The 219,071-nt window shown below is 65.6% G+C and carries 210 protein-coding genes, 2 tRNA genes and 1 riboswitch (1 of these 213 only partly in view); of the genes, 108 read left to right on the top strand and 104 right to left on the bottom strand.

The window, feature by feature from the left end:
• The coding region (locus tag AVTE2539_RS19760) for a hypothetical protein (RefSeq protein ID WP_284413235.1) at positions 1 to 197 on the top strand (197 nt) is incomplete at its 5' end.
• Between the two features lie 7 nt (positions 198 to 204).
• On the opposite strand, the gene AVTE2539_RS19755 is transcribed toward AVTE2539_RS19760, so the two are convergent.
• The 7 genes from AVTE2539_RS19755 to AVTE2539_RS19725 form a co-directional block, all read right to left on the bottom strand.
• Positions 205 to 2,163 (bottom strand): hypothetical protein, encoded by a 1,959-nt coding sequence (locus tag AVTE2539_RS19755; RefSeq protein WP_272552878.1) that lies wholly within the window; start codon positions 2,161 to 2,163, stop codon positions 205 to 207.
• Positions 2,160 to 2,762, bottom strand: coding sequence for a hypothetical protein (locus tag AVTE2539_RS19750; RefSeq protein ID WP_284413233.1), 603 nt, complete (start codon positions 2,760 to 2,762; stop codon positions 2,160 to 2,162). The genes AVTE2539_RS19755 and AVTE2539_RS19750 overlap by 4 nt, the downstream gene beginning before the upstream one ends.
• 12 nt (positions 2,763 to 2,774) lie before the next feature.
• Positions 2,775 to 3,368 carry an STY4526/YPO1902 family pathogenicity island replication protein gene (locus AVTE2539_RS19745; protein ID WP_272552882.1) on the bottom strand — a complete coding sequence of 198 codons (594 nt, stop codon included), beginning with the start codon at positions 3,366 to 3,368 and terminating at the stop codon, positions 2,775 to 2,777.
• A 3-nt stretch (positions 3,369 to 3,371) separates the two neighbouring features.
• A complete protein-coding gene (locus AVTE2539_RS19740) occupies positions 3,372 to 3,641 on the bottom strand; it encodes a hypothetical protein (RefSeq protein ID WP_284413230.1) in 270 nt (89 codons plus the stop codon).
• Positions 3,641 to 4,093 carry a hypothetical protein gene (locus AVTE2539_RS19735; protein ID WP_272552886.1) on the bottom strand — a complete coding sequence of 151 codons (453 nt, stop codon included), beginning with the start codon at positions 4,091 to 4,093 and terminating at the stop codon, positions 3,641 to 3,643. Before AVTE2539_RS19735 ends, AVTE2539_RS19740 begins: the two co-directional genes overlap by 1 nt.
• Before the next feature lie 75 nt (positions 4,094 to 4,168).
• Entirely contained in the window at positions 4,169 to 5,971 is a 1,803-nt protein-coding gene (locus AVTE2539_RS19730) for a ParB family protein (RefSeq protein WP_284413228.1), read from the bottom strand.
• Positions 5,972 to 5,992: 21 nt separating this feature from the next.
• Complete coding sequence (locus tag AVTE2539_RS19725) at positions 5,993 to 6,943, bottom strand: ParA family protein (RefSeq protein ID WP_284413227.1); 951 nt, start codon at positions 6,941 to 6,943, stop codon at positions 5,993 to 5,995.
• 218 nt (positions 6,944 to 7,161) lie between these two features.
• On the opposite strand from AVTE2539_RS19725, the gene AVTE2539_RS19720 reads away from it, so the two are divergent.
• The 3 genes from AVTE2539_RS19720 (at position 7,162) to AVTE2539_RS19710 (ending at position 9,534) form a co-directional block, all read left to right on the top strand.
• Complete coding sequence (locus AVTE2539_RS19720; protein WP_284413226.1) at positions 7,162 to 7,449, top strand: helix-turn-helix domain-containing protein; 288 nt, start codon at positions 7,162 to 7,164, stop codon at positions 7,447 to 7,449.
• 6 nt (positions 7,450 to 7,455) lie between these two features.
• The gene (locus AVTE2539_RS19715) at positions 7,456 to 7,602 is read left to right on the top strand and encodes a hypothetical protein (protein WP_284413225.1); all 147 of its coding nucleotides are present in this window, start codon (positions 7,456 to 7,458) and stop codon (positions 7,600 to 7,602) included.
• Positions 7,603 to 7,806: 204 nt separating this feature from the next.
• Entirely contained in the window at positions 7,807 to 9,534 is a 1,728-nt protein-coding gene (locus AVTE2539_RS19710; RefSeq protein ID WP_284413224.1) for a S8/S53 family peptidase, read from the top strand.
• A gap of 292 nt (positions 9,535 to 9,826) precedes the next feature.
• Here the strand turns inward: AVTE2539_RS19710 and AVTE2539_RS19705 are convergent, their stop codons facing one another.
• The 3 genes from AVTE2539_RS19705 to AVTE2539_RS19695 all read right to left on the bottom strand — a co-directional run bounded on the left by AVTE2539_RS19705 (position 9,827) and on the right by AVTE2539_RS19695 (position 13,111).
• Positions 9,827 to 11,185, bottom strand: coding sequence for an MATE family efflux transporter (locus AVTE2539_RS19705; protein ID WP_284413262.1), 1,359 nt, complete (start codon positions 11,183 to 11,185; stop codon positions 9,827 to 9,829).
• A gap of 98 nt (positions 11,186 to 11,283) precedes the next feature.
• Positions 11,284 to 12,591, bottom strand: coding sequence for an MFS transporter (locus AVTE2539_RS19700; protein WP_284413223.1), 1,308 nt, complete (start codon positions 12,589 to 12,591; stop codon positions 11,284 to 11,286).
• A gap of 64 nt (positions 12,592 to 12,655) precedes the next feature.
• A complete protein-coding gene (locus tag AVTE2539_RS19695; protein ID WP_284413222.1) occupies positions 12,656 to 13,111 on the bottom strand; it encodes a MarR family winged helix-turn-helix transcriptional regulator in 456 nt (151 codons plus the stop codon).
• A gap of 50 nt (positions 13,112 to 13,161) precedes the next feature.
• On the opposite strand from AVTE2539_RS19695, the gene AVTE2539_RS19690 reads away from it, so the two are divergent.
• Positions 13,162 to 13,713 (top strand): PaaI family thioesterase, encoded by a 552-nt coding sequence (locus AVTE2539_RS19690; RefSeq protein WP_284413221.1) that lies wholly within the window; start codon positions 13,162 to 13,164, stop codon positions 13,711 to 13,713.
• Positions 13,710 to 14,126, top strand: coding sequence for a lactoylglutathione lyase (gene gloA, locus AVTE2539_RS19685; RefSeq protein WP_284413220.1), 417 nt, complete (start codon positions 13,710 to 13,712; stop codon positions 14,124 to 14,126). Before AVTE2539_RS19690 ends, gloA begins: the two co-directional genes overlap by 4 nt.
• A 76-nt stretch (positions 14,127 to 14,202) precedes the next feature.
• On the opposite strand, the gene AVTE2539_RS19680 is transcribed toward gloA, so the two are convergent.
• The gene (locus AVTE2539_RS19680; RefSeq protein WP_284413219.1) at positions 14,203 to 15,486 is read right to left on the bottom strand and encodes an MFS transporter; all 1,284 of its coding nucleotides are present in this window, start codon (positions 15,484 to 15,486) and stop codon (positions 14,203 to 14,205) included.
• A 147-nt stretch (positions 15,487 to 15,633) separates the two neighbouring features.
• Here AVTE2539_RS19680 and AVTE2539_RS19675 point away from each other — a divergent pair, with 147 nt between their 5' ends.
• From AVTE2539_RS19675 to AVTE2539_RS19655, 5 genes are all read left to right on the top strand, one after another.
• Entirely contained in the window at positions 15,634 to 16,545 is a 912-nt protein-coding gene (locus AVTE2539_RS19675; protein ID WP_284413218.1) for a LysR substrate-binding domain-containing protein, read from the top strand.
• Between the two features lie 401 nt (positions 16,546 to 16,946).
• Complete coding sequence (locus AVTE2539_RS19670; protein WP_284413217.1) at positions 16,947 to 18,218, top strand: N-6 DNA methylase; 1,272 nt, start codon at positions 16,947 to 16,949, stop codon at positions 18,216 to 18,218.
• An 11-nt stretch (positions 18,219 to 18,229) separates the two neighbouring features.
• Positions 18,230 to 19,126, top strand: coding sequence for a phosphoribosyltransferase-like protein (locus AVTE2539_RS19665; protein WP_284413216.1), 897 nt, complete (start codon positions 18,230 to 18,232; stop codon positions 19,124 to 19,126).
• Entirely contained in the window at positions 19,126 to 21,084 is a 1,959-nt protein-coding gene (locus AVTE2539_RS19660) for an ORC-CDC6 family AAA ATPase (protein ID WP_284413215.1), read from the top strand. Before AVTE2539_RS19665 ends, AVTE2539_RS19660 begins: the two co-directional genes overlap by 1 nt.
• Positions 21,081 to 22,001, top strand: a complete 921-nt coding sequence (locus tag AVTE2539_RS19655; protein ID WP_284413214.1) for a hypothetical protein — start codon at positions 21,081 to 21,083, stop codon at positions 21,999 to 22,001. The genes AVTE2539_RS19660 and AVTE2539_RS19655 overlap by 4 nt, the downstream gene beginning before the upstream one ends.
• Positions 22,002 to 22,009: 8 nt before the next feature.
• Here the strand turns inward: AVTE2539_RS19655 and AVTE2539_RS19650 are convergent, their stop codons facing one another.
• The 7 genes from AVTE2539_RS19650 to AVTE2539_RS19620 form a co-directional block, all read right to left on the bottom strand.
• The gene (locus AVTE2539_RS19650; RefSeq protein WP_284413213.1) at positions 22,010 to 22,450 is read right to left on the bottom strand and encodes a pyrophosphatase; all 441 of its coding nucleotides are present in this window, start codon (positions 22,448 to 22,450) and stop codon (positions 22,010 to 22,012) included.
• A 595-nt stretch (positions 22,451 to 23,045) separates the two neighbouring features.
• Positions 23,046 to 23,717 carry a bifunctional 4-hydroxy-2-oxoglutarate aldolase/2-dehydro-3-deoxy-phosphogluconate aldolase gene (gene eda, locus AVTE2539_RS19645; protein ID WP_284413260.1) on the bottom strand — a complete coding sequence of 224 codons (672 nt, stop codon included), beginning with the start codon at positions 23,715 to 23,717 and terminating at the stop codon, positions 23,046 to 23,048.
• Positions 23,714 to 25,522, bottom strand: a complete 1,809-nt coding sequence (edd, locus tag AVTE2539_RS19640; protein ID WP_284413212.1) for a phosphogluconate dehydratase — start codon at positions 25,520 to 25,522, stop codon at positions 23,714 to 23,716. The genes eda and edd overlap by 4 nt, the downstream gene beginning before the upstream one ends.
• Before the next feature lie 129 nt (positions 25,523 to 25,651).
• On the bottom strand, positions 25,652 to 26,662 hold the full coding sequence (locus tag AVTE2539_RS19635; RefSeq protein ID WP_284413211.1) for a TRAP transporter substrate-binding protein: 1,011 nt from the start codon (positions 26,660 to 26,662) through the stop codon (positions 25,652 to 25,654).
• Between the two features lie 74 nt (positions 26,663 to 26,736).
• Complete coding sequence (locus AVTE2539_RS19630; protein WP_284413210.1) at positions 26,737 to 28,017, bottom strand: TRAP transporter large permease; 1,281 nt, start codon at positions 28,015 to 28,017, stop codon at positions 26,737 to 26,739.
• Positions 28,018 to 28,027: 10 nt separating this feature from the next.
• Complete coding sequence (locus tag AVTE2539_RS19625; protein WP_502868949.1) at positions 28,028 to 28,579, bottom strand: TRAP transporter small permease; 552 nt, start codon at positions 28,577 to 28,579, stop codon at positions 28,028 to 28,030.
• On the bottom strand, positions 28,576 to 29,154 hold the full coding sequence (locus AVTE2539_RS19620) for a gluconokinase (protein ID WP_502868948.1): 579 nt from the start codon (positions 29,152 to 29,154) through the stop codon (positions 28,576 to 28,578). Before AVTE2539_RS19620 ends, AVTE2539_RS19625 begins: the two co-directional genes overlap by 4 nt.
• Positions 29,155 to 29,315: 161 nt before the next feature.
• Between AVTE2539_RS19620 and gntR the strand changes: the two genes are divergently transcribed.
• A complete protein-coding gene (gene gntR / locus AVTE2539_RS19615; RefSeq protein ID WP_284413208.1) occupies positions 29,316 to 30,344 on the top strand; it encodes an HTH-type transcriptional regulator GntR in 1,029 nt (342 codons plus the stop codon).
• Here the strand turns inward: gntR and AVTE2539_RS19610 are convergent, their stop codons facing one another.
• Entirely contained in the window at positions 30,345 to 30,818 is a 474-nt protein-coding gene (locus tag AVTE2539_RS19610) for an Lrp/AsnC family transcriptional regulator (RefSeq protein WP_284413206.1), read from the bottom strand.
• A 114-nt stretch (positions 30,819 to 30,932) separates the two neighbouring features.
• On the opposite strand from AVTE2539_RS19610, the gene AVTE2539_RS19605 reads away from it, so the two are divergent.
• On the top strand, positions 30,933 to 31,901 hold the full coding sequence (locus tag AVTE2539_RS19605) for a threonine ammonia-lyase (protein ID WP_284413204.1): 969 nt from the start codon (positions 30,933 to 30,935) through the stop codon (positions 31,899 to 31,901).
• Positions 31,902 to 32,002: 101 nt separating this feature from the next.
• Here the strand turns inward: AVTE2539_RS19605 and AVTE2539_RS19600 are convergent, their stop codons facing one another.
• Positions 32,003 to 32,533 (bottom strand): OmpA family protein, encoded by a 531-nt coding sequence (locus tag AVTE2539_RS19600; protein ID WP_284401999.1) that lies wholly within the window; start codon positions 32,531 to 32,533, stop codon positions 32,003 to 32,005.
• 58 nt (positions 32,534 to 32,591) lie between these two features.
• On the opposite strand from AVTE2539_RS19600, the gene AVTE2539_RS19595 reads away from it, so the two are divergent.
• Both AVTE2539_RS19595 and pdxH read left to right on the top strand, forming a co-directional pair.
• Complete coding sequence (locus AVTE2539_RS19595; RefSeq protein WP_284404198.1) at positions 32,592 to 33,188, top strand: gamma-glutamylcyclotransferase; 597 nt, start codon at positions 32,592 to 32,594, stop codon at positions 33,186 to 33,188.
• 31 nt (positions 33,189 to 33,219) lie between these two features.
• Entirely contained in the window at positions 33,220 to 33,873 is a 654-nt protein-coding gene (gene pdxH / locus AVTE2539_RS19590) for a pyridoxamine 5'-phosphate oxidase (protein WP_284401996.1), read from the top strand.
• A 51-nt stretch (positions 33,874 to 33,924) separates the two neighbouring features.
• Here the strand turns inward: pdxH and AVTE2539_RS19585 are convergent, their stop codons facing one another.
• A complete protein-coding gene (locus AVTE2539_RS19585; RefSeq protein ID WP_284401994.1) occupies positions 33,925 to 34,878 on the bottom strand; it encodes an AEC family transporter in 954 nt (317 codons plus the stop codon).
• Between the two features lie 103 nt (positions 34,879 to 34,981).
• Positions 34,982 to 35,268, top strand: a riboswitch (cobalamin riboswitch).
• Positions 35,269 to 35,369: 101 nt separating this feature from the next.
• Here AVTE2539_RS19585 and AVTE2539_RS19580 point away from each other — a divergent pair.
• Genes AVTE2539_RS19580 through AVTE2539_RS19560 form a run of 5 tightly spaced genes read left to right on the top strand, consistent with a single transcriptional unit; the run spans position 35,370 to position 41,346 of the window.
• Entirely contained in the window at positions 35,370 to 37,505 is a 2,136-nt protein-coding gene (locus tag AVTE2539_RS19580) for a TonB-dependent receptor (RefSeq protein WP_284413201.1), read from the top strand.
• Position 37,506: 1 nt separating this feature from the next.
• On the top strand, positions 37,507 to 38,628 hold the full coding sequence (locus AVTE2539_RS19575; protein ID WP_284413199.1) for an ABC transporter substrate-binding protein: 1,122 nt from the start codon (positions 37,507 to 37,509) through the stop codon (positions 38,626 to 38,628).
• A complete protein-coding gene (locus AVTE2539_RS19570) occupies positions 38,625 to 39,746 on the top strand; it encodes a FecCD family ABC transporter permease (protein WP_284413197.1) in 1,122 nt (373 codons plus the stop codon). The genes AVTE2539_RS19575 and AVTE2539_RS19570 overlap by 4 nt, the downstream gene beginning before the upstream one ends.
• The gene (locus AVTE2539_RS19565) at positions 39,743 to 40,570 is read left to right on the top strand and encodes an ABC transporter ATP-binding protein (RefSeq protein ID WP_284413195.1); all 828 of its coding nucleotides are present in this window, start codon (positions 39,743 to 39,745) and stop codon (positions 40,568 to 40,570) included. The genes AVTE2539_RS19570 and AVTE2539_RS19565 overlap by 4 nt, the downstream gene beginning before the upstream one ends.
• Positions 40,567 to 41,346: a (2Fe-2S) ferredoxin domain-containing protein gene (locus AVTE2539_RS19560; RefSeq protein ID WP_284413193.1), complete on the top strand. Its 780-nt coding sequence runs from the start codon at positions 40,567 to 40,569 to the stop codon at positions 41,344 to 41,346. Before AVTE2539_RS19565 ends, AVTE2539_RS19560 begins: the two co-directional genes overlap by 4 nt.
• Positions 41,347 to 41,368: 22 nt before the next feature.
• Here the strand turns inward: AVTE2539_RS19560 and AVTE2539_RS19555 are convergent, their stop codons facing one another.
• The 13 genes from AVTE2539_RS19555 to msrA all read right to left on the bottom strand — a co-directional run bounded on the left by AVTE2539_RS19555 (position 41,369) and on the right by msrA (position 52,778).
• Entirely contained in the window at positions 41,369 to 42,355 is a 987-nt protein-coding gene (locus AVTE2539_RS19555; protein ID WP_284413192.1) for a tripartite tricarboxylate transporter substrate-binding protein, read from the bottom strand.
• Positions 42,356 to 42,401: 46 nt separating this feature from the next.
• Complete coding sequence (locus AVTE2539_RS19550; protein ID WP_284413190.1) at positions 42,402 to 43,724, bottom strand: arylsulfatase; 1,323 nt, start codon at positions 43,722 to 43,724, stop codon at positions 42,402 to 42,404.
• Positions 43,725 to 43,859: 135 nt separating this feature from the next.
• On the bottom strand, positions 43,860 to 44,768 hold the full coding sequence (locus AVTE2539_RS19545) for a LysR family transcriptional regulator (protein WP_284413188.1): 909 nt from the start codon (positions 44,766 to 44,768) through the stop codon (positions 43,860 to 43,862).
• 221 nt (positions 44,769 to 44,989) lie between these two features.
• Positions 44,990 to 47,221 (bottom strand): TonB-dependent receptor, encoded by a 2,232-nt coding sequence (locus AVTE2539_RS19540; RefSeq protein WP_284413186.1) that lies wholly within the window; start codon positions 47,219 to 47,221, stop codon positions 44,990 to 44,992.
• Positions 47,222 to 47,397: 176 nt separating this feature from the next.
• Positions 47,398 to 47,856, bottom strand: a complete 459-nt coding sequence (locus AVTE2539_RS19535; protein WP_284413184.1) for a hypothetical protein — start codon at positions 47,854 to 47,856, stop codon at positions 47,398 to 47,400.
• 51 nt (positions 47,857 to 47,907) lie between these two features.
• The gene (locus AVTE2539_RS19530) at positions 47,908 to 48,441 is read right to left on the bottom strand and encodes a DUF3299 domain-containing protein (protein WP_284413182.1); all 534 of its coding nucleotides are present in this window, start codon (positions 48,439 to 48,441) and stop codon (positions 47,908 to 47,910) included.
• A gap of 97 nt (positions 48,442 to 48,538) precedes the next feature.
• Positions 48,539 to 48,799 carry a hypothetical protein gene (locus tag AVTE2539_RS19525; RefSeq protein WP_284413180.1) on the bottom strand — a complete coding sequence of 87 codons (261 nt, stop codon included), beginning with the start codon at positions 48,797 to 48,799 and terminating at the stop codon, positions 48,539 to 48,541.
• An 89-nt stretch (positions 48,800 to 48,888) separates the two neighbouring features.
• Positions 48,889 to 50,139: an FtsX-like permease family protein gene (locus AVTE2539_RS19520; protein ID WP_284413178.1), complete on the bottom strand. Its 1,251-nt coding sequence runs from the start codon at positions 50,137 to 50,139 to the stop codon at positions 48,889 to 48,891.
• 11 nt (positions 50,140 to 50,150) lie between these two features.
• Positions 50,151 to 50,822 carry an ABC transporter ATP-binding protein gene (locus AVTE2539_RS19515; protein ID WP_284413176.1) on the bottom strand — a complete coding sequence of 224 codons (672 nt, stop codon included), beginning with the start codon at positions 50,820 to 50,822 and terminating at the stop codon, positions 50,151 to 50,153.
• Complete coding sequence (locus AVTE2539_RS19510; protein WP_284413175.1) at positions 50,819 to 51,301, bottom strand: Fur family transcriptional regulator; 483 nt, start codon at positions 51,299 to 51,301, stop codon at positions 50,819 to 50,821. Before AVTE2539_RS19510 ends, AVTE2539_RS19515 begins: the two co-directional genes overlap by 4 nt.
• Before the next feature lie 137 nt (positions 51,302 to 51,438).
• Positions 51,439 to 51,642, bottom strand: a complete 204-nt coding sequence (locus AVTE2539_RS19505; protein ID WP_284401970.1) for a hypothetical protein — start codon at positions 51,640 to 51,642, stop codon at positions 51,439 to 51,441.
• Positions 51,643 to 51,647: 5 nt separating this feature from the next.
• On the bottom strand, positions 51,648 to 52,106 hold the full coding sequence (locus AVTE2539_RS19500) for a hypothetical protein (protein WP_284401968.1): 459 nt from the start codon (positions 52,104 to 52,106) through the stop codon (positions 51,648 to 51,650).
• A gap of 135 nt (positions 52,107 to 52,241) precedes the next feature.
• Positions 52,242 to 52,778, bottom strand: coding sequence for a peptide-methionine (S)-S-oxide reductase MsrA (msrA, locus tag AVTE2539_RS19495; protein ID WP_284413173.1), 537 nt, complete (start codon positions 52,776 to 52,778; stop codon positions 52,242 to 52,244).
• A 100-nt stretch (positions 52,779 to 52,878) separates the two neighbouring features.
• Between msrA and AVTE2539_RS19490 the strand changes: the two genes are divergently transcribed.
• From AVTE2539_RS19490 to AVTE2539_RS19410, 17 genes are all read left to right on the top strand, one after another.
• Positions 52,879 to 54,096, top strand: a complete 1,218-nt coding sequence (locus AVTE2539_RS19490; protein ID WP_284413170.1) for a site-specific integrase — start codon at positions 52,879 to 52,881, stop codon at positions 54,094 to 54,096.
• A gap of 73 nt (positions 54,097 to 54,169) precedes the next feature.
• The gene (locus tag AVTE2539_RS19485) at positions 54,170 to 54,610 is read left to right on the top strand and encodes a hypothetical protein (RefSeq protein WP_284413168.1); all 441 of its coding nucleotides are present in this window, start codon (positions 54,170 to 54,172) and stop codon (positions 54,608 to 54,610) included.
• A 94-nt stretch (positions 54,611 to 54,704) separates the two neighbouring features.
• Positions 54,705 to 55,928, top strand: a complete 1,224-nt coding sequence (locus tag AVTE2539_RS19480) for a hypothetical protein (protein WP_284413166.1) — start codon at positions 54,705 to 54,707, stop codon at positions 55,926 to 55,928.
• Positions 55,929 to 56,438: 510 nt separating this feature from the next.
• Complete coding sequence (locus tag AVTE2539_RS19475) at positions 56,439 to 57,146, top strand: hypothetical protein (protein WP_284413164.1); 708 nt, start codon at positions 56,439 to 56,441, stop codon at positions 57,144 to 57,146.
• A complete protein-coding gene (locus AVTE2539_RS19470) occupies positions 57,124 to 57,675 on the top strand; it encodes a hypothetical protein (RefSeq protein WP_284413162.1) in 552 nt (183 codons plus the stop codon). The genes AVTE2539_RS19475 and AVTE2539_RS19470 overlap by 23 nt, the downstream gene beginning before the upstream one ends.
• A 10-nt stretch (positions 57,676 to 57,685) precedes the next feature.
• Complete coding sequence (locus tag AVTE2539_RS19465; protein ID WP_284413160.1) at positions 57,686 to 58,030, top strand: hypothetical protein; 345 nt, start codon at positions 57,686 to 57,688, stop codon at positions 58,028 to 58,030.
• Positions 58,031 to 58,070: 40 nt separating this feature from the next.
• Positions 58,071 to 58,244: a ribbon-helix-helix domain-containing protein gene (locus AVTE2539_RS19460; protein WP_284413158.1), complete on the top strand. Its 174-nt coding sequence runs from the start codon at positions 58,071 to 58,073 to the stop codon at positions 58,242 to 58,244.
• A gap of 246 nt (positions 58,245 to 58,490) precedes the next feature.
• Positions 58,491 to 58,655, top strand: a complete 165-nt coding sequence (locus AVTE2539_RS19455; RefSeq protein ID WP_284413156.1) for a hypothetical protein — start codon at positions 58,491 to 58,493, stop codon at positions 58,653 to 58,655.
• Complete coding sequence (locus tag AVTE2539_RS19450; protein WP_284413154.1) at positions 58,621 to 58,992, top strand: hypothetical protein; 372 nt, start codon at positions 58,621 to 58,623, stop codon at positions 58,990 to 58,992. The genes AVTE2539_RS19455 and AVTE2539_RS19450 overlap by 35 nt, the downstream gene beginning before the upstream one ends.
• Before the next feature lie 390 nt (positions 58,993 to 59,382).
• On the top strand, positions 59,383 to 59,628 hold the full coding sequence (locus tag AVTE2539_RS19445; protein WP_013802247.1) for a hypothetical protein: 246 nt from the start codon (positions 59,383 to 59,385) through the stop codon (positions 59,626 to 59,628).
• A complete protein-coding gene (locus AVTE2539_RS19440; protein WP_284413149.1) occupies positions 59,618 to 61,648 on the top strand; it encodes a type IV secretory system conjugative DNA transfer family protein in 2,031 nt (676 codons plus the stop codon). Before AVTE2539_RS19445 ends, AVTE2539_RS19440 begins: the two co-directional genes overlap by 11 nt.
• Positions 61,649 to 62,950 (top strand): MobF family relaxase, encoded by a 1,302-nt coding sequence (gene mobF / locus AVTE2539_RS19435; RefSeq protein ID WP_284413147.1) that lies wholly within the window; start codon positions 61,649 to 61,651, stop codon positions 62,948 to 62,950. It begins immediately after the preceding gene.
• Between the two features lie 343 nt (positions 62,951 to 63,293).
• Positions 63,294 to 63,989: a TetR/AcrR family transcriptional regulator gene (locus AVTE2539_RS19430; protein WP_284413144.1), complete on the top strand. Its 696-nt coding sequence runs from the start codon at positions 63,294 to 63,296 to the stop codon at positions 63,987 to 63,989.
• A gap of 31 nt (positions 63,990 to 64,020) precedes the next feature.
• Positions 64,021 to 64,731 carry a protein-L-isoaspartate O-methyltransferase family protein gene (locus AVTE2539_RS19425; protein WP_284404160.1) on the top strand — a complete coding sequence of 237 codons (711 nt, stop codon included), beginning with the start codon at positions 64,021 to 64,023 and terminating at the stop codon, positions 64,729 to 64,731.
• Positions 64,732 to 64,759: 28 nt separating this feature from the next.
• A complete protein-coding gene (locus AVTE2539_RS19420) occupies positions 64,760 to 65,104 on the top strand; it encodes a rhodanese-like domain-containing protein (RefSeq protein WP_284404158.1) in 345 nt (114 codons plus the stop codon).
• A gap of 72 nt (positions 65,105 to 65,176) precedes the next feature.
• A complete protein-coding gene (locus AVTE2539_RS19415) occupies positions 65,177 to 66,508 on the top strand; it encodes a TolC family outer membrane protein (RefSeq protein ID WP_284413142.1) in 1,332 nt (443 codons plus the stop codon).
• Positions 66,509 to 66,819: 311 nt separating this feature from the next.
• A complete protein-coding gene (locus AVTE2539_RS19410; RefSeq protein ID WP_284413140.1) occupies positions 66,820 to 68,415 on the top strand; it encodes a hypothetical protein in 1,596 nt (531 codons plus the stop codon).
• Positions 68,416 to 68,491: 76 nt separating this feature from the next.
• Here the strand turns inward: AVTE2539_RS19410 and xopAU are convergent, their stop codons facing one another.
• The 3 genes from xopAU to AVTE2539_RS19395 form a co-directional block, all read right to left on the bottom strand.
• Complete coding sequence (xopAU, locus tag AVTE2539_RS19405) at positions 68,492 to 70,033, bottom strand: XopAU family type III secretion system effector serine/threonine kinase (protein ID WP_284413138.1); 1,542 nt, start codon at positions 70,031 to 70,033, stop codon at positions 68,492 to 68,494.
• A 176-nt stretch (positions 70,034 to 70,209) separates the two neighbouring features.
• A complete protein-coding gene (locus tag AVTE2539_RS19400; protein ID WP_284413136.1) occupies positions 70,210 to 73,353 on the bottom strand; it encodes a multidrug efflux RND transporter permease subunit in 3,144 nt (1,047 codons plus the stop codon).
• Positions 73,354 to 73,371: 18 nt separating this feature from the next.
• Positions 73,372 to 74,508: an efflux RND transporter periplasmic adaptor subunit gene (locus AVTE2539_RS19395; RefSeq protein ID WP_284413133.1), complete on the bottom strand. Its 1,137-nt coding sequence runs from the start codon at positions 74,506 to 74,508 to the stop codon at positions 73,372 to 73,374.
• A gap of 147 nt (positions 74,509 to 74,655) precedes the next feature.
• Here AVTE2539_RS19395 and AVTE2539_RS19390 point away from each other — a divergent pair, with 147 nt between their 5' ends.
• From AVTE2539_RS19390 to AVTE2539_RS19380, 3 genes are all read left to right on the top strand, one after another.
• Positions 74,656 to 75,393: a response regulator gene (locus tag AVTE2539_RS19390; RefSeq protein WP_284401952.1), complete on the top strand. Its 738-nt coding sequence runs from the start codon at positions 74,656 to 74,658 to the stop codon at positions 75,391 to 75,393.
• Positions 75,390 to 76,442, top strand: a complete 1,053-nt coding sequence (locus AVTE2539_RS19385) for an ATP-binding protein (RefSeq protein WP_284413132.1) — start codon at positions 75,390 to 75,392, stop codon at positions 76,440 to 76,442. The genes AVTE2539_RS19390 and AVTE2539_RS19385 overlap by 4 nt, the downstream gene beginning before the upstream one ends.
• Before the next feature lie 178 nt (positions 76,443 to 76,620).
• Positions 76,621 to 77,193: a cytochrome b gene (locus AVTE2539_RS19380; RefSeq protein ID WP_284413130.1), complete on the top strand. Its 573-nt coding sequence runs from the start codon at positions 76,621 to 76,623 to the stop codon at positions 77,191 to 77,193.
• An 18-nt stretch (positions 77,194 to 77,211) separates the two neighbouring features.
• Here AVTE2539_RS19380 and AVTE2539_RS19375 read toward each other — a convergent pair whose 3' ends face one another.
• The 3 genes from AVTE2539_RS19375 to AVTE2539_RS19365 form a co-directional block, all read right to left on the bottom strand.
• Positions 77,212 to 79,905: a bifunctional acetate--CoA ligase family protein/GNAT family N-acetyltransferase gene (locus AVTE2539_RS19375; RefSeq protein WP_284413128.1), complete on the bottom strand. Its 2,694-nt coding sequence runs from the start codon at positions 79,903 to 79,905 to the stop codon at positions 77,212 to 77,214.
• 180 nt (positions 79,906 to 80,085) lie between these two features.
• On the bottom strand, positions 80,086 to 80,559 hold the full coding sequence (locus AVTE2539_RS19370; RefSeq protein WP_272563726.1) for a hypothetical protein: 474 nt from the start codon (positions 80,557 to 80,559) through the stop codon (positions 80,086 to 80,088).
• Positions 80,560 to 80,567: 8 nt separating this feature from the next.
• Entirely contained in the window at positions 80,568 to 81,503 is a 936-nt protein-coding gene (locus tag AVTE2539_RS19365; RefSeq protein WP_284413126.1) for a hypothetical protein, read from the bottom strand.
• Between the two features lie 431 nt (positions 81,504 to 81,934).
• Between AVTE2539_RS19365 and AVTE2539_RS19360 the strand changes: the two genes are divergently transcribed.
• The 3 genes from AVTE2539_RS19360 (at position 81,935) to AVTE2539_RS19350 (ending at position 83,562) form a co-directional block, all read left to right on the top strand.
• On the top strand, positions 81,935 to 82,228 hold the full coding sequence (locus AVTE2539_RS19360; protein WP_284413124.1) for a hypothetical protein: 294 nt from the start codon (positions 81,935 to 81,937) through the stop codon (positions 82,226 to 82,228).
• Between the two features lie 68 nt (positions 82,229 to 82,296).
• Complete coding sequence (locus AVTE2539_RS19355) at positions 82,297 to 82,689, top strand: hypothetical protein (protein ID WP_284413122.1); 393 nt, start codon at positions 82,297 to 82,299, stop codon at positions 82,687 to 82,689.
• A 318-nt stretch (positions 82,690 to 83,007) separates the two neighbouring features.
• Complete coding sequence (locus tag AVTE2539_RS19350) at positions 83,008 to 83,562, top strand: hypothetical protein (protein WP_284413120.1); 555 nt, start codon at positions 83,008 to 83,010, stop codon at positions 83,560 to 83,562.
• Between the two features lie 234 nt (positions 83,563 to 83,796).
• On the opposite strand, the gene AVTE2539_RS19345 is transcribed toward AVTE2539_RS19350, so the two are convergent.
• The 4 genes from AVTE2539_RS19345 to AVTE2539_RS19330 form a co-directional block, all read right to left on the bottom strand.
• Positions 83,797 to 84,252 (bottom strand): hypothetical protein, encoded by a 456-nt coding sequence (locus tag AVTE2539_RS19345; protein WP_284413117.1) that lies wholly within the window; start codon positions 84,250 to 84,252, stop codon positions 83,797 to 83,799.
• Positions 84,253 to 84,360: 108 nt separating this feature from the next.
• Positions 84,361 to 85,782, bottom strand: a complete 1,422-nt coding sequence (locus AVTE2539_RS19340) for a 3-deoxy-D-manno-octulosonic acid transferase (protein WP_284413116.1) — start codon at positions 85,780 to 85,782, stop codon at positions 84,361 to 84,363.
• Positions 85,779 to 86,597 carry a carbon-nitrogen hydrolase family protein gene (locus AVTE2539_RS19335; protein ID WP_284413114.1) on the bottom strand — a complete coding sequence of 273 codons (819 nt, stop codon included), beginning with the start codon at positions 86,595 to 86,597 and terminating at the stop codon, positions 85,779 to 85,781. Before AVTE2539_RS19335 ends, AVTE2539_RS19340 begins: the two co-directional genes overlap by 4 nt.
• Before the next feature lie 55 nt (positions 86,598 to 86,652).
• A complete protein-coding gene (locus AVTE2539_RS19330) occupies positions 86,653 to 88,041 on the bottom strand; it encodes a phosphomannomutase/phosphoglucomutase (protein WP_284413112.1) in 1,389 nt (462 codons plus the stop codon).
• A gap of 249 nt (positions 88,042 to 88,290) precedes the next feature.
• On the opposite strand from AVTE2539_RS19330, the gene AVTE2539_RS19325 reads away from it, so the two are divergent.
• The 3 genes from AVTE2539_RS19325 to AVTE2539_RS19315 are packed head-to-tail and all read left to right on the top strand — an operon-like array spanning position 88,291 to position 91,430.
• A complete protein-coding gene (locus tag AVTE2539_RS19325; protein ID WP_284413110.1) occupies positions 88,291 to 89,847 on the top strand; it encodes a DNA-3-methyladenine glycosylase 2 family protein in 1,557 nt (518 codons plus the stop codon).
• Between the two features lie 54 nt (positions 89,848 to 89,901).
• Positions 89,902 to 90,498, top strand: coding sequence for a methylated-DNA--[protein]-cysteine S-methyltransferase (locus AVTE2539_RS19320; RefSeq protein WP_284413108.1), 597 nt, complete (start codon positions 89,902 to 89,904; stop codon positions 90,496 to 90,498).
• Complete coding sequence (locus AVTE2539_RS19315) at positions 90,495 to 91,430, top strand: DMT family transporter (protein ID WP_284413106.1); 936 nt, start codon at positions 90,495 to 90,497, stop codon at positions 91,428 to 91,430. The genes AVTE2539_RS19320 and AVTE2539_RS19315 overlap by 4 nt, the downstream gene beginning before the upstream one ends.
• Before the next feature lie 40 nt (positions 91,431 to 91,470).
• On the opposite strand, the gene AVTE2539_RS19310 is transcribed toward AVTE2539_RS19315, so the two are convergent.
• Positions 91,471 to 92,268: an IclR family transcriptional regulator gene (locus AVTE2539_RS19310; RefSeq protein ID WP_284413104.1), complete on the bottom strand. Its 798-nt coding sequence runs from the start codon at positions 92,266 to 92,268 to the stop codon at positions 91,471 to 91,473.
• Between the two features lie 188 nt (positions 92,269 to 92,456).
• Here AVTE2539_RS19310 and AVTE2539_RS19305 point away from each other — a divergent pair, with 188 nt between their 5' ends.
• The 10 genes from AVTE2539_RS19305 (at position 92,457) to AVTE2539_RS19260 (ending at position 106,750) form a co-directional block, all read left to right on the top strand.
• The gene (locus AVTE2539_RS19305; protein WP_284413102.1) at positions 92,457 to 93,434 is read left to right on the top strand and encodes a tripartite tricarboxylate transporter substrate binding protein; all 978 of its coding nucleotides are present in this window, start codon (positions 92,457 to 92,459) and stop codon (positions 93,432 to 93,434) included.
• A gap of 59 nt (positions 93,435 to 93,493) precedes the next feature.
• Entirely contained in the window at positions 93,494 to 94,285 is a 792-nt protein-coding gene (locus AVTE2539_RS19300) for an enoyl-CoA hydratase/isomerase family protein (protein ID WP_284404118.1), read from the top strand.
• A 4-nt stretch (positions 94,286 to 94,289) separates the two neighbouring features.
• Entirely contained in the window at positions 94,290 to 96,404 is a 2,115-nt protein-coding gene (locus AVTE2539_RS19295; RefSeq protein ID WP_284413100.1) for an acetate--CoA ligase family protein, read from the top strand.
• A 71-nt stretch (positions 96,405 to 96,475) separates the two neighbouring features.
• Positions 96,476 to 97,813 carry an MmgE/PrpD family protein gene (locus AVTE2539_RS19290; protein ID WP_284413098.1) on the top strand — a complete coding sequence of 446 codons (1,338 nt, stop codon included), beginning with the start codon at positions 96,476 to 96,478 and terminating at the stop codon, positions 97,811 to 97,813.
• Between the two features lie 165 nt (positions 97,814 to 97,978).
• A complete protein-coding gene (locus tag AVTE2539_RS19285; RefSeq protein ID WP_349817210.1) occupies positions 97,979 to 101,872 on the top strand; it encodes a sensor domain-containing protein in 3,894 nt (1,297 codons plus the stop codon).
• Between the two features lie 480 nt (positions 101,873 to 102,352).
• Positions 102,353 to 103,552 carry a zinc-dependent alcohol dehydrogenase gene (locus AVTE2539_RS19280; RefSeq protein ID WP_284413096.1) on the top strand — a complete coding sequence of 400 codons (1,200 nt, stop codon included), beginning with the start codon at positions 102,353 to 102,355 and terminating at the stop codon, positions 103,550 to 103,552.
• Positions 103,553 to 103,589: 37 nt separating this feature from the next.
• Positions 103,590 to 104,267, top strand: coding sequence for a dihydrofolate reductase family protein (locus AVTE2539_RS19275; protein ID WP_272569274.1), 678 nt, complete (start codon positions 103,590 to 103,592; stop codon positions 104,265 to 104,267).
• A complete protein-coding gene (locus tag AVTE2539_RS19270) occupies positions 104,267 to 104,920 on the top strand; it encodes an HAD family hydrolase (protein WP_284413094.1) in 654 nt (217 codons plus the stop codon). The genes AVTE2539_RS19275 and AVTE2539_RS19270 overlap by 1 nt, the downstream gene beginning before the upstream one ends.
• Positions 104,921 to 104,922: 2 nt before the next feature.
• Positions 104,923 to 105,525 carry a DUF1349 domain-containing protein gene (locus AVTE2539_RS19265; protein ID WP_272569272.1) on the top strand — a complete coding sequence of 201 codons (603 nt, stop codon included), beginning with the start codon at positions 104,923 to 104,925 and terminating at the stop codon, positions 105,523 to 105,525.
• Between the two features lie 85 nt (positions 105,526 to 105,610).
• A complete protein-coding gene (locus AVTE2539_RS19260) occupies positions 105,611 to 106,750 on the top strand; it encodes an MFS transporter (protein ID WP_284413091.1) in 1,140 nt (379 codons plus the stop codon).
• Between the two features lie 67 nt (positions 106,751 to 106,817).
• Here AVTE2539_RS19260 and AVTE2539_RS19255 read toward each other — a convergent pair whose 3' ends face one another.
• Complete coding sequence (locus AVTE2539_RS19255) at positions 106,818 to 108,749, bottom strand: propionate--CoA ligase (RefSeq protein WP_284413089.1); 1,932 nt, start codon at positions 108,747 to 108,749, stop codon at positions 106,818 to 106,820.
• 284 nt (positions 108,750 to 109,033) lie between these two features.
• On the opposite strand from AVTE2539_RS19255, the gene AVTE2539_RS19250 reads away from it, so the two are divergent.
• Complete coding sequence (locus AVTE2539_RS19250) at positions 109,034 to 110,653, top strand: methyl-accepting chemotaxis protein (RefSeq protein WP_284413087.1); 1,620 nt, start codon at positions 109,034 to 109,036, stop codon at positions 110,651 to 110,653.
• A 130-nt stretch (positions 110,654 to 110,783) separates the two neighbouring features.
• On the opposite strand, the gene AVTE2539_RS19245 is transcribed toward AVTE2539_RS19250, so the two are convergent.
• Positions 110,784 to 111,653 (bottom strand): LysR family transcriptional regulator, encoded by an 870-nt coding sequence (locus AVTE2539_RS19245; RefSeq protein WP_284413084.1) that lies wholly within the window; start codon positions 111,651 to 111,653, stop codon positions 110,784 to 110,786.
• Between the two features lie 95 nt (positions 111,654 to 111,748).
• Between AVTE2539_RS19245 and AVTE2539_RS19240 the strand changes: the two genes are divergently transcribed.
• A complete protein-coding gene (locus AVTE2539_RS19240) occupies positions 111,749 to 112,675 on the top strand; it encodes a DMT family transporter (protein ID WP_284413082.1) in 927 nt (308 codons plus the stop codon).
• Positions 112,676 to 112,772: 97 nt separating this feature from the next.
• Here AVTE2539_RS19240 and AVTE2539_RS19235 read toward each other — a convergent pair whose 3' ends face one another.
• Positions 112,773 to 113,231 carry a tautomerase family protein gene (locus AVTE2539_RS19235; RefSeq protein ID WP_284413080.1) on the bottom strand — a complete coding sequence of 153 codons (459 nt, stop codon included), beginning with the start codon at positions 113,229 to 113,231 and terminating at the stop codon, positions 112,773 to 112,775.
• Positions 113,232 to 113,325: 94 nt separating this feature from the next.
• Here AVTE2539_RS19235 and AVTE2539_RS19230 point away from each other — a divergent pair, with 94 nt between their 5' ends.
• Complete coding sequence (locus AVTE2539_RS19230; RefSeq protein ID WP_284413078.1) at positions 113,326 to 114,306, top strand: GlxA family transcriptional regulator; 981 nt, start codon at positions 113,326 to 113,328, stop codon at positions 114,304 to 114,306.
• Between the two features lie 16 nt (positions 114,307 to 114,322).
• Here the strand turns inward: AVTE2539_RS19230 and AVTE2539_RS19225 are convergent, their stop codons facing one another.
• The 5 genes from AVTE2539_RS19225 to AVTE2539_RS19205 form a co-directional block, all read right to left on the bottom strand.
• Positions 114,323 to 114,730: a GFA family protein gene (locus AVTE2539_RS19225; protein ID WP_284402811.1), complete on the bottom strand. Its 408-nt coding sequence runs from the start codon at positions 114,728 to 114,730 to the stop codon at positions 114,323 to 114,325.
• 36 nt (positions 114,731 to 114,766) lie between these two features.
• On the bottom strand, positions 114,767 to 115,135 hold the full coding sequence (locus AVTE2539_RS19220) for a VOC family protein (protein ID WP_284413076.1): 369 nt from the start codon (positions 115,133 to 115,135) through the stop codon (positions 114,767 to 114,769).
• A gap of 164 nt (positions 115,136 to 115,299) precedes the next feature.
• Positions 115,300 to 115,755 carry a hypothetical protein gene (locus AVTE2539_RS19215; RefSeq protein WP_284413074.1) on the bottom strand — a complete coding sequence of 152 codons (456 nt, stop codon included), beginning with the start codon at positions 115,753 to 115,755 and terminating at the stop codon, positions 115,300 to 115,302.
• 156 nt (positions 115,756 to 115,911) lie between these two features.
• Positions 115,912 to 116,514, bottom strand: a complete 603-nt coding sequence (locus AVTE2539_RS19210) for an isochorismatase family protein (protein WP_284413071.1) — start codon at positions 116,512 to 116,514, stop codon at positions 115,912 to 115,914.
• A gap of 124 nt (positions 116,515 to 116,638) precedes the next feature.
• Positions 116,639 to 117,745 carry a PQQ-dependent sugar dehydrogenase gene (locus tag AVTE2539_RS19205; protein WP_284413069.1) on the bottom strand — a complete coding sequence of 369 codons (1,107 nt, stop codon included), beginning with the start codon at positions 117,743 to 117,745 and terminating at the stop codon, positions 116,639 to 116,641.
• A gap of 259 nt (positions 117,746 to 118,004) precedes the next feature.
• Here AVTE2539_RS19205 and AVTE2539_RS19200 point away from each other — a divergent pair, with 259 nt between their 5' ends.
• Positions 118,005 to 118,556 (top strand): C40 family peptidase, encoded by a 552-nt coding sequence (locus AVTE2539_RS19200; RefSeq protein ID WP_284413254.1) that lies wholly within the window; start codon positions 118,005 to 118,007, stop codon positions 118,554 to 118,556.
• A 50-nt stretch (positions 118,557 to 118,606) separates the two neighbouring features.
• Here the strand turns inward: AVTE2539_RS19200 and AVTE2539_RS19195 are convergent, their stop codons facing one another.
• On the bottom strand, positions 118,607 to 118,963 hold the full coding sequence (locus AVTE2539_RS19195) for a hypothetical protein (protein ID WP_284413067.1): 357 nt from the start codon (positions 118,961 to 118,963) through the stop codon (positions 118,607 to 118,609).
• Positions 118,964 to 119,275: 312 nt separating this feature from the next.
• Here AVTE2539_RS19195 and AVTE2539_RS19190 point away from each other — a divergent pair, with 312 nt between their 5' ends.
• The 5 genes from AVTE2539_RS19190 to AVTE2539_RS19170 all read left to right on the top strand — a co-directional run bounded on the left by AVTE2539_RS19190 (position 119,276) and on the right by AVTE2539_RS19170 (position 124,463).
• Positions 119,276 to 119,527, top strand: coding sequence for a GlsB/YeaQ/YmgE family stress response membrane protein (locus AVTE2539_RS19190; protein ID WP_284413065.1), 252 nt, complete (start codon positions 119,276 to 119,278; stop codon positions 119,525 to 119,527).
• A gap of 14 nt (positions 119,528 to 119,541) precedes the next feature.
• On the top strand, positions 119,542 to 120,063 hold the full coding sequence (locus AVTE2539_RS19185; RefSeq protein ID WP_284404097.1) for a hypothetical protein: 522 nt from the start codon (positions 119,542 to 119,544) through the stop codon (positions 120,061 to 120,063).
• Positions 120,064 to 120,123: 60 nt separating this feature from the next.
• Complete coding sequence (locus AVTE2539_RS19180; protein ID WP_284413063.1) at positions 120,124 to 122,955, top strand: DEAD/DEAH box helicase; 2,832 nt, start codon at positions 120,124 to 120,126, stop codon at positions 122,953 to 122,955.
• Between the two features lie 131 nt (positions 122,956 to 123,086).
• Positions 123,087 to 123,584, top strand: a complete 498-nt coding sequence (locus tag AVTE2539_RS19175; RefSeq protein ID WP_284413060.1) for an EVE domain-containing protein — start codon at positions 123,087 to 123,089, stop codon at positions 123,582 to 123,584.
• A 120-nt stretch (positions 123,585 to 123,704) separates the two neighbouring features.
• A complete protein-coding gene (locus tag AVTE2539_RS19170; RefSeq protein WP_284413058.1) occupies positions 123,705 to 124,463 on the top strand; it encodes a hypothetical protein in 759 nt (252 codons plus the stop codon).
• Between the two features lie 50 nt (positions 124,464 to 124,513).
• On the opposite strand, the gene AVTE2539_RS19165 is transcribed toward AVTE2539_RS19170, so the two are convergent.
• The 7 genes from AVTE2539_RS19165 to AVTE2539_RS19135 form a co-directional block, all read right to left on the bottom strand.
• Complete coding sequence (locus tag AVTE2539_RS19165) at positions 124,514 to 125,380, bottom strand: alpha/beta hydrolase (RefSeq protein ID WP_284413056.1); 867 nt, start codon at positions 125,378 to 125,380, stop codon at positions 124,514 to 124,516.
• A gap of 27 nt (positions 125,381 to 125,407) precedes the next feature.
• Positions 125,408 to 125,713, bottom strand: a complete 306-nt coding sequence (locus AVTE2539_RS19160; RefSeq protein ID WP_284413054.1) for a DUF3649 domain-containing protein — start codon at positions 125,711 to 125,713, stop codon at positions 125,408 to 125,410.
• A complete protein-coding gene (locus tag AVTE2539_RS19155) occupies positions 125,710 to 127,359 on the bottom strand; it encodes a PepSY-associated TM helix domain-containing protein (protein WP_284413052.1) in 1,650 nt (549 codons plus the stop codon). Before AVTE2539_RS19155 ends, AVTE2539_RS19160 begins: the two co-directional genes overlap by 4 nt.
• A 46-nt stretch (positions 127,360 to 127,405) precedes the next feature.
• Complete coding sequence (locus AVTE2539_RS19150) at positions 127,406 to 129,850, bottom strand: TonB-dependent siderophore receptor (RefSeq protein WP_284413050.1); 2,445 nt, start codon at positions 129,848 to 129,850, stop codon at positions 127,406 to 127,408.
• Between the two features lie 161 nt (positions 129,851 to 130,011).
• Complete coding sequence (locus AVTE2539_RS19145; RefSeq protein ID WP_284413048.1) at positions 130,012 to 131,094, bottom strand: FecR family protein; 1,083 nt, start codon at positions 131,092 to 131,094, stop codon at positions 130,012 to 130,014.
• A gap of 81 nt (positions 131,095 to 131,175) precedes the next feature.
• Positions 131,176 to 131,754 carry a sigma-70 family RNA polymerase sigma factor gene (locus AVTE2539_RS19140; protein ID WP_284413043.1) on the bottom strand — a complete coding sequence of 193 codons (579 nt, stop codon included), beginning with the start codon at positions 131,752 to 131,754 and terminating at the stop codon, positions 131,176 to 131,178.
• A gap of 154 nt (positions 131,755 to 131,908) precedes the next feature.
• Positions 131,909 to 133,375, bottom strand: a complete 1,467-nt coding sequence (locus tag AVTE2539_RS19135; RefSeq protein WP_284413041.1) for a short-chain fatty acyl-CoA regulator family protein — start codon at positions 133,373 to 133,375, stop codon at positions 131,909 to 131,911.
• Positions 133,376 to 133,495: 120 nt separating this feature from the next.
• On the opposite strand from AVTE2539_RS19135, the gene AVTE2539_RS19130 reads away from it, so the two are divergent.
• Genes AVTE2539_RS19130 through AVTE2539_RS19115 form a run of 4 tightly spaced genes read left to right on the top strand, consistent with a single transcriptional unit; the run spans position 133,496 to position 137,461 of the window.
• Positions 133,496 to 133,921, top strand: coding sequence for an acyl-CoA thioesterase (locus tag AVTE2539_RS19130; RefSeq protein ID WP_284413039.1), 426 nt, complete (start codon positions 133,496 to 133,498; stop codon positions 133,919 to 133,921).
• A complete protein-coding gene (gene prpC / locus AVTE2539_RS19125) occupies positions 133,918 to 135,081 on the top strand; it encodes a bifunctional 2-methylcitrate synthase/citrate synthase (RefSeq protein ID WP_284413037.1) in 1,164 nt (387 codons plus the stop codon). Before AVTE2539_RS19130 ends, prpC begins: the two co-directional genes overlap by 4 nt.
• A 57-nt stretch (positions 135,082 to 135,138) precedes the next feature.
• Positions 135,139 to 136,590, top strand: a complete 1,452-nt coding sequence (locus AVTE2539_RS19120; RefSeq protein WP_284413035.1) for a bifunctional 2-methylcitrate dehydratase/aconitate hydratase — start codon at positions 135,139 to 135,141, stop codon at positions 136,588 to 136,590.
• 4 nt (positions 136,591 to 136,594) lie between these two features.
• On the top strand, positions 136,595 to 137,461 hold the full coding sequence (locus tag AVTE2539_RS19115; protein WP_284413033.1) for an isocitrate lyase/PEP mutase family protein: 867 nt from the start codon (positions 136,595 to 136,597) through the stop codon (positions 137,459 to 137,461).
• Between the two features lie 70 nt (positions 137,462 to 137,531).
• Here AVTE2539_RS19115 and AVTE2539_RS19110 read toward each other — a convergent pair whose 3' ends face one another.
• Both AVTE2539_RS19110 and AVTE2539_RS19105 read right to left on the bottom strand, forming a co-directional pair.
• Positions 137,532 to 138,257 (bottom strand): hypothetical protein, encoded by a 726-nt coding sequence (locus AVTE2539_RS19110; RefSeq protein WP_284413030.1) that lies wholly within the window; start codon positions 138,255 to 138,257, stop codon positions 137,532 to 137,534.
• Between the two features lie 133 nt (positions 138,258 to 138,390).
• Positions 138,391 to 138,822, bottom strand: a complete 432-nt coding sequence (locus tag AVTE2539_RS19105) for an ABA4-like family protein (RefSeq protein WP_284413028.1) — start codon at positions 138,820 to 138,822, stop codon at positions 138,391 to 138,393.
• Between the two features lie 120 nt (positions 138,823 to 138,942).
• On the opposite strand from AVTE2539_RS19105, the gene AVTE2539_RS19100 reads away from it, so the two are divergent.
• Positions 138,943 to 139,626 (top strand): TetR/AcrR family transcriptional regulator, encoded by a 684-nt coding sequence (locus AVTE2539_RS19100; RefSeq protein ID WP_272569151.1) that lies wholly within the window; start codon positions 138,943 to 138,945, stop codon positions 139,624 to 139,626.
• A 45-nt stretch (positions 139,627 to 139,671) separates the two neighbouring features.
• Here the strand turns inward: AVTE2539_RS19100 and AVTE2539_RS19095 are convergent, their stop codons facing one another.
• A complete protein-coding gene (locus AVTE2539_RS19095) occupies positions 139,672 to 140,793 on the bottom strand; it encodes a sensor histidine kinase (RefSeq protein WP_284413026.1) in 1,122 nt (373 codons plus the stop codon).
• A gap of 509 nt (positions 140,794 to 141,302) precedes the next feature.
• On the opposite strand from AVTE2539_RS19095, the gene AVTE2539_RS19090 reads away from it, so the two are divergent.
• From AVTE2539_RS19090 to AVTE2539_RS19080, 3 genes are all read left to right on the top strand, one after another.
• Positions 141,303 to 142,166, top strand: coding sequence for a DUF2167 domain-containing protein (locus AVTE2539_RS19090; RefSeq protein ID WP_284413024.1), 864 nt, complete (start codon positions 141,303 to 141,305; stop codon positions 142,164 to 142,166).
• A gap of 45 nt (positions 142,167 to 142,211) precedes the next feature.
• Complete coding sequence (locus tag AVTE2539_RS19085; RefSeq protein WP_284413022.1) at positions 142,212 to 142,979, top strand: hypothetical protein; 768 nt, start codon at positions 142,212 to 142,214, stop codon at positions 142,977 to 142,979.
• A gap of 197 nt (positions 142,980 to 143,176) precedes the next feature.
• The gene (locus tag AVTE2539_RS19080) at positions 143,177 to 143,638 is read left to right on the top strand and encodes a 2OG-Fe(II) oxygenase (RefSeq protein WP_284413020.1); all 462 of its coding nucleotides are present in this window, start codon (positions 143,177 to 143,179) and stop codon (positions 143,636 to 143,638) included.
• A gap of 34 nt (positions 143,639 to 143,672) precedes the next feature.
• Here the strand turns inward: AVTE2539_RS19080 and AVTE2539_RS19075 are convergent, their stop codons facing one another.
• Positions 143,673 to 144,623: an NAD-dependent epimerase/dehydratase family protein gene (locus tag AVTE2539_RS19075; RefSeq protein ID WP_284413018.1), complete on the bottom strand. Its 951-nt coding sequence runs from the start codon at positions 144,621 to 144,623 to the stop codon at positions 143,673 to 143,675.
• A 122-nt stretch (positions 144,624 to 144,745) separates the two neighbouring features.
• On the opposite strand from AVTE2539_RS19075, the gene AVTE2539_RS19070 reads away from it, so the two are divergent.
• The gene (locus AVTE2539_RS19070) at positions 144,746 to 145,642 is read left to right on the top strand and encodes a LysR family transcriptional regulator (protein ID WP_284413016.1); all 897 of its coding nucleotides are present in this window, start codon (positions 144,746 to 144,748) and stop codon (positions 145,640 to 145,642) included.
• Positions 145,643 to 145,706: 64 nt separating this feature from the next.
• Here AVTE2539_RS19070 and AVTE2539_RS19065 read toward each other — a convergent pair whose 3' ends face one another.
• The 6 genes from AVTE2539_RS19065 to aceE all read right to left on the bottom strand — a co-directional run bounded on the left by AVTE2539_RS19065 (position 145,707) and on the right by aceE (position 155,150).
• Complete coding sequence (locus AVTE2539_RS19065) at positions 145,707 to 146,657, bottom strand: class I SAM-dependent methyltransferase (RefSeq protein ID WP_284413014.1); 951 nt, start codon at positions 146,655 to 146,657, stop codon at positions 145,707 to 145,709.
• A gap of 124 nt (positions 146,658 to 146,781) precedes the next feature.
• The gene (locus tag AVTE2539_RS19060) at positions 146,782 to 147,372 is read right to left on the bottom strand and encodes a hypothetical protein (protein ID WP_284413012.1); all 591 of its coding nucleotides are present in this window, start codon (positions 147,370 to 147,372) and stop codon (positions 146,782 to 146,784) included.
• 204 nt (positions 147,373 to 147,576) lie between these two features.
• On the bottom strand, positions 147,577 to 148,542 hold the full coding sequence (locus AVTE2539_RS19055) for a tripartite tricarboxylate transporter substrate binding protein (protein ID WP_284413009.1): 966 nt from the start codon (positions 148,540 to 148,542) through the stop codon (positions 147,577 to 147,579).
• A gap of 207 nt (positions 148,543 to 148,749) precedes the next feature.
• Positions 148,750 to 150,621, bottom strand: a complete 1,872-nt coding sequence (lpdA, locus tag AVTE2539_RS19050; RefSeq protein ID WP_284413007.1) for a dihydrolipoyl dehydrogenase — start codon at positions 150,619 to 150,621, stop codon at positions 148,750 to 148,752.
• Positions 150,622 to 150,634: 13 nt separating this feature from the next.
• Positions 150,635 to 152,323 (bottom strand): dihydrolipoyllysine-residue acetyltransferase, encoded by a 1,689-nt coding sequence (gene aceF, locus AVTE2539_RS19045; protein WP_284413004.1) that lies wholly within the window; start codon positions 152,321 to 152,323, stop codon positions 150,635 to 150,637.
• Between the two features lie 103 nt (positions 152,324 to 152,426).
• Positions 152,427 to 155,150 (bottom strand): pyruvate dehydrogenase (acetyl-transferring), homodimeric type, encoded by a 2,724-nt coding sequence (gene aceE / locus AVTE2539_RS19040; protein WP_272569141.1) that lies wholly within the window; start codon positions 155,148 to 155,150, stop codon positions 152,427 to 152,429.
• A 164-nt stretch (positions 155,151 to 155,314) separates the two neighbouring features.
• Between aceE and AVTE2539_RS19035 the strand changes: the two genes are divergently transcribed.
• From AVTE2539_RS19035 to AVTE2539_RS19015, 5 genes are all read left to right on the top strand, one after another.
• Positions 155,315 to 157,873 carry a PAS domain-containing sensor histidine kinase gene (locus tag AVTE2539_RS19035; RefSeq protein WP_272569140.1) on the top strand — a complete coding sequence of 853 codons (2,559 nt, stop codon included), beginning with the start codon at positions 155,315 to 155,317 and terminating at the stop codon, positions 157,871 to 157,873.
• Positions 157,870 to 158,496, top strand: a complete 627-nt coding sequence (locus AVTE2539_RS19030; protein WP_092739228.1) for a response regulator transcription factor — start codon at positions 157,870 to 157,872, stop codon at positions 158,494 to 158,496. Before AVTE2539_RS19035 ends, AVTE2539_RS19030 begins: the two co-directional genes overlap by 4 nt.
• 82 nt (positions 158,497 to 158,578) lie before the next feature.
• Entirely contained in the window at positions 158,579 to 159,430 is an 852-nt protein-coding gene (gene folD, locus AVTE2539_RS19025) for a bifunctional methylenetetrahydrofolate dehydrogenase/methenyltetrahydrofolate cyclohydrolase FolD (protein WP_272569139.1), read from the top strand.
• A gap of 58 nt (positions 159,431 to 159,488) precedes the next feature.
• Positions 159,489 to 161,528: a M3 family metallopeptidase gene (locus AVTE2539_RS19020; protein WP_284413001.1), complete on the top strand. Its 2,040-nt coding sequence runs from the start codon at positions 159,489 to 159,491 to the stop codon at positions 161,526 to 161,528.
• A 44-nt stretch (positions 161,529 to 161,572) separates the two neighbouring features.
• Positions 161,573 to 162,208 (top strand): glutaredoxin domain-containing protein, encoded by a 636-nt coding sequence (locus AVTE2539_RS19015; RefSeq protein WP_284412999.1) that lies wholly within the window; start codon positions 161,573 to 161,575, stop codon positions 162,206 to 162,208.
• 114 nt (positions 162,209 to 162,322) lie between these two features.
• On the opposite strand, the gene rpiA is transcribed toward AVTE2539_RS19015, so the two are convergent.
• A complete protein-coding gene (gene rpiA, locus AVTE2539_RS19010) occupies positions 162,323 to 163,012 on the bottom strand; it encodes a ribose-5-phosphate isomerase RpiA (protein ID WP_284412996.1) in 690 nt (229 codons plus the stop codon).
• Between the two features lie 36 nt (positions 163,013 to 163,048).
• On the opposite strand from rpiA, the gene AVTE2539_RS19005 reads away from it, so the two are divergent.
• Positions 163,049 to 164,119 (top strand): quinone-dependent dihydroorotate dehydrogenase, encoded by a 1,071-nt coding sequence (locus AVTE2539_RS19005; protein WP_284412995.1) that lies wholly within the window; start codon positions 163,049 to 163,051, stop codon positions 164,117 to 164,119.
• 79 nt (positions 164,120 to 164,198) lie between these two features.
• Here the strand turns inward: AVTE2539_RS19005 and AVTE2539_RS19000 are convergent, their stop codons facing one another.
• The 16 genes from AVTE2539_RS19000 to uvrB form a co-directional block, all read right to left on the bottom strand.
• Positions 164,199 to 164,483, bottom strand: a complete 285-nt coding sequence (locus tag AVTE2539_RS19000) for a hypothetical protein (protein ID WP_284412994.1) — start codon at positions 164,481 to 164,483, stop codon at positions 164,199 to 164,201.
• Positions 164,484 to 164,520: 37 nt separating this feature from the next.
• Complete coding sequence (locus tag AVTE2539_RS18995) at positions 164,521 to 164,916, bottom strand: phage holin family protein (RefSeq protein ID WP_284404019.1); 396 nt, start codon at positions 164,914 to 164,916, stop codon at positions 164,521 to 164,523.
• A gap of 43 nt (positions 164,917 to 164,959) precedes the next feature.
• Positions 164,960 to 165,268 carry an ElaB/YgaM/YqjD family protein gene (locus AVTE2539_RS18990; protein ID WP_272553263.1) on the bottom strand — a complete coding sequence of 103 codons (309 nt, stop codon included), beginning with the start codon at positions 165,266 to 165,268 and terminating at the stop codon, positions 164,960 to 164,962.
• A gap of 124 nt (positions 165,269 to 165,392) precedes the next feature.
• Positions 165,393 to 166,496 (bottom strand): NAD(P)/FAD-dependent oxidoreductase, encoded by a 1,104-nt coding sequence (locus AVTE2539_RS18985; protein WP_284412992.1) that lies wholly within the window; start codon positions 166,494 to 166,496, stop codon positions 165,393 to 165,395.
• On the bottom strand, positions 166,493 to 167,548 hold the full coding sequence (locus AVTE2539_RS18980; protein WP_284413252.1) for a histone deacetylase family protein: 1,056 nt from the start codon (positions 167,546 to 167,548) through the stop codon (positions 166,493 to 166,495). Before AVTE2539_RS18980 ends, AVTE2539_RS18985 begins: the two co-directional genes overlap by 4 nt.
• Before the next feature lie 146 nt (positions 167,549 to 167,694).
• A tRNA-Val gene (locus AVTE2539_RS18975) sits at positions 167,695 to 167,769 on the bottom strand.
• A 43-nt stretch (positions 167,770 to 167,812) separates the two neighbouring features.
• A tRNA-Val gene (locus AVTE2539_RS18970) sits at positions 167,813 to 167,887 on the bottom strand.
• A gap of 25 nt (positions 167,888 to 167,912) precedes the next feature.
• Entirely contained in the window at positions 167,913 to 168,641 is a 729-nt protein-coding gene (gene dnaQ, locus AVTE2539_RS18965) for a DNA polymerase III subunit epsilon (protein ID WP_284412991.1), read from the bottom strand.
• A complete protein-coding gene (gene fdx, locus AVTE2539_RS18960; RefSeq protein WP_284412990.1) occupies positions 168,641 to 168,979 on the bottom strand; it encodes an ISC system 2Fe-2S type ferredoxin in 339 nt (112 codons plus the stop codon). Before fdx ends, dnaQ begins: the two co-directional genes overlap by 1 nt.
• Before the next feature lie 16 nt (positions 168,980 to 168,995).
• On the bottom strand, positions 168,996 to 170,867 hold the full coding sequence (hscA, locus tag AVTE2539_RS18955) for a Fe-S protein assembly chaperone HscA (RefSeq protein ID WP_284412988.1): 1,872 nt from the start codon (positions 170,865 to 170,867) through the stop codon (positions 168,996 to 168,998).
• 81 nt (positions 170,868 to 170,948) lie between these two features.
• Complete coding sequence (gene hscB / locus AVTE2539_RS18950; protein WP_284412986.1) at positions 170,949 to 171,467, bottom strand: Fe-S protein assembly co-chaperone HscB; 519 nt, start codon at positions 171,465 to 171,467, stop codon at positions 170,949 to 170,951.
• 66 nt (positions 171,468 to 171,533) lie between these two features.
• On the bottom strand, positions 171,534 to 171,857 hold the full coding sequence (iscA, locus tag AVTE2539_RS18945; RefSeq protein ID WP_092739252.1) for an iron-sulfur cluster assembly protein IscA: 324 nt from the start codon (positions 171,855 to 171,857) through the stop codon (positions 171,534 to 171,536).
• A gap of 15 nt (positions 171,858 to 171,872) precedes the next feature.
• Positions 171,873 to 172,271, bottom strand: coding sequence for a Fe-S cluster assembly scaffold IscU (iscU, locus tag AVTE2539_RS18940; RefSeq protein ID WP_272553075.1), 399 nt, complete (start codon positions 172,269 to 172,271; stop codon positions 171,873 to 171,875).
• A 34-nt stretch (positions 172,272 to 172,305) separates the two neighbouring features.
• Complete coding sequence (locus AVTE2539_RS18935) at positions 172,306 to 173,526, bottom strand: IscS subfamily cysteine desulfurase (RefSeq protein ID WP_284404008.1); 1,221 nt, start codon at positions 173,524 to 173,526, stop codon at positions 172,306 to 172,308.
• Positions 173,527 to 173,613: 87 nt separating this feature from the next.
• Entirely contained in the window at positions 173,614 to 174,150 is a 537-nt protein-coding gene (gene iscR, locus AVTE2539_RS18930) for a Fe-S cluster assembly transcriptional regulator IscR (protein ID WP_092739258.1), read from the bottom strand.
• Between the two features lie 251 nt (positions 174,151 to 174,401).
• Positions 174,402 to 176,483: an excinuclease ABC subunit UvrB gene (gene uvrB / locus AVTE2539_RS18925; protein WP_284412983.1), complete on the bottom strand. Its 2,082-nt coding sequence runs from the start codon at positions 176,481 to 176,483 to the stop codon at positions 174,402 to 174,404.
• A gap of 108 nt (positions 176,484 to 176,591) precedes the next feature.
• Between uvrB and AVTE2539_RS18920 the strand changes: the two genes are divergently transcribed.
• A complete protein-coding gene (locus AVTE2539_RS18920) occupies positions 176,592 to 177,788 on the top strand; it encodes an amino acid aminotransferase (RefSeq protein ID WP_284412981.1) in 1,197 nt (398 codons plus the stop codon).
• A gap of 115 nt (positions 177,789 to 177,903) precedes the next feature.
• Here AVTE2539_RS18920 and ygiD read toward each other — a convergent pair whose 3' ends face one another.
• Positions 177,904 to 178,764 (bottom strand): 4,5-DOPA-extradiol-dioxygenase, encoded by an 861-nt coding sequence (gene ygiD, locus AVTE2539_RS18915; RefSeq protein ID WP_284413250.1) that lies wholly within the window; start codon positions 178,762 to 178,764, stop codon positions 177,904 to 177,906.
• A gap of 218 nt (positions 178,765 to 178,982) precedes the next feature.
• Here ygiD and AVTE2539_RS18910 point away from each other — a divergent pair, with 218 nt between their 5' ends.
• The 4 genes from AVTE2539_RS18910 (at position 178,983) to AVTE2539_RS18895 (ending at position 183,984) form a co-directional block, all read left to right on the top strand.
• Entirely contained in the window at positions 178,983 to 179,864 is an 882-nt protein-coding gene (locus tag AVTE2539_RS18910) for a CoA transferase (RefSeq protein WP_284412979.1), read from the top strand.
• A 3-nt stretch (positions 179,865 to 179,867) separates the two neighbouring features.
• The gene (locus AVTE2539_RS18905) at positions 179,868 to 180,653 is read left to right on the top strand and encodes a DUF1294 domain-containing protein (protein ID WP_284412976.1); all 786 of its coding nucleotides are present in this window, start codon (positions 179,868 to 179,870) and stop codon (positions 180,651 to 180,653) included.
• Positions 180,654 to 180,825: 172 nt separating this feature from the next.
• The gene (locus AVTE2539_RS18900) at positions 180,826 to 181,242 is read left to right on the top strand and encodes a hypothetical protein (RefSeq protein ID WP_284412974.1); all 417 of its coding nucleotides are present in this window, start codon (positions 180,826 to 180,828) and stop codon (positions 181,240 to 181,242) included.
• A gap of 198 nt (positions 181,243 to 181,440) precedes the next feature.
• Positions 181,441 to 183,984 (top strand): EAL domain-containing protein, encoded by a 2,544-nt coding sequence (locus tag AVTE2539_RS18895; RefSeq protein ID WP_284412972.1) that lies wholly within the window; start codon positions 181,441 to 181,443, stop codon positions 183,982 to 183,984.
• On the opposite strand, the gene AVTE2539_RS18890 is transcribed toward AVTE2539_RS18895, so the two are convergent.
• The 3 genes from AVTE2539_RS18890 to azu all read right to left on the bottom strand — a co-directional run bounded on the left by AVTE2539_RS18890 (position 183,925) and on the right by azu (position 187,321).
• On the bottom strand, positions 183,925 to 186,360 hold the full coding sequence (locus tag AVTE2539_RS18890) for a YgiQ family radical SAM protein (RefSeq protein WP_284412970.1): 2,436 nt from the start codon (positions 186,358 to 186,360) through the stop codon (positions 183,925 to 183,927). The genes AVTE2539_RS18895 and AVTE2539_RS18890 overlap by 60 nt on opposite strands.
• A gap of 167 nt (positions 186,361 to 186,527) precedes the next feature.
• Entirely contained in the window at positions 186,528 to 186,737 is a 210-nt protein-coding gene (locus AVTE2539_RS18885) for a hypothetical protein (RefSeq protein WP_284401284.1), read from the bottom strand.
• Between the two features lie 131 nt (positions 186,738 to 186,868).
• Complete coding sequence (gene azu / locus AVTE2539_RS18880) at positions 186,869 to 187,321, bottom strand: azurin (protein WP_284412969.1); 453 nt, start codon at positions 187,319 to 187,321, stop codon at positions 186,869 to 186,871.
• A 186-nt stretch (positions 187,322 to 187,507) separates the two neighbouring features.
• Between azu and AVTE2539_RS18875 the strand changes: the two genes are divergently transcribed.
• From AVTE2539_RS18875 to AVTE2539_RS18850, 6 genes are all read left to right on the top strand, one after another.
• A complete protein-coding gene (locus AVTE2539_RS18875) occupies positions 187,508 to 188,095 on the top strand; it encodes an IMPACT family protein (RefSeq protein WP_284412967.1) in 588 nt (195 codons plus the stop codon).
• 98 nt (positions 188,096 to 188,193) lie between these two features.
• Complete coding sequence (locus AVTE2539_RS18870) at positions 188,194 to 189,606, top strand: dihydrolipoyl dehydrogenase (protein ID WP_284412965.1); 1,413 nt, start codon at positions 188,194 to 188,196, stop codon at positions 189,604 to 189,606.
• A gap of 99 nt (positions 189,607 to 189,705) precedes the next feature.
• Complete coding sequence (locus AVTE2539_RS18865; RefSeq protein ID WP_284412963.1) at positions 189,706 to 189,921, top strand: YjfB family protein; 216 nt, start codon at positions 189,706 to 189,708, stop codon at positions 189,919 to 189,921.
• A gap of 130 nt (positions 189,922 to 190,051) precedes the next feature.
• On the top strand, positions 190,052 to 190,360 hold the full coding sequence (locus tag AVTE2539_RS18860; RefSeq protein ID WP_284412961.1) for a helix-turn-helix domain-containing protein: 309 nt from the start codon (positions 190,052 to 190,054) through the stop codon (positions 190,358 to 190,360).
• Positions 190,361 to 190,380: 20 nt separating this feature from the next.
• The gene (locus tag AVTE2539_RS18855; protein ID WP_284412959.1) at positions 190,381 to 191,694 is read left to right on the top strand and encodes a type II toxin-antitoxin system HipA family toxin; all 1,314 of its coding nucleotides are present in this window, start codon (positions 190,381 to 190,383) and stop codon (positions 191,692 to 191,694) included.
• A gap of 4 nt (positions 191,695 to 191,698) precedes the next feature.
• Positions 191,699 to 192,742, top strand: a complete 1,044-nt coding sequence (locus AVTE2539_RS18850; protein WP_284412957.1) for a phytanoyl-CoA dioxygenase family protein — start codon at positions 191,699 to 191,701, stop codon at positions 192,740 to 192,742.
• A gap of 18 nt (positions 192,743 to 192,760) precedes the next feature.
• On the opposite strand, the gene AVTE2539_RS18845 is transcribed toward AVTE2539_RS18850, so the two are convergent.
• From AVTE2539_RS18845 to AVTE2539_RS18805, 9 genes are all read right to left on the bottom strand, one after another.
• Entirely contained in the window at positions 192,761 to 194,140 is a 1,380-nt protein-coding gene (locus AVTE2539_RS18845; protein WP_284412955.1) for a PQQ-dependent sugar dehydrogenase, read from the bottom strand.
• A 196-nt stretch (positions 194,141 to 194,336) separates the two neighbouring features.
• On the bottom strand, positions 194,337 to 195,329 hold the full coding sequence (locus AVTE2539_RS18840) for a Bug family tripartite tricarboxylate transporter substrate binding protein (RefSeq protein ID WP_284412953.1): 993 nt from the start codon (positions 195,327 to 195,329) through the stop codon (positions 194,337 to 194,339).
• Between the two features lie 25 nt (positions 195,330 to 195,354).
• Positions 195,355 to 196,410, bottom strand: coding sequence for an SMP-30/gluconolactonase/LRE family protein (locus AVTE2539_RS18835; protein WP_502868945.1), 1,056 nt, complete (start codon positions 196,408 to 196,410; stop codon positions 195,355 to 195,357).
• Between the two features lie 106 nt (positions 196,411 to 196,516).
• The gene (locus AVTE2539_RS18830) at positions 196,517 to 197,617 is read right to left on the bottom strand and encodes a lactonase family protein (RefSeq protein WP_284412951.1); all 1,101 of its coding nucleotides are present in this window, start codon (positions 197,615 to 197,617) and stop codon (positions 196,517 to 196,519) included.
• A gap of 20 nt (positions 197,618 to 197,637) precedes the next feature.
• Positions 197,638 to 198,933, bottom strand: a complete 1,296-nt coding sequence (locus tag AVTE2539_RS18825; RefSeq protein WP_272569102.1) for a TRAP transporter large permease — start codon at positions 198,931 to 198,933, stop codon at positions 197,638 to 197,640.
• Between the two features lie 8 nt (positions 198,934 to 198,941).
• Complete coding sequence (locus AVTE2539_RS18820; RefSeq protein WP_272569100.1) at positions 198,942 to 199,430, bottom strand: TRAP transporter small permease; 489 nt, start codon at positions 199,428 to 199,430, stop codon at positions 198,942 to 198,944.
• Positions 199,431 to 199,534: 104 nt separating this feature from the next.
• The gene (locus AVTE2539_RS18815; protein WP_284401250.1) at positions 199,535 to 200,506 is read right to left on the bottom strand and encodes a TRAP transporter substrate-binding protein; all 972 of its coding nucleotides are present in this window, start codon (positions 200,504 to 200,506) and stop codon (positions 199,535 to 199,537) included.
• 73 nt (positions 200,507 to 200,579) lie between these two features.
• Positions 200,580 to 201,509 (bottom strand): SMP-30/gluconolactonase/LRE family protein, encoded by a 930-nt coding sequence (locus AVTE2539_RS18810; RefSeq protein ID WP_502868944.1) that lies wholly within the window; start codon positions 201,507 to 201,509, stop codon positions 200,580 to 200,582.
• A 5-nt stretch (positions 201,510 to 201,514) separates the two neighbouring features.
• A complete protein-coding gene (locus AVTE2539_RS18805) occupies positions 201,515 to 202,327 on the bottom strand; it encodes an NAD-dependent epimerase/dehydratase family protein (protein WP_284412947.1) in 813 nt (270 codons plus the stop codon).
• 65 nt (positions 202,328 to 202,392) lie between these two features.
• Between AVTE2539_RS18805 and AVTE2539_RS18800 the strand changes: the two genes are divergently transcribed.
• The 10 genes from AVTE2539_RS18800 (at position 202,393) to AVTE2539_RS18755 (ending at position 211,743) form a co-directional block, all read left to right on the top strand.
• On the top strand, positions 202,393 to 203,220 hold the full coding sequence (locus AVTE2539_RS18800; protein ID WP_284412944.1) for a FadR/GntR family transcriptional regulator: 828 nt from the start codon (positions 202,393 to 202,395) through the stop codon (positions 203,218 to 203,220).
• A gap of 151 nt (positions 203,221 to 203,371) precedes the next feature.
• Positions 203,372 to 204,343, top strand: a complete 972-nt coding sequence (locus AVTE2539_RS18795; RefSeq protein ID WP_284412942.1) for a Bug family tripartite tricarboxylate transporter substrate binding protein — start codon at positions 203,372 to 203,374, stop codon at positions 204,341 to 204,343.
• Between the two features lie 42 nt (positions 204,344 to 204,385).
• Positions 204,386 to 205,297, top strand: coding sequence for a 5-dehydro-4-deoxyglucarate dehydratase (gene kdgD / locus AVTE2539_RS18790; RefSeq protein ID WP_272569093.1), 912 nt, complete (start codon positions 204,386 to 204,388; stop codon positions 205,295 to 205,297).
• Between the two features lie 103 nt (positions 205,298 to 205,400).
• Complete coding sequence (locus AVTE2539_RS18785; RefSeq protein WP_284401235.1) at positions 205,401 to 205,859, top strand: nuclear transport factor 2 family protein; 459 nt, start codon at positions 205,401 to 205,403, stop codon at positions 205,857 to 205,859.
• A 129-nt stretch (positions 205,860 to 205,988) separates the two neighbouring features.
• Complete coding sequence (locus AVTE2539_RS18780; RefSeq protein ID WP_284401233.1) at positions 205,989 to 206,957, top strand: 2-hydroxyacid dehydrogenase; 969 nt, start codon at positions 205,989 to 205,991, stop codon at positions 206,955 to 206,957.
• Positions 206,958 to 207,006: 49 nt separating this feature from the next.
• Positions 207,007 to 208,341 (top strand): enolase C-terminal domain-like protein, encoded by a 1,335-nt coding sequence (locus AVTE2539_RS18775; protein ID WP_284412940.1) that lies wholly within the window; start codon positions 207,007 to 207,009, stop codon positions 208,339 to 208,341.
• Between the two features lie 27 nt (positions 208,342 to 208,368).
• Entirely contained in the window at positions 208,369 to 209,079 is a 711-nt protein-coding gene (locus AVTE2539_RS18770; protein ID WP_284412937.1) for a TorF family putative porin, read from the top strand.
• Positions 209,080 to 209,164: 85 nt separating this feature from the next.
• On the top strand, positions 209,165 to 209,743 hold the full coding sequence (locus tag AVTE2539_RS18765) for an RNA polymerase sigma factor (RefSeq protein ID WP_284401226.1): 579 nt from the start codon (positions 209,165 to 209,167) through the stop codon (positions 209,741 to 209,743).
• A 9-nt stretch (positions 209,744 to 209,752) separates the two neighbouring features.
• A complete protein-coding gene (locus AVTE2539_RS18760) occupies positions 209,753 to 210,430 on the top strand; it encodes an anti-sigma factor family protein (protein WP_284412935.1) in 678 nt (225 codons plus the stop codon).
• Positions 210,427 to 211,743 (top strand): S8 family serine peptidase, encoded by a 1,317-nt coding sequence (locus AVTE2539_RS18755; protein ID WP_284412933.1) that lies wholly within the window; start codon positions 210,427 to 210,429, stop codon positions 211,741 to 211,743. The genes AVTE2539_RS18760 and AVTE2539_RS18755 overlap by 4 nt, the downstream gene beginning before the upstream one ends.
• Positions 211,744 to 211,873: 130 nt before the next feature.
• Here AVTE2539_RS18755 and icd read toward each other — a convergent pair whose 3' ends face one another.
• On the bottom strand, positions 211,874 to 213,133 hold the full coding sequence (gene icd / locus AVTE2539_RS18750; protein WP_284412931.1) for an NADP-dependent isocitrate dehydrogenase: 1,260 nt from the start codon (positions 213,131 to 213,133) through the stop codon (positions 211,874 to 211,876).
• A 190-nt stretch (positions 213,134 to 213,323) separates the two neighbouring features.
• Here icd and AVTE2539_RS18745 point away from each other — a divergent pair, with 190 nt between their 5' ends.
• Complete coding sequence (locus AVTE2539_RS18745; protein ID WP_284401218.1) at positions 213,324 to 213,551, top strand: hypothetical protein; 228 nt, start codon at positions 213,324 to 213,326, stop codon at positions 213,549 to 213,551.
• 130 nt (positions 213,552 to 213,681) lie between these two features.
• Positions 213,682 to 214,170: a DUF192 domain-containing protein gene (locus AVTE2539_RS18740; RefSeq protein ID WP_284412929.1), complete on the top strand. Its 489-nt coding sequence runs from the start codon at positions 213,682 to 213,684 to the stop codon at positions 214,168 to 214,170.
• Positions 214,171 to 214,267: 97 nt separating this feature from the next.
• Here the strand turns inward: AVTE2539_RS18740 and AVTE2539_RS18735 are convergent, their stop codons facing one another.
• Positions 214,268 to 214,849 (bottom strand): superoxide dismutase, encoded by a 582-nt coding sequence (locus AVTE2539_RS18735; protein ID WP_272569080.1) that lies wholly within the window; start codon positions 214,847 to 214,849, stop codon positions 214,268 to 214,270.
• 147 nt (positions 214,850 to 214,996) lie between these two features.
• Positions 214,997 to 216,316 carry an exodeoxyribonuclease VII large subunit gene (gene xseA / locus AVTE2539_RS18730; RefSeq protein ID WP_284412928.1) on the bottom strand — a complete coding sequence of 440 codons (1,320 nt, stop codon included), beginning with the start codon at positions 216,314 to 216,316 and terminating at the stop codon, positions 214,997 to 214,999.
• 374 nt (positions 216,317 to 216,690) lie between these two features.
• On the opposite strand from xseA, the gene AVTE2539_RS18725 reads away from it, so the two are divergent.
• The 5 genes in view from AVTE2539_RS18725 to kdsB are tightly spaced (at most 32 nt apart) and all read left to right on the top strand, a layout consistent with a single transcriptional unit that may run on beyond the window.
• A complete protein-coding gene (locus AVTE2539_RS18725; protein WP_272569077.1) occupies positions 216,691 to 217,320 on the top strand; it encodes a MotA/TolQ/ExbB proton channel family protein in 630 nt (209 codons plus the stop codon).
• A gap of 32 nt (positions 217,321 to 217,352) precedes the next feature.
• Complete coding sequence (locus AVTE2539_RS18720) at positions 217,353 to 217,778, top strand: ExbD/TolR family protein (protein ID WP_284403947.1); 426 nt, start codon at positions 217,353 to 217,355, stop codon at positions 217,776 to 217,778.
• A gap of 5 nt (positions 217,779 to 217,783) precedes the next feature.
• Positions 217,784 to 218,845, top strand: coding sequence for a tetraacyldisaccharide 4'-kinase (lpxK, locus tag AVTE2539_RS18715; protein ID WP_284412925.1), 1,062 nt, complete (start codon positions 217,784 to 217,786; stop codon positions 218,843 to 218,845).
• A gap of 19 nt (positions 218,846 to 218,864) precedes the next feature.
• Complete coding sequence (locus AVTE2539_RS18710) at positions 218,865 to 219,047, top strand: Trm112 family protein (protein ID WP_272547767.1); 183 nt, start codon at positions 218,865 to 218,867, stop codon at positions 219,045 to 219,047.
• Positions 219,044 to 219,071, top strand: partial view of a 3-deoxy-manno-octulosonate cytidylyltransferase gene (kdsB, locus tag AVTE2539_RS18705; RefSeq protein WP_284412923.1) — the 5' portion only. It continues 770 nt past the right edge of the window; the window shows 28 of its 798 coding nt (coding positions 1-28); the start codon lies at positions 219,044 to 219,046; its stop codon lies off the right edge, out of view. The genes AVTE2539_RS18710 and kdsB overlap by 4 nt, the downstream gene beginning before the upstream one ends.

Genomic DNA, 219,071 nt, shown 5'->3' with positions numbered 1-219,071 from the left:
CAAAACGCTCCACGTGGCACGGCGTGCCGTTTGGTGCAAAACGCTCCACGTGGCACGGCGTGCCGTTTGGTGCAAAACGCTCCACGTGGCACGGCGTGCCGTTTGGTGCAAAACGCTCCACGTGGCACGGCGTGCCGTTTGGTGCAAAACGCTCCACGTGGCAACCAGTGCTTCTGCCGCAGGTTTGGTCTCTGTGAAACCGGCTCATCGTGACCCAGCCTTTCCCCGCCGGATGCCGGTCGTTCCAGCCTTTTGCCGAAGCTCCTGGCGCAACTTGTCGAGCTTGGCCCGCGCGGACAGCGCCGTGTCCGAGTCATTGCGGTGCGGCTCGGAAGCGGCAGTCTGTTCCGCCGCAGTGCATTCCTGTGCCGAACGGGCTTCCTGCCTTGCTGCACGTTCGCGCTCGATCTCGCGCTTGGCGGCAATCCGGTCGGCCATGGTCAGCACCAGCGTGCCCTTTTCGTGGTGCCGCACCAGGGCGTGCAGCCAGGCGGGTGGGTTGTGGATCGCCTTGTTGCTGCCCAGATGCCCTTGCAACTCGTCCAGCAGCGGCTGCCGAATGGCCTGCGGCGCCGTCGCCAGGACCTTGTGCACCCCAACGAGCCACTCTGCCTCCAGCCGGTTTGGCATCACCAGCGGAGCTGCTGTCTCGGCGGCTGGCTCTGCCGATGGCGCCGATGCCTCTTGCGGCTGGACAACGGGTTCCTTCGGCGCTGGTGCTGGCGCGGCGGTCTCTTCGCGGGAGTCCTGGGAATGCTCATCCCTCCGACCACGACCACACTCCGCGTCCTGCGCTACCGCTGAGTTGTCCACAGGGCGAGGCTGCCCAGGGTCGCGCGTAAGAGGAGTTGGAGGTTTATTGAATACCTTATTTATATGGTTTCGACAAAACGGCAATTTAGTTTCGACGTTTGGGCATTCAAGTTTCGACGTTTCGGCATTTGTCGATTCAAGTTTCGACAAAAGGGCAAACGATTGACACTCGGGCGTGTCGGGACGTGGAGGGGACGCGGGCGGGACCGCGTTTTGCCCTGCGGAATTTGAACCGCCTTGGTGAAGTGCCTGGCTGGATGCCCGGGGAACGAACATGCGCATGACCTGCGAGACAGGCGTGATGCTGGCCGCGCTGCCTTCGGGCTGCGTGCCGATCGAACCCGCCACCGAACTTGCCACCATGGGACCGAACAGGGGCAACTGCTTTGCCGCGTGCTTGCTTGGCGAAGCCAACCAGCGCCGCAACGGCTCGGCCGTCATCTCCGGCGGCACTGGGCGAACGGCTCGTGCCATCGGTGCGATGGGTGTTGGCTTGCGCACGGGCGGGACCGTGGCCGGGGCCGACACGAGATGCATCGCTTGCTGCGGCTTCCTGCCCCTGGAGGGAAGCAGTTTTTGCTCCTGGCCCTGCAGGCAGGCCATGATCGCTCCCAGGTTGAGCCGGACCGTGGTGGAATATTCGTGGACGAGACCGGCCCGCTTGAGCCGATCACGCGCATTGCGCTGTGTCTTGGGGCCAAGGCACAGGGCGATGCGAATGTCCTCTTGGGAGACGCGGAAGTAGCCGTCGCCCTGCGGCCCTCGGCATGACGCCCGAGCGACCAGGGCGCGACGCTGCTGCTGCAGAAGATAGGACAGGTACAGACCACCAGCGACGCTTCCCGTGAGGTCCGACAGCGGCCGGTAGAAACTCACGCACTGACCGAACCAGGGCGCAAGCGCCTCCCAGCCCAGCGGTGATCCATGCTGGGGGGCAGCATGCTCCTGCGGCAGGTTGGCCCAGGTGGCGAGCTGCTGCAGGTTGACCTTGAAGTGCAGCCGTGCGGGCTTGCCCGCCAGATGCTCGGTCAGCAACTGCTCGCGCACCAGCAGTTCACGGACCGTCGTCTGCTCGCGTGTCGTCAGGCCGGTGGCCTGCTGCCACTGCTTGGCGGTGAGGAAGAACCACCCCCCACGGTGCGCACCGGTCTTGGCCAGGTGCCGTGTCCAATACAGCGCGTGCCCGAGGAACACCGCGGCCTTGAAGTTGTCCAGCCGCTCGGCCAGGGCCGGGTGGAACTGGATGAACCCCTGGGCCGCGAGCAGGCGCAGCGCCTCGTCCGGCGACAAGGCGTCGTGGGACGAGGGCTGCTCGGGGGCGGATTCGATCCGCCGAAGGCCGGTGATCACTTTGCGATTTGCCGCACTGTCGGTAGTGCGGGTAACCCAGAGTCCATTGCCGCATCCTGCGGCTCCAGCAGATGAAGCATCTGCGCGAGCGGCTCGGCCTGCTCGATCAGGGCCCGGGCGATGGCGTCCAGGTGCAGGCGATAGACGATGGGCTTGCGCTGCCCGGACTGCTCCGAGACCAGGCCGGCTGCGATCAGCTGCCGGCGGCAGGTTTCCTGCTGCCCGCGGCTGATGCCGGTTTCCTGCTCGCACTCTTGACCAGACATGGCGAACACGAAGGTGTCGTCTTGGAAGCTCTCCCGAGGCGCATGGACCATGCGCGCCATGGCGCTGGACAACCACAGCGCCGGCACCACGCCGCCGGCGATGTCCACGTAGGCTCGGTGAAACGAGATGGGCGCCTGACCAAGCCAGTCGAGCAGGACCGCCTGGCCCAGCAGCGCACCGCGCAGGTCGTTGGCAGCGGGTGGACTGGCCGTCCCACCATCCATGGGCGCGAGATCCTTCGGCGTGAGCGCCATTTCCGGTGCGGCACTGGTGGCCCTGCGCGCGCGCCGCTCGTGCCGGTTGGAGAGGTGGGTGACTTTGTTCGCGCCCATGGGAGTTTCCTTTCAGAGGGAGCCGAAGTTGCTGCTGGGTGCGCCGACCGTGGCCACGTCCTCGTCGAACTCGGTCACGGTGGCATGCAGTGCCTGGATGCGCAAATCGGGGAACCGCTGGTGCAGTGCGTAGAAGCGCTCGCGCTGCGTCGCGTGATCGCCCGATCGCTCCATGTCGTGCCAGACCCGGTGGATCTCGTCGCGCAGCCGTTCACCCGGCATCGAGGGCCGGCCGCTGGGCACGCCATCGGGCACCAGCAGTTCTCGCAAATCGCGGAATTCATCAGCCGTCAATTTGAAGAACTGGCAGACCATCTGGCGGGACGCGCCGTGGCGGATGAAGTATTCGCGCAGTTCGGCATCGCGGCGCTGCCGGTCCAGGCGATCCAGGCAGTCCGCGATGGCGCGTTGGGGCAGTGCCACGCGAATGTCGAGCTTGGTCTCCGCGATCTTGATCAGGTCGCGCGCGGGCCGGTGGCGCAAGCTGTCGAGGAAGTCGGGTGCGAAGCCCGCGGCCAGCAAGGCATCGAAGCCGCCCTGATCCATGTGTTCCACGAGATGCTCCAGCAGCATGCGCTTGAGCATGGGATTGGTGATGGAGAGCATGGGCTACAGGCTCCCTTCCGGGCGCGGTTTCACCGGCGGTGTGCCAAGCGGCGCGGTGCGCCAAGCGGCGCGTGCAATCTGCTCCAGGCGATCGGCCTCCTGCTTGGCCTCGACAGCGGCATGGTTCAGGCGCTCGAACTGCGAGTTGTCCCAACTCTCGCAATTGAAGACACGATCGGCAGCGATGCGCCAGCGTGCCAGCGCCTCCTGCCAAGCCGCGTGTTCGACGGGCACCGTATGCGGCGCATCAATGAGGAAGAATTCGACCGCCATCAGAGCGTCCCTCCTGCAGCGACCGGATCGGGTGTCGCGCAGACGATGCGATTCATGTTCGCGCCCTGGGTCAACGCGCACTCCACGGCCTGCTCCAGCGTCGGAAACGATCCCCAGTTCGTGGATCGATCCCATGCGCCGCCATCCAGGCACCGCACGTCGTAGCGCGTGCCCGAGGGCCAGGCGGCGAGCCACGTCGCGCGACCTTCGCGCCAGAACTCTCTTGCCGCAGGTGCGTGCTCATCGGTGCGCTGTGCGTAGAACGCATCCATGGCTTCGATGGTCTCGGTGCGGATGAACGGCAAGTACCACCACTTGCCGTGCGACGGTGGACGTGTGGAATTGGGCGTGCTGTCGAAGTCCTCGGGCAACCGGGGATCGATGGGGATGCCGAGGGCGAGGCCCTCGGCGATGAATTCGGTGCCGTCGCTGTGGACGAACGTGGCGGGCATGTGACCTCTCCTTTTGCTTCGATTTTTCTTGCAGTGCCGCGTGTGGATCAGGCCTGACGTGTCAGGCGCTTCGCATCAAAAGAGCGGCTCCCACCCGGGCAGGAATCGCTCGGGGTGGTTGAGCCGGATGCGCTCCATCACGGCCATGAGCCGGGTGAGCGAGAAGCCCACGTCGGGCGCGGCCAGGACCTGGTAGAGGTCGGGCAGCGCGATCGCGGGCTGACCATCCAGGGACTGGACCTGCACGGTCGCCGCCTCCAGGCACGCTTCCTCGAAGCCCTGGGGACCGCGGGCCACTGCCTGGGTCCAGCGCGATGCGTTCACGTCGGTGATCGTGGCGGTGATGCGTCGGTCGTACTGGCCCGAGAGGGCCGCAAGCACCTTCCAGAGCGCGGCGCGCAGCACCACCTGCGCGTCGGGGAGGGCTTGCCCATTGGCATGGGCGATGTCCTGCTCGGGCAGATCGGCCAGATAGCCGAAGGGCATGGTCTGGACGGCACACAGGATGTCGTGCAGCGGCACGACGTTGTTGAGATTGCTCAGATGCTCCAGCACCAGGCCCTGCAGGTCGGCATTCGGGGATTCGGCGATCAGCAGGGACGAGTCGGGGACCGGCGCAGGGAGATCGGGGGCATATGCCGGCACGGAGGGCCTGGCGGCAGGTCCAGTCGGCGCGGCACTGGGTGCCGGCGCACGGGCCGCAGGAACGGGGGCCAGCATGCCCGCCAGCGGCGGCTGATGCGGGGTCGGCACCGGAGCCGGAACTGGCGCGGCCGCAGGGGGCGCGACCTTGACCTGCCGCAACGTCTCTGCGGAAATGTGCGCATCGGACTCCAGCGCCGAGATCATCGCCGGGACTGCCCGTGCGTCCAGCTTCAGCAGTGTGGCCACCGTCTCGTGCAGGTCTTGCACCAGCAGCGGCACATCCAGCGTCGGCGGCGTCGCTTTCTCCTCGCCACCTGCCTGTTGCTGTTGCAAGGTCTTCGCTGCAGCCTGCGCTGCCATCGAACTGGCGTGGCGATGCAGCGTCTCCTGGATGGCTTGCTGTGCCTCCACGCGCCGGCCCAGCCGCTCACCCAACTGGTGTAGCGCGCCTACCAGGGGACGTATCACCGTGTTGACTTCGGTGGCGCGAAGCCAAGGTCCGACAGGCGCCAGATGCTCAACCGCGAACGCCAGGTTCTGCAGGACACGGATGCCAAAATTCAACCCCATGGCCTTCAGCTCGGAATTGAGTTCGCTGGCCGTGAGCGGCCGGCCGCGTTCCTTCTCCAATTCGGTCTTGAAGGTCTGCACGCCCTGGGCGTTCTCCCAGAAAGAGATGTCGCCGCGCATCTTGTTCTCGGCCAGGTGCGCCGCGATCGTTCGCGCATGGCCCGCCCAGGCCTTCACGATGACGTGCAGTCGCGCGAAGCGCTGGTCGCCCGCCTTGAACAATTCCTTGGCGATCATCAGGCGCGTGTTGCCACCGCCATAGGTCGTGTACTTGTCCTGGCCGGGGCGGCGCGTCACCGTGATCGCATTGGTGATGCCATCGGCCTGGATGCTGGCCTTGATCTCATCGTAGAGCGGGTTGGGCTGCGTGCGCGGGTTGTACTCGTAGGGCTCGATGTCGTGGACCGAGAACAGGGAGAACGACATGTCCATGTCGGAGCGGGGGTCCAGGCCCTCCGTCGCGTTGCGCAAGGGTGGCAAGGAAAGCGCCGCCCTCGCCTGCTCGCGGTACTTCTCGTTCTTGGTGCTCGCCTTGGGCGGATTCTTGGTTTCGGTGCTCATGGTGGCGTCCTGTGTTGTGGAGGGGCCGGCATCATGACCGCTCAGGCGCAGGCGCTCGGCCCGCTGCGCCGCCGTCAGCGTTTCGGGGGTGTGCGAAGGCATGGGGTTTCACCACCGTCCTTCTCACGCCGATGCCGTGCTGCCGGCAGGGCCGGCTTCCTCCTTGGGCTCCGGCTCGGCCGGAGACTCATGTGCTGGCCGGATGGCCTGCACGATCTCGCCTCGGTGGTTCGGGGCGTACTTGTTGACGAGTGAGGGGATCAATTCCCAAAGAAGCGCATGCATCACGTCGCCCGCCTTGATGGGGTCGATCCAGTGCACGGGCACTTGCGCCGTTGCGGCTTTCTTGTAGGCGACCGTGCTGGGCACGGTGGTGGAGAGGACGGACACGCGCCCGCGCATTTCCAGGAACTGGTTTCGGATAAGGCCCGACATGGCGTCCGAATCCACGGTGCGTTCCACGCGGTTGATGATGGCCTTCATGGCCGGCACGGTGAACCCCATGTTCACCGAGGACTCCAGGCGCTCCATCAGTTTGAGCGTGCCGTCCACAAACTCGCGCGCCGACACGATGTCGGGCGAGGCGGGGGCGATCAGGATGTCGGCCGCGTTGACCGCGGCATCCTGCAGGTGGCCCACGGCGCCTTGCGTGTCGATGATCACCACGTCATAGTCGCGCTGCACGTCGGCGCTGGCGAGCGACATGCGGATGCGCACCAGGCGATCCAGGCGGTTGGACAGCCAGTCCTGCAGCCGTCCGTCGCGGGTATCGGAGGCGACCAGGTGCATGAAACCACCCTGCACATTCAAGCGAGAATGGTCTCCCGGAAAATCCTCCGGAGGCAATTCGATATGGCTCACGCAATCGGCGGACAAAATGCCGCCCATTACCATGTTGGTGAGGCCATTTTCTGCCGCATGGGACAGCTTGAAATACCGCGTGAGCGACGGCTGCACGTCCGCATCGACCAAAAGGACGCGGTAGCCGAGATCGGCGAGCAGCCCTCCCAGGTTGGCTGAGAGTGTGGTTTTGCCTACGCCGCCCTTGGTGGCGACGACGGTGAGTGTGAGCATGGAATCCTCGCTGAATCAGGTTATGTACCTGATCCAGCGGAGGAGATGGATCGCAACAACTACATCATTATATTATCTCAATAATAATCATATCTGATTATTATTCGCCCTCAAAAGAGGTGCTTGAGAATATCCATCGTATCTATTTGAGTGGCAGGGGCAGGCATCGTCGCCATGACCCTGACACCCGCGCTGAGCTTGCTCAACGGTTCCGGACCATGTACCGCAACCTGGGCCTCGATCTACCCGGCTGCGCGCAGCTTCTTCACGTCACCGAACGGACTTTGCATAACTGGCAGTCCGGCAAGCACGACATCCCCTTTGCCGCCTACAAGCTGCTGCGCCTGCTCAACCGCATGGAGCTGCCCGGCGAGTCCTGGGCAGGCTGGTGTTTCCATGGCGGCAAGCTTTGGAACCTGATGGCCGCTCGTTCGTCGGTACGGATGGCTCATTGTGGTCATTGCTTTTCCGTCTGCGCACGGCCCCTCGTTCAACGCAATAAATGAACTGCCATGAACAACCTCACCCCCGTCCGAATCCGCGAAGACTGCATTATTTGGCTCACATTCGAGCAAGTCGAAAAGGAAGTCTTTGGCGTCTTCGTCGGTGCGCAGCAGCATGCTCGTATTCCCAACAAGCGGAGATGCTCGTACAGATGATCACGCCGCGCGTTGACCATAGCGGCACTGCTGTACCTTGAGCTTCTCCGGCTTCAGCAAGGTCATCGCAGTGCGGCTAGCAGGTCGGCCAATCGCTCACGCCAGTAGCCGATATGCGGCGATAGCGACTATAGTAATGACTAGCCGCTTCGGGCTGAGTATATGGCGGCTAATTCTAATAGTTATAAATGATGGGAGTTATTGATGCGCACTGGCTTGGCTTTATTTTCACTCTCTGCCCTTATCTTGGGCGCCCATGGCGTCTCTTATGCTCAAAATGCTAGGGCCCCCATATTTATCGAAAAATCAGTCACAGATCTTCCATTTGCCAGCAAGAATTCCGGTGATGGCAGAAAAAATTATCTGATCTATCTGGATCCATTCTACATAAAAGATTTCATTGATTACGCAGTAGGGGGTGTGGAAAAATCAACGCTCGAAGAGCGAAAAAGTGCAATTAAAAATTTCGGGGAAAAATTCGCAATTGAATATGGAATTGAAATCGATAGAATTTCTTCTGTAGCCACTCCTTCGATCAATTCTAGATTTACGCGAGAAATAGCGGATAAAATGCTTCAGCATCCTGCTGTAACTGGGGTGCAGGAAGTTTTTGATCAAAAAACCCCTTTATCTCAATCAAACCCCGGCGACATTATCAGTGGAAATGAAACTGTTAGCTGGGCGTTGTCTTATACCAATACCAATGATGGATGGTCAACCAGCAATAATTTTTATCTGATAGATGCGCCGCTAACCGCTCCAGTTCTTGCAAATGACGCGAATATCGTCTTTCAAAATAACCTCTCAGGAGGAGAGCCGACCGAGACTCTGCACTCAACATTTATTGCAGGCCTGGTAGGAGGGTTGTTCAATAACTATGGTGTGCGAGGGGTCAACTGGGGCATGGCCATAAAGGGGTTTGGTGTTGGCCTAGGCCATACACCCCAAATTCTCGACAGAATAACGGCCGCAATGAACGAGGCTGAGGCAACTAATGATTTTGCCGTCGCAAGTTTGTCGATGAATAGACGGGACACGCCAAATGAATTTCAGTGGAATCAACCCGTAGGTAGATTAATTCGGGCGGCAAGCAACAGGTTATTTTTCACGCAATCAGCAGGGAACAATAATGGCATAGCGTGTGAAAATGCGTACGGTCACCAGCAAAGTGCCAGAGACAATGATGGAATCATGGTAGTCGGCGGTCTCCAGCGAGACGGCAGTCGTATGCCAGGTGGTACCAACCCACCAGCTCTTGCCTCCAATGCGGGCGCTTGTGTTGAAGCTTGGGCGCCTGCTCACGAAATCACTTCGTTAGACCCATCTGGAAACTTGCGCACGTCTAGTGGAACATCATATGCTGCTCCCATAGTGGCAGCGATTGCGGCCCGATACGGAAATTTAATCACCCGGCCTATCGAGAGAGAGGCATATATAAAGAACCTCTTGGCCAATACTGGACACTTTGCCGATGGGCTGCCCATTAAAAAGGTCTCGTATCTGTCGCCTTCTTTTTTTTCAATACCTAGCAGACTGCCGTATTCAACCGTATACGCGCCACACAATACAAATATTGCCTCTCTTTATGATGGAAGGTTTTATGATCCGAGCTATTTTTGGGACGCCGGATCAAACAGCACAAGCATCACTTTAGATTTGGGATCTGTCAGATATATAACAGGGGTCAGGGTGACGATTAGAAGTTCAGCTCCCCAAAATGACGGAAACTTAAAGCCAATGTATTTCAGCTTGTGGGGTGCCAATGCGCAGCCTGCTGATACACCGCTTGGCAGCTTTACCGAGCCGGATCAATCCGACTCTGCTCCCATTTATATTGGAATTGGGCCAATTAATACTCAATATATCACTATTGAATCTTACAATCCCTATTCATCGGTAGCGTTTTCCGAGATCGAGGCTTACGGCTATTAAACCCCAAAGCCGTAAAAGCGGCCATCGCGATCAGGAGGCGGCACCTGAAGAAGTGCACAAAGCGTGACGGTTTCGACGCTGATGGTGCTTTATGGACGACTTGCTTCGTTGTGGTAGCCGTTGCAGGAGCGGATTTTTTCGCATCCTGCGCGCTGGCCGCACCTGCGGCCAGGACGGCAGTGGCTAAAAGGAGAAAGCAATCCGGCCAATAGGTCAATGGTTGTGAACCTGCTGTCAGGGCCATCTCACTGCGCCGACGAAGCGAACCGAGCGGTCTTGCCGAACGCGCCAATCAACGCGCCGATGGCGCCACGGACCGGGGCCAACGCAAGCGCCCGAACCATGCACCGCCGGCAATCGCTGCCGTATTAAGCACGCCATACACCACCAGAGCGACTGCCTGTGCCAGAAAGACCTGCGCAAGAGTTCCTCCGTAATGCAGAGCCCCCCATCCACCGACACCCGCCACGAGCAACCGGGCGATGTTTCCGCCAACGGGCCAAGCCAAGCGCCCGGCACCTTGCGAGGCGAAGTAGAGCACCAGGCCCAACCCGAAAAAGCCATACACCGGACCGACCACCTGCAGATACTGCGAACCAGCCGCGTGCATGGCAGGGTCTTGCCCGAATAGGCCGAGCCAGGCATGCGGAAACAAGGCTGCCACGATGCCGATCAGCTCTGTTATCGCAAAAGCGACGGCCGCGCCGAACCAGGTGGCCTTCAATGCGCGGTCTGGGCGCCCTGCTCCCATGCATGTTCCGACGATCGTGACCAGTGGCGCCCCCAGTCCGAACACCAAGGGGACGAGGATGTATTCCAGCCGCGATGCCGTGCCATAGCCTGCAATGGCGGCCGGCCCGAAGTGCCCGACCAGTCCCGTGGCGATGCCAATGGTGAGATTGGTGGCAAGCGTCGATATGGCGCCCGCGAGGCCAACCCGCAAAATGCTGCCGAACAAGGCGCCGCGCCATTGAAGCCCTTGGCGAGACAGCCGCAGCAAGCTGTGCCGCGATTGCAGATACACGCACAGCGCCAGCGTTCCGCCCAGGTAATACAACACCAGCGCCAGCGCGCCCCCGGCAATGCCCAGGCCGGGAATCGGCCCCCAGCCGAAGATGAGGACTGGCGACAGCGGCACGAGCAGCACCGTGCCGGCGGTCGTGATTTTGGCTGGCAGCGCCATGTTTCCCGTTCCGCGCACCACCGCCGACAACGCGTTGAACAGCCACACCAGCACCGCGCCGGCAAACACCGTGTGCGAATAGGTGAGCGCTGCCTCCAGCGACGCGCCCTCCCCGCCCATCGAACGATAAAGCGCCGCCCCGCCCCACCACAGCCCCACCGTGAACAAAAAGCCAAAGGCGATGGCAATCACCAGCCCGGCCCACGCCAGCGATTGAGCCTGCGCAAGGTCGCGGCGGCCTAAAGCGCGGGCGATGGCGGACGCGATGGCTCCGCCCATGGCGCCGGCAGACGTCATCTGCATCAGCATGACGATGGGAAAGACCAGCGCCATGCCAGCCAGCGCATCAGTACCGAGTCGGCCGATGAACCACGTTTCGATGAGGCCTGCCGAAGCCTGCGCCACCATGATCAGCACGTTCGGCGCCGCCATGCGCAACAGCAAGGGCGCCAGCGGTGCCTCCAGCATGCGGCGGGTGCGGGGATCCAGCGGGGGCGGCTCTGACGCCGAGGAAGCCGAAGCCAGGGCAGAGGCGGATGTGGCGGTGGAAGACATGGCGACTCCGGTCAGACGGGCTGTGCCACGGCTTTTGCGGGCCGGGCCGGCCGCTGGATCAGCAGCACCAGCCCTGCCGCCAGCAAACAGGCGGCGCCCGCGGCATACAGGGCCGGGGTGTAGGTCAGCAGCAGCGTGCGCGTGAGGCCCGCGCCCCAGGCCGCCACGGCCGCGCCGATCTGGTGGGCCGCAAAAATCCATCCGAAGACGAGACCGACCTTTTGCGGGCCGAACGTGGCGCCGGCCAGCTTGACGGTGGGCGGCACCGTGGCGATCCAGTCCAGCCCGTAGAACATGGCGAACAGGCCCAGTCCGTAGAACGTGAACTCGGAATGCGGCAGCCAGAACAGCGACAGGCCACGCAAGCCGTAGTACCAAAACAGCAGCTTGCGGTTGTCGTACCGGTCGGACAGCCAGCCCGACAGGACCGTGCCCACGAAATCGAACGCGCCCATCATCGCCAGCACCGACGCGGCGGGCACGGCGCCCATGCCGTTGTCCGCGCACAGCGAAATGAAGTGGGTCTGCAGCAGCCCGTTGGTGGACAAACCGCAGATGAAGAAGGTGGCGAACAGAATCCAGAACGTGCCGCTGCGCGATGCCTCGGCCAATGCCTTGAACGGCGTGGCGAAGTTCATCGCCATGGCGGGTGGCGCGGGTGGCGCGGGCGTCGCCGCGGCCGGCGCCGTGTCGCCATAGGCCGCCAGTCCCAGGTCCGACGGGCGGTTGCGCACGAAGGCCAGCGCCAGCATGCCCACTGCCGCGCAGGCGATGAAGATCGGCGCGATGGCGGAACGCCAACCCCAGTGTTCGATCATCCAGGCCGCGAAGGGCAGGAACGCCAGTTGCCCCGTGGCAGCGCTGGCCGTCAGCAGCCCCACGACCAAGCCGCGCCGTGCGACGAACCAGCGGTTGGCCACCACCGCGCCCAGCACCAGCGCCGTCAGGCCGGTGCCCAGGCCCAGCAGCAGGCTCCACAGAACGAACAATTGCCACAGCTGGCTGGCCAGCGTGACCAGCGCCATGCCGGTGCCCACCAGGGCGAGGCCCAGGCACATCACCGCCCGCAGGCCCCAGCGCTCCATCAGCACGGCGGCGAACGGCCCCATCAGCCCGAACAGCGCAAAACGCAATGCCAGCGCGGTGGAGATCTGGTCCGTCGTCCAGCCGAACTCTTTGGACAGCGGCTGCAGCATCGCGCCCGGCAGGCCCAGCGCCGCCGACATCGTCAGCATGGTCAGGAAGGTGATGCCGGCCACCAGCCAGCCGTAGTGGATGCCATGGCGCTGCAGCCAGCGTGCGGCGGATTGGGACAGCATGGGCGGGCCTTTGGTTGAAGAAGGTGTGGGGTGCTTGCGGGGAATACCGTGAGGGCGAGACCGATCAGGGCTGTGCGCCAGCGGACGCACCGCTATCCAGCAAGCGCACCGTCTCGTCGAGCAGCGTGTGCAGGGCTGCGACGTGCGCCACGCCCAATCGCTCGTTCAGCGCCTCCTGGGCAATGCGCCAATGGCGCTGCGCCTCCTGGCGCTTGGCTCGGCCCGATTCGGTGAGCTGCACGCTGCGGCTGCGGGCGTTGTCTCCCGCCGCCACCTCCACCCAGCCCGCGTCCTGCAGCGGCCGGAGGTTGCGGGTGAGCGTGGACGCGTCCATGCGCATGGCGCGTGCCAGATCGCCCGGCCGCACGGGGCCCAGGCTCTGGATGTGCGAGAGCAGCGAATACTGCGTGGTCTTCAGCCCGGTCTTGCCGACCTCGGTGTCGTAGTGCTGCGTGACCAGGCGGGTGACCTGGCGCAGTTTGAGGTTCGTACAGCCTCGGGGTTTTTGGGGTGCGTCCATGGCATATGATTGTATCTGCAACAATTGCAGATGCAATCAAGGAGATGCCGATGGCGAACGAAGACACCCTGGTGCAGTGGCTTGCGCAGGAGCAGGCCGTGATGGAGCGCATGAACGCCGGGCCCGGTGCCGGCGTTGCCACGCCGGCGCAGATTGCCGGCAAGACCGGGCTGGAGGTCATGCAGTCCATGCTGGCCGGCCAATTGCCCTATCCGCCCATCGCGAAGACGCTGGACTTTTCGCTCATCGAAGTGGGCGAAGGCGCGGCCATCTTCCAGGGCACGCCGGGCACGGCCCACCTCAACCCCATGGGCACCGTGCATGGCGGCTGGTTCGCCACCCTGCTCGACTCCGCACTGGGCTGTGCCGTGCACACGCGCATGCCGGTGGGGCGCGGCTACACCACGGCCGAGCTGAGCGTGAACATCGTCAAGGCCCTCACGCCCAAGGTGCCGCGCGTGCGCGCCGAAGGCCGCGTGATCCACTGCGGCCGCCAGCTGGCCACCGCCGACGCCCGGCTGGTGGGACCGGACGGCACGCTCTACGCCCACGCCACGACGACGTGCCTGGTCTTCGAGATGCCGGCACAATCGCGGGCATGAGATTCCTCCACACGATGCTGCGCGTTGGCAACCTCCAGCGCTCGATTGATTTCTATACCAAGGTCCTGGGCATGCAACTGCTGCGCCAGTCCGAGAACCCCGAGTACAAATACTCGCTGGCCTTTCTGGGCTTCGACGGCGGCAACCCCGGCCAGGCCGAGATCGAGCTGACCTACAACTGGGGCACCGAAAGCTACGACCTGGGCACGGCCTACGGCCACATCGCCCTGGGCGTGCCGGACGCCTATGCGGCCTGCGAAAAGATCAAGGCCGCCGGCGGCAACGTCACGCGCGAGGCGGGGCCGGTCAAGGGCGGCACGACGGTGATCGCATTCGTCACCGACCCCGATGGCTACAAGATCGAGCTGATCGAACGCAAGAACGACGTGGGCGCGGGAACCGGTTTGCGCTGACGGCGGGCTAATAGCTATAGTTTTGATAGCGAAATGCCCTAGTGAAACATGCGCTGGGCACCGATTTGACCTGAATCTAAAAACCACCGAGTGGACGGGTGGCCTGATCCGCTTTCCTGGCCCATCGGCCCCTGCCCGCCCGTCCGCGCGGGCAGGCCTGGCTTTGGCTCCAGCGGCTAGGCCGTGCCACCCACGGGCACACCGCCACGGCCACCAGGGCCACCACCGCGCCAGCCAGCGCCACGCTGCCCACACCCCAGAGCGAAATGCTGGCGCCCCCCAGCATGGCGCCCAGCGCGATCCCGCCATTGGCCGCCGACACGTTGACCGTCCCGGCCAGCGCCTGCGCATCCGGCGCCGACTTCATCACCCGCAATTGGCAGATCGGATAGAGCGCCGTGTTGGCCACGCCCCAGACCGCCAGCGCGACGACCAACCCAAGGGGTTGCCGCGCCAACCACACGACCGCCACCATGCCCACCGCCAGCATCGCGCTGAAGGCGGCCGTCGTCTCCAGGGGCCTGCGATCCACCCACAGGCCGCCCAGCCAGTTGCCGATCAAACCCACCGCGCCAAAGCCCATCAGCCACCAGCCCACCTGCGACGAAGGCACCTGCGCCACCTGCTCCAGCAGCTCGGCCAGGTAGGTATAGCCGGTGAACATCGCGGTGAACACCACCACGGACAGCACCGCATTGGCAATGAACGCCGGATGGCGCAGCAGGCGTGCCTGCGCCGCCAAGCCCACACGCTGGCCGGCTTTCATGCGGGGCATGGCCATCTGCAGCAGCGCGGCCACCGCCAGCGACAGGGCCGCCAGGATCCAGAAGGCAGCGCGCCACCCCACCGCATCGCCAGCCAGGGTGCCCAGCGGAATGCCGAACAGCATGGCACCCGAGATGCCCAGGTAGACCGTCGACACCGCCCTCCCCGCCCGCTGCGGCCCGGCCAGTTGCGCGGCGGTCTCGCTGGCCGTGCCCCAGAACACGGGCAAGGCCAGGGCCGGCACGATGCGCGCGATCGCCAAAACCCAGAGATTGGGCGCCATCGCCGCGACGGCATTCGACACGGCAAAAAGCACCAGCACCGCCACGAACAGGCGCTTGCGCTCGATGTGGCCCAGCCACGCCGTCAGCACCGGCCCGCACAGCATGACGACCACGGCGAAGAGCGTCACCAACTGGCCGGCCGTGGAAACGGACACACCCAGATCCCGGGCCAATGCCGGCAGCAACCCCACCATCAGGAATTCAGTGGTCACGATCACGAACGCGGCCACCGCCAGCACGACGATGGACGATGCCCCGGCTTTCGTGCCGGTGGGTTCGGTGGTGAGGGGTTCTGTGGCGAGCGTGGGCATACGGATGGGGATGGGGAATGGCGATGGGAAAAGCCTTCTTCTGGCTGATCCGCCAGCTTATTCAATCCAGGGTTTCTTCTGTTGGATGCTTTTTCCTGATTCAATGGAGAAAAATTCTGCAATCGACTTCTGGAGTGCCCCGCCATCGTGAACAGCTCGGAACGCCTCAAAGGCATCGACGTGTTTGTCGCCGTCGCCGCCGCCGGCAGCTTCGCGGCCGCGGCAGACCGGCTGAACCTCACCGGTTCCGCCGTCGGAAAATCCATCGCACGGCTGGAAGCGCGGCTGAGCACCCGGCTGTTCGAGCGCACCACCCGCAAGCTGCAGTTGACCGACGCCGGCACCGCCTTCCACCGGGTCTGCCTGCGCGTGCTGGAAGACATCGAATCGGCCGAACGCGTACTGGCATCCGACACCGCCGAGCCATCCGGCCGCCTGCGCGTGGACGTGCCCGCCACCTTCGGTCGCCGCCAGGTCATGGCCTGGCTCATGGCTTTCGCCGCGGATCACCCCGCGGTGCAATTGCACGTCTCGTTCACCGACCGCTTCGTGGACGTGGTGGATGACGGCATCGACGTCGCCGTGCGCATCGGCGGCGCCGACACCTGGCCCGCCAACCTGGGGCACCGGTTCCTCGGCAAGGAGCGCCTGATCTTCTGCGCCTCACCCGCCTATCTGCAGCGCAAGGGCGTGCCCGCCACGCTGGAAGACCTGCTGTCCTCGCACGACGCGATCACCTACGGCCGCGCTGACGGCGCCGCCAGCCCCTGGCTCATTTCCCAGGGAGCCGGCCCGACCGAGCGGCGCGCGGTGGACAGCCGCATCGTCGTGGGCGATGGAGAGGCACAGCTCAACGCCGTGGTGGCGGGCCTGGGTGTCGCGCAACTGGCGACTTGGCTGGCAGGGGATGCGCTGCGTGCAGGGCAGTTGGTGCCAATCCTGCCGGACTACGATCTGGAGGGATTACCGCTGCACATCGTCTGGCCGCGCAGCAAGCGGCTGCTGCCGAAGGTGGATAGCTTGCTGGGCCACTTGGCGGAGCATTTGCGCGTGCGTTGAAATGGGATTCACGCGGGGGAGCGGTCTCGAGCAATACGAGGGGTTAGACCCACTACCGCTTTTCAGCTTTGACGTGTGAGTGTCGACTGTGCAGCGATTGCTGTTTGTGGCGGTAGCGCCATCGAGTTGCGGTGGCGACCCTTTGCTGTCATCCAGTCGGCCCTGAATTCCGAGGTCAGATGTCTGGTTTCAGAGCCGCTGCTGCCGTTCGCATGCCGCCACGGCACAGCCCCCCTCGCGTGTACTCGGGCCAGATGATTTTCGTCGGACATGATTTGCGCCACAGATTTGGAATGCAGTTCGTCTAGCTGACGGTGCGCCGCTACACTTGTGACCAATGCCACCGGCTGCTCGGTCGGTGCATTTCCTAAGTAGAACGGCGTTGCAAAGAGGGTGTAGAGATGACAGGGTCAATCAGTAGTCTGTCTAGACCGAGTCAGACGTCCGACCCGTGGGGGCGCTACTACACCTCGCCTTTGGTTAGTCGGTCGTTGATCGAGCGGATCGAGGTGCCCCAGCCAAAGCTGGTGCTGGAACTGGGGTCGGGTGCCGGGTCCCTCTGCAGCGCTGCAGCCAAACGCTGGCAGGATGCCAAGCTTGTCACCGTGGACGTCGACTGCGGCGCGCCTAGGCCTTTGGACGCCAGCAACGCCTCCCCGCGCCTCAAGCACACCCACTTCGTCCATGATGTTCTGGACGAGGCGCTGTCGGACCGAATCGGCCTGAAGCTCGGAACAGTGGACGTTGCCGTCTGCAACCCGCCGTACATCCGGCCCAGGTGGCGGGCGGACTTTGGCAAGATCTTGGAGGACGCGGGTCTGTCAGGCGCCCTTACCTCGCTTTTCGACGCTGGCGCAGATTTGCTCTTCCTTGCCCAGAATTTGCGGCTGCTGCGCAACAACGGCAAGCTCGGCCTGATCCTTCCTGACGGGCTGGTGACGGCGGAACGGTTCAGCCGCGTCCGGCAGACGTTGTTGCGTCAACACTTCGTTCAGCAAGTCGTCCAGCTTCCGCGTGGGGTGTTCAAGGGCACCGAGGCGCAGACTTATCTCGCTGTGTTAACCAAGAGCGCGGGTGAAACCGGCGAAGTCTCTCTCAAACAGATGGGGGCCGACGGCCGGCTCAGCGCGGCGATCCAAATCGGTCAGGACGCCGCTGTCAAGCGACTCGACTTCGCATTCCACGCGTCACGTCCGGTGCCAGCCCGCCGCAGTTGTGACAGCCCGTCGCCAATGTCCTTTCGCCAAGCGCTGACCGATGTCGTGCGAGGAAGCATCTGTTCGTCGGCCATACAGTCGTTTCCGGTGCCTGTGTTCCACCTTGGGGATTTTCCGAAGCCCATGGGCGAACAGGCTGTGCGGATCGTGCCAAAGCGCTTCGCGCTAGGCGCTCGTACGGCTCAGCGGGTTGCTCATGATGCCCGACTCGCCATACCAGGGGACATTTTGATTGCTCGCGTTGGCCGGTCGCTTTCGGATCAGGTCGCTCTCGTGGTCCATGGGCCTTGCGTGATCAGCGACTGCATCTTTGCGCTGCGCGCAACGGACAGCTATCGTGAAAGGCTCTACCGTTTTCTGGAAAGCGACATGGGCCGACTAGCCCTCGGTTCTGCAGCCCACGGCGTCGCCGCGAGGTTCATGTCGAAGAGCAATCTGTTCGACATTCACTTCTGAAGGTTCCGACGATGTCTCAGAATCTTCAATTCGATGGCTTCGATCAACTCGCTGTCGAGCGTGCCGTTCACTTGCTTAGCCGCACGGGCGTGCGAGCGCCTCTGAACATCGAACGAATCAAGCGGTGGGTCAAGCAGTTCCAGTCTGAGGCCGAGAAAACGCTCGCCTGGCTGATCTTGCGCAACCTGATATTTCGTACTAACGAGCAGCTCCTTTCGTCGATGCGCCAGGCCCTCAAACAGGCGACGATTCACTTCGTCGAACAGCAGGGATCGCAAGGTGAGGTTGCCTGGGGAGACGCGCTGAGGGGGAGCACGGGCCTAAGCATTTCCTGCGGTCCGCCGTCGCTGGCCACCCGCGGCTTTGTGCCTCCCGGTAAGAGCGGCGAGCTGATGGCCCGCCTGGTCAATCAGCGCTATCGGATCGAGAAGCATTTTCCCTCTGAAATCAATGTGCTGACGCCTGACGAACGGTTCATCGTGGTCGACGATGGCACCTACACGGGGGTGCAGCTGTGCACCTTCCTGAGAAATTGGGATATCGACTTTTCTCAGCGGCGCGTAGCCATCGCCGTATCTATGGCGCATAAGACGGCCTGCCAGGCGCTCAAGGACGAGTTTCCAACTATTCCGATGTTTTACGGCGAACTGCTGGCGCCCGAGATGTGCTTTACGTCCCTCTGCCAGAGGTGGGTGGAAACGGGGCAATGGCGATATGAGACGTCGCCGATCGACGTATACGCTGAAGTCCACAGGCGAAACCAGCCCTTCGAGAAGGGAAACGGTGCTGGTGGCTATGGTGATATTGGCGCACTCATCGCGTTTGAGCACGGCGTACCGGACGATTCCATTCAACTGCTTTGGGACACCTCCCGTACGTGGCAGCCACTCGTCGATAGGGGAACCTGATGACCATGCAAATCGACGCTTCCCTGTTGGCCAAGACGCGTGCCGAGGAGCATGAAGCCGACGTCTGGGGGGAGTTCTTCATCCCCCCCTATTTCGATCAACTTGCGTTGACGACCGCGACGAAGTCCGTTTTCATCACGGGCAAGCGTGGTTGCGGCAAGACCATGCTGCTGAAGTACTTCGACTATCACACGGCCTTCTCGAAGCGCCGCGAACAGATTCCGGCCAGCGAGATCGACCACGTCGGTGTTTACTGGCGCGTTGATACGCAGTTCTGCAGCTCGCTCAACCATCGCGGCATTGAGGAGGGCGAATGGAGCGTCGTATTTGAGAGCTACTTTGGCTTGGTGATCGCGATCGAGCTGCTGCATGCAGCAAAAACCATTGCGCAGAGTGCCTTCCAAGAACTTGACGAGGCGAAGCTGGCGTCGTTGGCCTTCTTGAGCGCTGGGGACTACATGGACGGCGCACCAACCGGCGCGGGTGACCTGCTCCGGTATCTGGAGTCGCTGAGGCGCAAATTCACCACCTGGGTCTCCAACGTCAAAGCCATGGCGCGCCCGGTGCTGCCCCCCGGCCGCCACTTCGTCTTGTCGCTGATCGGCGATCTGCGCGAACTGCCGGAACTGGCGACGCTGTCACTCTTTGTATATGTCGATGAGGTCGAGAACCTGGTGCCGTACCAGAGGCATGTGCTCAACGCATTTTTGAAGCACAGCCAGCGTCCGCTGATCGTCAGCTTCACTTCTAAGGAGCACCCATCGGATAACCAGACGTCCGGACCTGAGTCAATCAACGCCACGCACGACTACCGGCTCCTGGATCTCGACAAATTCTTGGAGGCTAGCAAACCGACCACGTTCTTTGCTGAGGTGTTTCTTAGCAACTTGGACATTGCCGCGAGCCTCGCAACCAGTCCTCGCCTCGACATAGTCCGGTCTCACGACCGTCTCGCGGAACGCCAGGGACCGTCCTATCAAAAGGAAGTCATCGGGATAATGCGCAAGCACTTTCCCGAAATGTCGGACAAGCAGATCGCCGCAAGCGCATTGCGGGAGCCTGCTCTCAAAGACATCTTGACCCGCAAGATCAGTAAGGCGCTGAAAGACCGCGCAAGCAAGCTCTCGGCTCATGAATTCCTGTTCGAGGGTGCGGCCCCTGAGGCCCTGGTCACGCTTCCGGCGTTGCTCAACCGCGAGACGTTGGTCCCAGAGAAAGTGTTGGCGGAATTGCATCGCTTTTCGGCGGAGGGCAAGGGCTCGTTCGACACTACCTGGGTACACAACAATTTGTTCGGCTCTATCTTGGAGTTGTACCGCCCGTTCGCCCGGGAATGCCCGCTGTATAGCGGCTTTGACACGCTGGCCACGATGGCCAACAACAACCTCCGCAATTTCCTGATTCTTTGCTACAAGACCCTCGAAGTCGCAGACCTGCGTGACGAGCCGGAAGCGCCGTATTCCGTTGACATTCAGTGTCGCGCTGCCTACGACGCTTCGGAGCAGCTGATAAAGGAAATCCGAACTTTCGGTCGCCTGGGCGAACAGCTGCGGGTTTTTGTGCTGCGGTTGGGAAGCATCTTCCGGGCACTGCAGGCAAGCCCGGCGATGAGCGAACCCGAACAGAATCAGTTCACGATCAATTCCGGAGGTCGGGCGCTACAGGCCGAAGAGCACGCTTTCATCGCTGAGGCCCTGCGCTTTGGCATCCTCGTCGAGCAACAGGAGACCAAGTCGAAGTCTGGCGTCGGTTTGGATATCGTCGACTACCAGCTTAACCCGATCTACGCGCCATATTTCCAGATAAGTTACCGCCGCAAGCGCAAGCTGGAAATCTCTGTGGAGCAGTTCCACATGCTCATCATGGGCAACGAGACGGACTACCGGGAATTGGCCCGAGGTCTGGCGCGTCAGTTGTCCGATGCCGATGCTGTGCAACTCGGCCTGCTCCTGTCATGAAGGTCAAATTCTTCTCGAGATCTGGCACCAGCGCGGCCGAACTCCAACTTCCTGAAAACATGGTGCTACTGCACGGCGAGCAGCTTGATGATCGCGGGCAGTTGGCCTGCGGCTGTGTGCCAGAGTCGGCGCGAGTGCTGCTCGGGTACGGCGTCGACGACATGTCGCTGACAGTGGGAACCGAAACCAAATCCAGCGACTTGGCATCGGAAATGCTTAGTGGCTTCGATCGTGACAAGGTGGTGCTCGAGGCCACCACGCTGGGCTTTGCGGAGCTGTTCTGCGCCACCAATGCCTTACTAGCCAGCGGCGCTACCTCGGTGAATATCATCTACGTAGAGCCCGCCCAGTACCAGCGTGTGAGTCCTGGCGGAGATCAGTTCATGCTATCCGAGCCGACCCGCGGCTATGCGCCGATCCCCAACGCAATTGTCGACCTCACCAGCGACGAGGTTGAAGCAGGTGTATTCTTTCTGGGATTCGAGCCAGAGCGGCTCGACCGCGCGCTTGAAGAGCACCAGATGATCGCCTCTAAAGACGTCAAGCTGGTCTTCGGCATCCCGGCCTATCACCCCGGGTGGGAGCTCGACGCCATCATTCCGCACTTGCCCGCGCTGGTCCAGCACGGGCTGCAGTTGGACTACTGCGCGGCAAATGACCCAGAAGCTGCGTTCGAATGTCTGGAGCGCACACGTGCAGCATTGAGCGAGGACAAGCGCATGTTCGTCGCGCCCATTGGACCTAAGCCATGCGGCATTGCATCTGCGATCTTCGCTAGCGTGTATCCCGAACAAGTCGGCCTATTGTTCGACCATCCCCGCCGCAAGAAGAAGCGCTCCACCGGGACCGACCTCTGGCACCGTTTCACGGTGACGGTTGACCGCAGCGAGGCAGTCCCGTCCGAAGCAGAACCCTAAGGGCCTTGTCAGTCCTTCGCACCGGCAATAGCTGCCTGCAGCAGCTCTTTGATCTTGGGCTCGGGCTTCCAGTAGTTCGGGCCTTTAAGGAACTTGCCATTCGCGTCATAGATGGGCTTGCCATCTGCGCCAAGCTTGCTTTCATTACTGTCCATGATGACAGCCAGTACATCTTCGAGCGGCAGCCCGAACTTGAGAGCCTCCGAGCGACAGTAAACGATGACGTCGCCCAGCAGGTCAGCAATCGCGACCATGACATCGATCGGTTCAGCATTGCGCTCGCAGGCCGCGACGATGTCATCAATTTCATTAACCTCGTCAAGAAGCGTTGCCTTGAACTTACGCAAGCGATCTGCCGGGTCAGCCGGAAGAACAGGGGTATCTTGAGCCGGCAGCTTGTACATCGCGTTCATTAAGGCGATGCGTTTGGCAAAGGATAGGTCGCTCATTCTGCTTTTCCTACAACGCCTGACGGACTCATGTATTTGACAGGACTGCCGAACTTTAATGCATCGGCGGCTTTTTTGGTCTGCAGCCAATGACGAAGGCCATCGCAAATGCCACCTGATGGACCAGAAAGTGTTGCGGTCAGCCCATCCTGGGATCCAAAGACTGATCAGTGCTAACGCTAGCGGTCATTGGGCGCCAAATCTCAATGGCAGCAGCCAGCCTCTTTCCGCCTTCGGTTGGCCGGCGGCTTCGCAGCGATAGCACCAGGTCAGCACACGGCAAAGCAGTCACTTGGTGATCGTCAGGTTCCAGTGGCAGCTTTGAGGTGTAGAGCTGACCTTCTCGAAAGTCCTGGTGCCATGACTGCTTTCGGCAACAGCAGTCATTCGAACTTCTGAGGAGAACGACGGCAACCAGCCTAAACCAGCTGATCAGAAGCCGTGGCAATTGCTAGCACCCAACTGGTCGCTGTCGTGGCGGCAATTGTTTGCCGGATACGGAGATAGCTACGGCGATCAAAAATAAACCGCCACCCTCCGACTGTTTTTGGGACAGCGGCGAGCACCTACCCATCAGCGCCAGCCGCCCCTTCGACTAAACCTTCGCGCGCAGCGCCACGGCCCCCCGCGCCAACTCGGTCACCCTCGCCCAGTCCCCCTGCGCCAGCGCATCCCCTGGCACCAGCCACGACCCGCCCACGCAGGCCACATTCCCCAGCGCCAGAAACTCCGCCGCATTGCCCGGCTGGATCCCACCCGTGGGGCAGAAGACCACATCGCCGAACGGCCCCTGCCACGCCTTGAGCATGGCCAGGCCACCGGCCTGAACGGCGGGAAAGAACTTTAGCGCGTGGAAGCCCTCTTCCTGCGCCATCATGATTTCGCTGCCCGTTGCCACGCCGGGCAGCAGCGGCAGCCCCAGGTCGCGGCAGGCGCGGCCGACCGCGGGAGTGAAGCCCGGGCTCACCGCAAAGCGGGCCCCGGCACGGGCGGCGGCCTGGGCATCGGCCGCGCTGCGCACGGTGCCGGCGCCGACCACCGCTTCGGGCACGTCGCGGGCGATGGCTTCCATGCAGGCCAGGGCCTGCGGGGTGCGCAGCGTCACCTCCAGCATGCGGATGCCGCCAGCCACCAGGGCGCGGGCCATGGGCACGGCGTGGGCCACATCGTTGAGCACGATGACCGGAATGACCGGTGCGTCGCGCATGACCTGCACGGCGGTCAAGGCCGCGTTGCCGTGGTTCTGGTTGGTGTCGTCGTCGTTCACAGCCACGAGCAGGCTCCCTCTTCTGCGCTGAGCGCGTTGCGCCGGAATCCGGCAAACAGTTCACGGCCCCAGCCGTGGGCGTTGTCTTCGGCCTGTGCGGGCGGCAGCACGGCGGGCGTGCGGGCCTGCCAGGTGGCGGCATCGACCAGCACGTCGAGCGTGCCTGCCACGGCGTCCAGCCGGATGACGTCGCCGTCCTGCACCCGCGCCAGCGCGCCGCCGGCGTTGGCTTCGGGCGAGACGTGGATGGCGGCGGGCACCTTGCCCGATGCGCCGCTCATGCGGCCATCGGTCACCAGTGCCACGCGGTAGCCCTTGCCTTGCAGCACGGCCAGCGGCGGGGTCAGCTTGTGCAGCTCGGGCATGCCGTTGGCCTGCGGGCCTTGCCAGCGCACCACGCAGATCACGTCGCGGTCCAGCTGCCCGGCCTGGAAGGCGGCCTGCAGTTCGGCCTGCGAGCCGAACACGGCGGCGGGCGCCTCGACCACGTGGCGGTCTTCCGGTACGGCAGAGACCTTGATCACGCTGCGCCCCAGGTTGCCCTGCAGCAGCTTGAGGCCGCCGGTGGCGCTGAACGGCGCGGTGGCCGGGCGCAGCACGCCGTCGTCGCCGCTGGCGCCGATGTCGGTCCAGCCCAGGCGCCCGTCCGCGTCGCCATGGGGCAGCCGGGTGTATTCGCGGATGCCGCCGGGCCGCACAGTGAGCACGTCTTCGTGCATCAGGCCGGCGTCAAGCAGTTCGCGCAGCACGTAGCCCGGGCCGCCCGCGGCCTGGAACTGGTTCACGTCGGCGCTGCCGTTGGGGTACACGCGGGCCAGCAGCGGCACGGCGTGCGACAGCGCGGCGAAGTCGTCCCAGTCGATGACGATGCCGGCCGCACGCGCCACGGCCACCCAGTGGATGAGGTGGTTGGTGGAGCCGCCAGTGGCGAGCAAGGCCGACATGGCGTTGACGATGGCGCGCTCGTCAATGACCTTGCCGATGGGCGGGCACGCGGGGCCGAGCACGGTGCGTGCGGCCTCGCGGGTCAACTCCTGCCGCAGCACTTGGCCGGGGTTGATGAAGGCGGTGCCGGGCACGTGCAGGCCCATGGCTTCCAGCAGCATCTGGTTGCTGTTGGCGGTGCCGTAGAACGTGCAGGTGCCTTCGCTGTGGTACGCGGCGGATTCGGCGGCCAGCAGTTCGGCGCGGCCCACCAGGCCTTGCGCGGCCTGCTCGCGCACCTTGGCCTTGGCGTTGTTCGACAGGCCGGAGGTCATGGGCCCGGCCGGCACGAAGACGGTGGGCAGGTGGCCGAACTGCAGCGCGCCGATGAGCAGGCCGGGCACGATCTTGTCGCACACGCCCAGCATGAGCGCGGCGTCGAACACGTCATGGCTCAGTGACACCGCCGTGGCCATGGCGATCACGTCGCGGCTGAACAGGCTCAGCTCCATGCCGGGCGTGCCCTGCGTGACGCCGTCGCACATGGCGGGCACCCCGCCGGCGACCTGCGCCGTGGCGCCGTGCTTTCGGACCTCGTCCTTGATCAGATCGGGGTAGTGCTGCAGCGGCGCGTGGGCCGAGAGCATGTCGTTGTAGGCATTGACGATGCCAACGTTGGGTGCCTTCTGGGCCACCACGCGCAGCTTGTCGTTGCCGGGCATGCCGGCGAAGGCGTGCGCCACGTTGGCGCAGCCCAGGCGGTCGGCGCCGCGGTCGCGGTGGGCATGGGCTTCGAGCTGGGCAAGGTAGGCGGCGCGGGTGGACGCGCTGCGCTCGCGGATGCGCCGGGTAACGGCTTCAACGGTGTCGTGGATGGGCATGCTGGCGGGTGTTGGCAACGGGCTGGCGGAGCGCCCATGGTAAACCCGCAGGCCGCTCCGTCTGTAGGCAAAGGGCATGTGTCGGCCCGCCCCGGCCCGTGGCCGCGGGGCGAACCCATGCGTACCGGGTTACTGCGCGCTGCGCGCCTGCTTGACGGCCGCGTTCACCGCGTCCCAGGTTTCCTGGCCGACCGATTTGGCGATGCCGGTGTTCACGCTGGCGAGCTTCTCGCGCATGCGGTTGGCTTCCGAGCCGGGCAGTTCGTTGACCTGCATGCCCTTGGTCTTGAGGTCGGCCAGGGCCTTGGCGGCTTCTTCGCGCGTGTCCTTGCGCTCGAAGTCGCGGCTCTTGACGGCGGCGTCCTGCAGCACCTTCTTTTCCGCGGCGGAGAGGGTGTCCCACCACTTCTTGCTGACGGTGACGATCCAGGGGCTGTACACGTGGTTGGTCACCGTGAGGTACTTCTGCACTTCGTAGAACTTGCTGGACACCACCGTGTTGAACGGGTTCTCCTGGCCATCGACCGCGCGCGTTTCCAGGGCGGTGAACAGTTCCGAGAACGGCAGCGGCACGGCATTGGCGCCCAGGGCCTTGAAGCTGTCCAGGAACACGTTGTTCTGCATCACGCGCAGCTTGATGTCGCCCAGGTCTTCCAGCTTGTTGACGGGGCGCTTGCTGTTGGTGAGGTTGCGAAAGCCGTTCTCCCAGTAGACCAGCCCGACCATGCCCTTGGGCTCCAGCTTGGCCTTGACCTTTTCGCCGACGGGGCCGTCGAGCACGGCGTCGGCCTCCTTCACGTTGTTGAAGAGGAACGGCGTGTCCCACACGGCCATCTCGGGCACGATGCCCACCAGCGTGGCGGTGGAGCCCACCATCATCTCCTGCGCGCCGCCGATCAGCGCCTGCTGCATCTGGGTGTCGGAGCCCAGGGCGGCGTTGCCGATGGTGCGCACCTTCATCTTGCCACCGGAGGCCTTCTCGACCTCCTGCGCGAACAGGCGCGCCGCGCGGCCCTGGTTGGAGTCGTCGACCAGGCCATAGCCGAAGCGCACGAGGCGCGGCTTGAAATCCTGGGCCTGGGCGGCCCCGGCGGCCACCAGTGCGGCCACCAGGCCGGCGAGAGCGAAACGGATGCGCATGCTTGTCTCCTTGTATTGAAAGCGCTGAAGAGAGAGGGAAAACGAAACCATCGGAAATCGGGGCCGGCGGCGGCTCAGTGCAGCCAGCGCAGCGGGCCGGTGATGAGCACCGGGAACAGCACGAACAGCACCAGCAGCACCACGTACATCAGCAGGAACGGTGTGGTGCCCTTGATGACGGTCTCCATGCGCAGACCGCCCACCCCCGCCACCACGTTCTGCACCGTGCCGACCGGCGGGGTGATGAGACCGAGCGATCCCACATAGATGAACATGAAGCCGAAGTACACCGGATCGATGCCGGCCTTCACCGCCAGCGGCAGGCACACGGGCCCGAAGATCAGGATGGTGGGCGTCAGGTCCATGGCCGTGCCCACGACGAGCAGGAACAGCATCATCAGCGCCATGAACACGATGGGATTGCCCATCACGCCGGAGAAGCTGTCCGCCAGCATGGCGGGCAGGTCGGCCAGGGTGATCATGTAGGCCGTCACGGTGGCCGCGCCGCACAGGAACATCACCACGGCGGTGGTCTTGCCCGCCGCCAGGAACACCTCGTACAACTGGGCCCAGGTGAGTTCGCGGTAGACGAACATCGACACGAACAGGGCGTAGACCGCGGCCACCACGGCGGCTTCGGTCGGCGTGAAGATGCCGCCCTTGAGCCCGCCCAGGATGATGACCGGCATCATCATGGCCCAGAAGCTGTGGACCAGCGCCTTCATGCGCGCGCCCCATTCCACGCGCTCCATGGACGGCAGCTGGTGCTTGCGGGCGATCCACCACCAGGCCAGGATCAGGAAGATGCCCATCATCAGGCCCGGAAACACCCCCGCCAGGAACAGCTTGCTGATGGAGGTGTTGGTCGTCACCCCGTAGATCACGAACGGCATCGACGGCGGAATGATCGGCGCGATGATGCCGCCCGATGCCAGCAGGCCCGCGCTGTAGCTGGGCGGGTAGTTCTGCTGGCGCATCATGGGCAGCAGGATGGTGGCCAGGGCCGCGGTGTCGGCGATGGCCGAGCCGCTCATCGAGGCCAGCAGCACCGCGGCGCCGATGGCCACGAAGCCCAGTCCCCCGCGGATGTGCCCCACGAAAGCGCGCGCCAGGTCGATGATGCGGCGCGACAGCCCGCCCGCATTCATCAGCTCGCCCGCCAGGATGAAGAAGGGCACCGCCAGCAGCGGAAAGTTGTCGAAGCCGGCCTGCAGGTTCTGCGCCAGCAGCTGCGAGTCGAAGAAGTCCAGGTGCCACATCAGGGCCACGCCCGTCAGCACCAGCGCGTGGGCGATCGGCATGCCGATCACCATGCCGCCGATGAGCACCAGCAGAAAAATCGCGGTCACGATCATGTCCGGCCCCTTATTCGATGTCGCCCGCCGGGCCGGCCGGCGTGGGCGGCTCGCCGCGCAGCAGGTCGAACACCAGGGCCACCAGCAGGCCGGCCGCCAGCACCAGCGTGGCGGCTGCGGCCAGCGCCAGCGGGTAGCCGAGCACCGTGCTGTAGCTGCTCATGCCGGCCACCACCTGCTCCCAGGAGCCCTTCAGCAGCAGCACCATGCACACCGCCACGAGCAACTGGCTCACCCAGAACAGGCCCTTGCGCGCCCCGCCCTTCACGCGCGAGGTGAGCATGTCGAAGCCCAGGTGCTTGCCTTCGAAGGCCGCGACGATGGAGCCCACCGCCACCAGCCACACGAACAGCAGGCGCGAGACCTCTTCGTACGACACGATGCTGGTGTGGAACACATAGCGCAGCACCACGTTGACGAACACCGCCACCACCATGCCGGCGAGCGCCAGCACCATGAACAGCTCGGCCAGCCGCTGCAGTGCCGGCTTGCGGCGGGGTGGCGCGTGCGGGGAAGAAGACGGGGCGGCCAGATCCCTCGTCGGCGGCTGCGGACTGCTCATGCGTTGTCTCCTGCCGCTGTGTCGCGGCCTGTTTTTTCGGGGGTGAAAGCCTCGGGGCCGCGCACCCAGGCCACGGCGTCCTGCACCAGCGTGGCGATGGGCTGCATGGCATCGAGCGTCAGCACGCCGGGTTCGCCTTCGGGCGATTCCAGCGTGGCGAACTGGTCGGCCACCAGGGCGGGCGAAAAGAAGTGGCCGGGCCGCGACTGCACGCGCACCAGCGCTTCGTCATAGCCCAGCTTCAGGAAGACGAAGCCGAGCGCCGGGTGCGCCTCGCGCAGGCGATCGCGGTACTTGCGGCGCAGCGCGGAGCAGGTCAGCACCACGCCCTGCCCGCCTTCGCTGGAGTCCAGCAACAGGGCCAGACGGCCGAGCCAGCCGGCGCGGTCGGCATCGGTCAGCGGCGTGCCGGCCCGCATCTTGGCGATGCTCTCGGGGGCATGGTAGGCGTCGCCTTCGTGCAGCGTCCAGCCCAGGGCCTGCGCGCAGGACTCGCCGACGCTGGATTTGCCGCAGCCCGACACGCCCATCACGACGATGGCCTGGGGGCGAAACATTGAGATAGCGCTATCCATTGAATTCGAAGAAATGCGGTGGGGCATGGAGCCGCACCGCGGGTGGCTGGGCCGGGTTTGCTGCACGCTACAGCGCCATCGGTCGCCGCATGCTTGTTTACCCTGTGAAAGATAGCGCTATCTTAGGAAACAATGCCACCCAGACTGCTCCGGATTAACCCTTGACCGACGCCACCCGCCGCCCCCGCCGCTCCAGCGGCCGCATCACGCTCGACGACGTGGCGCGCGATGCCGCCGTGAGCCCGATCACCGTCTCGCGCGTGCTGCGCGGCGAACGCAGCGTGGACGCGCAACTCGCCGAGCGCGTGCGCGCCTCGGCCGACCGCCTGGGCTACGTGCCCGATCCAGCGGCGCGCGCCCTCGCCTCCCAGCGCAGCACCCAGGTGCTTGTGTTGGTGCCCATGCTGTCCAACACGCTCTTCGTCGATCTGCTGGAGGCGGTGCACCGGACGCTGTTCCCAGAGGGCTTTCACCCGCTTATCGGCGTGACCCACTACGACACCACCGAAGAAGAGCTGCTGCTGCGCACCTACCTGCCCCACCGGCCCGCCGGCCTGCTGGTCACCGGGTTCGACCGCAGCGAAACCGCCCGCCAGCTCATCGCCCGCAGCGGCGTGCCCTGCGTGCACCTGATGGAGACCAGCACGGCGCCGGACGTCGCGTGCGTGGGCTTTTCGCAGACCGATGCGGGCGCGGCCATCACCCGCCACCTGCTGGACCGGGGCCGCCGCCGCATCGCCTTCTGCGCAGCCCAGCTGGACCCGCGCACGCTGCAGCGCGCCGAGGGCTACCGCCGCTGCCTGCGCGAGGCGGGCCTGTATGACCCGGCGCTGGAGGTGCTCAGCCCGGAGCGCTCGTCGGTCGCACTGGGCGCACGGCTGTTCGAAGAGGTGGTGCGCCGCATGCCCGGCGTGGATGCCATCTTCTTTTGCAACGACGACATCGCCCAGGGCGGGCTGCTGGCGGCCAACCGGCTGGGGGTGGCGGTGCCCGGGCGGATCGCGGTGGCCGGGTTCAACGACCTGGAGGGCAGCGACCAGATGGTGCCGCCGCTCACCACCGTGCGCACGCCGCGCGCCGAGGTCGGGCGCGCCGGCGCGGCGATGCTGCTCGGGCTGATGCGTGGCGCGCCCACCGCGCCGGGGTGCGTCGAGCTGGGCTACGAACTCGTCGTGCGCGGCAGCACCTGATCACCGATCCAGCGCGGGGATGGTCAGCGGTGCGCCGCGCTGGTGCGCATCCAGAACGATCTGCGTGGTGAAGCGGCGCACGTTGGGGTCGTGCAGCAGGCACGCCTCGCAGAAGGCCTCGTACGCCGCCAGGTCGGGCACGATGACGATCAGCACGTAGTCGACGCTGCCGGCCACGCCGTAGCATTGCTGCACCTCGCCGCGCTGTCCCACGGTCTCGCGGAAGGCCCGCGTGGCGCGTGCCGACTCGTCGATCAGGTCGACCTGCACGATGGCCGTGATGCCCAGGCCCAGCCGGGTGCAATCGAGCTGGGCGGTCTCGGCCTGGATGACGCCCGCCTCGCGCAGGCGCTTCAACCGCCGTTGCACTGCCGCGGCGGACAGGCCGACGCGCGCGCCGATCTGCTCGCTGGGCACGCGGGTGTCCCGCTGGTAGAGGTCGAGGATCTGGCGGTCGAAGGCGTCGAGGGGCATGGCGTCGGAGGGTTGCACGAAGGCCGCGTGGAAGGCGCCCACAATGCGGCGAGGCGGCGCTGGCGGGGGCGCAATCGCGGCCCGGCCCACCGCCCCGGTTTGCATACTTTGGGCATGACCATTATCGACACCCCCCGCCGCCTCTCGCTGCGCAACATCGAGCGCGCGGCCTCCCTGATCGACCCCGTGTTTCTCCACAGCCCGCAGTACGAATGCGAGCCGCTCAGCCAGGCGCTGGGCGCCGCCCTGACGCTCAAGGTCGAAACGCTGAACCCGCTGCGCTCGTTCAAGGGGCGCGGCGCCGACTTCTTCCTCAAGGACAACGCGGCGGCGCTGGCCGGCCGGCCCCTGGTCTGCGCCACGGCCGGCAACTGGGGGCAGGCGATGGCCTATGTGTGCCGCGCCCGCGGCTGGCCGCTGGTGGTCTATACCGCCACCACCGCCAATGCCTTCAAGGTCGATCGCATGCGTGCGATGGGCGCGGAGGTGCGCCTGCACAGCGACGACTTCGACACCGCCAAGGAAGAGGCCCGGCGCTTTTGCGCGTCCTCCGGCGCGCTGCTGGTCGAGGATGGGCTGGAGACCCAAATCAGCGAAGGCGCCGGCACCATCGCCCGCGAACTGCTGGCGCGCGATGCCTTCGATGCCCTGCTGGTGCCGCTGGGCAACGGCGCCTTGCTCAACGGCATGGGCCTGTGGACGAAAGCCCATGCGCCGGCCACGCGGGTGATCGGCGTTTGCGCGGAAGGCGCGGATGCCATGGCCGCCTCCTGGAAGGCGCGCCGGCTGATCGAGCGGCCCACCACGCAGACCATCGCCGATGGTATCGCGGTCCGGCGGCCCGTTCCCCAGGCGCTGGACGACATGCAAGACCTGGTGGACGACGTGCTGCTGGTCAGCGATGCGGCCATCCGGCGCGCGATGCAGCTGGTGTTCCAGACGGCCGGCTTGATGGTCGAGCCCGCCGGCATCGTCGGCGTGGCCGCCGTGATGGAACACCCCGCGCTGCGCTCGCAGAAGCTGGCGACCGTGCTGTGCGGCAGCAACCTCACCCCGCAGCAGATCGTGCAGTGGCTGCATTGAGGTCATTTCGGAACGCGGCGCCCAAAGAAAAAGCCCGGCGGACCGGGCTTGCTGTCGAGGGATCGGAGGACGCGGCCGGCGGCCACCCCCTCACGCCCGGATCAAAGCGGTGCCAGCGTGACTTCGACGCGGCGGGCTTCGGCGTTGCTGCCGCCGGCCTGCGTGACGGCGGGCTTGCGCAGGTCGATCTTGTCTTCGGGCACGCCGGCCGTCTTGAGCGCGTCGCGCACGGCAAAGGCGCGGTCCTTGGCCAGTTGCGCGTTGGCGGCGGCGTCGCCCGTGGCATCGTGGTAACCGGAGACCACCACCGAGCGGCCTTCGGCCACGGCACGCGACACGTCGGCCAGGGCCGGTGCTGCACCGGGGGCCAGATCGGCACGGCCCGTGGCGAAGTAGAAGCGGACCACGCCGCCATCCACCACCACGCGGGCCACTTCGTCCTCGGCCACCACCAGCGTGCCGGCGGGTGCGACCACCACGGCGGCGGGCTCGACCACCGGCGCGCGCGCCAGGCTGCGCTGCTTGTACACCGTCACGCCCACCACCGAGGACACCACCAGGGCAATCAGCGCGAACAGGAACCCGAGGGCAAAACGTTGCTGGCTGTCGTCATCGGAACTGCTGAAGGCCATGGGAAGAACTCCGTAAAGTAAATAATGGGGGCTGAAGACAACCCGCGATTGTAGAGTCATGACGCCGCTGCCCGCCCCCTTGCGCGACCCCGCCCCCCTGCTCCAGCGCACCCTGGATGAATGGGGCGGCCAGGACGATCTGTGGATCTTCGGCTACGGCTCGCTGATCTGGCGGCCCGATTTCGACTTCGCCGAGCAGCGCCCGGCCCGCGTGCACGGCTGGCACCGCGCCCTCAAGATGTGGAGCCGCATCAACCGTGGCACGCCCGAGCGGCCCGGCCTGGTGTTCGGCATGCTCTCGGGCGGCAGCTGCCGCGGCATGGTGTTCCGCGTGGACCGCGAGCACGCCCGCCAGACCATGGTCAACCTCTGGCAGCGCGAGATGGCGCTGGCGGTGTACGACCCGCGCTGGCTGCCGTGCCAGACGCCCCAGGGCACGGTGCGCGCCCTCGCCTTCACGCTGTCGCGCCGCAGCCCGAGCCACGCCGGCGTGCTGCCGGACGACGAATACCGCCGCATCTTCGAGCAGGCCACCGGCATCTACGGCACCACCCGCGACTACGCCCAGGCCACCTACGACGAACTGCGACGCCTGGGCATCCACGACCGGGCGCTGGGCAAGCTGCTGGCGCTGGCGCCTGGCCAAAAGCGCTGACCCGCGGCGCGCGCCGGGGCACAATCGCCCGATGAGCAGCAGCCCCCTTTCCTCCTCCATCGCCGACCTGCGCAAGAGCTACGAACGCGCGGAACTCAGCGAAGACGCCTCCCTGGCCGACCCGCTGGCCCAATTCGACCAGTGGCTGCAGCAGGCCCTGGCCGCCCAGGTGCCCGAGCCCAACGCCATGACCCTCGCCACCGTAGGACCCGATCTGCGGCCCAGCACGCGCATCGTGCTGGTCAAGGGCTACGACGAGCGCGGCATCGTCTGGTTCACCAACTACGACAGCCGCAAGGGCCGGCAACTGGCCGGCAACCCGTTTGCGGCGCTGCAGTTCCATTGGGTCGAGCTGGAACGCGTGGTGCGCATCGAAGGGACCGTGGAAAAGGTGGACGACGCCGAGAGCGACGCCTATTTCAAGAGCCGCCCGCTGGACTCGCGCATCGGCGCCTGGGCCAGCCCGCAAAGCCAGGTGATTTCCGGGCGCGGCGTGCTGGTGGCCAACGCGGCCAAGTACGGCGCGCAGTTCTTGCTCAGCCCGCCGCGCCCGCCGCACTGGGGCGGCTACCGCCTCAAGCCCGAGCAATGGGAGTTCTGGCAGGGCCGCAAGAGCCGGCTGCACGACCGGCTGCGCTACCGGGCCGATGGAGGCCAGTGGGTGCGCGAGCGCCTCGCGCCCTGACCGCCCGCGCCGTGCGCCGGCGCTTCGGCCCGGCCGACCGGGCGCCAAGCCTCAGTGGAAGAACCGCTGCGCGACCACCAGCATGAGCGGCACTGTCACCAGCGCCAGCGCCGTGGACACGGCGATGCTGGCCGTCACCTCGTCCTGCATCGTGTCGTAGCGCTGCGTGAACAGGAACACGTTGGCCCCCACCGGCAGCGATGCGGCCAGGAACATCACCGCCGTCGAGGTGCCGCCCAGGCCGAAGGCCCAGGCCAGCGCCAGCAGCAGCAACGGGTGCGCCAGGTTCTTGACCAGCGAAATGCGCAGCGCGTCGCGCGCATGGTGGCCCACCTTGCTGAACGCCAGCGTCACGCCCACCAGCAGCAGGGCCATGGGGCCGAGCGCCATGCCCAGCAGTTGCAGCGGCTTGTCCACCACCTCGGGCAGGTGCAGGCCGGTCTGCGCGAACAGCAGCCCGGCCAGGATGGGCAGCGGCACCGGGTGCAGGATGCCGTTGCGCACCGCCTGCAGCACCGTGTGCAGCATGGGGCGCGGCGGGCTGCGGCCGTCGCGCTGGCTTTCATGCGCCTGCGCCAGCTCGAACACCACCGTGGCCGCCGTGAGCAGGATCAGCGCGTGCAGCGAGATCAGCGTGAACAGCGTCACTAGCCCTTCCTGGCCGTAGACCAGCCCGACCAGCGGCACGCCGATCATGATGGTGTTGCTGAACATGCTGGCCAAGCCGAAGGCGGCCGAGCGGGTGGAAAACCCCATGACCGCCAGCGACACCACGAACACCAGCCCGGCTGCGAGAAAGTACAGGCCCACCGGCTCGAAGTTCAAGTCCTGCACGCGCGACGTGCCCATGGTGCGAAACAGCAGCGCGGGCGTGAGCACCAGGAACACCAGGTTGGACAAATCCTTGACCGCCGAGGCCCGCACCCAGCCCAGCCGCCCCGCGAGAAAGCCGATGGCGATGAACAGGATCACCGGGATCATGGAGGCGAAGACGGGGGAGTTCACGGTGCGATCCTGCGGGCAAAGCCGTCGATTATCCGTGCCCCGCCCCGCCTTGGGGCCCGTCCGGAACGCATTGCCGACTTTCCGGATTCCGCCGCGCACCCCCCTCTACAATCGCGCCGTTGGTGCTCGCGGCGTGGTTCACATGCCGCAGTTCAACGGGAAGCAGGAGGACACCCCGGCAACCGGCCGCTGATGCGCAGCGCCGGCCTGCCGACCCGTCTCGCCTGCGCTGCCCCCGCAACGGTCAAACGGACGAATGCACACCGGCCATTCCCGCCGAGGTGCCTTCAGCATTCCTCCACACAGCCACTGGACGCCTTGAACAAGCGCTGGGAAGGCGAGGAATGCAGCGCCGTCAGCCCGGATACCGGCCAACGAGGTGAGTGCGCTGCCTGCCTGCATACATGAATGAACGGGCGGCGCATTCGTATCGCCCAGACGCCGGCGGGGATGCCGGCCAGGGTTGCTTTTTTGATCGCCCCTCCCTTCCCATGAAGCCCGTCCTTCGTGCGCGCGCCGCTGCGCTCCCGTTCGCCCTCGCGGCCGCCTATCCCCTTTGCGCCCATGCCCAGGCCGAGGGCAGCGCGGTCCCCGCCACCCTGTCCCCGATCACCGTCACCGAAGACCGCGGCGTCGCCACCCCGCTGGTGCTGCCCTCCACCGCCGGCAGCCGGCTGGAACTCACGCCCTTCGAGATGCCCGCCAGCGTGGCCATCGTGCCGGGCGAGCTGATCCGCGCCCTGGGCACCACGTCGGTCATCGACGCCAAGACGCTCGCGCCCGGCATGAGTTCGGCCAACAGCCCGGGCAACGGTGGCAATGTGCTCAGCGCCCGCGGCTTCACCGGCGTCAACTCCGTCAAGCAGCTCTACAACGGCCTGGAGCTCTCCAACGCCGGCGGCGTGGTGAGCTTCCCCTTCGATCCTTGGAACGTCGAGCGCATCGAGGCGCTGTACGGCCCGGCCTCGGTGCTCTACGGCGCCGGTGCCATCGGCGGCGCGGTCAACGTGGTGAGCAAACGGCCGGACCCGGCGCAGGCCTCGCACGAGATCGGCCTGGGCGTGGGCTCCGACAACGCGCGGCACGAAGCCTTCAGCAGCACCGGCCCGATGGGCAATGGCCTGTCCTACCGGCTGGACCTGAGCCACCGCAGCGCGGACAACTGGGTGGACCGCGGAGCGTCCGACACCCTGGCCGCGTCGGCCTCGCTGCGCTACGACCTGTCGCCCCAGCTGAACTTCATCCTGGCCGCCGACTACGGCCGCCAAAAGCCCATGCACTACCTCGGCACCCCGGTGTTCAATGGCGCGCCCGTGCCGGGCACCGAGACGCTGAACTACAACATCGCCGACAGCGACCTGTTTTTCCAGGATCAGTGGACCACGCTGGACACCGAGTGGAAGCCCTCGGCCGATGTCACGGTGCACAACACGCTCTACCGGCTGACCCACAACCGCCGCTACCGCGACGCCACCGTGTTCACCTACCTGCCCGCCACCGCATCGGTGCGCCGCAGCAGCTACCGGGACATTTCCTACTCGCGGCAGACGCAGGAGGGCGTCAACACCTACGCCAGATTCCAGGGCCGGATCGCCGGCATGAAGAACGCGTTCCTCGCCGGTTTCCAGCTCGAGCGCAGCTTCTACGACCGCTTCGACAACGTGCGGGGCGGCACCTCCACCGTCGATGCGCTGCACCCGGTGCCGGGCCTCTACCGCGATGCGTGGCGGGGCGAGTCGATCCCCATGTACTACCTGGACCTCGACCGCGTCGGCGTCTTCTTCGAAAACCACCTGACGCTGAGCCAGCGCTGGTCCATGGTGGCCGGCCTGCGCAGCGACAGCTACCGCACCGAACGCGAAGACCGCCAACTGCGCAACACCACCCGTGGCAAGGTCAGCGGCACCAGCGGCAGCCTGGGCGTGGTCTTCAACCCGGTGCCGGAGGTGGCGCTGTACGGCCAGATCGCCACGGCGCAGGACCCGGTCACCTCGCTGGCGAGCATCGGCGCCAACCAGCAGGGTTTCGGCCTGTCCCAGGGCCGGCAGATCGAATTCGGCCTCAAGCAAAGCCTCTGGGGCGGCCGCTTCGACTGGACGCTGGCGGCCTACCACCTCGTCAAGAAGGACCTGCTGACCGCCAACCTGGCCAACCCCACTCTCCAGGAACAGGTGGGCCAGCAGTCCTCGCGCGGCATCGAGGCCTCGGCATCCGCCCGGCTGGGCGCCTGGCGGGTGGAGGTCAACGGCACGGTGCTCGATCCGAAGTTCGACGACTTCCAGGCCCAGGTCGGCAGCGGCACGCAGCAGCTGGCGGGCAAGGTGCCGATGACCGTGCCCAAGCGCAGCGCCAACCTGAGCGCCTTCTGGGACTTCGCCCCCCGGTGGACCGCGCGCACGGCCCTGCAGTACGTCGGCCAGCGCTTCGTGAACAACACCAACACCGCCTCGCTGCCCTCGTACACCGTGGTCCAGGCCGGCGTGAACTGGCGGGCCATGGCGGGGATGACGCTGGACCTGCGGGTGGACAACCTCTTCGACAAGCGCTATGCCACGCAGGGCTCGGAAGTGCAGTGGATTCTCGGCCGGCCCCGCACCGTCTGGCTGACCGGCACCCATGCGTTCTGACATGCGTTCCGATGCCCCCGTCCCGCAGGGCCCGGGCAGCCGGCGGGCCCTGCTGCGGGCCTGTGGGGCGGCCGGTGCGGCGGGCATCGCCGGCGCGGCCTGGCTGCCGGGCCGCGCGCCGGCCCAGGCCAGGGAGGCCACGGCCATCACCGACGACCTGGGCCGCACCGTGTCCGTTTCGCTGCCCCTGCGGCGCGTGGTCGTGTTCAACCGCTACACGACGGAGTTCATCCGCGCCATCGGGGCCATGCCGGCCGTGGTCGGCGTGGACTTCGACGGCCGCAAGCACCCCGACTACTGGCCGGGCGTGACCCCCGGCATGCTCGCCGGCAGCGGCCAGTCCAGCGTCCACTACGAGGCCATCGTCGGCATGCAGGCCGACGCCGTCTTCATGCCGCGCAACAGCGACTGGAAGCAGGCCGAGCGGGTGCTCAAGCCCTTCGGCATTCCGGTCATCGTGGTCACCGGCTGGGATCTGCTCAAGCACGAGTGGAACGTCGCGCTGCTGGGCCGACTGTTTCACCGGACCGAGGGGGCCGCACGGCTCAACGCCTTCTACCGCCACTGGCGCGACACGCTGCGGGACCGCCTGCAGGGGGCCACGCCCCGGCGCGTGTATTTCGAGGAGGTCGGTCCCTACAAGACCGTGCTGCAGGGCTCAGGCTGGCACGACATGATCGAGGCCGGCGGCGGCACCAACGTGTTCGGCGACCTCCGGCTGCCCGGCGGCGTGTCGCCGCGCGGCAACGTGCAGAACTTCGAGGTGGACCCCGAAGAGGTGGCGGCCCGCCGGCCCGAGGTCGTCGTCAAGCTGCAGCCCGGCCAGTACCTGCCGCACCCGCGGGCCTTCTCGGCCGACGTGCTCGGCCAACTGGCCGCGCGGCCGGGCTGGGAGGGCACGCCGGCCGTGCGCCACCGGCAGATCCACCACCTGAGCTACTACCTCGCATCGGGCTGTTCCAAGATCACCGGTGCCCTGCAGATCGCGCAGTGGCTGCACCCCGGGCGCATGGCCGGCATCGACCCGCAGGCGGTCATGGGCACCTGGCTGCAGACCTTCCAGGGCGTGCCGGCGCAGCGCGGCTACGCCTGTTCGCTGGCTCACGTGAAGGGCGGCACATGAACCCGACCGGCGCCGGACCGGCCTCCCCCGCGCCCCTCTCCACCTCCCCCGCCATCGCGGCGCTGCGGCAGGCCGTGGGCCGCCTGCGGGCCAGCCGCTGGCGCATCGCGGCCCTGGCGGTGTTGGCCCTCGGCTTGGCCGTGCTGGCCTCGCTCAGCCTGGGCGTGCAGTCCCAGCCGGTCGGCACGGTGCTGCGCCAGCTGCTGTCGCTGCTGCCCGGCCTGGAGGCCTGGGCCCACGACGGGCCGCAGCGCAACGTGCTGCTGCAGCTGCGCCTGCCGCGCACCGCCATGGCGTTGGTCTGCGGGGCCGGGCTGTCCATGGCCGGCGTGGCCATGCAGGGCATCACCCGCAACCCGCTGGTCAGCCCCTACACGCTGGGCATCTCGCCGGCCGCGGCGTTCGGCGCGTCCATCGCCATCCTGCTGGGCTGGAACACCCTGCCCGCCACCGGCGCCTGGTGGACGGTGGCGCTGGCCTTTGCCTCGGCCATGGTGTGCGCGGCCGGGGTGCTGGGCCTGGCCTCGCTGCGCGGCGTGCATGCCATGGTGCTGGTGCTGGCCGGCGTGGCCTTCACCTACCTCTTCGGCGCGCTCACCGCGGCGCTCCAGTTCTTCGCCAGCGAGCAGCAGCTCGCGGCCATCGTGCACTGGACCTTCGGGTCGCTCAACGGCCGCTCCTGGAACGAGGTGGGGGTGGCTGGCGGCATCTGCCTGGTGTGCGCGCCGGTGCTGCTCGCCCATGCGGGCGCGCTCAACGCCTTCAGCGCCGGCGGCGACGATGTGGCCGCCTCGCTGGGGGTGCCCGTCGCCCGGGCCCGCATCGCGATCACGCTGGCCGCCGTGCTGTGCAGCGCGGCCATCGTCAGCTTCACCGGCGTGATCGGCTTCGTCGGGCTGGTGGCGCCGCACATCGCGCGCCTGCTGATCGGCGGCGACCACCGTGCGCTGCTGCCCTTCGCGGCCTTGGTGGGTGCGTTGCTGGTGCTGCTGGCCGACATGGCGGGCCGGCTGCTCTTCGCGCCTGTGGTGGTGCCGGTCGGCATCGTCGTCGCCTTCCTGGGCGTGCCGCTGTTCCTGCACCTGCTGCTCACGCGGCGCAACGAGATGTCGGCATGAGCGGCGCATCGGCCACCGCGCCGCCTGCCCTGGTGCGCGCCGAGGGCCTGCGCAGCCGCTACGGCGGGCGCGCGTCGCCCGAGGTGCTGCAGGGCATCGACCTGGTGCTGCAGCCCGGCGAGGTGCTGGGCCTGGTCGGCCCCAACGGGTCGGGCAAGAGTTCGCTGCTCAAGTGCCTGGCCGGCCTGCGGCCGCTGAGCGGCGGCCACCTGGCGCTGGAGGGCCGTGCGCTGGCCGGCTGCACGCGCCAGGAGATCGCCCGTGCCGTCGCCTACGTACCCCAGCACACCGGCCCCGGCATGTCGCTGCGGGTGCTGGACATGGTGCGGCTGGGCCGGCTGCCGCACCGGGGCGCCAGTTCGCCGCAGCAGGACGAGGCCCTCTGCCTGGCCGCGATCGAGCGCCTGGCACTGGAGGCGCTGGCCCTGCGCCACTTCAGCGACCTCAGCGGCGGAGAGCGCCAGCGTGTGCTGATGGCCCGCGCCTGGGCCCAGCAAGGCCGCCTGCTGCTGCTGGACGAGCCCACCAGCGACCTGGACCTGCGCCACCAGCTCGCCACGCTGCAGACCGTGCGCGAGTTGTCGCGCCAGCGCGGCGCGGGGGCCGTCATCGCCATCCACGACCTGGCCCTGGCCGCGCGCTTTTGCGACCGGCTGCTGATGCTGCGCGGCGGCCGCGTGCTCGATGCCGGCGCGCCCGCGCAGGTGCTCACGCCCACGAACGTGCAGGCGCTGTTCGGCGTCGGTGCGCGCATCGGCACCGATGGCGGCCTGCCCTATGTGATCCCGATGGACCCGACCCCCAACGAAAGCCCTTCCCCATGAACCCCAGCGACCCGATCCGCCCTCCCCTGCGGCGCGCGGCCATTCTTCTGGCCAAGGCCTCCATCACCGGCGCGGCCGTTCGCGAGATGGAAGAACTCGCCCAGCGCGCACAGTCCGCGATGGCGGGCCGCTTCGCGGCAGTGGTGCATGCCTTCAGCGAACAGGGCAGCCCGAGCCTGCGCGAAGCGCTGGATGCCCTGGCCGCGGGGGACGCTGCGGACGAAATCGCCATCGTTCCGCTGCTCCTGCCGATGGAGCCGGGCTTTCGCACCTGGATCACCGGCGCGGTGCAGCGCTGGATGCGCGATGCGCAGGCGCCGCGGCGGCCCGGCGTGACGCTGTGCATGCCACCTGGCGACACCCTGGCCGTCGATGCGCTGGTGCACGGCCTGCTGCAATCCACCACGGTCCCCATCGACGCGCCCGCCGCGGCCCCTTCGGCCGGTTCGGTGATTCCGCCGCAAAAGCGCCGCGTGCTCGTCTGCCAGGGCGGCCCGTGCAACCACGCGGGCGCCGCGCTGGTCTGGGGCCACCTGCGCAACGAGCAAAAGCGCCTGGACTTGCGCAACACCGGCGACGGCATGATGAGCGCCCGCACCAGTTGCCTGGGGCCCTGCAACCTCGCGCCGGTGGTGCAGGTGTTCCCGGAGGGCACGTGGTACGGCGGCGTGGACGAGGCCGGCATCGACCGCATCGTCGAATCCCACCTGCTGCGCGGCGAGCCCGTGGCCGAGCTGGCCTACCCGCAGGTGCCCGGCAAGCAGACCCTGCGCTGAGCGGGCGCCCGCCGCCCCCGCCTCAGCGGATGTCCAGGTGGGAGGTCTTCGCCAGCGCCTTCCACTTGCGCTGTTCGGCTTCGACGAACTGCTGCGCGTCGGCGGCGCTGCCCTGGCCCGCGACGGAGCCGCTGGCCGACAGCGCGGCCTTCAGGTCGTCCGATGCGGCGATCTCGTTGAGCCACGCGTTGAGCTGCCGCACCTGCGCGGCGGGCAGGCCCTTCGGCGCCGCGACCACATACCACTGCGCGGCGTCGTAGCCCTTGAGGCCGGCCTCCTCCAGGGTGGGCACGTTGGGCAGGCTCTCGATGCGAAAGCGGGTCGTGACCGCGTACGCCTTGAGCTTGCCGGACTGGATCTGAGGCAGCACCGGCGTGACCCCGAGCAGCCCCAGCGGCACCTGCCCGCCCACCACATCGACCACCGCCTGCCCGCCGCCCTTGTACGGCACGTGCGCCATGGCCGTGCCCGCGGCCACGTTGAACAGCTCGCCGGCCAGGTGCTGCGAGGTGCCGTTGCCCGAACTGGCGTAGCTCCACGCGCCGGGGTCCTTCTTCATCGCCTGGACCAAGTCCGGCACCGTCGCGGGCGGTCGGGGCAGGCCGCTCACCAGCACCATCGGCCCCTGCGCCAGCAGCGCGACCGCGGCCAGTTCCTTGCCCACTTCGGGCGGCTGCGTGGCATACAGCACCGGGCCGGGCACGGTGATGAGCGTGTAGCCGTCCGGTGCGGCCCTGGCCGCGGCCTGCAGCGCGATGGCGCCCGAGGCGCCGGGCCGGTTGTCCACCACCACCGGCTGCCCGGTCTTCTCGCCCAGCTTGCGCGCGGCCATGCGGGTGAGCACGTCGACGGTGCCGCCGGGCGCGAAGCCGACCATCCAGGTGATGGGCTTGGCATGGGGCCAGGCGGCGGGGTCGCCGGCGGCGCTGGCCGCGGCGGGCAGGCACAGCGCTGCTGCTGCGGCGGCGGCCGCCACGAGCGCACGGCGGGAAAGGAACGGTGGGGGCATGCGAGGCTCCTGAAGGGGTGAAGGACGGGGGCGTGGCGGCGCGCGCTCAGTCGGGCTGGCCCGGCGGCGTGTTGGGAAACTGCGCGCAGCTCTGGTCGAAGGCCTGCACCATGCGCAGCATCGGGCCCAGCACCCAGGTGTTGAAGACCAGCACGTCGGTCTCTTCCTTGGGGTCGCGCGTGAGGTTGAACAGGTAGGGCGACTCGAGCTTTCCCTTGCCCTCGTTTACCTCGGGCTCCCAGTAGAAGTGCAGCTTCCAGTCGCGCCATTTCACGGCGCGCAGGTCCTTTTTGATATAGAACAGAAAGCCCTCGCGCGCCGACTTGGCCTGCTCGCCGAACAGGAAGGCGCGCTGGTCCACCCCGTCGATGGGACGGTCGGCGGGCAACGGCGCACCGGCCACGCCCGCCAGCGTGGCGAACAGATCGGTCACGTGCACCAGTTCGTTGCTGGTGCGGCCGCTTTCGATGTGGCCGGGCCAGCGCGCGATGAACGGCACGCGCAGGCTGCCTTCCATCGCCGTGTGGTACGTGCCGCGCCACGGGCCTGCCGTGCCGCGGTACGGTGCGCGGAACTCCGGGCCGTTGTCGCTGCAGAAGATGAACAGCGTGTCCTGCGCGATGCCCAGCCGGTCCACCTCGTCCACGATCTGGCCGACGCGGTGGTCCATCTCCACCATCGCGTCCGCGAAGTCGCCCGCGCCGGTGCGCCCCGCGAAGTCCGGGTGCGACAGCGTCGGAAAGTGCAGGTGCACCAGCGGCAGGTACAGGAAAAAGGGCCGGCGCGCTGCATGGTGGCGCTGCATGAAAGCCTGCGAACGCGCGACCAGTTCCGCATCGATCCCGCGGCGGCTGTCCAGGTCGTAGACCTTCACGGTCTCGGAGGGCTCGCCACGGCGGCCTTGCATGATGTGCGGAATGTCGGCCACCGACGGGTCGAACCCCACCGTGGCGGTGAACTGGCTTTCGTCGGTGGTGCGCGGAATGCCGTACCACTCGTCGAAGCCCCGGTCCGAGGGGTAGCGGCCCGCGATGTCGCCCAGGTGCCATTTGCCGAAATGCGCCGTGGCGTAGCCCTGGGCCGACAGCAGTTCGGCCAGCGTGACCTCCCAGCGCGCCAGCCCTTGCGGCAGGCCGGGCGGCACGGACTGCAGGCACCCGGTGCGTATGGGATGGCGCCCGCTCATCAGCGCCGAGCGGGTGGGCACGCAGTCGCTTTCCACGTTGAAGTTGTGCAGCAGCAGGCCTTCGCGGGCCAGGGCATCGATGCGGGGCGTCGGTGCGCCGCGCAGCGCGCCGCCCCCGTAGCAGCCGAGTTCGCCCCAGCCGAGGTTGTCGGCGACGATGAGGACAATGTGGGGAGGATTCATGGTCGGTTCGGATCCCAGGCGGGTGATGGCTTCAATCTAGCCAGATGGGTGCCAGATCCCATTCCTGCCGATGCAGATTCCCATAACCGGCAGGAATGCCCGGCGGCAAGTCCCGACCTTTCCCGAAGCGGAGCGTCAGCGCACGGCGGGCCTGCGCACGTGCTGCTGCAGCAGGTCGCGGAAGGCTGCCATCAGCGGCGACCAGGCCGCCTGCGGCCGGGTGAGCAGCACCAGCGTGCGCCGCACTTCCAGCATCGGCAAGGGCAGCGCCTCCACGCGGCCCTGCCAGGCGCGCAGTGTCGAGGCCGGCACCAGGCCCACGAGGTCGGTGCTGGCGATCAGCCCCATGGCCGCTTCCGTCATGTAGTCGGTCTCCAGCGTGACGCGCGGCGCCGGCGCGCCGGCCTGCTCGAAGATCTGCGCCACCAGGCGGCGCGCCGCGCTCTGCCGGCTGGGCATGGCCCAGGCGCAGTCGGCCAGGTCGGCGAGCGTCAGCGCGGACCGCCGCGCGAGCGGGTGGTGGGCGCGCGCGGCGACGCGCACCGTGTCCTCGCCCACAGGCAGTTGGTCGCAGCTGAACGCGATGCCGGGATAGGACGGCACGACGGCCACATCGAGCTCGGCCTGCTCCACCGCAGTGTTGAGCGCATCGGACTTGCCGATCGCCATCGACAGGCGCAGGCCCGGCCGGTGCCGGACCATGTCCGAGAGCACGCGCACGGCCGGCCCGTCGCTGGCCGCGTTGGTGAGCCCGACGCGCAGCAGGCCCGCATGCTGCGCCCGCAGCTCGGACGCGGAGCGCATCAGTTCGGCATGCCCGGCGTCGAAGCGCCGCGCCGACTCCAGAAAAAGCCGGCCCTCGGCCGTCAAACGGGCGCCGTGTGCGCCGCGCTCGAACAGCGCCACGCCCACGGCCTCCTCCAGCCGCCGGATCGCCTTCGAGACGGCCGGCTGCGTCACCCCCACGGCATCGGCCGCGCGGCCGACATGGCCGCGGCGCGCGACTTCGAGGAAATAGGCGATATCGGCGGGAGAGAAATGCATCCTCCCAGTTTGCACGACGGTGCCTCGCCAACCGCCCGATGCCTGGCGTCAGCCACCGGAGGGTTCACACCAAAACAGCCTCCAGCACAATAAGTACTATGGCATATTGATATCAAATAAATAGCATACGCCGTGGCGCCCGTTCTCCCGGGGACACCGGCCCGGGGCCGCGGTGGCTGCCAGGGGCCGACGGCGCCGAGCCGCCCGCCCCCGGCGCCCGCTCAGAACGTCGCCTTCACGCCCACCTTCAGGCTGCGGCCCGGCAGCGGCGACTTCGGAAACGCCGTGGTGGTCAGGATCGACGTGGCGCTGTAGGCCAGCTTGTCGGTGATGTTATCGAGGCGCGCATACCACAGCAGGTTGCTGCGTGTGGCGCCGAACTGCACCTGCTGGTGGTAGCCCACCGAGGCGTTCCACAGCGTGTAGGCGCCGGTGGTGCGGGTGCCGTCGCTGGGCACGCGGTCCTGGGCGGCCAAGTGGTCAAAGCCCACGCCGGCGCGCCACGGGCCACTCGCCCAGGCCAGCGTGCTGCCCAGGCGCAGCGGCGCGATGCGCGGCAGCGGCTCGCCCGTGTCCTCATTGGTGGCGCGCACAATATCGCCACGCAACTGCAGGTCGAGCGTCGATGCCGTGTCGCCGAACAGCGTGGCGCCGGCCAGGCCGCTCTCGCCCACCAGGCGCACGCTGCCGCTCGCCTCCAGGCCGTAAAACTTGGCGCGCACGCCCTGGTAGCGGTACTCGGGCAGCGCACCGTCCGTGCCGGCGGGAACGCGCTCGCCCTCTTCCGTCAGGCTGGCGCCCGTGGGCGTGAGGCCGATGTAGTTGGAGAACCGGCTGTAGAACGCGGTGACAGCGAATCGCTGAGGCCCGCTCTTCCAGGCGGCGCCCACGTCGATGCTGGTCGCCTTCTCCAGGCCCAGGCGGCTGTCACCCGTCTCCCAGGCGCCGGTGGCGATGTGCGGGCCGTTGGCGAACAGTTCGTAGTCCTTGGGCGCGCGCTGGGTGTACGACAGGTTGGAGGTCAACTGCCAGTCGGGTGCCAGGTTCACGAGCGCGCCCACCGCCGCGCTGTGCGGGTGGAAGGTGTGCTTGCCCGTGTCGAAGCGGTCGGTGTCGGCGCTGCCGAACGATTCCACGCTCACCTGCTCGGTGCGGGCGCCGAAGGTCAGCTTGCCCCAGCCGGTGGCCAGTTCCTCGTGCGCGAACAGCGCGGTGGACCGGCTGCGGCTGTAGGGCGCGAAGGCCTCTTCGCCCACCGCCGAGAAGCGCGACGATTCGGCCTGCAGCCCGATCACGCCCTGCAGCGCGCCCAGCGGCGCGTGTTTGGCCTCCAGCCGCAGGTCGTTGCCCCGGTTGCGGAAAGTGGTGCCAGCCTCGCCGCCCTCGAATTCGGTGTGCACGTAGTCGGTGTGGCTGGCCTGCATCTTGATGCTTTGCAGCGGGCCCGCGTCGATGCGCCACTCGCCGTCCAGCGCGTAGCGGTTGGAGCGCATGCCGATGGTCACGTCGTCCTCGGCCACGGTGCCGTAGTCGTTGCGGTAGGTGCTGGCCGAGGCGCCCAGGTAGCCGCGGTCGAAGAACACCGTGCCGCCCACCGCGCCGCCGCGCGTGTGGCTGGCGGAGTTGCAGATGCGGCGCGCCAGGCCCGGCGAGCCAGGCTTTTCGCAGGCCAGGTCGGCCGGGGCGCGCACGTCGTCGGTGTCGCGGTCGAACACGTCCACGTGCAGGGCGTAGCGGTCGTTGCCGCCCTCCACCATGGCGCCGCCCGAGCGCTCGCCATTGCCCGTGGCGGCGGCCGCCTCGGCCTTGCCGGCCACGCCGTTGATGGGCTCGCGGGGAATGCGGTTGTCGATCACGTTGACCACGCCGCCCACGGCGCTGCCGCCGTACAGCAGTGCCGCCGGGCCGCGCAGGACCTCGATGCGCTCGGTCACCAGCGCCTCGGTGGGCACGGCATGGTCGAAGCTCAGGGCCGAGGCGTCCAGCGTGGCGCCGCTGTTTTGCAGGATGCGGATGCGGTCGCCATCCAGGCCCCGGATGATGGGGCGGCTGGCGTTGGGGCCGAAATAGGTGCTGCTCACGCCCGGCAGGCCGTCCAGCGTCTCGCCCAGGGTGGACTGGGTGCGCAGGGTGAGTGCATCGCCCGACAGCTGCGCGGCCGGCGCGACCACGGTGGCGGCACCCAGCGGGTTGCCGGTGACGGTCACCTCGGGCAGGCGCGCGGCCGGCGCCGTGGGTGCGGTTGGCGTGGGTGCGGAGGCACTGGCGGACGCCGCGGGGTCGGCCGCGCTGGCCGCCTGGGCGTGCGCGGCCGGCAGCAGGCCGGGACCGCCCAGCGCCAGTAGCGCGGCCCAGGCCAGGGGGCGCAGCGTGGCGCGCCGCGCAGCGGGAACGCGCGCCGAAAGCGCGGTGAGGGGCGCAGCAGGCTGCGCGGTGCGGTGGGGGGAGTTCATGGATTCAGGCTTCACGAAAAGGGGCGGCGGCCTGTGCGTGGAGCAGGCAGCCAATCAGGCAAAAAAGTGCCACCAGCGCAAATTCGACTAAGGCAGTTAGCTATCAAAAAAGGAGCATCGCCGCACTGAGGTCGGGGGTGGCCAGCGGCGGCCGGGGCGGTGCGGAGACGGCGCGGTCAGCCCCGTGCGGGGGGCGCGCGGGCGAGAAAGGCCGACCGCTGGCGCGTGCCGGTGTGCGAGGCGTGTTCCGGCAGCGGTGCCTGCGCGGCGCCGTGCAGCGTCGGCAGCACCAGGGCCGCCAGCAGCGCGCCGCCGAGCAGGAGCTGGTCCAGCAGCTGGCAGTCGGCGCCGTGGTGGCCGGCGAACAGCGCATGGAGCGCATCGCCGGCCTGCCCTGGCAGCGCATTGGGCGCGGTGGCGACCGGGGGCGCAGGGGCATGGCGCGCCACGCCCGCTGCCGGCCGGGAGAAAGAGGCCGAGGCCAGGCCCGGCGCCACGGCCGACGGCCCCGCCCCCACGCCGTGCACCACCTGGTGCATGCGGCCGAGCAATGGCGCCAGCAGCAGCGCGAACGCGATCCACCAGACGGCGATGCGTCGGCGGTGCGGCAATGGCTGCGGGCGCGCGGGTGTCATGGGGAACGTGGGGACGGCGGGTCTGGGCGCTGTGTCAGCGAAGCGCTCGCATCACGGGACGGGCCTGGCGTCGACCATGCGGTAGAACAGGCCGTACTCGTCGTTGCGCAGCGTCTCGAAGCGGCCCTCGACCACCACGGGTTCGAGCGAATACGTGACGGGGGACGAGGCCTTCACCTCGACCATGCTCTCCGGCCCGCCGGGAATGCAGAAGGCGCAGGTGAGCGGCACCGAGGTGAGCAAAAAGTGCCGCTGCTGCGGCTTGGCCGTCATGGGCACCATGAAGCCCTGCACGCGCTGCACGGTTTGGTTCAGCGCCTTCTGCTCGGGGTTGAAGACCGGCTCGATGCGGGTCTTGAGGGTTTTCTTCTGCAGGTTGGTCAGCGTGGACCAGGGGACCACGTCGCTGCGCGTGGGCAGCGGCTTGATCGGGCTTTGCGGGCTGTGGTAGCCCGCGCCGTTGCCGGGGGGCAGCCCACCGCCGCCCAGCGGGGACGACAGCGCCGCGCCGGCACCGTCGGGCGCCTGCGCGCCGGCCACGCCGCAGGCCAGCAGGCAGGCGAATGCGAGGGGGATGGCTTTCATGCGGGGGTCCTCAAAAAGGCGGCGAACGGCGGCCGGGCGCCCTGCCCGGCCTGTGCGATTGTCGCAGGCGCCCGGCCGGGGCGGGCCCGGGGACGGATCAATGCTGGTGCTTCATGCCGCAGAACTTGCCGATGGCCAGGCCCTTGCACGCGGCCTGCAGTTCCTTCTCGCAGGTGTCGTGGCCCTTGCCGGATTCCAGGCACTTGGCGGCGGCCTCGTGCGCGGCGGCCATGGCGCGGTGGCGCTGGATGTCGGCCTTGGTATCTGCGTCGGAATGCTGCTGCGCCTGGGCGGCAACGGCGGCCAGCAGCAAGAGCGGCGCGAGCGCCAGGGCGCGGAGTCGGGAGGTGGCGGTCATGGAAGAAGTCCTTTCAGGGAGGTTGGGTGACAAAAACAGGGGGAAGGGTTCGGGGCCGTCCAGGCATCGAGGCATCCAGGCATTCCAGGTCAAGGCCGCGCCAGCAGGTCGGCCACGTCCACCCGGTACGCCTGCACGGCCGGCAGCAGCGCCGCCACCACCGCCACGGCCACCGCGAGGCCGGGCACGGCCCATTCCTCGGGCAGCCACAGCGCGCCGGTCACGGGCATGGCGTTCTGCGCCTGCAGCATCCAGCCCACCACGGCCGCCAGCGCATGGCCGGCGGCCAGGCCCAGGGCCGAGGCGATCAGCGCCAGCCACAGCGCCTCGGCCAGCAGCAGGCCGCCCACGCGCGCGGGCGAGGCGCCAAGCATGCGCAGCATGGCCAGGTCGGCGCGGCGTTCGCGCACGGCGTTCCACAGCGCGATGAAGACGCTCAAAGCCGCCACGCCCAGCAGCACCGCGCCGAAGGCCTGCAGCACGTCGGCGCCCACGCCCAGCAGGCGCAGCAGGCGCGTCACCTCGACGGCGGGCGCGGCGGCCTGCATGGGGGTGTTGGCATTGATGTAGCGCGGCAGGGTCACGGCCGCGAGCGGGCTGCGGTAGCGCACCAGCGCCAGCGTCACCTCGCGCTCCTGGCGCAGCGCCTCCAGGTCGTCGGGGTCGTCGGCCTGTGCGCTTTCGTGCACCTTCCACACGGATTCGGTGGCGGTGAGCACCAGCCGGTCCAGCACGCAGCCGCAGGGCGCGAGCACGCCCGCCACGGTGTAGGAGTGGTCGCCGTGCGCGTGCCCCCCGCCGGCCAGGCCATGGCTGCCCACGAACCGCCGGCCCAGCAGCGCGTCGCCCTGCCCCGGCGCGGCATCCTGCGCGGCGCTGGCCATGGCGCGCGCCACCGTTGCGCCCAGCACGGCCTCCATGGACTGCTGCCACAGGCGGCCCTGGGCCAGCGCGGCGCCGTAGTGCGCGGGGTACTGGGGCGTGGTGCCCACGATGCGGTAGCCGGAGAAGCTGTCGCCCAGGCTCAGCGGAATGGCCTCGGCCACCAGCGGCTGGCGGGCCAGCGCCTCGAAGTCGGCCAGGGCGATGTTGCCGGGCGGCACGTCGATGTGGAACACGCCCGCCAGGATCAGCTGCAGCGGGCTGCCCTTGGCCCCCACCACCAGGTCGATGCCCTGCACGTCGCGCTCGAACGCCTGGTCGATCTGGCGGCTGACCAGCAGCACCAGCGTGACCGCGGCGAGGCCGAGCGCGAGCAGCAGCAGGTTGAGCGCGGCCGGCAGCGGGCGCGACCACAGGTAGCGCCACGAAAGGCCCAGGACGTTTGCTATATTTTTCATAGCGATATGCCCTAGGATCGATTGCCCTGCAGGCCGATTTCATTCAGATCCAGCCGCTGCGTGCCGGGGCGGTCCGCCAGGGCCTGCGCCGCGCGCCGGTCGTGCGTGGCGACCACCAGGCTGGCGCCGCACGCCTCGGCGCAGGCCGTGAGCAGCGCCAGCGCGTCGGCGGCGGCCTCGTCGTCCAGGCTGGCGGTGGGCTCGTCGGCCAGCAGGACCCGGGGCGACAGCAGCACGGCCCGCGCCAGGGCCACGCGCTGCGCCTGCCCGCCCGACAGTTGATGCGGCCGGCGGCCCGCCAGGGCGGCCACGCCCAGGCGGTCGAGCGCGGCGTGGATGGCGGCGGCATCGCGCGGCAGCCCGGCGGCGAAGTACGGCAGCGCGAGGTTCTCGGCCACGGTGAGCGCGGCGCTCAGGTGCAGGGTCTGCGGCACGAAGCCGATGTGGCGCGCCCGCCAGGCATCGCGCGCCGCGCCGCCCAGGCGGTCCAGCGCCTGACCGGCCACCTCCACCGTGCCGGCGCTCGCGCGGCGCAGCCCGGCCACCAGGGCCAGCCAGGTCGATTTGCCCGAGCCGGATCGGCCCTGCAGCAGCAGGCAGCCGCCCTGCGGCAGGTCCACATCGGGAAACCGCAGTGGTGCGGTGCCGGCGTGGGCGAAGGCCAGCGCCTGCGTGCGGATCACTCGCCGTCCCCGGGGTGCGCGGTTTGCGCGCACACGGCGCACCGGCCGCGCACGGCGACGTCCAGCGCCAGGCGGTCGTGGCCGGCCGAGGCCAGGGCCTTCAGCATCTGGCGCGCGGCCGCCTGCAGCGGGGCCGCCCCTTCGGTGACGGGAAACTGCCGGTGGCAGTCGTTGCACTCGAAATGCGGCGCGGCCGGCTCGCTCTTGTGGCCCACCAGGGTGTAGCGGGCCACGCGCTGGGCATCGATGTGCCGGCGCATCAGCCCGGCGCTGGCCAGCCGGTCCAGCAGCCGGTAGACCGTGACGCGGTTGACCACCACGCCCCGGCGCGCCAGGGCGGATTCCACCTCCGCGCCGGACACCGCGACGGAGGGCTGCGAGGACATCAGCGCCAGCAGGGCGCGCGTGGCGCGGGTGGAACGCAGGCCGGGCGGCAGGGCGCGGGGCGCGGACGGATCGGGGTGGGGAGAACGGGGCATGGCGGGCGGCCAGCGGCGCGCGCAAAGGCGCCGGGGATGGCTTGGTAACGCAAACGGGTTGCATTATGGCAGCTTTGCCCCAGGCCACCCTTTCCGTTCGGCCGTCTGGCGGGTGGCCCGCTGGCCTGACCCGGCCGCTACGGCGCCTGCCCGTCCTGCAGTTTCCGGAGCTGGCGCCGCAGCCGCACGTTGTCCAGGCTGAGGGCCAGCCAGGAGAGGCCGAAGAGTCCGTAGAACACCGCCTCCCCGAAAAATGTGAAGGCCAGCCAGGACGCACCCGCGCACGCCAATGCCGTCACCAGCAGGTACGCGCCGTCCTTGAAAGAAGAAGATGGGGCCATGGAGATCACCTCGCCCGCGACAGGCTCTGGGGGGACAGCGCCAGGGTCATGCGCCCCGCATGCCGGCGCTGGTAGATCTGCGGGTGGGTCTGCAGCACCGTGCCCACCTGCGGGTTGAGAAAGCCGTGGCGCGACGCGTAGAACAGCACGTCCGACAGCCCGGTGCCGCCCGAGATCACTCGCCCGGTGGCCACGGCCGCGCTGCCCACCGCCGCCCCGGCGAAGTAGGCCACGCCCAATGCCCCCAGCATGGCTAGGCGCTCGGGCAGCGTGCCGGCGACGACCAGCTCGCCCACCGTCACCCGCGGCCCGTGCACACGGGCGGCGTCCACCAGGGTCTTGATGGTGCCCACGATCAACGCGTAGTTCGGGAACGCGGTGGCCGGCACGGGAATCCCGAGCGCCTCCATGTTCTCCCGCCAATAGTCCAGCCACCGGGGTTCATTCTCTGCACCTGCCGACACGGTTCGACCTCCGCCTGAGTCCTTGTTTTGACAGGGCGCAAGTCTAGACAAAAATCGAAGGATTTTGCCGATGAATTACGTAACCATTGGTCGAATCGGTGGCGCGCGACCGCAGGCCACCGGGGCGCCGCCGGCTCAGTCCGGCTTCAGGAAACGCGTGAACGTCTTGCGGAATTTCTCCACCTTGGGGCCCACCACGAAGGCGCAGTAGCCCTGGCCGGGGTGGTTCAGAAAGTAGTCCTGGTGGTAATCCTCGGCCGGCCAGTAGCCCTTGAGCGGCACCACCTCAGTCACGATCGGGGCGCCGAAGAGCTTGTCCTGCGACATCTGCCGCACCATCGCCTCGGCTTCGCTTTGGTGCTCGGGGGTCTCGGTGTAGATGCCGCTGCGGTACTGCGTGCCCACGTCGTTGCCCTGGCGGTTCAGCGTGGTGGGGTCGTGCGTGGCGAAGAAGATCTCCAGCAGGTCGCGCAGCGCGATCACGGCGGGGTCGAAGGTCAGCCGCACCACCTCGGCATGGCCGGTGGTGCCGGTGCAGACGTCCTCGTACGTGGGGTTGGGTTCGCGGCCGTTGGCGTAGCCGCTCTCCACGTCGGTCACGCCGCGAACGCGGTCGAACACGGCTTCGGTGCACCAAAAACAACCACCCCCGAGAACTATGGTTTCAGTCATACTTTTCCCTTTTAAATCAATGAGTTAAAGCTGCCTGGAAATTTCACTACACAGCCTCTAGAATGTCACTACTGCACCAAATTTCACCACAGATTTCACTATGGCTACTACCCTACCCAGAGGCATCCAGTTAGTCCGCAAGCCCACAACTATCTACTACAGAGTGAAGGTTAGCCGGAAAGATTTCAAGTGCGACAAGTATTTTAAAGATATTAATGAAGCCAAAGCATTTCTTGCATTGACGAAAGCAAAGAAAGGTCAAGAGCTTATCTACTCTGTGGAAACTGAAAAGAAACAAATTGCTTTAGACAACAACAACTATGAATTTGGCTATTTTGTAGATTTGTATGCACAAGACTACATTAAAGAGCCAACAAATGAGCTTCAAAGAAGAAACAGAAACAACAAGTTATCTTTTTTGAAAACAATAAAGAACACAAGCATTCTTGATAGAAACATAACACTTGAGAAAAAATTAGAGCTTGCTTTAGATCCTGATGAGCCAGTCTACAAATTTCTTAAAGGATTTGATGTGAGGGAAATTAGGGCTATTGACATAAACAACTACATCAAGACAAGACTAAAAACCATCAAGCCTATTTCAGTCAGCAGGGAAATAACTTTTATCTCAAATGTCTATAGAAAACTACAATACTTCAATGAAAGTTTAGCCGACTTAACCAATCCAACGAAAAACTATGACAAAGAACTACTGGGGCACTACACAATCACAAAAAGAGAAGTTATCTTGTCACAGCAACAAGAAGAACTTATCTATAGCAAGTTGATTGAAAAAAGCAATAAAGATTTGTACAACATCACGAGACTTTCATTGCTGACAGCCATGAGAAGAAGTGAAATTGTGTACCTCACACAAGAGCAGGTAAAAAGCACATACATACAACTCACACACACTAAGAGCAACAAGCCTAGAAAAGTCTATCTAACAAAAGATGCCAGAGACTTCATAACCACCCTAAAACCAAATGCTGAAAATGGGCGGTTTTTCTCTTATTCAATAGGTGGATTTGAAAAGATGTGGACTGACTTCCTCAAGTCTGTAGAGCTACACAAAAAGATAAGATTTCACGACTTAAGAAGAACCAATATTTCAAGATTGCTTTCAAAAATAGGCCAAGGAAATTCAGTTCTTGCAACTGAAATTTTAGGCTTGCAATCAGTACGAAAATTTGAAGAGCTACATAGTTCAATAGTTGCACCTGAAGAAGTGACTACACAAGAACAAGCCATGAAGTCTCTTGGGCATGCTTCAGGACAACAAACTAAGCACTACTATAATATTACAGAAGAAAGTTAAAAAAAGTCCTGGACAAGAAAAAGCAACAACAATAAAATAGAGTCTTCTTAAACAGCCACATAAGGGCTTTAAAATGTTTGCCAATCAAAGTTTTTTGACTTCTGCACAAATCAAAGCCCAGATGGAAGCCCTGCAAGCTCAGCTTGCACAGGCAGAAGAAATTGAGAAATCTAGCAAGAAGATTATTGAAGAAATCAAGAAGAGCAAGATTGACCCCAAGGCACTCACTGCTCTTCTTGTTGCTGAGAAGCTGATTATTCTTCCCGCAGGTAGCCAAGCTACTGATAAAGAACCTATCTTTGCTACTGCTGTCACCACTAAAGAAGGTCGCCAAAGCCAGTTCAAGGTCTGGAAAGACCGCGAAGTGTGGAAGCTCACTGCTGATGCTCTCAAATACTGGCAGTCTGTTAAGCAGCTTGGTAAAGATAGTTTTGTTGAAAAGTCCACTGCCGAGGGCAAGGCTTGGTTTGAGACAGAAGCCGGCAAAACTTGGCTTGCCAAGGCTTTTGCTTAAACAGCACACCCCACACAAGCACTCTACGGAGTGCTTTTTTTTTGGAGGCTAAAAAATGGTTGCACGATACAAGAAAAGCATTGACCAATTCACGATGATGCTGCACATCATCAAGACACAGAAGCAATTGCATGCTGGTGCAATTGTAGATTTTCAACTATTGCTTTTGAGGAAAGTGAAAGAAGCAGAAAAAGCAATCTTTCGTACAAAAGCAATAATTCAAAAACTACGACTTGAGAAAGCAAACGACAGACCGACAAAAGAGCGGTCAAAAGAAATAAGTAAGCTCATTCCAGTTTTTGAAGAAAAACTAGAAGACTATAAGTACATTATTTATATCTGGAAAATGTATGGAGAAAGCATTGCTTTTATCTTTTGTGATAAGTATGCAATCAAACACTTTCTCTATGATGAAAAATACCATGTCAAACAGACTGCTGGCTTTGTATCGGGAAAAGAAGGGCTTAAAACAGAACTTATGTTCTTAAAGGAGGCAGGTAAAAATAATGTTCCTGCTGTGCTTTGTGACCTTACCAACACACTTAGACACGGTGATGTATGCCTTTTGGGTCGCAATGACCCCTACCCTATTGAAATAAAAACTGCCGAGTCTGACAACTACAAGCTAGACAAACGAGGTGAAAGACAGCTAAAAAACATCGGAGAGCTAAACAGTTTTTTTGTCAAAGACGAGGCTGATAATTTTAGGGGTATGGGTCCTGTTGTTCGTCATGAACATATAGGAAAAGAACGGTATCACTTGCAAGCCCTCAATGAATGCATTGAAAGGTCTTACAAAGAAGGCACTAGCCATGTTTCACCAGAAGCAGGAATTCACTATCTAGCAATCACGAAATTTAAGCAAGGTGCTTTTGAAGAAGTGGCAGGCAAGTACATTCACATGATAAATTTGAATGAATACAAGAGAGCAATGAACTGGCACCCATACACACCTTTTCACCTTTCCTTAGAGCCGCAACATCTTTATAAATTCATCAACGGAAACTTGAGCATTGTTGTTTTGCTTGACCTGCAAGTAATAAAAAGAAGGTTCAAGAAAAACGGGATGCATATCACATTCTTGCAAGATGAGCACTGGTATGCTCAAATTTCAGCAACAGGGAAAATCGCAGATGGTGGCTTTAGAATTTCAATGCAATCTTTTCTAAGACTCGCTTTTGAATTTCAGAGTCTCACATGGGCAATAAAACAGCACAAGAGACACTTAAAAATGTTTATGGAAGAAAAGGACAAGCCCGGGAGAGCGATGGAAATTCCTCCTGATTGGTTCACAGCAACAGACCCAATCCCAGCATGAACAAAGCCACCTAAGAAGGTGGCTTTTTTTCGTCTAAATCTTTCTTGCTTAGTTCAGCTTTTTCTTTAAGAACATCTTTTCGCACAGCGACACAAGAACAATCAAAGAATTTATATGATGTTTTTTCTATACACCTTGTATACACTACTCATAAAACAGTAAAACCCGCATGAATAAAGGCTTTCAAGAGGATTGAGAAAAGTCTTATACACCAATCCATACACCCCGCTACTTTTTTTATACACTATTTAAGAAATGCTCAAACCCTTTGTTTATGCGGGTTTCAAAGGGGTTGACAAATTTTTTATACACTACTTTCGTGCATTGTTGATATTAAGAGTGACAGTTGTATTCCAGAATAAATATCCAAAGACATAGACTAGTATTGTCGTAGACAACTGTATTCTTTGTATTAAGAATAAAAAAATGGAGGCGGGACGAAAAAATTGCAATTTGCTCTTGATTTTTTATTATTTAACTGTACAGTTATATAACAACAACAGAAAATTAATGAACAATATAAACAACAAGACAATAAGAGATAGATTTGTAGCAATCAGTCATCCAACAATCACAGCTTTAGCAAAGTTAAATTGCCTAGCGAGCTACACCCTATATTTTTATCTATCAGGAAAACAAACTTTCAAAAACGGACTTGTTGGAGTTTTTGAAGAACTCACAATCTATGATGTTGCAAAATACTTGAGCGAAGCACTGAACAAGAACATTGACACTACGACAGCAAAATACTATTTAAACAAGCTTGAGAAAAACAATTTAATCAAAACACACAATAAAAAACCTCTTCTAATTCTTTTGGTTCAAGCAGAGTTTGCTGAAAACCTAAAGACATTAGAAGAGGTTTTTTCTTATGTACAGAACAATGAGGCAGAGTTTCATTTCAATGTACATAGAAGACGAGCAAACGAGTTCTACAGCACTTTCAACATACAGCCACTAGCTACCCCCTCTCCTGTTACTGGGGCTAAGGAGCAGGCTTTAGATGAACTCATCAAGAATAGACCTACAAGACAACCCACAGCCGTAGAACTCGCACAGGCTCAAGCCTGGCGGGAGGAAATAGACCAGCTAGACCCGTTCGCTGACCCGCCTGAATTTGACCCCTTTGCACAGCACATTCAAAAAAATAAAGAGATAGTAGAAAGATATAAACAACAACAAAGAAAGAGACTAGATGAACAACAAAACAATACTTAAGCAAGCAGAAAGCTTATCAGCCAGCGATTGCTACGAAAAAATAAAAAGCCAAGTAAAAAAACTTATTTCAAAAGAAGAGGCAGTTTTATTAGATAAAACTTTCTTGATTTTTAACGATGATGAAAATTCTCAATTCGTTGCCACCGCATCCTTTGACCAAAGTTTTTATGAATTCAATGAAGACTATCAACATCAAATTAAATTCAATGTAGCAACAAATACAGACTACAGCTATACATTCATTCACGAATTTAGCCACATCATTTGCAGTCACTACAACATTGAATGCACTCACAATCTTGAATTTGCAATAATAAATTATTGCTTAAGAAACAAAGTTTTCAACAATAGCATTCAATGTTATTTCAGAGCATACGATGTTCATCAAGATAAAAGCTATCCCATTTTATCAATCAATCCCTGTCAATTTGATGCATTTATCAAATGCATAAAATGGGACACCTTACAAGAGCTAGTTAATGAAAGCAAAAGACTAGCAAAGATTATTAGACAAAAATCAATCAATTAAAGGAAGCAAAATGAACTTAGAAAAATTAGAGCAGCACGAACTAGAAGAATTTCAAAAACAAATTAACGACAAGAAAAGCCCTACTTTTCTTTTTCTGATGGCACTCAAAATTGTTGAGGAACCTGAAAATTTAGACGAATATTTTGAAGTATATGAGCATCACTTTATCATCAAAGCATTTGATGAAAATAAAGATTATCTGAATTCTCTTGATCTTGAAAATATCAATGCCAATACTTTCAACTCAAAGCTAGATACCGAAATAGACAGAGAAATAAAAGAGAGAAGAAAAAACTCTATAGAAAATAAATTAGAAATAAAAGACAAAAAACTTGAAAAGAAGAAAAAGATTTGATATAACTGTATAACTGTACAAGAAAAAGGAGGCAGAGAAAATGAAGAAAATAGATAGAAAGTTTATAGAGTCATCATCATTTAGACTTGATTTACCAACAGCGATCTACAAAGAAATAAAAGAGATTGCAAGCAACGAGAACAAATCAAGAACTTACACGATGATAGAAGCACTACAAGAATTCATTGAAAGAAAGGAAAAGAAGAATGGATAAAGAAACTATTATTGATACAACAGCACTTGCATTGCTATGGGCCTTTATAGCTATTGCAGAGTTTGCAATTCAGAATTTAAACAAATTTTTATAAAGGGACGATATGAAAGAAATTGGAAAACAAAAAAAGGTCTATGACTTCGGACCGCAAGCGGAGACAGAGCTAAAGCTTGCCGGATTTTTCTTCTTTAGCTTATTTGCTGGAATGATACTAGCTCTTGTGTACATGATGTTTAAAGGCTAATCATGAGCAACGAGCAAGAAAAACTATACGAAGAATTAAAGAAAATTCTCAAAGATGATAAAATAAATCATCATGACTTCAATCAAGAATACACAAGAATTACAAAACAACTAGAAAAAGAAAAGGGAAAATATGAAATTACAAGAACTACAAACAAGACTAACTGACAAGAAAATTAATGCAACTTACTCAAAAATCAGCAATGAGTTTGTTAATCAAGAAAGAGTTTACTTGAACATCAATAAACAATTTTTAGTTTACTTTATTCAATTCAATGACAAGCCATTTTTAAAAGTCTACATTCAAAGACCAAAAGATTTCGATTTCAAGAACATAAAACAAAGTGAACTTGAGACAGAACGATGCAAAAAAGCGAAGCTACAATTTCTAAATGCAATCAAATTTTTAGAGACTGGCATCACAGATTTAGAACAATATGAAACTTGGAATGATGTACAACTCTCGCCAAAATCAGAAGGCATCAAGATTGAAGTCAACACATAGACGAAGTAAATTGATAATAAAAAAGGGCTACAGAAATGTAGCCCTTTTCTTTTTTCTCTTCTGAATTTTTATCTTTCTCAATTTACCCCCGTAAAAGTAACACTTGTTTTTTGAGCCAAGGGAAAGACCGTATTCCACCCCATAGGGCAAGACAGAATACCTTTACACCTGTCGCAACCCCTACGGGCTTGCATTTAGAGCTCTGCTCACTCTGAAAGCTAGGCTTTTTCTACGGAATACGAGAAGAATACAAAACAACTCTAAGACAGAACTAGTATTCCACTTAAAGCCTTATCCCACAATCCTTTCAAGAGATTTTAAAAGTATTCCGATGAAGACTTGATTTTTAGTATTTTTAGAATACTATAAATAAGCAACATAGGAATACATATGCAAAATAAAAACAAGATAAAAATATCGGCTGGATTAAATTACTTTCTTCACAAGAAAGCTCAAGAATTTGTCAAAGAGAAAAATATTTCTCTGACATATTTAGTGGAAACTTCACTTGAACTTTTCTTTGAAGAGCAAAAGAAAATTGAAAGCAACAAGAAATTTGAAGATAACTTTGCAACACTTGCAGAGATTCTTTTGGAGATAAATCAAAAAATAGACGAGTTAAAAAATGATAACTAAAAGAAAAATACTCTATGCTCGTTCAAGAAAAACAGATTATCAAATCTCAAACGAAGACTATAGAACTTATCTAGACCAACATTTTTTTTGGTTCATCGTAGGCTTTGCCTTCTCCACTTTTTTATTCTTCTTGTTCTTCAAAGCACAAGACTATGAGTTCAGAGAAGCTCTGAAAATAAAAGACAAGCTTACTTTTTACATCATTGTCTCAACAATGATTGCAAGCTATCCAGCAATCAAGTTTGTCAAGCCATTTCAGAGACTCAAGATAAAAGACTTGAACAGTCCGCGACTTGTCTACGACGAGACAGCTTTAGAGCAGTTCAACAGCTATGAGCCAAGCCCCAAGGCTCTACAGCTCACTGACCAGGTTCAGCTATCTAAGAGGGCCGTCGAAGTGGCCACATTGATAACTGGAGAGCAAGGTAGCGGTAAGACCGTCACATTGGACCGCTACCACGAAGCCAGCATTCAAGCCAGTAGCTACTCAATTGTTCACGACCCCAAGGGCGACTACACAGACAAATATTTGTCTGTAGGGGAAAAGATTGCAGTGATTGCACCGTGGTTAGAACAGACCAAAGCTATTGACTTTGGGGGCATGATTTTTAACAAAGACAAGAACAAGCAAGATGCAATCTTGAATTTATTTATTGTTTCTTTTCACGGAACCAAACCCGATGGAGACAGTTATTGGTATGAAACATCTTATGCAGTCATTAAAGCCATTTGCTTAAAGCTCTGCAAAGAAAAAGAAAAAAATTGGCAAGAGCTAGATATTTGTCAAGAATTTTACTCAAAACAAACAGCAGAAGACTTTCACAATCTCAAAGAATTCTACCCACCATTAGGAAACTTAATTTCTAAAGATGGAAATAACATGGTGGATGGAATTATTGGCTCTTGTGTTCCAACCATCATAAAGTGGCAATCAATTTCAAACTTTTGGCACGATGAAAAAAGCAGACTAAACATCAAAGACTTTTTATACAGAAAAACAAAATACAAACACATCATCATTAGAAATGATGCAACCTACGAAAGCATTGCAAGCTCTGTTGTTGCCTGCTTTGTCAATGTTGCAACAGCATTCTTATTAGATAGTGAATACCTGAATTTTTCAAAGACATTGAAAAATAGAGAGTTTAGATTTCTTCTTGATGAATTCAACTCATTTGCAAAATTCTTAGATATACCCAAGTTCAATGGCTTAAATGATCTTGGAAGACAAGCAGGCATTAGGCTAGTAATTTGCTTACAGAGAAGAACTCAAGCACTTCATTTCACAAAGAATAAAGACTTAGCCAATGATTTTCTTTCCACATTTCCAAATCTTGTAATTTGCAGAATGGCCACAGATGATGTAAAAGACTACGAGAATATTTTAGGCTCTTACAAAGTCATTGAGACTTCACAATCTGCAAACTTTAATAAAGATGGCCAAAGCTCATCAGAGAGAACACAAGAAAGAGACATAAAAAATGACCCTTTAATTCTAAAGAATATTTTAGGCCCCGACAAAACAGGTGTTTTTGTCTGCATAAAGACAGTTCAAAATCCAATTTTCACAGTAGTAAAAATCCCATTCAAAAAATTTGGCAAAGAAATAATTGCACAAAGGCAAGCACAATGCAAAGCAATCAACAAGAAATTTATAACAAATACTTTCAAGCAAAAGAACAAAGAAAGTAAAGAGATTGTTATAAATACTGCAAGCAAAGAAATTGAACAAAGCCAAACTTTGCAAGAAAAAGACGGGTTTCAATTCTCTGTAGATTTTGAAGAAAATCTAACTACGAAGTTAGAACAGCCATCGGCTGAAAGCTCTTCTTCTAAAGAAGAATGCAACGAGATAGCCAAAATCGGCCTAGAGGCTCTTACAAGCCTCGCTGACCCAAGCCATGCCATAGGGCTACTAAATACTACGGTAGAGGTTCTAGAGGCTATAGAGCCACCTACAAAAAACACCAACACTCTGACAACAGAGGAAAAACTAAAAAAACTAAAAGGGAGAAAATAAATGCTAAGAATAAAACAATCAAAAAATAGTAGCTACTACACCAACGAGCACGGAGAAAAAGAAAACTACTACGACAAAGAGAGTAAAGGGTTTTGGCTTGGCTCTGCTAAAGAATTTCTAGGACTAAAAGATGAGCTAACGATAGATGAGTACAACAAATTATTTAAAGGACAGTCGCCGAATGGAAAAAATCTTACTTATCAGACCGGCAAACATAGAACTTACGATTTAACTTTATCTTGCAATAAAGATTTATCAATCTTAAAAGCGGCTTATCCAAAATTAGCGGAAACGATAGACAAAATTACTCTAAATGCAGTCAAAGAAACTTTACAAGAAGCTCAGAAATTCATTGCAGTCAGAGAAACAAAAAATGGAGTAACAACAAAGAATTTTGAGACAAATTCAGTTTTTGGAGCTTTTCATCATTCAACAAGCAGAGAGCTGGACCCTCAAGATCACTATCACAACTTGCTCATGCCTGTGAGCTTTAATGCTAAAGGCAAAGCTTATGCAAACGATGTGAGCAAGCTATTTAAAAATCAGAAATATCTTGGGAACATATTTCAAAAGTCAATTGCTAGAGAGCTAGAACAACAACTTGGACTCAAGACCATTTTCAATGAAAAAGGCTTGTCTAGAATAGTTGGCATCAATAAAGAAGAAAGAGACTATTTTTCAAAAAGAAAAGAACAGATTGAAAAATTAGCTGGAGACAATGCAAGCTATAAAGATAAAGACTTAGCAAGCTTAGCCAGCAGACAAACAAAGAAAGAATACGACTTATCAAAGCTTCAAGAAAATTGGAATAAAGAACTACAGCAGAAGTTTGGCTTCAATGAAGCAAGACTTCAATCAATGAGAAATCAACCAGCAGAAACAAAAAAGGCCGACTTGCTTCACAGCAAATCAGCCAATCTTGACAACAGAACAACAAGACAAATTTCAATATTCAAGAATATTGCAAAATTGTCAAAAGTCAAGCCTAAAGGAATTTCATCAAAATCTGTAGCAAGTTTTTCAGGCTCAACAAGGGAACAGCTACACAACAGCATTGCACAGCTTCAAGCAAGCTTAGGAAGCTTACAGGCTCAACTTTCTTCAATGAAGCAAGAAGATCCCAACAGACTTCAAGTTTTCAGTCAGTTCTTATCTTTAGGCTTTCAACTTCAAGAGCTACAACAACAACTAGCAGAGCTTCAAAGAAAAGAACTGGAAAAAGCTATTGAGCAAAACAAAGAAAGTGAAAAAACAAAAGGTAGAGAAAGAACTAGATTTGATAGAAGTCCAAAAGACCGCTAACCCCCCCGCCCCCTCTACACGAGGGGGAGAGGACCTCCCCTGTTTATCAAGAGGAAGACAGGACCCCCAAGGACCCCGCTTGTCATGGGGCAAGCCCCATACCCCGATTGCACTACAAATTAGGTGACAGTTGCACTACGGTGATTTTTCTTGTTTATTTTCAACGAGTTACAGAGCTAGATTGCTACTGTGCACCAGAAGCAGCCGCCGCCCAGGGTGATGGTTTGCAGTGTCATGGGATGGTCTTACAGGGTAGGAGTGGCGATCGGGCCATTATGGAAGTCCCACCGCGTTGACGCTGCTCTGCGGGATTGCTACATTACTAACCAGTCAGTCATTAATTATGAATTCGTCCCCCTCCCCCGCCCCCCTGCCGTCCACCGAGGCCTCCAAGCGCGAGCGCCGCAAGGAGGCACGGCCGGGCGAACTGCTGGACGCCGCGCTGGAGCTCTTCGTCGAGAAGGGCTACGCCGCCACCAAGGTGGACGAGGTCGCGGCCCGCGCCGGGGTGTCCAAGGGCACGCTGTTCCTGTACTTCCCCAGCAAGGAAGACCTTTTCAAGGAAGTCGTGCGCCAGAACATCGGCCGCCATTTCCCCGAATGGGACCTGGAGATCGACCAGTACCCCCACAGCACCGCCGAGCTGCTGCGCTACGCCTACCAGCTGTGGTGGGAACGCATCGGCGCCACGCCCGCCTCCGGCATCACCAAGCTGATGCTCGGCGAATCCAACAACTTTCCCGACATCGTGGCGTTCTACCGCAATGAAGTGGTCGAGCCCGGCCAGCGGCTCATCGGCCGCATCCTGCAGCGCGGCGTGGACCGGGGCGAGTTCCGCGTGCCCGACATGGATTGCGGCATCCACGTCGTGCTGGCGCCGCTCATCTTCATGACGATGTGGAAGCACTCTACGGCCTGCATGCCCGACCTGGAGCGGCTCACGCCCGAGCGCTTCATCGCCGCGCAGGTGGACAACCTCCTGTGCGGGCTCTGCGTGCCGGTGGCCGCGCCGCCTGCGGCCCCTAAAATCGAGGGTTGACCCGATCCACGATCCCGCCCGGAGTAACCCCATGAACATGCCCCTGAACACGTCCGCCAACATCAGCGATCCCATCCTGCAGGCCCGCTACAACATGATCGAGCAGCAGATCCGACCTTGGAATGTGCTGGACACCGACGTGCTGGACCTACTGTCCGTGGTGCGCCGCGAGGAATTCGTGCCGCCCGCCTACCGCAGCATGGCGTTCATGGACATGGAGATCCCCCTCAACGCCTCCAACGAACTGGCCCAGCGCCTGGGCCAGTGCATGCTGGCCCCGCGCGTGGAAGCCCGCCTGCTGCAGGACCTGCAGGTCAAGCCGACCGACCGGGTGCTGGAGATCGGCGCCGGTTCGGGCTACATGGCGGCCCTGCTGGCCCACCGCGCCGCGCAGGTCCTGGCGCTGGAGATCGAGCCCGATCTGGTCGAATTCGCCCGCGAAAACCTGCGCAGCGCCGGCGTGCTGAATGCCGAGGTGCGACAGGCCGATGGCGCCCAGGGTGCGGCGGAGCAAGGCCCCTTCGACGTGATCGTGCTCAGCGGCTCGGTGAGCGACGTGCCGCAGGCCCTGCTGTCGCAACTGAGCGAAGGCGGCCGCCTCGCCGCCGTCGTGGGCCAGGAGCCGATGATGCGCGCCACGTTCATCCGCCGCACCGGCGACCGTTTCGAGACCACGCAGCCGTGGGACACCATCGCCCCGCGCCTGCTGCACTTCCCCGAGCCATCGCGCTTCACCTTCTGATCCCCTTTCGTCTTTCTCAGGAATCCGCATGATCGACCACGTCCGCCCCGCCCAGCTCACCGAGTGGCTCGCCGCCACCCCCGTCGGTGCCCGCCCGCTGGTGCTGGACGTGCGCGAGCCGTGGGAGCTGCAGACCGCGAGCGTCGCCGCCGAGGACGGGTTCGATGTGGCCGCCATCCCGATGGGCGATTTGCCCTCGCGCCTGGCCGAACTGGACCGCGATCGCCCCACCGCCTGCCTGTGCCACCACGGCGTGCGCAGCCTGCGCGTGGCGAACTACCTCGACCAGCAGGGCTTCGACCACGTGGCCAACATCAGCGGCGGCATCGATGCCTGGTCGCACGAGCGCGACGCGGCGGTCCCCCGGTACTGATCGATCCCCGTGGCCGCGGCATCGGGCCCGGCAGCGTGGGGCGCCACGCCTTCCTTTTCCTGAAAGACGTTCATGACGACCTTGCTTCGGTGCATTCCCTTGTCCCTGGCCGTGGCCGCTGCGCTCGCCAGTTTCGGCGCGCAGGCCCAGAGCCTGTCCCAACTGGTGGAGATGGCGCGCGGCTATGACGCGCCCTTCCAGGCCGCCAAGGCGCAGTACGACGCCGCCGGCAGCCGCGCCGAGCAGGCCCGGGCCGGGTTGCTGCTCAGCGCCGGCCTCTCCGCCGGGGCCAACTACGCCAAGACCGAAGTCAACCGCCCGCCGGTGGACCTGAGTGCCCCCAGCCAGAGCGTGGGCCTCACCGCCTCGCAGCCGCTGTACCGCCCGGCCAACCGCATCACCTTCGAGCAGGGCCAGCGCGGCATCGACATTGCGCAGGCCCAGCTCGAAGGCGTGGCGCAGGACCTCATCGTGCGGGTCAGCCAGGCGTATTTCGACGTGCTGGCCGCGCGCGACACCCTCACTTTCGTGCAGGCCCAGAAAGCCGCGGTGGCCGAGCAACTGGCATCGGCCAAGCGCAACTTCGAGGTGGGCACCTCCACCGTGACCGATTCGCGCGAGGCGCAGGCGCGCTTCGATCTGGTCGTCGCCCAGGAGATCGCCGCCGACAACGACCTGCGTGTGAAGCAACTGGCGCTCGACCAGGTGGTGGGCCGCCCCGGCGTGGCGCCGCAGCCGCTGGCCCAGCCGGTGCAGTTGCCCGAGGTCGCCCCCGCCGACGTGGGCACCTGGGTGCGCTCGGCTGAAGAACTGCAGCCGCAGGTGCGCCAGGCCGCCATCGCGCTCGACGTGGCCCGTCTGGAGACGAAGAAGGCCGAAACCGGCCACCTGCCCACCGTGGACCTGCAGGCCGGCTACAGCGTCTCGCGCAACCCCAAGGGCACGCCGACGATTCCCAACGTCAACTCCCGCACCAACAACACCACCGTGGGCGTTCAGCTCACGCTGCCGCTGTTCGCGGGGTTTTCGGTGCAGAACCGCGTGAAGGAAACCCTGTCGCTCGAAGACAAGGCGCTGGCCGACCTGGACAACGCCCGCCGCACCGTGGCGCAGGCCACGCGCGCCGCGTTCTACGGCGTGCAGTCCGGCCAGGGCCAGGTGCGCGCCCTGGAGGCGGCCGAAGCCTCCAGCCAGAGCGCGCTGGAGGCCAACCAGCTGGGCTACCAGGTGGGCGTGCGCATCAACATCGACGTGCTCAACTCCCAAAGCCAGCTCTACCAGACCAAGCGCGACCTCGCCCAGGCGCGCTACAACGTGCTGCTGGGCACGCTCAAGCTGCGCCAGGCGGCAGGCACGCTGTCGCAGGACGATCTGCTGGCCATCGATGCGCTGACGGTGCGCTGAGAGGCTGCTGGCCCTTGGCCCGTCCACCGTCCGCATCCTGCGATTGCGACTGTTGAAAGGCAGCTGCCGAGCCTCGGACACTGGCGTTCGAAGGCATCGGCGGTGCCGCCCCCACCATTGAGAAAATATGACTTTTCTGCTTCGACCCAACGCCGCGTGCTGTGGCACCGACCGTGCAGCGCATCGACAACGTGCCTGGCGGAACGCACCATGGGTGCATCCCCGGCGTTTGAACGGTCTGCATCTGCGTTCACCGGGCGGTCGGCTGTCCGGCCCGCCACGGACGCCTTGGTGCGTGCCGAATGAAGCCCGTGGCTGAGCCGCGCCCCGTCGCACACCGCTGGTGGCTGGGCGCGTTGCTGGCCGTGTCCCTGGCGGTGCTGGCACTGTGCGCCACCCATCCACCACGCTGGGAGACCAATGACGACGTCGGCATGGCGATGGTGGCGCACGGCTACGGCATGGCCGCCAGCGGCTCGCCGAACCTGATTTTTTCCAATGTGGTCTGGGGCCACATCGTGCGCCTCATCCCTTCGCTGGGCGGCATCAGCGGCTATGTGGTGGCGACGTTCGCGGTTCTCGTTGCGGTCGGCACGGCCGTGCTGTACGGCCTGCGGAGCCTCGGACACGGCTGGTGGCTGGGGGGAAGCGTGCTCGTTTTCCTGCTGGTCCGGCCGTTGCTGCTCCCCCAGTTCACGGTCAATGCGGGCTTGATGGCAGTTGCCGCCGTCATCTGCTTGAACGTGTACGCCCAGGCGAGACAGATGCCGGTGCTGTGGCTGGGCGTCGGCCTGCTGTTTCTCAGCGCCATGGTGCGCAGCCATGAATGCATGCTGGTCATGCTGGTCGCTCTGCCCCTGCTGCCCTGGCGTGCGCTGGCACGAGGCCAAGCGCCACGCTGGGCTTTCGCCGTGCTCGCCCTGGCCCTGCTGGCTGCCGCATGGCTGGACTGGCAGGCCTACAGGGCGCCGGAATGGAAGGATTTCAACGACCTGAATCTGGTGCGGGCGGCATTCACCGATTTCGGCGCTGGACAACATCTCATCACCCGTCCCGAGATCCTTGACCGGCACGGCTACACGGCCAACGATCTGGCTTTGGTGGGCAACTGGTTCTTCTCCGACCCGCGCCTGGCCGACCCCATGGCCTTGAAAGCCATGCTGGCCGATGTCGGCTTTTTGGCGCTGCGCACCAATGCGCTGGCCTCGGGCTGGGAAGGAATCCGCGCGCTGTGGCAGCCGGATCTTCGGGTCTCGCTGGCCGCAGCGTTCTTGCTGGGCCTGCTGCTGCCGAATCGCAAGGTGGCCGCCACTTGGTTGCTGTGCATCGCGGCCGTATTCATGATGGGGCTGCTCGGCCGGCCTGGCGTCCTGCGCGTGTATGTGCCGCTGATGGCCCTGCTGGCCGTCGCGCCGTTGCTCTTCGACGGTGCTGAGCGCCATCGGCGGCGCCCCGTCGTCTTCGCCACGGTGATGGTGGCTGCCGTATTGAGCGCCTGGATGGCCGTCGGCTTGTGGCAAGCCTTGCAGTACAAGGACGAACAGGCGCGCAGAGAACTGGATTCGCTACCGTCGGGATCGATTGTGGTCTGGGGCGCCGCCTTCCCGTTCGAGGCGGTCTACCCGCCGTTCAGCAATGCCGCCGTGCGTGAGCGATACCGGTTGTATTCGCTGGGGGCGTTCACCTTGGTTCCCGATACCGTCGCGCGGCAGGAGGACCAGGCCGGACGCGGTTTCGTCGGCCTGCTGCAGCGCAAGGAAGGGGTGGCCATCTTTGCCTTCGATTCGCATCTAAGCTGGCTGGACGTGTACTGCAGCCAGCGTCTGCACGGGGTGCCGGAGCAATTGCAGACATGGCGGTCTGGCAGCCAATTGGCCAGCCGCCGCCGGTGTACCGCAGTGCCATGACCGGAGGCCATCCCATCCCGTATCGGGGCCCACGTTGGTGCAGTGAATCTGCCGAAATGCGTTCGGCAGTGTGTTTTCAAGCCGGGCGCTTCGATCGCTGATAGATGGCATGGACCTCGTCTCGTGGCGGCAGTTCGCTGAAAAACGGGTCACGCAACAGTTCTTCGGCACTGGGGCGCTCGTCCAGCCGCATGGTGACCATGCGGTTGAAGAACTGCACGATGCCCTCCTTGCTTTGTGCCGGCAAAGTCTTCAACGGATCCATGAATGGAAAGGTCTCTACCGAGGAGGCATTGCTGAGGCCGATCAGCCCCATCGCGCGGGCCGGCGTTTTCAGGAAATGCACGAGCAACTGGGCCACGCTGTAAACGTCGCGCTTGTGGTGGCTGGCTGATGGCCGCATTTCGAAGTAGCCCGCAGTGCCCAATTGGCTGGGTTCGCCCTCCTCGCGGCCCAGACCCATGTCGATCAGCCGGAACATCTTCTGGTGCTCGTCGTAGATGACGTTGTTGTGCGAGATGTCCTGGTGCACCAAGCCTTCGTCGGCAAACCGGGAAGCCCCGATCAGGACGTCCGCCAACATCTGCCGCCCGAGGGCCAGGTAGTCCACCGGCCTGATGAACCCCTGGTCCAGGGCGTGGCGGGATCGGTCGATCACCTGGTGGACCGCGGGGCCTTCGATCTTCTCCAGCAAGATCCCGAACAGGGCGTCGATCTGAACCAGGCCATACACCCGCATCACCTGAGCGGTTTCTCCGAGGGATGCGGCGACCTGGAATTCCTTGTAGATCTTGGCTTTCTCCTGTTCGATCGCGTCGGCCAGGCTGTTGGCGCCCTCCGGCAGCGTGTCGAAAAACCTGCGCGACATCGGGTGGCCGGGGTCGGTGCACAGCATCGCCTTGAACACGAAGTCCCGCCCGCAGTCCTTGCCCTCGCGCCAGAAGTTCTCGGCCAGTCGCACGGCGTAGGCCACCCCAGAGGCACCCACGCCGAGCCGCTGCATGCAATGCGCGGCCTGAGGCAATCCCTCGCACGAGGGCTCCAGCGCAATGGCGGCAAACCCATTGCTGATTTCCGCTGCACCCGGTTTCAATGCGGCCAGTCTTTCCATCCGTTCCGGCATGCCACCCTGCTGGCTCAACTCGTTCACCAGACGCGGGCTGAGCACCACGCCCGGGCTGGTCGAACGCTTCATGCTCTGCAACCTTCGCTCCTTTCCCAGGGCGCTGAGCGCGTTCCATGGATCCGAAGTCCGATGGCGGGAAACCGGCGTGGGCGGGTCCAGCAGGGAGGCAAGGATCGAGGGCGGGCTGGGAAACGCCTTATCGCCCGGGCTGGACCGCGGCGTCGACAACGGGCTGCCGCTCCCTGGCAACGAGCGGGGGCTGCCCCCCCCGGCCATGCGGTCGCCCAGCGCGGGAAGCTGCGCATTGAACCGCAACCCCTCCCCGGCCCGCTCGCCCAGCTTCAGCCGTCTTCGCTCCAGCAGGAGCGACGCGTGGCCGGCCTTGGGGGCAGGAAGACTGCGGTTCGTTGGCGGCTGTGGCGTCTGGTTGTCGGATCTCCGGGTGTCCTCCACGCCCTTGGGGGCGCTTCCCGTTGAGGGTGGGGTGATCATGCTGGGCGCGTGCTGGAAGTTGGATGCGGCAAAGGGCACCACTAAATCCCAGCCGGTGAACCGTCAGGTGCGCTGGTGCGAAGCCATGCACAGATGGTCGAATCCACCCCTCCATGTGCCATTGCGCCTCAGGCGCCCAAGGGCCGGCCGAAGCGCCAGGCGTGTTTGGCGGGCAGTCAGGCCCGCCCTTCGGTATCGGCCTGCGGCGGAGCGGGCAACGCGGGCCGCCGGCGCTGCCAGCGTTCCTGCAAGCCCACGACCAGCACGAAGAAGACCGGCACGAAAAGTACGGCCAGCACCGTGGCGGTGACGATGCCGCCGAACACCCCGGTGCCGATGGCGTGCTGGGTTTCCTGGCTGGCGCCGGTCGCCAGCATCAGCGGAACGACGCCCAGCGCGAACGCCAGCGAGGTCATCAGGATGGGCCGCAGCCGCAGCCGCGCCGCCGTCACGGCCGCATCGACCAGCCCGTGGCCCTGCTCGCGCAACTGCTTGGCGAACTCGACGATCAGGATGGCATTCTTCGCCGACAGCCCGATCACCGTGATCAGTCCCACCTTGAAGAACACGTCGTTGGGCAGCCCGCGCAGCAGCACGGCCGCCACAGCGCCGATCAGGCCCAGCGGCACCACCAGCATCACGGCCGCAGGAATCGACCAGCTTTCGTACAGCGCGGCCAGCACCAGGAACACCACCAGCATCGACAGCGCCATCAGCAGCGGCGCCTGCGCGGCCGACTGGCGCTCCTGCAGGGATTGCCCGGGCCAGGCGATGGCGAATCCGGGCGGCAGCTGCCGGGCCAGGCGCTCCATTTCCGCCATCGCGGCGCCGCTGGAGACGCCCGGCGCGGCGCTGCCCGACAGGCGCGCGGCAGGGTAGCCCTGGTAGCGGGCCAGTTGCAGCGGCGTTTCGGTCCACACCGGCGTCACCACCTCGCCCAGCCGGGCCATGCCACCGCTGGCGCTGGGCACAGGCAGTTTCAACACGTCGCCGAGCTGCATGCGCGCCTTGGCATCGGCTTGCACGATCACCTGCTGCATGCGCCCCCGGTTGGGAAAGTCGTTCACATACAGCGAGCCCAAGGCCGCCGAGAGGGTGTCGCTGATCGCGGAAAACGGCACTCCCAGCGCCGCGGCCTTCTGGCGGTCGATGTCCAGGCGCACGCTCGCACCCGGGGGCAATCCGTCGGCATACACGCTGGCCAGCAGCGGGCTGCCGGAGGCCAGCGCGATGAGCCGCGCTTCGGCCGCCTTGAGGGCCGCATGCCCCTGGTGGGAGCGGTCCAGCAGCCGCATCGTGAAGCCGGACGACGTGCCCAGCTCGTCGATGGCCGGCGGCATCAGGCTCATCACCGTGCCCTCCCTGATGTGGGCCATGGCCTGCTGGGCGCGCGAGACCTCGTCCTGCGCGGTGGCTCCGCCCCGCTGGGGCCAATCCTTGAGCATGGTGAACGCCAGTGCCGAATTGGGTCCCGAGCCGGAGAAGCCGAAGCCGATCACCGTCTGGTTGGTGGCAATGCCGGGCCGCGCGGCGACATGCGCCTCGTAGTCCTTGACCACGTCCAGCGTGCGCTCCATGGTGGCGTCGGCCGGCAACTGGAAGGAGGTCATGAAGTACCCCTGGTCCTCCTCTGGCAGGAAGGCCGAAGGCAGCCGCACGAACGCCCAGCCCAGCAGGGCGACGATGGCGAGGAAGCCCACCATCACGCGGGCCGGCCGGCGCAGCAGCCCGCCGACCTGCCTGCCGTAGGCATCGGTCAGGCGGGCGAAACGCCGGTTGAAGCCGCCGAAGAAGCCGCGCTTTTCGTGGTGACCGGCCTGCACAGGCTTGAGCAGCGTGGCGCACAGGGCAGGCGTGAGGCTCAGCGCAAGGAATGCGGAGATGAGGATGGAGGTCGCCATCGACAGCGCGAACTGCTGGTAGATGGCCCCCACGGAGCCGCTGGCGAACGCCATGGGAATGAACACGGCCGTCAGCACCAGGGTGATGCCCACCACGGCGCCCGTAATCTCTCGCATGGCCTTGGCGGTGGCCTCCCGGGGGCCGAGGCCCTCGGTCGCCATCAGCCGCTCCACGTTCTCCACCACCACGATCGCGTCGTCCACGATGATGCCGATGGCCAGCACCATGCCGAACATCGTCAGCACGTTGATGGAAAAGCCCGCCACCTGCATGACCGCGAAGGTGCCCAGCAAGGCGATGGGTGCCACGATGGCCGGAATGAGCGTGTAGCGGACGTCCTGCAGGAACACGAACATCACGATGAACACCAGCGCCATCGCCTCCAGCAGCGTGTGCAGCACTTTCTCGATCGAGATCTTCACGAAGGGCGCCGTGTCGAAGGGCGTCGTGTAGCGCATGCCGGCCGGCAACGCGCGGCCCAGCTCCGCCAGGCGTTGGTGCACGGCTTCGGCAGTGCGCACGGCGTTGGCGCCCGGCGAAAGCTGCACCGCGGCCCCGGCCGACGCCCTGCCATCGTCGCGGGTGGCGAAGCCGTACGACTGCGCCCCCAGCTCGACACGCGCCACATCGCCCAGAACCACCCTGGAGCCGTCGCGGTTCGAACGCAGCACCACGGCGGCGAACTGCTCGGGCGTGGACAACTGGCCCTGCACCGTCAGCGGAATGGTCACGCGCTGGCCGGGAAGGCTGGGCGAATCGCCCACGCGGCCGGGTGCGATCTGTGCGTTCTGCTGGGACAGCGCGGTGGACAGGTCGTTCATCGACAGCCCATATGAAATGAGCTTGTCCGGATCCACCCAAATGCGCATGGCCTGCTCCGCCCCGAAAAGCTGGACCCGGCCCACGCCTTCGATGCGGCGCAGCTCCTCCACGCCGTTGCGCGCGAGATAGTCGCTCAGCGCCAGCTCGCCGTGGCGGCCGTCCTCGGACACGAGGCTCACGATCAGCAGAAAGCTGGACGTGGCCGATTCGACGGTCACGCCGTTCTGGCGCACCGTCTGGGGCAGGCGCGACTCGATCGCCTTGAGCCGGTTCTGCACATCGACCTGCGCCAGCTCCGGGTTCGTGCCCGGCTTGAAGGTGGCCGAGATCTGCGCCGAACCCGAGGTGTCCACCGACGACTCGAAATACAGCAGGTTCTTGACGCTGGAAAGCTCCCGCTCGATCAGGCTGACGACCGAGTCGTTCATGGCCTGCGGTGTCGCACCCGGGTACGTGGCATACACGGTGACCGCGGGCGGCGCCACCGAGGGGTAGCGGGCGATCGGCAGTTGCGGCAGCGCGATCAGGCCCAGCAGGACGATGAACGCGGCCACCACCCAGGCGAACACCGGTCGCCGAATGAAAAATTGGGGCATCTTTGACTCCCTGCCCGCTCAATGCGCGCCGGCGCGCAAGGCCGATGCCGATGCCGACGGCTGCCAAGGCTTCGGTGCGACCTGCGCACCGGCGGTGAGTCGCTCGATGCCTTCGACCACCACGCGCTGGCCAGGCTCCAGCCCGCTTCGAACGCGGTAGTCCGGCCCGATGGCCTCTCCCAGCTGCACCTCGGCAGGCTGGGCGACATGGCCTTCTTGCACCCGCCATACCTGCGCCCTGCCCTCCACCCGCTGCACGGCCTGCTGGGGCACCAGCAAGGCATCGGCGTACTGGCTTTTCACGACTTCGGCGCGCACGAACATGCCCGGCAGCAACTGGCGCTCGGGGTTGTCCACCTGGATGCGCAGCAGCACGTCGCCGGTGCCGGGGTCCACCTGGAGGGCGGAAAACAGGATCCGGCCGTGCAGGGCATAGGGCTGCCCGTCGGCCCGCAGGATGCGGACGGGCAGGCGCGCGCCACCGGCCCGCAGCGCCTCCAGTGCCGACGCCGGCTGGCGCACATCCACATAGACCTTGTCGATCTGCTGGATGCGGGCCATGGGCGTGGCATCGCCCGCCCCCACCAGAGCGCCTTCGGTGACGAGCGCCTGGTCGATGCGGCCCGCAATGGGCGCATCGATCCGGGCGAACCGCAGGTCCAGGCGACGGCGCGCCAGCACCGCCTCGGCCTGGGCGACCTCTGCGGCCGCCTGGTCGCGCTGCGAGGCGGCGTCGTCATAATCCTGGCGGCTGACCGCGCCCTCGCGCATCAGCGGCTCCAGCCGGGCCGTCTGTGCCTGCGCACGCCGCCATGCGGCCTGGGTGCGCTGCAAGGCGGCCGCGGCCATGTCCGCATCGGCCTGGAACGGGGCCGGATTGATCTGAAAGAGCGGCTGTCCGGCCGCGATGTCCGCGCCCTGCTCGAAGAGCCGGCGCTGGACGATGCCACCCACCTGCGCACGGATCTCCGCCGAGCGGACAGCCGCCACGCGGCCGGCAAGCGCCTCGCGCACGGTGACCGCCTCGGGCTTCAAGGCCAGCACCGTGACCTGCACGGGCTCTGCCGCCGCCCTCTTCTCGGCCGGTTTGCACGCCACCAACCCGGCGGCCAGCGCACAACCCATTCCCAGGGCGCCCCATCCTCGCATCGTCATCTTTCGGTCCTTCACTTGCATTCATGGCAGACGCGGCAGCGCCAGCAGGGACGCGATTCTGGAGAAGCCGCGTCCGTTTTTTCTGGACGAAACATGGAACCAAAATGGAGAGAAAAAACACCGGGCGAAGCCGGCACAATCCGGGCCATGACCGACACCCACCCGTCACCCGCCGATCCCGCGAGCGCAGGCGCACTCGTCCTGGTGGCGGAAGACGAAACGGAAATCGCCGAGATCCTGTGCGCCTACCTGCGCCGCAGCGGCTTGCGCGTCGTGCATGCCATGAACGGCCGCAGCGCGCTGGACCTGCACCTGTCGCTCAAGCCGGATCTGGTGCTGCTGGACGTGCAAATGCCGCGGGTGAGCGGCTGGCAGATCCTGTCGGAGCTGCGCCACCGGGGCGACACGCCCGTGATCATGCTCACCGCCATGGACCAGGACATCGACAAGCTCATGGGCCTGCGCCTGGGAGCGGACGATTACGTCGTCAAGCCGTTCAACCCGGCGGAGGTGGTGGCGCGTGTACAGGCCGTGCTGCGTCGCACGGCCCACCAGGACGGACGCCGGGCCCAGAAGATCCTGCGGGTGGGCACATTCCAGATCGATCCGGAGACCCTGGAGGCCAGCGTGCTGGTGGACGGCCAGCGGCAGTCCCTGGACCTGACGCTGACCGAATTCAATCTGCTGGCGCACATGGCGCGTGCACCCAAGAGGGTGTTCAGCCGCGCGGAACTGCTCGCGGCCTGCCTGCCGGAAAGCGATGCGCTGGAGCGCACGGTGGACAGCCACATCAGCAAGCTGCGAAAGAAGCTGGAGCTGATCTCGCTGGAAGGCGTGCCGGCAAGCGTGCGGGGTGTCGGCTATCGGCTGGGGATCGCGGCATGACCGCGGCATACGGCCTGCGCCGCCAGCTGGTCGTCTCCCTGGCAGTGATGGCGATCGGCATCGCCCTGCTGTTCCTGCTGGGCTCCTATGCGCTCTTCGCCCTGTTGATGGCGTTCTCGCCTTCCAGCATTTCGGATGACCTCACGCCCTCGCCCATCGAAGCGATGTGGATGCTCTGCACCGTGCTCGTCGCCCTCGTGCTGGCGGTGGTCACAGCGGTCAAGCTCTCGCGCCGCATCGTGGTGCCGCTGAACTCGGTGGCCGAAAGCCTGCGCCGGATTGCCGAAGGCGACCTGTCGGCCCGGGCGACCACCGACGACCACTCGCTGGGCGAAACGGCGCAACTGGTGCGGGACTTCAACAGCATGGCGGAAAGGCTGCAGCACATGGCGCAGCAGCGGGCCTTCTGGAATGCCGCCATTGCCCATGAATTGCGCACCCCGGTGACGATCCTTCGCGGCCGCCTGCAAGGCATGACGGAAGGGGTGTTCGAGCCCACGCCGACGCAGTTCCAGGGCCTGCTGAAAAACGTCGAGGGCCTGGGCCGGCTGATCGAAGACCTGCGCCTGCTCGGCCTCAAGGACAGCGGCCACCTGGAACTGCACCTGGAGCTGGCCGATCTGGCGGCCGAGGTCGGCGCGGTGGCACAGGCCTTCGAGCCGCAGTTGCGCGCGGCCGGCTTCGAGTTGACCCTGGATCTGAATCCCCAGGAGGTGCTGTGCGACCCGGTGCGAATCCGCCAGGCGCTGTTGGCCTTGCTGGAGAATGCGCTGCGCCATGCCACGCCAGGGCCCATGCGCATCCGCCACTGGGTGGAGGGCGAGATGTGCCATCTGTGCGTGGAAGACAGCGGCCCCGGCCTGAATGCCGACGACGCAGCCCGCCTGTTCGATGCCTTCCAGCGCGGAGAGGCATCGCGCGGCCCATCTTCCGGCAGCGGCCTCGGGCTGGCCGTGGTGCAGGCCATCGCCCAGGCCCATGAGGGACAGGCGAGCTGGGCGCCCTCTCGCCTGGGCGGATCGGCCTTTGCATTGCAGTGGCCCGTTTGACACCCGGACCGGCCTGCACGCCCCGCCCCGGAAATACCAGGCGCCCCGATGCATTTCCCATTCACGCCGCGGATCATCCCGACGAATTCGACTTGTTCGCCCCTGCGGCGCTTCGGTGGGCATCGCCACCGATGCCATCGCTTCAATGCCCTCGCGGCCCCACACAGGAAACCTGCCCATGCCATGGAAAAACACGCCCACGCGATTCGGCGCGATCGCCAAGTTCTTTCACTGGACCACCGCCGCGGCCTTCATCGCCGCCTACGCAGTGGTCTATTACGTGATCTGGTTCATGGATGACACCCTGCCCGAATCCTGGCCTGTCCTGAACGTTCACTGGGCCCTGGGCTTGCTGGTCGGCACGCTGGTGTTGCCGCGCCTGCTGTGGCGGCTGTCGACCGTGCAGCCGGATCACCCGCCCGGCTCGCCGCTGGAACACCGGTTGGCCCAATGGGCGCATTGGGGCCTTTACGGGTTGCTGATCGCCATGCCGCTCACCGGCTACATCGGCACCGACGCACCCACCGACTTCGGCCTTTTCAGCGTGCCCAGTTTTCGCGAGACGGCCATGTTCGAGTGGCTGAGCCGTGCCTTGGGCGTGGGCTGGGACGCATTCGAGCCAACGGTCGACGCGGTGCACCATTTCCTGGGCCAATGGGTCGCCTGGATCGTGGTGATGCTGCATGTCGCCGCGGCGCTGTTTCACCACCACGTCCGGCGCGACGACGTGCTCAAGCGCATGCTGCCTTGAGAGAGGCGCGCGCCCGACTCAAAGCTGGTGCGTCACCAGCTTGAAATCCGGATCGTCCGGGTACGCCTTCACCTCGAAGCCCAGGCGCCGCATCAGCTTGAGCATGCTGGGGTTGTTGGCCAGCACCAGCCCGTCGACCTCCGACAGGCCGCGGTCGCGGGCCACGTCCATGATGCTGAGCATCAGGCGCGATCCCAGGCCGCGGCCGTTGAAGTCGTCGGCCACCACCAGCGCGAACTCGCAGCTGGACTGGTCGGGGTTGGTCACGTAGCGCGACACGCCCACGATGCGCTCGGTGCCGATGATCTCGCCGTCCTCGCCTGCACTGCGTTCGCGGTACACCGCCACCAGCGCCATCTCGCGGTCGTAGTCGATGAGCGTGAAGCGCGCCAGCATCGAGGCCGGCAGCTCGGCGATCTGCGAGATGAACCGAAAGTACCGGCTCTCGGGCGACAGCTCCTTGACCAGCTTCTGCAGCATCTGCGCGTCGTCGGGCCGCACCGGGCGCACTAGGTATTCGCCACCGCCGCGCAGGGGCCACACCTGCTCGTAGCGCGCCGGGTAGGGCAGGATGGACAGGTGGCTGTAATGCTCGCTGCGCCCGCCCATGGACTGCGCGGCGTGGCCGACCACGATGCGGGCGTCCACGGCGACGGCGCCCTGCTCGTCCACGATCAACGGGTTGATGTCCATCTCGCGCAATTGCGGCAGCGCGCACACCATTTCGGACACGCGCAGCAGCACCTGCTCCAGCGCCTCGCGGTTGGCCGCGCTGGCGCCGCGCCACTCGCCCAGCGTCTCGGCCACGCGCGAGCGTTCGATGAGCCGGCGCGCCAGGAACTGGTTGAGCGGCGGCAGCTCCATGGCGCGGTCGTCGATCAGCTCGATCATCGTGCCGCCCGCGCCGAAGGTGATCACCGGGCCGAACGGGTCGTCCGTCACCAGGCCGATGCAGATCTCGCGCCCGCGCCGGGCGCGCGCCATCTTCTGCACCGTCACGCCCTGGATGCGCGCGCCCGGCTGCAGGCGGGCCACGCGCTGCACCATGTCGGTATAGGCATCGCGCGCCGCCGCCCCGGTGTGGATGTCGAGCGCCACGCCGCCCACGTCGGATTTGTGGCTCACGTCGGGCGAATCGATCTTGAGCGCCACCGGAAAGCCCAGCTGCGTGGCGATCATCATCGCCTCGTGCGCGCTGCGCGCCAGCAGCGTCTTGGTGACGGGCACGTTGAACGCGGCCAGCAGCGTCTTGGACTCCATCTCGGTCAGCACATGCCGGCGCTCGGCCAGCACGCTCTCGATCATCAGCCGCGCGCCCTCGATGTCGGGCTTGGCCAGCGAGGTGAGCGGCGGCGGCGTCTGCTGCAGCAACTGCTGGTTCTGGTAGAACGAAGCAATATTGCCGAAGGCCCCCACGGCCGCCTCGGGCGTGCGGAAGCTGGGAATGGCGGCCGCGCGCAGCACCTCGCGCGCCGGGCCCACCGAGGCATCGCCCATCCAGCACGCCAGCAGCGGCTTGCCCATCAGGCGCTTGGTCTCGGCCAGCGCGGTGGCGACCGCGGCAGCATCGGTGCCCGGCTTGGGCGAATAGATGGCGAGCACGCCGTCGATCTGGCGGTCCTTCTCGGCCGCCTCGACCGCGCGCCGAAAATGCTCAGGCCCCGCCTCTTCCGACACGTCGATCAGATCGGCCAGGGACGCCAGCGGCGGCAGCTGCGGGGCCAGCGCCTCGGCCGAGGCCGGTGACAGCCGGCCCAGCTGCAGCAGGATCTCGTTCACCCAGTCGGCCGCCAGCACGCCCGGCCCGCCGCCATTGGTGACGATGGCCAGCCGCCGGCCCACCGGTCGGTAGCGCGAGGCCAGGCACTTGGCGGCGGAGAACAGCTCCACGAACGACCGCACCCGCACCGCGCCCGCGCGGCGCAGGGCCGCGTCGAACACGTCGTCGCTGCCCACGATGGCGCCGCTGTGCGTGTGCGCCGCCTCGTTGCCCGCCGGCTTGCGCCCGGCCTTGAGCACCACCACCGGCTTGGCGTTGGCCGCCGAGCGCAGCGCACTCATGAAGCGGCGCGCGCTGGAGATGCCTTCCATGTACACCACGATGCTCTGCGTGCGCGCGTCGTTGGCCAGAAAGTCCAGCACCTGGGCGATGTCCACGTCGGTGTTCGGCCCCAGCGACACCACCGTGGAAAAGCCCACCGCGTTCTTGGTGCCCCAGTCCAGGATGGACGCGGTGAGCGCCCCCGACTGGCACACCAGCGCCAGCGACCCCTCCCGCGCCAGCGGCCCGGCCGCGCTGGCATTGAGCTGCAGGTGCGGGCGCTGCAGGCCCAGCGAGTTGGGGCCCAGCAGGTGCATGCCCTCGCGCCGGGCGATGTGCTTGAGCCGCGCCGCATGGTCCGCGTCCATGCCGTGCGACATCACCAGCGCGGCGCGGCAGCCGATGCGCCCGGCCACCTCCAGCGCGGCCACCACATCCTCGGGCGGCAGCGCGATCAGGGCCAGGTCCGCCCGCGTCTGCGCCAGATCGGCCAGCGTGCCGCTGGTGTGGATGTCCAGGAATTGCAGCGTGCCGGTGAAGCGCTGCGCCCGCAGTGCGGTGTGCAGTGCGCGGGCGCACGGCGTGAGCGGCTCGGGCGCATCGGCCCGGCCGGCCAGCACCACGATGGAGCTGGGGGCGAAGAGCGGGGTGAGGTAGTGTTTTTCGATCATGGCAGGCAGGCAGCGGGCAAGCAGACAGGCAGGCAATCCATCGCATCGGTCGGCCAGGACGGACGAATGGGCGCCAGTGGCTGGCATTTTGCGGCATCGCGGCCACCGTGGGCACCCCGGCGCCGGGCGATGTGCGCCGCAAGGCACGCGCTGTGGCTTCTGGCAGCCGTCAGATAGCCGTTACAGGTCCTCGGTGCGGTCCAGCCAGTCCGAGATGATCGCGTGCACCAGCCACAGCGTCTGGAAGAGCATGGCCCCCGCGAACGCGGCGATGGCCACGCAGGCCAGAAAGCAGGCAAAAACGTCCAACAGGCCCAGCGTGACCTGCGCCGCCGCCCCGATGAGCGCCGAGACGATGGACGCAAAAATCAGGTTGCTCACATTGCGCACCTGCGCATAGCGCCGGATGCGCGGGTCGATCTTTTTGAGCTGAGCGAACAGCTCGCGGTAGCCCGGCGTGTCGAACACCGTCTCCTTGAACTTGACCACGATGAAGATCTTGAGCGACAGCAAGAAGCTGCCCGTGGTGAGCAGGCCCGTGAACAGGCTGGCCCGGATCTTCTCGCCATAGAACTGCATGGCCCCATCGGCGTCGGGCACCCCATAGACCACACCGGCCACCACGGCGGCCGAGAACAGCAACGCCTGGAGCACATACCGCCTCATCGCATCGGCATCTCGAAAATGTGGCGGTGCTCGCGGCACTGCCGCAGCAGCTCCTCGACCACCCAGGCGGTGGAAAAGCGCGTCACGTCCAACTGGTCGAGCCTGGAGGCCAGCTGGTCGTAGTCGTATTCGCCGAAATTTTCCGGGTTGTCCAAGATGGAAATCACTTTCTCGACGCCATGGGCATCCACCCCTTCGATGCGGCCGCGCTGGGGGCGCTCCGCCCTCACGCACGCCTGGATGGCCGCCGCCAGCATTTTGCCGGGCGTGCCCGCCACGAAGGTGATCTTGCTCGCGCGGTTCTTGATGTAGGCCGTATGGGCCTTGAACTGCGCCTGCGGCACCTCGGGCGTGGCGACCACGTATTCGAAACTCTTCACCTTCTCCAGTTCTTCGATCATGGACTGCAGCGCCTCTTGCCGCACCAGCACTTCCCAGGAGAAGCGGGCATTGTGCTCGCGTCGGATTTTGACGCGCCGCGCCTCGGTCAACTCACTGCCACCAGCCGCCGCGATTTTCTCGGCGATCGCCAGCTCCTTGTACTGGTTGAAATGGGTGCCGGCCAGGTGGCAGAAGGTGCTCACGCTGCAGGAGTGGTGGTAGTACTGGTACATGCCCGCCCCCGTGCGCTTGTGCAGCACGAAGAAGTTGAAATCCATCAGGCTGGCATCGCGCCGCACCTGCGCCACACGCACCAGGATGTTGGTGGGCGCGCGCACCAGTTCGCAATAGGTCTTGTGGTCCTTGACGGTGATGACCACGCCCACGTGGTAGTCGGGGTCCGCCGAATCGTTCAGGAAGAACAAACGCTGCCCGTCCGCGGGCGCGCTGGGGTCGTAGCCCCGGGCGGAAAGGGCCTGCGCGAAGGTCTCCAGCGACAGGGGGCCCTGCGGGTGGAGGACAAACCGGAATCCCATGAATTTGACTCGCATTGCTTTGCCTCCTGAAAGGGTTGTATGGCCAGCGTGCGTACCCCTTGGCAGGTTTGAGGCGGCGGGCGATGGATGCGGAGCCAGGGGTGGGATAGTTGGCTTCGCGGTGGAGTGGAAAACGTGTTTCGGCCCGTGCATGGCCTGGGTTGGCCGAGGTACGGTGGGGTGTCTCACGCCGAGTTGGCCCATGTGCCGCCCAGGTCGTCAGCACGGCGCGAAGGATGGGAGAGAACTTGAAAGACTGTACTTAAAAACAGTGTTTCGGACAACCTGAAAATCCCCGAGCGCCAGTGGAGGAATGAATCAGCGCGCAGCCAATCGTCCGGGCAACGCTGGAAGCAGCGGGTCACGGCAGGCAGCCATCCGGCCACAAGCCGCCGTTCATGTGCCACAGTTGGACTTCCTTTGAGTCTTGAATCTGGATGTGGCAAATGGGTGTCGTCCGCTGCAAACCAATCACCGCCCCGATCTGGGTACGGATAGCCATTGCGCTCGTCTTGGCGTGCGCCTCGACCTTCGTGGCGCTTTGGGTGACATCGGGTGGTTTGGATCCCCAGAACAAAGGCACGCTGTTGGCCGCCATCCTGGTCGTTCCTTTGGCTTTCGCTGCAAAGCTGGATTGGCCTTCAGGCGCTTCCATCGCGTTGGCGGGCGTGACCTACTTCCTGTTCTGGATGGGTGCGGTCTGGTGGGTGATGCATCCAAAAACAATGGACAGTGCGTGAACTGCGGGTGCCAAGACTTGGCGAACGCTGATTGTGGTCAGTCCTCACAGCAGAAACTTGAAACGAAAATGGAACGAGCCAAGAACGGTCGCAGAGTGGCAATAAGTCTTGTGTGCTGGCTCTTTTCCAGCGTTGGCGTGTTGATGTCGCTAACAATGATCGTCGGCTCATCGATGGTTGCCGTGATCGCCGATCCCGCTTCGGCAGTCAGGGGAACGGGGTTCTACCTTGGAATTGCAGCTGCCTTCGCTTGGTTGGCACTGATCGTGATGAACCTCGCCTGGCTGAGGGAAGAGCGAACGTCCCTGCTCTGGCCGATGGGTGGTGGATTGGCTGGCATCGTATGTACAGCGGCCTTCTTGCCCTTCATTTTTCTTTTCCTGCCCTGCGTTTTGCTGGGCCTGTATCTGTGCTGCGTTCATTTGTCCGGTAGCGCCAGCGATGAGACGAGCGCCAATTAGTCGCTGGTTCACCGTAACTCACGATTTTGCTAAATTTTTCCCCTGTCAGAAATCGACATTGAAAGAATTACTGTATGGGATGGGCCTGGATAATTTCGGGCATATTGCTATTAGGGCTTGGTGCGACTTCCCTGCGCCACTTGATCGTTCGAAGGCCCGCGAGCAGAGAAGTGGCGGAGATTTTTCAGGCCATTTGAAAGCCCGCCGCCTTAGTCGCTGATTTGCCATAAGTCACGACATCGCTAACTATGTTTTCGTTGAAGTGCACGCATTTGCCTGCAATTCTCGACTTAACAGGTCAATTATTTATTGCATCAAATGGGCATTCTTTTCAGACACGGCGACACCCTTCGAGGCAAGGCGATCACGCTGTTTTATCTTTTAATCATTTGCGTAACAATCAATGGAATGGGGCACGGAAATGTCGTTCCGTCACCCCAGCTAAAGCCATGGGCACTTGCTGCCGCTTTCCTGATGGCCACATTAACAGCGCTAATTGTGCTTAGAGATAAAAATCCTGTGAGCCGGTTTGTTCGGAGTGGGATTTTAAAGCGCTTGGCAATTCTTTTGCTGTTTATCATGCCGCTTTCCGCCTTCTTGGGATACTTTTTGGTTTGTCTTGGTATTCCGGTACTGTACGCGCAAATGACGCAACCCACAGGTTATGCGGATGCATATGTGGTGGAGCGCTGGAAGAGCTCAGGACGAGGATGCCATTTTAAAGCGAGCATTTTTGGGAGATCCATGCCATCAAAGATAAGCACTTGCATCCCAAAGCGAGATTGGGAAAAATTGAAGCCGGGCGACCCTGTCATCATTTCTTACTCACAAAGCATTCTGGGCTTTGTAGTGAATAGTATTCAATTGAAATAAATTGGTGTCCTGGCCTTTTTTAAGGCCCGTTGAATCTGCCTTAGATGCCCCGGCCATCACGTCAGGGGTTGCCGAATAAGCACCTTCGGTTAAATTCGGCTGAATATATGCCGCGAACCTCTTCGTCAAGATTTTCGAAAATACTTGGTGCTAGACGCGTTTCCATGCTTGCTTATGACCGGATCCTGTCCTATGAGACAGTGTGCTCATGGCCTTCGGAATATGTTTCGCTGCTCAGAAATAACGCCCAACTCCTCTTGAGCGACCCTTGTAGGTAAGAATGAAAATTGAAATGCCGAAGAAGAGCTGAATGACATACCACATGATTCTGTTCTTCTTCTGGCCATTGACCAGTGCCAAGGTGTCTCGGTGCGTGCCATCAATCTGGACGGCCAATATGCGTCCATCCGTTAAATAAGCTGTCACTTCTTTTCCTGCATCGGCCTCCATGCCTGGGTATCCGCACCGATATCTCGGGCAATCCAAAATAATAATGCCCGCGCTACGAAACTTCAAACTTTTTGCAGTCAATTCCAATTTTCCAGTAGCGCGAACCGCACCTTGACTGGACAGGATATGTAGCTTGTAAAGCTCATAAATTTCCGTCCCCCCCAATATGAAGGAGATCATGATGAGGGCTATCGCAACTCCCATCCACCATTCGCGTACTGACCTGACGGTCGCAATCACTGCTTTCCTCGTGAACTGATTGAAAGTTGACCCTGCTCACCTGCCATCAAGACGGTATGGCAATTACCGCTGCGGAGCCGCTCGTTAACCGTTGCGTGGGTTGGTTTTTCATTGGGAATCCACACCGCCCGACGGACTTGATGGCCTGAATTCCCCCGAGCCCCCAAGCTGCACCCGCAACATCTGCGCCACAGCCAGCGCCGTCGCCAACGCCGCCCCCCGGTGCGCGCTGGTAAACGCCACCGCCCTGCCCTGCGCGTCCTCCAGCCTTGGCGCATCCCCCACCAGCGCCTCCGCCACACCCACCCCCTCGGCCATGTCCTTTACCCGCAGCGCCGCCCCCGCTTCGCAAGCCAACCGTGCCGCCTCGGCAAAGTTGAACGTGTGTGGCCCCGTCACCACCGGGCAGCCGCAGGCTGCCGCCTCGATCAGGTTCTGGCCGCCCAGCGGCGCGTAGCTGCCGCCCAGCAGGGCCGCATGCGAGAGGCCGTAGTACAGCGCCATCTCACCCAGCGAGTCGCCCAGCCACACGTCGGCGGTGCCGGGTGCGGCGCCCCAGGTGCTGCGGGGCGACACGGTCAGGCCGGCGGCCTCGATCAGCTCCCGCACCTGGGCGAAGCGCTGGGGGTGGCGTGGCACCACCAGCCACTGCACGGGCAGGGCTGCTGCCGATGCCCCTGTGCTGGACACTCCTGAATTGATAGCAGAATGCCCTGGTGTTATTTGCGCTGGAGTCCGTTTTGACTGCAAGGCCTCCAGCCACATCGCTTCTTCGCCCTCGCGGCTGCTGGCCAGCAGGACCACGCGGCGGCCGGTGGCGTCGCGCCATTGGCGGCCTTGCGCCAGTTGGGCGGCGTCGGGCACCACGTCGAACTTGAGGTTGCCGAACACGCCCTGCACGCGGGCGCCGGCCGCGCGCAGGCGCTCGGCGTCGGCCTCGGTCTGGGCCCAGGCGGCGGCCAGGCCCGCGTAGGCGGGGCGGGACAGCCACGACAGGCGGCGTGCGCCGGCGAGCGATTTTGCGTTGAGGCGGGCGTTGGCCAGCACCACGGGAATGCCGCGCTGGCGGCAGCCGGCCAGCAGGTTGGGCCAGATCTCGGTTTCCATGAGGATGCCGATCTCGGGGCGGAACTGCTGCAGAAAGCGCCGCACCGCGCCGGGCGTGTCCCACGGCTGCCAGACCTGCACGTCGCCGGGTTGCAGCAGTTTTTCGCCTTCGGCGCGGCCGGTGGCGGTGCCATGGGTGAGCAGCAGGCGCATGCCGGGCAGCAACTGGCGCAGCTCCGCCAGCAGGATGGCGGCGGCCCGGGTCTCGCCCAGCGAGACGGCATGCACCCAGACGAAGGGATTGCCCAGGCCGGTGGCGCTGATGGGGGCCAGGCTGTCCATCGCCTGCGGGTAGTGGCCGAAGCGTTCTTCCACGGCCACGCCGTAGCCGGGCTCGGTGGCGGCGCGGCGGCGCAGCTTGGCGCGCAGCAGCGGCTGGGCCAGCCAGGTGATGGCCGAGTACAGGGCGCGGGCGGGGGTCACTGCCCTGCCAAGCCCGCAGTGCCGGGCCGGCCGGGTTCTGTGGGGAGCACGCGGCCCCGCCACCCGGCGCCGTTGCCATCGCGCTCCGCGATGACCAGGCAGGTGCCCGTGCCCGGGGCGGCCACCACGCAGGCGCCGCCCGGCGCCCAGAAGGCGCTGCGGCCGGCACAGGCGTAGCCGCCGGTGGGCCCGCCGTGGTTGACCAGCAGCACGGCCATGCCCCACTCGGCGGCATAGCCCTGCAGTTGCGCGGTCTCGCGCGCATGGGCGCATTCGGAGATCACCGAGCCGCAGGCATACAGGGCCGCGCCGCCTGCGCGTGCGGCGCGGGCGTGTTCGGGGTGCGTGGTGTCGGCGCACACGGCCAGCGCGGTGGGCTGGCCGGCCAGGGGGCGCACGTGGAAATCCTCGGTGCCCGGGCTGGCGAAGGTGTTTTCGCCGGGATGCAGGTGGCGCTTGCGGTACAGGGCGGCGCGGCCATCGGGCTCGAACACCCAGGCGCCGATGGCCGGCAGGCCGCCCGGCACGGCGGGGGCCACGGGCGCGCCGACCACCACGGCCATGCCATGGGCGCGGGCTGCCTCGCGCAGCGGCGCCAGCACGGCGTCGTCCGCGCCGAGCACGTGGCGGGCCGCCAGGTCGGGCTCATAGCCCGTGAGCGACAGCTCGGGAAAGACGAGCAGTTGCACGCCTTCCTGGGCGGCGGCCTGCACCATGGCCAGGTGCGCCTGCACGTTGGCCGGCACATCGCCGGGGATTGAGATCGACTGCGCCGCTGCCACGGTGTACAGCGGTGGGAACACGGGGGGATTCAAGGGGCGGATGGTCCGTGAAGCGGGCGGTGGATGGCAGGCGGCTGGCGGCGAACGATCAGTGGGCCGCCGCACCCACGTGCGCGTCGGGCTTGACCCGGTGCAGCAGCGCGAGCATGGCCGCTTCGATGCGCGCCAGCGCCTCGGGCGTGTGGCCTTCGAAGCGCAGCACCAGCACGGGCGTGGTGTTGCTGGCGCGGATGAGGCCGAAGCCGTCCGGCCAGTCCACGCGCAGGCCGTCGATGGTGTTGATCTCGGCCGGGGCGGCGAAGGTTTCGGCGGCCAGGGCCTGCAGTTCGGCGGTCAGGCGGTGCGGCTCCCCTTCGGCGCACGACACGTTCAGCTCGGGCGTGGAATGGCTGGTGGGCAGGCCGTTGAGCACAGCGCCGGGGTCGCTTTCGCGGCTCAAAATTTCGAGCAGGCGGCAGCCGGCATAGGTGCCGTCGTCAAAGCCGAACCAGCGCTCCTTGAAGAAGATGTGGCCGCTCATCTCGCCGCCCAGGGGCGAGTCGAGTTCCTTCATGCGCGCCTTGATGAGCGAGTGGCCAGTCTTGTACATGACGGGTTGGCCGCCCGCCTCGGTGATGGCGGGGGCCAGGCGCTGGGTGCACTTCACGTCGAAGAGGATGTGGCCGCCGGGCACGCGCGAGAGCACGTCGCGGGCGAACAGCATCATCTGGCGGTCTGGAAAGATGTTCTGGCCGTCCTTGGTGACGATGCCCAGCCGGTCGCCGTCGCCGTCGAAGGCCAGGCCCAGTTCGGCGTCGCTCGATTGCAGCGTGGCGATCAGGTCGCGCAGGTTCTCGGGCTTGCTGGGGTCGGGATGGTGGTTGGGGAAATTGCCGTCCACCTCGGAAAACAGCTCGATCACCTCGCAGCCCAGCGCGCGGAAGATGCCGGGGGCCGAGGCGCCGGCAATGCCGTTGCCGCTGTCCACCACGATCTTCATGGGGCGGGCGAGCTTGACGTCGGAGGTGATGCGCTGCACGTAGGCGGGCAGTACGTCGGCCTGGCGCACGCTGCCGCCTTGGGCCAGCGTCCAGCTTTCTTCTTCCATGGTGCGGCGCAGGGCCTGGATCTCATCGCCGTAGATGGCGCGGCCGGCCAGCACCATCTTGAAGCCGTTGTAGTCCTTGGGGTTGTGGCTGCCGGTGACCTGGATGCCGCTGTGGCACAGGGTGTGGGCGGCAAAGTAGAGCATGGGGGTGGTGGCGGGGCCGATGTCGATGACCTCGATGCCGGCGTCCACCAGCCCGGCGATCAGCGCGGCGGCCAGCGAGGGGCCGGACAGGCGGCCGTCGCGCCCCACGGCCACCACCGTCTGCCCCTCGGCCCGCGCGGCGGTGCCGAAGGCGCGCCCCAGGCCCCGGGCCACTTCGTCGTTCAGGGTGCTCGGCACGATGCCGCGGATGTCGTAGGCCTTGAAGATGGCGGGCGTGGGCTGCACAGGGGGTTCCTTCGCGGTTCGGGAGAAATCGCGGGGCGCGGCGGGCGCATGGTGCGCTGCGGCGCCCCTTCTCGTTGGACGGGGTCGCGGCATTGTAGGCGCGGGGTCGGGCGCCGCCGGGGCCGCGGCGCGTAGGCCAGCGCCGCATCTTCGGCCGCGCCGGGCGCTTCCCCGGCGCGTCCCCTGCGCGTCAGGCACATGTCCGGAAACGGCCAGCGCTGCCGCGTCGCCGGCCTATGATGGCCCTTCATGACAGCGCCCCGCCCTCCCCTGGCCCCCGATGCCGACGATGCCCGCTACCGGGCGATGGCGGCCCGGGATGCGCGCTTCGACGGGCGGTTCTTCACCGGCGTGACCTCCACCGGCATCTACTGCCGGCCGGTGTGCGCGGTGCGCACGCCGCGGCGCGAGAACTGCCGCTTCTTCGTGCTGGCCGCCCAGGCCGAGAGCGCGGGTTTTCGGCCCTGCCTGCGCTGCCGGCCCGAACTGGCGCCGCGCGCGCTGGCTTGGTCGGTGCAGGACGCGCCCGACATCCTGGTGCGCGAGGCGCTGCGCCTGCTGGAGGGCGAAGGCGCGTGGGAGGCCGCCGCCACCGGCCCGTCCCCCCTGCAGCGCCTGGCCGCCCGGCTGGGCGTGAGCGACCGGCACCTGCGCCGCATCTTCGAGACGGCCCTGGGCGTGTCGCCCCTGCAATACCTGCAGACGCGCCGCCTGCTGGCCGCCAAGCAGTTGCTGACCGACACCGACCTGCCCGTCACGCAGGTGGCGCTGGCCAGCGGCTTCGGCAGCGTGCGGCGCTTCAACGCGGCGTTTGCCGGGCACTACGGGCTCAATCCCACGCAGTTGCGCAAGACCGGCGCGGGCACTGCGGCGGGTGGCGCCAGCAGCACGGTGCGCCTGGCCTACCGGCCGCCCCTGGACGTGCCGGCCCTGCTGGCGTTTTTCGCCAAGCGGCAGATCCATGCGGTGGAGTCGGTGTCCACCGAGGGTGAGCAGGCCCTGCGCCGCACGGTGCGGCTGGTGGCGGGCGGGCAGGTGCATGCCGGCTGGCTGAGCGCCCGGTTCGACCCCGACCGTCCCCAGGTGCTGCTGCAGACCAGCGACAACCTGCACCCGGTGCTGCCGCTGGTGATTTCGCGCGTGCGCGCCCTGCTCGACCTGGACGCCGATCCGCAGGCCATCAACGCCGTACTGCACGGTGCCTTCCCCGAGGGCGACGGGCTGCGCGTGCCCGGCGCGTTCGACGGGTTCGAGCTGGCGGTGCGCGCCGTACTGGGCCAGCAGATCACCGTGGCCGCCGCCCGCACGCTGGCGCAGCGGCTGATGGAGCGCTTCGGTGAGCCCATCGACACACCCTGGCCGGCGCTGACGCGGCTGTTCCCCTCGCCCGCGGTGCTGGCCGGCGCGGCGGGCGATGCGCTGGGGCAGTTGGGCATCGTGCGCCAGCGGCAGGCCGCCATCGTGGCGCTGGCCCAGGCGGTGGACAGCGGGCGCCTGGCGCTGCACGGCGCGGCCGATGTGGCGGCCACCACGGCGGCGCTGTGCGAGCTGCCGGGCATCGGCGACTGGACGGCGCAGTACATCGCCATGCGGGCGCTGCGCTGGCCCGATGCGTTTCCGGCGGGCGACGTGGCGCTGCACAAGGCCCTGGGCGTGCAGGGCGCGCCGCGCGCGGCCCAGGCGGCCACGGCCGCGTCGCAAGCGTGGCGGCCGTGGCGCAGCTATGCGGTGATCCGGGCGTGGACGCTGGGGGGCACGCCCACGGCATCGGGGGCGCCCACCCCGCAATCACTATCAAAAACATAGCAATATGCCGGCACATTCATTGTGCTGGAGCCACTTTTTACCTTGGATTCGATCATGCAGTTCCATCCCCTCACCGTGCAAAGCCGCACGCCCACCCCGCTGGGCGACGTGCGCCTGTCCGCCTCGCCGCTGGGCCTGTCGGGCCTGTGGTTCGACGGGCAGCGCCACCAGCCAGAAGCGTTTCTCGACGGCCCCGGCGCCTGGCCCGTGGACGACGCCCATCCGCTGCTGCGGCGGGCCACGGCCCAGTTCCACGAATACCTGGACGGCCGGCGCACCCGCTTCGACCTGCCGCTGGACCTGTCGGGCGGCACGCCGTTCCAGCAGGCCGTGTGGCAGGCGCTGCTGGGCATTCCCTGCGGCGCCACCACCAGCTACGGTGCCCTGAGCCGCCTGCTGGAGCGGCCGCTGGCCGTGCGCGCCGTGGGCGCAGCGGTGGGCCGCAACCCGGTGAGCGTGATCGTGCCGTGCCACCGCGTGGTGGGCTCGGCGGGCAGCCTGACGGGCTATGCCGGCGGGCTGCCGCGCAAGGCCTGGCTGCTGCAGCGCGAAGGCGCGGTGCCGCCCGGCAGCGGGGGGCACAACGACCGAACGGGCACGCTGCCGCTCTTTGCCGGCGAAGCACCTGCCGCCGCTGGGGCCACGGCATGAGCGCGCGGGCGGCCGGCGCGCCGGGCGCCGTGGGCGCGGCGCCCAGGGCGTGGCTGGGCGAGTTCATCGTGCTGTCGGCGCTGTGGGGCGCCTCGTTCCTGTTCATGCGGCTGGGTGCGGCGGAGTTCGGCGCGCTGCCCGCCGCCGGCCTGCGCGTGGGCCTGGCCACGCTCTTCCTGTGGCCGATCCTGCTGCGCCAGGGCCAGTGGCCGGCGCTGCGCCAGCACTGGCGGCCGATCATGCTGGCCGGGCTGATCAACTCCGCCATTCCGTTCGCGCTGTTCGCCTGGGCGGTGATGCACCTGGCGACCGGGCTCACGTCCATCCTGAACGCGACGGTGCCGCTCTTCGGTGCGCTGGTGGCCTGGGTGTGGCTGGGCGACCGCATCACGCGGCTGCGCTGGCTCGGGCTGGCGCTGGGGTTCATCGGCGTGGCGCTGCTGGCCTGGCGGGCGCCAGCGGGCGTGGGCCTGAAGACGGGGCATGCCGGCTGGGCGCTCGGGGCCTGCCTGCTGGCCTCGTCGTGCTACGCGGTGGCCGCGAGCTTCGCGCGCCGCTACCTCACGGGCATTCCGCCGCTGGCCACGGCCACGGGCAGCCAGCTGGGCGCGACTCTGGGCCTGGCGCTGCCGGCGATCTGGTTCTGGCCCGCGCAGACGCCCGGCCTGCGCGCCTGGGCCGCGGTGGTGGCGCTGGCCGTGCTGTGCACCGGCATCGCCTACATCCTGTACTTTCGCCTGATCGCCCATGCCGGGCCCAGCCGGGCGCTGGCGGTGACCTTCCTGGCGCCGGTGTTCGCGGTGTTCTACGGCGCGGTGTTTCTGCACGAGGCCGTCACGCCGTGGATGGTGGGCTGCGGGCTGGTGATCGTGTGCGGCACGATGCTGTCCACCGGGCTGATCGGGCCGCGGCGACGCACCGGCGCGGGCTGACGAACCACAAAAAAGGCCGTCTGGGCGCCAGGGCCCCGGCTCACGCCTCCTGCGCGGCCTGCGCCTGCAGTGCCCGGACGATGTCGGCGCGCAGGGCCAGCAGGGGCGCGTGCAGCTCGCCCACCACCGCCTCCAGTGGGTCGCCGGTCGAGACGCTGCAGTTGAGCACGTAGATGGCATCGGCCGTGGGCAGCGGCGTGGCCAGCGCCACGACCTCGGGCTGCCACGCCGCGGCGCAGAAGTTCCGTGCATGGACGCTGGCCCGGGCGTCGTCGATCTCCCGCTCGATCGCTTTCCACTGGCCCCGCCGGCGCGCCTTGAACACCTCCAGCAGCGCATTGCGCTGGGGGGCCGGCGCCACGGCCAGGTAGGCGCGGCCCAGCGAAGTCAGTTCCATGGGCACGCGCTGGCCGGACACGACATGCCGCAGCACGATCCGCCGGTTGTACCGGATGGATTCGAGGTACACCATCTCATCGCGGTCCGGCGCGGCCAGCCCGACGTTGATGCGCCGCGATTCGGCCATGGTCCGCATCAGCGGCGCGGCGGCCGAGAGCACCCGCGAGCCGGTGCGCATCGAATGCGCCAGGCTCAGCACCGCGGGCGCCAGCCGGTAGGCGCGCCGCGCCGGGTCCCACTGCAGCATGCCCGCGCCCACCAGCGTCTGCGTCAGCCGGCTCACCGTGGCCTTGGACAGGCCGGTGCGCTCCACCAGGTCTCCGTTGCCCAGCATCTCCGAGCCCGGGCGGAAGGCGCGAAGGATCTCGATGCCCCGCTCCAGCGAGCGGTTGGAGGGCGACTGCCCGGGCAGGTCCGGGAGGATGGCGGAACGGGTCATGAAGGGGTTTTCCTGGCGCCCGGCCTGGGCGAGCGCCGATTGTCCAGCGTGCCGACACCCCCGTCCAGTTTCACTGGTTGGAACAGAGGGGGTCACAAGACGGGGGGAACTGCCTAAGCTTTGGGCAGCCCGGCATGGCACACCGATGGGATGCCGGACGCGACCAGACCACAACAGGAGACAACGCAATGCCCACCCCCTTCGCTCGCCGAGGCGCGAGAGCGATTTCCCTCTTTTTCGCACTGGCTTGCCCGCTCGCCCCGGCCTGGGCCGGGTTTCCGGACAAACCCCTCAAGCTCGTCGTGCCCTTCGCCCCGGGCGGCGGCACCGACCTGATCGCGCGCACGCTGGGCGCGGAAATGTCCAAGGACCTGGGCCAGCCGGTCATCATCGAAAACAAGCCCGGCGCAGGCACCATGATCGGCACGGACAACGTGGCCAAGAGCCCGCCGGACGGCTACGTGGCCGTGGTGGCGTCCTTCGCGCATGCCATCAATCCGGCGCTGCAGCCCAAGCTGCCCTACGGCAGCAACAAGGCGTTCCAGCCGGTCATCCTGATCGGGCGCGGGCCCAACGTGCTGGTGGTGCGGCCCGAGAGCCCGTACAAGACCGTGGCCGAGGTGGTGGCCGCCGCCAAGGCCCATCCGGGCAAGCTCACTTACGCATCGCAGGGTGCGGGCACCTCCGCGCACCTGGCCGGCGAAATGTTCGGCAACCTCGCCAAGGTGTCGCTCACGCACATCCCCTACCGAGGTGCGGGCCCGGCGCTGACCGACCTGCTGGGCGGGCAGGTGGACATGATGTTCGCCACCGCCGCGGCGGTGTCCACCTTCGTGGACACCGGCAAGCTGCGCGCCCTGGGCGTGACGACCGCGCAGCCCTCCGACGCCTTCAAGGGCGTTCCGACCGTCGCGGCCACGGTACCGGGCTATCGGGTGGAGAGCTGGTACGGCCTGTACGTGCCGGCCGGCACGCCCGCACCGGTGGTCGAGCGGCTCAACGCGGCGGCGCAGAAGGCGGCCCGCTCGCCCGACTTCGTTCGCAAGCTTGAACACGAAGGCCTGGTGATCAACGCCGGCCCCCCGGCGGAGCTGGACACCTACGTGCAGGCCGAGGAGCAGCGCTGGGCCCGGATCATCCAGGAAAACAGCATCAAGCCCGACTGAACGCCCTGCCCGCCCCCCTGCCGGCACCGACCCCGATTCCCCTGTAGAGAGAACAAGCCATGCGCTACACCCTGATCGAACTGCACACCACCGACGCGGTGGCCACCATCACGCTCAACCGCCCCGACAAGCGCAACGCCATGAGCGACGACATGCGCACGGAGTTCATCGACGCGCTCGAAAAGGTGGCTTCGGACCGCAGCATCCGCGCCCTCGTCCTCACGGGCGCGGGCAAGGGCTTCTGCGCGGGCGGAGACATCGCCGGCATGCAGCGGCGCATGAACGCACCGGCGGGCGAGGTCGGCTTCAACGGCTGGCAGCGCCAGCAGCGCGTGCACCACACGCAGGCACTGCTGCACACCATGCCCAAGCCGGTGATCGCCGCCGTCAACGGCGCGGCCTCGGGCCTGGGTGCCGACACGGCGCTCGCCTGCGACTTCATCCTGGCCAGCGAGTGGGCCAGCTTCACCTGGAGCTACGTGCTGCGCGGCATCGTGCCGGACGGGGGCGGCATGTACTTCCTGCCGCGCCGGGTCGGCCTCTCGCAGGCCAAGCAGCTCATCTTCACCGGGCGCAAAGTGGACGCCGACGAGGCCCTGGCCCTCGGCATCGTGGACCGCCGTACCACGGCCGCCTCGCTGCTGGCCGACGCGCAGGCGTGGGCCAGGGAGCTGGGCAGCGCGTCGCCCACCGCGATCGCGCTCACCAAGACGATCCTCAACCAGAGCTTCGAGCGGACCTCGCACGACGTGTTCGCGCAGGGCAGCCAGGCGCAAGGTATCTGCTACACGAGCAGCGAGCACCGCGCCGCCGTGGAGGCGTTCCTGGCCCGTTCGGCCGCCACGGAGTGATGCCATGAACGAAGCCATCGCCAAGCTGCTGTCGCCGCGCAGCGTCGCCGTCATCGGCGCCTCGGCCGACCCGCAAAAGACCACGGGCCGTCCGGTGGCCTATCTGCAAAAGCACGGGTACTCGGGCCGCATCCTGCCGGTCAATCCCAAGGTGGAGCGCATCGGCGACCTGCCCTGCTATCCCGACGTGGCCTCGCTGCCCGAGGTGCCGGACGTGGCCGTGGTGCTGCTGGGTGCCGAGCGCGCGCACCAGACGGTCCGGGAGCTGTCGGCGCGCGGCTGCGCGGCGGCCATCGTGCTGGCCAGCGGCTACACCGAAACCGGCGAGGAAGGCGCGCACCGCCAGGCGCAGTTGATGGAGGCGGCTGGCCGCATGCGCATCCTGGGGCCCAACACCATCGGGCTGGTCAACCTGACCGACGGCATCGTGCTCTCGCCCTCCGGCGCGCTGGAGATGGATGCGTTTCCGGTGGGCGGCATCGGCGTGGTGTCGCAAAGCGGCGGCATCCTGGGCTCGCTGCTGTCGCGCGCGGCGGCGCGTGGCATCGGCCTGTCCAAGCTCATCTCCACCAGCAACGAGGTGGATCTGGAACTGGCCGATTTCATCGACCACCTGGCCGACGACCCGGCCACCCAGGTGATCGCGCTGTATGTCGAGGCGGTGCGCCACCCGGCCCGGTTCCGGGCGGCCTGCCTCAAGGCCGCGCGCGCCGGCAAGCCGGTGGTGGCCTTCAAGGTGGGGCGCTCCGAGGCCGGGGCGCAGGCCGCCGTGTCGCACACCGGCGCCCTGGCCGGTGCCGACCGCATGTACGACGCGCTGTTCAAGCAGGTGGGCGTGATCCGCGCGGAGCGCTTCGCCGACCTGCTGGACGTGCCGGCCGCGCTGTGCACCGGGCGGCGCCTGCGCGGCAACCGCGTGGCCGTCCTCACCTCGACCGGGGGCGCGGGCACGCTGGTGTCCGACGACCTGGGCGTGGCCGGCTTCGAGACCCCCCCGCCCGATGCGGCCACGGCCCAGGCGCTGCGGGCCCTGCAGACCGGCAGCGAGGCGGTGCTGGACCGCAATCCCATCGACGTCACGCTCGCCGGGCTGAGGCCCGACCTGCTGCGGGGCGCCATCACGGCGCTGCTGGCCAGCCCGCGCTACGACGCGCTGGTCATCATCGTCGGCTCCTCCAGCCTGGCGATGCCGGAGCTGCTGGCCGGCGCGATCCAGGCCTGCCTGCCGGATTCCGACAAGCCGGTGCTGGCCTACGTCAGCCCGCACGCACCGGAGATCGGGGCGCTGCTGACCCAGCGCGGCGTGCCGGCCTTCGCCGCCGCCGAAAGCTGCACCGCCGCGCTGGCCGGCATGCTGCGCGCGAGCCGCTTCGAGGTGCCGGGGGAGCCCGTGGCGGCCGCCCCGGCCCCGGCCCCGGCCGCGGTGGCGCTGGAGCCATTGCCCGGCGGGCCGCTGGACGAAGCGCAGGCGAAGGCGGTGTTCGGCCGCTTCGGCGTGCCCTGCGCGGCCGAGCGCGTGGTGGGCACGGCGGCCGAGGCCGAAGCCGCCGCGCTCGAACTGGGCGGGCCGGTGGTGCTCAAGATCCTGTCCTCGCGCATCACGCACAAGAGCGACGTGGGCGGCGTGGCCGTGGGCCTGCTGCCGCAGACCATCGGCGCGCGGCTGGACCGGATGGCCGATGAGGTCGAGGCCCGGGCCGGCGAGCGTCCGCACCGGTTTCTGGTCCAGCAGATGGTCGCGGGCGGCACCGAGTTCATCCTCGGCCTGCACCGCGACGCGCTGGGCACTGCCGTGCTGCTGGGCATGGGGGGCGTGACGGCCGAACTGTTCCAGGACACCGCCTTGCGCCTGCTGCCCTGCGAGGGCGGCCGGCTCGGCGCGCTGAGCCGGGCCGAGGCGCTGTCCATGGCGCAGGAGCTCAAGACCTGGCCGCTGCTGGACGGCTTCCGGGGCCGCCCCTGCGCCGATGTGCATGCGCTGGTGGACGCGGTGGTGGCTTTCTCGGCCATGGCCGCGCAACTGGGCGATCGCGTGGTCGAAGCCGAGATCAACCCGGTGTTCGTCCTGCCCCGGGGCCAGGGCGTGTGCGCCGCGGACGGCGTGCTGGTGCTGGCGTGAGCGCGAGCGCCTCGACGGCCGGCGACCTCGCTTCATCCACGGGTTTTGAAAGCAAAGGACATCCGCCCACCATGCATGCCACCGAAGTCTTCGGGCAATACGCCCGCGCGTTCCACCACACCGCCCTGCCCGATCCGGTGATCCACCACGCCAAGCGCGCCGTCATCGACTGGCATGCCTCGCTGTTTCCGGGCCTGGCCACCGCGCCGCTGGCCCAGCTGGAACAGGTGCTGGCCGACGACCTGGACCGCGGCCCCGCCTGCCTGGGCAACGGCCGCGCCGCCACGGCCCGGGCGGCGGCGCTGTACAACGGCGCGGCAGCGCACGCGGCCGAGGTGGACGACAGTTTTCGCGAGGCCATGTACCACCCCGGCGCGGCCACCATCGCTGCGGCCCTCGCGGCCGGCCAGCAGGCCGGCGCCAGCGGGCTGGCGTTCCTGCGCGCCCTGGTGCTGGGCTATGAGGTCTCGACCCGCATCGGTGTGGTCATTGGCCGGCCGCACTACCGCTTCTGGCACAACACCGGGACCGTGGGCGCCTTCGGCGCAGCGGCGGCGGCCGGCGGGGTGCTGCAGTTGGACGCTGTCCCCTTCGCCCATGCGCTGGCCACGGCCGCCACCTTCGCCGCCGGCCTGCAGCAGGCCTTCCGGATGGACTCGATGTCCAAGCCGCTGCACGCAGGCCGCGCGGCCGAGGCCGGCCTGCTGGCCGCGCAACTGGCCGGCCAGGGCGTGACCGGCTCGCTGGACGTGCTGGATGGCGAGGCGGGCCTGGGCCGCGCCATGAGCGACGGCCCGGACTGGTCGCACGCCGGCGACACCCTGGGGCGCGACTTCCACATCACGCGCCTGACGTTCAAGAACCACATCGGCTGCGGGCACACGTTTGCGGCCATCGACGGCGCGCTGGCGCTGCGCGCCGCGCACGGGCTGCAGCCGGCCGACATCCGCCGCGTGCAGGTCGCCACCTATGGCCCGGCGCTGGACATCGCCTGCTACGAAAACCCGCAAACCGAAAACGAGGCCCGGTTCAGCCTGCGCTTCGTCGTGGCCACGGCCCTGGTGCACGGCAGCGTGCGCCTGGCCGCCTACACGCCCGAGCGGCTGGCTGACCCGGCGCTGCGGGCCATGGTGGGCCGCATCGGCGCGGTGGTCGATCCCGACATCGACGCCGCCTTTCCGGGCCGGCGGTCCGCCCGCGTGGACATCGAAACCCACGACGGCCGCCGCCTGGTGTGGCTGCAGCCGGACCGCAAGGGCGACCCCGAACTGCCGCTGTCGGACGAAGAGCTGGAGGGCAAATTCCTGGAACTGGCAACACCGGTCATCGGCGCGGAGCGCGCACGGCGCCTGCTCGGCCACCTCTGGGCGCTGGACCACGCGCCGAACCTGCACGGCCTCGCGGCCTGATCCAGGCGCGGCGGCCCGACCCGTCCGCCTTCCGGAAAAACCCGAGAGAGGCGCCCGGCCGCCAACTTTCGTGCGGGCGCTGCTCTGCCATGGTCATGAACCCGTTCTAAACTCGGCCCATGCCCCTCGCGCCCCACTTCTGCATGGATTGTCCTGTTCGGGTCCGTGCCATGGGCCGCCAAGGTGTCCTCCCTTCGGCGCCGCACGATGGGCTATGAAATCTTCTTCCTCGGCGGACTGCACCTTCTGCTGATCGCGGTGCTGGCGCTGTTGCCCGGCGCCGAACTGCTGCAGCCGTCGCGGCGCACGCGGGTGCAGGCCGGGCTGGCCGGGGGGCTGGCCTCGGTGCTGATCATGGTGTTCACCCGGGCGTTCGACCCCCTGTATGCCGAATTGCCCCACCCCACGGTGACGGCCGTGTGCACGGTGATGTTCGGCCCGCTGGCCGGGGCGCTGGCGGCCGGGGTCACCGCCGTCGGCTTCTGGGGGCTGTCGGCCGGGCCGCTGTCTGCCGGGCTGGGCGCGATCGGCTCCGTGTTCGCCATCGGCCTGCTGTGGCGCGGGGTGCGGCAGATCACGGGCCTGAACCTGTGGGTGGTGATCGTCGCCGTGGCCGCCTGCCTGCCGCCGTGCATGCTGTTCTGGCGCGAAGGCCTGGCGGGCTTCCTGCCGGAGGGCGACCTGACGCCCTGGCTGCAGCAGATGCCCTGGCGGTATGGCATGGGCTTTTTGATCCTGGGCGGTGGCACGCAGCTGCTGTGCAGCCGGGCCCGGGCCCTGCAGACGCTGCGCCAGCAGGAGCAGGAACTGCTCATGGCCCTGGATGCCACCGGGGGCGGCCGCTGGGAGTGGGATGTGCCCCAGCGCCGGTTTTCCTACCGCGGCAGCTTCTACCAGGCCTTCGGGCTGGAAGACCGCGACGCCCGCCGTGGCGCTGGCACAGCGGCGCGGGATGCGAGCGACTGGCAGCGCTGGAACGAGCGCCGCCACCCGGACGACGCCGCCCGCCTGGCCACCTACCTGCAGCGCACCATGGAGGGGCACGAAGACAGCTTCAATGCCGAATTCCGCATGCAGGACATCCATGGCCGCTGGCGCTGGGTGATCGCCCGGGGCCAGGTGGCCGAGCGCGATGCACATGGCCGGCCGTTGCGCCTGGTGGGCATGGACCTTGATGTGACCTCGCTGCACGAGATGCAGGAGGCGCTGCGGCTGTCGGAGGTCAAGTACACCACCATCTACCAGATGCTGCCCGATCCCGCCGGGGTGACGCGCCTGTCCGACGGTTGCTACCTGGACGTGAACGAGGCCTTCACCGAGCTGCTGGGCTACACCCGCGAACAGGCCGTGGGCCGCACCTCGATCGAGCTCGACATCTGGGCCTATCCCGAGCAGCGCGCGCAGATGGTGGCGCTGCACCGCCGCGATGGCTACGTGGACCGCATGCCCATGGTGGCGCAGCGGGGCAACCGGCCCATTCCCGGGCTGATGTCGGCGCGGCCCGTGACGGTCTCGGGCCAGGAATGCATCGTCTTCGTGTTCCACGACATGACGGCCGAGGAGCGCAGCCGCGCCCAGCTCATGGACGCCAACCGCCTGCTGCAGCAGGCCGGCCGCATGGCCCGCATGGGCGCGTGGGAGCACATCGTCGGGGATGGGCTGGTGTACTGGTCCGATGTCTCGTACGCCATCCACGGCCTGCCGCACGACGCGCCGCTGCCGCGCACCGACTACCTGGAGCGGTTCGTGGTGCCGCAGTTCCGCGAGGCACTGCGCGAGCGCTTTCGGCAATGCGTCGTGGACCAGGCCGAATGGAGCATGCAGGTGCAGATCCAGCGGGCCGACGACGGCCGGCACATCTGGGTGACCGCCAGCGCCGAGCCGGTGCTGGAAAACGGACACGTCACCCGCGTGCGGGGCGTGATCCAGGACATCGACGAATCCCGGCGCGCCAGCGAGCGGCTGAGCCAGTCGGAGGACCGCTTCGCCCGCGTGTTCCGACTCATGCCCTACCCCATGGGCCTGTCGCGCCGCGAGGACGGCGCCTACATCGACGTCAACCCCGCCTGGGAGGCCCTGCTGGGCATTCCCCGGGATGAGGCCATCGGCCGCACCGCCGTCGAGCTGGGCATCATTACCCCGCAGGTGCGTGCGGCGCTGGTGGAATCCGTTCAGGACCGCACCGCCGTCAACGGCCTGGAAATCACGATGCGCACGCGCCACGACGGCTTGCGCACGGTGCTGCAGTCCATGCACGCCACCGAGATCGACGGCGTGCAGGCCTGGCTGTTCTCGGGGCACGACATCACCGAGCGCAAGCGCATGGAAGACCAGGTGCGCGAACGCGAGGCGCTGCTGTCGCTCACCATTTCGGCCGCCTCCATCGGCCTGTGGGACTGGAACCTGCAGACCGGCACGCTCACCGGCGACCGCCGCTGGCGCGACCTTCAGGGCCTGCCGCCTGCCGCTGGCGCCCCCCCGCCCGTGCACTGGACGGCGGGCATGGCGCCCGACGACATCGAGGCGGTGACCACCGAACTGGCGCGCCACACCGCCCATCCCGCCACGCCGTTCGACGCCACCTGGCAGATCGCCCTGCCCCAGGGTCCCGGCCGCTGGGTGCGCAACCTGGGCAAGATCGTGGACCACGACGAGGCCGGCCGGCCGCAGCGCATGCTGGGCGTGGGCATCGACGTGAGCAGCCAGCGCGTGCAGGAAGAGCTGCTGCAAAAGCTCGCCCATTTCGATGCGCTCACCGGCCTGCCCAACCGGGTGCTGCTGGCCACGCGGCTGCAGCAGGTCATGGCGCGGGCGCGCGAGCGGGGCCGGCTGCTGGGCGTGGCCTACCTCGACCTGGACGGCTTCAAGCCCGTGAACGACCGGCTCGGCCACGACGCGGGCGACCGCCTGCTGGTGATCGTGGCCGGCCGACTCACGCGGGCGCTGCGCCCCGTGGACTGTGTGGCGCGGCTGGGCGGCGACGAATTCGTCATCCTGCTGCCCGACCTCGCGACCCGCGCCGACGGCGAGCGCCTGCTGCGCCGGGTGATGGAAAGCGTGGCCGCGCCCTACACGCTGGGCACCGAGCGGGTGGCGGTGACGGTGACGGCCAGCGTGGGCTACACCATCTATCCCGACGACGACGCGGACGCCGATGCCCTGCTGCGCCATGCCGACCAGGCCATGTACGCGGCCAAGCAGTCCGGGCGCAACCGCTTCCACGCCTTCGACGCCGCGCAGGAGCGCGCGCTGAAGAGCCACCGCGAACAGGGCGAGAAGGTGCGCGATGCCATCGCGGCGGGCGAATTCGCCCTCTTCCTGCAGCCCAAGGTGGACATGCGCCTGGGCACGGTGGTGGGCGCCGAGGCCCTGGCGCGCTGGCATCACCCGCAACGCGGCACCCTGTCGCCCGGCGCCTTCCTGCACCTGATGGACGGCACCGACCTGGAGACGGTTTTCGGCGAATGGGTGGTGGACACGGCGCTGGACTGCATCGCCGCCCTGCTGCGCGCCGGCCTGCGGCTGCCGGTGAGCGTCAACATCTCGGCCCAGCACCTGCAGCGCGAAGGCTTTGCCGACTGGCTGGCCGGGCGCCTGGCGCAGCGGCCCGACGTGCCCGCGAGCCTGCTGGACATGGAGATCACCGAAAGCGCGGCGCTCTACGACATCGGCCACGTCGCGCTGCAGCTGCAGCAGTTGCGCGACCTGGGGGTGACGGTGTCGCTGGACGACTTCGGCACGGGGTATTCGTCGCTCACCTACCTTCGCCGCCTGCCCATGGACACGCTCAAGCTCGACCAGAGCTTCGTGCACGGGATGATGACCGACTCGGGCGACCTGGCCATCGTGCAGGGCGTGATCGGCCTGGCGCGGTCGTTCGGCTACTCCATCGTCGCCGAGGGCGTGGAAACCGTGGAGCAAGGGCAGATGCTGCAGCAGATGGGATGCGCGCTGGCACAGGGCTACTGCATCGCCAGGCCCATGCCGGCGGATGAACTGCCGCAGTGGCTGGGGCAGTGGCAGGCGCCCGAAGGCTGGCAGCCGCGCCGCGGGCTTTGACGCCAAGCCGGTTCCGCCAGAAACCGGCGAACTTGGCACCGGACGGCGCCGCGTAGCGACCGCATGCCGCGTTGAGCCTTGGATCAAAAAGGCCTTCAGCGCAATATCCACTAGGGCATATTGCTATACAAATAATAGCAATCGGCGGTATGGCCTTATGGCGATTCCAGCCAGGTTACCGGCCTGGCCCACCGCGGGGAGCCGACAAGGCGCCCCATTCAGCGCCCCTTTGGCTTGCGCAGCACAGCAAGCGGAGGGCCTCGCCTGACCGGCCCCCCGCTCCGGCCATTTCATTCTGAAAAACAAGAATGATTTAAATACATATAAGGCAATATTGATTAACGCCATAAGAATATCGTTGATATTTAAAATATTCATTCTCTGAATAAAACATTTTGGATATCAACTGGGATAAAGTATCGCAGGGCATTTGATTCACAAGCAGGCGGATTGAAACTGCCTTGAATGCCATTTATTTAAATGACATTGACACGGGGCGATTTTCGGCGGAAGAATGGCGGCACCCCTGTCAATGCAAAAGTTATCAATGAATCACTGACGCGGCAACTGGCGGTTTTCACCCATGGTCTGCCACGTCATGCCAATGCGGATTCCGCCCCGGCTTTTCGCAAAAAAATCATTCGGAGGTATGAAGACGGTATGAACGCACTTGGTTTGATCGATCAGCAAAAACTGGGTTTGATTACCCACCACGACATCGATGCATTTGCAGTCGATGGCGTGGAAATCGATATTGTCCTGTCAGGCATCTGCGGTACCGACCTGGCGGTCTTGTCCGGCCGGGAGGAAGGGAAAATCGGCGTGGTTCGCGGCCACGAGGCAGTCGGTGTGATCACCAGGGTGGGCGCAGGCGTCAAATACCTGCGCCCCGGAATGCGGGTGGTGGTGGATCCCAACGAATACTGCGGAACCTGCGAATTCTGTGCCTCCGGCCAAACCCACCTTTGCAATGGCGGCGCCAATGCAACGCTGAATATCGCGGGGGTCAACAAGCATGGCACCTTTGCCGAACGCTTCATCACCCGCGAGCGGTTTGTCTATCCCCTGCCGGACGACATGAGCTGGGAGACTGGCGTGTTGATCGAACCCGTCGCCTGCATTTTGAACAACATCGACCAGGCAGCGATTCAGGCAGGCGAAAGGGTTTTGCTGCTCGGCTCCGGCCCCATGAGCCTGGTCGCACAACTGCTTTTGCGCGCGATGGGCGTTCAGACCCTCGCCACCGATCTGAATCCGCACCGGATCGCATTCGGCCGTTCGCTCGGATTAGAGGTCATCCACCCCGACGACCTCGAGGCCCGCATGCAGCAAGGCCATGTGGACGCCGCCATCGATACCGTTGGCAATCAGCTCGGCACGGCTGCTCGATACATTCGCCGGGGCGGAAAAATCGTCCTTTTCGGATTCAACGGCAATTATCAGTACCCGCTGCCCGTCAAGCATTTTCTTGTCAACGCCATCAGCATTATTTCAGCGGGCGAATACAACCAGCATTTTCCCCGCGCACTGCGCATGGCAAAAATGCTGCCCGAGCTGGGCCGCTTGGTAACGCACCGCTACGGACTGGAGGCTTACGCCGCGGCATTCGATGGGTTATTGAATGATCCGTCCGTGCCCACCATCAAGGGCGTGTTCACGCCGAACCCGCAATACCTTTAAACCCCAGCCAGCCATCAAAAAACCAAAGGGAGTTATCGTGAAGGTTACTGTATTCAGCCAGATTTCCATCGACGGCAAATTGACGTTGGGGGGCAATGGGGCATCAAGCAAGGCGCTGTTCCAGCGTTTCAACGATGACGACATGCGCTTCATCCATAAATTTCGCGGCGAGGTGGACGCCATCATGGTTGGCCGCAAAACCATCGTCACTGACGATCCCCAGTTGACCAACCGTTATGAGGCCGGGCGCAACCCCATCCGCATCATTCCAACGACATCGCTGGACTTTCCCGTGTCCGCCAAGGTCCTGAGTTCGCCTGAAGAAACCATCATCGCCACGACGGAGCAAGCGCGCGACCACGAGATGGTGGAGCAGATTCGCGCCCAGGGAAAGGAAGTGATTTTCGTCGGCGCATCGCAGGTGGATTTCAAGCTGCTTTTCCCCTTGCTGGAAGCGCGCGGAATCAGGCACATCATGGTCGAGGGCGGTGGCCAGTTGAATTGGCAGATTTTCGATCTCGACCTGGTGGACGAAATCATCCTCATGCAGTTGCCCATCATCATCGGCGGCTCGGAAACGACCACGCTGACGGATGGCGAAGGTTATCGAAACATCGAAATGACCAAGTCATTCAAGCTGCATGCCTTCGATGCGCGCTCCAACTACAACCTCATGCATTTCAAGCGCGAGCTGGCACCGCAAAGGACGCATTGATGCCGGAAATCCGCGCCGTTATTTTCGATATGGATGGGGTACTGGTCGACAGCGAACCCCTTTATATGGAGCAGGAAAGGCTTTCCTACGCCCGCTACGGCGTGACCCTCGACACGGCGGGGCTGTCGCGTTTCGTGGGAACCACGCAGCGGTATATGTGGAGCACCATCAAGGCGGAGCATGGGTTGGCCGAGCCGCTGGATTTCCTGATGGCACAACACCAAAAGCAGGTGGTTCGGGCCATGGGCATGGCCCCCCTTTCGGCCATGCCCGGCGTGCCGGATTTTCTCGTCAAGTTGAAAGACGCGGAAATACCTTGCGCCGTGGCATCGTCTTCGCCCGCTGAACTGGTGGGAGTCATTTTGCGGAAAACCGAACTGCTGCCTTTTTTCGATCGTGTGGTGTGTGGAACAGACGTCAAAAACAGCAAGCCCGACCCCGAAATCTTTCTTTTGGCAGCCGGCCGGCTGGGTGTCGCTCCCCACGAATGTGCGGTGATCGAAGATTCAAGCCACGGCGTGGCCGCTGCCAAAGCCGCGGGCATGTTCTGCATCGGATTCGTCAACCCCCATTCGGGACTTCAGGATTTGAGCGCGGCGGATCGGCATGTGCGCCACCATGACGAGATCACGAAGTGGTTTCTTGAGCAATGAAAATGAAAAAATTCAACATCGCGGATTTGAACTGGATCAATCCACCGGCGTCGTCTTCCATCACCGATCAGGAAATCGTCATTCGCACCACCCCGGATACGGATTTTTGGCAGGGTACCTATTACGGGCTGGAATACGACAACGCACCTGCGCTCGTCCTTTCCAGCGAGGAACCATTCTGGACCCTGAAAGCCAAGGTTGCCTTCGATTCCAAAGTGCACTTCGACCAATGCGGCCTGTTCATCTACCAGGACAAAAACACCTGGATGAAGAGCGGTATCGAATACCAGAGCAACGGCTTTCAGCAATTGTTCGCCGTCGTGACCAACCATGGTTTTTCAGACTGGTCCATGGCCAACTATGACCGGACCACGCAAACCATGCATTACCGGCTGAGCCGAAGGGGCAGCGATTTTCTACTTGAAAACTCCTCCGACGGAATCCGCTTCAGCATGATGCGCATGTTCCATTTATTCCATGCGCAAGGCGCCGTTCGATTCGGGTTCTTCGCCAGCAGCCCGGGCGACTCGTCATTCGAGGCGCATTTCTCGGAAATCGAGTGGACGGAATGCCTCTGGAAAGAACACGGTTCCACCCGCTTTTGAGACAGCAGCCATACCCATATCCCTATTCACCATGAAAACTTCAGTCGATCAGAACCGCCGCGCGCTCTACGTCTGCTACGCGGCCATGATGTGCCTGGCCATTGCCCTGAACTTCCTGCCGGTGTACCTGACCACGTTCAGCGATACCTTCGGGAAACAGGGCGGGCTGACCGCGGAGCAGCTGGGGCGAATCCCGGCCATCATGTTTCTCAGCTTCATCATTGCCATCCTGGTGACCGGGCCTTTGGCGGACCGAGGCGATGCCAAGCGGATCATTCTTTTTGGGCTCATCACCACCACCGCCGGCTTGGTCCTGGTCGGCTTTGCCCCTTCCTACGCCTTTTTGCTGTTTGCCGTCGCCGTGATGGGATTCGGCGCTGGCGTGCTGGACATGATCCTCAGTCCCATCGTGGTCGCACTCCAGCCCGAACGCCGCAGCGCGGCCATGAATTGGCTGCATGCGTTTTTCTGCGTCGGGGCGGTGGGTGCCGTGCTGATTGCCAGCATTGGCCTGAAATGGGACGTGTCGTGGCGGATGGTTGCTCTGGGCATCACGATCGCGCCGATCGTCACCTTCCTGCTGTTTCTCGGATTGAGGCTGCCGCCCCTGATCCAGGAAGACGCGCAACGGGAAGCCATGCCCCAGCTGATCAAGCAGCCCTACTTCATCGCGTGCCTGATCGCCATCTTTCTCGGGGGCGCCACGGAAACGGGGCTGTCGCAATGGCTACCCACCTATGCGGAGCAGGGGCTGGGGTATTCGAAGGAAGTGGGCGGCTTTGCGCTGGCCGGGTTTTCCGTCGGCATGGCGCTCGGCAGAATGGCCGCGGCCCTGCTGCATGAACGCATCGCGCCGATTTCCCTGATGCTGGGCTGCTGTGCCGTGACCATCGGTCTTTTCTTCATCATCAGCTTTCCGCCAAGCCCGGCCGTGGCCATCGCCGCCAGCATTGCCGCTGGGTTTTCGGGCAGTTGCCTGTGGCCCACGATGCTGGCCATCACGGCGGACGCCTACCCTCGCGGTGGGGCGACCATGTTCGGTGTGCTCACCGCTTTCGGCAATGCCGGATGCAGCCTTATCCCCTGGCTGGTGGGCATCATCATCGAATACTCGGAAATCCACATCGGGCTGCTGGCCGTCGCGCTCTGTCCGGCGGGCATGATCGGCTTGCTCTTGTGGATGTCTCGGCGGTCGCGCAGGCAGGCACCGGCCCTGGCGCATTGACGTAAAAGCCGGTTTCCCCTATCGGCCACCCGGCGTGGTGGCCTCCATCTTCTGGCGAATCGGTCCGTCAGCCCACCAGTTCCTTCACCTGCTGCAGCGCCGCCGGGTCTTCCATCGTGGTCAGGTCGCCCGGGTCGCGCCGCTCGGCCACGGCCTGCAGGGCGCGGCGCAGCAGCTTGCCGCTGCGCGTCTTGGGCAGTGCTGCCACGAAGTGCACGCGCGCCGGCCGCGCCACCGCGCCCAGGCGCTGGGCCACCTGCTGCATCACCTCGCCCTCCAGCCGTAGGCGCGCCGCCTCATCGGTAAGCACCGCCGCATCGCGCACCACGGCGAATGCCATGGCCACCTGGCCCTTGAGCGCATCGGCCACGCCCACCACCGCTACCTCGGCGATCTGCGGGTGGCCGGCGATGCTCTCCTCGATCTCGCGCGTGCCCAGGCGGTGGCCGGCCACGTTGATCACGTCGTCGGTGCGCCCGAGGATGAAGTAATAGCCGTCGGCGTCGCGGATGCCCCAGTCGAAGGTGCTGTAGCGCATGGGGCCGGGCAGGCTTTGCCAGTACGTCTGCACGAAGCGCTCGTCATCGCGCCACACGGTCTGCAGGCAACCCGGGGGCAGCGGCCCTTCGACGGCCAGCACGCCCTTCTGGTCGGGCCCGGTGAGCTCCTCGCCCGTGGCCTCGTCGATCAGCTTCACGTCATAGCCGTACATCGCCCGGCCCGGGCTGCCCAGGCGCGCCGCCTGCGGCTCCACGCCGCGGGCCAGGGTGAGGATGGGCCAGCCGGTTTCAGTCTGCCAGTAGTTGTCGATCACGGGCACGCCCAACGCCTGGGCGATCCAATCGGCCGTGGGCGCGTCCAGCGGCTCGCCCGCCAGCCACAGGCCCTGCAGGCTGGACACGTCGTGCCGGCGCAGAAAGGCCGGGTCCTGCTTCTTGAGCACCCGCACCGCCGTCGGCGCCGAGAACATGTGCGTGACGCGGTACTTTTCCACCAGGCCCCACCACACGCCTGCATCGGGCCGGGTGGGCAGGCCTTCGTACACCAGCGTGGCCATGCCGGCGATCAGCGGGCCATAGACGATGTAGCTGTGGCCCACCACCCAGCCGATGTCGCTGGTGGCGAAGAACACGCCCGGGTTCGCAGCGGCGCCTTCGGCCGCTGCCCCGCCCTCTGCCGCGCCCACGCCGAAGATGTGCCGCATGCTGGCCGCCAGCGCCACCGCATAGCCGCCCGTGTCGCGCTGCACGCCCTTCGGCCGGCCGGTGGTGCCGCTGGTGTACAGCGTGTAGCTGGGGTGCGTGGCGTCCACCCATTCGCAGGGCACCTCGGCATGCAGGTGCTGCTCGCGCAGCGCCGCCCAGTCGTGGTCGCGGCCGGCCTGCCGGGCCATGGGCGCCAGGCCCCGGTCGATCAGCAGCACGGCGGCGGGCTGGTGGCGCGACTGGGCGATGGCCTCGTCCAGCAGCGGCTTGTAGGGCACCACCTTGTCGCCACGCGATCCCGCGTCGGCGCTCACGATGGCCACGGGCTCGGCATCGTCGATGCGCGTGGCGAGCGACGTGGCCGCGAAACCGCCGAACACCACGGAATGCAGCGCGCCGATGCGCACGCAGGCCAGCATGGCGAACACCGCCTCGGCCACCATCGGCATGTAGATCAGCACGCGGTCGCCCTGCCCCACGCCCAGCGACCGCAGCGCGGCTGCCATGCGCTGCACCTCGGCATGCAGTTCGGCAAAGGAATAGGTGCGCTCGGTGTTCGTCTCGGTGGAGACGGCGATCAGCGCCGGCTGGTCGGCCCGGCGGGCCAGGTGGCGGTCCACCGCGTTGTGGCACAGGTTGGTGGTGCCCCCCACGAACCACCGCGCGAACGGCGGATGGCTGTCATCGCAGATCTGCTGCGGCGGGATGTGCCAGTCGATCAGGCGGGTCTGCTCGGCCCAGAAGGCGTCGCGGTCGTCGAGGGACCGGCGGTGGAAGTCGGCGTAACGGGGCATGGCTTGTCTCCTTGGGATCGTTCTTTTGCCAGGACCGCGCCATTCTGCCCACGGATCCCGACGCCGCCCTGACGGCGCTGCGGCCGCCCCCTGACCACCACGCGCCCCGCCCACTGTCGCAATGGAGCGAATTCCGCCATGCGAGGCGCCATGCTCTCGTTTGCCCTCCCCACCTTGGCGCACGGCCCACCTACACTTTGAAACATCGGGCAAGGGCGTCCACCCCAGTTACCCGAGGCCCCATTTCCCATTTCCTCTGGCTCAGCGTCCTGGAAGGCACCTTCATGACATCCACCCGTTTCACCATCGGCCGCCGCCTGGCACTCGTGCTCGGCACCATCCTGGTGCTGTTCCTGGTCAGTTGCCTGTACGGCATCGTCCAGCTCCGGGCCGTCACGCAAGAGATGAACACCATGCTCAACACGTCGCTGGCGAAGGAGCGGGCTGCCAGCGACTGGTATCGCAACATCACCAACGGCGCGCAGCGCGTGGCCGCCATCGCCAAGAGCAGCGATCCCTCGCTGGCGGACTTCTTCGCCGCCACCGCGGCCGAGTCGAGCAAGCAGTCGTCGGCGCTGCAGCAGCAGATCGAAAAGATGCTGGACAGCGACGCCGAGAGGGCGCTGTTCGCGCAGATCGGAGAGAACCGCAAGGCGTACCTTTCCACCCGCGACGAGGTGTCGCGCCTCAAGAAGGAAGGCAATGCCGAGGCCACGGCCCGGGCATTCTCCGAACGCTACGAGCCAGCGTCCGTCAACCTGCAAAAGACCATGGCCAGGATGGCCGACCTGCAACGCAGCGAACTGGACGCGGCGGGCGAACGCATCCGCGCGGCCAGCCAGGCCGCCACCGGCTTGCTGACGGCCTTGTGCGTGGGCTCGCTGCTGCTGGCGGCGCTGCTGGCCTGGCGCCTGACGGTCAGCATCACGCGGCCGCTGGCCGAAGCGCGCCAGGTGGCCGAGCAGATCGCGGCCATGGACCTCACCGGCCAGGACCACGGCCGCCACGCCACCGACGAAACCGGCATGCTGCTGCGCGCCCTGGCCTCCATGCGCGGTGCGCTCGAAGGCTCGCTGATGGAGGTACGCAACGTGGCCGACTCCATCGCCACCGCCACACGTGAGATCGCCACCGGCAACGCCGATCTGAGCCAGCGCACCGAACAGACTGCGAGCAACCTACAGGAAACCGCCAGTTCCATGGAAGAGCTGACCGCCACCGTGCGCCAGTCGGCCGACTCCGCCGCCACCGCCAACAAGCTTGCCAGCTCGGCTGCCGAAGTGGCCGCGCGCGGTGGGCAGGTGGTGACCCAGGTCGTCTCCACCATGGACGAGATCAACCAGAGCTCGCGCAAGATCAGCGACATCATCGGCGTGATCGACGGCATCGCCTTCCAGACCAACATCCTGGCGCTGAATGCCGCCGTCGAGGCCGCACGGGCCGGCGAGCAGGGCCGCGGCTTCGCGGTGGTGGCCAGCGAGGTGCGCAGCCTGGCCGGCCGCTCGGCCGACGCGGCCAAGGAGATCAAGGCCCTCATCGGCAACTCGGTCGAGAAGGTCGCGGCAGGCTCGCGCCTGGTGCAGGACGCCGGCACGACCATGGAAGAGATCGTGAACAGCGTGCAGCGCGTGAGCGACATCATCGGAGAGATCACCGCCGCCACCTCCGAGCAGTCGGACGGCATCCGCCAGGTGAACACCGCCGTCAACCAGCTCGACCAGATGACCCAGCAGAATGCGGCCCTGGTGGAGGAATCCGCAGCCGCCGCGGAAAGCCTGAACGACCAGGCCAGCCGCCTGGCGGCGACGGTGGCGCGGTTCCGGCTCAATGCGATGGGCAGCGTGGGCGTGGCGCGCGGGGCGCTTGGTTCGCCCTCGGGGGCTGGCGTGCCGCGGCTTCAATGAGAGCGCGCTGGGGCCGTTTCAATCGGCGCACGAATCGCTCGGCTGGCGATGGATCGCATGGCAAGGGAATGTCGGCCTCCTCGCGGTGACGACACCCTTGCCGACACCGCACGCCATCCAGGCGCCGGGCCTAGGGCCTGGCCAGCGTTTTCAGTAGCTGCTCTTGCATGGCGTCCACTGCCGCCGAGTGCCTGGATGCCTTGCTGCGCAGCGCGGCCACTTCCATGGAAATCAAGGGGGGCAGCTCGAATCCCGCGGGCAGGTTCTGCAATACCTGGAGATGGGCAGGCACGCTGCAGCGGGTAAAGACCGCGACGGCAAGGCCGCTTTCCACCGCAGCCAGTTGTCCTGCCAGACTCGAGCTGTGGTACACGACGCGGTAGGCACGGCGATGGGCCGCGAGGCTGGACAGCGCCGCGGTCCTGGCCATGCTGCCTTCCTCGTAGACGGCAATGGGCAGCGGGGTCTTGCGCCACACCTCATGCTGCGCAGCGCCGGCCCAGACCAAGGGCTCCTGAAAGAGAAGCCGGCCCCGTTGCGGCTTGTCGCGGGACACGAGCGCCAGGTCCAATTCACCCCGCACGACCTTGGGAATGAGCGCAGTGGATTGCTCGCAGGTCAGCTCGATCTCCACCCCCAGGTAGCGGCCCGCGAAGCTGCGCAACACCGGCGTCAGGTAGGTCGATGCATAGTCATCGGGAACGCCGAGTCGCACGCGTCCGGACAAGTCCGGCCCGAAAAGCGCCGTCTGTGCCTCCGTCTGAAGGGCCAGCATGCGGCGCGCATAGCCCAGCAGCTCGGCGCCCGCCGGCGTCAGTTGCAGATGGCGAGGCCCGCGCAGCAGCACCGGCCGTTCCAAGGCGGCCTCCAGTTTCTTGATTTGCATGCTCACGGCCGCCTGGGAGCGGTGAACCAGGGGTGCTGCCGCCGAGAGCGATCCCGCATCCACCACCGCCACAAAGGCGCGCAGCCAGTCGATTTGCAGATCGGGATAAGTCATTGAATGCTTTCGATGCTTGTTGAATTCGATTGTCGAATATCAGGCTATCGAACTATTTGCTTTACGGCAATCCGCCGCGGCATGAGCATCGGGGCATGGACCACAAGCCTTCCGCCACGTTGCAACCATCGCGCCCCATTGAGGTCGGCGCTTGCGCCAAGCGGGAAGCGCAGGGCCAATGGCTGATGATCGCCGGGGGTGTGCTGCTGGGCACCGTCGGCGTGTTCGTCGAAGAGGCGAATCAACACCCTTTGGTGACCGTGCTGTTTCGCTGCGCATTCGGAGCGTTGGCGTTGCTGGCATGGGGCATGGCAACCGGCCGAATGAGAGAGCTTCGCCTGCGCGGTCGCAGCGGATGGACCGTCTGCGCGACGGGCTGCCTGATGGTCGTGAACTGGGCGCTGTTCTTTGCCGCCATACCGCGGACGTCGATTGCCGTCGCGACGGTGGTCTTTCACATTCAGCCGGTTTGGATCATGGTGTTCGGTGCGCTGGTGCTCCGCGAGCATGTCACTGCAGCACAGAAAATCGCAACCGCCGTGGCATTGGGCGGTCTGGTCTTGACGACCGGCCTGTGGGGCAGTGGCTCCGCGGCCGGCGCATCGGGGGTGGACTATCTGACGGGTTTGCTGATGTGCCTGGGCGGATCGCTCAGCTATGCGGGCGTGACGATCATCGCCAAGACAGAGAAGGTCGTCACCCCGTTCGCGCTGGCGTGGTGGCAGTGCGCGGTGGGAACGCTGGTGCTGCTATGGGTTCCATGGGCACATGGTTGGCCCTCGGACGTCGCCGCATGGGCCTGGCTGGCCGGACTGGGCGTGCTGCATACCGGTCTGGCCTATGCCATTTTGTTCACGGCAATGGCCTGCCTGACTCTGGGCAGGGTCGCTGTGCTGCAGTATGTCTATCCATTGACGGCAGTGCTGCTGGATTGGGCGGTCTACGGCCGGATGCTGAGCGCGACCCAACTGGCAGGCGTCGGCCTGATGGCGCTGGCGCTCTTTGTCATCAAGACCCGATAGCCCGGCCACACGACTTGGAACGGAAGGCGCGCCGGCATGCCGCTCCAAGAATCCTCTCGCGGAGATGTCTCAGGGCCGACTTCCGCCGACACGCCCGTCAGAGGCCATTCACCAAGCCTTGGAGATGGATGAACCCGGCAGCCTTTGCGAACTGCGGCAATGTCCAGACCGCGCCATTGGCGCCCCAAGCGCCATCGGCGACTTCATGCAGAACCACCGAACTCGCGAGCGGGCGTGTGTCTTCCGGTGGCAACGCATGTTTGAACGCATCGTGTAGTTCGCGCACATAGAGTGCGCGGGAAGCGTCATCGAGTACGCCCGCAGGCACATGGACTATGGCCACGCAGGGCAGCAACTGCGACGTCAAGTCGGCGCCGCCGCAGGTCCACGAACCAGGGTCGATTTCGTCGATCAGGACCCAGCAGAGCATGCGCCTGTGCGGGTGATCTGGAATCTGTTCGGCCCGTGCTGCGGCAGCGTTGATTCCGCGCACGAGTGCAGCGCGGGCCTCCCCTGCGTAGGAGCCCTTGGGAAGGTGGACGAGTATGTTGGGCATGGCAGATCGCAATGAGTGGAATAGGCCGCCATTCCATCCTTTCGACCGCTAAACTGCGAGTGTCTATTCAGACATCTTTCCAGCGAAATCAGCCATGCAGGATTTCACCATTCTTGTAGTGCCGGGCGCCTACGCTACCAGCGTCGCAGTCACTCAGAACATGCTCCAGGCGACTGCGGCATTGGCGCCGCGGCTGAAGCTGCCGCAACCACGATGGCGCGTGGTGTCGCCAGATGGTGGGCCCGTGCCGCTCAGTGGCGGGCTGGTGATCGAAACGGTGCGGATGCCCATGCGCGCATCTGCAGACGCCTCGACCTGGATCGTGCCGGGGCTTGGCGTGGAGAGCCCCTTGGATATGGTGAGCCGCTTCTCCAATCAGGCTTGCGTCAAGGCCGCTTCGAGCTTGAGAAGGCATGTCGAAGGCGGCGGCCCCGTTGCAGCTTCGTGTTCCGGCGTTTTCCTTTTGCAGACGGCTGGCCTTTTGCAGGGACGGCGCGCCACGACTTCATGGTGGCTGGCGTCGGAGCTTCGCAGGCTTCAGCCCGACTGCGAGGTGGACGCGGATCGCATGGTTGTCAGCGACGGCCTCGTGACCACCGCAGGCGCTGCATTCGCTCACTCCGATCTCATGCTCCACCTGCTTCGGGCGCGCTGCTCCCCTGGCTTGGCGGACGCCGTGGGCAAGGTGCTGTTGATCGACGGCCGACAAGCCCAATCGCGATTCGTGGTGCCGTCCATGCTTGCCAACGGAAACGAGTTGATCGGGCGGCTGACTCAATTCATCGAATCTGCGTTGCCCAACCCACCCACCATCGGGGAACTGGCGGATGCTTTCGCCATGTCCCATCGCACCCTGTCGCGACATGTCCACGCGGCGACTGGGCAGGGCCCGTTGGCATTGATTCAGGCGGTTCGCTTGAACCGGGCACGCCTGTTGATCGAGAACAGCCGCATGTCGGTCGAGCAAGTTGCACAGGAGGTGGGATACGGCGACGCGACCGCACTTCGGCGTTTGGTGCGGCAGGCCACAGGGGTCAATCCCAGCGCCTTTCGCAGCGGCGCCACCTGGCGCTAGCCATCACCGCCAACTTTCATGGCTGCCCGTCGAACGACTCCACACTGTCTGGCAGGCCCACCCAATCGTGACGACGCCGTGTCCAAATCTGGCGCTGCGGGGTGCCCAGTTCCTGCCGTTGCTTCAAAGTGCCGATCCGCAACGAGTAGGACTGCGGATTCTCGAGCGCACAGGCATACAGCGAACTCCCGCAGACTTCGCAAAACGCAAGCAGGCGCTGGTTGCCGCTGGCGGCCGTCTTGGTGTAGGTGCGGGGCTGCCCCTTGATCAGCCGGAAACCGTCTGCCGGCGCGGCGATGTTTGCCCGGAAGGCGGAGCCGGATTGGGCTTGGCAGTCCGCGCAGTGGCAGACCGTCGTGGTGCCGGGCTGTACCTGCGCTTCGTATTCGATGGCGCCGCAGTAGCAGCTCCCTTCAACCTTCATCGTTGGCTCCTTCGACCGTGGTGTTGGCATGCGCCTTCAATCCTGCGGTAGATGGCACACCGCTTCCACGTTGTGGCCATCCGGCCCGATGACGAAGGCAGCGTAATAGTGCGGGTGGTAATGCAGGCGCAGTCCTGGGGGGCCATTGTCCTGGCCCCCGGCTTCGACGGCCGCACGATGGAACGCGTCGACCTGGCGCCGGCTTTCTGCCGTGAACGCCAAGTGCAGCGGGCTCGGCCGGTCCCCGGCATCGTAGATCCAGAGCGAGGGTTTGCCGTTCTTGCCCAGGCCCGCCCCGTGCGGCCCCTTCATGGCGACGCCGATCCCCAGGGGCGCCAGGGCGCGCAAGAAGAAAGACGCACTGGCCTCGCTGTCGCTGGCGCGGATACCGATGTGGTCGAACATGAGAACTCCCATTCGGGGATGTGAGGGTGGAGGCCGGCCCTTACGGCCCCGTTTCCGCCAAGCCCGCCCACGCCGGTTGTAGCGGCTGGCTTGCCAATCTGCATTGCGGCAGATCAATTCACGCCGAAGTGCAGGACCCGGCCGCCACAGCGGTCACCCTCGCCTCAACGGATCTTGTACAGCACCGCCGCCCCGGGCCTGGGTTCGAAGGCCGGCACGGTGCGTTGTTTCAGGGGGGCGCCCTTGGCATCCCAGACCAGCGTCTCCACCGGGTACTCGTCCTTGCGGGTCATGGCGCCGATCTGCTGAACGATCACGGCCGAAGCAGCCGCCACTTCCGGGTTCCATGCGAACACACCGACCCTGCCGTAGAACACGGCCGGTGCGTCGGCATCGAGGCGACGGTCCGGGCACATCACCAGGCCGCGGTCCCGCATGACCCGCAATGCGCCGACGGGCACGGCCTTGACCGTGGGTGTGGTGCGCTCGGTGCTGTGGCCAGGGCAGACATTGGCTGAGCGGGTCACCATGTCTTCGGCCACTTGCCGGTCGGACTGCGCGAATGTAGTTAGGGTCGCACCAGACAGGGCGAGCAAAGCGAAAGCGCACTTCCAATGCATGGTGAAAACTCCTTATGGGGTAAAACTCCAAACCTTGCAGCAGCCCCGGAGGGGACGGCCGCCAAGGACGCGATCAGATCCTATCAACCCGGTCACCGGGCGCTGCCCAGGGATGGGACAGGGGCAGGCTCGCCTGGCCGCGCCCCCAACCCAGGCTCACTTCACCAGCGCCAGCAAATCCTTGAAGGCCGGGTGTTCCGCCGTGCGCGCCCATTCGAAGATGACCATCTCCGTCGTGACCAGTTCGGCGCCCGCGCCGGCCAGGCGGTCGAAGGCGGCGTCGCGGTTGCGCTCGGTGCGCGAGCCGCAGGCGTCGGTCACCACGCACACGTCGAATCCGTCCTCCAGCAGGTCCAGCGCCGTCTGCAGCAGGCACACGTGGGCTTCGCAGCCGGCGATGACGATGGCGCCGGGCTCTTCGGCCGTGGGCTGGGGTTTCTGCAGGTGCTTGGGCAGGCTGCGGGCGTTGCCGGCAGGCGGCTTGGGCTCGGGGCGCAACCATTCGCCCAGGCCTTCCTCGGCGGCGCTGAAATGCATCTTGGCCAGGGTCTTGCGGCACAGCGCACGCAGCGCCGGGTCGTTGGGCCCGAGGCGCGATGGGTTTTGCTCGGCACCCCAGACCGGCACCTCCATCAACTGGGCCGCCCGGGCCAGGCGCAGCGCGTTGGCCAGCACGGCCGGGCCTTCGAAAATGGCGGGCATCAGGCGTTCCTGGTAATCGACCAGGACGAGTTGGGATTCGGAGGCGTCGAGCAGCATGGGCGGGGTGCGCTGGGCAAAAGGTGAAAGATGCGGGGATTGTCGCAGCCGTGCCTGGCGCAGGTTCCTTGGGACAGCACGACGGGGGTGGACCGGCTCCAGGGGCGCCCGATCCGCTGATCGGTCAGCGCGTCAGGCGCAGCAGCCGGCCCTGGGGGCCATCGGTCAGCAAATACAGCCAGCCGTCCGGACCCTGGCGCACGTCACGGATGCGTTCGGCCAGGCCGCCGAGCAGGTATTCGTCGCGCACCACCTTGCCGTTCGCCAGCTCCAGCCGATGCAGCCGGCTGAACTTGAGCGAGCCGATGAACAGGCTGCCCCGCCAATCGGCGCCGTAGCGGTCGCTGGTCAGAAAGGCCATGCCCGACGGCGCGATGGACGGCACCCAGTAGTGCAGCGGTGGCTCCATGCCCGCCTTGTGCGTCAGCCCTTCCCCGATCTTGCCGCCGCCATAGTTCTCGCCGTAAGTGACGACCGGCCAGCCGTAATTGCGGCCGGCCTGGGGCACGTTGATTTCATCGCCCCCTTGCGGGCCGTGCTCATGGATCCACAGCCGACCGTCCGGGGCAATGGTCGCGCCCTGCGGGTTCCGGTGGCCCCAACTCCAAATTTCGGGCAGCGCGCCGGCCCCGGTCGGGTTGCCCGGGCCCGGCGAACCATCGGGCTGCACATGGATGATCTTGCCCAGGTGGCCGTCGAGCTTCTGGGCGTCTTCCTTGCGGGTGGAGCGCTCGCCCACGGCCAGAAAGATCGATCCGTCCCGGGCCTGCGCGATGCGGCAGCCGAAGTGCAGCGAGCTTTGCACTTTGGGCCGTTGGCTGAAGATCAAGCGCACGTCGCTCAAGGCGGTTTCGCCAGGGGCCAGCACTGCGCTCGCCATGGCGGTGCTGTTGCCGGCCTCGCCCTGCGCCGCGGGCTCGGAGTAGCAAAAGAAGATGCGCCGGTTGCGCTCGAAGTCCGCGTCGGTGACCACATCGAGCAGGCCGCCCTGCCCGCCGAACACGACAGGCGGCAGGCCGGATATGGGCGGGTTGATGCGGCCATTGGCCTCCACCACCCGCAGGCGGCCCACACGCTCCGTCACCAGGAACCGCCCGCCCGGCAGGAACGCCACGGCCCAGGGATTGGACAGGTCCTGCGCCACCGTCACGGCATTGGCCTGGTTTTTGGCCGCCTGGGGGGCGACCGGGGTGGCAGTCTGGGCCCCCGCCGTTCCATGCGCGAGCGCCATGGCGGCTGTGCAGGATGTCAGCGCAACGCGCAGAAAACGATTCAAACGCACATATTTATCAAATTTCATGCGACGGAATTGGTGGATGAATGTAACGCCGTTATGCACTGTGCCTATGGGGCAGGCCCCCAATTTGCTTAGATCGCCGGTGACAAAGCATGCCACGCCCGCTGATTCATAGTCAAAAGCCATGAAGCCTGAACCTTTGCGACATTTTTTGCCAAAAGATGCCCGGAGACGCGTGTTACCCTCGCGCCCCATGTCTCGATGGATTTGCCTATTGTTGCTGGCCTGCGCCAGCGCCCACGCCGCCCCCAACAATGCGCCCTCTGATGATCTGGACCGTCTTGTCCGCGAGAAGACCATGCTCTCGCACCTGCAGGAAGCCCGGCACAACGTGCAGGACAAGGCCGGAGAAGTCGTCGCCACGGCCATGGGATTCCTCGGAGTTCCCTACCGCCGGGGGGGCAACGACGTCGAAACCGGTTTTGATTGCAGCGGCTTCATCCGCACGATCTACGGCAAGGCGGCTGGCCTCGTGCTCCCGCGTCGCGCCGACCAGCAAGCGGCCGCCACCGAGAAGATCGAGAAAAAAGACCTTCAACCGGGCGACCTCGTCTTTTTCAACACCATGCGCCGCGCCTTCAGCCATGTCGGCATGTACGTGGGTGACGGCAAGTTCATCCACTCGCCCCGCAGCGGTGCGGAAGTCCGCGTGGAAGACATGGGCGCGTCCTATTGGCAGCGCCGCTTCAACGGCGCCCGCCGTGTGAGCACCGACGACGCCGGCAAGGACGGCTCGGCCAACTGAGTGTTTCGGCAGGGTGCGCCGCGTGCGCATGGTGACTTCGCCTGAGGCCGTCAGGGCTTGATGACTGTCGTGGTTTCCGTGCTGCGAATGGGTTCGCCCACCACATTCACCGGACGGGCATCGGGATTGCGCAGCATTTCCTTGGCGGCAGCCATATCGGCCTGGTAACGGGCCCGGGCCTGTGATTCGCACGACTTGCGCGCGCCGGCTTCACCCGCCCGGCATTCTTCCAAAGCCACCTTCAAACCACCGCCCGCCTCGCGGATCGCGGTCTGGTAGCGTTGCGCGGGTGTGGTGTCCGGCCGTGCACCGCGCTCCAGCGATGCCTGATCGCTCTGGGCAAGGGCTGTCGAGGGCAGCATGGCACCCCCGGTGGCCGCGGCCAGCGCCAGCACGGTGGCGGACAAGACAGTGCGAGGGGATCGGATGGGCATGGCTTTCCTTTCTTTTCTTGTGGGAGAACCATGACCTTATCCAGCCGGGAATTCGCCGAGCGCGGGATTCACGCGCGTCGGCTTGTCGGCCGGCTCCCACAGCCGGCGCCCCAGGCTCTGCCGCGCTGGCCTGACGAGAGTGCACTGTCTTGGTGCGCACCGCCCTCATCCGGTTCTTTGTGAGAACCTGCATTCCGGGCCGGCGGCACAGTGCGCCTCGTCCGACATGGCGCCTTGCGGGCCGCCGGGTAGATTCGTCCTATCTCAATCAGAAAGTGCCTGCCCATGTTCTCCGTCCTCGGTGTTCTTCTCGTCGGTCTCGTGGTGGGCCTGCTCGCCCGTGCTCTCAAGCCGGGAGATGACAAGCTCGGCTGGATCATGACGGCGCTGCTCGGCGTGGCGGGGTCGTTCCTGGCCACCTACATCGGGCTCGCCATGGGCTGGTACCAGGAGGGCGAGCCGGCCGGCTGGATCGCCTCCATCCTGGGCGCGATGCTGCTGCTGGTGGTGTACGGCTTCTTCAAGAGCAAGAACTGAAAGGCGGCCGCCCTGTGGCGAAACGTGTTCCCAGCGCCTCGGCTCTCGCCGGCAACGACCCTGATCTGCTGGCAGCCGTGCAGCGCAGCCGCCGCCTGCTGCACCGGCGCGCACTGATGGCCGCCGCGGCGGGCACCGTGCCCATTCCGGGCCTCGATTGGGCGGTGGACGCGGCCTTGCTGTCCCGACTGGTGCCGCAGATCAATGCGGAGTTCGGCCTGACGCCCGAGCAGATCGACCGGCTCACGCCCCACAAGCGCGAGCAGGTACAGAAGGCGGTCGGCCTCGTCGGGTCGGCCTTGATCGGCAAGTTCGTCACCCGCGAGCTGGTGATCCGGGCCACCCAGGCCGTGGGCATGCGCCTCACGGCCAAGCAGGCGGCCAAATACGTGCCGCTGGCCGGCCAGGCCGTTGCGGCCGTGCTGGGCTACACCACGCTGCGCCTGCTCGGCGAGCAGCACCTGCGCGATTGCGTGGAAGTCGCCAAGGCGGCCCAACTCACCCTGCCGGCGCCAGGGGCCGATTCGAAGCGCTGAATCCGCCCCCGGCGGCCCCCGCATGCGAACGCGGCCGCTCGCCCGGCACAATGGCCGCCCATGCCGCCGCGCCCCTCCGCTGACTCCCCTCACGCCAAGCGCGCTTCCGTGACCTCAGATGCGCGGGAGCACGCCATCTGCGCCTGGGTCTCCGCGCTGCAGCGCCGGGCCGATGCCGCCACGCTGGCGCGGCTGCCCACCCTGTCCGATGCCGAGGCCGCGCAGGTCATGGCGCGCATGCGCGGCGATGCGCCCCGCGCCGCCGCCCCATCCGCCCCGCCGGCCCCGGCGGACGGCACCCTCGCCACGCCAGGCCGATTCCAGCCGCGCATCACGCTGCAGACGCTGGGCCGTGGCGACGGCCTGCTGGGCCTGCGACCCCACGGGCCGATCGGCCCGCGCGGCGACCAGGTCACGCTGGCCCGCATCGACTGGACCTACCGCACACCGGACGGCGCCGCCTGGGAAACGCCCGCCCCCACCTCGGTGCTCAACAGCCGCCCGCCGGCCGTGCAGGAACTGTACGACACCGGCGGCCCCGTGCTGCGCCTGCAGCGCGATGGGGCGGCCGAGGCGGACGCCATCGACCTCGTGCGCGACCTGGGCCTGCTGCCGGTGCCCGAAACGGCCTTGCAGTGGCGCGACCGTGCGGGTGCTCCCGTGCTGGGCCCTGTCTGGACGCTGCCGCAGGAGGCGGCCTTCGGCGACTTCTGGGCCGAGCAGGTGCCGCGCCTGCAGGCCCACGGCTGGGCAGTGTCGGTGCTGCCCGGCTTCGCGCACGAGAGCGTTCCCGTGCAGCGCTGGACGCTGCGCCTGGACCCCGACACCGGCGAGCTGCTGGGCAAGGACCTCGCCGGCCCGCTGGGCCCGCGCGAACGCCCAGTGCAAAAGCTGCATCTGCCCGAACGCGAAGGGGCGTGGCTGCTGAGCCTGGGCATCGAGGTGGACGGCGAAACGTTGGACTTGGCGCCCCTGCTGGCCGATCTGCTCCGGCGCGAGCCACGCTGGCTGAACGCCGCGCAGATGGCCGCCATTGACGATCACGCCACCGTCTCGCTGCGCGCGCCCGGCGGGCGGCGCATCGATGCGCCGGCGGCGCCGCTCAAGGCCATCGTCGGCGCGATGGTGGACCTGCTCACCGATCCGCTGCGCAACGCCGGCCGGCAGCGCCAGGACGGCAACCCGCTGCGCCTGGGCCCCTGGGAGATGCGGCGCATCGAGGCCCTGCGCGCCGGCCTGGTGCAGGTGCACCGCGTGGGCACGGTCAGCGGCTGGGACAACGGTTGGCAGCTGCAGGGCGATGCCGGCCTGGCCCATCTGGCGCGGCGGCTGAAGGCCATCGGCACGCCTGCGCCCGTGGCCGCGCCGGCCGGGCTGCAGGTGCCGCTGCGGCCGTACCAGCTCGACGGCCTCGCATGGCTGCAATACCTGCGCGCCCAAGGGCTGGGCGGCATCCTGGCCGACGACATGGGCCTGGGGAAAACCGCGCAGGCGCTGGCCCATGTCCTTACCGAAAAGGAAGCGGGCCGGCTGGCGCACCCTGCGCTGGTGGTGCTGCCCACCTCGCTCGTCTTCAACTGGCAAGCGGAGGCGCAGCGCATGGCCCCGGGGCTGCGCGTGCTCAGCCTGCACGGTGCGGACCGGCGCGAGCGCTTTGCCCGCATCGGCCAGCACGATCTGGTGCTGACGACCTACCCGCTGGTGTGGCGCGACATCGACGCGCTGGCCGCGCAGCCGTGGCACCTGCTGATCCTGGACGAGGCGCAGATGGTCAAGAACGCCGGCAGCCGCAGCGCCCGCGCCCTGCGGCGCCTGAACGCTCCGCATCTGCTTTGCCTGACCGGCACGCCGCTGGAGAACCACCTGGGCGAGCTGTGGGCGCAGTTCGACTTCCTCATGCCCGGCTTTCTGGGCGATGCGCGCAGCTTCTCCCAGCGCTGGCGCAAGCCCATCGAGGAGAACGGCGAAACCCTGCGGGCCGAGGTGCTGGCCCGGCGCGTGCGCCCGTTCATCCTGCGCCGCCGCAAGCAGGACGTGGCCACCGAACTGCCGCCGCGCACCGACGTCGTGCTGCGGCTGCCGCTGCAGGGCCGCCAGCGCGAGCTGTACGAGGCGGTGCGTGCTGCCGCCGACAAGCAGGTGCGCCGCGTGCTGCAGCGCCAGAGCTTCGACGGCGCGCAGATCACCCTGCTGGATGCGCTGCTCAAGCTGCGGCAGGTGTGCTGCGATCCGCGCCTGGTCAAGGGCAGCGAGGCCGCCCGGGCGCAGCCCGCCACCATGGAGCGCGCCAAGCTCGAATGGCTGGCCGACGCGCTGCCCGCCCTGGTCGCGCAAGGGCGCCGCGTGCTGGTGTTCTCGCAGTTCACCGAAATGCTCGCCCTGGTGGCCGAAACGCTGGAGGCGCTCGCCCTGCCCTTCCTCGCGCTGACCGGAGACACACCGCCCCGCGCGCGCGGCGCCGTGGTGCGGCGCTTCCAGGACCGCGGCGATGCGGGCGCGCCGCCCGTCCTGCTGGCCAGCCTCAAGGCCGGCGGCGTGGGCCTGAACCTGACCGCCGCCGACACGGTGATCCACCTCGACCCCTGGTGGAACCCCGCCGTGGAGGAGCAGGCCACCGCCCGTGCCCACCGCATCGGGCAGGACCAGCCGGTGTTCGTCTACAAGATCGTGGTGGAAGGCAGCATCGAGGAACGCATGCTGGAACTGCAGGCCCGCAAGCAGGCGCTGGCGCAGGGGGTGCTGGGGCACGACGCCGCGGGTGCGGCCAAGTTCAGCGAGGCGGACCTGAACGCCCTGCTCGCCCCCTTGTCGGAACCCAAGGACAACCCGCTGGCCATCCCGGCGCACGATGCGATCCGGTGGGGTGGCACGGGACCGGCGCGCATGCGGTGAATTCGCGACTAAGGGTGTTTTTGGCCCCATGCCATAGTGAATCATGTCCTCATTGCTATTAAATAAATAGCAAAACCCTCTGGCGGCAGGAAGGGCTCGATCCTTGCGCCGCATCCCGCCAGAATGGCGCCATGACGACGACTCCGCCCCCCGAACCCCGCTACTGGCTCATGAAGTCCGAGCCGCAGGAATGCTCCATCGACGACGCCCTGGCCGCCCCGGATGCCACCGTGCCCTGGACCGGCGTGCGCAACTACCAGGCGCGCAACTTCATGCGCGAAGGCATGCAGGTGGGCGACGGCGTGCTGTTCTATCACTCCAGTTGTCCGGAGCCGGGCATTGCCGGCCTGGCGCGCGTGGCCTCCGCCACCCGGCCGGACCCGACGCAGTTCGACCCCGAATCGCCCTACCACGACCCCAAATCCCGCCCGGACCAACCGCGGTGGCTGCTGCTGGACGTGCAGGCGCTGCGCAAGACCCGCCTGCTGCCCCTGGCCGAATTTCGCGCCCGGCCGGAGCTCGCCGGTCTGCAGGTGCTGCAAAAAGGCAGCCGCCTGTCCATCACGCCGGTCGATGCGGCGGACTGGAAGCGGGTCGTCGACGTGCTGGACGCGGCGCCACCCGCCTGAGCCGCGCCCTGCCGGGCAAACGGGTGCGGCCCGGCCACGGGCACAGCGCCTGGTGCCCGTGCCTATCATGGCCTGCCCTCCACTCTCCTTTCGCGGCGGCGCCAGCGCCCCGCGTCCGCCATGCGCAACATGCTCGACTTCAGTTCCTGGCACACCCTGCTCACCACCGCGTTGGGGCTGCTGCTGGCCTTGCTGCTCATGGTGGGCATCCGGCTCGTGTTCATGCAGACCATCCAGCGCCGCCGGGAGCGCGAAAACCGGCAGATCAACGAGCGGCTCAAGACCCTGATCGCCGCCTACAAGACCTTGGGCGGCTCGTTCACCGGGCAGTTGCAGGTGAGCCCGACGCACATGCGCGACCTGCGCCGGCCGGCTGGCAGCCCAACGTCATCGCTGGCTCCTGCGGAAGGCGATCCGGCCACCGGAGAAGGGGCGCTGGCACCGCCGACCAGCACCGAGCGCCAACGCCGCGTGCGCGACGCGGTGGAGGCCGCGCTGTCCGACGTGATCCTGCTGGGCACCGACGAGCAGGTGCAGCTTGCCGCCCAGGCCGCGCAGGACATGGTGGCCGGCCGCAGTATTGAAACGGCTCAGCTGGTGGTGTCGCTGCGGCAGTTCATTCGGGCGGCGCTGGACCTGGAGCCGATTGCACAGCACCTGCCGATTCCCGTGCAGGGGCCGCTGCGACCCGGTGGAAGAAGTGGCGCGGGCGCCCGGCGCGCCACTGCCAATGGTGGTGCGCGAGGGAGCGGAGGCGGCACCGGCGGTGGAATGGGGGCCGGAGGGAGCGGGGGCGGGATGGGAGTGGCGACCCACACGCCCGGTGGTGACCCGGCTGACAACGAAGGGCCCGCCACGCCGGCCGCCAGCGGGCGCTGAGGGGCTCGCCCACCCTTCACACACGAGTCCGCCCGGCACGGCGTACCGCCTCAGTCGCTATCGCGCAGGTGTTTCGCGAGGAACGCCGAAATCCGCGCCTCGTAGGCCGGCGGATCGAACGCATGCAGATCGACATGCGCCGCACCATCGACCACCCATAACGCCTTCGGATCGTCGGCCGCCACGTAGATGCGTCGGGTTTCCGCCAGGGGGGTGTGGCGGTCTTCCGATCCGGCAGCGATCAGCAGCGGCACGTGCAGCGACGGCAGGTCGGCGATGGGCCGCAGCTGATCCGCGGAAACGCCCAGCCGTACGGGAAGCTGCCACAGCAGCAGCGGCGTGAGCCACCGGCCCGCAGGCCCCAGGTACATCGCCAGGCGGTCGGAGACCGCGTCTTCGATCGTGGGGAACATCGACTCCAGCACGACGGCCTCCAGGGACACGTCAGGCCGGGACAGCACGAGCGACGCCGCCCCGAGCGATGCGCCGATCACGCCGATCTTCTCGTCGGGCAGCGCGTCGGACAGGTAGTCCAGGGCCGCCGCCACGCCTTGCGATTCGTTCCAGCCGAAGGTCACCCGGTCCCCGGCGCTCTCGCCATGGGCGGGCAGATCGATGAGCAGCACCGAATAGCCCAGGCGATGGAGAAACCGGGCCCGGCCCAGCATCTGCCGCCGGTCCGCGCCGATGCCATGCAAAAGCAGCACCGCCCCGGCCCCGGCATCGCCACGGACCAGCCAGCCCGCAAGGGACTGGCCCGTGACGGTATCGAACCGCACCGGGCTCGCGGGCAGATCGCCCGGGGCCGCGCCCACGGGCCGGTGGTGCGGCTGGCTCAGGACTTCGCCCGCACCGAGCCAAACCGCTAGGCACAAAAAGGCGGCAGCGAGTACCGCGAGGATTCTTCGACGTTGCATGGGCAGCGATGCTAGCGGCCCATGGGGTCACTGCCACCACCACAGCAGACCAACGCAGGGCGCTGCCGCCACGCCCAGGCCCAGCCAGGCCCGCGCCGCGCTGCGCGCGCAGAACACCCACAGCGCGATGGCCGCGTACACCGCGAAGCTGAGCAACGTCGCCAGCAGCACGCCATCTGCGCGGCTCCCTCCCCACAGGCGCGGCGCTGCCAGCGCCAGCACGGCGGCGAGCAGGGACGCCACGGCGTACCCCCCCGCGCACGCGGCCAGCACCCGGCTGGCAACGCCGAGCCGGCCGGTCGAACGCGTTGCTGGCCGAAGGGGGCGGCTCATCCCTGCACCCCGCCGCGCGGCGCAGGGTGCCGGGGGGCGCCCGGCACCGTCTTGCGCGCGCCGTGCCAGCCCTGCCCGGTGCGGTACGCGGCCCACGCCAGCGCCGCACCGCAGGCCAGCGCGACGATCTCCACGCCGGCGCGCTGTCCATCGCCCGCCAGGGCGTAGCGGCCCAGGTGCTGGCCGGTGGTCCAGGCGTTCAGCGCGGGCAGCGCCACGCACAGCGCCGCCGCCGCGCCCAGTTGCTCCACCCAGGCCCGGCGCGGCGGACGCAGCGCGGCGTGCAGCAGCGTGGCCAGCCAGACCGCCAGGAAGGCCCGGATCTCCCACAGCGCGCGGCCGGGCAGTTCGGCGGGCAGCAGGCGGTTGGCATGGAGGTAGCCGATGCAGGCCACCCCGATGCCTGCCACGGCCGCGACGTTCAGGGCCTCGACGGCGCGGTAGACGCCAGCCGTGGCACGGCCGAACTCGTTGCCGCAGGCGCGGCGCCGCTTCACGCTGAACAGCACGGTGCCGGTGGCCACCATCACGGTGCCGAGCAGCCCGCTGGCGAAGTACAGCCACTTCATCGGCCAGCCACCGAAGCGGGCGAAGTGCAGCGACTCCATCACGGCGTGCACCTGCTCCGAGGCGAAGGCGGCGTCGGGGTCTGGCCGGCGCAACTGCAGCACGGCGCCGCTCACGCCGTCGAACACCGCGGTGGCCACCGGATTCAGCAAGGCGCGGCGCTGGCCTGCGCCCGGCTCGGCTTCGCGGGGGCCGAGCACGCGCACCGTGGCATTCACATCGCCCGGCGCCTCGACCACCACCATGCGCGGTGGCTGGCCCGTCAGGTCGCGGGCCCTTTGCAGCAGCGGTGCCAGATCGTGCAAGTCCGCGGGCCGGCCCGTGCGGGGGCGGCGCAGCGCTTGGCCCTCGCCGTGGTGCAACTCGGCCTGGAACCGGGCATGGGCCGTCTCGCCGCTGCCGTAGGCCGCCTGCAGGGGCCAGGGCATGTACGAGGTGTAGAAGATCGCCAGCCCGGTGTAGACGATCATGAACAGGAAGGGCAGCGTCAGCACGGCGGTGGCGTTGTGGGCGTCCATCCACGAGCGCTGGCCCTTGCCCGGCCGGAACGTGAAGAAATCCTGAAAGATGCGCCGGTGCACGACCACGCCGGACACCAGCGCCACCAGCATGGCCATCGACACCCAGCCGACCACCCAGAAGCCGAGCGCGTTCCACTGCAGCATGTAGTGGAACGACATGAAGTGGCGCCCGCCTTCGGTCGCCCGGCCCCAGGGCAGGGGCAGCACGGCACCGGTCACCGGATGCAGCGCGGCCGTCTGGTTGGCACGGCCATCGCGCCACGCCAGCAGCAGGGCATCGCCCGGGCGCTGGGGCAGCTCGATGCGCCAAAAGCGCGCGCCGGGTGCCTGCGCGGCCAGGTGCCGCACGGCCTGGGCCAGCGCGTGTGACACGGCCTCCTGTGTGCCGGCCCCGGCGTCCGCCAGCACGGGCCGGGCCTCCATCCAGCGGGTGATCGGCTCCCGGAACACGCTGAGCGTGCCCGTGAGGAAGATGGCGCACAGCAGCCATCCGCAGACGAGCCCGCACCAGGTGTGCAGCCACGACATGGACTGGCGGAAGTTGCCGTTGCCTTTCATGCGGGCCCCATCCCTGGCCATTCGCTGCGCGATCGACTGCGCACGGTCAGAAGGCGCCGCGCAGGGTCAGCATCACGTTGCGGGGGTCGCCGTAGTAGCTGCCGTTGACCAGCGCGGTGACCGAGCTGTAGTAGCGCTTGTCGAAGACGTTGTTCACGTTCAGCGCCGCGGTCCAGTGGCGGTTGATCTGGTACTTGACCAGCGCATTCCACACCGCCCGCCCGCCGTTGGTGGCGCGCACGGCGCCGATCTGGCGGTAGCTGCCGCTTTGCGCATTGACGCCGCCCCCGAGGGTGATGGCGTTCAGCTCGCCCGGAAGCTGGTAGGTACTCCACAGGCGAAACAGGTGCTTGGGCGTGTAGCTGTTGAAGGACAGGCCCTGGCTGCTCACGTCCTTGAGGTACTTGGTCTGGTTGAAGGTGTAGCCGGCGAACAGGTTCCAGTGGCGCGCGACCTCGCCGCTCACCTCGGCATCCAGGCCCTGGCTGCGCACCTCGCCCGTGTCGGTGTAGCAGTAGTAGTCGCTGCGGCAGGTGGGGCTGGTGCTGAAGTCTTCCTGCGCGCGGTTCTTCTGGTCCACGCGGAACAGGGCGAACGAGGCATTCACCTTGCCGTCCATCAGCTCGCCTTTGAGGCCCGCTTCGTAATTGGCGCCCACCATGGGCTTGAGCAACTGGCCCGCCTCGTTCAGCTCGGACTGCGGCTTGAAGATGTCGGAATAGCTCACGTAGGCGGACCATTGCGGGTTGAGCGCGTAGATCAGCCCGGCATAGGGGTTGACCTTGGCGTTCTCGCGGCTGTGGGTGGCCGAGGTGGACGGCGCCGCCCCGGTGGTGACGGTGTCCCAGTCGGTGCGGAACCAGCTGACGCGCGCGCCGACCACCAGCTTGAGCGGGTCGGTCAGTTGCAGGCGCACCGCGTTGTAGAAGCCCAGTTGCCGGGCCTTGCCCTGCCGCGCCTCGCGGGTGCCGGTGTAGATCTCGGCGTCCGTGGGCTCGCGGAAGTCGGGGTTGTAGCTGTTCAGGCCGAAGATGTTGTAGTTGGTCCGAAAGCCGTAGATGGTGTCGTTCGTGGTGTGCGTGTAGTTGACCCCGCTCACCAGTTCGTGCCGCCGGCCGAAGGCGTCGAATTTTCCGGTCAGGTTCGCGTCGATGCCCGAGGTCTGGATGTCGGCGATGGACCGGGCCACGATGTTGGCGCTCTGCATCAGCGCCAGGTTGACCGCCCGGTTGACCCCGGCGTACTTCAGGTCGTGCTCTTCCTTGAGGTGCATCGCCGTGAACTGCAGCTTCCAGTCGTCGTTGAACTGGTGCGCCGCATCGAAGTACAGCCCGCGGTTGGACGACTCCTGCCGGTTCCAGGTGGCGCCCAGGTAGGTCGAGCGGGGCAGGTTCAGGTCGCCGCCGGTGGCGTAGCGCGGCAGGCCGTTCATGGAGGGGCGGCCCCGCGTTTCTTCGGAGCTGGCCCCGAAGTTGATGCGCGTGGCGGCCGAGACGTCGTATTCCAGCGTGCCGTATACGGTCGGGCTGCGGCGGTTCACGTAGTCCATGAACGAGTGGTGGTCTTCGTAGTCGATCAGCGCGCGGCCGCGCAGCGTGCCCTCTTCGTTCAGGACGCGGCTGGCGTCCAACTGCGCGCCGTAGCGGTCCCACGAGCCCACGCGGGCTTCCACCGTGGTGGCGTTGGTGCCGAGAGGACGCTTGCGCACCAGGTTGACCGCCCCGCCGGGGCTGCCTTCGCCCTGCAGCAGGCCGGCAGCGCCGCGCAGGACCTCGGCCCGGTCGATGATCGCCATGCTGGACGAATAGTTGCTCGCCCGCCCGTACATGCCGCGGTTGAGTGGCACCCCGTCGTACTGCACCGTGGTCAGGTCGTAGCCGCGCGAATAGATGTATTTGCCGCCCTGCGGGCTTTGCGCCAGCGTGATGCCGGTGGTGCTGGCGAGCGCGTCGTAGACCGAGGTGATGTTCTGCTCGTCCATCAGCTGACGCGTGACGACGCTGATCGACTGGGGAATGTCCTTGAGCGCCTGGGCGCCCTTGCCCACCGTGACGGCGCGCGTGGTGTACGAGCCCGTGTGCTCGGTCGCCACCGGGCGCTCGGCCTGGGCCGATACCGTCACGGGCGCGAGCGTGGCCGTGCCTGCGCCTTGCGGCACGCGGCGCACGACCACCGATGTGCCTTCGATCTCCGCGAACAGCCCGCTGCCCGCCAGCAGGCGGTCGAGGGCCTCGCGGGCGGTGAGGCGCCCTTGCACGGCCGGCGCCACCTTGCCCTCCACCAGTGCGGGCTGCACCATCAGCTCCAGGCGCGCCTGCCGCGCCAGCGCATCCAGGGCCTGGGCCAGGGGCTGGGCCGCGATGCGGATGTCCACCGGCACGGATGCCGCAGCCTGCGCACCGGCCCCCGGCTGGGCATGGGTGGGCAAGGCGCCCAGCGCCAGGGCGGCCGCCACGGCCAACGGGGCAGGATGGAAACGAAAACGGGACATGCGGACGATCTCCGGAAGGTTGGGAATAAGAAGCCTTCTCAGGTAGACGCATGGCTTGGCAAAACCCCAACCTGGGTTTTGCGCTTTTTTTCGAAAGGCGATTCAGTGGCTTGTCCCCGGGGTCGGACCGCACGTGCGCGCACGCCTGGCGCAAGGCCGGCTCAGTGCGCCCCGACGATTTCGGTGTGCGGCGCCTCACCCTGCAGGCGCACCGGCAGCACCTTGGGCAGCGCCTGCCGGAAGTTGTCCAGGCGGTGCGGGTCGAAGGTGCCGGTCATGCGCAGTTCGCCCACGGCCGCATCACGCACCACGAGGCCCGTCGGCCCGTAGCGCTCGAACTCCGCCAAAGCCTGCGCCAGCGGCACATCGTCGAAGGTGATGCGCCCGTCGCGCCAGGGGGCGACCCCGGCCGTCGCCACCGGGCCGACCGGCGCCATGCGGCCCGCGGCATCGGCCACCACCTGCTGCCCGGCGATGAGCACCACCGCGGCCGCGCCAGGCTGCCCGGGTGGGCTCACGGCGCCGCCGGCCGCCGCCACGCGCACCCGCCCCTCTTCCACGGCCACGCGCACGCCGTTGTCGCCGGGCACGCTGGCGGTGTGGCGCACGGAAAAACGCGTGCCCACCACCGTCACCTTCACGCCTCCGGCGAGGACATCGAACGGCCGGGCCACATCGCCCTGCACCTGGAACACGGCTTGCCCCTCGGGCAGGCGCACCTCGCGCCGCTGGCGGTACAGCGCCACCTCCACCCGCGTGGCGGTATCGAGCCGCAGGCGGCTGCCGTCGGGCAGTTGCACGTCCAACTGCTGGCCGCGTTCCGTCGAAAAGTTCTGCACGAAAACCGGCTGCTGCTGCCAGTGGTCCCAGGCCAGGTAGCTGCCGCCCCCGGCCATCAGCACGACCACCGCCGCCACGGCGGCCTGCGGCACCAGGGCCGACCAACCCTGCAGCCACGCCCTGCGCCCGGTGGGCGCCGGCGCGGGCTTGCGGTCCGCCTGGGCCTGCTCGGCCGCCAGCTGCCGCCGCAATTGCGCCACGCCGGCGGCAGGCAACTGGTCCAGCCGCTGCCAATCGGCCTGCCAGCGGGCGAATGCCGCCTGCCGGCTCGGGTGCCCGGCCAGCCAGGCCTGGAATTCGGCGTTCTGCTCGGCGCCCCGTGCCCGGTCCAGGCGCGCGAACCACGCCAGCGCCTCGGTATCGAGGTCGCTGGACGAGGGGGCCGCGCGGTGGGGATCGGTCATGGACATTTCAAAAGGGTACCTGGCAGTAGACGCACGGCGCGCCGCCATCCCAACCTTGCGGACCCAGGAATGGGCAGCGCGTCATCGCGGGCTTTCCGTTGGTGCGGGCTGTGCCGATGTGCGGGGCGTGCCCCCCAGCCGGTCCTGGCAGTCGCGGCAGGCCTGCATGCCCCGCTGGATGTGGCGCTCCACCATGGTCACCGAGATGCCCATGCGGCGCGCGATGTCCGCCTGGGCAAAGCCATCGAACTTGTGCAGGATGAACGCCTCGCGGCAGCGCAGCGGCAGGTCGCCGATGGCAGCCAGCAAAGCGTTCACGGTCTGGGAGGACATGGCCGCCACCTCGGGCTCGCAGGCCCGTGGGCCGGCCAAGGTCTGGGCGGCCTGCTCGAAGCCATCGTCTCCGTCCAGCGGGGCATGCTGGCCGCGCACCGCGTCGCGGCGGTGCTGGTCGATGACGAGGTTGCGCGCCGTGCGGTACAGAAACGCCCGGGGCTCCGCGATGGGCTCGCCCGACCGCTGCACGGCCAGCACCCGCGCATAGCTTTCCTGCGCCAGGTCGGCCGCCATCTCGCGATCCTGGACGGCCCCCTGCAGGAACCTCAGCAACTCTCGGTAATAGCGCGCGAACACGGAAATCTGAACCAGGGAATGGGCCATGCCCATCGACATGGCCAGACCCCGCGAACGCAGGATCGATGGCGCAAAAGGCAAGTGAAGGCCGCAGTATAGGAGATGTAGTAAATGAGATTCACTTCGAACTGCATGCGCCATGCTCGCCGATGCGCTCATCGGCCGGCGCTACGGAGCGCGGCTACCCACGGCCCGCCGTGTCCCCGGCCGGGTACGGGGTGAAGCGGCTTTCGTTCTCGCTCACATCCAGCGGCCGGCCCAGGAATGGGAAGGCCCGTTGCGGACAGCCGATGCGTTCGCACACCTTGCAGCCCATTCCGATGGGCGTTGCGATCTCGGGATCGTCCAGGTCCATGCCACGCGAATAGACCAGCCGGGGCGCATGGCGTATGTCGCAGCCCAGGGCCACCGCAAAGGTCTTGCTCGGCGCGCCGAAGCCGCCTTGGCCCGTGGAGACCGTCCGGGCGATCCAGAGGTAGCTGCGCCCGTCCGGCATGCGCGCCAGTTGCGGCAGGATCTTGCCGGGCTGCGAAAACGCCTCGTACACGTTCCACAGCGGACAGGTGCCACCCGTCTTCGAGAAATGGAAATGGGTGGCGGACTGGCGCTTGGAGATGTTGCCGGCCCGGTCCACGCGGATGAAGAAGAACGGCACGCCCGGCGCGCCGGGCCGCTGCAGCGTGCTGAGCCGGTGGCAGATGGTTTCGAAGCCCACGCCGAAGCGCCGCGCCAGGCGGTCGATGTCGTAGCGCGTGGTTTCGGCGGCCTGCAGAAACACGGCGTAGGGCAGCAGCAAGGCCCCTGCGAAGTAGTTGGCCAGGCCGATGCGCGCGAGTGCGCGCGCCTGCGGGTCGTGCCGGAATTCCGGCAGGTCCACCAGCGCATCGAGCAGCGTTGAATGCGCCAGCAGCGCCCACTGCGTGCCCAGCTGGAAGGCGAGCTGGCCGGGGTCGAGCGACGGGGACAGCCGCAGCACCTTGCTGCCCGGGTCGTAGCTGCGCAGGTGCGTGCCCATGTCGTCCTGTGAGGGCACGGTGCGCACGCCGTGCTGCTGTTGCAGGCGCCGCGCCAGCCAGTCGGACAGCAGACCGCCCTCGGCCTGCGCTTCGGCGGCCAACTGCTCGGCGGCGCGGTCGATGGAATCCAGGTAGTTCTGGTGCGAGAGGAAAAAGTCACGCACGCGCTCGAAGGCCATGGGCTGCGCGGGTGCAAGGGGGGCCTGGCCGTTGTCCGGCCCCCCTTCTTCCCCCCGGCCGTCGCCCAGGCGCACGGCGAGTGCCTCCAGCCGCTGCGTGGCTTCTAGGTGGCGCCGGTGCAGCGCCAGCAGCGCGCGGCCCACGGCCGGCATCTGCGAGGCAATCTCCCGAAGCTCCGGCAGCGCGACCGACTCGCCCCCGGGGTTGTCCGCCAGCGCCTCCTGCAGGCCCGCCACCATGCGCGCCTCTTCGTCTTCGGAGAACTGCTGCACGTCCACCCCGAGCGTGCGGCTGACCTTGAGCAACACGGCCACGGTGAGCGGCCGCTGGTTCTGCTCCAGCTGGTTCAGGTAGCTGGGCGACAGGCCCAGCGCCTGCGCCATGGCGATCTGCGACAGGCCACGCTCGGCGCGCAGCTTGCGCAGGCGCACCCCCATGAAGGTTTTCCTCATCGCGTCGCCCGCCACTCAGAAGAAAAATTCGCAGAATTTACAAACCGGCTGTTTTTCATTCGCAAAGCTTCGCCCTTTCAGTGCTTTATCAATGCCTTCATTGTGCGTAGATTGCGAAGCATGACAACCCCCAGCGGCCCCCTCTTCGCGTTCCAGGACATCGTCTTTCCCAGCCAGGCGAACCACCACGGCACGTTGTTCGCAGGCCATGCCCTGCAATCCATGGCCAAAGCGGCTTTCCTCGTGGGACGCAGCGTGGCCCAGCGGGATGTGGTGATGGCCAGCGTGACCGGCATCGACTTCGTGTCGCCCGTGCCGGTGGGCCATGTGCTCACGCTGCAGGCCCGCGTGAGCCGGGTCGGCCGCAGTTCGATGACCGTCTGCGTGACTGGTCTGGCGCAGGCCCTGGATGGGCCGCAGCAGGAGGTGCTTCGGGGCGTGTTCGAAATGGTGGCGGTGGACGCCGCCGGGCGCCCCGCATCCATCCCCCGCTCCGATGCCGCCCTGCCCAACGATCCCCTCCCCTTTGCAAAGGAAATCGCATGACCCTCGCGACCCCCACCGCGTCCCCGAGCGCCCGCGTCAAGAAATCCGTGGCGCTGTCCGGCGTCACGGCCGGCAACACGGCGCTGTGCTCCGTCGGGCGCACCGGCAACGACCTGCACTACCGCGGCTACGACATCCTCGACATCGCCGAGGTCTGCGAGTTCGAGGAAATCGCCCACCTGCTGGTGCACGGCAAGCTGCCGACCACCGCGGAACTGCGCGCCTACAAGGCCCGGCTCCGGGCGATGCGCGGGGTGCCGGCCAGCGTCAAGTCGGCGCTGGAGCAGATCCCCGCGCATGCCCACCCGATGGACGTGATGCGCACCGGCGTGTCGGCGCTCGGCTGCACCTTGCCCGAAAAGGACGAGCACCCCACGCCCGGTGCGCGCGACATCGCCGACCGGCTGCTGGCATCGCTCGGCTCGATGCTGCTGTACTGGTACCACTGGTCCACCCAGGGCCGGCGCATCGACGTCGAAACCGATGACGACTCCATCGGCGCGCACTTCCTGCACCTGCTGCATGGCCGCAAGCCGCCGGCGAGCTGGGAGCGCGCCATGCACACCTCGCTCAACCTGTATGCCGAGCACGAGTTCAATGCCTCCACCTTCACCGCGCGCGTCATCGCCGGCACCGGCAGCGACCTGTATTCGTCGATCTCGGGCGCCATCGGCGCGCTGCGCGGCCCCAAACACGGCGGCGCCAACGAGGTGGCCTTCGAGATCCAGAAGCGCTACGACAACCCCGACGAGGCCGAGGCCGACATCCGCCGCCGCGTCGAGGCCAAGGAGGTGGTGATCGGTTTCGGGCACCCGGTCTACACCGTGAGCGATCCGCGCAATGCGGTCATCAAGGGCGTGGCCAAAACCCTGTCGCAGGAGGCGGGATCGACCCGCATGTTCGACATCGCCGAACGGCTGGAGGCGGTGATGCGCGAGGCCAAGAACATGTTCCCCAACCTGGACTGGTTCAGCGCCGTGAGCTACCACATGATGGGCGTGCCCACGGCCATGTTCACGCCCCTGTTCGTCATCGCCCGCACCAGCGGCTGGGCCGCGCACGTGATCGAGCAGCGCATCGACAACAAGATCATCCGGCCCAGCGCGAACTACACGGGGCCCGAAGACCAGGCCTTCGTCGCCCTGGCGGACCGCACCTGAAGCCGCATCGGCGCATTCCATTCTTCTTTGTTCAACACCACTCGACACCCCTGCCCCATGTCCGCGCCCATCAGCAACATCCGCCCCGAATACGACCAGGTCATCGTCGATATCGTCGACTACGCGCTCCGCTACGAGGTGACCTCGGAACTCGCGCTCACCACCGCCCGCCACATCCTCATCGACACCCTGGGCTGCGGGTTGGAGGCGCTGGAATACCCCGCGGCGCGCAAGCTCATCGGTCCCATCGTCAAGGGCACATCGGTACCCCACGGCGCCAAGGTGCCGGGCACCCCGTTCCAGCTCGACCCGGTTCAGGCCGCGTTCAACATCGGTGCGCTGATCCGCTGGCTCGACTTCAACGACACCTGGCTGGCCGCCGAATGGGGCCATCCGTCAGACAACCTGGGCGGCATCCTGGCCGTGGCCGACTGGCTCAGCCGCAACGCCGTGGCGGCGGGCAAGCCACCGCTGGTGATGCGCGACGTACTCACCGCCATCGTCAAGGCCCACGAGATCCAGGGCGTGATCGCGCTGGAAAACGCTTTCAACCAGGTAGGGCTCGACCATGTGCTGCTGGTCAAGGTGGCATCGACCGCGGTCGTCTCCCAGTTGCTGGGCCTGTCGCGCGACGAGACGCTGGCCGCCGTGTCGCTGGCCTGGGTCGATGGACAAAGCCTGCGCACCTACCGCCACGCGCCCAACGCAGGCAGCCGAAAGAGCTGGGCGGCGGGTGACGCCACCAGCCGTGCCGTGCGCCTGGCGCTGATCGCGCAGACCGGGGAGATGGGCTGCCCCTCGGCACTGACCGCGAAAACCTGGGGCTTCTACGACGTGTCCTTCAAGGGCCAGCCGCTCCGCTTCCAGCGCCCCTACGGCAGTTATGTGGCGGAGAACGTGCTGTTCAAGATCAGCTTTCCGGCCGAGTTCCACAGCCAGACTGCGGTCGAGGCCGCCATGGCTTTGCACCAGCAATTGCGGGACGCAGGCAAGACCGTGGACGACGTGCAGCGCATCACCATCCGCACGCACGCGGCCTGCATCCGCATCATCGACAAGCAGGGCCCGCTGAACAACGAGGCGGACCGCGACCACTGCATCCAGTACATGGTGGCGGTGCCGCTGATTTTCGGCCGGCTCACCGCAGCCGACTACGAAGCCGGCGTGGCGGCCGATCCGCGCATCGACGCGCTGCGCGCCAAGATCCATTGCGTGGAAGACCCCCGCTACACCGCCGACTACCACGACCCGGAAAAGCGCAGCATCGCCAATGCGCTGACCGTGGTGTTCAACGACGGCAGCGCCCTGCCCGAAGTGGCGGTCGAATACCCCATCGGCCACCGGCGCCGGCGCGCCGAAGGCATTCCACTGCTGGAGGCCAAGTTCCGCCGCAACCTCGCGCGCATCTTCCCCCCGAAGCAGCAGGACGCGATCCTGGCGGTCTCGCTCGATGCGCAGACGCTGGAGGCGCTGCCGGTGCACGAATACATCGACCTCTACGTGATCTGACACCATGGCCCACAACCCACGCAAACACCTGCGCGCACTGGTGGAGGCCCGCCGCGGCGTGCTGGTGCCCGGCGCCTTCAATGCACTGTCGGCCCGGGTCGTCGAAGACCTGGGCTTCGAAGCGCTCTACGTCACCGGTGCCGGTGTGACCAACATGTGGTTCGGCCTGCCGGACCAGGGCTTCATGGGCCTGCACGAGATCGCCGACCACACGGCGCGCATCCGCGACGCGGTCGCCCTGCCCCTGATCGTCGATGCCGACACGGGCTTTGGGAACGCACTCAACGTGCGACACACCGTGCGCGTGCTGGAACGGGCCGGCGCCGATTGCATCCAGCTCGAAGACCAGGTCGCGCCCAAGCGCTGCGGGCACTTTGCCGGCAAGGAAGTGATCGCCTGCGAAGAGGCGGTCGGCAAGATCAAGGCGGCGGTGGATGCGCGCACCGATCCCGATCTGCTCATCATGGCGCGCACCGACGCGGCCGCGACGCTGGGCCTGGAGGCAGCCATCGAGCGTGCCGAGCGCTTCGCGCAAGCCGGGGCCGATCTTCTGTTCGTCGAGGCCGTCACCACGGCCGAGGACATTCGCGCGCTGCCCGGGCGCCTGGCCACGCCCCAGCTCATGAACATGGTGATCGGCGGGCGCACGCCCATCGTCGGGGCCGAGGAACTGGGCCAGTTGGGCTACGGCATCGTGCTGTATGCCAACGCGGCGCTGCAGGGCGCGGTGGCCGGCATGCAGAAGGCGCTCACCGTGCTGCGCGAGACGAAGCGCCTCGGCGAAGACCCGGCCTTGGTGGCCCCCTTTGCAGAGCGCCAGCGCCTGGTGGGCAAGCCGGCGTGGGACGCCCTGGAGCAGCGCTATGTCTGATGCGGCCGGGTAGCCGACTCCCCCTCGCCCGCGCCATGGGTGCACGGTCCTTCGAAGCCGATGGTGCGCGCTATCCGATGAACGCAAGAAACGCATGGCCCTGCAAAGCCTGCAGGAACACCGCCAGGACGACAGCGCCGTAGATCGCAGCCACGCCAACGACGCCGCGCTGGCCCAGCCGCATTAGCGGGCCCAGCATCAGCACCGCGAGCGGGACAGCGTGCATGGCGTGGGTGGCGAAGAAATGCGGCACGCGCAAGTCGCCGGCATGTCGCAGCCAGCCCATCCATGCCATCGCCTCGTTGGTGCCAGGCACTGCACCGACACGGTGGCTTCCCATCACCGCCATGGTCCCGGCGGTGATCAGCGTGAGCCCGAAAGTCAACAGCAGTCCGGCAACCAGCGCGTGGCGCATGCTCGCGGACAGCGGCCGGGTGCCGGGATGGCGTGCAAGGCCCCATGCAATGGGCAGCACCATGGCCAGGAGCACCAGGGAACCCGCACCCATTGCGCTGTAAAGCGCCGCGTCGAAGGCCGTGGCGATGTTGAAGTGCGAGCCCACGCCCCGCGCCGACTGCAGGGTGATGATGGCCTGCTCCATGGCGATGGCCAACAGGCCGGCAAAGATCGCCACCCGGAACACCCGCCGCTGTCGCCAAGCCGGGTCGATGAAGGCGGCAAAGCAGCCCAGACTCATGAGGTAGAGGGCAAAGCCGATCGCAAACTTGATCGGCTTCGTCCACAGCGTAAGCCCGTGCCATTCCCGGTCGTCCAGCAGACCGGCCAGCACCAGCACGGGCAGACCGGCCACTAGCGCGCCACCGAGCCGGACCATTGGGCAATCCCACTGCGCGAGCGACGACCGCCAGGGTTGCCGCAGAGACGGGGTGAATTCAGTAGCGACAGCCATAGTGCTTGTATCGGACACGTCAGCCTGCCTCGGTCTGGCGCCGTGGCGAGGTGCTGCGCACGATCAAGTACAGGAGAAAGCCGGCCGGGCCGAACAGAAAGGTGGCCGCCAGGCAGGGCAGGACAAGCCAGAACCTGACCGATCGCCGGCGTGCATCCCGCACTTCCCACGCACCGATGGCCAGATCGAAGGCGAGGTAATGCAACCAACCCGCAAGCAGCACCGGCCTTGAAGCGAAAAGGCGCGCTACGTCATCGAGTGAAGAAAAGCCGCCCTGCGCCGCGGCGAAATGCGCCAGCATGAGCGCTGTATAGAGCATGGCAAGCAACGAGGGAATCACCCAGGCCGCCAGGCGGTTGGACCATCGGGGCATGACCGGGCTGGCCACCAGGACCATCCAGCCCAGCAGAGCCAGCCCGGAGGAGATTGAAAAAATGGAGTCCAGTGTCATGGCAGGCTTCGGATGGATTCGGTTAAAGGCATGAATCTAGGCACTGTAAACATTAATTTTTACAGCGTCTAGATAAACTCGGGGTTTTTTCATGCCTGACGTTTTTTGGACAAGCAAGACATGCCCACCAGCAAGACACCCGCAGTTGTCACGGCGAAGCGACGCACCCGGCCCGCCCCGGCCCCACTGCCAGCGCCGCGCGGCTATCACCACGGCGATCTGCGTGCCGCATTGCTCGATGCGGCCGCGGCCGAACTCGACGACAAGGGCATCGCGGGCTTTTCGCTGCGCGGCACGGCACGGCGCGCGGGAGTCAGCCACGCGGCGCCCGCGCACCACTTCCCGAACACTGAAGCCCTGCTGTCCGCATTGGCGCATCGGGGCTTTGACCAGTTGTCGGAGGCGATGGAGCGCGAAATGGCGCAAGGCAAACCTGGTCCCCAAGCGCGATTGGCATCCTCTGGAAGGGCCTACGTCATGTTTGCGCGGGCCCATCCACAGCTTTTCAGGCTGATGTTCTTCGGCCAGCGCCTTCCCCAGGAGCCGACGGAATGCGCACCCCAAGGCCCTGCCAACCCGCTGGCGCTGCTGCGGTCGTGCATCGAGGCTGCCCTGGGGCCCGCCGCCTCGCCTGTCGAGGCGGCCACGGCGGTGGCTTCCAGTTGGGGCCTTGTCCACGGCCTTTCCTACCTGTTGATCGAAGGAACTGCAGGCTTCCTGCAGGCCTTTGCCGAAGAGGAGCGGCAGGCAATCATCGACCGCGCCATCGACCAACTGGCGTTGGCCATTGGGCCCACCTCATAGCACCAAAGCGCGCGCTACTGCGACCGGGTAGCGCGCGCAGGGGCCTCAGGCCGCCTTCGAAGATTTGGGCAACACCATCTTGAACCGGATGACGCCGTCCGCCGTCGAGGCGGTCACCTCGCCCTGGTGCGCCTTGGCAATCTCCCGCACGATGAACAAGCCCAGGCCCAGGTTCCCCGACGAAGCCCCTGAAGGGCTGGCGTTGCGTCGCAAGGGGTCGAACAAGGTATCGAGCACTTCCGGGGGAATCGGATCGGACAGGTTCTCCGTGGTGATCTCCACCGCTGCCGCTTGCCCTACGACGATCACGGCGACTTCGCTGTCCTCCGGACTGTGCTGGGCTGCGTTCGATACCAAGTTGGAGACCGCCTGCCGCACACGCGACGGGTCGAAGTCGCCCCGGGCATCGCCCGTGATCTGCCAGCGGATCCGGCGCTTGGGAAAAGCCTGCTGCAGCATCTCTAATTCTTCCTGGCAGGCCGCGCCCAAGTCGACCGCCTGGCGATGCAGCGGCGTGCCCACGCCCAGCGTGGCCTTGTTGTATTCCAGCAGTGAGTCGAGCAGCACATTCAGGTAGCGGCCATTGCGCAGCAATGCGCCGACCAGGTATGTCGCCTGCTCAGGGTTCTGGCTCCCGACCCGCTCCAGCAATTGCGCGGTCAGCAGCATGGCGTTCAGGGGGCCACGCAGGTCGTGGCCCAGCACGCCGAGAAAGATATGCCGCCACTTGGCGACCTCGGCCGCATGGAACGCCACCGACTCCGCGACCGCCTGGTCGATGGCTTCGTTGAAGCGCACCGTGTCGTCCATCGCGAAGGCGGTCGGCTGGCCGGATTCCATCCACAGGCGCAACACGCAGGAGCGAATCACGCGGTACTCCGCCACCAGCTGCTCTATGTCCAGTCCGATGCGGGCCCGCAGCGTGCCATGGGACTGCGCGGCGGACTCCTCGGCAGGGGGCGCGGCATGCCCCAGGGATTTGTCGATGGACTGCTCCCGGCTTTGCGGCTGCTCCAGGTCCAGTGCGATGGCGTCCAGCACCAGCGGAAGGTGATTGCGCAAGACGCTTGCAGCCGAGCCCTGCAGCGCGGGGATGCGGGTCGCGTAGGCAAATGACTCGGCGAGGATTTCTTCCCGAGCGTGGCGAATGAACTGCGCAAGGCGCATGGCAATACTCCTATCGGCCTTAACGATAAGTAACGTGGTGGTTACCGAGACAAGATGAAGCCCGAGCGCGGGGTGGTGTCGATGGGCACCGTGACTGCGCAGGCCTATTCTGCGAACCGCCGATGATTTGAAATCCCGTTCGGTCCGCGCAGGCCAGCTTACGATGGCCGGCGGGGGCTGCCGCAGGCGCCCGGCGGCCATTTCGATGTAGTCATTCTTGACCTCGTGCCGAACGAAATGCCCCCTCTGCCGCTGGCCTGCTCGAGTGGCGTTGCAGCAGTGGCGCAGCGCAGCACTAGGGCATTCCGGATTTCGACAACGCCCTGACGCAACCCTTCGATGCCGACCGGATCATGGCCATCTTCCTGCCCTGTCCGGGGCGGTTGGGTGGTGTGGCGCACCGGGTACATTTGCCGTGGCGCCGGGCGAGAGAGGTGTCTGCTCCAGCCACTGGCTGGGCGGAAGGCCTGTGCGCACACTCCAAAAACCAATTCATAACAGGGTAAGAAATGATCAAGTCGTTGGCTACGGCCATCTTGGGCATCAGCATGTCCATGGCCCTTTGGGCCCAGGCGCCGGAATCGCAGCAGCGCCAGGAAAAACTCGCGGAGCAAGTCAAGGCACTGCACTGGATCGACCAGGGCCAGGGCGAAATCGGCAGCAACGCCACCGTCAAAATCCCGAAGGGATACGCCTTTTTGGACGACAAGGACACGGCCAAACTGCTGCAACTGTATGGAAACCCGCCCACGCCGAACCACTACCTGATCGCCCCGCGTTCGCTGGACTGGTTCGCGGTGTTCTCGTTCGACGACACCGGCTACATCAAGGATGATGAGAAGATCAACGCCCCCGAACTGCTGTCGTCCATCAAGGCCGCGGATGCAGAGGGCAACCAGCAGCGCAAGAAGCTGGGGATGGAGGCCCTGTACACCGAGGGCTGGCAGGTCGAGCCGCATTACGACGCGCAGAGCAAGCGCCTGGAATGGGGCCTGCGCCTGCGCGATGAAAGCGGCCACCAGGCGATCAACTACACCTCGCGCATCCTGGGCCGCACTGGCGTGATGAGCGCCATCCTGGTGTCCGATCCCGAAAACCTCGCGAAGGACACCGAGCAGTTCAAGCAGGTGCTTACGGGTTTCAACTACAACAGCGGCCAGACCTACGCCGAATTCAAGAACGGCGACAAGCTCGCCAAGATCGGCCTGGGTGCGCTGGTGCTGGGCGGCGCGGCTGCCGTGGCGTCCAAGAAGGGCCTGTGGACGGTCATCGGCGGTTTCATCGCCGCGTTCTGGAAGTTCCTGCTCGTCGGCGTGGCTGCGGTCTTCGGTGCCATCGGCAAGCTGTTCGGCCGCGGCAAGAAGGAAGCCTGAGCACCGCGCCCGCTACGGCCCCTCTCCCCCAACCTCTGACACCCCGTGTTCACGCTGCTGAGCCCCGAAGCGCAGGTGATGCTCGCCATCTGCGCCTTCTATGGGTATGACGCCTGCGTGCCGCTGACTGCAGATGCCGGCCTGCTGCGCCGGGGCCGGCGGGGTTGGCACGGGCTGCTGGCGACGCAGGGTTTTGAGGTCCGCTGGGCCTACCTGGCCTGGCCTGCCTTGCTGCTGCCGCACCAGCCCGTCTACACGCTGCGGTGGGACGCGGAGCGTGTCCAACTGCCAGGCGATGCGCGGGCGATCCAGGGCCTGCGCCAACACGCCACGGGTTTCGCCGGCTTCGCGTGGCCGCTGTATGGCCTCGGAGCCACCCTGTTCGTGCTGCTGCCTGCGGTGTTGTTCCTCTGGCCGAGCGAGGCCGCGCAACTGGGCTGCCTCGCGCTGATCTACGGGTTCGCGCTCTGGATCGCGCTGCTGGCCCTGCGGCAGGGGCGGCGCGGCCATACGCCACAGCACACCGCGCGCTCGGTGGCGGTACAGGCCATCCTGTGCCCGCCGTTTGCCCTCAACGCCGTGCGCAAGCTGTCGGCAGCCTACCCACCCCATTGCGATTGGCTTCAGGCAGCCCATGCTCTGCTGGAGCCGGGTGTGTGGCGCGACCTGGCGGAGCGCGCGCAGGCCGTCGTCGAAGCGGGCATGGACCAGGCGCAGGCCGAGGACAACTCCCAGACGCTTCAGCGGCTCAGCGCCGCCCGTGGCAGGCTGCAAGCCAGCAGCGGGGCCAGTGCGGATGGGCATGTGCCGTAGCCCCCAAAGCCAGCATCTCCACACACTGTGAGACCATCGAAACACGCAGCCTGCGCGCTGGCCTTGGGCTGCGCTTCGGACGTTTTTTTGGCGGAGATCGAACCATGCATCGGGTGACACTGAGTCCTCGCGTTTTCACCATCCCCCAGTTTTTGACGCCCGCCGAGTGCGGTCAACTCATCCAACTGGCTGAAGACATGGGTTTCATCGCGGCGGAGGTACGCACCCACGGTGGGCCCCGACCTCTGCCCCAGGTGCGAAACAACCAGCGCACGATGGTGGAAAGCCCGGACTGGGTGGCGCTGCTGTGGCAGAGGCTGTCGCAGGTGGAACTGCCGGAGATCGAGGGTACCCATGCGGCGGGCCTGCCCAAGGACCTGCGCTTCTACAAATACGCGCCCGGCCAGCGGTTCAAGATGCACAAGGACGGCCCATGGCATGAAGGCGGCCTGACCAGCGCGCTCACGTTCCTCGTGTACCTGAACGAAGGCTTCGAGGGAGGCGCCACCGACTTCAAGACCTTCCAGGTACAACCCAGGCAAGGCACGGCCCTCGTGTTCATCCACGACACCTGGCACGAAGGCGGCACGCTGGTGGAAGGCACCAAGTACGTGCTGCGGTCGGATGTGCTGTACGCCAAGGGCCCGGCCATCGTCTGAACCACCTGGATGCCCTGCATGAAAGATGCGGGCATCAGCCCCCGCGCCCTGCCGCAGCCGCCAGCGTTTGCCGGATGCCCTGCGCATAAGGCGTCTTGTGGATCGGCCCCAGAAGTTGCTGCAGGGCCGAGTCGTCCATGAGCACCGGGTCGGTGAGCAGGTAGTGCATCTCCACCATCTCGCGCATGAACGGGTTGAACAGGCCGATCAGGCGCAGCATGGTCTTGCCCACCACCCTGCGCTTGAGCGCCCTGCCGGTCTGGCGCTCCATTTCGGACACCATTTCACGCTGCGTGGTCACGCCGGCTCCGCCCAGGTTCCAGATCTTGCCGAATGCAGCGGGGGTGTTCGCCAGCTGGACGACCACCGGGCCCACATCCGGCACGTAGACGAACTCGTGCGGGCGGTCGATGGGCCCCACCATGTCGGCGGTGCCGCCCTGCACGGCAGCCTGTGCGGCCCCATGCAGCAGGCTGGCCTGCACGCCGGGGCCATAAAAATCCGGCAGGCGCAGCACCGTCGCGCGGATGCGCCCCTCGGCATGGGCTTGCATCACCAGGTCTTCCTGCGACTTGCGCATCCGGCCCTTGAACGTGTGCGGCGCCCGGGGGTGGTCTTCGCGCACCGGCTGTGTCCGCGGGCGGCCATACGGATACACCGTGCCGATGAGAACGATGTTCCGGACACCGGCCGCGATGGCGCCCGCCAGCGTTTTGCGCATCACGTCCGGGTGCAGCTCAAACTGCCAGTAGTTCACACCCACCATGTAGACCAGCGTCTCCACGCCCGACGCGGCCGCTTGCACCGAAGCCGGGTCGTCGGGGTTCCAGGTCACGATGTCGGCCAGCGGATCGGCGCCGAAAGCCTGGCTCAGGCTGGCGCGGCTCCGGCCGACGACGCGATAGGGCTGGCCTTGGGCGCGAAGCGCAGCGGCGATGCTCTGTCCAATGGCGCCTGCGGCGCCGAAGAGTGCGATGGGGGGCATGGTGGTGTCCTGCTGAATCGTGGACCGCCGGTGCTTCAGCGGTGCGAGCCTGCAGTTTGCGAGCGGAGTGGGTAAAAGAAAATTGCCTAAAATCGCATCCCCACTATTCATTAATGCATACCATGGCCGATCCTGAACCGAGTTGGGAGTGGTACCGGACCTTCCTGCAGGTGCTGGAAACCGGTTCGCTGTCAGCGGCCGCCCGGGCGATGGGCTTGACGCAGCCCACCGTTGGCCGCCATGTCGACAGCCTGGAAAACGCCCTGGCATTGAAGCTGTTCACGCGCTCGTTCGATGGCTTCAAACCCACCGAAGCCGCGTTGGAGCTGCAACCCTATGCGGCCGGCCTGGCGTCCACCGCGGCGGCGCTGCGCCGCGTGGCCAGCAGCCAGGGATCCGGCGTGCGCGGCACGGTGCGCCTCACGGCCAGCGAGATCGTCGGGGTCGAGGTGCTGCCCCCGATCCTGTCGGCCTTGCGCAGCGCGCACCCGCAGCTGACCATCGAGCTGGTGCTGTCGAATGCGGCGGACGACCTTCTGCACCGGGAAGCCGACATTGCCGTGCGCATGTTCCAGCCCACGCAGGAGGCCCTGGTGGCCAGGCGTGTCGGTGCCGTGCGACTGGGGCTGTATGCGCACAAGCGCTACCTGGCGGCCCACGGCGTGCCGAAGTCGATGGACGACCTGGCCAGCCACGCGATGATCGGGTTCGACCACGAGACACTCTTTCTGCGCAGGATGCAGGCGCAATTCCCGGTGTTCGCTCGCCCCGGGCTCGCGTTTCGGGCAGACAGCGATCTGGCGCAACTGGCAGCGATCCGGGCAGGCTTCGGCATCGGCGCTTGCCAGGTCGGGTTGGCGGCCCGGGACAAGTCGCTGGTGCGCGTGCTGCAGCCGGTGTTTTCGCCCGCGCTGGACACCTGGATCGCCATGCATGAGGACCTGCGCGAGAGCCCGCGCTGCGCTGCCACCTTCGCCGCGTTGGCGGCGGGCCTCACGCGCTACATCCAGATCGGTTGACGCGGCCCACGCACGAAGCGCGCTGCGGGCCTCCCGCGCAGAGGCATGGGCCCTCTACCGGGCTTCAATCCGGCGCCTTGTAGACCAGCACCTTCAGGGCCCGCTCCGCCTGCACGTCCGCGAACACCGCGGGGTTGGCCAACCGCTCCACCAACGCCAAGTCGGGCGCCAGCGCCTGCATCTGCCCTTTCAGGAAATCCAAGCCCAGCTCCGGCGCATTCAGGCACAGCAGCGCGTGCCCGCCCGGCGCCAGCAGGTCCGGCAGCCGCCGCATGAGCCGCGCGTAGTCCTTGGTGGCGACGAAGCTGCCCTTCTGGTAGCTGGGCGGGTCCACGATCACCAGCCCGTAGGGGCCGCCGCGCGTGATCTTGCCCCAGGTGCTAAAGATGTCATGTGCCAGAAATCCTGCGCCCGTAGTCAGTCCATTGAGCTGGTGGTTCTGCTGTCCGATGGCGATGGCGCCGTGGCTCATGTCCACGTTCACTACCTGCCGGGCGCCTGCCTGCAGTGCCACCACCGAAAACGCACAGGTGTAGGCGAACAGGTTCAGCACCTTGGCACCGCGCGGCTCGCGGGCCTGGTGCGCTGCGACGTATTGCCGAACCCAGCGCCGGCCTTCCGCCATGTCAAGGAACAGGCCGTGGTTCTGCCCCTTGAGCACATGCACGCGAAAGCGCGCGCCCTGCTCCGTGACCACATGCGGGTCCGGCACGGCGCCCGCCATCAGGCGGGTTTCTGCGCGGCCATGCACGCGCAGTTGCTCGTGGCGGCACTGGAACACCCAGTTCAGCGGCTCGCCCGGCGCGATCTGCGCCCACCGGCTTTGCAATGCGGCGCCGATGGTGGCGAGATCTTCTTCGGCCGCGGGCAGAAAACTGGTGAGCACGAAGACCGGCGGGTAGGCATCCAGCGACCAATGTTCGCAGCCGGGAAACCGGCCGCCGCGTCCGTGGAAGATGCGCTGGGCGTCCGTGGGGAAGGCCATCGTGGCGATGGCGTCGAGCAAGGGTTGCATGGTGCGATTGTGGCAAAAAAGCCGCCCCGAACGCCCGCCAGCGCTTGTTCTTTCAGCTTAATTAGCTATTAATTCAATAGCAAATCGGCGCCATGCCACTCTGTTGGCGCCGGGGTGGCTTCATTCAATCACCCGACTCGGGCCGGGGCCCGTTGAGCACGGCTTGGGTCCACGCAGGATCGGTCGGACGGATCCAGCCATCCTCCTCTGTCTGGGAATGCGGATTTTCAATAATCTTTTCATCCCGCTCCCACTTTTGCATTTTTTCCATGAATTTTTCGGGGTATGCGGTGGCCTGGCAAGCGACATTCACCCAGGGATCGCACACCGCGAGATGTTCGGGCCACTGCTCCATCCGGGCGGGCAGTCCGGGCGGGTCCGGAAGGTCGCCGATCACGGCGAAACCGTGTGCGTCGGTGCGCGCAACACACGCCGCCATCCCTCTCTCGGCCGCGATGTATTTCGCTGCACTGGCCAACTCGCCACAGTTGTGTCCACGGCCCTCCCACAAGGCTCGCTTCAGAGTGAAGACATTCCTCGGCGCACGAATGGCATCGATCTCGTCGGCGGCCGCCTGCATGCGGGCATTTTCCAGCGCGTCGCTTTTTCTCAAGCTGGTCTTGTTGGAGGATTTGAAATTGTCTTTTTTATAGATTTCTTCTTTGATTCTGCGAAGCGCATATTGGGCTGTCGACAGATTGGAGTCGATATTCATTGATGAATTCGGCCGGAGTTTTTTTGATTATGGATTGACGAATATTCGACCCCGTTTGTCATGCGAAGTAGAGGGGGGTCGAACGAACCCCCAGGCGTCGATGCTGCCGCATCCCGCATCAAAAGGCGCGCCCATGAAAAAGCCGCGCAGTCCTCCCGGATCCTGCGCGGCTGCGCTACCTGGCAGACGCCTGGGGCGGTCGGATCAGTCCACCGACGCGCCGGATTGCTTCACGGCCTTGCCCCACTCCACGATTTCGCGGGCGACGAACTGGTCCATGGCCTCGGGCGTGCTGGGCGACGGCTCGGAGCCTCGGTCACGGATGAACTTCTGCATCTCGGCGCTGGAGAGAATGTCCACCACCTCGTGGTTCAAGCGGTCTACGATGGCACGCGGCGTGCCCTTGGGTGCCATCAGGCCCAGCCAGCCAACGGCTTCGAAGCCCTTGAACTCCGGCAGGCCGGTCTCGGCAATCGCCGGCACGTTCGGCAACTGGCTGGAGCGCGTGGCAGAGGTGACACCCAGCGCAACGGCCTTGCCCGCCTGGATGTTGGCCAGGCCCGCCGTCACCGAATCCACCATCAAGGGCACCTGCCCGCCGATGAAATCGGCCTGCGCCGGCCCGCTGCCCTTGTAGGGAATGTGTTCGATCTCGAGCCTGGCACGCGCCTTGACCATTTCCCCGCTCAGGTGCTGCGTGCCGCCGATGCCCGCGCTGGCATAGCTCAGCTTGCCCGGCTCGGCCCGGGCCTTGTCCACCAGGTCCTGCATGGTCTTGATGCCGGACTGGGGGTGCGCCAGGAACACCAGCGGCACCTTGGCGACGAGGCTGATGCCCTGCAGGTCTTTGCGCGGATCGAAGTTGACCTTGCGGTACAGCGTCTGGTTCACCGCCATCGCGCTTCCGGCCATCACCAGCGTGTAGCCGTCCGCCTTGGCGCGCACCACCTGCTCGGTGCCGATGTTGCTGCCCGCGCCGGCCTTGTTGTCCACGACCAGCGGCTGCCCCAGGCGGGTGCCCAGCTTTTCTGCCAGCGCCCGGGCGAAGATGTCGGTGGCCTGGCCGGGCGGAAAGGGAACGACCAGGGTGATGGGCTTTTCGGGCCAGGCCGCCATGGCGGCACTGGACAGCGCCAGCAGAACGGCCGGCGCGCAGAATTTCAATCGCATGGGGAAAGGTCTCCTGTGGTGGATTCGAGTCCATCGCAGCGCGTGACGGCAAGTGCATTGTTGCGCCGGGCCCGAACTTCGACCCATGATAGGCCGCCGCTGGCGACCCCTCGGCGCCTACGCCCCGGCCAATCGCGACCTTCCGGCCCATGAAAAAAGGCAGCCGAAGCTGCCTTGCAGAATGCGGGCGCCGCAGTGGCGCCGGACTCACTTCTTTTGCGGCGGCACGTCTGTGCAGCTACCGTGCGCGATCTCCGCCGCCATGCCGATGCTCTCGCCCAGTGTGGGGTGCGGGTGGATCGTCTTGCCGATGTCCACCGCGTCGGCGCCCATCTCGATCGCCAGGGCGATCTCGCCGATCATGTCGCCGGCATGCGTGCCGACCATGCCGCCGCCCAGGATGCGGCCGTGGCCATGGGCCTCGGGCGAATCGTCGAACAGCAGCTTGGTGACGCCTTCGTCGCGGCCGTTGGCGATGGCGCGGCCGGAGGCGTTCCAGGGGAACAGGCCCTTCTTGACCTTGATGCCCTGCGCCTTGGCCTGGTCTTCGGTCAGGCCCACCCAGGCCACTTCGGGGTCGGTGTAGGCCACGCTCGGGATCACGCGGGCGTTGAAGGCGGCGGCGGCCAGTTCCTTGTTGCCCTGCAGTTCGCCGGCGATGACTTCCGCCGCCACATGCGCCTCGTGCACGGCCTTGTGCGCCAGCATGGGCTGGCCCACGATGTCGCCGATGGCGAAGATGTGCGGCACGTTGGTGCGCATCTGGATGTCCACGTCGATGAAGCCGCGGTCGGTGACGGCCACGCCGGCCTTGTCGGCACCGATCTTCTTGCCGTTGGGCGTGCGGCCCACGGCCTGCAGCACCAGGTCGTACACCTGGGGTTCCGGCGCGGTGCCGCCCTCTTGCGCCGCAGCGAACGTCACCTTGATGCCCTCGGGCGTGGCTTCGGCGCCCACCGTCTTGGTGTTGAGCATGATGTTGTCGAAGCGCTTGGCGTTCATCTTCTGCCAGATCTTGACGAGGTCGCGGTCAGCGCCCTGCATCAGTCCGTCCATCATTTCGACCACATCCAGGCGCGCGCCGAGCGTGCTGTACACCGTGCCCATTTCCAGGCCGATGATGCCGCCGCCCAGGATGAGCATGCGCTTCGGAACCGACTTGAGTTCCAGCGCGCCGGTGGAGTCCACCACGCGCGGGTCCTTGGGCATGAACGGCAGGTGCACGGCCTGCGAGCCGGCGGCGATGACGGCGTTCTTGAAGGCGATGACCTTCTTGCTGCCCGTCTTTTCCTGGCCCGTGGCGCCCGTGGTCTCTTCCACTTCGAGGTGGTTCGCGCCCACGAATTGGCCCACGCCACGCACGGTGGTCACCTTGCGCATCTTGGCCATGGCTGCGAGACCGCCCGTCAGCTTGCCGATGACCTTTTCCTTGTGGCCGCGCAGCGTGTCGATGTCCACCTTGGGCGCACCGAAATCGATGCCCGCCGCCTTCAGGTGGCTGACCTCGTCGATCACTGCCGCCACGTGCAGCAGCGCCTTCGACGGGATGCAGCCCACGTTGAGGCAGACGCCGCCCAGGGTGGCGTAGCGCTCGACCACGATCACCTTGAGGCCCAGGTCGGCCGCACGGAACGCGGCGCTGTAGCCGCCGGGGCCACCGCCCAGCACGAGCACGTCGCAATCCAGGTCGACCGTGCCGCCGTAGCTGGCCGCCGGAGCGGTTGCTACGCTTTTTGTAGCAGTATGCCCTAGTGTTGATTGCGCTGGAGCCTGTTTTGGCTCGGAAGCTGCCGCAGGCGCTGCTGCAGGTGCAGGCGCCGCGGCCGGCGCGCTGGCGGCGTCGGACGCCTCCAGCGTGAGCAGCACGGAGCCTTCCGCGACCTTGTCGCCGATCTTGACCTTGAGCTCCTTCACCACGCCGGCATGGCTCGACGGGATTTCCATCGATGCCTTGTCGGACTCCACGGTGACGAGGCTCTGCTCGGCCTGGATGGTGTCGCCGGGTTTCACCAGCACTTCGATCACGCCCACTTCGGCGAAGTCGCCGATGTCGGGCACCTTGATGTCAATCACTGCCATAGGGGATGCTCCTTTACAGCAGGATGCGGCGGTAGTCCGCCAGCACTTGGCCGAGGTAGGCGTTGAAGCGCGCGGCGCTGGCGCCGTCGATCACGCGGTGGTCGTACGACAGCGACAGCGGCAGCACCAGGCGCGGCACGAAGGCCTTGCCGTCCCACACCGGCTTCATCTGGCCCTTGGAGAGGCCGAGGATGGCCACTTCGGGTGCGTTGATGATGGGCGTGAAGTGCGTGCCGCCGATGCCGCCCAGCGAGCTGATCGACATGCAGCCGCCCTGCATGTCAGCCGCGCCGAGCTTGCCGTCGCGGGCCTTCTTGGCCAGTTCGCCCATTTCCTGGCTGATCTGGAGGATGCCCTTCTTGTCGGCATCTTTCAGCACCGGCACCACGAGGCCGTTGGGCGTGTCCGCCGCGAAGCCGACGTGGTAGTACTGCTTGTAGACGAGCGTGTCGCCGTCCAGGCTGGTGTTGAACTCAGGGAATTTCTTGAGCGCGGCCACCACGGCCTTGATGACGAAGGCGAGCATGGTCACCTTGACGCCGGACTTTTCGTTCTCCTTGTTGGTGGAGACGCGGAAGGCTTCCAGCTCGGTGATGTCGGCCTCGTCGTTGTTGGTGACGTGGGGAATCATCACCCAGTTGCGGTGCAGGTTGGCGCCGCTGATCTTCTTGATGCGCGACAGGTCCTTGCGCTCCACCGTGCCGAACTTGGCGAAGTCCACCTTCGGCCAGGGCAGCAGGTCCAGCCCGGCACCGGAGCCGCCACCACCGGCCGGGGCCTTGGCGGCCTGGGCCTTGGTCTGGGTGGCGCCGCTCATCACCTGCTTGGTGAAGGCCTGCACGTCATCCTGCGTGATGCGTCCCTTGGGGCCGGAACCCTTGAGCTCTTCGAGCGGCACGCCGAGTTCGCGGGCGAACTTGCGCACCGAGGGGCTGGCGTGCGGCAAGCCGACGGGCGCGGCGCCCGGGGCGTGCGGCGCGGGCGCTGCAGCCGGCTTGGCGCTGGCCTGGGGCACAGCCTCTTCGGCGGCCGATGCTTTCGGCTCGGCCTGCGGTGCGGGGGCCGCCGCCGCCGCGGGGGCTGCACCTGCGGCGCCTTCCATGATCGCCACGAGATCGCCCACGTTGAGCTTGTCGCCGATCTTGACCTTGAGTTCCTTGATCACGCCGGCCGCGGGCGACGGGATTTCCATCGAGGCCTTGTCGGATTCGACGGTGAACAGCGACTGCTCGGCCTTGACCGTGTCGCCCACCTTGACGAGCAGTTCGATGACGGCCACGTCCTTGAAATCGCCGATGTCGGGCACGTGCACTTCCACCGGGCCCGACGCTGCGGGAGCGGGAGCGGGTGCCGGGGCGGCGGCAGGCGCCGCAGCCGGGGCGGGCGCGGGTGCGGCCGATCGGGCTGCGCCCTGCCCGGCCTCGGCCTGCGCTGGGGCCGGCTTGGACTCGGCAGCGGCCCCATCGGCGGCTTCGACCACCACGATGACCGAGCCCTGCTTGACCTTGTCGCCCACGGCGACCTTCAGCTCTTTCACCACGCCGGCGTGGCTCGACGGGATTTCCATCGAGGCCTTGTCCGATTCCACCGTGATGAGTGATTGCTCGGCCTTGACCGTGTCGCCGGGCTTGACCAGCAACTCGATCACGCCCACTTCGTCGAAATCCCCGATGTCCGGGACCTGGATATCTACCAATGCCATGTTTATGCCTCCTGCCGAGCCGCCTCAAAGGAGGCATGTGCCCCCTTGGGGGGCAGCGAATGAATATGAGCGTGGGGGTTCACCGTGCGTCTCCGATCGGTGTTCAAGCGTAGAGCGGGTTGATCTTGTCGGTGTTGATGCCGTATTTCTGGATCGCCTCGGCCACCTTGGCCGCCGGCACCACGCCGTCGTCCGCCAGGCCCTTGAGCGCCGCCACGACGATGTAGTGGCGGTTGATCTCGAAGTGCTCGCGCAGCTTGCGGCGGAAGTCGCTGCGCCCGAACCCGTCGGTGCCCAGCACCTTGTAGGCGCGGCCCTTGGGGATGAAGGGGCGGATCTGCTCGGCGTAGGCCTTCATGTAGTCGGTGGAGGCGATGACCGGGCCGGTGGTCTTGGACAGCTGCTCCTCCACGAACGGCACGCGCGGCGTTTCGGTGGGGTGCAGCAGGTTCCAGCGGTCGGCGTCCTGGCCGTCGCGGGTCAGCTCGTTGAAGCTCGGGCAGCTCCACACGGAAGCGGCCACGCCCCAGTCCTTCTCCAGCAGTTCCTGCGCGAAGAACGATTCCCGCAGGATGGTGCCGCTGCCCAGCAGCTGCACGGTGGGGGCGTCCTTCTTGAGGGCCGGAGCCTGCTTGCACAGGTACATGCCCTTGATGATCTGCTCTTCGGTGCCGGGCTGCAGGCCGGGCATCGAGTAGTTTTCATTCAGCAGCGTGAGGTAGTAGAAAACGTTTTCCTGGCGCTCTACCATGCGCTTCATGCCGTCGTGCATGATCACCGCGACTTCGTGGGCGAACGTCGGGTCGTAGCTCACGCAGTTGGGGATGGTGCCGGCCAGGATGTGGCTGTGGCCGTCTTCATGCTGCAGGCCTTCGCCGTTCAGCGTGGTCCGGCCCGAGGTGCCGCCCAGCAGGAAGCCGCGCGCCTGCATGTCGCCCGCCGCCCAGGCCAGGTCGCCGATGCGCTGGAAGCCGAACATCGAGTAGTACACGTAGAACGGCACCATGATGCGGTTGTTGGTGCTGTACGAGGTGGCGGCCGCGATCCAGCTGCTCATGCCGCCGGCTTCGTTGATGCCTTCCTGCAGGATCTGGCCGGCCTTGTCTTCCTTGTAGTACATGACCTGGTCCTTGTCGACCGGGGTGTACTGCTGACCGTGCGGGTTGTAGATGCCGATCTGGCGGAACAGGCCTTCCATGCCGAACGTGCGGGCCTCGTCCACCAGGATGGGCACCACGCGCGGGCCCAGGGCCTGGTCGCGCAGCAGCTGCGTGAGAAAGCGCACGTAGGCTTGCGTGGTGGAGATTTCGCGGCCTTCGGGCGTGGGCTCGAGGATGGCCTTGAACGTTTCCAGCGCGGGCACGGTGAAGCTCTCGTCGGCCTTCACGCGGCGCTTGGGCAGGTAGCCGCCGAGGGCCTTGCGGCGCTCGTGCAGGTACTTCATTTCGGGGGTGTCGTCGGCCGGCTTGTAGAACGGCAGGTCGGCGATCTGGCTGTCCGGAATCGGGATGTTGAAGCGGTCGCGGAAGGCCTTGATGTCCTCGTCGCCGAGCTTCTTGGTCTGGTGGACGGTGTTCTTGCCCTCGCCGATCTTGCCCATGCCGAAGCCCTTGACGGTCTTGACCAGCAGCACGGTGGGCTGGCCCTTGTGCTCGTTGGCGGCGTGGAAGGCGGCATAGACCTTCTGCGAATCGTGGCCGCCGCGGCGCAGATTCCAGATCTCGTCGTCGCTCATGTGCTCGACCATCTTCAGCGTGCGCGGATCGCGGCCGAAGAAGTGCTTGCGCACGTAGGCGCCGTCATTGGCCTTGAACGACTGGTAGTCCCCGTCGTTGCACTCCATCATGATCTTGCGCAGTGCGCCGTCCTTGTCGCGCGCCAGCAGGTCGTCCCAGCCCTTGCCCCACAGCAGCTTGATGACGTTCCAGCCGGAGCCGCGGAACTCGCTCTCCAGCTCCTGGATGATCTTGCCGTTGCCGCGCACCGGGCCGTCCAGGCGCTGCAGGTTGCAGTTGATGACGAAGATCAGGTTGTCGAGGTTCTCGCGCGCGGCCAGGCCGATAGCGCCCAGCGATTCGACCTCGTCCATCTCGCCGTCGCCGCAGAACACCCAGACCTTGCGGTTCTCGGTGTTGGCGATGCCGCGGGCATGCAGGTACTTGAGAAAGCGCGCCTGGTAGATCGCCATCAGCGGGCCCAGGCCCATCGACACCGTGGGGAACTGCCAGAACTCGGGCATCAGCTTGGGGTGCGGGTAGCTGGACAGGCCCTTGCCGTCCACTTCCTGGCGGAAGTTGAGCAGTTGCTCTTCGGACAGGCGGCCTTCCAGGTAAGCGCGGGCGTAGATGCCGGGCGACACGTGGCCCTGGATGTACAACAGGTCGCCGCCGTGGTTTTCGCTCTCGGCGTGCCAGAAGTGGTTGAAGCCGGCGCCGAACATGTTGGCCAGCGAGGCGAACGAGCCGATGTGGCCGCCCAGGTCGCCGCCTTCGGGCGGATGGTGGCGATTGGCCTTGACGACCATGGCCATGGCGTTCCAGCGCATGTAGGCGCGCAGGCGGCCTTCGATTTCGAGGTTGCCGGGGCAACGGGCTTCCTGGTTCGACTCCAGGGTGTTCACGTAGCCGGTATTGGCGGAGAAAGGCAGGTCGATGCTGCTTTGGCGGGCATGTTCGAGCAGTTGCTCGATCAGGAAGTGGGCGCGCTCTGCACCTTCCTTGTCGATGACGGCGCTCAGCGCATCCATCCACTCACGGGTTTCCTGCTGATCGGTGTCGGGGGTGGACGACGCCGGGTTTCCGGCCTGGGGGTCGGTCTGAGCTGACATGCCTGTCTCCTTTATGGGTGCTGGCGTTGGAAATTTCGGGCGAGTGTCTCATATTTTTTTGGTATTTCAAATTGTGCTTTTCATTTTCATAATGCAAAATATTGCTGCAAGTGCACATTTTTCATCCCGGAAGAAGGCCTCCAGTGCTCCCCTACACTCCGCCCATGGAACGTCCGCCTTCTCCGCCCCCGGCCACCGGGCCCGCTGTGGTCGCCCCGGTGCGCTGGTGGCGCACCTGGTGGCGCAGCCTCTCCCCCACCCGCCAGGACCGCTTCGCGGCCCTCGCGCCACTGGCCGCCGTGCTGATGTTCCTGGCGGCCATCGTGGCGGCGTTCTGGTATTTGCGCATGGAAGAAGGCGAGCGCGAGCAGGAAGCCCTCAAGCGCGACGTGGAATACGCGCAGCAGCGCGTGCGGCTGCGCCTGCTGGAGCGGCAGGAGCAGATCATGCGCATCGCGCGCGACCTCTCCAACCAGGACCTGGAGCGCGCCGACTTCGTGGCGCGTGCCGAGGGCCTCATCAGCCAGTACCCTGAACTGCAGGCCATCAGCTGGATCGACGACCGCCGGCGCATCCGCGCCAGCCATGCGGCGCCCACCGTCACCAGCGGCCAGTTGCGCGTGGCGGGCGAGGTGCTCAAGAACGGCGACACCGCCGACACCTTCAGCCTCGCCCGGGACCTGCAGCAGCCCGTGTACGCCCAGCCCAACGGCACCGAAGGCGAAACCGCCCCGCTGCTGCAGCTGCAGGTGCCGCTGGCCGCGCAGGGCAAGTTCACCGGCGTGGTGCTGGCGGAATACTCCATCGACAGCCTGCTGCGCTACGGCACGCCGACCGAGGTGCTGGCGCGCTACGCCGTCACCATGCTGGACGGGCACGACCAGGTGCTGGCGGGCAGCGCGCTCACGCCGCGCAGCGCCTCCGGGCTGCTGCCGTGGACCGCGCGCGCCAACGAATACGAGGTGCCAGTCTCGCCCGTGGGCAACGGCCTCGTGCTGCGCGCGCAGGCCTACCGCACCTCGCTCGGCGTGGTGGGCAGCGGGCTCTTCTGGCTGGTGGGCACGCTGAGCGCCATGACGGCCTGGCTGCTGATCGCCACCTGGCGCCACACGCGCCGGCGCATGCAGGCCCAGCAGGCGCTGGTGGCCGAAACCAACTTCCGCCGGGCGATGGAAAACTCCATCCTCACCGGCATGCGTGCCCTGGACATGCAAGGGCGCATCACCTACGTGAACGCCGCGTTCTGCCAGATGACGGGCTGGAACGAGGCCGATCTGGTCGGCCAGTCGCCGCCCTACACCTACTGGCCCGAGAGCGACCACGAAGCGCTGCACGCCAAGCTGCGCGACGAGCTGAGCGGCAAGGTCACGCTGGGCGGGTTCCAGGTGCGGGTCAAGCGCAAGAGCGGCACGCTGTTCGACGCGCGCCTGTATGTCTCGCCCCTGATCGACGCCCATGGCCACCAGACCGGCTGGATGACGTCGATGACCGACATCACCGAGCCCAACCGCGTGCGCGAGCAGCTGTCCGCATCGCACGAGCGCTTCACCATCGTGCTGGAGTCGCTCGATGCCTCGGTATCGGTCGCGCCGTTGGGCAGCGAGGAGCTGCTGTTCGCCAACAAGCTGTACCGCCAGTGGTTCGGCTCGCAGACGGGCGGGCACCTGCAACTGGTTGCACAGGCGGGCGTGCTGCCCTCCACCACCGCCAGCGCGCGCGGCATGGACGACGAGGACGGCCTGATGGGCCTGCCCACCGACCCGCTCACCAGCGCCCGCTCCGAAAACGCCGAGATCTACCTGCCGGACCTGGGCAAGTGGCTCGAAGTGCGATCGCGCTACCTGAACTGGGTGGACGGGCGCCTGGCCCAGATGGTGATCGCCACCGACATCACGCCGCGCCGCCAGGCCGAGGAACAGGCCGCGCGGCAGGCCGAGCGCGCCCAGTCGGTCAGCCGGCTCATCACCATGGGCGAGATGGCCTCCAGCGTGGCGCACGAACTGAACCAGCCTCTCACCGCCATCAGCAACTACTGCAGCGGCATGGTCTCGCGCATCGAGAGCGGGCAGATCACCGAAGAGGCGCTGCTGTCCGCGCTGCAAAAGACCGCCCACCAGGCGCAGCGGGCGGGGCAGATCATCCAGCGCATCCGTGCCTTCGTGAAGCGCAGCGAGCCCAACCGCGCCCTGGCGGACGTCCACACCATGGTCAGCGAGGCGGTCGAGCTGGCCGACATCGAACTGCGCCGGCACAACGTGCGCCTGACCCACTACGTGGCGGCGCGGCTGCCCCAGGTGATGGCCGACACCATCCTGATCGAGCAGGTGCTGGTCAACCTGATGAAGAACGGCGCCGAGTCCATCGAGCACGCCCAGCGCCCGCCGCCCCGGCGCAGCGTGGAGCTGCGTGTCGTTCCCCGCCAGCTCGAAGGCCGCGAGGTGATCGAGTTCACGGTGCAGGACACCGGCAAGGGCCTGGCCCCCGAAGTGCTGGAGCATCTGTTCGAGGCCTTCTTCTCCACCAAGCAGGAAGGCATGGGCATGGGCCTGAACCTGTGCCGCAGCATCGTCGAGTCCCACCAGGGGAGGATGCAGGCGGAGAACCTCTACAATGGCCCGGAGGTCACCGGCTGCCGGTTCTCCTTCTGGCTTCCGCTGGCGCAGCCTGCGGATGCCACTACGAATTCTGTAGCAAACGCATCACATCCAAGGACCCCTGCATGAGCTTGATTCCGAAAAAAGGCACCGTCTACGTCGTGGATGACGACGAAGCCGTCCGCGACTCCCTGCAGTGGTTGCTGGAAGGCAAGGACTATCGGGTGCGCTGCTTTGATTCGGCGGAATCCTTCCTCTCGCGCTACGACCCCCGCGAAGTCGCCTGCCTCATCGTGGACATCCGCATGGGCGGCATGACCGGCCTGGAACTGCAGGACCGGCTCCTCGAACGCAAGTCCCCCCTGCCCGTCGTCTTCATCACCGGCCACGGCGACGTGCCCATGGCCGTGAACACCATGAAGAAAGGCGCGCTCGATTTCATCCAGAAGCCGTTCAACGAGGAAGAGCTCGTGGGCCTGGTGGACCGCATGCTCGACCGGGCGCGCGAATCGTTCGCCGGCCACCAGCAGGCCGCCAGCCGCGACGCCCTGCTGTCCAAGCTCACCGGCCGTGAAGCCCAGGTGCTGGAGCGCATCGTCGCCGGCCGCCTGAACAAGCAGATCGCCGACGACCTGGGCATCAGCATCAAGACCGTGGAGGCGCACCGCGCCAACATCATGGAAAAGCTGAACGCCAACACCGTGGCCGACCTGCTCAAGATCGCCCTCGGCCAGAATGCGCCCAAAGGCTGATTGCTCCTGATTTGATAGCTGCCAGCACAATCAAACCGCCGGCAGGCAGCCGTTTTCATTGCCAACCTGAGTTTCTCGACGAATGACAGCCCAACTGATCGACGGCAACGCCCTCTCCCGCCAACTGCGCACCGAAGTGGCCCAGCGCGCCGCTGCCCTGAAAGCGCGCGGCACCGTCCCCGGCCTGGCCGTGGTGCTGGTGGGCGACAACCCTGCCAGCCAGGTCTACGTGCGCAACAAGGTCAAGGCCTGCGAGGACAGCGGGCTGCATTCGGTGCTGGAAAAGTACGATGCCACGATGAGCGAGGCCGAGCTGCTCGCCCGCGTCGAGGCACTGAACAACGACCCGGCCATCCACGGCATCCTGGTGCAGTTGCCGCTGCCCGCGCACATCGACGCGCAGAAGGTCATCGAGGCGATCTCGCCCGCCAAGGACGTGGACGGCTTTCACATCGCCAGCGCCGGCGCGCTCATGACCGGCATGCCCGGTTTCTGGCCCTGCACTCCCTATGGCTGCATGAAGATGCTCGAATCCATCGGCTACTCGCTGCAGGGCAAGCATGCGGTGGTCATCGGCCGCAGCAACATCGTGGGCAAGCCGATGGCGCTCATGCTGCTGCAAAAGAACGCCACCGTGACCGTGTGCCACAGCGCCACGCAAGATTTGAAGGCGCAGACCCTGCAGGCGGACGTGATCGTGGCCGCCGTGGGCAAGCGCAACGTGCTCACGGCCGACATGGTCAAGCCCGGCGCGGTGGTGATCGACGTGGGCATGAACCGCAACGACGAAGGCAAGCTCTGCGGAGACGTGGACTTTGCCGGCGTGAGCGAGGTGGCCGGCTGGATCACGCCCGTGCCCGGCGGCGTCGGCCCCATGACCATCACCATGCTGCTCGTCAACACGCTCGAAGCCGCGGAGCGCGCAGCCGCCTGACCATTTTTGCTGCCACGGCCGGCTTGAACCTGACCCATCCAACGCCATCTATCCGCGCATGAGCAATCCCCTCCTCGCCCCCTCCGACCTCCCCCTGTTCGACCGCATCCAGCCCAGCGACGTGGCTCCGGCGGTCGATGTGCTGCTGCAACGTGCGAGCGCGGCACTGGAAACCGTCACGGCGCCCGACTTTCCGGCGCGATGGGAATCGATTGCCCAGGTGCTGGATGTCGCGACCGAAGCGCTGGGGCGCTCCTGGGGCGCGGTGAGCCACCTCAACAGCGTGGCCGACACCCCCGAACTGCGCGCGGCCTACAACGAGGCCCTGCCCCGCGTCACCGAGTTCTGGACCCGCCTGGGCGCCGATGAACGCCTGTACGCCAAGTACAAGGCCATCGATCCGCAGACGCTGAACACCGAGCAGCGCCAGGCCTTGCGCAACGCCGTGCGCAACTTCGTGCTGTCGGGCGCCGAGCTGCAGGGCCCGGCGCGCGAACGATTCGCGCAAATCCAGGAACGCCAGGCGGAACTCAGCCAGAAGTTCAGCGAAAACGCGCTCGACGCCACCGACGCCTTCGCCTACTACGCCCGGGAAGACGAGCTCGACGGGCTGCCCCAAGACGTTAAGCAGGCCGCACTGGCCGCCGCGCAAGCCGAGGGCAAGGCCGGCTACAAGCTCACCCTCAAGATGCCTTGCTACCTGCCGGTGATGCAGTTCGCCCGCAGCAGCGCCTTGCGCGAAACGCTGTACCGCGCCTATGTCACCCGCGCCTCGGACCAGGCCGAAGGCGATGCCAAACGCTTCGACAACAGCGCCCTCATCAGCGAGATCCTCGCACTGCGCAAAGAAGAGGCGCAACTGCTGGGCTACGCCAATTTCGGCGAGGTGTCGGTCGTCGCCAAGATGGCCGACTCGCCCCAGGAGGTGATCGACTTCCTGCGTGACCTGGCCCGCCGTGCCCGGCCCTACGCCGAAAAAGACGTCGCCGACATGCGCGAGTTCGCCGCGAAGGATCTCGGCATTGCCGATCCGCAGGCCTGGGACTGGCCCTACATCTCCGAGAAGCTCAAGGAAGCGCGCTACGCCTTCAGCGAGCAGGAGGTCAAACAGTATTTCACCGCGCCCAAGGCTCTGGCCGGCCTGTTCAAGATCGTTGAGACGCTGTTCGAAGTGGCCATTCGCCGCGACAGCGCACCCGTCTGGAACCCGGCCGTGGAGTTCTACCGCATCGAGCGCGGCACGGAGCTCGTGGGCCAGTTCTACCTGGACCAGCCAGCGCGCAACGGCAAACGCGGCGGCGCCTGGATGGACGATGTGCGCACCCGCTGGCTGCGCCCCGACACGGGCAAACTGCAAACGCCCGTGGCGCACCTGGTGTGCAACTTCGCCGAAGGCGTGAACGGTGCGCCGCCGCTGCTGACCCATGACGACGTCATCACGCTGTTCCACGAGTTCGGCCACGGCCTGCACCACATGCTCACCCAGATCAACGAGCGCGATGTCTCGGGCATCAGCGGCGTCGAATGGGATGCGGTCGAGTTGCCCAGCCAGTTCATGGAAAACTTCTGCTGGGAGTGGGACGTGCTCAAGCACATGACCGCCCATGTGGAAACTGGCGAGCCGCTGCCGCGCGCGCTGTTCGACAAGATGATCGCGGCGAAGAATTTCCAGAGCGGCATGGGCACGCTGCGGCAGATCGAATTCGCACTGTTCGACATGCTGCTGCACACCTCGCACGACCCGTCGCAGGACTTCATGCCCCTTCTGGCCCAGGTCCGCAGCGAGGTGTCGGTGCTGACGCCGCCGGCCTTCAGCCGCACCGCCCACACCTTCAGCCACATCTTCGCAGGCGGGTATGCCGCAGGCTACTACAGCTACAAATGGGCCGAAGTGCTCAGCGCGGACGCTTACGCCGCGTTCGAGGAGACGGCCGGCGCGGACGGCCTGCCCAGCGCCGAGACCGGGCGCCGCTACCGCCAGGCCATTCTGGAAGCGGGCGGCAGCCGCCCGGCCATGGAGTCGTTCAAGGCGTTCCGCGGCCGCGCGCCCAGCCTGGATGCGCTGCTGCGCCACCAGGGCATGGCCGGCAACGCCTGACCCCGATCGATACCCCGAGACCGTTCCCTTTGGAGTCCTACGACATGAAGCAACCGCTCCTTGCCCTCGCGCTGGCTTCGACCTTCCTGGCCGTGACTGCTCTGCCCGCCCAGGCACAGCAGGTGTACCGCATCGTCGGCCCTGATGGAAAAGTGACCTTCTCGGACCGCGCGCCCGATGCCAAGACGCCGCCGGCCCAAGTGGGCGGCGGCCGTGCCAGCGGCCCGGCCCTGCCTTATGAACTGCAGCAGGTCGCCACCCGTTTTCCGGTCACGCTCTACACCGGCAATGACTGCGCGCCTTGCGTGAGCGCGCGCAACCTGCTGGTGAACCGCGGCGTACCATTCACCGAACGCACGGTGAACACCGAAGAAGATGCCGATGCGCTCAAGCGCCTCAGCGGCTCGACCAACCTGCCGTTCGGCACCATCGGCTCGCAACAGCTCGTCGGCTTTTCGGACAGCGAGTGGATGCAGTACCTCGACGCGGCAGGCTACCCCAAGCAATCGCAGCTGCCGCCGAGCTATCGCCGCGCCCCTGCGGCACCGATGGTCGCCGCCAAGCCGGCAACCCCCGCAGCGGCGGCTGCACCTGCCGCGCCGGCGGAAGCACCACGCCCCGCCGCACCGAGCGGCAATGGTGGCAGAACGCCAAGCAACCCGGCAGGCATCACGTTCTGACGCAACATCCGGCATCGCAGCCCGGTTACGGCGTCAATCCAGCAGATTGCGATACGCCTGCAGCCCATTCGGTACCGGGCCATCAGGCTGACGGCTACCCGGCCCTGAAGGTGTTCAGTACTGAACAGTGCGCACGCCCTGCGCCGTGCCCAGCAGGCACACATGGGCCTTCTGGTGCGCGAACACACCCACGGTCACGACGCCCGGCCATTGGTTCACCTCCGACTCGAAAGCCAGTGGATCGGTGATGCGCAAACCACGCACATCCAGAATGTGCTGCTGGTTGTCCGTCACCAAAGGCGCGCCGTCTTTCTGGCGCAGCGTGGCTTGGCCGCCCAGGGCCGCGAAGCGGCGGGCAATTTGCTGTGCCGCCATGGGAATCACTTCCACGGGCAGCGGAAACTGGCCCAGTGCATCCACCCGCTTCGACTCGTCGGCAATGCACACGAACTGCCGGGCCAGCGCCGCCACGATCTTTTCGCGCGTGAGCGCGGCGCCGCCGCCCTTGACCATGTGGCCCTGACCGTCGATCTCGTCGGCGCCGTCGATGTAAACCGCCAGGGAATCGACTTCGTTCGCATCGAACACGGGAATCCCCAAGGCCTTCAGCCGCTGGGTGCTGGCTTCGGAGCTGGACACGGCACCCCGGATGCGCTCTTTGATGGTGGCCAGGGCAGTGATGAAATGGTTCACCGTGGAGCCGGTGCCGACGCCGACGATCTCGCCGGGCACGACGTATTGCAGGGCCGCCTGGCCGACCAGGGCCTTGAGTTCTTCTTGGGTGAGGGGTGAGGGTGTCGTCATGGGGGAAAATCGGGAGTAGTTCACCGAATTATCCCCATGTCCTTGATCCCCTACGCCCTCGCCCGTCCTCTTCTTTTCGGCATGGATGCCGAAGCCGCCCACGACATGACCATGGACATGCTGTCGCGCGGCCAACGCACGCCCTTGCAATGGGCCTGGTGCAACGACACTGTGGACGACCCCGTGACGCTGGCCGGCCTGACCTTTCCCAACCGGGTCGGGTTGGCCGCGGGCCTCGACAAGAACGCCCGCTGCATCGACGCACTGGGTGCCATGGGCTTTGGTTTTGTAGAGGTTGGCACCGTCACGCCCAAGGGCCAGCCGGGCAACCCCAAGCCACGCATGTTCCGGCTGCCGCAGGCCAACGCGCTCATCAACCGCTTGGGGTTCAACAACGAAGGGCTGGACGCTTTCCTGCACAACGTGCAGCAGGCGCGTTTTCGCACCCAGGCGCGCAAACACCCCATGTTGCTGGGATTGAACATCGGGAAGAACGCCACCACGCCGATCGAGAACGCCACTGCGGACTACTTAACCTGTCTGGACGGCGTCTATCCCCACGCGGACTACGTCACGGTGAACATCAGCTCACCGAACACGCAGAATCTTCGCGCCCTGCAGAGCGATGAAGCCTTGGACGGGCTGCTCGGGGCGATCGCCGAGCGCCGGGAAGCCCTGGCCCAGCGCCATGCCCACGCCCAGGGGACTCCTCGCCGCGTGCCGGTGTTCGTCAAGATCGCCCCCGATCTGGACGCGGCCCAGGTTGAACTGATTGCGGCGACGCTGCAGCGCCACGGGATGGACGGCGTCGTGGCCACCAACACCACAATTGCCCGAGATGCCGTCAAGGGAATGCAGCATGCCGAAGAAACCGGGGGGCTCAGCGGCGCGCCGGTGCTGGAAGCCAGCAATCGGGTGATCCGCCAATTGCGGCAGGCACTGGGGCCGCAATTTCCGATCATCGGCGTGGGCGGCATTCTGAGTGCGGACGACGCGGTGAGCAAGATCAAGGCGGGAGCCGATGTGGTGCAGATCTACACCGGCCTCATCTACCAGGGCCCTTCGCTGGTTCCGCAGGCGGCCCGCGCTATCAAGGCCATGCGCTGAAGCCAATGCAAAAAGGACCCAAGAGGGTCCTTTCGAATGTTTTACGCTTTAAAGGCTACGACGCGTGCGACGCGCGGCCTCAACGCCGCATTTGCATGATCAGCGGCATGGCCAGACTCGCCCACCGAATCAGCCGGGCTGGCCCCGCCACCACCGCCAGTCCGGCCACCACGGCAACGGCGGCGGGATGCGATCGCGCGAAGGCGAGCAGCCGGATGGTGATCGAGGTGTCTGAGTCGGCAGCTTGCCGCTCGTCTTGTGCGGCCTGCACTTGCATGGCCTGGGATCGTGCGGCGCGCCGTGCGCGCACGCGCTGGCGTTGCATGGCGATGCGCTCTAAAACCTTTTGCTGGCGATCGCTCAAAGAAGCGGAGCCATCTTGCGATTTGGAAGTCATGGGTTCAGAGCCTTTCCTTGATATCACGCCAATCCTGGGCCAGCTCTTGCCGCGTCAGCACGAAAGCGTTGCCCGCCTGCTTGGCCACCGAGATCAATCCGATCAAGGCACCGGCCCACAGCACCAGCCAGGTGCCCGCCACCAGCCAGCCCACCATCGTGCGCTGGGGTGAATCCCAAAATTGCACCAGCACGGCGAGTGACGCGAGCACCAGGGTGACGACCGTGAGACCGCCCACGGCAACCACCAGCATGACCATCAAGCCCAAGCGCCGCTTCTGCTCGGCCCATTCGAGCCTCACCAGATCCAGCCGGTCTTCCGCAGCAATGGCCCCTTCGATGACGGCAGCGCGCCATCGCGCAACCCAACCGTCCAATCCCAGAAGTGCCAACCAATTCATGCGAGCCTCTCTTGAGCCATCAGGTCATTGTTTTTAACGGGGATCAGCGGCGAGCCAGCAGGAAGCCGACCAAGGCACCTGCTGCCAGGGCAGCGGTGGCCACACGCCAAGGTTCGTCATGTGCGTATTGGTCAGCGGCGCGGGCGGCTTCCTTGGCTTGGTAGGCGGCATCCTGGGCAGCGCGCACAGCGGAGTCACGCACCGAGTGGATGCCATCGTCCAGGCGCTGGCGCAGTTGCTTGATTTCCGGAACGCTGTCCAGGTCCTTGCTGGACAAAAGGCCACGCAAGTCAGAAACCAGCTTTTCCAGTTCGTTTTGCGCGGAAGAAAGCGTGTTGGATGCAGAAGTCATGAAGAGCCTTTCATAGCATGGAATAAAGGTAATCCGCCCCATACAGCCGGGCTGTAGGCGGATGCCCCATCTTAGTCACACGCTTTACATACGGCCGTAGGCCATGGCCGCTTGGATGAGAAAGTCAGCGGGAGACTTGATCTGCGACATGCTCGCCCAACGCCAGCGCACTGGTAAGGCCTGGCGACTCGATGCCGAACAGCTGGATGAGCCCACCCATACCATGCGTTTCAGGGCCTTGGATGCAAAAGTCCGCTGCGGGCTCGCCCGGCCCGTGGATCTTGGGCCGAATGCCTGCATAGCCAGGCACCAGAGCGCCATCCCGCAGGCCGGGCCAGTACCGGCGAACCTCCGCATAGAACGCCTCGCCGCGCGCAGGATCGACCGACAGGTCGTCGGCCGAGCCCACCCACTCCACGTCGGGACCGAACTTGGCTTGGTGTCCCATGTCCAGTGTCAGGTGCACGCCCAGGCCAGCCGCTTCGGGAACGGGGTAGATCAAGCGGGAAAACGGCGATGCGCCCGTCAGCGTGAAGTAACTGCCCTTTGCGTACCGGGCCGTTGGCACATGGCGCGGATCGAGCCCATGGAACCGCTTGGCCAGATCGGGCGCCTGCAGGCCTGCGGCATTCACCAGCGTGCGGGCACCCAAGCGCGTACCGTCGCTCGCTTCCAAAACGATAGCATCACCCCCTAGTACTGCATGCGCCAGAGGCGAATTCAGTGCCACGATGCCACCCTGGTTCTCCAGATCGCCTTGGAGCGAGAGCATGAAGGCATGGCTGTCCACGATGCCGGTGCTGGGCGACAGCAATGCGGCCACGCATTCCAGCGCGGGCTCCAACGCCCGGGCCTGCTCCCGCGTCAGCCATTGCAGGTCGGTGACGCCATTGGCATGCGCCTTTTGCTGGATGCTTTCCAGCGATGCCCGCTGCTCGTCCGACGTGGCAACGATCAGCTTGCCGCAGCGCCGGTGCGCTATGCCCCTTGCCTCGCAATACGCGTAGAGCATGTCGCGGCCCTGCACGCACAGCCGGGCCTTGAGCGATCCTGGGGGGTAATAGATCCCCGCATGCACCACTTCGCTGTTGCGGGAGCTGGTTCCCGTGCCAATCGCATTGGCGGCTTCGAGCACCAGCACCTCGCGGCCCCGCAGGGCCAGGGCGCGCGCAACGGCCAGGCCCACCACCCCCGCGCCAACGACGACGCAATCCACCGACTCGGTCATGATGACTGCCTGCCTTGCGCTTCGAACCCATCGATCACGTTCACTGCGTTGAGACCCAGCTCTGCGGCGGCATAGCCGCCTTCCAGCACGAACACGGTCGGCAGGTTCAGTTGTGCCAGGCGCTGCCCGATCCGAGAAAAGTCCCGGGATGCCAAAGAGAAGCGCGAGATGGGATCCCCCTCGAACGTATCCAAGCCCAGGGAGACCACCACCGCCTGCGGCCCGTAAGCCAGGATGGCCACGCAGGCCTTTTCCAATGCGGCAAACCATGCGTCGAACCCGGTGCCGGCGGGCAGCGGAAGATTCAGGTTGAAGCCTGCTCCCGCGCCGTGGCCGGTCTCGTCCGCATGGCCCAGATAAAAAGGGTATTCAGTCATTGGGTCGCCATGGATGCTGATGAACAGCACATCCGAACGCTCGTAAAAAATGCTTTGGGTGCCATTGCCGTGGTGGTAGTCCACATCCAGCACCGCCACGCGAGGCATGCCGGAGTTGCGCAGCGTCTGGGCTGCGACGGCCGCATTGTTGAGGAAACAGTAGCCTCCCATGAAGTCCGGCCCCGCATGGTGGCCGGGCGGCCGCGTCACGCAAAACGATGCACCCGCGGCACCGCTGGCCACCGCGGACGCGGCACTGGCAGCCGCGTCCGCGCCCGCCTTGGCCGCGGCCCAGGTGCCTTCGGCCAGCGGAGTCCCGTTGTCCATGGAATACAGGCCATAGCGCGCCGTGAAATTCGCGGGTTCGATGTCCGACCGCAAGGTGCGAACCGGCCACACGGAGGGAAACGGCTGCACAGCGGCATTCGCCGGGTCTTGCGCCAGCCACTGCTGCCACGCGGTCTGCAGGAACGACAGATACCGCTCCGCATGAATTTGCTTCAACACGGCAGCGCTGTCGACATTGGGTGCCAAGAGCGCGTGGCCACACTCTTTCAGACGCTGCTCCACATAATCCTGGCGCGCCGGCTTCTCGAAGCACGGCACCCGTTCGCCGCGAAAGAACTCATGCACCGGGGCATGGGCGTTGTGCAGGGGATTGTGAAAGGTGAGCATCGTCTGGCGGCCTCGGGAATCGAAACCATCGATTGTGGCCGAACGCAGCGCGCCGAACGCGTTGGTGGCGGGCATCCGGCGAGGCCCCATCCATCGCGAAGCAGGCAACAAAAAACCCCTGCAGACAAAGCCTGCAGGGGTTGATGTGGTGGGTGATACATGGATCGAACATGTGACCCCTGCCGTGTGAAGGCAGTGCTCTACCGCTGAGCTAATCACCCATTGAATCAGCCATACACAACGCACTTCTGATTCAAAAAACACTGGTGGGTGATACATGGATCGAACATGTGACCCCTGCCGTGTGAAGGCAGTGCTCTACCGCTGAGCTAATCACCCGTGTTGTCTTGCGACAAGCCCATAATTATTGCACAGCTTTTCCGACCGAAGACTCAATTCGCCAAATTGTTTTTCCACCACTGGCTTTGTCGATATGGGCCAGCGTCTCCTCGTGCAACGACAGTTCCTGTTCGCTGGCGGTGAGCACCTGCAAGACCAGCGCACTCAGATCGATCGGCGCCACACGAATGCCGGACTTGGTGTCGCTCTCTTCGTCAGAGATCAGCAACGGGTCCTGCCCGCGCGTTAGGTTGATGTAGACATCAGCCAGCAGTTCCGCATCCAGCAGCGCGCCGTGCAGCGTGCGGCCGGAATTGTCGACGCCCAGCCGGTCGCATAGGGCATCCAGCGAATTGCGCTTGCCAGGAAACATCTCCTTGGCCATCACCAGCGTGTCGGTCACGCTCTCGACGTACGTCTTGAAGCCCGGGCGGCCCGTCAGTTCCAGCTCCTTGTTGAGGAAGCCCACGTCGAAGGCCGCGTTGTGGATGATGATTTCCGCACCCTGCAGGTACTGCAGGATGTCGTCGGCCATCTCCGCAAACTTCGGCTTGTCCCGCAGGAATTCGTTGCTGATGCCGTGCACCTTGAGCGCGTCTTCATGGCTGTCGCGCCCTGGATTGAAATACAGGTGCAGGTTGTTGCCGGTGAGCTTGCGGTTCAGCAACTCCACGCATCCCAGTTCGATGATGCGGTCGCCGCCTTCGGCCGACAGGCCGGTGGTTTCCGTGTCCAGAACGATCTGACGCGACATCAGTGGTTCTCCTTGGCGTGGTTGATGGTGTACTTGGGGATCTCCACCGTCACGTCGCTCTGGGCAAGAATCGCCTGGCAACTCAGACGCGACTGTGGCTCCAGGCCCCAGGCGCGGTCGAGCAGGTCCTCTTCTTCCTCTTCGGCCTCATTGAGGGACCCTCCCCCGGCACGCACGATCACATGGCAGGTCGTGCAGGCACAACTCATGTCGCAGGCATGCTCGATCTTGATGCCGTTGTCGAGCAAGGCTTCGCAGATCGAGGTACCGGAAGGCGCTGTGATGTCGGCGCCCGCAGGGCAGTACTCGGGATGGGGCAGTATTTTGATGACGGGCATGGGGCTGGATCGTCGTTTAAAGGGTTTGCACGTTCTTGCCGCCAAGGGCCTGCTGGATTCCGCGATTCATGCGGTGCGCCGCGAATGCCTCGGTCCCGTGGGCCAGGGCCTGGGTCGCCGCCTCGATCGCTGCCGCGTCGTCCAGTTCACGCGCCTGCTGCAAGGCCAGCATCAGTGCTTCAATGGTTTCGCGTTCGTCGGTTTCGAGCAGATCGGCATCGGCATCCAGCGCACTGTGGGTGGCCATCAACATGCGATCGGCATCCACCCGCGCCTCGACCAGCGACCGCGCCCGCATGTCCTGCGCGGCCGTTGCAAAGCCTTCTTGCAGCATGCGTGCAATGTGGTCGTCCGACAGGCCGTAGGAAGGCTTGACGTCGACGCGCGCTTCGATGCCACTGCCCTGCTCTTTCGCGCTCACGTTGAGCAGGCCGTCGGCATCGACGGTGAACGTGACCCGGATCCTGGCCGCGCCTGCGGCCATCGGTGGAATGCTGCGCAGCTCGAACCGCGCCAAGCTCCGGCAATCCGCCACCAAATCGCGTTCGCCTTGCACCACATGAATGGCCAGGGCGGTCTGGCCGTCCTTGTACGTGGTGAAGTCCTGCGCCTTGGCGGTGGGAATGGTTTCGTTGCGAGACACGATGCGCTCGACCAGTCCGCCCATGGTTTCGATGCCGAGCGACAAAGGAATCACGTCCAGCAGCAGCATGTCGCCCGATGGATTGTTGCCCGCCAACTGGTTGGCCTGAAGGGCGGCACCCAGTGCGACGACCTCGTCCGGATTCAGGTTGTTCAGTGGTTCCGTTCCGAAGAACGCTTGCACTGCGCGCTGCACTTGCGGCATGCGCGTGGAGCCACCCACCATGACCACGCCTTGCACCTCTTCGGGAGAGAGCTGCGCATCGCGAAGGGTGCGGCGCGCCGCCGCAATTGAACGCTGGGTGAGTGGCGCCGTGGCCGCTTCCAGATCGGCCCGGTGCACGGCGACGTCAATGCTCGCGCCCGATACCTCGGCAACGAAGGCTGCAGTATCGGCAGCGCTGAGCGCCTCTTTGCATGCGCGGGCGGCCAACCGAACGGCGGCCTTGTCTCGGGCGGTGGCAGCCACCAGGCCCTGCTGCTGAAGCACCCAGTCGGCCAGCGCCGCGTCGTAGTCGTCGCCACCCAGAGCCGAGTCGCCTCCCGTGGCGATCACTTCGAACACCCCTTGGGTCAGCCGCAGGATCGACACATCGAACGTACCCCCACCGAGGTCATACACCGCATAGACGCCTTCGCTGGCATTGTCGAGGCCGTAGGCAATGGCGGCGGCAGTCGGCTCGTTGATGAGCCGCAGCAGATTCAAGCCCGCCAAACGCGCTGCGTCCTTGGTGGCTTGGCGCTGCGCATCATCGAAATAAGCCGGGACGGTGATGACCGCACCGAAAATCTCGTCGTCGAAACTGTCTTCGGCACGGAAGCGCAATGTCGCCAGGATCTCCGCGCTGACCTCCACCGCCGACTTGGCGCCGTCCACGGTTTTCAGAGAGACCATGCCACCGCCGCCTTCATCCTGCGCTTCGACAAAGTCGTAGGGGAGCTTTTCGGGATGGGCAATATCCTGCAGGCTGCGCCCCATGAACCGCTTGGCTGAGGCAATGGTATTGCCCGCGTCCTGCGCCTGGGCTGCCACCGCTTCGTAGCCGATCTGGCGACGGCCTTCTGCCAAGTAGCGAACGACAGACGGCAGCAACACACGACCCTGGTTGTCGGGGAGGCACTCGGCCACGCCGTTGCGCACAGCCGCCACCAGGGAATGGGTGGTGCCCAAATCGATGCCCACGGCAATGCGCCGCTGGTGCGGATCGGGGGATTGGCCGGGTTCTGAAATCTGCAAAAGCGCCATGGGGTATTTTTCTAGGTGGGAGGCGGCATGCACTGGCTGCCGCATCCATTCGATCGATCAATCAATCAATAAAGGCAGGCGCTATTGTCCCAGTGCGTCTCTGCGGCGGTCGATATCGTCGGCAAATCGCGCAATGAACATGAGGGCTCTGACTTCGTTCGCGGCGGCAGCGTAGTCGCGCTGCCCATCCAAAAGCTGTTCGCACCGCTGCAGGGCCGTAGCGCGCGCGTCTCGAACGGCCTGGTCCAGCGCATCGAACGAAGAGGGATCCGCCGCGTCGTCAAGCGCCTCGCGCCATTCCATCTGCTGCATCAGAAAATCAGTGGGCATGGCCGTGTTGTCTTCGGCCCGGATCGACGCGCCGCCCAGTTCGCACAAATAGGCCGCGCGCTTGAGGGGGTCCTTGATGCGTTGGTATGCCTCGTTGATGCGCACCGACCATTGCATTGCCAGGCGTTGCGCCGAGGGGCCATGCATGGCAAATCGATCAGGATGGGCTTCGCGCTGCAACTCTTTCCAACGGGCATCCAGGGCCGGGCGATCCTGCGCGAATTGGCGTGGCACGCCGAAGAGTTCGAAGTCGTCGGATTGAAGGTTCATGTCAAGAAAAAAACCGCCAGCACGGAACGCGTTGGCGGTTCACTGCAACCAGCGTGGATAGAAAGGTCAAACCCGGAAGCTCTCTCCGCAGCCACACCGGTCGCGCTCGTTGGGATTGTTGAATTTGAAGCCTTCGTTCAACCCCTCGCGCACGAAATCCAGCTGGGTGCCATCGATGTAGGCCAAGCTCTTGGGATCGATGAGCACCTTCACACCATGGTCTTCGAACACCATGTCTTCCGGGCCCTGCTCGTCCACATACTCCAGCTTGTAAGCCAAACCGGAACAACCCGTCGTCTTCACGCCCAGCCGAACCCCGACGCCCTTGCCGCGACGGGAGAGATAGCGGCTCACATGTCGGGCCGCAGCTTCGGTCAATGTGATCGCCATGTCACCTCGCCCCGTTCAGGCAGCGGCCATAGCGGTGTGCTTGGCCTTGTAGTCTTGCACGGCCGCCTTGATCGCGTCTTCCGCAAGGATGGAGCAATGGATCTTGACCGGAGGCAAGGCCAGTTCCTGCGCAATTTCCGCATTCTTGAGGGCAGCCGCCTCGTCCAGCGTCTTGCCTTTCACCCATTCCGTGACCAGGGACGACGATGCAATCGCCGAACCGCAGCCATACGTCTTGAAGCGGGCATCTTCGATCACACCGGTTTCGGGGTTCACCTTGATCTGCAGCTTCATCACGTCGCCGCAGGCCGGTGCGCCCACCATGCCGGTGCCCACCGAATCATCGCCCTTGTCGAACGATCCCACGTTGCGGGGGTTCTCGTAATGGTCGATCACTTTATCTGAATAAGCCATGATGTTTACCTCTTGAATCTGCTGACCGGCGCCATCAATGCGCGGCCCACTGGATGGCGCTGATGTCAACGCCGTCCTTGTACATTTCCCACAAAGGGCTCAATTCGCGCAGCTTGGCCACGTTGTGGCGGATGGTGGATACCGCGTAGTCGATCTCTTCTTCGGTGGTGAAGCGGCCGATCGTCATGCGCAGGCTACTGTGTGCCAACTCGTCGCTGCGGCCCAGAGCGCGCAGCACGTAGCTGGGTTCCAGGCTGGCGGAAGTGCATGCAGAGCCCGACGACACGGCCAGGCCCTTAATGCCCATGATCAGCGACTCGCCTTCGACGTAGTTGAAGCTGATGTTCAGGTTGTGCGGCACACGGCGCTCCATGTCGCCGTTCACGAACACCTGTTCGATATCGTGCAAACCGTCGAGCAGGCGCTTTTGCAGTGCCTTGGCTTTTGCCAGGTCCTGCGCCATCTCTTCGCGGGCGATGCGGAAAGCCTCGCCCATGCCCACGATCTGATGGGTCGGCAATGTACCGGAACGCATCCCGCGCTCATGCCCGCCGCCGTGCATCTGGGCTTCCAGCCGCACGCGAGGCTTGCGCCGCACATACAGCGCGCCAATGCCCTTGGGGCCATATGTCTTGTGAGACGCCAGGCTCATCAGATCGACAGGCAGCGTCGAAAGATCGATGTCCACCTTGCCCGTGGCTTGCGCAGCATCCACGTGGAAGATGATGCCCTTTTCACGGCACAGAGCACCGATCGCCGGCAGATCCTGGATCACCCCGATTTCGTTGTTCACGAACATGACGCTCAACAGGATGGTGTCTGGGCGAATGGCCGCCTTGAGCACCTCGAAATCGAGCAAGCCGTTTTCCTGCACGTCCAGGTAAGTGACTTCGAAGCCTTGCCGCTCCATCTCACGCATGGTGTCCAGCACTGCCTTGTGCTCGGTCTTCACCGTGATCAGGTGCTTGCCCTTGCCTTTGTAGAACTGCCCTGCACCCTTGATGGCCAGGTTGTTGGACTCGGTGGCTCCGCTCGTCCAGACGATCTCACGCGGGTCCGCATTGATCAGGCGAGCAACTTCCACACGGGCTTTTTCAACGGCCTCTTCCGCCTCCCAACCCCAGGCGTGGCTCCGTGACGCCGGATTGCCGAAATGCTCGCGCAACCATGGGATCATGGCATCCACGACCCTCGGGTCCACTGGCGTGGTGGCACCGTAGTCGAGATAGATGGGAAAGTGGGGGGTCATGTCCATGGCTGGCTCAGTAAGGGGTCTGGCTGGCGAGAGTCAGAAGTCAAAAATCCGGCGTGTGCGACTGCCCGGCCAAAGCCGGGCATCCACTCACGACTTGGCGAACACGTTGCCCAACGCGAAGACCGAGTTGGGTGCATTGACGCGAATTGGCTTCACGACCGGCGTGGTCGAGATAGCGCGGCGCACGACGGGCTTGTCTTCGATCTGAACGCCCTTGGCCAGTTGGTCGTCCACCAGCTTCTGAAGCGTGACCGAGTCCAGAAACTCGACCATGCGCTGGTTGAGCGACGCCCACAACTCATGCGTCATGCAACGGCCGGCTTCGCCCAGACAGTTTTCCTTGCCGCCGCACTGGGTGGCATCGATGGGCTCGTCCACCGAGACGATGATGTCGGCCACGGTGATGTCCGCCGCCTTGCGGGCCAGCGTGTAGCCGCCGCCTGGGCCGCGGGTGGATTCGACCAGTTCGTGCCGGCGCAATTTGCCGAAAAGCTGCTCCAGATAGGAGAGCGAAATTTGTTGCCGCTGGCTGATTGCCGCCAAAGTGACGGGGCCATTGTTCTGGCGCAGGGCCAGATCGATCATGGCAGTGACCGCAAAACGGCCTTTGGTAGTGAGACGCATCGCAAGCTCCTTGTCGTCAGGCTTGTCCGTTATAGAAACGCCCCGAGGCAACATGATTGCCGCCTGAGGCACCGTCTCCGCCCCTAACTCCGTGCACCTCTCGCCTGAAAGCGAAGAGACTTTGGGAGCCCTTCATCGTTGGGCTGTTTTGTTGAGTGTTTCACCCAAGTATAGCACAAATCCCTATTGTTTTTGTCGGGTAACAAAACCCATCAGTCACCTTTTCTCCCCAACCGTCGCTAACTTGGCCGTTACAGAGCCACCTGGTCGCCCCCGGAGGCCCCGAACGCCTGCGATTTCAACTGGCCCAATTGGTCCCGCACACGGGCCGCCTGTTCGAACTCCAGGTTGCGAGCGTGCTCCAGCATGAGCTTTTCCAGCCGCTTGATTTCCCGGGCCACGTCCTTTTCGGACATGTCTTCCACCTGGGCGCGGCGCATCGATTCCTGCTCCAGCCGCTCGGCGTCCTTGCCGGCCTTCTCGCTGTACACCCCGTCGATCAGGTCTCTCACCTGCTTGACGATGCTGCGGGGGGTGATTCCCTTTTCCTCGTTGTGTGCGATCTGCTTGATGCGCCGGCGTTCCGTTTCGCCGATGGCTTTTTTCATGGACTCGGTCACCCGGTCGGCGTAGAGGATGGCCTTGCCGTTCAAATTGCGCGCGGCACGCCCGATGGTCTGGATCAGGCTGCGCTCGGCCCGCAGGAAGCCTTCCTTGTCGGCGTCGAGGATCGCCACCAGCGACACCTCGGGAATGTCCAGCCCCTCTCGCAGCAGGTTGATCCCCACCAGCACGTCGAACGCGCCCAGCCGCAGGTCGCGGATGATTTCCACGCGCTCGACCGTGTCGATGTCCGAGTGCAGGTAGCGCACCTTCACGCCGTTGTCGCTCAGGTAGTCGGTCAACTGCTCGGCCATCCGCTTGGTCAGCGTGGTGATGAGCACGCGCTCGGCCTTGTCCACGCGGATGCGGATCTCCTGCAGCACGTCGTCCACCTGGTGGGTGGCGGGGCGCACTTCGACCTCGGGATCGATCAGCCCGGTGGGGCGTACCACCTGGTCCACCACCTGGCCGGAATGGGTCTTTTCATAGTCGGCCGGTGTCGCGGACACGAAGATCACCTGGCGCATGCGCGTCTCGAATTCCTCGAACTTGAGCGGGCGGTTGTCCAGTGCGGACGGCAGTCGGAAGCCGTACTCGACCAGCGTGGTCTTGCGGGACCGGTCTCCGCTGTACATGGCATTGAGCTGCCCGATCATCTGGTGGCTCTCGTCCAGGAACATGAGCGCATCGCTGGGCAGGTAATCCGTGAGGGTGCTGGGCGGATCGCCCGGCGCAGCGCCCGACAGGTGGCGGGTGTAGTTCTCGATGCCCTTGCAGTGCCCGACTTCGCTGAGCATCTCCAGGTCGAACCGGGTACGCTGCTCCAGCCGCTGCGCTTCCACCAGCTTGCCTTCTGACACGAACTGCCCCAGGCGCTCGGCCAGTTCGAGCTTGATGGTCTCCACCGCCGTCAGCACCTTGTCGCGCGGGGTCACGTAGTGGCTGCTCGGGTACACCGTGAAGCGCGGGATCTTCTGCTTGACGCGGCCGGTGAGCGGGTCGAACAGCTGCAGGCTTTCGATCTCGTCGTCGAACAGCTCGATGCGGATCGCCAGTTCGGAGTGCTCGGCCGGAAACACGTCGATGGTGTCGCCGCGCACGCGGAACTTGCCGCGGCTGAAGTCCTGCTCGTTGCGCTGGTACTGCATGCGGATCAACTGCCCGATCACGTCGCGCTGGCTGAGCTTGTCGCCCACGCGCAGCGTCATCACCATGCGGTGGTAGCTTTCGGGCTCGCCGATGCCGTAGATGGCCGAGACGGTGGCGACGATCACCACATCGCGCCGCTCCATCAGGCTCTTGGTGCACGACAGGCGCATCTGCTCGATGTGCTCGTTGATCGCGGAATCCTTCTCGATGAAGAGATCGCGCTGCGGCACATAGGCTTCGGGCTGGTAATAGTCGTAATAGCTCACGAAATATTCCACGGCGTTCTTCGGGAAAAACTCGCGGAACTCGCTATAGAGCTGGGCGGCCAGGGTCTTGTTGGGCGCGAACACGATGGCCGGACGCCCCATCCGCGCGATCACGTTGGCCATGGTGAACGTCTTGCCGGAGCCGGTCACCCCCAGCAGGGTCTGAAAGACCTCGCCATCCTTGACCCCTTCCACGAGCTTTTCGATGGCCTCGGGCTGGTCGCCCGCGGGGGGATAGGGCTGGTACAGCTCGAACGGCGAGTCCGCGAAGCTGACGAACTGGCCGGTCACGGGTTCGGTGATGACTGGGTGCATGGTGTGGGGGCGGTTCGCTTGCATGGGCCGCTAAAATCGGCGGTTGACCCGAAAGCCTATCGCAGCTTGGGGCGCAACGTCAGTTTTCCAACCTCCAAGGACTATTCAATGTCTCTGTTCACCGCCGTCGAAATGGCCCCCCGCGACCCGATCCTGGGTCTGAATGAGCAATACAACGCGGACACCAACCCCCACAAGGTCAATCTGGGCGTGGGTGTGTATTTCGACGACAACGGCAAGCTGCCCCTGCTGCAATGTGTCCAGGCCGCCGAAAAGGCCATGATGGAAAAGCCCGCCGCTCGCGGCTACCTGCCCATCGACGGCATCGTGGCCTATGACAACGCGGTCAAGGCCCTGGTGTTCGGTGCGGACAGCGAGCCCGTCACCTCCGGCCGCGTGGCCACGGTGCAGGCCATCGGCGGCACGGGCGGCCTCAAGATCGGCGCCGACTTCCTGAAGAAGGTCAGCCCCGACGCGAAGGTGCTGATTTCCGACCCCAGCTGGGAAAACCACCGCGCGCTGTTCACCAACGCCGGCTTCACGGTCGATACCTACGCCTACTACGACGCGGCCAAGCGCGGCGTCAACTTCGACGGCATGCTCGCCAGCCTGAACGCGGCCGCGGCCGGCACCATCGTCGTGCTGCATGCCTGCTGCCACAACCCCACCGGCTACGACATCACGCCCGAGGAGTGGGACCAGGTGATCGCGGTGGTCAAGGCCAAGGGCCTGACGCCTTTCCTGGACATGGCCTACCAGGGCTTCGGCCACGGCATCGCCGAAGACGGTGCGGTGATCGGCAAGTTCGTCGCCGCCGGCCTGAATTTCTTCGTGTCCACCTCGTTCAGCAAGAGCTTCAGCCTGTACGGCGAACGTGTGGGCGGCCTGTCGGTGCTGTGCGCCGACAAGGAAGAAGCCGGCCGCGTGCTGAGCCAGCTCAAGATCGCCATCCGCACCAACTACTCCAACCCGCCCATCCACGGCGGCGCGGTGGTGGCGGCCGTGCTGGGCAACCCCGAGCTGCGCGCGCTGTGGGAAAAGGAACTGGGCGAGATGCGCGTGCGCATCAAGGCCATGCGCCAGAAGCTGGTCGATGGCCTGAAGGCCGCCGGCGTGAAGCAGGACATGTCGTTCATCACGCAGCAGATCGGCATGTTCAGCTATTCCGGCCTGTCCAAGGACCAGATGGTGCGCCTGCGCAGCGAGTTCGGCGTGTACGGCACCGACACCGGCCGCATGTGCGTGGCCGCGCTCAACAGCAAGAACATCGACTACGTCTGCCAGTCGATCGCCAAGGTGGTGTGACCCCCTGCCCCGGCCACCAATAAAAAAACCGCCTTCGGGCGGTTTTTTTATTCAGGGTGTTTCAGGCCACCAGCACAATATCTTCTAGGGCATAACGCTATAAATAATATAGCAATCAACCCCACAGCACCGACCGCATCGAGATCGAGGCCGACTGGTAGCCCGTGTTGAAGAAACGCGGCATCTCCCGCGCATCGGCCGCGGCGGCGGCATACAGGAGCGGCAGGTAGTGCTCGTGGCTGGGATGGGCCTGCTGCGCGACCGGGCCCAGCCGCTGAAAGTGCTGCAGCGCATCCAGCTCGCCCTGCTTGATCTGGTTCTGCACCACGGTGTCGAACTCCACCGCCCAGTCGTACGCCTCGGTGGGCGCCGTGCCCCGCCGGGTGACGCGCAGGTTGTGCACGATGTTGCCGCTGCCCACGATGAGCACGCCGCGCTCGCGCAGGGCGCGCAGTTGCCGGCCCAGCGCATAGTGCTCGGCCGGCGGGCGGCCGTAGTCCATGCTGAGCTGCAGCACGGGGATGTCCGCCGCCGGGTACATGGGCTTGAGCACCGACCAGGTGCCATGGTCCAGGCCCCAATCGCCCGCATCCACCGCCAGCGGCTGGCCCGTGGCCGGCGACCGCAACTCGCCCGCCAGGCCCGCGGCGACCACCGGTGCGCCCGGCGCGGGGTACCGCTGGTCGAACAGCGCCTGTGGGAACCCACCGAAATCGTGAATGGTGCGCGGGGCGCCCATGCCCGTCAGCTGCCACCCGCCCCGGGTGAGCCAGTGCGCCGAGATACACAGGATCAACTGCGGCGGCGTGCCGCGCGCCCGCAACTCGGTGCCCATGCTCTGCCAAGCCCGGCGCCAAGCGTTGTCCTCGATGGCGTTCATCGGACTGCCGTGGCCCACGAACAGCACCGGCATGCGCGGCGAGGGCTTGAGCCGCTCCAGGGCGTTGGCCGTGGCAGCGCTGGACAAGGGCGACATGAGGAAAGCTCCGGGAAGGGTGGCGAGGCCGGCCAGGGCGGCCACGGACGTTCTGCGTTGCATGCGAAAGGGGCGATGGAATGGGATTTTGTATAACCGCGGGGACGGAGCGGCGCGGTGGGCCGAAGTTCCGGCCGGTTCGCCACGTTCCACGGCCGGCCCGGGCCATGCATTGTTCCACCCCGCGCCGCGCTTTCCATTCACCTCGCCTTCCGCCCATGACTGCACCTTCCCTGCTGCCCCTGCGTGGCGTCCGGCTCCTGAGCCTGGCGCTGAACCTGCCCGGCCCCGCCGCCCTGCTGCGCTGCCAGCGCCTGGGCGCCGAATGCACGAAGCTGGAGCCGCCACCGCCCGACGGCCATTCCAGCGCGGACCCGATGGCGATGTACAGCCCGCCCGCCTACGCGGCGATGCATGCCCAGGTCCGCGTGGTGCACGCCCACCTCAAGACGGATGCGGGCCAGGCCGTGCTGCAGGCGGAACTGGCGCGCACCGATGTACTCATCACCTCGTTTCGGCCGTCGGCGCTGGCCAAGCTCGGGCTGGGCTGGGACGCGCTGCACGCGCGCCACCCCCGGCTGTCGATGGTGCGCATCGTGGGCGCGCCGGGCAGCCGCGCGGAAGAGCCGGGGCACGATCTCACCTACCTCGCCGATGCAGGGCTGGTCACCGGCACCACGCTGCCGCCCACGCTGTATGCCGACATGGGCGGCGCCCTCATGGCCAGCGAGGCCGTGCTGCAGGTGCAGTTGGCGCGCGCCGCGTCCGGCCAGGGCGCGTGCATCGACGTGGCCCTGTCGGACGCCGCCGAGTGGCTGGCCCAGCCGCGCGACTGGGGCCTGACCCTGCCGGATGGCGATGTGGGCGGCGCGCATGCGGGCTACCGGGTCTATTCGTGCGTCGACGGGCGGGTGGCGGTGGCGGCCCTGGAGCCGCATTTCTTCGCGCGCCTGGCCCGGGTGGCAGGGTTGCCGCCAGAGGCCGACCCCCGGGCGCCCGGCACCCATGCCGCGATCGCAGCGTTCTTGCAGGGGCAGACGCGCGCCACGCTCGACGGGCTGGCCACGGGAGAGGACATCCCCCTGCACACGCTGGACTGAACGATGCAAAAGCAAGGCACGGTGCTGCGCTGGGACGCCACGCGCGGATTCGGCTTTCTGCGCAGCGGCGATACGGGCGTGGATGTGTTCTTTCATGTGCGGGACCTGCAGGACCTGTCGGAGCCGCGGCCCGGCCTGGCCGTGGTGTACGAGGAAATCCACGTGGGCGGAAAAGGGCCGCGGGCGATGGCCGTGCGGGCTGACCACGGGCCGTTTCAGGCGGGTGGAGGTCCTCAGCCGATGGCGCGACGTGCGCCGCGCGCCCCGTCCCCGGCATCGGCCCCGCCAGCCCGGACTGATCCTGGCCGCGCACCGCCCCGGCAAATCCACCAGCGTGGACCTGCCGGAGGCGCAGGCGCCCAGGCACGCGCCGCTGCGTCGCCACCGGCCCGGCGGCGCACCCCTTCGCGCGATGCGCGCTCCGCGAACCATGGCGTGGCCTATTCATGGATGGCCGCGTGGCTCGCGCTGGTGGCCTGGGGCGTCTGGACGCAGCGAATTTCCATGGGATGGCTGGCGGCCCTGGTGGCCGTCAACGTGGTGACTTTCGTCGTGTATGCCAGTGACAAGGACGCCGCACGCAGCGGGGGATGGCGCACCAGCGAGCAGCGACTGCATCTGCTCGCCGTGCTGGGCGGCTGGCCGGCCGCGTGGTGGGCGCAGCAGTGGCTGCGGCACAAGTCGAGCAAGGCATCGTTCCGCGCGGTCTACTGGCTCACCGTGGCCGTGCACTGCGCCGCGCTGGCCGCGGTGCTGGCCCATCAATCGGGCATATTGCTACATTTTTAGTAGCGGCATGCCTTGGATTTCATTGCGCTTCAGGCCGTTTCGATGCCGGGTCTGCGCCAGCCCGGCCACGCCCGTCTCGGACGCGTCCCACACGGCGGCCTTGCCCCGCCCTACAGCGCCGGCGTCCGGGCCCGGGCCCAATGACCGTTGAATCCACAGCGAGAGGAACCCCATGAAGCCCTTCGTCCTCGACCCGGACATGACGTCCTCGGCCGGCACCTTCTACCCCACCGGCCATGTCTTCGCCCTCTTTCCCGACGAGGCCCACGCCCGCGATGCCGCCGAAGCCCTGGGGGCCGACGGCGAACGCACCGACATCTCCCACGCCACGCCGGACGCCATCCTGCAGCACGTGGTGCGCACGCTGGGCAATGCCGACACCCCCCTGCCCTCGGTGGGCGCGGAAGGCACCATCGTTCGCCGCATCTCCGACCTGGCCGCGGCCGGGCACCATGGCCTGCTGGTCAAGGTGGGCGACGACGACGATGCGGAAACCCTGCAGGCCGCGCTGGAGCCGCACAGTGCGCAAGCCGCCTTCTACTACCGCCGGCTCATCATCGAGGACCTGATTCCGCAGCCTGTGCCTTGACAGGCAGGGTAGCAAGCCGAAACGTGACCGGACCGGCGCCTTGGACTTTGGCGCCCCTGCCGATATAGTTCGCCATGGCCTGCCTCCCTGCGTCGTCTGCCCGATGCCTCCCCTTCGCGATGGGAGCGCCGGGCATGGCCTTGCCGCAGGACCTTCGCCGCGCGCCGGCGAACGTCCCCATTCCTTCCTGGTGACTGCATGGACGCGCCGACTCCCCCGCAAGGAAACCGTCGGCGCCCGTGGACGTCCGGCCTCACCGGCCCCTTCATTGCCATTCTGATCCTGCAGGCCGTCGTGGCCTCCGCCAGCCTGTACGTGCTGTCCACCGTGCGCGCGTTCGTCGCGGGCGAAAGCCAGTGGACCAAGGGCCAGAAGGACGCCATTCACCACCTGGGCCAATACGTCGTCACCGGCGAGGGCCGCCTGTACGAGCAGTTCCACCAAGCCTTGCAGATTCCCCTGGCCGACCGTGAGGCGCGGCTGCTGATCGAGGCCCCCGAGCCCGATGTGGCCGGCGCCCGCGAGGCCCTCCTGCGCGGCGGCAACCACCCGAGCGACCTCACGGGGCTGATCTGGATGCTGCGCCTGTTCCGGGACCACGACATCCTGCGCGAGCCCATCCAGCACTGGATGCTGGGCGACGAATACCTGCAGCGGCTGGACGCCCTGTCGCGCGAGATCCGGGCGGGGTACGTGGCCGGCGGCGTGACGCCAGACATGGTGCAGCGCTGGCAGCGCCTGGTCGATGAGATCGACGTCGGCGTCACACCGGCCGCCACCGATTTCAGCGCGGCGATGGGCGACAGTTCGCGGCGCATCATGGGCTGGCTGCTGTGGCTGAACGTGGCCACGGTGTTGGCGCTGATCGCCCTCACTCTGGCGCACACCCGCCAGTTGATGGGACAGCGCCGCCAGGTGGAAGCCATTCTGGAAGCCGAACGCGAACAGGCGCACACCACCCTGGCGGCCATCGGCGACGGCATCGTCACCACCGACCTGCACGGCAACGTGCGCTACATGAATCCCGCGGCGGAGAACCTGCTGGCCCGCTCCGGCCAGGACAGCCTGGGCATGCCGCTGGCACAGCTGCTGCACACGGGCCCCCACGACGGCGCCAAGGCCGCCGGCACCGCGGAGCCACCCGCGACCCATGGCAGCATCGCCCAACTGCTCGAACGCGCGTTGCACGGCACCGTCGGGCTGCACGACGAACACCCGCACCGCATCGTGCGGCCGGACGCCAGCACCGTCCCCGTCACGCTGGTGGGATCGCCGCTGATGAACCAGGGCCAACTGGCGGGCGCCGTGCTGGTGCTGCACGACGTGACGCGCGAGCAGCAATACCTGGAGCAGCTCGCCTGGCAGGCCAGCCACGACACGCTCACCGGCTTGGTGAACCGGCGCGAGTTCGAGCGGCGCCTGGGCCAGATGCTGGCGCGGCCGCGGCCCTCCGAGGTGGCGGGCGCGCTGCTGTACATCGATCTGGACCAGTTCAAGGTGATCAACGACACCTGCGGCCACCCCGCGGGCGACGAGATGCTGCGCGAGGTCTGCCGCATGCTGCAACGCGGCCTGCGAGAGGGCGACACGCTGGCGCGGCTGGGCGGCGACGAGTTCGGCGTGCTGCTGCACGATTGTCCCCAGGAGGTGGCCGAACGGATCGCCGAGCAGATCCGCCACCACGCGCAGGAGCTGCGCCTGCCCTGGGGCGCCCGCACCCTGCGCACGGGCCTGAGCATCGGCTTGGTGCACCTGACGGCCGACCTCACCAGCCTGCAGGAGGTGCTGCGCGTGGCCGACATGGCCTGCTACGGCGCCAAGGAGCGCGGCCGCAACACGGTCTACGTCTACCAGCCGCAGGACGCGGCCATGTCGCGCCACCTGGACGACATGCACTGGGTGCAGCGCATCCGCCAGGCGCTGGAGCAGGACCGCTTTCAGCTCTACACGCAGGAGATCGCCCCGCTGCGAGCGCCGAACGACGGCGGCGTGCATGTGGAGGTGCTGCTGCGCCTTCAGGGGGAAGGTGGCCAGGCGATCTTCCCCGGAGAATTCGTGCCGGCCGCGGAACGCTTCGGCCTCGCTCAGGCCCTGGACCGCTGGGTGGTCGAGCACACTTTCGCCGCGCTGGCCGAGCGCCGCCGGCAGCCGCAGGAGCGGCCCATCACGCTGTGCGCCATCAACCTGTCCGGCACCAGCGTGGGCGACGAAAGCCTGCTGGAGTACCTGCGCGACCAGATGGCCCGCTACGGCGTGCAGGCCAACCAGCTGTGCTTCGAGGTGACCGAGACCGCGGCGATCGCCCACCTGCCCAACGCGATCCGCCTGATCCGCGAGCTCAAGCAGCAGGGCTGCCATTTCGCGCTGGACGACTTCGGCGCCGGCATGTCTTCGTTCACTTACCTGCGGCACCTGCCGGTGGACTACCTCAAGATCGACGGCGCGCTGGTGCGCGACATGCTGGAGGACCCGGCCAACCGGGCGATGGTGGAGATGATCAACCACATCGGCCACGTGATGGGCAAGCAGACGATCGCCGAGTTCGCCGAGACGCCGGCCATCGTGGAGGCGCTGCGCGCCATGGGCGTGGACCATGCGCAGGGCCATGCCATCAGCCGCCCGGAACCGATGCCCCGGGCCGCCGTCCAGGGCGCCGCGTCGGGTGCAGCGCCGCCGGAGGGCTCAGCGCCCCTTGCGGAACGTTTTACCGGAAGGGGTCCCGCCGGCGGGCTTGCCGGCTAGGCCGGCGCGGGGCGGCAGGCCGGTGTGCTGGGTCAGCATGCGGCCGGCCACGGGCTGCTGCACGGCCTTGTTGAACGCCACGCCCTTGGCCGGTGCCGGCTTGCGAGGCGCCGCCACCGGGGCCACGGTGCTGTTCTTTCGGCGCGCGCTCTGGTAGCTGCCGTCCGTCATCGGCTGGAAGGTCGGAATCAGGTGGTGCTTGCCGTTGCCGATCAGGTCGGCCCGGCCCATGGTCTTCAGCGCCTCGCGCAGCAGCGGCCAGTTGTTGGGATCGTGGTAGCGCAGGAAGGCCTTGTGCAGGCGCCGGCGCTTCTCGCCGCGCACGATGTCCACCGCCTCGCTGTCGCGGCCGATCTTGCGCAGCGGGTTCTTGCCCGAGTGGTACATGGCCGTGGCCGTGGCCATGGGGCTCGGGTAGAAGGTCTGCACCTGGTCGGCACGAAAGCCGTTCTTCTTGAGCCAGATGGCCAGGTGCATCATGTCCTCGTCGCTCGTGCCCGGGTGCGCGGCGATGAAGTACGGGATCAGGAACTGCTTCTTGCCCGCCTCTTCGCTGAACTGCTCGAACATCTGCTTGAACTTGTCATAGCTGCCGATGCCCGGCTTCATCATCTTGGTGAGCGGGCCCTGCTCGGTGTGCTCGGGCGCGATCTTGAGGTAGCCGCCCACGTGGTGCTGCACCAGCTCCTTCACGTATTCGGGCGACTTCACGGCCAGGTCGTAGCGCAGGCCGGAGCCGATCAGGATCTTCTTGATGCCCTTGAGCGCGCGGCCGCGGCGGTAGATCTTGATGAGCGGGCCGTGGTCGGTCGTGAGGTTCTGGCAGATGCCCGGGTACACGCAGCTGGGCTTGCGGCAGGCGGCCTCGATCTCGGGGCTCTTGCAGCCCAGCCGGTACATGTTGGCCGTGGGCCCCCCTAAGTCGGAGATGGTGCCGGTGAAGCCGCTCACCTTGTCGCGGATGTCCTCGATCTCCTGGATGATCGAATCTTCGGAGCGGCTCTGGATGATGCGGCCCTCGTGCTCGGTGATCGAGCAGAAGGTGCAGCCGCCGAAGCAGCCGCGCATGATGTTCACGCTGAAGCGGATCATCTCCCACGCCGGGATCTTGGTCGCGCCGTCGTGGCTGCCGTTCTCGTCGGCATAGCTCGGATGCGGGCCGCGCGCGTAGGGCAGATCGAACACGTAGTCCATCTCGGCCGTGGTCAGCGGGATGGGCGGCGGGTTGATCCACACGTCGCGCGCCGTCGGGCCCTCGCCGTGGGCCTGCACCAGGGCGCGGGCGTTGCCGGGGTTGGTCTCCAGATGCAGCACCCGGTTGGCGTGGGCGTAGAGCACCGGGTCGCTCTTGACCTGCTCGTAGCTGGGCAGGCGGATCACGCTGCGCTCGCGCGGCGGCACCTTGAGCTTGGCCTTGAGGTTCGGGTTGGCCACGAACAGCATCGGCTGGATGGCGGGGTTGGGCTCGGCGGATTTCGAGCCATTTTGCCCTTGCGCCCTAGTATCCATTGGCATGGATGCTATCGAATCAGGATCATCCTCCTTGCTGCAGGTGCTGCCTTGGGCGGCGGCCTGCTCGCTGGTCGTCATGTAGGGGTTGACGTGCGCCTCGACGCGGCCGGGCTCGTCCACGCTGGTGGAGTCGATCTCGAACCAGCCCTGGCCGGTTTCGTCGTCGGAGCGGCGCACGAAGGCGGTGCCGCGCACGTCGGTGATCTGCTCCACGGGCTCGCGCGCGGCCAAGCGGTGGGCCACTTCGACGAGCGCGCGTTCGGCGTTGCCGTACAGCAGCAGATCGCACTTGGCGTCCACCACGACGGAGCGGCGCACCTTGTCGCTCCAGTAGTCGTAGTGGGCGATGCGGCGCAGGCTGCCTTCGATGCCGCCCAGCACGATGGGCACGTCCTTGTAAGCCTCGCGGCAACGCTGGCTGTACACGATGGCCGCGCGGTCGGGGCGCTTGCCGCCCACGTCACCGGGGGTGTAGGCGTCGTCGCTGCGGATCTTCCGGTCGGCGGTGTACCGGTTGATCATGGAATCCATGTTGCCCGCCGTAACGCCCCAAAACAGGTTCGGGCGGCCCAGGGCCTTGAAGGCATCGGCGCTCTGCCAGTCGGGCTGCGCGATGATGCCCACGCGAAAGCCCTGCGCCTCCAGCGTGCGGCCGATCACGGCCATGCCGAAGCTGGGGTGGTCGACGTAGGCATCGCCCGTCACCAGGATCACGTCGCAGCTGTCCCAGCCGAGGCGCTCCATCTCGGTGCGGCTCATGGGCAGGAACGGGGCCGTGCCGAAGCGTTTCGCCCAATACGGGCGATAGCTGGTCAGCGGCTTCGCGGCGCGCGCGAAAAAGGAAACGTCGACGGGGGCGTTCATGGAGGGCAAGGCGTGGGGAAGCCGCGATTTTAGGCTTTCGGGCCTTTCCTGTCGAAACCAAGGGCCAAGGCGCGTTCACGCGCCCTGCGCCGCAGGGGGTTAGCTGCGGGTGGCGAGCGGCCTGGCGGCGGCCTCGGTGCGCGGCGTGGAGGGCCCCGATCGGCCCGTCACCATTCGCCGGAGGCACGCACCCGCTGGTCCAGATCCGGTGCGGGCGGCTCGCCGTAGGGCGAGTGCAGTTCGGTGGCCCTGGCGGTCCAGGCGGTAGGAATAGCGGCCAAAGCGCCCTCCTCCACGCGGCCCGGCCCGTTGGCGCCGGCCAGGGCAGCGGGAAACACCATGGCGTTCATCACGTGGGTCAGCGCAGCGGCAAGCATGGCGGGTCCTTTTCATGCGGGGTTGCCGCCAGCGTATGGCGGCGGGGTGACTGTTTCGTGTCAACGAAAAAGGGGCCGCTGAAAAGGGCCCCCTCTGTATGCAACCGGCGACAGCACCGGGTGGCGGAAGGTTATTTCGCCAGGGTCAGCGTGCCCTTCATCAGCGCGGAATGGCCGGGAAAGGAGCAGAAATAGGCATAGGACTCGCCGGCCTTGAGCGCCTGGGTGGAGAACGTCACCGAATCGCTCTCGCCGCCGCCCACGATCTTGGTGTGCGCGATCACCCGGGCGTCCGCGTCCTTCACGTAGTTCTTGGCGGCCCCGGCAGCGATGCCGTCCGTGGCCACCGCCTGCAGGTCGGCGGCCTTGCTCAGCACCCAGTTGTGGCCCATGGCGGTCTTGGGAAGCTTGCCCACGTGCTTGAGCTTGACGGTGAATTGCTTGCAGCTTTGCGGCACCGCGAGGGTCGCCTTGTTGAACTGCATCGCATCGTTGCCTTCGATCTCGGCCGTGCAGTCGGCGGCCCAGGTGGGGCCAGCCGCCAATACCAGGGCCAGCGCAGCGAATTTCCAGTGGTTTGCCATGAGGTCTTCCTTCTTCATAAAACAGGTGCTTGCGCCTGGCGTTGCCGGGCTGCTCCATGCAGCCGGGCGACGCAACAGCGCGATGCAGGGAGCGTACGCACGACGCCCCTACAGCGCCTTGAGGTGCATCAAGCCTTGTGCCGAACGCCATCCATGGAGCCGGCGTGCAGTTAAGCTCCGCCGCCCATGCCCTACACCGTGCGAACCCCCACCCACAGCGAACTGGTCATCAAGAAAAGCCGGTTCATCGGCTGCGTGCAGCCCATGGCGGACCGCGCGTCGGCCCAGGCCACCGTCGATGCGCTGCGGCAGCAGCACCCCGGTGCCGCGCACGTCTGCTGGGCGCTGCTGGCGGGCGGCCAGTCGGCCGCGGTGGACGATGGCGAACCCGGCGGCACCGCGGGCCGGCCGATGCTGGAGGTGCTGCGTCACCAGGACCTCGAAGGCGTGCTGGCCACCGTGGTGCGCTATTTCGGCGGCGTCAAACTGGGTGCGGGCGGGCTGGTGCGGGCCTACACCGACACCATCGCGCAGGCGCTGCTGCCGGCCGAGAAGGTGCCGCTGCAGCGCATGGTGGCGCTGCAGTGCGAGGTGCCCTATGCCCTGGAGGGCCTGGTGCGCCGCGAGGTCGAGGCGGTCGGCGCCACGCTGGGCGAGGTGGCCCACGGCTCGCTGGTGGCCGTGCGCCTCCAGCTGCCTCAGCCGCAGGAGGCGGCGTTCGTCCAGCGGCTGAACGACGCCTGCCAGGGCCGCATCGGCTGGATCGCGCCGTAGCGCCGCCATCGCCCGCGCCGAAAGTGCCCTGCACCTACAGGCCCCGCCCTGCGGCCCGGGGACACTCAGCCATTCGCCACCCCTGAGGAGATCGACCCATGAGCCCACCCCTGGACGCCATCATCATCGGCGCGGGATCGGCAGGCCTTGCCGCGTTGCGCGAGGTTCGCAAACGCACCGACCGCTTGCGGATCGTCAACGATGGCCCCTGGGGGACCACCTGCGCGCGGGTGGGCTGCATGCCCTCCAAGATGCTGATCGAAGCGGCCAACGCCTACCACCGGCGACACGCCTTCGACACCTTCGGCCTGCGCGGCGGGGACGGCCTCTCCGTCGACATGCCTGCCGTGCTGGAGCGCGTGCGTGCCCTGCGCGACGAGTTCGTGGCGGGCACCGAGAAGGCATCGGCGGTCGGCGACCAGGGCATTTCGGGCCACGCGCGGCTGCGCGGCCCGGGCACGGTGGAAGTGGGCGGGCAGACTTACCACGCCCGCAGCGTCATCATCGCCACTGGCTCGCGCCCCATCATTCCCGAGGAATGGCTCGCGTTCGGCGACCGCATCCTGACCACCGACACCCTCTTCGAGCAGCCCACCCTGGGGCCGCGCATGGCGGTCATCGGGCTGGGGCCGCTGGGCGCGGAACTGGCGCAGGCCCTGTCGCGGCTGGGCGTGGAGGTGGCGGCGTTTTCGACCGGGCCGTCGCTGGCCGGGCTGTCCGACCCCGACATCCTCGGCGCACTCAAGGCCGTGCTGAAAGACGAATTCGTGGTCAGCGTGGGCGAGGAGGCCCGCTTGCGCGAAGTGCCGGGCGGGATCGAGGTCAGCAACGGCAGCACCACGGTGGTGGTGGACCAGGTGCTGGCGGCCATGGGTCGGCGGCCGAACATCGAACACCTCGGCCTCGATACCCTGGGCATCCCCCTGGACCCGCACGGCAAGCCGCCCGTGGATGCGCGCACCATGCAGATCGCGGACCTGCCCGTGTTCATGGCCGGCGATGCCGACGACCGCCGGCCGCTGCTGCACGAGGCCTCCGACGAGGGCCACATAGCCGCCCTGAACGCCATGGCACCCGAGCCGCAGTGCTTTCGCCGACGCACGCCGCTGTCCATCGTGTTCACCCAGCCCAACGCGGCGGTGATCGGCCAGGCCTGGAAGGACCTGAAAGAGGGCGAGTTCGTGACGGGCTCGGTGGATTTCTCCCGCCAGGGCCGCGCACGCGCGGCGCAGCACAACCAGGGCCGCCTGAACGTGTATGCGGAGCGCGAAAGCGGCCGCATCCTGGGCTCGGAGCTGTGCGCCCCCAGCGGAGAGCACCTGGCGCATCTGCTGGCACTGGCCATCGACCGGTCGCTCACGGTGCAGGACCTGCTGCGCATGCCGTTCTACCACCCGGTCCTGGAGGAAGGCCTGCGCACCGCGCTGCGCGATGCGGCTTCGCACCTGCCCAGCGGCAGCGCTTCGGACCTGTCGGCCTGCTCCGCCTATGGGGCCAGCGCGCTCGATTGAATATTCCGCCTCCGCCCGGGCTTCAGTTCCGGACGGGGTTGCCGAAAAGGGAGGGGTCTTTGCCTTCGCCTCGCCCCGAGGCCCCAACAGGAGCACCCCATGGATGTCGCGCTTTCCCAATCGGTCGTCAACACCGCAACGGCCATGGCCAGCCAGAAGAATTCCGATGCCCTGAACATCCGGGTGTTGAAGAAGGCGCTGGACACGCAGGAGGCCTCCTCCACCTTGCTGATCGAGTCGATGAAGCAATCGATGCCCCAACCGGCACTGGCCACCTCCGGCGCGCTGGGCACCCAGGTCAACACGTTCGCCTGAGTCGGCGGCCCCGAGGGCAGCCCGGTACAGGGAGCGGTCCCATGGCGACAGCCTCGGTCTGATTCACCCAAACGACCAGAAGGTGAAACTTAGAGTACTCTTTTAGCCAAAAAAGAGTATAAACAGGATCATGACCAACGATCTGATCCACAGCCTGACCGTGGCCCGCAAGGCCAGCCAGCTCACTCAGGCCGAGCTGGCCGAACGGGCCGGCCTCTCGCGGATGACGGTGCAGCGCACCGAAGGGGGCGACCTCGATCCCCGCTATTCCACCCTGACGGAAATGGCCCGCGTGCTGGGAATGGACATCATCGCCGTGCCCAGTAGCCTCCGGCCGAGCCTGCAGGCCTTCATCCAGTCGGGCGGCAAATTCCTGGGACAGCCCCAGGGCGTGGATGCCCCGCCTTCGGTGATCGACAGCCTGCGCAAAGAAGGCTGAGCGCGGCCGGCTGACCCGCCATGAGCACCTCCATCCGCTACCTGCGCCTGTACCTGCACCGCCCGGTCGGCCAGGGCGCCGGCCGCATGGCGATCGGCTACCTCTCGCAGTACGGCGACATCCTGCGCGTATCGTTCGATGCCAGCTACATCAACGACCCCGGCCGCCCCACCCTGTCGCTCAGCTTTCAGGGCGAGACCGAGGCCGCCACGCAGCAGATCCTGGCTTCGGCGCGCGACGCCCGGCTGGTGCGCACCGATGGCCGCTGGCCGGTGTACTTCCAGAACCTGCTGCCCGAAGGCCACAACCGCGAGCGCCTCGCCCGCGAACGCGGCTGCACGCCCGACGACGAGTTCGAGCTGCTGGCCGCCGCGGGCCACGACCTGATGGGCGCACTGGAGGTGGAGCCCGTGCCCGCACAGGACGGCGTGCCCGACGTGGTTCGCCACTGGCACACCACCCAGGGCCTGGACGTGCTGGAGCCGGGCTTCGTCGAATACCCCGTGGAGGACGCGGCCTCGCTGCCCGGCGTGGTCACCAAGTTCAGCGCGGTGCAGGAGGGGCGGCGCTACACCGTGCACCGCAAGGGCGCGGCCGGCAGCGTGATCCTGAAGCTGCCCACCACCGCCCACCCCGACCTGGTGGCCAACGAATACGCCGGCTACCAGCTGTGCGGGGCGCTCGGGCTGGACTGCGCCCAGGCGGATGTCATCACCCGCGCCGAGGCCGATCTGCCCGACGCCGTGCCCTTCGACGAGATCCTGGCCGTGCAGCGGTTCGACCACCTGCCCGGCGGCCAGCGGGTGCACATGGAAGAGTTCAACCAGGTGCTGGGCTACACGCCGCGGCAAAAGTACGGCAAGGGCATCCTGCAGGACTACGCCACCATGCTGCGCGTGCTGGACCGCCTGAGCCACCAGCCCGTGCACGACACCCGCGAGTTCCTCGCCCGCATGGTCGCCTTCATCCTCATGGGCAACACCGATGCGCACCTCAAGAACTGGGCGCTGGTCTATCCCGACGGGCGCGCACCGCAGTTGTCGCCGCTGTACGACCCGGTGTGCGTCGCCGCGTTCTTCGAGGGCGTGCCCGAAAGCCAGTACGCGGTGAACCGGGCCATCGACAAAACCCTGCGCGCCTTTTCATGGGACGACATGGAAGGACTGATCAAGGCCGCCGGCCTGCTGCGGGCGCCGCGCCATCTCGCGCTGCTGCGCGACTCGGTGCGCCTGGCCCAGCAGACGTGGCCCGAGCGCATCGCCGACGCGCCACCCGCGATGCGCCGATCGGTCGCGGAGCGCCTGGCAGGCGGTGTCGCGCTCACACGGAACTGAAAGCATGACCAACCCATCATTGAACCGAGCCGATCCCCTTTGCCCGCCCGGCGAGCGCGGCGCCTTGCAGGTGCCCTACCTCAAGCGCTGCTGGTCCCGCTGGATGGCGGCGCGCCAAGGCCTGCCCACGGGCGAGAACGCGGAATCCCATCGAACGCAGATCGTGCTCGCGGCACTGGGCCTGGGCCTGGAGCAGACCATGCAGCACGTGCTGTGGCATGCGCCGGAGTTCGCGGACTTCGAGGACTGGATCGTGCGCACCGCCGGGGCGCCCGATGCCGCCACCATCGCCCGCATCCAGGCGCTGGTGGACGGCGGGCCCGTGCCCGACGCCGTGGCCCGGCTGCACGCCCGGATAGACGCCATGCCGCCCGTGCTGGATGCCGACGACCTGGCGCACTGGGACGAGCACGGCTACGTGATCGTGCGGCAGGCCGTGGCGCCCGACGACAGCGCCGCCGCCGCGCAAGTGGTGTGGGAGGCGGTGGGCGCCACGCCGGACGATGTCGAGTCGTGGTACCGCAACGCCCCGCGCAACATCATGGTGCAGCTGTTCCAGCACCCCGCGTTCGACGCGAACCGCCGGGCGCTGCGCATCCACAAGGCGTTCGCGCAGCTGTGGGGCACCGCCGACCTGTGGCGCAGCACGGACCGCTGCGGTTTCAATGTGCCGGAGCGCCCCGGCCACCCTTACCAGGCGCAGGGGCTGCACTGGGACGTGAGCCTGGAGCCGCCCATCCCCTTCTGCACCCAGGGCATCCTGTACCTCACGGACACGCCGCCCGAACAGGGTGCGCTCACCGTGGTGCCGGGCTTTCACCGCCAGGTGGAAGGGTGGCTGGCCGGACTGCCGCCGGACGCCGATCCGCGCAGGCAGGATTTCCAGGCGTTGGGCGCCCGGCCCATCGGCGCGGGGGCTGGCGATCTGGTGATCTGGCAACAGGCCCTGCCCCATGGCGCCAGCCCCAACCGCGGCGCGCGGCCCCGACTGGTGCAGTACATCAACATGATGCCCGCCGAGGTGCCGATTCAGGCCATCTGGCGCTGACCGGCCTCTACCGATCCCCTATCGGGGCGTGCCCGCAACCCGCCAGATGGCGTTGCCCACGTCATCGGCCACCAGCAGCCCGCCGCGCGCATCCAGCGCCACGCCGACGGGACGGCCATAGGCATCGCCTTCGGGGCTGAGGAACCCGGTCAGCACGTCGATCGGCTGGCCCTTGGGCTGGCCGTTTTCGAAGGGCACGAAGACCACCTTGTAGCCACTGCGCGGCTTGCGGTTCCACGAGCCGTGCAGGCCCACAAACGCCCCCTGGGCCAGTTGCTGCGGCAACCCGTTGCCGGCCGATGGCGGGCCCGAGAAGGCCAGCCCCAGGGGCGCCACGTGGCTGCCCAGCGCATAGTCGGGTGCGATGGCCTTGGCGACCTGGTCCGGCTGGGGTGGCTTCACCCGCACATCCACATGCTGGCCGTAGTAGCTGTAGGGCCAGCCGTAGAACGCGCCCTCCTTCACCGAGGTGAGGTAGTCGGGCACGAGGTCGCTGCCGATCTCGTCGCGTTCGTTCACCACCGTCCACAGCGCGCCGCTGCCGGGGGCCCAGCCCAGGCCGTTCGGATTGCGCAGGCCGCTGGCGAAGATGCGGTGGGTGCCGCTGGCGCGGTCCACCTCCCAGATGGCGGCGCGGCCTTGCTCGGCCTCGATGCCGTTCTCGGCCACGTTGCTGTTGGAGCCCACGGTCACATAGAGCTTGCGGCCGTCGGGGCTGGCGATGAGGTTCTTGGTCCAGTGGTGGTTGAACGGCAGGCCGGGCAGGTCCACCACCTTGGTGGCGGGCGCGGTGATGGTGGTCTGGCCCGTCGCGTAGGGAAAGCGCACCACCGCATCGGTGTTGGCGACGTAGAAATCGCCCCCCACCAGCGCCATGCCAAACGGGGAGTGCAGGCCCTGCAAGAACACGCTGCGCGTTTCCGCAACGCCGTCGCCGTCGGTGTCGCGCAGCAAGGTGATGCGGTCGGCCGACGGCGCGCCCGAGCCCGCGCGACCCATGACCTTGCCCATGACCCAGTTGCGCACGTTCTTCACCAGCCCCTGGTCTTCCTTGGGCTTGGCCGGCGTGTTGCTTTCCGCAACCAGCACGTCGCCGTTGGGCAGCACGTACACCCAGCGCGGATGGTCCAGCCCCTTGGCCAGCGCGGTGACCTTCATGCCCGCCATGGGCGTGGGCTGCATGCCATCGGGCCACCCCTTGGCGGGTGCGATGTGAACGGTGGGGATCAGGGTCTTGTGGGGTTCGGGCAGCGTGGGCGACGGGCCCACGCCGGCCTCGGGCGGCAGCCGTGCCGTATCGCCGCAGCCGGCCAGGGCCCCGGCCAGCGCGCAGCCCAGGACGGCGACAGGCCAGCGGGCGGTTGAAAACGGGGGGAGATGGGAGCGTCGCGCGTGCATGGGAGAACCTGCCTTCTTTGCTGTTGGGGTGCCGATCGCGGCGGATGCGCCGCGATGCGGGTCAGTGTGCCGCGCTGGCACCACCGCCCCTGTCAGCCATGGGCGCGAACGTTCCAGACAGGTCTCCAATCCCCTCCCCAGCATGCAGCGGGCCCGGGCGCCAGGGCACCGGGCCGGGTCACGCCACCGCGCGGTGTCAGTCCACCTTGATGTTGGCGGCCTTGATCACCTGCGCCCACTTGGCAACTTCAGCCTTCTGGAAGGTGGCGATCTGCGCGGTCGTCATGTCAGCCGGCTCCATGCCGAAGCTCTTGAGGCGGGTCTGCATGTCCGGCTGCGCGAGGATCTTGCGGATCTCGGTGTGCAGGCGGGTCACGACCGGCTCGGGCGTGCCGGCGGGCACGAAGATGGCCTGCCACGACTGCACCTCGAAGTCGGCCAGGCCCTTCAAGCCGGATTCGGCCACGGTGGGTACATCAGGCATCGAGCCCAGGCGCTTGGCCGAGGTGACGGCAATGGCGCGCAGCTTGCCGCTCTGGATGTGCGGCGCGGCCACGACGGTGGTGTCGAACATCATGTCCACCTGCCCGCCGATCACGTCCTGGATGGCCGGGCCGCTGCCCTTGTACGGTACGTGGGTGAACTTCACGCCCGACTTGTAGGCCAGCAGCTCCAGCGCCAGATGCTGCGAGGTGCCGGTGCCAGCGGAGGCCGACGACAGGCCGCCCGACTTGCCGCGGGCCGCGTCCAGCACGTCCTTCAGCGTTTTGTAGGGGCTGCTGGCCGCCACCACCAGCACCACGGGATTGGTGCCGATGAGCGTGACGGGCGCGAATGACTTCACCGGGTCGTAGCCCAGCTTCGGGTACAGGCTCACGTTGATGGCGTGCGAGCTGATGGTGCCGCCCAGCAGCGTGTAGCCGTCCGGTGCCGCGCGGGCCGCGATTTCCGAGCCGACGCTGCCGCCCGCCCCGCCCTTGTTGTCCACCACCACGGTGGTGCCCAGGGCGGTGCCGAGCTGCTGGCTGATCAGCCGTCCCAGCGTGTCGGTGGTGCCGCCGGCCGCGAACGGCACGAGGTAGGTGATGGTCTTGCCGGTGGGCCAGGTGCCCTGCGCGAAGGCGGGCAGTCCGATGAGGCTGCCTGCGGTGGCCGCCACGGCGGCGGCGATGAGGGTTCTGCGTTGCATGTGCGTTGTCTCCTGGTTTTGAAAATCAGACCGCTCCGCGCGTTTCCACGTAGAGCGAATAAATCGAGTGGCTGCTGGCCATGAAGAGGCGGTTTTTCTTGGGGCCTCCGAACACGAGGTTTGGGCAGCGCTCGGGCAGGCGGATATGGCCGATGGCCTTGCCGGACGGGTTGAACACCATCACGCCGTCCAGGTCCGCGGCGACCGAGTCGGCTGCGCCCGTGCTGCCCCAGCCGCACCACAGGTTGCCGTCTTCATCGACCTTGAATCCGTCCAGCGCGCCCGCCCCGCCCTCGATCAGCACGGTCGGGTTGGCCAGCCCCTGGCGGGCGGTGACGTCGTAGCGCAGGATCTGGCGGCGGTTGTCGGCCGTGCGCGCCACCAGGTAGAGCTGCTTTTCGTCCGGCGTGAACGCCAGCCCGTTGGGAAAGCGCGCCTCCAGCACGCGGTCCAGCCGGCCGGACGGATCGATGCGGTACAGGGCATGCGGGAGCTCGGAGACGGCCTTGTCGCCCTCCCAGTGGCCGCCGATGCCGAACGGCGGGTCGGTGAACCAGACCGAGCCGTCGCTCGGGCAGACGATGTCGTTGGGCGAGTTCAGGCGCTTGCCCTCGAAGCGGTCGGCCAGCACGGTGATGCTGCCGTCGTACTCGGTGCGGGTCACGCGGCGGGTCAGGTGCTCGCAGGCCAGCAGCCGGCCCTGGCGGTCACGGCCCAGGCCGTTGGAGAAGTTGGAGGGCTGGCGGAACACGCCGGTCTGCCCCGTGGCCTCGTCCCAGCGCACGATGCGGTTGTTGGGGATGTCGGAAAACAGCAGGTAGCGCCCATCGCCGAACCACACCGGGCCTTCGACCCAGCGAAAGCCCGTGGCGATCTGCTCTACGCTGCTGCTGAACAGGCGGTACTTGGCGAACGACGGGTCCAGGATCTGCACCGAGGGATCGGGGTAGCGCTGCTGCGGCTTGAAGTCGAACGCCTGGGCCTGCGCGAGGCCCGTGGCCGTGGCGGCTAGCGCGCCGGCCATGAAACGGCGGCGCGATGGCGGGGTCTGGGGGGCGGCGTCTTGTGTCGCTCTTTGCATGGGTTTTGTCTCCGGTCGTGTTTTCAGGAAGCGCGGCGGGCCACATGCCCCGAGGCCGCGCGGGCGGGCAGGCGCATGCGTGCCCACGCACCGAGGCGTCAATGCCTCAAGGCAGATCGACGATCTCGACCCAGTTGGGGTTCTTGCCCGCCGCCACGCGCGTGGGCGTGCCCGGCACGCCGGTGGCCGGATCGATGGGGTGCAGCGACACGCTGTGCGAGTCCTGCCCCGCCGCGATCAGGAAGCGCCCCGAGGAATCGACGGCAAAGCCGCGCGGCGACTTCTCGGTGGGCACCTGGCCGAGCGGCTCGAGCTGCCCGGTGGCCGCATCGACACGGAAGGTGGACAGCGTGCTCGACGTGCGCTCGGACGCATACAGCGTGCGCCCGTCGGGCGACAGGTGCAGGTCGGCCGCCCAGGGCTTGCCGGTGAAGCCCGGCGGCAAGGTGGTGGTGCGCTGCACCTCGCGCAGCGTGCCGCGCTCGGCGTCGTACGCCATCACGTGCAGGGCCGCGTCCAGCTCGTCCACCACGTACATATACCGCTGCGCCTTGTCCCAGACGAAGTGGCGCGGGCCGGCCTTTTCCGGGGCCACCGCGGTCAGCGCCGGCTCGTTGGCGTTCAGCTTTCCGGTGGTGGCGTCGAAGCGCCAGCTCGACAGATGGTCACCGCCCAGGCTGGTGGCGAACACGTAGCGGTTGGCCGCGTCGGCATGGATGGCGTGCGCGTTGGGCGCCGTGGGAATGAGCTGCTGTACCGCGCCCACCAGCCCGTCCTTGTCGATGCTGTTGACGGTGATCTTGTGGCCCGGGTAGGACGCGGCGAACAGCCAGCGGCCGGTGGCATCGGTGTCGATGTTGGCCATGCTGTCCGCCAGGGCCGCCTCGCCCTGCTTCTTCAGGCGGCCGCTGGCCGGATCGATGGCCAGCGTCACCACGCGGAAAGGCTGCGAGCGCAGCGCCACGTACAGCTGGCGCTTGTTGGGCGAGACCGCCATGGGCATGGCCTGGCCGCCCACGGGCACGGTCTCCACCGGCTGGAGTTTGCCGGCGGCGCGGTCCAGTTCGTACACCGACACGTCCTGGCTGTCGGCGTTCGACACATAGACCCAGGTGGCGGCCGAGGCCGCGCCGCTGGCCGCCATCAGCGCGGCGGCGGCCACGGGGGCCAGCGCCACCGCGCGCAGGAAGGAAGAAGAAATCGCCATGGATCGCTCTCTTTCCGGGGTCACTTGACCACCATGAACATGCTGGGCAGCCAGGTCGAGAAGGCCGGCACGAAGGTCACGAGGGCCAGCGCGAAGATCAGCGCGCCGTAGAACGGCCAGATCGTGCGCATCACCGTGCCCACCGACACGCCGCCGATCGCGCAGCCCACGAACTGGGTGGTGCCCACGGGCGGCGTGTTCAGGCCCAGCGCGCAGTTGATCAGCATGACGATGCCGAACTGCACCGAACTCATGCCGTAGTGCTGGGCGATGGGCAGGAAGATCGGCGTGCACAGCAAGATGGTGGCCGCCATGTCCAGGAACGTGCCCAGCACGAACAGGATGATGTTGATCAGCAGGAAGATCACCCACGGCGTGCTGGTCACCTGCGACAGCATCTGGCCCGTGAGTTCGGCCACGCCGTACAGGCTGATGAGGTAGCCGAAGGTGCTGGAGATGCCGATCAGCAGCAGGATCACGCCCGTGGTGCGCACCGCCTTCGAGGCCGCCTTGATGAAGTGCTCCCACTTCAGCGTGCGGTACAGGAACACGGTCAGGCCCAGCGCATACAGCACGGCCACGGCCGCCGATTCGGTGGCGGTGAAGATGCCCGAAAGAATGCCCCCCAGGATCAGCACGACGATGAACAGCCCCGGCAGCGCGGCGGCGAACGAACGCCCGACGATCTGCCAGCCCGGGAACGTGCCCGCGGGGTAGCCGCGCTTGACAGCCACGAGGTAGGCCGCGGCCAGGTTGCTGATGGTGAGCACCAGCGCGGGAATCAGCGCCGCGAGGATCAGCGCCGCGATGGACACCTTGCCGCCGGCCGCCAGCGAATAGATGATGAGGTTGTGGCTGGTGGGCATGAGCGCCCCCACCAGCGCCGCGTGCGTCGTCACGTTGACGGCGTAGTCGGCGTGGTAGCCCTCCTTCTTCATCATCGGGATCATCACGGCGCCCATGGCCGACACGTCCGCCACCGGCGAGCCCGAGACGCCGCCGAACAGCGTGCAGGCCACCACGTTGGACATGCCCAGCCCGCCGCGCACGTGGCCCACCAGGTTGCGCGCGAAGTTGACGATGCGGTCGGCGATGCCGCCGTACAGCATCAGCTCACCCGCGAAGATGAAGAACGGAATCGCCAGGAACGAGAAGATGCCCATGCCCGAGGTCATCTGCTGGAAGCCGACCTCCAGGGGCAGGCCTTCGTACAGCAGGGTGGCCAGGGCCGACAGGCCGATGGAAAACGCCACGGGCACGCCCAGCAGCAGGAACAGCGTGAACGACACGCTCAGGATCAAAAGTGGCACGGTCATGGTTTTTCTCAGCCCCAGGCAGGTTCGACTTCGCGGCCCTGGGCCAGCGCGATGATGTGTTCGATCGAGAACATCACGATCAGGACGCCGGCGATCGCGGCCGGCACGTATTTCCAACCTTCGGAGATCCACAGCGTGGGCAGCCGGTAGTCCCACACCGACTGCGCGAGCGACGCGCAGCTGTAGGCCATCACGGCGCCGAACACCAGCACCAGTGCGTGGATGAGGTATTCCATCTTCAGGCGCAGCCAGTCGGGCGCCAGCACCAGGAACGATTCGAGCCCGATGTGGCCGGCATCGCGCACGCCCACGGCCACGCCGAACATGGTGACGTAGATCACCAGCAGCAGGGCCAGGCTTTCCGCCCAGGTGGGCGTGTTGTTGAGCACATAGCGTCCGAACACCTGCCAGCTCACGGCGCAGATCACTGCGACCAGGCCGAGGATGCCCAGCCACATGCAGACGCGGGCGAGCGTGCGGCAAATTTGGGTATACATGTTGTTATGAGTAAAAAAGGCCCCTAGCACAATATTCACTAGGGCACCATGCTATTGATTTAAGAGCAAAAAAAGCCCACTTCAAGAAGTGGGCAGAAAGGGACTTACTGGGTGTCCTGAACGCGCTTGACCAGGTCCTTGAGCTTGGCGTCCGGGATGAACTTGTCGTACACGGGCTTCATCGCGGCCTGGAACGGGGCCTTGTCGATTTCGATGATCTCGGCACCGCCGGCCTTCACCGTCGCCAGCGACTTGATCTCGCGTTCGGCCCATTGCTTGCGCATGTAGGGCACCGACTCCTTGGCGGCCTGGCGGATCCAGCCCTGCTCTTCGGGCGACAGGCGGTCCCAGGCGCGCTTGGAGAACAGCAGCATCTCGGGGGCCATGGAGTGCTCGGTCTTGGTGTAGTACTTGGCCACCTCGAACGAACGCGAGCTCTCGTACGTGGGATAGTTGTTCTCGGCCGCGTCGATCAGGCCGGTCTTGAGGCCGGTGTACACCTCGCCCATGGGCATGGGGGTGGCGTTGGCGCCCATGGCCTCCAGCATCGACACCCACAGGTCGGACTGCTGCACGCGCACTTTCAGGCCCTTCATGTCGGCAAAGCTGCGCACGGGCTTCTTGGCGGTGAACATCGAGCGGGCGCCGCTGTCGTAGTAGGCCAGACCCACGAAGCCCTGCTTTTCGCAGGCCTTGAGGATTTCCTCGCCGATCGGGCCGTCCAGCACCTTGTGCAGATGCTCGACCGAGCGGAACAGGAACGGCATCGTGGGCACCACGGTCTCGGGGCAGATGTTGTTCATCGCGCCGATGTTGATGCGCACCAGCTGCAGCGCGCCGATCTTGGCCTGCTCGATGGTGTCCTTCTCGCTGCCCAGGGCGCCGTTGTTGAACACCTTGATGGTGTGCTTGCCGCCGGACAGGGCTTTCAGGCGCTCGCCCATGAACTTGACCGCCGTCACGGTCGGGTAGTCGTCGGGGTGGATGTCCGCGGAGCGCAGCTCGGTGGCCTGCGCGGCGCCGAAGCCCAGTGTGAGCGCGGCCAGGGTGGCCAGGGTGGTCTTCAGGAATTTCATTTGTCTGCCTCGTCTCTTTTGCTGTTGGAAATACGTTTTGGGGGAGAAATCGGTAGAGGGACCCAGGCCCCGTTCAGACAGGGGCGGTGAATTCTGGCTCCGGGACGCCCTGCGTACCCGGGCGCAATGCGAAGACACCGCCGGCCAACGGCTGGTCCGACAGGTCCACGCCCGCGGGGCGGATGGAGGTGACATACAGCGTGTCGAGCTGCGGGCCGCCGAAGGCGCACATGGCGGGCTTTTTCACCGGCACGGCCAGGGACCGGTCGAGCCGGCCATCGGGCGTGAAGCGGTGCACCAGGCCCGCGTCGTTGCCGCAGATCCAGTAGCCACCGTCCACATCGATCGCCGCGCCATCGGGGCGCCCCGGCAGCGGATTCATGTCGGCGAACAGGCGCCGGCGGCTCGGGGTGCCGGTCTCGGTGTCGTAGTCGAAGGCCCAGATCGCCTGCACCTGGGGGTGCGAATCGGACAGGTACATCGTGCGCCCATCGGGGCTGAAAGCGATGCCGTTGGGCACGATCAAATCGCCCAGCGCCAGGTCGGTGCCCGCGCCGGCCGCCATCTCCTGCGCACCGAACCGGTACACCTTGCCCACGCGGGCGGCGGCGCCCATGTCCTGCAGCATGGTGCCGGCGATGAACCGTCCCTGGCGGTCACAGCGGCCGTCGTTGAAGCGCATGCCCGCTCGGGCGTGGTCGGCCGTGGCCAGGCGCTGCGCCTGCAGCGGGCCGGATGCGGCACCGCCCTGCGGCAGGTCGAGCTGGAACCAGCCGCTTTCCAAACCGGCAAGCCATCGGCCGGGCTGCCCGCCCCAAGGAGCGATGCAGGCGACCATCTCCGGCGCCTTCCACTGCGCCTGCTCGCCGGTCTGCGCGGACCAGCGGTGCAGCACGCCCTGGGGAATGTCGGCCCAGTACAGCGCCTGCTCGGCCGCGCGCCACACCGGGCTCTCGCCCGTCGCGCAACGCGCATCCAGTACCAGTTCCGCGCTGGCGTTCACGGCGGTCATCCTTCGAACGGGCCCTGGGCCGTGAAGGCCCCGCCCTGGTAGATGGCGGCCGGATCGGTCGGCGCGGGTGCGGGCTGGGCCTCGACCTGGGCACGGAAGGGTTCGGAGCTGTCCTTGGGCGTGAAGCCCAGGTGCGCTGCCGCATGGTTGTCCCACCACAGATCGCGGTTGGCAGAGGCGCCATACACCACGGTGTGGCCCACGTCCGGGGTGAACAGGGCCTTTTCGACGAGCTGGGTGAGGTCGTCGTAGCTCAGCCAGGAACTCATCATGCGGCGGTCGCGCGGCGCAGGGAACGAGGAGCCGATGCGCAGGCTCACCGTCTCGATGCCGTAGCGGTCGAAATAGAAGCTCGCCATGTCTTCGCCGAACGACTTGGACAGGCCGTAATATCCATCGGGCCGGCGGCGGGCGTTGGCGTCGATGCGTTCGTCCTGGCGGTAAAAGCCCGTCACATGGTTGGAGCTGGCGAACACCACGCGGCGCACGCCGTGGCGACGCGCACCTTCGTAGATGTGGAAGACGCCCTTGATGTTGGCTTCCAGGATCTGCTCGAAGGGCCTCTCGACCGATACCCCGCCCAGGTGCACGATGGCGTCGCAGCCAGCCACCAGCGCGTCCACCGCAGCCTTGTCGGCCAGATCGCAGGGCACCACCTCTTCATCGGGGCCACGCGACGGGGCCACGGTGGAGATGTCGGACAGCCGCAGCACCTCGGCATACGGGCGCAATCTTTCGCGCAATACCTGGCCCAGGCCGCCTGCGGCGCCGGTCAAAAGAAGACGGGGTAAACGGGACGGCTGGCTCATGAAGCTCCTCTGGCTAGTATTTGTCATATGTTGTCATACAACGTTCAGCGATTATCATCACCGCCATGGCCGCACCGATAAAGGGATTACCCGCATACCCCGCCCCCACCGAATCAACGGCCCCGAACCTGTCCCCGGCCCCGGTCCGGCGCGCCCGCGGACTGGCCAACGCCGTGGTGGAAGACTTCTCTGGAAAGATCCGCGACCGGCTGCTGACGCCGGGCGACAAGCTGCCCACCGAATCGGAAATCATGCGCGCCCACGACGTGAGCCGCACCGTGGTGCGCGAGGCCCTGTCCAAGCTGCAGGCCGCCGGCCTCGTGGAAACGCGACACGGCATCGGCACCTTCGTGCTGCCACCGCGCGCCGGCGGCGTGTTCCGGCTGGACCCCTCCGAACTCACGGCGTCGGTGGACGTTCTGGCCGTGCTGGAGCTGCGCATCAGCCTGGAAACCGAATCGGCCGGCCTCGCGGCCATGCGCCGCAGCGAAACGCACCTGCAGGCCATGCGCCAGGCGCTGGACGACTTCGAGCGCAACGTGGCCATGGGCGGCGACACGGTGGGGCACGACTTCCGCTTCCACCTGCAGATCGCCGAGGCGACGGGCAACCCGTACTTCGCCGACATCATGAACCACCTGGGCACCACGCTGATTCCGCGCACCCGCATCTCGGGCATCCGCAACGCGGTGCGGGGCCACGAATACCTGAGCCGGGTGAACCGCGAGCACGAAGAGATCTATTCGGCCATCGCCCGCAAGGACCCCGAGTCCGCGCGCGCGGCCATGCGCATCCACCTCACCAACAGCCGCGAGCGCCTGCGCCTGGCGCAGGAGGCGGCCAAAACCCCGCCGGCTCAAGTACAAACCCCTGCCGCCACACCCGAAGCCTGAAACCCAGCCACTGGCCCAACGGTCGGCGTGTGGGTCATCGTTAACCCGAAGAGCCGCGGAAAAGCATCCTCCGGCGCTTGTGCCTTGCTATTTTTAAGTTGTATGATGACGTACAACAAAAAATGACCCAACCCAAGCAAGGAGACATGCAATGACTTTGAACCGCCGCCACGCCATGGTCTATGGTGCCGCCGCCCTGGCCAGCACCACGGCCATGGGCCAGACCGCCAATTGGCCCACCAAAACGTTGCGCCTCATCGTGCCCTACCCGCCCGGCGGCAGTTCGGACATCATTGCGCGTGCCATCAGCCAGCCGCTGTCGGACATGCTCAAGCAGAACGTCATCGTGGAAAACAAGCCCGGCGCCAACGGCAACCTGGGCGCCGACTTCGTCGCCAAGGCGCAGCCCGACGGCTACACCATGCTGCTGTGCGACGTGGGGGCGCTGGCCATCAGCCCCTCGGTCTATACCAAGCTGCCATTCAACCCCTCCAAGGACCTGCGTGGCGCGACCATGCTGGCCTACTCGCCGCACATGCTGGTGGTGCACCCGTCCGTGCCCGCCAACAACCTGAAGGAACTGATCGCCCTGTCCAAGACGGCCGACCTGAATTTCGCCGTCACCGCCACGGGCAGCGCACCGCACCTGGCCGGCGTGGCGCTGGAGCGCGCCAGTGGCGCCCGCTGGCAATATGTGCCTTACAAGGGCGGAGTGACCGCCATCCAGGACACGATGGCCGGCCAGACCCAGGTGCTGATGAACGGCATGCTCGCCACCCTGCCCCACGTGCAGAGCGGCAAGCTCAAGGTACTGGCGCTGTCCAAGGCCACGCGCATGCCGCTATTGGCCGATGTACCCACCATCGCCGAGCAGGGCATCCCCGGCTTCGAGTCCGGCACCTGGCAAGGCATCCTCGTGCCGCGCGGCACGCCCGATCCGATCGTGCAGCGCCTGAACACGGCCCTCATCTCCGTCATCCGCACGCCGGAAATCCGCTCCCGCCTCGCGGGCCAGGGCGCCGAGGTCGTGACCATGGCCTCCGCCGAGCAGGACAAGTTCTTCGAGAAGGAGCGCGCACGCTGGGCCAGTGTGGTGTCGGCGGCGCAGATCCGGCTCGACTGATTTTTCACTTTTCCCTTTTTCCACCCACTACCCCGTACCGCCATGCAACCTCAAGAACTCAAGACCATCATGGGCTCCGGCCTCCTGTCGTTCCCGCTCACGGACTTCGACGCCCAGGGACAATTCAACGCCAAGGGCTACGCGGAGCGCCTGGAATGGCTGGCCCCCTACGGTGCCAGCGCTTTGTTCGCGGCAGGCGGCACGGGTGAGTTCTTCTCGCTCACGGCAGACGAGTACCCCGGCATCATCAAGACCGCCGTGGACACCTGCCGCGGCAAGGTGCCGATCATCGCCGGCGCCGGCGGCCCCACCCGCTTTGCCATCCAGTGCGCCCAGGCGGCCGAGAAGGCCGGCGCCCACGGCATCCTGCTGCTGCCGCACTACCTCACGGAAGCCGGCCAGGAAGGCCTGGCCGCGCACGTCGAAGAGGTGTGCAAGAGCGTGAAGTTCGGCGTGATCGTCTACAACCGCGGCCAGAGCCGCTTCACCCCCGAAACGCTGGCACGCCTGGCCGAACGCAACGCCAACCTGGTGGGCTTCAAGGACGGCGTGGGCGACATCGAGCTGATGAACTCCATCTACATGAAGATGGGCGACCGCTTCGCCTACCTGGGCGGCCTGCCGACCGCCGAGGTATATGCCGCGGCCTACAAGGCACTGGGCACGCCGGTGTACTCGTCGGCCGTGTTCAACTTCATCCCCAAGACGGCGATGGACTTCTACAAGGCCGTAGCGAACGACGATCTGGCGACGCAGCACCACCTGCTGCGCGAGTTCTTCATGCCTTACCTCGAACTGCGCAACCGCATGGCCGGCTATGCCGTCAGCATCGTCAAGGCCGGCGCGAAGATCGTCGGCCACGACGCCGGCCCCGTGCGCGCCCCGCTCACCGACCTCAAGCCCGGCGAAATGCAGGAACTCAAGGCACTCATCGACAAGCTCGGCCCGCAATAAGGCGCCGCGGCTGAAGATCCGGCGCCCGGCCGTGCACGGGCGCCGGTGGGTCAAGCCATCCGCACGGGGCATCCATAAAACCACACCACAACGGAGACAAGAGATGTACAAGAAACTGTTCCTGGCCGCGGCCACGGCCGTCACCCTGCTGGCCCTGGGCGGCTGCGCCACGGCACCGGCCGGCGCGGGCACCGATGCGCCGCAGTCGGTCGCCACCGCGGCCGAGCGCCTGCGGATCGCCATGATCGACCCGTCCCCCGCCGCACTGAATCAGCTCGTGGCCGACGACCTGAGCTATGGCCACTCGGGAGGCCGGGTGGACACCAAGGCCAGCTTCATCAGCGACCTGCTCGACGGCAAGTCGGACTTCGTCACCATCGTCATCAGTGACCAGACCATCAAGGTGGTCGGCGACGTAGCCATCGTCCGCCACACCCTGACGGCCGACACCAACGACTCGGGCAAGCCCGGCAAGGTACAGATCAAGATCCTGGGCGTCTGGCAAAAGCAAGGCGCCGACTGGAAGCTGCTGGCCCGCCAGGCCGTCCGCGCAGCGCCCTGATTCCTGCCCACGAGGGGGCTGCGCGTGCGGCTTTCTCGTGGGGCTTCGAATCCTTTTTGCTCCCTGCGACCGCTTTCACACCGGCCTGCAACCCGAGGCCCTGGATGCGCCGCCGTACCATCCCCGCCCATGAGCACCACACCCCGGCCCCGCCTTCTGCAAATCGCCCGCCTGCCCTTGCCGGCGCTCGAAGCTGACCTGGCTGCGCAGTTCGACATCGTTTGCCTGTCCGACCAACCCGATCCCGCCGCTTTCCTTGCCGAACGCGGCGCTGATTTCACCGGCGTGGTCACCTCCGCATCCATTGGACTGAAACGCGAAGTGATCGACGCCTTGCCGCGTTTGCAGGTCATCAGCAGCTTCGGCGTGGGCTTCGACGCGCTGGACATCGCGGCCGCCAGCGCGCGGGGGATCCAGGTGGGCTACACCCCCGGCGTGCTGAACGATTGCGTGGCCGACCTGGCCTTTGCCCTGCTGCTGGATGTGTCGCGCGGCGTCAGCGCCAGCGACCGCTTCGTGCGGCGCGGCGACTGGACCACCGCCCGGTTCGCGCCCCAGACCCGGGTGTCCGGCAAGCGGTTGGGGCTCGTCGGCATGGGCCGCATCGGACAGGCCGTGGCCGAACGGGCCTCGGGCTTTTGCATGGAGGTCGGCTACCACAACCGCCGGCCCAGCGCCCAGTCCGCCCTGCCCTATTTCGACTCGTTGCTGGAACTGGCCCGATGGGCCGACTACCTGGTGCTGACCGTGGCCGGAGGGGCGGAAACCCGCCATCTGGTCGATCGGGCCGTGCTGGAGGCCCTCGGCCCCCGCGGTTTTCTGATCAACGTGGCACGGGGCAGCGTGATCGATGAGGCCGCCCTGATCGACGCTCTGGCAGAACGCCGCATCGCGGGTGCGGGCCTCGACGTATTCGAAAACGAACCATCGGTACCAGCCGCGCTTCTGGCGCTGGACAACGTGGTGCTGACACCGCACACCGCCAGCGCCACCCATGAAACCCGCCGCGCCATGGCCGACATGGTGCTGGACAACCTGCACGCCTTCTATGCCACAGGTGCTGTCCGCGCCCCGGTGCCCGGCACCGGCACAGCTTGAACCCACTTCGCTCCGCCACTCTCCGAAGCCTACACCCATGCCCACTGCCATGCACACCCCTACCGTCACCGAAGTCCGCGTCATTCCGGTCGCCGGGCGCGACGGCATGCTGCTCAACCTGAGCGGCGCGCACGCCCCGTTCTTCACGCGCAACCTGTTCATCCTCACCGACAGTGCCGGGCGCACCGGAGTCGGCGAAGTGCCGGGTGGCGAAAAGATCCGGCAGGCCCTGGAAGATGTCCGGCCCCTGCTCGTCGGGCAGCCGGTGGGCAACCATCTGGCGCTGCTGCAGCGGGTGCAGGCCGCGCTCGCAGGGCGCGACAGCGGCGGGCGTGGCCTGCAGACGTTCGACCTGCGCATCGCCATCCATGCCGTCACCGCCGTGGAGTCGGCCTTGCTCGACTTGCTGGGCCAGCACCTGGGCGTGCCGGTGGCTGCACTGCTCGGAGAAGGCCAGCAGCGCGACCGCGTGGAAATGCTGGGCTATCTGTTCTTCGTGGGTGATGCCGGCCAAACCGATCTGCCCTACGTGCGGGCCCAGGATGTGGATGCCCCCGAAAGCGACTGGAGCCGTGTGCGCCATCTGCAGGCCCTCACCCCCGAGACCATCGTGCGCCAGGCCGAGGCCGCACACGCACGCTATGGTTTCAACGACTTCAAGCTCAAGGGGGGCGTGCTGCGCGGCGAGGACGAAGTCCTGGCCATCCGGGCGCTGCACGAGCGCTTTCCCAAGGCGCGCGTCACCCTCGACCCCAACGGCGGTTGGCTGCTCAAGGACGCCGTGCGCCTGTGCCGCGACCTGCACGGCGTGCTCGCCTATGCGGAAGACCCCTGCGGTGCCGAAGACGGCTTCTCGGGGCGCGAGATCATGGCCGAGTTCCGCCGCGCCACGGGGCTGCCCACCGCCACCAACATGGTGGCCACCGACTGGCGCCAGATGGTGCATGCGCTCTCGCTCCAGTCGGTCGACATTCCGCTGGCCGACCCGCACTTCTGGACCATGGCCGGCTCGGTGCGCGTGGCCCAGACCTGCCGCGACTGGGGCCTGACCTGGGGTTCGCATTCCAACAACCATTTCGACGTATCGCTGGCCATGTTCACGCATGTGGCGGCCGCGGCTCCCGGCAAGGTCACGGCCATCGATACCCACTGGATCTGGCAGGACGGCCAAGGCCTGACGCAATCGCCGCTGCAGATCGTGGACGGGCATGTGACCGTGCCGACCACCCCGGGCCTGGGCGTTCAGCTCGACATGGCGGCCGTGGAGCGCGCGCACCAGCTCTACCTGCAGCACGGGCTGGGGGCGCGCGACGACAGCATCGCGATGCAGTACCTTCACACCGGCTGGAAGTTCGATCCCAAGCGCCCTTGCCTCGTTCGCTGACCCGCCAGGCTGGCCTAAACTGCTGTCATGCCTTTTTCACATGCATGGCCTGACAGCACCGCCCGGAGCCTGCTGCCCTGGATCCTTTTGGGAGCGACAGCCGGCTGCGGCGCACAGACCCGTGATGTCACCGGTGAGATCGCCGTCAGCAGCGACCTGACCGAACGGGGTTTCCAGACGCCCATCAGGCGCCCCATCGTCCAGGGACTGATCACGCTCTACGATGCGACGGGCTGGTCGGCAGGTGCCGTGCTGGGGATGCAGACCAACGGCCGCCGCTACGGCCGGGCCATCGTCCGCCTCGCCTATGACGGCGTACTCTCCAATGACTGGCAATATCAGGCCGTCACCCAGTACTACGCCTATCCGGACAATCCAACCGCCCAGTTGCTGGACCGGTTGGAAACGGCGCTGAGCTTCAGTTACCGCGATCTGATCACGGCGGGTGCCTCGGTGTTTCACTATCCCCACACCCGGGATGCCGCCCGGCCCATGCGGTGGGCGGTGGATCTGGGCGGCCGGCTACCGATCGACGAGCAATTTTCCTTGACGGGCACCATCGGCCTGGCCCAGGTTCGCCCGCAAGGCCGGTATGCGTATGGCAGCGTCGGCGCCGCCTGGCGCCAAGGACCCTGGCGCGCCTCCCTCAGCTATCTGGCGACCGACGATCGGGCCCAGTCGGTGTATCCGGGCAACACGGCCGGCCATTGGTCGTTCATGTGGGCCCGTTCTTTTTGAAGCATCCGCAACCTTTTGGTGCATTGCAGGCACACACGTCGCAAGATTCAACCCTCCAAGACGTCCATCCGCCCGCTTCTACGCCATGGCTGCCCTCTCCTTTCCTGACGATTCAGCCGATCTCGAACTTCTGCATGGCATCGCGTCCGGCGATCGCGCGGCGCTGGCAGCGTTGTACCGGGCGTACCATCGCCGGCTCTGCCAGTTTCTGACCCGCCTGACCCGCCGGTCCGACCTGATCGAAGAGATCGTCAACGATTGCTTCTGGATCGTCTGGCAGAAAGCGGGCAGTTTCCGTGAAGAGTCGAAAGTCTCTACCTGGATCATGGGCATCGCCTATCGCTGCGGGCTCAAGGCCCTGCGGCAGGACGGAGGGGCGGACATGCCGTCCGTCGCGGACGATGATCCGGAAGTCCAGCCCGATCTGGCCACGGACCCTGGCGAAGCAAGGGAGTTGCGCAACTGGCTCGACAAGGGCATGGAGCGGCTTTCGGTGGACCAGCGTCTGGTGCTGGAGCTGGCCTATACAGGCGGGCATTCGCTGGAAGAAATCGCCGTCATCACCCAGTCACCCGTCGGAACGGTCAAAGCGCGCATGTTCCACGCGCGCGTGAAGCTGCGCAACTTGCTGCCGGCCTTGGCCACCCGCAGCATCGCTCAATAGGATTGCACCATGCCCTCCCGTTTCCCAGATTCCCCGAGCCAGGACCGCTCACATTTGCTCACCCAGGAGGCTTTGCCCTGGATCGTCAACGGCCGTGCCAGCGATGAACAGCGCGCGGAAGTGGAAAAGCACCTGGCCCAGTGCGCCGACTGCCGCGACGAACTCCAGACACAGCAGCAGGTGCAGGCCGCCATGGCATTACCCCCCACACGCGTGCCCGATGAACAGGCAGGCCTGGACAAACTGCTGGCGCGCATCGAGCTGGACGCCCTGTGCGATCAACCACGGCCCAAACCCGCCGCAGTTTCGCACCGGCAGGGTGGCCGGCTCACCTATGCACTGGCCACCTTCGCCGTCTTGCAAGCCGTTGCCTTGGCCTTCATGGGACATCGCTTGTCCGAACAGGAACCATCGGCGTTCCAGACATTGAGCAGCCCTCCCGCCCCGGGCGCTGCGGGCGTTGATCAGCCAAACGCCATCCGTGTCGTTCCCGATGGACGCATCACCCTGGCAGACTGGAAGGCGTTGCTGGATTCGTTGAACCTGCAGGTGGTCAGTGGGCCCAACGCGATGGGGGCCTATGCGGTGTCCGCGAAAGACATGCGCCAATCAAATACCCAGGCCCTGGAGCGGCTGCGCAGCACCCCGGGAATGCAGATGGTCGAACCCATCGGAGGCCCGCCATGACCACCCGTCTTCTGACTGCGGCCTTGCTGCTGGCATGCACACTGGCTGGTTGCAGCAGCGTGCCGGCGGAACTCCCTCCTGACGCCACGACGCTGCGGCCATCCGGCGAGGCGGGCATGCGCGCCGACAGCACCCGCTACATCATCGTGGCGGTTCCCAATCCGCTGGAACATGTCCCGGGCCGCGCGGGCACCAGCCTGTCCAGCTATGGCGCCCCACCGCGCTACACCATGGGCAATCGTGCGGCAAGGACAGTCCAGGCCATCGCCGTGGACTACGGCCTGCGGGAAGTGACTGCCTGGCCGATCCCGCCGATGAATGCGCACTGCGTGGTGTTCGAGATCAGCGCCACCGCGTCCCGCGAAGCGCTGCTGCACGCGCTTTCGCGCGATGCCCGCGTGCAACTGGCGCAGCCCCTGCAGGACTTTTCGGTCAACGCAGGCCCGCCGGAGGCTTCGGCCGTGGCCTACAACGACCCCTACATGCCCTTGCAACAGGGCTTTGTGGACATGCAGGTGGCACGGGCGCACAAGCTCAGCACCGGCAAAGGAGCACACATTGCCGTGATCGACACGGGCGCCCAGACGGAGCATCCGGAGTTGCGCGGGCAGATCGATGCCGCCTACAACCTCGTCGATGAAAATGCCGCGGGCTTTCAGCAAGATCAGCACGGGACGCAGGTCGCGGGCATCATCGCCGCGGTGGGGAACAACCTGCAGGGCATCGTCGGTGTCGCGCCCGAGGCGAAGGTAAGCCTCTACAAAGCCTGCTGGTATCCGGCGCATCAGCCAGCAGCCGGTGCACGCTGCAACTCCTTCACCCTGGCCAAGGCGCTCGTGGCCGTGATGTCGTCCGATGCGCGCACCATCAACATGAGCCTGGGCGGCCCGGAGGACCCGTTGCTAAGCACGCTACTGGGCCAACTGGTCAAACAAGGCCGTGCGGTGGTCGCAGCGCTTCCGTCCAGCGGAGAGCGCACGGGTTTTCCCGCCGGAGTGCCCGGTGTGATCGTCGTGGGAATGGCCGACAACGCCAATCTGGCGGCCAAGGGGGTTCTGGCCGCCCCCGGAAAAGACGTGCTCACGCTGCAACCCCAGGGGCGCTACGACTTCGCCACAGGCTCTTCGATGGCCGCGGCCCACGTGAGCGGGATGATTGCATTGCTCCAATCCAGTGCCCCGCAACTCGACATCACGACGATCAAGAACCTCCTGCTGGACAGCGAAAAAAGTGTGGGCAAGCCATGGATGGTCAATGCCGAGCGGGCGCTGGAATCCCTGCCGAACCAGGGCCAGCGGCTGGCCAAACGCTGACCGGCCACCGGACCAGCCATTCATCTGACAGAAACGCGCCCTAGCCAAAAAGAAAACCCTCCAAATCCGAACAGGACTTCGAGGGTTTCCGCACCAGCCAGCCGATGCCTCCCGGCACCCGCTGACGTGATTACATGTTGTCGATCATGACCTGGCCAAAGCCAGAGCAGCTCACTTGCGTCGCGCCTTCCATCAGACGGGCGAAGTCATAGGTGACCTTCTTGCTGGCGATCGATTTCTCGATGGACCGGATGATCAGGTCCGCGGCTTCCGTCCAACCCATGTGGCGCAGCATCATTTCGGCCGACAGGATCTCAGAGCCGGGGTTCACATAGTCCTTGCCGGCATACTTGGGCGCGGTGCCGTGCGTGGCTTCGAACATCGCCACCGTGTCGGACAGATTGGCGCCAGGAGCGATGCCAATGCCACCCACCTGGGCCGCCAGAGCGTCCGAGATATAGTCGCCGTTCAGGTTGAGCGTTGCCACCACGCTGTACTCGGCTGGGCGCAGCAGGATCTGCTGCAGGAAGGCGTCCGCAATGCTGTCCTTGATGGTGATGTCCTTGCCCGTCTTGGGGTTCTTGAACTTCATCCAGGGGCCACCATCGATCAGTTCGGCGCCGAACTCCTTCGCAGCCAGCGCGTAGGCCCAGTCACGGAAGCCGCCCTCGGTGAACTTCATGATGTTGCCCTTGTGCACGATGGTCACGCTGGGCTTGTCATTGTTGATGGCGTACTGGATCGCCTTGCGCACCAGGCGCTCGGTGCCTTGGCGGGACACGGGCTTCACGCCAATGCCGGAAGTGTCGGGAAAGCGGATCTTCTTGACGCCGAATTCTTCCTGCAGGATCTTGATGAGTTTCTTGGCCTTTTCGGACTCGGCCTCGAACTCGATTCCGGCATAGATGTCTTCCGAGTTCTCGCGGAAGATCACCATGTTGGTCTTTTCGGGCTCCTTGACCGGCGAAGGCACGCCCTTGAAATACTGAATGGGGCGCAGGCAGACATACAGGTCCAGCTCCTGGCGCAGCGCAACGTTCAGCGAACGGATGCCACCGCCCACGGGGGTGGTCAACGGGCCCTTGATGGAAACCACGTAGTCGCGCACGGCGTGCAGCGTTTCTTCCGGCAGCCACACGTCGGGGCCGTAGACCTTGGTCGACTTTTCGCCAGCGAACACTTCCATCCAGTGGATCTTCTTCTTGCCACCATAGGCCTTCGCCACCGCAGCGTCCACGACCTTCAGCATCACGGGAGTGATATCGAAACCAGTGCCGTCGCCCTCGATGTACGGGATGATGGGCTGATCCGGCACGTTCAACGACATGTCAGCGTTGACGGTGATTTTCTGGCCTTCGGCGGGCACCTTGATGTGCTGGTAGCTGGTCATTGAGCGGGTCTCTCCGGTGAAACGATGAAGGGGCTTCAGCTGGTTGGGCAAACGCGGTACAACCGGCGATTCTAAGCCTTTAAAAAATCACATATTTCCTGTCAACGGCCTCCGTGACGACGCCGTTGTGGAGGTGCTTCGCGGCACTTCGCGCGGCTCCCATCCGAACCTCTTCAAGGAATTGGCATATATGAAAAAACTCCTCGCTGTCCTGGTTGCTGGTCTGTTCGCCGCTGGTGCTTTTGCACAAGGCGCAACGCCAGCCGCACCGGCAACCCCCGCCGTGACTTCCGCCCCCAGCGCCGAGCCAGCCGCCACCGCCCCCAAGGCGCACGCCAAGGCCAAGGCCAAGAAGCCTGCAGCCCACAAGGTCGCCCACAAAAAGGCCACCAAGAAGCACGCCAAGACGGCTGCCTAAAGAGTAAGCACCATCGTCGGCAAGGCCTTAAGCCCGTGCCGACGCCCTCCAAAAAAGCCCGCCTCCGCGGGCTTTTTTGCCTTTGGCTGCTACCCTTTCGATTCCCATTGCATTTATGGAAAGCCGGATGATGAAATCCCTTCTCGTGCGCGGGGCGCACGGCTCTGAAAAAGCCCTTGCCCCGCTTTTGGCTGCGCTCGTCCTCTCCGTCTGTACGGCGGCAGGCGCCCAGGAATCGCCCCAGATGAACCTGCAGCGCGTCGAACTGGGCGCCGGCATGCACCGCATCGACGCACAGGTCGCGGCGTCTCCGCAAGAGCGGCAGATCGGCCTCATGCATCGCAAGGAGATGCCTCAGCAGGAAGGCATGCTGTTCGTGTTCGAAGCGCCTGCTGTCCAGTGCTTCTGGATGAAAAACACGATCCTGCCCTTGACCGCCGCTTTCGTCGCGGACGACGGCACCATCGTCAATCTGGCGGACATGAAGCCGCAGACCGAAGATTCACACTGCGCGGAAAAGCCGGTGCGTTACGTGCTGGAAATGAACCAGGGCTGGTTCTCGAAAAAGGGGATCAAGGCGGGCTTCAAACTGTCCGGTACACCCTTCGCCCGCCGCTGACCGGCTGAGCAGGTCCACAAGCCCTCCATTAGAGACAAGAGGGCATGCCAAAAACAAAAACGGCCCAAAGGGCCGTTTTTTACTAGGCGCGGAACGCTCAGGCGAAGTTGCTTTCGGCAAACTTCCAGTTCACCAGTTTGTCGAAGAAGGTTTCGACGAACTTGGGGCGCAGGTTGCGGTAATCGATGTAGTACGCGTGCTCCCACACGTCGACCGTCAGCAGGGCCTTGTCGGCCGTGGTCAACGGGGTGCCGGCCGCGCCGGTGTTCACGATATCGACGCTGCCGTCGGCCTTCTTCACGAGCCACGTCCAGCCAGAGCCGAAGTTGCCCACGGCACTCTTCACGAAAGCTTCCTTGAAGGCGGCATAGCTGCCCCACTTGGCGTTGATGGCATTGGCCAGGGCGCCGGACGGCTCGCCGCCGCCGCTGGGAGCCATGCAATTCCAGAAGAAGGTGTGGTTCCAGATCTGGGCTGCGTTGTTGTAGATGCCGCCACTGGACTTCTTCACGATTTCCTCAAGCGTCATGCTCTCGAATTCCGTGCCCTTTTGCAGATTGTTCAGGTTCACCACGTAGGCGTTGTGGTGCTTGCCGTGATGGTATTCCAGAGTTTCCTGGCTGTAGTGAGGCGCCAGTGCGTCGATCGCATAGGGCAACGGTGGCAGGGTATGTTCCATGGTGCAGTCCTTCGTGGGTTGAAATTCTTGGAATGGGACCACTGCCCTCCAGGGGCTGGCGCGGTCCGAACGGGCATTGTAGAAAGTAATAGCAGCGCCTGCTGTAGGCGAGGGCCAATGGCAGAAAAAGCGCTCCAGCCGCTCCATTCACAGCAACCGTCGCGGTGACACCTGCAGATCGATCTCACCATCGGTCACCGCCGCCCGGACGGCGTCGCCTGGCCGCACCTGGGCCACCTTCGTCACCGGCTGGCCTTGCGCATCGGTGAGCAGTGCATAGCCTCGCTGCAGGACGAGATGCGGATCCAGCAACTGCAGGCGCAGCGCCGCACGGTCCAGCCGTTCGGACTGGCGGCCCATTCGCCGCTGGAGGATTTGCGGCAACTGTGCCTCCAGCGCTTGCTGCTGTTGAGTCAGGTGCTGCATTTTCAGTAGCACACTGTGGCGCATGCGCTCCGCCAGCCGTGCCAGACGCGTCTGCTGGCGCGCCACCAGGCCGGAAGGCCGGCCCAGGCGCTGGGCCACCAGGTCCAGGCGTTGATGGCGCACATCGAACTGCGCCTGAACACCGTCCGACAAGCGATCGGCCAACAGATCGATGGCGCCCAGCCAGACGGCCCGTGGCTGGGAGATGAGTTCAGCGGCGGCGGTCGGCGTCGGTGCGCGCAGATCGGCGCAAAAATCGGCAATCGTGAAGTCGGTTTCGTGCCCGACACCGCAAACCAACGGCACCGGACTCTGGACGATGGTGCGAGCCAACTGCTCGTCATTGAATGCCCACAGGTCCTCCATGGACCCGCCACCCCGCACCAGAAGGATGACATCGATGGTGCACGGGGGCTGGGGGGACGCCGTGCCCTGCGCCCCGTTGCCCGCGTCCACCAGTGCGTAGAGCTTGGACAGCGCGGCCCGCATCGACGCCGGCGCATTGGCGCCCTGCACCAGCGCGGGCACCAGCGTGACCGGAATGTGCGGCACGCGCCGGCGCAGGGCGGTCACCACGTCGTGCAGGGCCGCCGCGCCCGGGGAAGTGACCACGCCGATGCCACGCGGCATCAAAGGCAAGGGCCGCTTTCGCGCGCTGTCGAAAAGCCCTTCGGCCTCCAGTTGCGACTTCAGCCGCAGGAACTGCTCGAACAAGGCACCCTGGCCGGCCCGCTGCATGCTTTCGACGATGAGCTGCAGATCGCCGCGCGCCTCGTATACCCCCAGGCGGCCGCGCAACTCGACCAGTTCCCCGTCCCGCGGAGCGAAGTCGAGCAACAGGGCGGCACGGCGGAACATTGCGCAGCGGATTTGGCCCTGGCCGTCCTTGATCGTGAAATAGCAATGCCCACTGGACGCGCGCGAAAAGCCCGTGATCTCGCCCTGCACGGCCACGGGATTGAACCGGGCCTCCAGGGTGTCAGCAATGGCGCGGCATAGCGCCCCAACCTGCCAGATACGTGGCGCCGTTGCGAGGTTCATGGCCTCAGACACCGATGGAGCAAGGGGTTGCAGGCCATTGCCAGGAGGCACTAGTCCACAGCGCGCGAGGATGGCTGATTGGCCCTGTACACAGGCGCCCATCCCCGCGCATCGCTAGCAGATACGTGCAACCCCTTGATTTCAAACGTTTTTTTGGTGCGTTATTTTTCATCAATCTGTCAAATTCACGGGCTGGAGCCGTTTGGCGGGCCATCGCAGCCCGGTTGCCCACAAAGTTATCCACAGAAAATGTGGGTGACGACAGGGGATGCGAAGGTGCATAACGCGCCGGGCAGCCCGGCCGTTTTCCGCCACGGACCACCACGTCAACTGGGCCATAATCGCGGATTGCTTCCATCTGCGCGGAGAGAGAATTGCTGTCGATCATACAAGCCGCAGGCTGGCCGATCTGGCCTTTGATAGCCTGCTCCGTCCTGGCGCTGGCACTCGTTGTGGAGCGCTTCATCGCCCTCAAAACCGCCCGGGTCGCACCTCCCAAGCTGCTGGATGAAGCGATCACCGTGTCTTCCCGCTCCGTTCCCACACCCGATGTGGTGAACCAGCTGGCGCAGAACTCCGCGTTGGGTGAGGTGCTGGCCAGCGGCCTGCGGACGCTCAACAGCAATCCGCAAAGCACCGAAGCCGACGTGCGCGCGGCAATGGAGAGTTCCGGCCGGGCCGTGGCCCACCGCCTCGAAAAATACCTCAGTGCGCTCGCCACCATCGCGTCCGCCGCCCCGTTGCTCGGCCTGCTGGGCACGGTGATCGGCATGATCGAGATTTTCGGCTCCCAAGCGGGGGCCGGCCAGTCCGGCGGCGGCAACCCGGCCCAGTTGGCACAGGGCATTTCCATTGCGCTGTACAACACGGCGTTCGGCCTGATCGTGGCCATTCCGGCGCTGATCTTCTGGCGGTACTTCCGCAGCCGCGTGGATGCCTATCTGCTGACCCTCGAATTGGCCTCCGAGCAGTTCGTGCGGCACATCAGCCGGCTTCGCAAGTAAATCATGGCCCACACCCCATCGGCTGAACGGACATGAACTTTCGCTCCCGCCCCACCGAAGCGCCGGAAATCAACCTGATTCCGTTCATCGACGTGCTGCTCGTGGTGCTCATCTTCCTGATGCTGTCCACCACCTACAGCAAGTTCACCGAGCTGCAACTGACGCTGCCCGTGGCCGATGCCGAGCAGCAGCGCGACCATCCCAAGGAAGTGATCGTGGCCGTCGCCGCGGATGGCCGCTATGCCATCAACAAGCTGGCGGTCGAGGGCAAGAGCGTGGACGTGGTGGCCCAGGCATTGGCCGCGGCGGCCAGCGCCGGCAAGGACAGCGTCGTCATCATCAGTGCCGACGCCAATTCGCCGCACCAGGCCGTGGTCACCGTCATGGAAGCCGCGCGCCGCGTGGGCCTGTCGCAGATCACCTTCGCCACCCAGTCCACGGCCAGCGCCGGCAAGTAGCTGCGATGGCTGCCGCCGGGCCGCAGCCGCCCTCTGCACCCTCTTCCACCGCCCCCCATGCCCAGGCATCCACCCTGCAAGCGGCCTGGAAACGGCGTGGGCCGCTGGCTTGGGCGCTGTGGCCGTTGTCCTGTCTGTATCGGATCGCTGTAGCCATCCGGCGAGCGCTTTATCGGCTGGGCGTCCTGCGCGCCGAGCGCGTGGCGGTGCCGGTGATCGTCGTGGGCAACGTGATCGCCGGAGGGGCGGGCAAGACCCCGGTCACGCAGGCCATCGTGCGACATCTGGTGGCGCGCGGATGGCAGCCTGGCGTGGTGTCGCGCGGCTACGGGCGGTCCACCGACGACTGCCGCGAAGTGTGCACGGACAGCCGCGCGACCGAAGTGGGCGACGAGCCTTTGCTGATCGCGAAGCGCACGGGCGTTCCCGTGTTCGTGGCGCGGCACCGGGCGCAGGCGGCGCGCGCACTGCTGGCACAGCATCCCCGCACCGATGTGATCGTTTGCGACGACGGCCTGCAGCATCTGGCGCTGGCCCGCGACATCGAAATCTGCGTATTCAACGACGACGGCGTGGGCAACGGATTCCTCCTGCCGGCCGGACCGCTGCGCGAACCCTGGCCACGCCAGGTCGACTGCGTGCTCCATGCCGGACGGGCTCCGGCCGGCACATCGCCGGCATTCTCCCTGAGACGCTCGCTCGGGCCGGACGCCATGCGTGCGGACGGCAGCACCGTGCCCCTGGCGCAGTGGCGCGGCCAGCCCTTGCACGCCGTGGCCGCCATCGCCAGGCCACAGGAATTCTTTGCCATGCTGCGGGCAAGAGGACTCACGCTGCAGCGGACCACGGCCTTGCCTGATCACTATGATTTTGATAGCTGGAAAGACAATCAAAACACCGGCATGACGCTGGTTTGCACCGAAAAAGACGCCACCAAGCTGTGGCGACTCCACCCCCAGGCGCTGGCTGTGCCGCTGCACCTGGAAATCGACAGCGCTTTTTTCTCCCTGCTGGACGAGCGGTTGCGGGCTGCCGCACGCCGCTCGCTATCATCGCCCTCCGACTGACCCCGAAGCCACTACCGCCATGGATCCCAAACTGCTCGAACTGCTGGTCTGCCCCGTCACCAAGGGCTCGCTCACTTTCAACCGGGAGCGGCAGGAACTGGTGTCGCGCAGCGCCCGCCTGGCCTACCCGGTGCGCGACGGCATTCCGGTGCTGCTCGAAAACGAAGCACGCACCCTGACGGACGAGGAGCTGGAGGCGTGACCGCGCCCGCCACGCCTTTCACCA

This window comes from Acidovorax sp. SUPP2539 (assembly GCF_030158975.1).
In the GTDB taxonomy this organism is placed as follows: domain Bacteria; phylum Pseudomonadota; class Gammaproteobacteria; order Burkholderiales; family Burkholderiaceae_C; genus Paracidovorax.
The sequence above is the reverse complement of the archived record's forward strand: the minus strand, read 5'-3'. Positions and strand labels throughout refer to the sequence as shown.

What these genes read in the sequence shown, in the direction of transcription:
- AVTE2539_RS19750 (WP_284413233.1), bottom strand. Translation starts at nt 2,762, where the DNA reads ATGGGCGCGAACAAAGTCACCCACCTCTCCAACCGGCACGAGCGGCGC.
- AVTE2539_RS19745 (WP_272552882.1), bottom strand. Translation starts at nt 3,368, where the DNA reads ATGCTCTCCATCACCAATCCCATGCTCAAGCGCATGCTGCTGGAGCAT.
- AVTE2539_RS19740 (WP_284413230.1), bottom strand. Translation starts at nt 3,641, where the DNA reads ATGGCGGTCGAATTCTTCCTCATTGATGCGCCGCATACGGTGCCCGTC.
- AVTE2539_RS19735 (WP_272552886.1), bottom strand. Translation starts at nt 4,093, where the DNA reads ATGCCCGCCACGTTCGTCCACAGCGACGGCACCGAATTCATCGCCGAG.
- AVTE2539_RS19730 (WP_284413228.1), bottom strand. Translation starts at nt 5,971, where the DNA reads ATGCCTTCGCACACCCCCGAAACGCTGACGGCGGCGCAGCGGGCCGAG.
- AVTE2539_RS19725 (WP_284413227.1), bottom strand. Translation starts at nt 6,943, where the DNA reads ATGCTCACACTCACCGTCGTCGCCACCAAGGGCGGCGTAGGCAAAACC.
- AVTE2539_RS19720 (WP_284413226.1), top strand. Translation starts at nt 7,162, where the DNA reads ATGTACCGCAACCTGGGCCTCGATCTACCCGGCTGCGCGCAGCTTCTT.
- AVTE2539_RS19715 (WP_284413225.1), top strand. Translation starts at nt 7,456, where the DNA reads ATGAACAACCTCACCCCCGTCCGAATCCGCGAAGACTGCATTATTTGG.
- AVTE2539_RS19710 (WP_284413224.1), top strand. Translation starts at nt 7,807, where the DNA reads ATGCGCACTGGCTTGGCTTTATTTTCACTCTCTGCCCTTATCTTGGGC.
- AVTE2539_RS19705 (WP_284413262.1), bottom strand. Translation starts at nt 11,185, where the DNA reads ATGCTGGAGGCACCGCTGGCGCCCTTGCTGTTGCGCATGGCGGCGCCG.
- AVTE2539_RS19700 (WP_284413223.1), bottom strand. Translation starts at nt 12,591, where the DNA reads ATGCTGTCCCAATCCGCCGCACGCTGGCTGCAGCGCCATGGCATCCAC.
- AVTE2539_RS19695 (WP_284413222.1), bottom strand. Translation starts at nt 13,111, where the DNA reads ATGGACGCACCCCAAAAACCCCGAGGCTGTACGAACCTCAAACTGCGC.
- AVTE2539_RS19690 (WP_284413221.1), top strand. Translation starts at nt 13,162, where the DNA reads ATGGCGAACGAAGACACCCTGGTGCAGTGGCTTGCGCAGGAGCAGGCC.
- gloA (WP_284413220.1), top strand. Translation starts at nt 13,710, where the DNA reads ATGAGATTCCTCCACACGATGCTGCGCGTTGGCAACCTCCAGCGCTCG.
- AVTE2539_RS19680 (WP_284413219.1), bottom strand. Translation starts at nt 15,486, where the DNA reads ATGCCCACGCTCGCCACAGAACCCCTCACCACCGAACCCACCGGCACG.
- AVTE2539_RS19670 (WP_284413217.1), top strand. Translation starts at nt 16,947, where the DNA reads ATGACAGGGTCAATCAGTAGTCTGTCTAGACCGAGTCAGACGTCCGAC.
- AVTE2539_RS19665 (WP_284413216.1), top strand. Translation starts at nt 18,230, where the DNA reads ATGTCTCAGAATCTTCAATTCGATGGCTTCGATCAACTCGCTGTCGAG.
- AVTE2539_RS19660 (WP_284413215.1), top strand. Translation starts at nt 19,126, where the DNA reads ATGACCATGCAAATCGACGCTTCCCTGTTGGCCAAGACGCGTGCCGAG.
- AVTE2539_RS19655 (WP_284413214.1), top strand. Translation starts at nt 21,081, where the DNA reads ATGAAGGTCAAATTCTTCTCGAGATCTGGCACCAGCGCGGCCGAACTC.
- AVTE2539_RS19650 (WP_284413213.1), bottom strand. Translation starts at nt 22,450, where the DNA reads ATGAGCGACCTATCCTTTGCCAAACGCATCGCCTTAATGAACGCGATG.
- edd (WP_284413212.1), bottom strand. Translation starts at nt 25,522, where the DNA reads ATGCCCATCCACGACACCGTTGAAGCCGTTACCCGGCGCATCCGCGAG.
- AVTE2539_RS19635 (WP_284413211.1), bottom strand. Translation starts at nt 26,662, where the DNA reads ATGCGCATCCGTTTCGCTCTCGCCGGCCTGGTGGCCGCACTGGTGGCC.
- AVTE2539_RS19630 (WP_284413210.1), bottom strand. Translation starts at nt 28,017, where the DNA reads ATGATCGTGACCGCGATTTTTCTGCTGGTGCTCATCGGCGGCATGGTG.
- AVTE2539_RS19625 (WP_502868949.1), bottom strand. Translation starts at nt 28,579, where the DNA reads ATGAGCAGTCCGCAGCCGCCGACGAGGGATCTGGCCGCCCCGTCTTCT.
- AVTE2539_RS19620 (WP_502868948.1), bottom strand. Translation starts at nt 29,154, where the DNA reads ATGGATAGCGCTATCTCAATGTTTCGCCCCCAGGCCATCGTCGTGATG.
- AVTE2539_RS19610 (WP_284413206.1), bottom strand. Translation starts at nt 30,818, where the DNA reads ATGCCCCTCGACGCCTTCGACCGCCAGATCCTCGACCTCTACCAGCGG.
- AVTE2539_RS19605 (WP_284413204.1), top strand. Translation starts at nt 30,933, where the DNA reads ATGACCATTATCGACACCCCCCGCCGCCTCTCGCTGCGCAACATCGAG.
- AVTE2539_RS19600 (WP_284401999.1), bottom strand. Translation starts at nt 32,533, where the DNA reads ATGGCCTTCAGCAGTTCCGATGACGACAGCCAGCAACGTTTTGCCCTC.
- AVTE2539_RS19595 (WP_284404198.1), top strand. Translation starts at nt 32,592, where the DNA reads ATGACGCCGCTGCCCGCCCCCTTGCGCGACCCCGCCCCCCTGCTCCAG.
- pdxH (WP_284401996.1), top strand. Translation starts at nt 33,220, where the DNA reads ATGAGCAGCAGCCCCCTTTCCTCCTCCATCGCCGACCTGCGCAAGAGC.
- AVTE2539_RS19580 (WP_284413201.1), top strand. Translation starts at nt 35,370, where the DNA reads ATGAAGCCCGTCCTTCGTGCGCGCGCCGCTGCGCTCCCGTTCGCCCTC.
- AVTE2539_RS19575 (WP_284413199.1), top strand. Translation starts at nt 37,507, where the DNA reads ATGCGTTCCGATGCCCCCGTCCCGCAGGGCCCGGGCAGCCGGCGGGCC.
- AVTE2539_RS19570 (WP_284413197.1), top strand. Translation starts at nt 38,625, where the DNA reads ATGAACCCGACCGGCGCCGGACCGGCCTCCCCCGCGCCCCTCTCCACC.
- AVTE2539_RS19565 (WP_284413195.1), top strand. Translation starts at nt 39,743, where the DNA reads ATGAGCGGCGCATCGGCCACCGCGCCGCCTGCCCTGGTGCGCGCCGAG.
- AVTE2539_RS19560 (WP_284413193.1), top strand. Translation starts at nt 40,567, where the DNA reads ATGAACCCCAGCGACCCGATCCGCCCTCCCCTGCGGCGCGCGGCCATT.
- AVTE2539_RS19555 (WP_284413192.1), bottom strand. Translation starts at nt 42,355, where the DNA reads ATGCCCCCACCGTTCCTTTCCCGCCGTGCGCTCGTGGCGGCCGCCGCC.
- AVTE2539_RS19550 (WP_284413190.1), bottom strand. Translation starts at nt 43,724, where the DNA reads ATGAATCCTCCCCACATTGTCCTCATCGTCGCCGACAACCTCGGCTGG.
- AVTE2539_RS19545 (WP_284413188.1), bottom strand. Translation starts at nt 44,768, where the DNA reads ATGCATTTCTCTCCCGCCGATATCGCCTATTTCCTCGAAGTCGCGCGC.
- AVTE2539_RS19540 (WP_284413186.1), bottom strand. Translation starts at nt 47,221, where the DNA reads ATGAACTCCCCCCACCGCACCGCGCAGCCTGCTGCGCCCCTCACCGCG.
- AVTE2539_RS19535 (WP_284413184.1), bottom strand. Translation starts at nt 47,856, where the DNA reads ATGACACCCGCGCGCCCGCAGCCATTGCCGCACCGCCGACGCATCGCC.
- AVTE2539_RS19530 (WP_284413182.1), bottom strand. Translation starts at nt 48,441, where the DNA reads ATGAAAGCCATCCCCCTCGCATTCGCCTGCCTGCTGGCCTGCGGCGTG.
- AVTE2539_RS19525 (WP_284413180.1), bottom strand. Translation starts at nt 48,799, where the DNA reads ATGACCGCCACCTCCCGACTCCGCGCCCTGGCGCTCGCGCCGCTCTTG.
- AVTE2539_RS19520 (WP_284413178.1), bottom strand. Translation starts at nt 50,139, where the DNA reads ATGAAAAATATAGCAAACGTCCTGGGCCTTTCGTGGCGCTACCTGTGG.
- AVTE2539_RS19510 (WP_284413175.1), bottom strand. Translation starts at nt 51,301, where the DNA reads ATGCCCCGTTCTCCCCACCCCGATCCGTCCGCGCCCCGCGCCCTGCCG.
- AVTE2539_RS19505 (WP_284401970.1), bottom strand. Translation starts at nt 51,642, where the DNA reads ATGGCCCCATCTTCTTCTTTCAAGGACGGCGCGTACCTGCTGGTGACG.
- msrA (WP_284413173.1), bottom strand. Translation starts at nt 52,778, where the DNA reads ATGACTGAAACCATAGTTCTCGGGGGTGGTTGTTTTTGGTGCACCGAA.
- AVTE2539_RS19490 (WP_284413170.1), top strand. Translation starts at nt 52,879, where the DNA reads ATGGCTACTACCCTACCCAGAGGCATCCAGTTAGTCCGCAAGCCCACA.
- AVTE2539_RS19485 (WP_284413168.1), top strand. Translation starts at nt 54,170, where the DNA reads ATGTTTGCCAATCAAAGTTTTTTGACTTCTGCACAAATCAAAGCCCAG.
- AVTE2539_RS19480 (WP_284413166.1), top strand. Translation starts at nt 54,705, where the DNA reads ATGATGCTGCACATCATCAAGACACAGAAGCAATTGCATGCTGGTGCA.
- AVTE2539_RS19475 (WP_284413164.1), top strand. Translation starts at nt 56,439, where the DNA reads ATGAACAATATAAACAACAAGACAATAAGAGATAGATTTGTAGCAATC.
- AVTE2539_RS19470 (WP_284413162.1), top strand. Translation starts at nt 57,124, where the DNA reads ATGAACAACAAAACAATACTTAAGCAAGCAGAAAGCTTATCAGCCAGC.
- AVTE2539_RS19465 (WP_284413160.1), top strand. Translation starts at nt 57,686, where the DNA reads ATGAACTTAGAAAAATTAGAGCAGCACGAACTAGAAGAATTTCAAAAA.
- AVTE2539_RS19460 (WP_284413158.1), top strand. Translation starts at nt 58,071, where the DNA reads ATGAAGAAAATAGATAGAAAGTTTATAGAGTCATCATCATTTAGACTT.
- AVTE2539_RS19455 (WP_284413156.1), top strand. Translation starts at nt 58,491, where the DNA reads ATGAGCAACGAGCAAGAAAAACTATACGAAGAATTAAAGAAAATTCTC.
- AVTE2539_RS19450 (WP_284413154.1), top strand. Translation starts at nt 58,621, where the DNA reads ATGAAATTACAAGAACTACAAACAAGACTAACTGACAAGAAAATTAAT.
- AVTE2539_RS19445 (WP_013802247.1), top strand. Translation starts at nt 59,383, where the DNA reads ATGCAAAATAAAAACAAGATAAAAATATCGGCTGGATTAAATTACTTT.
- AVTE2539_RS19440 (WP_284413149.1), top strand. Translation starts at nt 59,618, where the DNA reads ATGATAACTAAAAGAAAAATACTCTATGCTCGTTCAAGAAAAACAGAT.
- mobF (WP_284413147.1), top strand. Translation starts at nt 61,649, where the DNA reads ATGCTAAGAATAAAACAATCAAAAAATAGTAGCTACTACACCAACGAG.
- AVTE2539_RS19430 (WP_284413144.1), top strand. Translation starts at nt 63,294, where the DNA reads ATGAATTCGTCCCCCTCCCCCGCCCCCCTGCCGTCCACCGAGGCCTCC.
- AVTE2539_RS19425 (WP_284404160.1), top strand. Translation starts at nt 64,021, where the DNA reads ATGAACATGCCCCTGAACACGTCCGCCAACATCAGCGATCCCATCCTG.
- AVTE2539_RS19420 (WP_284404158.1), top strand. Translation starts at nt 64,760, where the DNA reads ATGATCGACCACGTCCGCCCCGCCCAGCTCACCGAGTGGCTCGCCGCC.
- AVTE2539_RS19415 (WP_284413142.1), top strand. Translation starts at nt 65,177, where the DNA reads ATGACGACCTTGCTTCGGTGCATTCCCTTGTCCCTGGCCGTGGCCGCT.
- xopAU (WP_284413138.1), bottom strand. Translation starts at nt 70,033, where the DNA reads ATGATCACCCCACCCTCAACGGGAAGCGCCCCCAAGGGCGTGGAGGAC.
- AVTE2539_RS19400 (WP_284413136.1), bottom strand. Translation starts at nt 73,353, where the DNA reads ATGCCCCAATTTTTCATTCGGCGACCGGTGTTCGCCTGGGTGGTGGCC.
- AVTE2539_RS19395 (WP_284413133.1), bottom strand. Translation starts at nt 74,508, where the DNA reads ATGACGATGCGAGGATGGGGCGCCCTGGGAATGGGTTGTGCGCTGGCC.
- AVTE2539_RS19390 (WP_284401952.1), top strand. Translation starts at nt 74,656, where the DNA reads ATGACCGACACCCACCCGTCACCCGCCGATCCCGCGAGCGCAGGCGCA.
- AVTE2539_RS19385 (WP_284413132.1), top strand. Translation starts at nt 75,390, where the DNA reads ATGACCGCGGCATACGGCCTGCGCCGCCAGCTGGTCGTCTCCCTGGCA.
- AVTE2539_RS19380 (WP_284413130.1), top strand. Translation starts at nt 76,621, where the DNA reads ATGCCATGGAAAAACACGCCCACGCGATTCGGCGCGATCGCCAAGTTC.
- AVTE2539_RS19375 (WP_284413128.1), bottom strand. Translation starts at nt 79,905, where the DNA reads ATGATCGAAAAACACTACCTCACCCCGCTCTTCGCCCCCAGCTCCATC.
- AVTE2539_RS19365 (WP_284413126.1), bottom strand. Translation starts at nt 81,503, where the DNA reads ATGCGAGTCAAATTCATGGGATTCCGGTTTGTCCTCCACCCGCAGGGC.
- AVTE2539_RS19360 (WP_284413124.1), top strand. Translation starts at nt 81,935, where the DNA reads ATGGGTGTCGTCCGCTGCAAACCAATCACCGCCCCGATCTGGGTACGG.
- AVTE2539_RS19355 (WP_284413122.1), top strand. Translation starts at nt 82,297, where the DNA reads ATGGAACGAGCCAAGAACGGTCGCAGAGTGGCAATAAGTCTTGTGTGC.
- AVTE2539_RS19350 (WP_284413120.1), top strand. Translation starts at nt 83,008, where the DNA reads ATGGGCATTCTTTTCAGACACGGCGACACCCTTCGAGGCAAGGCGATC.
- AVTE2539_RS19325 (WP_284413110.1), top strand. Translation starts at nt 88,291, where the DNA reads ATGACAGCGCCCCGCCCTCCCCTGGCCCCCGATGCCGACGATGCCCGC.
- AVTE2539_RS19320 (WP_284413108.1), top strand. Translation starts at nt 89,902, where the DNA reads ATGCAGTTCCATCCCCTCACCGTGCAAAGCCGCACGCCCACCCCGCTG.
- AVTE2539_RS19315 (WP_284413106.1), top strand. Translation starts at nt 90,495, where the DNA reads ATGAGCGCGCGGGCGGCCGGCGCGCCGGGCGCCGTGGGCGCGGCGCCC.
- AVTE2539_RS19310 (WP_284413104.1), bottom strand. Translation starts at nt 92,268, where the DNA reads ATGACCCGTTCCGCCATCCTCCCGGACCTGCCCGGGCAGTCGCCCTCC.
- AVTE2539_RS19305 (WP_284413102.1), top strand. Translation starts at nt 92,457, where the DNA reads ATGCCCACCCCCTTCGCTCGCCGAGGCGCGAGAGCGATTTCCCTCTTT.
- AVTE2539_RS19300 (WP_284404118.1), top strand. Translation starts at nt 93,494, where the DNA reads ATGCGCTACACCCTGATCGAACTGCACACCACCGACGCGGTGGCCACC.
- AVTE2539_RS19295 (WP_284413100.1), top strand. Translation starts at nt 94,290, where the DNA reads ATGAACGAAGCCATCGCCAAGCTGCTGTCGCCGCGCAGCGTCGCCGTC.
- AVTE2539_RS19290 (WP_284413098.1), top strand. Translation starts at nt 96,476, where the DNA reads ATGCATGCCACCGAAGTCTTCGGGCAATACGCCCGCGCGTTCCACCAC.
- AVTE2539_RS19280 (WP_284413096.1), top strand. Translation starts at nt 102,353, where the DNA reads ATGACATTGACACGGGGCGATTTTCGGCGGAAGAATGGCGGCACCCCT.
- AVTE2539_RS19270 (WP_284413094.1), top strand. Translation starts at nt 104,267, where the DNA reads ATGCCGGAAATCCGCGCCGTTATTTTCGATATGGATGGGGTACTGGTC.
- AVTE2539_RS19265 (WP_272569272.1), top strand. Translation starts at nt 104,923, where the DNA reads ATGAAAAAATTCAACATCGCGGATTTGAACTGGATCAATCCACCGGCG.
- AVTE2539_RS19260 (WP_284413091.1), top strand. Translation starts at nt 105,611, where the DNA reads ATGATGTGCCTGGCCATTGCCCTGAACTTCCTGCCGGTGTACCTGACC.
- AVTE2539_RS19255 (WP_284413089.1), bottom strand. Translation starts at nt 108,749, where the DNA reads ATGCCCCGTTACGCCGACTTCCACCGCCGGTCCCTCGACGACCGCGAC.
- AVTE2539_RS19250 (WP_284413087.1), top strand. Translation starts at nt 109,034, where the DNA reads ATGACATCCACCCGTTTCACCATCGGCCGCCGCCTGGCACTCGTGCTC.
- AVTE2539_RS19245 (WP_284413084.1), bottom strand. Translation starts at nt 111,653, where the DNA reads ATGACTTATCCCGATCTGCAAATCGACTGGCTGCGCGCCTTTGTGGCG.
- AVTE2539_RS19240 (WP_284413082.1), top strand. Translation starts at nt 111,749, where the DNA reads ATGGACCACAAGCCTTCCGCCACGTTGCAACCATCGCGCCCCATTGAG.
- AVTE2539_RS19235 (WP_284413080.1), bottom strand. Translation starts at nt 113,231, where the DNA reads ATGCCCAACATACTCGTCCACCTTCCCAAGGGCTCCTACGCAGGGGAG.
- AVTE2539_RS19230 (WP_284413078.1), top strand. Translation starts at nt 113,326, where the DNA reads ATGCAGGATTTCACCATTCTTGTAGTGCCGGGCGCCTACGCTACCAGC.
- AVTE2539_RS19225 (WP_284402811.1), bottom strand. Translation starts at nt 114,730, where the DNA reads ATGAAGGTTGAAGGGAGCTGCTACTGCGGCGCCATCGAATACGAAGCG.
- AVTE2539_RS19220 (WP_284413076.1), bottom strand. Translation starts at nt 115,135, where the DNA reads ATGTTCGACCACATCGGTATCCGCGCCAGCGACAGCGAGGCCAGTGCG.
- AVTE2539_RS19215 (WP_284413074.1), bottom strand. Translation starts at nt 115,755, where the DNA reads ATGCATTGGAAGTGCGCTTTCGCTTTGCTCGCCCTGTCTGGTGCGACC.
- AVTE2539_RS19210 (WP_284413071.1), bottom strand. Translation starts at nt 116,514, where the DNA reads ATGCTGCTCGACGCCTCCGAATCCCAACTCGTCCTGGTCGATTACCAG.
- AVTE2539_RS19205 (WP_284413069.1), bottom strand. Translation starts at nt 117,745, where the DNA reads ATGGCGCTCGCGCATGGAACGGCGGGGGCCCAGACTGCCACCCCGGTC.
- AVTE2539_RS19200 (WP_284413254.1), top strand. Translation starts at nt 118,005, where the DNA reads ATGTCTCGATGGATTTGCCTATTGTTGCTGGCCTGCGCCAGCGCCCAC.
- AVTE2539_RS19190 (WP_284413065.1), top strand. Translation starts at nt 119,276, where the DNA reads ATGTTCTCCGTCCTCGGTGTTCTTCTCGTCGGTCTCGTGGTGGGCCTG.
- AVTE2539_RS19180 (WP_284413063.1), top strand. Translation starts at nt 120,124, where the DNA reads ATGCCGCCGCGCCCCTCCGCTGACTCCCCTCACGCCAAGCGCGCTTCC.
- AVTE2539_RS19175 (WP_284413060.1), top strand. Translation starts at nt 123,087, where the DNA reads ATGACGACGACTCCGCCCCCCGAACCCCGCTACTGGCTCATGAAGTCC.
- AVTE2539_RS19170 (WP_284413058.1), top strand. Translation starts at nt 123,705, where the DNA reads ATGCGCAACATGCTCGACTTCAGTTCCTGGCACACCCTGCTCACCACC.
- AVTE2539_RS19165 (WP_284413056.1), bottom strand. Translation starts at nt 125,380, where the DNA reads ATGCAACGTCGAAGAATCCTCGCGGTACTCGCTGCCGCCTTTTTGTGC.
- AVTE2539_RS19160 (WP_284413054.1), bottom strand. Translation starts at nt 125,713, where the DNA reads ATGAGCCGCCCCCTTCGGCCAGCAACGCGTTCGACCGGCCGGCTCGGC.
- AVTE2539_RS19155 (WP_284413052.1), bottom strand. Translation starts at nt 127,359, where the DNA reads ATGAAAGGCAACGGCAACTTCCGCCAGTCCATGTCGTGGCTGCACACC.
- AVTE2539_RS19150 (WP_284413050.1), bottom strand. Translation starts at nt 129,850, where the DNA reads ATGTCCCGTTTTCGTTTCCATCCTGCCCCGTTGGCCGTGGCGGCCGCC.
- AVTE2539_RS19145 (WP_284413048.1), bottom strand. Translation starts at nt 131,094, where the DNA reads ATGACCGATCCCCACCGCGCGGCCCCCTCGTCCAGCGACCTCGATACC.
- AVTE2539_RS19140 (WP_284413043.1), bottom strand. Translation starts at nt 131,754, where the DNA reads ATGGCCCATTCCCTGGTTCAGATTTCCGTGTTCGCGCGCTATTACCGA.
- AVTE2539_RS19135 (WP_284413041.1), bottom strand. Translation starts at nt 133,375, where the DNA reads ATGAGGAAAACCTTCATGGGGGTGCGCCTGCGCAAGCTGCGCGCCGAG.
- AVTE2539_RS19130 (WP_284413039.1), top strand. Translation starts at nt 133,496, where the DNA reads ATGACAACCCCCAGCGGCCCCCTCTTCGCGTTCCAGGACATCGTCTTT.
- prpC (WP_284413037.1), top strand. Translation starts at nt 133,918, where the DNA reads ATGACCCTCGCGACCCCCACCGCGTCCCCGAGCGCCCGCGTCAAGAAA.
- AVTE2539_RS19120 (WP_284413035.1), top strand. Translation starts at nt 135,139, where the DNA reads ATGTCCGCGCCCATCAGCAACATCCGCCCCGAATACGACCAGGTCATC.
- AVTE2539_RS19115 (WP_284413033.1), top strand. Translation starts at nt 136,595, where the DNA reads ATGGCCCACAACCCACGCAAACACCTGCGCGCACTGGTGGAGGCCCGC.
- AVTE2539_RS19105 (WP_284413028.1), bottom strand. Translation starts at nt 138,822, where the DNA reads ATGACACTGGACTCCATTTTTTCAATCTCCTCCGGGCTGGCTCTGCTG.
- AVTE2539_RS19100 (WP_272569151.1), top strand. Translation starts at nt 138,943, where the DNA reads ATGCCCACCAGCAAGACACCCGCAGTTGTCACGGCGAAGCGACGCACC.
- AVTE2539_RS19095 (WP_284413026.1), bottom strand. Translation starts at nt 140,793, where the DNA reads ATGCGCCTTGCGCAGTTCATTCGCCACGCTCGGGAAGAAATCCTCGCC.
- AVTE2539_RS19090 (WP_284413024.1), top strand. Translation starts at nt 141,303, where the DNA reads ATGATCAAGTCGTTGGCTACGGCCATCTTGGGCATCAGCATGTCCATG.
- AVTE2539_RS19080 (WP_284413020.1), top strand. Translation starts at nt 143,177, where the DNA reads ATGGGTTTCATCGCGGCGGAGGTACGCACCCACGGTGGGCCCCGACCT.
- AVTE2539_RS19075 (WP_284413018.1), bottom strand. Translation starts at nt 144,623, where the DNA reads ATGCCCCCCATCGCACTCTTCGGCGCCGCAGGCGCCATTGGACAGAGC.
- AVTE2539_RS19070 (WP_284413016.1), top strand. Translation starts at nt 144,746, where the DNA reads ATGGCCGATCCTGAACCGAGTTGGGAGTGGTACCGGACCTTCCTGCAG.
- AVTE2539_RS19065 (WP_284413014.1), bottom strand. Translation starts at nt 146,657, where the DNA reads ATGCAACCCTTGCTCGACGCCATCGCCACGATGGCCTTCCCCACGGAC.
- AVTE2539_RS19060 (WP_284413012.1), bottom strand. Translation starts at nt 147,372, where the DNA reads ATGAATATCGACTCCAATCTGTCGACAGCCCAATATGCGCTTCGCAGA.
- AVTE2539_RS19055 (WP_284413009.1), bottom strand. Translation starts at nt 148,542, where the DNA reads ATGCGATTGAAATTCTGCGCGCCGGCCGTTCTGCTGGCGCTGTCCAGT.
- lpdA (WP_284413007.1), bottom strand. Translation starts at nt 150,621, where the DNA reads ATGGCAGTGATTGACATCAAGGTGCCCGACATCGGCGACTTCGCCGAA.
- aceF (WP_284413004.1), bottom strand. Translation starts at nt 152,323, where the DNA reads ATGGCATTGGTAGATATCCAGGTCCCGGACATCGGGGATTTCGACGAA.
- aceE (WP_272569141.1), bottom strand. Translation starts at nt 155,150, where the DNA reads ATGTCAGCTCAGACCGACCCCCAGGCCGGAAACCCGGCGTCGTCCACC.
- AVTE2539_RS19035 (WP_272569140.1), top strand. Translation starts at nt 155,315, where the DNA reads ATGGAACGTCCGCCTTCTCCGCCCCCGGCCACCGGGCCCGCTGTGGTC.
- AVTE2539_RS19030 (WP_092739228.1), top strand. Translation starts at nt 157,870, where the DNA reads ATGAGCTTGATTCCGAAAAAAGGCACCGTCTACGTCGTGGATGACGAC.
- folD (WP_272569139.1), top strand. Translation starts at nt 158,579, where the DNA reads ATGACAGCCCAACTGATCGACGGCAACGCCCTCTCCCGCCAACTGCGC.
- AVTE2539_RS19020 (WP_284413001.1), top strand. Translation starts at nt 159,489, where the DNA reads ATGAGCAATCCCCTCCTCGCCCCCTCCGACCTCCCCCTGTTCGACCGC.
- AVTE2539_RS19015 (WP_284412999.1), top strand. Translation starts at nt 161,573, where the DNA reads ATGAAGCAACCGCTCCTTGCCCTCGCGCTGGCTTCGACCTTCCTGGCC.
- rpiA (WP_284412996.1), bottom strand. Translation starts at nt 163,012, where the DNA reads ATGACGACACCCTCACCCCTCACCCAAGAAGAACTCAAGGCCCTGGTC.
- AVTE2539_RS19005 (WP_284412995.1), top strand. Translation starts at nt 163,049, where the DNA reads ATGTCCTTGATCCCCTACGCCCTCGCCCGTCCTCTTCTTTTCGGCATG.
- AVTE2539_RS18995 (WP_284404019.1), bottom strand. Translation starts at nt 164,916, where the DNA reads ATGAATTGGTTGGCACTTCTGGGATTGGACGGTTGGGTTGCGCGATGG.
- AVTE2539_RS18990 (WP_272553263.1), bottom strand. Translation starts at nt 165,268, where the DNA reads ATGACTTCTGCATCCAACACGCTTTCTTCCGCGCAAAACGAACTGGAA.
- AVTE2539_RS18985 (WP_284412992.1), bottom strand. Translation starts at nt 166,496, where the DNA reads ATGACCGAGTCGGTGGATTGCGTCGTCGTTGGCGCGGGGGTGGTGGGC.
- AVTE2539_RS18980 (WP_284413252.1), bottom strand. Translation starts at nt 167,548, where the DNA reads ATGCTCACCTTTCACAATCCCCTGCACAACGCCCATGCCCCGGTGCAT.
- dnaQ (WP_284412991.1), bottom strand. Translation starts at nt 168,641, where the DNA reads ATGTCGCGTCAGATCGTTCTGGACACGGAAACCACCGGCCTGTCGGCC.
- fdx (WP_284412990.1), bottom strand. Translation starts at nt 168,979, where the DNA reads ATGCCCGTCATCAAAATACTGCCCCATCCCGAGTACTGCCCTGCGGGC.
- hscA (WP_284412988.1), bottom strand. Translation starts at nt 170,867, where the DNA reads ATGGCGCTTTTGCAGATTTCAGAACCCGGCCAATCCCCCGATCCGCAC.
- hscB (WP_284412986.1), bottom strand. Translation starts at nt 171,467, where the DNA reads ATGAACCTTCAATCCGACGACTTCGAACTCTTCGGCGTGCCACGCCAA.
- iscA (WP_092739252.1), bottom strand. Translation starts at nt 171,857, where the DNA reads ATGGCGATCACATTGACCGAAGCTGCGGCCCGACATGTGAGCCGCTAT.
- iscU (WP_272553075.1), bottom strand. Translation starts at nt 172,271, where the DNA reads ATGGCTTATTCAGATAAAGTGATCGACCATTACGAGAACCCCCGCAAC.
- AVTE2539_RS18935 (WP_284404008.1), bottom strand. Translation starts at nt 173,526, where the DNA reads ATGGACATGACCCCCCACTTTCCCATCTATCTCGACTACGGTGCCACC.
- iscR (WP_092739258.1), bottom strand. Translation starts at nt 174,150, where the DNA reads ATGCGTCTCACTACCAAAGGCCGTTTTGCGGTCACTGCCATGATCGAT.
- uvrB (WP_284412983.1), bottom strand. Translation starts at nt 176,483, where the DNA reads ATGCACCCAGTCATCACCGAACCCGTGACCGGCCAGTTCGTCAGCTTC.
- AVTE2539_RS18920 (WP_284412981.1), top strand. Translation starts at nt 176,592, where the DNA reads ATGTCTCTGTTCACCGCCGTCGAAATGGCCCCCCGCGACCCGATCCTG.
- ygiD (WP_284413250.1), bottom strand. Translation starts at nt 178,764, where the DNA reads ATGTCGCCCTTGTCCAGCGCTGCCACGGCCAACGCCCTGGAGCGGCTC.
- AVTE2539_RS18910 (WP_284412979.1), top strand. Translation starts at nt 178,983, where the DNA reads ATGACTGCACCTTCCCTGCTGCCCCTGCGTGGCGTCCGGCTCCTGAGC.
- AVTE2539_RS18905 (WP_284412976.1), top strand. Translation starts at nt 179,868, where the DNA reads ATGCAAAAGCAAGGCACGGTGCTGCGCTGGGACGCCACGCGCGGATTC.
- AVTE2539_RS18900 (WP_284412974.1), top strand. Translation starts at nt 180,826, where the DNA reads ATGAAGCCCTTCGTCCTCGACCCGGACATGACGTCCTCGGCCGGCACC.
- AVTE2539_RS18895 (WP_284412972.1), top strand. Translation starts at nt 181,441, where the DNA reads ATGGACGCGCCGACTCCCCCGCAAGGAAACCGTCGGCGCCCGTGGACG.
- AVTE2539_RS18890 (WP_284412970.1), bottom strand. Translation starts at nt 186,360, where the DNA reads ATGAACGCCCCCGTCGACGTTTCCTTTTTCGCGCGCGCCGCGAAGCCG.
- AVTE2539_RS18885 (WP_284401284.1), bottom strand. Translation starts at nt 186,737, where the DNA reads ATGCTTGCCGCTGCGCTGACCCACGTGATGAACGCCATGGTGTTTCCC.
- azu (WP_284412969.1), bottom strand. Translation starts at nt 187,321, where the DNA reads ATGGCAAACCACTGGAAATTCGCTGCGCTGGCCCTGGTATTGGCGGCT.
- AVTE2539_RS18875 (WP_284412967.1), top strand. Translation starts at nt 187,508, where the DNA reads ATGCCCTACACCGTGCGAACCCCCACCCACAGCGAACTGGTCATCAAG.
- AVTE2539_RS18870 (WP_284412965.1), top strand. Translation starts at nt 188,194, where the DNA reads ATGAGCCCACCCCTGGACGCCATCATCATCGGCGCGGGATCGGCAGGC.
- AVTE2539_RS18865 (WP_284412963.1), top strand. Translation starts at nt 189,706, where the DNA reads ATGGATGTCGCGCTTTCCCAATCGGTCGTCAACACCGCAACGGCCATG.
- AVTE2539_RS18860 (WP_284412961.1), top strand. Translation starts at nt 190,052, where the DNA reads ATGACCAACGATCTGATCCACAGCCTGACCGTGGCCCGCAAGGCCAGC.
- AVTE2539_RS18855 (WP_284412959.1), top strand. Translation starts at nt 190,381, where the DNA reads ATGAGCACCTCCATCCGCTACCTGCGCCTGTACCTGCACCGCCCGGTC.
- AVTE2539_RS18850 (WP_284412957.1), top strand. Translation starts at nt 191,699, where the DNA reads ATGACCAACCCATCATTGAACCGAGCCGATCCCCTTTGCCCGCCCGGC.
- AVTE2539_RS18845 (WP_284412955.1), bottom strand. Translation starts at nt 194,140, where the DNA reads ATGCACGCGCGACGCTCCCATCTCCCCCCGTTTTCAACCGCCCGCTGG.
- AVTE2539_RS18840 (WP_284412953.1), bottom strand. Translation starts at nt 195,329, where the DNA reads ATGCAACGCAGAACCCTCATCGCCGCCGCCGTGGCGGCCACCGCAGGC.
- AVTE2539_RS18835 (WP_502868945.1), bottom strand. Translation starts at nt 196,410, where the DNA reads ATGCAAAGAGCGACACAAGACGCCGCCCCCCAGACCCCGCCATCGCGC.
- AVTE2539_RS18830 (WP_284412951.1), bottom strand. Translation starts at nt 197,617, where the DNA reads ATGGCGATTTCTTCTTCCTTCCTGCGCGCGGTGGCGCTGGCCCCCGTG.
- AVTE2539_RS18825 (WP_272569102.1), bottom strand. Translation starts at nt 198,933, where the DNA reads ATGACCGTGCCACTTTTGATCCTGAGCGTGTCGTTCACGCTGTTCCTG.
- AVTE2539_RS18820 (WP_272569100.1), bottom strand. Translation starts at nt 199,430, where the DNA reads ATGTATACCCAAATTTGCCGCACGCTCGCCCGCGTCTGCATGTGGCTG.
- AVTE2539_RS18815 (WP_284401250.1), bottom strand. Translation starts at nt 200,506, where the DNA reads ATGAAATTCCTGAAGACCACCCTGGCCACCCTGGCCGCGCTCACACTG.
- AVTE2539_RS18805 (WP_284412947.1), bottom strand. Translation starts at nt 202,327, where the DNA reads ATGAGCCAGCCGTCCCGTTTACCCCGTCTTCTTTTGACCGGCGCCGCA.
- AVTE2539_RS18800 (WP_284412944.1), top strand. Translation starts at nt 202,393, where the DNA reads ATGGCCGCACCGATAAAGGGATTACCCGCATACCCCGCCCCCACCGAA.
- AVTE2539_RS18795 (WP_284412942.1), top strand. Translation starts at nt 203,372, where the DNA reads ATGACTTTGAACCGCCGCCACGCCATGGTCTATGGTGCCGCCGCCCTG.
- kdgD (WP_272569093.1), top strand. Translation starts at nt 204,386, where the DNA reads ATGCAACCTCAAGAACTCAAGACCATCATGGGCTCCGGCCTCCTGTCG.
- AVTE2539_RS18785 (WP_284401235.1), top strand. Translation starts at nt 205,401, where the DNA reads ATGTACAAGAAACTGTTCCTGGCCGCGGCCACGGCCGTCACCCTGCTG.
- AVTE2539_RS18780 (WP_284401233.1), top strand. Translation starts at nt 205,989, where the DNA reads ATGAGCACCACACCCCGGCCCCGCCTTCTGCAAATCGCCCGCCTGCCC.
- AVTE2539_RS18775 (WP_284412940.1), top strand. Translation starts at nt 207,007, where the DNA reads ATGCACACCCCTACCGTCACCGAAGTCCGCGTCATTCCGGTCGCCGGG.
- AVTE2539_RS18770 (WP_284412937.1), top strand. Translation starts at nt 208,369, where the DNA reads ATGCCTTTTTCACATGCATGGCCTGACAGCACCGCCCGGAGCCTGCTG.
- AVTE2539_RS18765 (WP_284401226.1), top strand. Translation starts at nt 209,165, where the DNA reads ATGGCTGCCCTCTCCTTTCCTGACGATTCAGCCGATCTCGAACTTCTG.
- AVTE2539_RS18760 (WP_284412935.1), top strand. Translation starts at nt 209,753, where the DNA reads ATGCCCTCCCGTTTCCCAGATTCCCCGAGCCAGGACCGCTCACATTTG.
- AVTE2539_RS18755 (WP_284412933.1), top strand. Translation starts at nt 210,427, where the DNA reads ATGACCACCCGTCTTCTGACTGCGGCCTTGCTGCTGGCATGCACACTG.
- icd (WP_284412931.1), bottom strand. Translation starts at nt 213,133, where the DNA reads ATGACCAGCTACCAGCACATCAAGGTGCCCGCCGAAGGCCAGAAAATC.
- AVTE2539_RS18745 (WP_284401218.1), top strand. Translation starts at nt 213,324, where the DNA reads ATGAAAAAACTCCTCGCTGTCCTGGTTGCTGGTCTGTTCGCCGCTGGT.
- AVTE2539_RS18740 (WP_284412929.1), top strand. Translation starts at nt 213,682, where the DNA reads ATGAAATCCCTTCTCGTGCGCGGGGCGCACGGCTCTGAAAAAGCCCTT.
- AVTE2539_RS18735 (WP_272569080.1), bottom strand. Translation starts at nt 214,849, where the DNA reads ATGGAACATACCCTGCCACCGTTGCCCTATGCGATCGACGCACTGGCG.
- xseA (WP_284412928.1), bottom strand. Translation starts at nt 216,316, where the DNA reads ATGAACCTCGCAACGGCGCCACGTATCTGGCAGGTTGGGGCGCTATGC.
- AVTE2539_RS18720 (WP_284403947.1), top strand. Translation starts at nt 217,353, where the DNA reads ATGAACTTTCGCTCCCGCCCCACCGAAGCGCCGGAAATCAACCTGATT.
- lpxK (WP_284412925.1), top strand. Translation starts at nt 217,784, where the DNA reads ATGGCTGCCGCCGGGCCGCAGCCGCCCTCTGCACCCTCTTCCACCGCC.
- AVTE2539_RS18710 (WP_272547767.1), top strand. Translation starts at nt 218,865, where the DNA reads ATGGATCCCAAACTGCTCGAACTGCTGGTCTGCCCCGTCACCAAGGGC.